This window comes from Lignipirellula cremea, from assembly GCF_056501455.1.
Window position 1 is genome coordinate 1,041,716 of the sequence record NZ_CM151415.1, and the last position, 230,686, is coordinate 1,272,401.

The window sequence follows — 230,686 nt, forward strand, 5'->3', positions numbered from 1 at the left end:
GTTTACCGAGTTGCTCTGGCCTGCCGGCGTCTCGCCGCTGGCGCATCGCAAGGTCGAGATGACGTCGGTCATGCTGCAACTGGTCGCGCATGGCCGGGGCGTCGCGGCGATCCCGACCTGGATTCTGGAGACGCTTCCCACCGGGGCCACCGTCGCGACGGTGCCGATCGGCAAGAAGGGTCTGTGGAAGACGCTCTACGCCGCCGTGCGAGAATCCGACGCGAAGACGCCCTTCGTGCGAGCCTTCGCCCGCACCGCCAGCGAACAGTCGCTCGCCGCCTTCGAGCGGGTGAAGAAGGCAAGCCGGGGGTAGGCGATGGCAAGGACGTCGCTCGTAGACGAAGTCCCTACCCGTGCCAAGATTCGCCCCAGTTCAGCAGCCAGCACCTTTCATGCTGATCGATGCTACACCACGCCATGCACTCTGCAGCGTCGACTCGAATTGCGCTGTCGACGCTCTCGGCTAACCATGCTGGAATCCAAGTCAGCAATAGGGCCCTGTCAGAATGGCCCGGCAAGCCAGCCAATAGGAGCCAACAATCCCAAGGCGGCATTCCTTCTTCGTCAATGAATCCTTGCGACTCTGCCTCGGCCGCGCCGTCGAATAGAGAAGAATTCCAATCGACCGCAAGAAGCGAACGGTCGCGAGTCAGATCCGTCGCGATTTCCGCAGTCGATAGTGGCGAACCGGGATTAATTGCCGCTCGGAGCTTGAGGAAGCGCTCGAATGCTGATGTCACATCGTTCGAAAACGAAGTACTGCACGAACGAGGGAAGACGTCACGGGCGGCTGGCTCTAGCTCCCGGCTTCGAAATGTCTGGTAGAGGTCCTGATCCTCTACCGAACGGGTGCGACGACTTCCACACCAAGAAAGGCACTCTGACAACGACGACTTCAACGAGTTCGGTTCGACGTTCAATTGCTCGATTGACACGGGCAATACCTCCAGGTTTTTCTCGTCGAATCACTTACGCTCGCTCATTCGAACTCTTCGCCGAGAACTGCGTTGTCGATCAGTCGCGTCGACCCGACGCGGACGGCGAGGAGCGCCACGGTCCGATCGTGTGCCTCGTCGCCTGCTGAGAGCGTCTCGGGCTCGACGAGAACCGCGTAGTCGATCGAATCGACGGCAGCCATCAGATCGCGTCGGAGAATTTCCTCCAGCCTGGCGATCGACCGTTCGCCTGAGCGGTAGGCCTCGACCGTCGCGCGCAGCGATCGGGAAAGAGCGAGCGCTCGCGTCCGCTCTTCCGGCGAGAGATACGCGTTTCGCGAACTCATCGCCAGTCCGTCGGGTTCGCGAAGCGTCGGCTGGACTCGCACTTCGACCGGCACGTCGAGGTCACGGGTCATCCGTCCGATCACGCGCGCCTGCTGAAAGTCTTTGCGTCCGAAGAACGCGACGTCGGGCGTCGCCATCAGGAAGAGTTTCAGGACGACCGTGCAGACGCCGCGAAAGTGACCCGGTCGGCGTTCGCCTTCGAGGGGGCCCGCAGACTCGGGCGGTTCGACGTAGGTCGCGAAGCCCTGCGGATAGACTTCGTCGACGGTCGGAATGAACGCGACTGCGACTCCGGCGGAACCGAGCAGGTCGAGATCGCGTTCCAGCGTCCTCGGATACTTCGCCAGATCCTCCCGCGGGCCGAACTGCGTCGGATTGACGAAGATCGTCGCGATCGTGGCGTGCCCCTCGTCGATCGACGCGCGGACGAGGCTCAGATGGCCCTCATGCAGCGCGCCCATCGTGGGGACGAGACCGATCGTGCGACCTGCACGGCGAAGATCGGCGACCGCCGCCCTTAACTGGGCGACGGAGGTGACGACGTGCAGAGACGATTCCTCGGACATGACAGCTCTTCTGCGAAATGCCTGGGTGGCTCAGACGGCCTGCAATCTGAGTCGGTCGAAGCTCGACAAGAGGAGTTGCGGCAGGTTCGATCCGATGTCGTCGAGACGTCTAGCGACCGCGCCGCGACTTGCTCATCGTCGGCGACTCACGGAGCCGTCAATCTATCGAACGGATCGCGGAGCAGCATACTGCCACCTCGCTTTGCCCGGCGTCGAAAGCCCGATCAATTCGCGTCGCTTTCGATATGGCGACGATGAACTGCACGGGATCCTCGTTGCGGTAATGCACCGTCAAGTGCAACTTGCTGGGCGTTGAGCGACGCCACTCCAACCGCTCCGCATCGTCGAGGGGAATCCAGATCGACTCCGCTTCCTCGTCGCTCGCATCTCCGTCAGCGAACGCTAGTTCGAGTCGGTCGCGGATGGTTTCGCAGAACGTTTCATACGCGTCGTCGCCATGCTCACGATAAACGTCGTCCGCGCAGTCTCGAATCACGCCCAGAAGTTCTTCGGCCTTCTCGCGACCTTCGTTCGCCTGACTCATGGTGTCGCCTCAGTCGAATCGTTAAGCCGCGGGCGGCTATCGCAGCCGACTACGCCCGCTTCCTCGCCACGACGATCCTCGCGTGGCCGGCGAGATCCTTCTTGATCGCCACGTCGACCCACTGCGCGTCGTCGAACAATTTGTGCGCCGCTTCCGCGATCATGGGGCTCAGTTCGATCATCACGCGGCCCCCCGGCGCGAGGCGTTCGTACGCCTGCGGAACCAGCCGGGCGATCGTTTCCACGCCGGTCGGTCCGCCGACGAGCGCGGTCCTCGGTTCCTGCTCGCGAACCTCTCGGCCCAGCGTCTTGTACTCCGCTTCCGAAACGTAGGGCGGATTGCTGACGATCACGTCGAACGCCGGCTCTCCCTGCGTCGGGGCCAGAAGATCGCCTTCGACGAACGTCACGCGATCGGTGACGCCGTGGCGTTCGCCGTTGCGCTTCGCCACCGCGAGCGCGTCGGGCGAGATGTCGATCGCCGTGACGGTCGCCTCCGGAACCTGCTTCGCGATCGTGACGGCCAGGCAACCGCTTCCCGTGCCGACGTCGGCGACGCGGACGGTCGCTCCGTCGGCGATCTGGCCGCTCTTTCGCATCGCGGCGATGGCTTCGGCCGCCAGGACGACGATCGCTTCGGTCTCCGGTCGGGGAATCAGCGTGGCGCTCGTCACCTCGAAGGGGAGCGAGAAAAACTCCTTCTCCCCCAGCAGGTAAGCCACCGGCGTGCCGCTTCCGCGACGCTTGACCAGGTCGCGGAACTTGCCCCGGGCTTCCTCAGGCACCGCTTCGCCGAAGGAGGCGTAGAGCATGATCCGCGGCCGCGCCAGTGCATGCGCGAGCAGCACCTCCGCATCCAGGCGGGGCGAGTCGGCATTCTTCTGCTTCAGAAAGTCGGTCGTCCACTGCAGGAGTCGACCGACCGTCCAAACGTCGCCGTCAGTCTGCGACAAGCGTTCTCCTCCTTGAAGGGGCGGCTCCGACGCGAACGAATGACGTCCGAGACGCGAAGGCGCGTTTACTTCGCTTCGACGTCTTCGAACGATCCTCGCAGCTCGGCCCGGCTGGCGTCGATCAGAGCGTCGATGATCGGCTGAAGATTGCCGGCCATGACCTGATCGAGGTTCATCTTGTAGCCGATCGAGTGATGCGTCACCCGGTTCTCGGGAAAGTTGTACGTCCTGATCCGCTGACTCCGGTCGCCCGATCCGACGAGCGTCTTGCGCTCCGCCGAGCGCTTCTGGTCCTCGATCATCCGGAAGTGTTCGTAGACCCGCGACTTGAGAATGCGAAGCGCCTTGGCGAAGTTCTTGTGTTGGCTCTTCTCATCCTGGATCGCGACGACGATGTTCGTTTCGAGGTGCGTCAGGCGGACGGCGGACTCGGTCTTATTGACGTGCTGACCGCCCGGGCCGCTGGCTGTGTAGAGATCCTTGCGGTAGTCGCCCGGTTTGAGATCGACTTCGACGTCTTCGGGTTCGGGCAGCACCGCGACGGTCGCCGCCGACGTGTGGATGCGACCCTTGGCCTCGGTCGCGGGAACGCGCTGCACGCGATGGCCGCCCGATTCGTATTGCAGCTCGCGAAAGACGCCCTCCCCTTCGATGCCGAGGGTGATGCTCTTGAAGCCCCCCAGTTCGGTCGGGCTGGCTTCGAGCAGTTCGATCTTCCAGCGCTTCGTCTCGGCGAAGCGTTTGTACATTTCGTACAGGTCGCCCGCGAAGAGCGCTGCCTCGTCGCCCCCCGCGCCGGCGCGGATTTCCATGACGATGCGCGTCCGCATGGCATCTTCGCCGCCGATCGTCAGGCCGAGAATGTCGTCCCAGATCTTCTCGCGTTCGACGCGCAGGTCGCCCTGTTCTTCCTGCGCCATTTCCCGGGCGTCGGAGTCCTCGGATTCGAGCAGCTCCTTCAGCTCGGCCATCTCCCGGTTGATCTGCTTGTACCGGCGATACTTCGTCGCCAGCTTCGCCAGCGAGCCGTGCTCCCGCATCGCGTCGGCGATCGAAATTGTCGGCGGAAGCGCGGAGGGGTCGGAGACCAGGTGTTCGAGCTCCTCGAATCGAGAAAGCTTCTGTTCGAGCATCTCCCGCATCGGGCGGTTCTTTCAGGCAGATCGGTAAGGGGCGAGATCGCGTAACGGTCGTCTGGGCGGAGAGCGAGACTCGTCCGCGCCGAACTTCGTCGCTAATAGAACCGCCCGCTTCGTCGTCTGCCCGTCATCGCCTGGACTCCGTTCGCTCGCTGGTCGCCTGGGATCGTGCGTCAGGCGGAATCCCCGGATTGTATCGCCATCCGGCTGCTTCGGCGATGCGAGAGGGGCATGCATCGCAGGAGCGTCGCCCGGCGAGCGGGGGGTGTAAATCTCCCGAGTTTGCAGGCGCAGTCACGATTCGGCCTCGGGGGATTCACATCCCCCGCTCGCCAAGAGAGCGAACGAAACGCCGCTCAACCTCTCGGGGGCGCCCACGCACTCGGTTTGGGCGAGGCGACGCGCAGCGGCAATTCGTTGCCCAGTTCGCCCTGCGACTGTTTCAGCCGGGCGAGCAGTTCTTCGGCCGTCTTCCGATGTTCGGGCGACTGCGCCAGATCGTGCAGTTCCTGCGGGTCGTTCTCCAGATCGAAGAGCTGCGTCACGTCGACGTTCGGGTAACGGATCAACTTCCAGCGGTCGGTGACGAGCGCCCGCTGCACCTGGCGATACCCGAGGACCAGTTCCTTTCGCGCCGGGAGTTCCGGCGCCGCGACGACGTCGACGAACGATCGGCCGTCGATGCCCTTCGGCGCGGGCAAGCCGGCCAGTTCGCAGAGCGTCGGGTAGAGATCGATCAGGTAGACGAGCGCATTCGACTCGCCCTGTTTCACGCCGGGTCCGGCGACGAGGAACGGCACGCCCATCGAGTGCTCGTACAGGTTCTGCTTCCCGAGCAGGCCGTGACTGCCGACGGCGATTCCCTGATCGGCGGTGAAGACGAAGATCGTGTCGTCGGCGAAGCCATGTTCTTCGAGGGATTCCTGAAGACGTCCGATCTGATGGTCCATCGCCGTGACGACGGCGTAGTAATTGAGCAGCGTCTGCCGCACGTCGGATTCCGTGCGGGGCCAGGGGAGCAGGCGTTCGTCGCGCACGCTCATCTCCCCATTGTCGAACGGATGCTGCGGCAGGTAATTCGCGGGCAGCGTCAGCTTCTCCGCGTCGTACCCTTCGTACCACCGCTCGTCTGCCACTCGCGGGTCATGCGGATTCGCCGGCGCAAGGAACATCAGGAAGGGCTTGCCGTCCGCGGCCTGAGCTCGCTGGTCGAGGAAGGCGATCGCGTCGTCGACGGTCTCCTTCGTCGGTTCGCCGTCGGTCCGGGCGACCTCGTCGTTCTTCAGATACCGGTCGAAGTCGAACTGGGCCTGAATGCCCTTGGCGCCGTTGGCGTTCTTGCTGTGCGAGTACGTCACGTACCCCGCCCTGCCGAACGACCAGGGAACGTTCGGCGGCTTGGGCGACGCATCGGGCGAGGCGCCGAAGCGAAAGAAAGCGTCGCCGCTGAGGAGCATGTTCCGGCTCGGTCGGCAGACGGCGCCGCTGTTTCCTCCCATGCAGTACGCGCGGCGAAAGACCAGACCGCGCTGCGCGAGCGCATCGAGGTGCGGCGTCTTCACGTCGGGATTGCCGAGCGCCCCAATGGTGTCGGGCCGCATGTCGTCAGCGAGAAAGATCACGACGTTCGGCGGTATTCGACTCGCTCCGACCGGTTCATCGGCCAGCGAAAACGAGCCTGCGAACGCGGCCAGCGCCAGGCAGAGCGACGTGCAGCGAACCGTTACGCTCATAGACCTCGCTCCTCGTCTTGATTTAGACGATTTCCTGGCATCAAACGTCGCTTGAGGGCAACGTATCCGTGAAGCGTCGCTGCGCAGAGCAGTCCGCAACCGACCGAAACCGCCGCCAGGATGGCTGGCGATTCCGACCGGACCATAACGGGCATAGCGCATAGCAGGACGAATACGGGAGCCAAAACATACGCCAGCCAGAGGGGGATATTCGGAACGTTCATCTGTTCCCTTCGAAGTCGATCGCCCTACGGTTGCAACCGCCTGGATTGTATCGTGAGTCTACCCTGCTTCTGTCCGATTTCCCTGCGGTCACGTGGTCATGCTGCTCGCCTGGGTTTCCGATCTGCATTTCGAGAACGCGGAGGCGCCCGACGCCGTCGACCGCATCGTCGACGCCTGGAATCGGAGCGCCGCGGAGGCCGTCGTCTGCACGGGCGACATCGCGGAGGGGGCCCTGCTGCTGCCGACGCTTAGCCGGATCGACGACCGCCTGACGAAGCCTTTTTACTTCGTGCTGGGAAACCACGACTTCTACGACGGGTCGATCGACGCGATCCGGCAGCAGGTCGCGACGCTCGCCCGGCGCAGTCGCAGACTGAACTATCTCACCGCGGAAGGTCCGGTCACGCTCAACGACGGGACGGCGCTCGTCGGCGACGACGGCTGGTCCGACGGTCGCGTCGGAAGCTTCCTGACCTCCGACGTGACGATGCGGGACTACGAGCGAATCCCGGAACTGTCCGGCATCGCGAGCTCGTTGCTTGCGGAGCGACTGTTCCGGTTGGGAACGGGCTCGGCGGAGCGTCTTCGTCCCAAGCTGGACGCGGCGGTCGCTTCGACCCGGACCGTTCTGGTCGCGACGCACGTTCCGCCGTTTCGACAGGCTTGCCGATACAAGGGCTACATCGCGGACGATTGCTGGGCGCCCCACTTCGTCTGCGGCTCGATGGGCGAGGCGCTGACCGAGGTCGCTCTCCTGTATCCTGATCGGCGGGTCGAGACGTACTGCGGCCACTGCCATCATGCAGCCGCGTACCGCCCGCTGTCGAACCTGACGGTCTACGCCAGCGGCGCCTGCTATCAGGATGCGGGTAAGACGCGGCTGATCGCGTGCTGAGCCCGCGCTTCCAGGTCGAAGGCTGGCACGGGATCGCTCTCGTGCGCGAGCGGATCGAGCCGGTTCCAGCTTTCGTACGGCTCCTCGCCCCGCCAGAGACAGAGCGCCCGGCAAGCGTGCGAGAGATACGTGGTTTCCTCCCGCACGTCCTTCTCCGACATCGCGTCGATCTGGCGGACGAGCCACTGCGACGCCCTCACGACGGTCTCCCGGGGCGGGTGATATTCCGGGGACGCCATCGCCCAGAACTCCAGCACATGGCCGGTCATCAGGATGCGGCCCGCGCGCGGCGACATCTCTTCATCAGGAATGCGATGCGGCGCGAGGCCGTTGACCTGCCAGTACCCGCCGGCAGTCTGCGTGACGATCAGCGTCGCCGTCGCCTGCGCCAGATGCTCGCGCAGCCGCGTGCGCGAAGCGGGCTTCAGCCAGCCGCGACCGCTCGCTTCCGCTTCGCGATCGAGGCGTTCCAGAACGGCGAGCGCGTAGAGGCGATGGTTGCCGTAGCAGCAACCCTGATCGAGCGTCTGCCGCATCAGGCGTTCGGCCAGATGATCGAGCGAGACGATCTGTCCGTCCGCCGCCGCGAAAGGTCGCGACGGGTCTTCCGCGAACAGAAGGTACGCCAGCGCGGACCATTCGTACTCCGGCTGAGCGAAGGCGAAGTTCGTGAACGCGCCGTCGAGCAGATCGCGGACCGTCGCCTGACCCTCCGCCGTCGAGACGCGAAAGTTCGCCGGCGTTCCCACTTCCGCGAGCGTCGCCAGCGTGTGGTCGACGTGGCTCGAAGTGGACGGGCCCTTCTGCACGCGGACCAGCAGCCCGGTCCCGGAACTGCGCATCAGCGGCGGCGTCGCGGCGCCGTAGACGTCGACGAAGGCCCGATGATCGATCAGCAACTGCCGCATCGCTTCCCCCGACAGCGACTGCCGATCCTGGAACTCCGCAGGCAGTCCCCAGCAGCGGAGCGCGTGGTCGACGTTATTGATCTTGATCTCGCCGCGCCGGAAGCGGGGGCGGAGCTTGACCAGGACGCTCGCAAGCTGCTCGTCGTTCAACGCCTCGGGCAAGTTTGTCGTGGTCGTCAGTCGCCGCGGCTGTTCGAGCCAGCGGAGCGGCCCTGCCTGCGAACGAACGTCGGAATAGCCGAGCGACGCGGCTGCGACGAGCGCGATCGCCATCGACGCGACGGCGACCGGAGCGAGCGTATTGCTGAGACGCTTCATCGCCTGCGGTCCTCCCGTCGAAAGATGACGAGCGCGTCGTCGGCGGCGACCTCGCGCCACCGCGGTTCGGAACGAACGAGCTCGACCAGTTCCGCCTGCCGCCGCGCGTCGAGCAGCAGGGTCTTCGTTTCGTAGCGGTCCAGAATCGCATCCCAGCCGTCGTCGCCGGCGAGAACGCGAGCGACGTCGTCTCGCACGGAGGGGGGGAGCGTCGCCTGTCGAGCGTCCGTGAGCAGTCGCGGAATCTGCCGGGGAGATGTCGGGCGCTTCGCGTCCTCGACCAGGCTCTGGAAGGCGAAGGCCTCGCTCCACCAGGGGGACGCGAAGACGACGCCGGCGTCGAAGGCTTCTGCGGGGAGATCCGCGAGCGGAGCGTCGATGACGACCGATTCGAGCGTCTCGCTCTCGCGTCCCCGCAGCGTATCGCTCACAGGAGTCATCAGAAACGCGCCGGCGATCGACAGGCAGGCGACGCCGGTCGGTATCCACTGCGCGAATGGGTGACGGGCCGCATCCTCTTCGTCGAGAGGCGAGCGATGACCTTCTTCGTGCTGCTTTGTGCGAGCGATGCGGTAGCGATCGAGTCGATCGCGAAACTCTCGCCAGACCGGCGGAAGAACCAGCGCCCCCAGCAGGGGCAGCGTCCAGAGGCGGCCCTCTGTCGAGGCGAACGCGAACGACAGACCGCCGGCGAGGAGCAGCGTTTCGACCCAGCGGCAGCGGAACGCTCCTTTCGCGAGTCCCCGCGCGGCCGCGGCCAGGATGACCGCCGCGAGCAGGCCGGCGAGGCTCCACGCTGCTACCGGAACGAAAGGACCCAGCGCCGCGACGAACGGATCGTTCGCGAGCGGCAGCGTCAGCAGGCCCCACAGCTTCCAGCCGTATGGATTGGCCAGCGTGGCGAGCGTCGACGCCAGCGCGGTCGAGAGCCCGACGCAGACGCTCGCTTCGCCGCCCAGGCGACCGGCGCGGCGATCCTGCACGATCTCGATCGTCCGCCCCAGCGTCACGAGCCAGAGCGCGCCCAGACCGAGCACCCAACTGGCGTCGAGGTTCGCCCAGAGAGCGAACAGGACCGGCAGCGCCGCGAGACAGACGCGAGCTCGGACGCGCGACCGGGGCGATGGGAGAAAGGGAGCGTCGACCCGGTTCCAGAGATTCGCTCCCGCGATCAGCAGGAAGAGCGCCGGCATCAGGACGAAGCCGAAGCGGGCGGTTCCGGCCGCGTCGTAAAAGCCCCAGCCGACGGCGATCGTCCAGAGCAGCGTCGGGCAGGCTGCCGAGAAGTCGCCGCTGCGCCGGACGGCCCAGCCGCACCAGAGTCCGCTCGCGGCCGTCGCGAGAGCAGCCGAAAGAATCAGCAGTCCGGAGACTCCGAAGAGGTTCCAGACCGCTCGCTCGACCAGCGCGCCGCCTGCGTTCAACATGACGAAGCGGGCTTCGTCTGCATACGGGAGTATCGGATCGGCGGCGGGCAGGCGACCCTCCGCGACGATCGCCTCTGCGTGAATCAAATCGCGGAAGATGCCGCTGGGCCGTAACGGCAACGCACACTGCACGACGAACAGAAGCGAAAGCGTCGCGATCGCAGCCGCCTGCGTTCCGGATACCTGCGTCCGGGACGATGCCCAGGCGGACGCTCGGTCGCCGACAGCGGGGAGCAGCGAGAGCAGTCGGCCGGTCTGCACAGCCATCGCGATCGTCAGTTCGAAAGGCAGAAGGGACGACAGGCGCAAAGCGAGCGTCGACTCCTGCCTCCATCGGCCGGCGGAACCCCGTTGCGTGATCGGAGGCGATTCCGTGAATGCGACCCTCACGACCGGCGCCGGCGCGAGCGAGTTTCTCGATCGCGTTCGTCCGTCGAAAGTTGCCTGACCGTCAAGGTCGCGGGCCCAAGTGGGAAGATACGACGCGCCGTACGGCTTGCATCGGTCGGAGGACCGGGTCGAGCCGATGAAAGCGGGAAGACTTCGCGGATCCCGGAAACGTCATGGCGCGCTCGCTTCGCATTCGATTGCTCGTCGCAGCGCTGCCGGTTCTGTGCGGAGCGGCTCTCGTCGCGCGAGGCGTCGAGATCGGCGGCGCGTTCGTTCAAGCGAACGCCGAGGCGAATCCGGTCTTCGCGGCAGATTCCGCGGCGGTCGCTGTTCCTTCCGCTCCGCCCCCTGTGGGGAGCGCCGTTCGGGACAGCCTCTCGGCCTGCGAGTTCTGCGGCCGCCGCGATTGCTTCGGCTATTGCCGCTCGGCTCTCGCTCCGCCCGGCGACGGGATCTGGGAACGGTCGACGCTCGGCGGCGAGTGGTGCGGCGTCCGGCCCGCGCTCGCCGATTCGGGCGTGACGGTGCAGGCCGACCTGACGCAGTTCTATTACGGCGTCTCCTCGGGAGGTCGCGATCGCGAGTATCGCTATGCCGGGCACGGCGATTACGTCGCGCTGCTCGACGGCGAGAAGCTCTTCGGCGCCCAGGGCTTCTTCGTCAAGCTTCGCGCCGAGCATCGCTGGGGCGAGTCGCTCGCGGGAGCGACGGGCGCCCTGCTGCCATCCAACGTGCTGGCCGATCTGCCGACGCCGGCGAGCGAGAACGTCTATCTGACGAACGTGCTCCTGACCCAGGCGCTGTCGGAAAACGTCGCCTTCTACGGCGGAAAGCTCGACACGTTCGACGGCGATCAGAACGCCTTCGCCAGCGGTCGCGGCAAGACGCAGTTCTCGAACATCGGCTTCGTCGTGAACCCGCTCATGCTGCGGACCGTCCCCTACTCGACGCTCGGAGCCGGGGCGATCTTCCTGCATGAGGGAGAGCAGATCGGGAACGTGGGAATTCTGAACGCCGTCGACACGGCCCGTTCGACCGGCTTCGGCAAGCTCTTCGACGAGGGCGCCGTCCTCGTCGTCGAGGGCCGTAATCCGACGCACCTGTTCGATCTGCCCGGACATCAGCTTCTGGGCGGAACGTGGAGCAGCCGGGATTACGTCGCGCTTGATCAGGACCCGCGCATCGTGCTGCCGGGGACTCCGATCAATCAGCAGTCAGGCTCGTGGTCGCTCTACGGCAACTTCGACCAGTACCTGGTCACGTACGACGAGCAGCAGTCCCGCGGCTGGGGCGTGTTCGGCAGGGCGGGCCTGGCCGACGAGCAGGCGAACCCGGTCGCATGGTTCGTCAGCGGCGGCATCGGCGGCAACAGCCCGATCCATCGTCGAGAGGCCGATACGTTCGGCGCCGGATGGTTCTATGCCGGGACCAGTTCGGAACTGTCGCCTGCCCTGGCGACGGCGATCGGCCCCGTGGGCGACGCCCAGGCGGTGGAGCTGTTCTATAACGTTCAGGTCGCCCCCTGGATGCAGGTCACGCCCGACTTCCAGGTCATCATGCCGGCGACCTCGACCGTCGATCCGTCGCTCGTGACGGGCGTGCGCGCGAACGTGTCGTTCTGACGATCTACGGCGCGGAGAGCGGTCGGCTAGGATGAAGGGGCTCCCCCCTTCTCTTCCTGTCTGCGAGTTCTCGCCATGAGCCGTTGCGCCTATCGACTACGCTGCCTTCGCTCTTTCGCGGGTCTGGCGCTTGCGACGCTGATTCTCTCCGCAGCTAGCGATCTTGCCGCTGCGGAGAAGCTCGCCCGACGCTGGGTCTATCTGCAGACGAATCTGCAGGTGAAGGAGAACGTCGCACCCGCGCAGGATCTGCTCCGGCGGGCGAAAGCGGCGGGCTACAACGGCGTCGTGTTGGCGGACTTCAAGCACAACGTCCTCGACCGGGTGCCCGACTGGTACTTCGACCACGTTCGTCAGTTCAAGCAGACGGCGGGCGAACTCGAGATCGAGATCATTCCGACCGTCGCCCCGTTCGGATACAGCGACGGCATCCTGGCGCATGATCCGAACCTGGCGGAAGGGATCCCCGTCCGCGAGGCGCCCTTCGTCGTTCGCGACGGAAAAGCGGAACTGAAGAGCTTGGTCAGGAATCCCCTGCCCGGCGGCGGGTTCGAAACGCACGAAAGCCATGTCGTTTCGGGATGGGCCTTTCAGGACGGGCCGGGCGAAGTGAGCTTCGTCGATACCGAGGTGAAGCATGCGGGCGAAAGCTCGCTGAGGTGGGAGACGCCGGCGGGCAAGAGCCACGGGGGCAACTTCCGCGTCTCGCGCGGCGTCAAGGTCGCCCCCTGGCGGCAGTTCCATGCCTCGGTCTGGATCAAGACCGAAGGCTTCGACGCGGCGAACGTCGTGCGACTGTTCGCGATCGGAACAGCCGACGGTCGCGAGCTCTCGTTCTCCAACCTGGGCGTGCAGCCGACGCAGGACTGGACGCGGCACGACGTGGTCTTCAACAGCCTGGGCAACGAAGAGATCCGCCTCTACTGCGGCACGTGGGGCGGTCGCGGCGGCAAGCTCTGGATGGACGACCTCGTTCTCGAAGAGACGGCGTTCGTGAATCTGCTCCGCCGCGACGGTTGCGAATTGATCGTGGCGGCGGAGACCGGCGCTCCCTACGAAGAGGGTCGCGATTTCGAGCGGCTGATCGATCCGAAGATGGGGTCCGTTCCCTACGCCGGCAGCTTCGAGGTCTGGAGCGAGCCCCCGACGCTGACCCTGACGAAAGATTCCCGCATCCGCGACGGCGAGCGGCTGCGCGTCAGCTTCTCGCACACGGCGCTGATCTACGACGGCCAGGTCGGATGTTGCCTCGCCCATCCGAAGGTCTTCGAAATCCTGGCCGACCAGGTCGCGCGGGTGCAGAAGCTTTACGGCGCGAAGACGCTGTTCCTATCGCATGACGAAATCCGCGTCGCGAACTGGTGCGGCTCCTGTCGCAAGGAAGGTCGCGACGCCGGCGCGTTGCTGGCGGAGAACATGCGGCGGTGCGTCGACGTCGTGCGGAAGGTCTCGCCTGACGCGGAACTCTGCGTCTGGTCGGACATGTTCGACCCGCACCACAACGCGAGGAAGGACTTCTACCTCGTGAACGGCGACCTGTCGGGATCGTGGGAGGGCCTGCCCGAAGGGATATCGCTGGTGAACTGGAACCACGGCGGCGCCGGCAAGAGCCTCCCCTTCTTCGCCGACCGCGGTCACCGGCAGGTACTTTCCGGGTACTACGATTCGGACGCCAAGGCGATCGCGGGCTGGCTCAAGCAGGGCGAGGGCCTCGCAGGGATCGACGGCGCCATGTATACGACCTGGCGGGATGACTACTCCGGTCTGGAAGCCTTCGCCGAAGCGGCGTGGGGCGGGGAATAGGCGACGTCGTCCGATCGCTTCGACAAATGCCGCGAGGGAGCGTTTCCGATGTGGAATCGCTCCCTCGCTTCGTTTCGACGTCAGAAGTCGGCCGCGGCTGGCTCAGATTCGAGTTCGTCAGTCCGTCCGATCGTGCCGTCGAAGTCTTCGAGCCGGGTCGTCACTTTCCGAACTGTAACGTGATGCCGCCCCCGTTGTGGCCATGGAAGTTGCCGTTGTGGCCGTGTTGACCGTGGTTGAACTGCCCGTGATGGCCGCTGGGGAAGTGGTTGAAGTGACCGTTGTTGAAATGGTTCTGGTTGAAGTGGCCGTTGTGAAAGTGACCGTTGTGGAAGTGATTCAGGTGGCCGTTGTGGAACTGCTGAAACTGCGACGGATGGTGGAAGTTGTTGTGCTGCTGGTGCGGGTGGAATCCGCCATGGCCGTGATGATGCTGGCCGTTCCCGTGGTGAAATCCGCCGTGGTTATGCCCGTGGTTGTTGCCGTGGCCGTTACCGGCGAAGGCGTTCGCCGAGGCGACGAGGGCGAAGATGGCGACGAGCGAGAAAGTCAGGGTCTTGACGTTGGCGAGCATGGAATCTTTCGCTTTCGATCAGGCAGGGCTCGGCAGGCGGCCTTCGTCCTCGAAGGTCTCATTCCTGTCTCTGTCTCTCGAAGCGGAAGTCGCCGGGATTCGTTACCGGCTTCTTTCAGAAAATCCCTGACGCCTCTAAACGAAACAGGGAGCCGCCGCGATTCGCGACGCCTCACTGTCGAGGTTCTTCGGATTCAGAACGGACTGCGATGTCGATGACTAAGGCAGCGTCCAGAGCGTCAGGTCGTTCTGGTCTTTGACGTAGATCCGCTTGCCGGCCACGATCGGGTACGCGTAGGTCCCTTCCTGGGCGACCTGATACGTCGCGAGCGGCTTGTACGCTTCCGCGGTCGGCTCGAAGGCGATCAGCTTGCCGTTCGGCGCCATCGCGAACAGCGCCGATCCGGCGTCGACGATCGTGCCGTAGCCGCCGCGACCCCCTCCGCCTCCGCGACGACCGCCTCCTCCGAAGCGACCTCCGGGGCCGCCCGGTCCTCCGGGACCGCGATCGCCGAAGCCCGGTCGGCCTCCCGGCTGCCCGTCAGGACGCGGACCCTCCGGACGAGGCCCCTCGGGACGCTGACCCGGCTGCTCCGTTCGCTCGCCGGCGCCTTCAGGCCGCGGACCGCCCTCCCGCGGCCGGTCTCCGGACGGGCGCTCGCCTTCTGCTGCCGGCGTCTCTTCCGAGAGGGGCGCCGTCCATTTCATTTCGCCCGTGGCGGCGTCGACGCAGAAGACTTGCCCCGCGTTCGACAGTCCGAAGATCAGGTTCTCGCGCTTGACCGGGGTGTTGAACTGCACGGTCGCTTCGGGGCTCTTCCAGAGTTCCGTCGCGTCGATCGTTTCGTCCTTCGACGCCAGCGAGACCGCGGTCAATCCGCGGGTCGGACCGGCATAGACCAGCTCGTCCCCTTCGATGATGGGCGAGGCGGCGTTATAGCGCCCCTGCAGGTAGTCGATCTTCCAGAGCAGCTTTCCTGAAGTCGCGTCGACGGCGATCAGACTGCGGTCGGTCGGCGTGACGATCGCCTGCTTGCCGTCCAGCGTGACGAGCGAGGGAGACGCGTAGGCCGGCGCCTCGCCTGCCAGACGCCAGCGTTCGGCGCCCGTAGTCAGATCGAAAGCTACGAGCGCGCCGTCCTCTTCGCCGCCGAGCTGCGCGACGCAGAGCCCGTTGACCACGATCGGCGAGCTGGACGTGGCGAAGCGGGGGATGTCGTCCTCGAATTCGGCGTTCTCCCACAGGAGCTTGCCGGTCTCGGCGTCGAGGCACCGCAGCGTCCCGTACACGCCCAGAATCACGACCTTCCCGTCCGCGATCGCAGGCGTCGCGCGGGGGCCGGGAAATCCGCCGTCCGCGCCGCGGCGAGTCTCGGTTTCGATGTCGAAGCGCCAGATTTCATTTCCGGTCGCAGCGTCCAGGCAGCGGGCGCTCTCCTTCCCTTCGTCGCGGTAGTTGACGTACAGCCGATCGCCGACCAGCGTCGGGGAAGCGACGCCGTCGCCGACGGTCACGCTCCATTCCTTCTTGAGCGTCTCGGGCCACGCCGCCGGAGCCTCGAACCCGCTCACGCGGGCGTCGCGGTTCGGTCCCCGCCATTGCGGCCAATCCTGAGCGAAGACTCCGCCCGACATCGCGAGCGAACACGCAAGGCCCGAAATTCCCATCCACCGACGATTCATCGCCCCCTCCTCCTGCTGCCTGCTTGCACGCGCCGGTTCGGCGCCGGGGGCGCAGAATGCGCCCGAAAGGCGAACCCCGCGGCGGCGAACGAGTGTCGCGGGAATCTGCGGGTCAGGCAACAAAAAAGGGGAAGTCGAGCCGCGGCCCGCTTCCCCTTTCAGAACACAAACTGGTCCGTCAACCCACAATGTCGTCTTCTCCTCCGGGTGCCACTGGCTTTGCCAGTGCTTTTCCGGAGGTCGGATCGCTCATGTTTGGCGATCGACAAAGCTTCGGCACTGGCAGAGCCAGTGGCACCCGAATCTCTTCGATCAGCCTGACAGATGTCGATCGACGGACAGTATCTACGAACGTCAGGGCGACGTCTTCTCCGCGCAGCAGGTTCCTTGGCCCCGGGCAGCGGGGTGGCAGTAGCAACTCGCGACGGGCTTCACGTCGGCCCGCGACCAGGCTTTCACGAAGCTTTCCTCCAGCGCCTCCGCATCGGTCGTCCGCTGCTGCGCTTCGAGCGACTGCTTCAGGCCGAGGATGGCCCAGGCGTTGTCGGGATGCCGCACCAGGTCCGCGCGGTAGACGGCTTCCGCTTCGGAGGCACGACCGTCGGCGAGCAGCAACGCACCCAAGGCATGCCGCACGGGCTGCATCCAGCCGGGCGGCTCGTCGTAGGCGAGGTTCTCCTCCATGCGAACGGCTTCTCGCAGCAGGTCGAAGGCTTCGTCCGTCCGATCTTCGCGGAACGCCAGTTCGCCTTCGGCCATCGTGCGTGCGATCGCGACGACATCCCGCGCCAGGTTGTTGCCCATCTTCCATTCGTCGGTCAGCTTCGGCGTCAGTTCGTCCAGGAGGTCGATCTCCTTCCGAGCCTCCTTCGTGCGACCGAGCGCAGAGTTCGCGACCGAACGTGCGAAGCGATATTCCGCCCGGCTGAGCAGTCGCCACTCGGGCGGCTCGGGCAGTTCGAGGATTTCGTTCCACTTGCCGAACCGGACCAGCACGAAGGTCTTGGTCGGCATGAATCCGTCGGCGACGGTGACGTACTTCTTCAGGAAGTCTGGCGGCACGGAGCGCTCGATCTTCTCCGCCGCGGCGAGCGCCGTTTCGTAACGCCCCTCCATCATCGCGGCGTACGCCAGGAAGTGGACGTTGTGCAGAAAGTAGATGCTGTAAAAGTCGGGCGCCGGCGCCTTCGCGAAGTAGGCCTCGTCCGCGGCGATCGCTCGCTCGTTCGCGTCCGCCGCGTCGGCGTAGCGTCCCGTTCGGATGAAGACGTGCGACGGCATGTGAACGAGATGCCCCGACCCCGGAACGAGCGCGACCAGACGATCCGCCGCGGGCGTCGCACGCTCGGGCCACGGCGAAGCTTCGACCGCGTGAATATAGAAGTGGTTGGCGCCCGGGTGCTGCGGATGCCGCGCCATCGTCCGTTCGAGCACGGCGACGATCTCGAGCGTCCTCCCCTTCGGAGCGCCGGCGGAAGTCCACAGGTCCCAGGGCTGAAGGTTCATCAGCGATTCGGCATAGAGCGCGCCGATGTCGGCGTCCTCCGGATGGGCATGCCAGGCGGCTTCCATCGCGTCGGCGTAAGCCAGATCCAGAGGCTTCCGATCCTCCGGCACGGGCAGCGCATAACGAGCGGCGACTGCTTTCGCCAGCGACCGCTCGGCCGGCGTTTCGTCATCGAGAGCGGCGACCGCCTTTTGCGCCGCGGCGAAGGCCTGCTGGCTCTGCTCCTCCGCCATTTCCGGCTTGTTGATGTGCAGACCGCGTGCGTAGGCGCTTCCCCACCATGCCATGGCGCAGGAGGGGTCGATCTCGGCTGCCTTCTCGAACGAGCGGATCGCCTCGTCGTGGTTGTAGCCGTACAAAAGCTGGATGCCCTGGTCGAACCAGCGCTGGGCTTCGGGCGAGTCGGTCGTGATCTTCCGGGCGTACCCCTCGAACCCTGGATACTGGTTCGCGGCAGCAGCGTCGGGCGAACGAGCTCCGTTCTCAGAAGCGATCGCGGTCTCTGAAGACTTCGGCGGTTCGGCTGCGAAAGACGACGCAGCGACGAGCGAACCGGCGACGAGCGAGCGGGCGAGCGAAGCCGCCGACATGGAATAGATGCGCAACACCTTGTTCTCCGTTGGGATAGGGGAAGAGCCTGCCGCGGACCGCCGTCGGCTTCGAGCTCTCCCCTGGAACAGGTTTCGTTGAGCGCACAAGTCTCTTCCGCGTTACCGCAGATTTTCCTCGATCTCCGACCGTCCCGACGATGGCTGTGAGGTAGTGCAGAGTACGCCTAGTCGTCCGTTGGAGTTTCAAGTGCGGCTTGAGGAAGTCGTCCGTTGACCTGCACCAGCACGCTCTCGTCCATGCTTGAAACTCGCAGCGTGCCGTCGTTCTGCTCGTAGACTTCGCCTGCCAATAGTCGAACATCCTTGCCTTGAACATTCAGTCTAACCTCCGCGATGTCACCCTCACTCTCGATGATCGTGACGCTCCGAATCTCGCCTTTGGGCAGTTCTTCTATCGAACGCGTCCGGAAAATACTTCCTGGTGGGTCATCTGACCAGCTCAAAGGCGGAAGCTCATCATTCCGGTAGAGTCCCCAGCGAGTATCGTTCTGATAGGTGACAACGGAAGTCGCATACCCGTCCGCGAAGATTAGGTCGAGCCGGTCAAGTTGCAGAAACGGGACCGTTGCGTCCTGCCAGACCGGCGCGCCAGTCGCTTCGATCGTATACAAGGCCATCTCGATTCCCTGCCATCGCGCGATCTTCCCGCCGTTCAATTGGCGTAGGAACGCCGCTTGCCGCCGAACCCAAGCGTTCATTCAAGTTTCCTGTCGTCGCGCTGCGACGTTTGATTCGACACAATCAGAGGCGCGGCGACCGGCCCCTACGAATTCTCGACGACGCGTCCCGCCTCGATCGTGACGGTTCGCGTCGCCAGTCGATCGACCAGTTCGCGGTGGTGCGTGACGAGCAGCGTCGGCACGGCGAGTTGCGCGATGACTTGCTGCAGATACTCCGCGATCCGGTCGCGAAGAGGAGCCTCGACCCCGGTCAGAGGTTCGTCCAGCAGTAGAATCTCCGGGCCTGACGCGATCGCCCTGGCGAGCGCCACGCGCTGCTGCTGACCGCCGCTGAGGGACCGCGGATAGCGGTCGAGCAGGTCGCGGATTTCCAGAGATTCGACCGTTGCGTCTAACGGCATCTTGCCCTGCCTTCGGCGAGCGCCGTACGCGATGTTCGCCCTCACCGTCAGGTGCGGAAAAAGCCGACGCTCCTGAAACAGCACGCCGACGCGGCGACGCTCCGGCGCGAGAAACTCCTTGCGCGCGGTATCCACGAACGCTCGCTCGCCGAATCGGATCGTGCCCGACTCCGGTCGCAGCAGCCCGGCGATCAGCGACAGGATCGTCGTCTTTCCGCTGCCTGACGGGCCGAAGAGCGCGGTCACCGGAGCGTCGGTTACGAACTTCGCGTCAAGCTCGAACCCGTCGGCATACCGATGCCGGCAGTCGAAGTCGAGCGAGGGGAGACCGTTCATCGCGTCCCCCCTCCGCCGCGGCGTTCGAGCCAGTTTCCGATCGCCAGCGCCGCGGCCGCGATCAGGATCGAGAACAGGATCAGCGGCAGCGAACGCTCCATGCCGCCCGGCGATTCGAGTTCGCTGTAGATCTTCAGCGGGATCGTCTGCGTCCGGCCCGGGATGTTGCCCGCGATCATGATCGTGGCGCCGAACTCGCCGAGGCTGCGCGCGAAGGCGAGGACGCAGCCCGCGACGATGCCCCGCCGCGCGCAGGGGAGCGAGATCGTGAAGAAAGCGTCCAGGGGCGACGCGCCGAGCGTTCTAGCCGCCTGTTCGATTCCCCGATCGACGCCGTCGAAGGCGAGGCGGATCGCGCGGACCATCAGCGGGAACGAAACCACCGCCGCGGCGAGCGCCGCCCCCTTCCAGTCGAAAATCAGGCGCACTCCGAGCCATTCTTCCAGGGCGCCGCCCATGACGCCCCGGCGACCGAAGGCGACGAGCAGCAGCCAGCCCGTCACGACCGGGGGCAGAACCAGGGGCAGGTTGACGACCGTCTCCAGGAGGCTCTTGCCCCAAAACTCCCGCCGGGCGAGCAGCCAGCCGAGCGCGACGCCGAACGGCAGACTCGCGATCATCGCAACCGTCGCGACGAGCAGGCTCAGGCCGATGGCGTTCCACGAATCCGCCGACACGCGTTACCTCGCAGCCGACGCGGACGAAACGGGTCGGAATCCGCGACGACGGAAAACTTCCTGCGACTCCGGCGTCTGAAGTCGAGCGAACAACCGGACCGCTGCGGCGTTCGATTCGCCCGCGTCGAGCAGCACGAGCGGGTAGAGGATCGGATCGTGCAAGGTCGAGTCGAATTCGAAGACGACCTCGACCTGTTCGGCGCCGAGTGCGTCGGACGCATAGACGATGCCGGCATCGGCTTCGCCCCGCTCGACGAAAGCCAGCGTCGCCCGGACGTCGTGCCCGCGGACGAACTTATCCGAAGCAGACAGCTTTCCGAACAGTTCGAGCTTACTCAGCGCCTGCTCGGCGTAACGCCCGGCAGGGACGTTCGCCTCCGCGAGCGCGAGATGTTGGACTTCGTCGCGGAGCAGATCAGCCGGCCTCTTTACTTCCGCCGGGTTTCCTCGCGGCACGATCAGCACGAGCCGGTTCGACAGCAGATCGACGCGCCGGCTGACGAGGTTTTCGTCCTCGATCGCATCGGCCCACTCCTCGCTGGCGGAAAGAAACATCGCCGCCGGAGCGCCCGCGAGGATCTGCTGGGCCAGCGCGTTCGACGCGCCGACGCCGACGTCGACCTGAGCGCCAGATTCACGCTCGAATTCGACGGCGATCTCTTCGACCGCCTCCCTGGCGCTCGCGGCTACCAGAACCATCACGCGCGTCGGAGCGACCGCCTCCGGCTCGGGCGGTCGGGAGTTCAAGCAGCCGGCGGCGGACCCGCACGCGAAGAGAATCGCGGCTGCGAGTACGTCTCTCGGTCGAGCACGCCAGATCGTGCTGCTCGTCGGTCGGACGCTGCGCAATCGTCGCTCGACAAGTGAGAGGGAGAGCAGCGGAAAGAAGTCGTAACGGTAGGAGCCTCACGGTACTCGGGAAGGGGCGTCGCCGCGAGATCGCAGAGGCGTATCGGCTCTCGAAACGCTGCGAGGCCGGTCGGGCTTCCGCGCGACCAACTGGCCGGCAAGCCCGGAAATAACGGGCTTTCGAAATCGGTACGCTCTTTGCATCTGGTGTCAGTCGCTCGAAACCAAGACGCGACCGAAGTCGCGTGTTAGGAGGGCTACGCTATGGACCAGCTGGAAATACAGCCTGAGCGGACGACCGAGATTGCCGACTGCGCAATCTTCGTGGTCGACGCCTCCGGCATGGTGAGATCCTGGAACGTCGCCGCGGAACACATGACCGGGTACGCCGCTCGGGAGATCGTCGGTCGATCGATCTCCTTGCTCGACGCGCCCGAGGACCGCGACGGCAAATTGCAGGCGCTGGGTCATGCCGCAGCACGCGGCGAAGGCCTGCAGCAGGACGGATGGCGCGTCCGCAAGGACGGCAGCCGATTCTGGGGCTCCTTCACGCTGACTCCGCTGCGCGACGAGCGCAGCGACGTCACCGGAATGGTCGGCGTCGCACGCGAGTTGACCGATCAAAAACCCGCGCGTGAAAACGTTCCCGAAAGCGACCGGAAGTTCGAACTTCTGATGTCGGGTCTTCAGGAGTACGCGATCTTCCTGATGGACGTCAGCGGTCGCGTGACCGACTGGAGCGTCTCCGCGGAGCGACTGCTGGGCTACTCGACCGACGAAGCGATCGGCCTCCCCTTCTCGGCGCTCTGGCCCGTCGAAGATGCGAAGGCGGGCGGAGAAGCCGAACGCGAACTTCGCACGGCGGCGGAGCAGGGGCGGGCGTTCGACGATCGCTGGCACGTGCGCAAAGACGGAACCCATTTCTGGGCCACCGGCGCGACCAGCGCGCTGCGCGACCGCGACGGCGCGCTGCGCGGCTTCGTGAAGGTCTTCGCGGACAGCACGGAGCGCAAGCGGATGGAGGAGGAGCTTCGCGAGCGGGCCGAAGCGCTCGAAGATGCCGACCGCCGGAAGAACGAGTTCCTGGCGATGCTCGCGCACGAATTGCGGAACCCGCTCTCCCCGATCGCGTCCGCCATCGCGCTGTTGCAGTTCAGCGAAGGACTCGACGCGGATGACAAGGAGGCGATCGCGATCGCCGATCGGCAGGTCAAGAAGCTCGCCCGGTTGATCGACGACCTGATGGACGTCAGTCGCATCACGCGCGGAAAGGTGCAGCTTCAGCGGCAGCGGATCGAACTGTGCGAGATCGTCAGGAGCGCGCTCTCGGCGGCCCGTATGGCGGTGGAAGAGCACCGGCACGTGCTGGCGGCGCAGTTCCCGGACGGTCCGCTGTTCGTCTCCGCCGATCCGTCGCGGCTGGAACAGGTGTTCGAGAATCTGGTGCTGAACGCCTGCAAGTACACGCCCTCGGGCGGTCGGCTGGACGTGGTCGTGGAACGGACCGACCGATGCGCGATCGTGCGCGTGCGAGATAACGGCGTCGGCATCGCGCCCGAGTTGCTGCCCGGGATTTTCGATCTCTTCACGCAGGCGGATCGAAGCATCGACCGATCGCAAGGAGGACTCGGCATCGGCCTGACGATCGTCAAGACGCTGGTCGAACTGCACGACGGAACGGTCGAAGCGCAGACGGGCGGCATCGGTCGGGGAAGCGAATTCATCGTGCGCATTCCGGCGTCGACGGGCATGGCCGCCGCCGAGTCGGTCGACGGCTCGCAGAGCGATGCGCGACCCTCGCGACGCATCCTGGTGGTCGACGACAATCCTGATGCGGCGAGGATGCTCTCGATGACGCTGCGATCGGAAGGCCATGAGGTCGAAACGGCGCTCTGCGGCTTCCGGGCGCTGGAGGCGGTGTCGGCGTTTCGACCCGACGTTATCCTGCTCGACATCGCCTTGCCGGGGCTTGACGGATTCGAAGTCGCGCGGCGGCTGCGGGAGCAGGCGTCGACCCGACGCATCCCCCTGATCGCGGTGACGGGCTACGGCCAGCCGGAAGATCGGGAGCGCTCCCGCGCGGCAGGATTCGAGTTCCACCTGGTCAAGCCGGTCCGCCTGAAGGACGTTCTGGACGTACTGGGGACGCTGGACGGAAGAGCCTGATCGGCGCCGCCTTCTCCCGTCCGTTTCGCGGTCCTTTCCGCGGCAGCGCTGTCGAAGCGAACGACGGCGCCCTAGAACGCTTATCGCGCATCTGTGACGGCCCGTTCGCCGGGAATTCCCTGATCCAGAGCGCCTCGCCCGCGGCATGTCCGTGCGACACGCACGAGAACGCCGTGCTGACTAACCCTTTCGACGGAGCGGATCGGGAAACGTATGACGGATCGTAGGCATGCGACGGGCGCCGAAGTTCAAGCCGACGGAGTCTCGTTTCGCGTCTGGGCGCCGCATCGGAAGCGGGTCACGCTCTCGCTTCCCGAAACCGGCGATCGGTTTCCGCTCGCGCCGGAAGAGGGGGGCTACTTCGGCCTGTTCGTTCCCGGCCTGAGAGCGGGAGCGCTTTACAGCTATCGGCTCGACGACGTCGAGTACGAGTATCCCGATCCGTCGTCGCGTTTTCAGCCCCGCGGCGTGCATGGTCCGTCACAGGTCGTCGCGAGCGACTATCCCTGGAACGATGCCGGCTGGAAGGGCCTCGAACTGGCGGGGCAGGTTCTGTACGAACTGCACATCGGATGCTTCACGCCGGAAGGAACCTGGCAGGCCGCGGCGAAGAAGCTGCCCCTGCTGCGCGACGTCGGCGTGACCGCGGTCGAGGTCATGCCGGTTGCGGAATTCCCGGGCGAGTTCGGCTGGGGCTATGACGGCGTCTTCTGGTACGCGCCGACGCGGCTGTACGGCACGCCCGACGACTTCCGCGCGTTCGTCGCAGCGGCCCATGCGCTTGGAATCGGGGTGCTGCTCGACGTCGTGTACAACCACTTCGGCCCGGCGGGAAACTACTCCGGCTCGTTCGCGAAAGAGTTCGCCTCGGACCGGCACAAGACCGACTGGGGCGACGCGATCAACTACGACGGTCCGCAGGCGGAGGCGGTGCGGGAGTTCGCCGTCGCGAACGCGGCCTACTGGATCGAGGAGTTCCACCTTGACGGACTGCGGCTCGACGCCACGCAGGCCATCTTCGACGATTCGCCGCGGCATCTGCTGGCCGAACTTTCAGTCGCCGCGCGAAAAGCCGCAGGCGAACGCTCGATCCTGATCTTCGCGGAGAACCATGCGCAGGACGTGCAGCACGTGGCGCCGGTCGAGAATGGAGGCTTCGGCCTGGACGGCATGTGGAACGACGACTTCCACCATGCCTGCCGCGTCGCGTCGACGGGCCACGCGGAGTTCTACTACGCGGACTACGCAGGGACGGCGAGCGAGATCCTGGCAGCGACGAAGTGGGGCTTTCTCTATCAGGGTCAGCACGTTCCGCGGATGAAGCATCGACGCGGCACGCCGGCGCTCGACACGCCCGCGGCGAGGCTGGTCAACTTTTTGATGAACCACGACCAGATCGCGAATTCCGCGCATGGCGATCGCGTCTCGCGGATGATGTCGCCCGGAAACTGGCGGGCGCTCACGACGTTGCTGCTGCTCGCGCCGGGCACGCCGATGCTGTTCATGGGTCAGGAATTCGGCGCGTCGGCGCCGTTCCTCTACTTCGCCGATCATGAGGTCGATCTGGCGAAGCTCGTCCGCGAGGGGCGGTGGGAATACCTGCGACTGTTTCCGCGGGTGGCGGGCGGCATCGCCGCGTCCTCGCTCGCTCTGGCGGATCCTGCGGATCGGGCGTCGTTCCACGCCTCCCGACTCGACTGGAGCGAACGCGAACGAAATCGCGAGGCGCTCGCGCTCCATCGGGATCTGCTGCGAATCCGTCGAGAAGACGCCACCATTCGCCGGCAGGACAAGACGCAGTTGCACGGCACGGTCATCAGCGACGACCGGTTTCTGCTGAGGTGGCTCGATCCGGCGGGCGAGGACCGGCTGCTGCTGGTGAACCTGACGCGGGACTATGCCTGGCGACCCGCGGCGGAACCGTTGCTCGCTCCTCCCCGCGATCGGCGGTGGGAGGCGCTCTTTTCCAGCGACGACGCCCGGTACGGCGGATCGGGTTCGGCGCTGCTGGATGCGTTCGACTGGACGCTTCCCGGTCACGCCGCGATTCTGCTCAAGGCGGTCGTAGAATCGGCGGAGTAGCCGAACGATCGTCGGCTGCGTCGCGCGCTCGTTCATGCCTTCGTGTGCCCTGGCTGGCTTGTCCAGCCGTGCGAATTTAGGATGCGGCCTCGTTCAGCGAGAGGCATGCTGACGAGGCAGAGTCGATTCGCCGCTTCGGCACGGCTGGGCAAGCCAGCCAGGGAACGCTGGCGAACCGGTTCGGAATTCGAATTCATCAAGCATGTTCGAGGATCCGACTGCCGAAGAGCTTCCTTTCGTCGAGGCCGTCTGTGCGTCGCCGGCAGAGATCGAGCCCCGGCTCGTCTTCGCCGACTGGCTCGACGAACAGGGCGACCCGCGCGCCGAGTTCCTGCGGGACTCGAACCTGATCGAACAGGCGATCGAGCGCCTGGGCTGGGGCTTCGCCTTCGCGAACTGGAAGGCGGCCCTTCCCTTCGTCAACGACGATCCGGAACTGGGCGAAGCGCTCCGCCGCGTTCGACGGGTCGTGCTGCCGACGCATGGCGAGTTGCCTGAACCCCTGCGGCGGATCGTCGTCCGACACCGCTACGCGGGCGGCTTCATCGAGAACGTCGGCATCAGTTCGCGGAACCTGTTCGAGTGGGGCGAGGCGCTCCGGGGGATGATTCCGCTGCGGGGCATCCTGGCCGGCGAGATGCCGCGCTCGATGGGCGGTCTCGACCTCATGGAGCATGAACCGGAGACGTGGCGCGGGATCGAACGACTCGCGATTCCGCATCACGTCGCCGATCTCGACTCCGACTTCGCACCCTTCGAAAACACGGACCGGGCGCAGCGTTTCGCCGAACTCGCGTCCGATCTAAAGGCGCTCGCGATCGACGGTCCGGAGATCAACGACTGGTCGCCGCTCTACACGTTCCTGAATTCGAGTTCGCTGCGATCGCTCGTCATCGCCTCCAGTTTCGTTCCGCTGTACGGGCCGCTCGGAATGCTGGAGAACTGGATTCCCGCCGACCTTCGATGCCTGGGCTTCCCCTTCGCGGAGGTCACCGACGGCGCGTTGATGCGAATGGCGGATTGGCCCGGCCTGGCGGAGCTGCGGCTGCTGGAGCTATCGAATTCGATGCCGGGCGACCGTGCCTGGTCGGCGCTGGAACGTTCGCCCTACCGACGCGACGACCTGGTCGTGATGCACGCCGGCGATCGCTGGCGATCTCCCGGTTCCGGGCGGCCCATTCGGCAGATTCTGATGGAGAAGAACTACGGCTCCGAGGCGCTTCGTCCCGCGAACTACTTCGACTTCGCCGCGTTCTGAAGCCGCGACGTCCGGCGCCGATTATCCGACCTTTCCGAACGTTCCGGTCGGGCGGTTCGTAGAGAGACTGATCGCGGAGACCCGCGAGGGCTTTCCACACGGAGGATGCAGAGATGCTTCGGCAGGGAGCGATCGTTTCGCTGATTCTGGGAGTTTCCGGCGCTGTCGCGGCAGTCGCTGGCGCAGCGCCGCCGCGGGTTTCGTTCGACCTTCCGCCGCTGGCGAGCAGCCGGGACGTCACGCCGGAGGAGTTCGCGGCGACCAATCCGAACGAGCGGTGGATCGAGGTCCGTTTTCCGCTGTCGGTCTTCCTGAGCGGGAACGAGAGCGAGCTGACGGAGATTCAGGCCGAACTTCACCTGGAAACGCCGCACGCCCAGGTCGTCGACTACTCGCCCAAGACGGCGCTGACCGATCGCTACGCCGGCGCCGTCGAGGTGCAGCAGATCGCCGAATCGTCGCGAGGAGCCGGACTGACCGTCAGCGGCGCCGAGGCGAACGTGAAGGCGACCGGCTCCGCCGACGCGGCCCAGAAGAACGCGAAAACCGTGAAGTACCAGGAGATCCCGGCGAAGGAAATCGTCACCGCCGCGGGGACGCTTCGTCGCGGACAGGGCGTCTACTTCAAGCTTCGTCCGACGGCGGCGACGACCGTTCAGGGGGCGCATGAACTCTCCGCGATCGTGCGCGTGCCGACGTCGTGGCGCGGGGACGTCCTGTACGTCGCCTGCGAAGCGCGGGCGCTGCGCGAGAGCGGATTTCCCTCGGCGCCGTTCGAATCGAAGACCGAAGTCTTCTCCGCAGGCAGCGGGCGTTTTCAGATCGCCCTCTATCTGGAAGGAGATCAGCAGGCCTGGCGTGCGGCGCGGCAGTTCGCCGACGCCGATTCGGAACTGCGAACCCGCATGAACGAAGCCGATCGCCACGTCACGGCGAAGGTCCGGCCCGATCTGCTGTACCGGATCGGAAACTCGCTCGACCTGACCGAACCGCAGCTTCCTGCCGACTGGCGATCGACGCTGCTGGCGTCGCCTGAACAAGTCAAGCAGACGAGGTTTCGCAACGCCCTGCCGCCCGAACTGGTCGAGGCGGGCGAGATCTACTGGCTCGCGAAGGATGAACTGGTTCGCATGCGGTGAGCGCCCCGGGAGCGTCGAATGCCCTCGCGAAGATGCTGGTCGCGAGGATCATGCGGGCGAGCCGGAATGGAGCGAGCCGTCGAGAGCCGGCGACGCCTCTCCGGGGGGGTAAAAATGAGTGAATTCTCCGCTATCCGAGGGGGGGCGCTAAACGGCGATCTAAGTTTCGGCAAACCGTTGTCTGCCCCTTCGGTTACCGACCTATGACGCTCCTGATCCTATCGCTCTTCGGCGCCGTCGCTCTGTTCGCCTTCGGCGTTCTGTGCGGGCGCTTCATTTCCCGTCCGAACCGGGGGAAGGGCCTCGATCGCGAATCGCTCGCGGTCCTGCACGAGATCGCGACGAAGCTCTCGCTGGACGTGCGGGAGCACGAAACGCAAGTGCGACTCCTGGCGGAGGATCTGGAAGCGCTTCCCTCGCCTGACGAATCCGATATTGCCCTGTGCGTGCGACAGATCGTCGAAGCCAGCGATGCGATGCGTCGCAAGTTGCAAGAAGCGGAAGCTCGTCTGGAAGATCAGGCCCGGATGATGCGCGAGCAGGCGATCGCCGCACGCACCGACGCCCTGACCCTGCTGCGGAACCGCGGCGCGCTGGATGATTACCTGGACGAACGGCTCGTCGCCGTGAAAGACCGCGGCGAGACGACTTCCCTGATGCTGCTGGACGTCGATCACTTCAAGCGAGTCAACGACGCGCATGGCCATCTGGCGGGCGACGCCGTTCTTCGCGAGGTCGCGAAAGCGCTGACCGAGGCGGCGCCGAAGGATGCCCTGGTCGCTCGCTACGGCGGCGAAGAATTCGCGATCGTGCTTCCGAACAGGACCGCCTTCGAATCGCGGGAGATCGCCGAGGCGATCCGTGCCCGCGTGGGCGAGACCACGACCGTCATCGACGACAAGCGACTCCGCGTCACGGCGAGCGCCGGTCTTGCGGAGGCGCTGCCGGGCGAAGATCGCGCAGCCTGGATCCGCCGCGTCGACGAAGGTCTCTACGACGCGAAGGCCCGGGGGCGAAACGTCGGCATCTGGCGTCGCGGCGCCGGCATGTTGCCGTTCAAGGACGCCGGACTGGAAACCGAGGAAGGCGCCGCGCTGGCCTACGATCGTCGGGCGCAGCGAACGTCGTCGACGGCCGAAGTGGCCGGTCTGGATCCGGTGACCGGTTTGTCGAACCGCGCTTCGTTCACCTCGGACGTCAAGCGGCGTCACGCACAGCTTCGACGTACGCCCGGACAGGCGACGCTGATGCTGCTGCGGATCGACGGCTACGACGAGATGATCGCGAAGCGGGGCTTCCGCGCGGCGGAGCAGGCGCTGCTGTTCATGAGCCAGGCGCTTCGCGTTTCGGTTCGCGACACCGATCACATCGCCCGCTACGGACGGGACATGTTCGCGGCGCTTCTTCCTGAAGCCACCGCCGGCGACGCCGATTCGATCGTCTCGCGGATTCGCGACGAAAATGCCCGACCCTTCGCCACCGTCGATGGCGTTCCGCTTCGCATCACCGCCTCGTTCGCGGCTGCGGAACTCGATGCGGCGCTCGAAGTCGATTCGATCTTCGCGAGTTGTCGCGAAGCCCTCGATCATGCCGGCCTCGCCGCGGATCTGATCGCGGAATCGACCTGATCGTCGGCACGGACGCAGACCGCTTTGGATCGATGTCCGCGCGACTCGATCCGATCCACGCTGGCTTGCTAGCGCTTTCGCGCCTCCGAGCGAACTTCGCAGCTCCGCGAGTCGCCCTGCTTTCGAGGCGATCGTAGCCACCCGGCATCGGGACGAGCGGGCGACCGATGAACTCGGTCCCCGTGGCAAATAGCGCTCGTCACGAGCCAGTTCGCGGAGCTTCAGGGCCAGGAAAAAGAGCGCCGAGACCCGCCGGGGCCTTGGTTCGAATCTGGCGATCTCGTTCGAAAACGGCGCTGCGGTACGCGAAGCGGCGTCCGCCCAAGACTCGTTAAACTGCGTTCCGAACGAGGTTTGGCAGCGTGCCGGAGGCGTTCGAGGGGCCAGTATAAGCTCAGGCGAAATCTTTCGTGCCGAAACTTAACGCGGCCATTGACGCCTCAGTAGGCGACCCTTAAACTCACCTGCTTTCCTATCGGGCTCAGAAGCGGCGTCCAAGCCTCCTAAGCCCTTTGACCCACGACAGTTATCGCCTGCCTCGACAAACCGCCCCCGGGCGTTAAGTCGCTTCGGCAAGGCATCGCCTGGAGCCCTCGATGGCGGGAAAGCAGCAAGACGTCATTCGCATCCGGATGGAGGCGTACGACCACAGCATTCTCGACCAGAGCGCGTCCGAGATCGTGGACACTGCGAAGCGTACGCACTCGACCGTGCATGGCCCGATTCCGCTTCCGACGCGGATCGAGCGCTATACGGTCAACTCCAGTCCGCACGTGGACAAGAAGGCCCGGCAGCAATTCGAAATCCGAACCCATAAGCGCCTGATCGATATCGTCGACGCGACGCCGAAGACGATCGACGCGCTGAACAAGTTGAGCCTGCCGGCAGGCGTCGAGATCAAGATCAAGGCCTCCTCTCGCTGAGCGAAGCAGGTCGATAGCGAGCCCCGCTCGCAGCGGCTGTCCGGTTCGTCCGGTCGTCGCTCGCAGGGGCCTTGAGGGGCGATCGTTCGATACGATTCGGGCGTTCGCCTTCTCTTTCCGTCAGATACAAGTTTCGAGATCAGGGTTTCCGTTCCATGGCCATCGGCATCCTCGGTAAAAAGGTCGGAATGACCCAGCTCTTCGTCGCCGAATCGGGCGACGTCGTGCCGGTCACCGTCGTGGAAGCGGGTCCGTGCCACGTCCTTCAGGTTCGCACCCTGGAGCGAGATGGTTACGACGCGGTGCAGATCGGCTTCGGAGACAAGAGGCGCCCGACCGGCGCTCGTCTTCGCGGCAGCAAGGCCCGTCGCTCGGAGCGGGGTCACGTTTCGTCGAAGATCGAAAGCAAGCGTTCCAAGAAGCGTCAGGCCGCCGGCGTCGAGCTGGCTCCCAAGGCGGAGTGCGAGCCGAAGAAGTTCATTCGCGAGATCCGCGGCTCGTCCGAATGGACGGTCGGTCAAGAACTGAAGGCGGATGTCTTCGTCGAAGGCGCCGCGATCGACGTCACCGGAACGAGCAAGGGTCGCGGGTTCTCCGGCGCCATGCGTCGTCACGGCTTCGGCGGTCAGCGAGCCACGCACGGCGTCAAGAAGTGTCACCGAGCGATCGGCGGCACCGGCATGAGCGCCTTCCCCAGCCGCACCTTCAAGGGGAAGCGGATGGCGGGGCAGTACGGCAACGCGACGGTCACCACTCGCAACCTGAAGGTCCACGCGATCGACACGGAGAACAATCTCCTGATCATCCGCGGCGCCATTCCGGGTCCCAACGGCGGATATGTCGTCATCCGCGAATCGAACAAGAAGTAATCGAGCCTGCGGCATTCGCATCGGTCTCTGATCGGAATCGCCCGGCGCCCTGGAACTACGAAGATGGCCTCCCTTCCGCTTTACAATCTCGCCGGCACGCAGACCGGGACGTACGAGTTCGATCCGGACTCGCTCGCCCCGTCGATCAATCGCCAACTGCTGCATGACGCGGTCGTCATGTACCAGGCGAATCTGCGGATGGGGACGAAGAGGTCCAAGGATCGCGGCGAAGTTCGCGGCGCCACCCGGAAGCTCTACAAGCAGAAGGGTACGGGGCGCGCACGAGCCGGCTCGAAGAAAGCCGGTCATCGACGCGGGGGCGGCGATATCCATCCGGTCCGTCCGACCGACCACAGCTATCGCATGAACAAGAAGGCGATTCGCCTGGCCACTCGCATGGCGCTGGCTTCGCGGATCGCGAAAGGTCAGGTTCGCGTGGTCGACGGCCTCGCGATGGACGCCCCGAAGACCAAGACGATCGCCGGCCTGTTCCAGGCGATGGGCGTCTACGGTCAAAGGACGCTCCTCGGCACCGCCAGCCACGATCCGAACGTCTACCGCAGCGCCCGCAACATCGCCGGATGCGAAGTTTCGCCTGCGTCGGACTTCAACGCCTTGTCGCTCCTTCGCCCGCGCGTCGTCGTGATCGCGAAGGAAGCTCTCGATCAACTCAAGGAACGCTCCACCGCCGCCTCGGCGTGATCGTCACGTCGTAACTGCCGCCCCGTACAGCGCCGCGTTGAGCGTCTGAAAGTTCGCCATGTCGGGTAACGCCCTAAACACCAGCCTGCAGCTCGAGCCGCATCAGGTGATTCTCCGCCCGCTCGTCACCGAGAAGGGCATTCACCGGTCGGAGCGCTATAACCAGTACTCGTTCGAGATTCACTCGCTCGCTACCAAGCGGGACGTGAAGACGGCGATCGAGTCCCTCTTCAACGTTCGCGTCGAAAGCGTCCGCACGCAGACCCGCAAGGGCAAGCCGCGTCGCTTCCGCTATCAGATCACGCATACCGCGGACTGGAGGAAGGCGATCGTCACCCTCCATTCCGAAGACAAGATCAACTTCTACTAGTCGTCGGCCTCGGCAGGTCGAGCGGGATTCGGGCGACACCGCCTGGTCCGGCTCGGAGCCGTCGCGCTTCGATTCGTTCGTATTCAGCAGGCGTCCTTACGCCAGACGTCCCGCCCCTGCGGGATGGCCGAAGTCAACGCGAGTTCGTCATGGGCATTCGATATTATCGTCCGACTTCCGCGGGCCGCCGCGGCGCGAGCGTCAGCGACTTCAAAGAGCTGACGCCGGGCGCCGTGCCGGAAAAGAGCCTGCTGCGCCCGATCAAGAAAACGGGCGGTCGCAATAACCAGGGCAAGATCACTGCCCGGCATCGCGGCGGCGGTCACAAGCGGATGTACCGCCTGATCGACTTCAAGCGGAACAAGGACGGCGTTCCGGCCAAGGTTCACTCGATCCAGTACGATCCGAACCGCAGCGCCCGTATCGCACTGCTGTACTACGCGGACGGCGAGAAGCGTTATATCATCGCCCCGGACGCGCTCTTCCAGGGCGCGACTGTCGAGAGCGGCGACCGCGCGGCGCCGAACGTCGGCAACTGTCTGCCGATGAAGCTGATTCCCCTCGGGTCGGCGATCCACAACATCGAGATGAACCTGGGCCGCGGCGGCGTTCTGTGCCGCAGCGCCGGAACGAACGCGACGCTCACCGCTCGCGAGGCCGACTGGGCCCAGATCACGCTCCCCAGCGGCGAAATTCGCCGTATTCCCTCCGCTTGCCGCGCCGTCATGGGCAAGGTGAGCAACTCCGATCACAGCAAGGTTCGGCTCGGCAAGGCCGGTCGCACCCGATGGCTGGGTCGTCGCCCGCACGTTCGCGGTACGGCGATGAACCCGGTCGACCATCCGCACGGCGGTGGCGAAGGCCGCACCAAGGGCGGTCGTCATCCGGTCAGCCCGACCGGCAAGTCGGCCAAGGGCGGTTCGACCCGCAGCCCCCGCAAGCCGTCGAATTCTGCGATCGTCCGTCGTCGCTGGTCGCGTCGGTACGGGCAGCTCAAGCTGCATTACAAATAAACCGCTACGACGTCAGCCGCAGCGAACAAATCGATCGTCGGACGGCGCTTTGCCGTCCGTTCTGATCGGCCCCGAATACCAGAGTTCCCTCAGAGTCGTTTCAGAGCCATGGGAAGATCCCAAAAGAAGGGTCCGTTCGTCGATCTCAAACTGCTTCTCAAGATTCAGAAGCAGGAAGAGAACGGCACCAAGGAGCCTGTCACGACCTGGGCTCGTTCGAGCACGATCGTGCCCGACTTCGTGGGCCATACGTTCATGGTTCACAACGGTCGTCAGCACCTGAAGGTCTACGTCACCGAGGACATGGTCGGTCACAAGCTCGGGGAATTCTCCCCGACGCGGACCTTCCGCGGTCACGGCGGCAGCAAGAAGAAGTAATCCTCCGCGCTGCGACGGAGCGTCGGTTTTCCCGTCGCGATCGAAACGCGCAATCGAAACAATCGAGACTGAGCGCCGGGGCGATACCCGGACGACCGACGCGGCTCCTGCGGCTGTCGGATCGAGGAGAAGACGTCCATGGCATTCAAAGCGACCCATCGTTTCGCCCGCATCAGCGCGCGGAAAGTTCGTCCGCTCGCGGATATGATCCGCGGCAAGCAGGTCGACGAAGCGCTCTCGCTGCTCAAGTATCAGCCGCAGCGCGGGGCCTACCTGCTGGAGAAGGTTCTCCGCAGCGCCTTGGGCAACGCGCAGGATCCCGATCAGAACCGCGAGACGGTCGACGTCGCCGGACTGTTCGTGAGCGTCGCGAAGGTCGACGGCGCTCCGATGTTCAAGCGGGTTCGCCCTGGCGGACGCGGTCAGTCGTTCGGCATCCTCCGCCGTTCGGCCCACATCCACGTCGAACTGGCGAACGCGGGCGAAGTCTAAACGGCACATTTCGAGACAAGTCATTTACGGCCGTTCGATAAGAACGGCGTCGTCCGCCGCGAACTGCGGAGGCGACCGAGGCGAACCGCCGAGGCGAATTTATGGGTCAGAAAGTCAATCCGATCGGCTTCCGTACCGGCATCATGCAGGACTGGAAGAGCCGTTGGTACGCGCCGAAAAAGGAGTTCGCTGGCCTTCTTCTGGAGGACAAGAAGATTCGCGACTTCGTCAAGAATCATCCCAAGAAGACGCAGTACCGGAACGCCGGGATCGACCGGATCGAGATCGAGCGGACCCGCGACGAGGTCAAGGTGATCCTCTTCGTCGCGCGTCCCGGTCTGATCATCGGCAAGAAGGGCCAGGAGGCCGACGTTCTGCAGGAAGATCTGCAGAACCTGATCGGTCGCCGCGTCAACCTCAAGATCGAAGAGATCGGACGACCTGAGATTCACGCGCAGCTCGTCGCCGAAGACGTCGCGCAGCAGTTGGCGAAGCGGGCGAACTTTCGCCGCACGCTGAAGCGAGCCATCGAGCAGACGATGGGCGCCGGCGCCAAGGGCGTGAAGATCCAGGTCGCCGGTCGGCTCGGCGGCTCTGAAATGTCCCGCCGCGAGAAACAAGTAGCCGGATCCGTTCCGCTCAGCACGCTACGCGCCAAGATCGACTACGGGTTCACCGAGGCGTGGACCGCCGTGGGGCACATCGGCGTTCAGGTCTGGGTCTATCAAGGACTGTACGAAGGAGAAGGTGGTACCGATGGCCCTGATGCCCAAGCGAGTGAAGCACCGAAAAAGCCAAAGAGGTCGTATAAGAGGTAACGCGACGCGCGGTAACCGCGTGTCGTTCGGCGAGTACGGCTTGCAGGCGCTTCAGGCGGGATACATCAAGGCGGAGACGATCGAGGCGGGTCGTATCGCGGGTCAGCAGTACATCCGCGGCATCGGTCGCCTCTACATCCGCATCTTCCCGCACAAGTCCATCACCGCCCGTCCGCTCGAAACGCGAATGGGTAAGGGTAAGGGCGAACCGGCTCACTGGGTCGCGGTCGTCAAGCCCGGCACCGTCCTCTACGAAGTGGGCGGCGTCACCGAACAGCAGGCCCGGATCTGCCTGGCCCGTCTTGCGCACAAGATGCCCGTCCGCGTTCGATTCGTTTCCCGCGAACTCGGCCAGGTGGGCTGACGCGACCGGCTTCGGCCGTCGCTCGAAACCGTCGAGAGATTCGATAAGAGATCGTCATGACTACCGTCAAAGAACTTCGCGAGATGAGCGACGAGCACCTCGGGCTGACGCTCAAGGACGCCGCCGATACGCTCTTTCGCCTGAAGGTGCAGTCGAACACCGAGAAGCTCGACGCACCCAGCGAGATCCGGCGCAATCGTCGGCTCATCGCCCAGATCAAGACCATTCAGCGTCAACGCGAGATGACGCAACCGCAGGCGTAAGTCGCCTCAAGAACTAGCGACCAGACCGATGCCCAAGAAGATCATTTCCGGAATCGTCGTCAGCGACAAAAACGCGAAGACGCGCGTCGTCGAGATCCGCTCGAAGTACCGCGATCCGCGATACGGCAAGTTCGTGCGTCATCGCACGAAGTGCTACGTCCACGACGAGAACAACGAATCGGCCCTGGGCGACACGGTCGAGATCCAGGAATCGCGGCCGCGCTCGGCGCTGAAGCGCTGGGAACTGCTCCGCGTTCTGGAGAAGAGCCGCGCGGTCGACGTCGCGGCGCTCAAGCGGGGCGAGATCTCGCTCGAAGAAGCCGTCGCCGGCGCCGAGGTTTCAGGCGAAGCGTCGAGCTGAACTCACTACTGAATAGAGCCGCAGTCGCTTTCGGGCGAGCTGCGGCGGCGACTGACGCTGCCGTCGGATCTTTCGACGGCAGTTTCGCTTCCCGAGAGCGCCAGCCGCTTGACGAAGTCGCTCGGGAGCGACACACTTCTGGTTTTTCCGATCGGCCCCGGAACCCAAGTCTCCGCCGGCCTTTCCCGCTCTGTCGGAGCGATCGACGGCGTGTCTCCACTGGAGTCTCAGCCGTCCTGAGCGACCCGATCGGGCATCACTGACATACGAACTGAACGCATCGCCCTCTCCGCGGTTTCATCGCGAGTTTGGGGCGAGAGTCGCGGCGACCCAGGATTCGATCGATGATTCAGCAGGAAACGCGACTCGAAGTTGCCGACAACACCGGCGCCAAGGAAGTGATGTGCATCAAGGTCCTCGGCGGCTCGAAGCGCCGCGTGGCGGGCCTCGGCGACACGATCATCTGCAGCGTCAAGCGAGTTTCGCCCGACAGCGACGTCAAGAAGAAGGCGGTCGTCCGGGCGGTGATCGTTCGCGTTCGGAAGCCGACCCGTCGCAAGGACGGCAGCTACGTCCGGTTCGATAAGAACGCGGTGGTGCTCGTCGACAAGGACGGCAACCCTCGCGGCACGCGTATCTTCGGGGCGGTCGCCCGCGAACTGCGCGACAAGAACTACATGAAGATCGTCAACCAGGCGACCGAGGTCGTCTGATTCCCGTGGTCTGAGTTCCTGCGGATTGCGGGCTTCGCTCGCCGCCCGTCGGTAACTGAGATATCTCGCCGGCGACCGCGTCGGCGATCCTGTCCTTAGAATCCGCAGGCCTGTACGTCGAACCTCGTCCTTTCGAGCGACGATCGTCGATAGCCAGTCCGAAAGCGTCGCCTTCCATGAAGCCCCGTCTGCAAGAGCGCTACGAGAACGAGATCCGCGAAGAGCTTCGCAAGAAGTTCGGCTACATCAACGTCCATCAGATCCCGCGTCTGGAAAAGATCGTGATCAACATGGGCGTCGGCTCGGGCATCACCGAGAAGAAGCACGTGGAAGAAGCGGTCGAATCGATGACGGCCCTGGCCGGGCAGCGTGCGGTCACGACCCGCGCTCGCAAGTCGATCGCCAACTTCAAGCTCCGCGAGGGCCTCGCGATCGGCGCCATGGTGACGCTGCGTCGCGACCGGATGTACGAATTCCTCGACCGCCTTGTCAACCTGGCCCTGCCGCGAGTTCGCGACTTTCGGGGCATCAACGAGAAGGCGTTCGACGGCAACGGGAACTACAGCTTCGGCCTTACCGAGCAGCTCGTGTTTCCCGAGGTCAACCCGGACAAGTTCCTTCGCCCGCAGGGCATGAATATCTGCGTCGTCACGTCGGCCCGGACCAACGAAGAAGCCAAGTTCCTGCTTGAGCAGTTCGGCATGCCGTTCCGCCGCAAGGACAAGGTCGCCTGACGTACCGCATCCGTTCAAACTGACGTCGCCTGACGCCGAGTGAAACAACGTCGCCGCCCAGGCGAACCACGAGACCTGCCATGTTGACTGATCCCATCGCGGACATGCTTACCCGGATTCGCAACGCCGTTCGCGTCGAACGCGGATTCGTGGACATGCCCACCTCGAAGTCGAAGCGAATGGTCGCGGAAGTCCTCAAGCGCGAGGGCTACATCTGGGACTACTCCGAAACCGAAGACAAGCCGGTCGGAACGCTGCGACTCGAACTGAAGTACGGTCCGAACGGCGAACGCGTGGTTCAACGCATCCGCCGCATCAGCCGCCCCGGACGCCGCGTTTACGCCGGAGCGAGCGACCTGCGCCCCGTGCTCGGCGGGATGGGCATCTACGTCGTCAGCACCAGCGCCGGCATGCTCAGCGATCGCGAAGCGCGATCCAAGGGCGTCGGCGGCGAAGTTATCTGCGAAATCTATTGATCCCGGGTTACTCGGGTTCGGTCTCCAAGTCGCGTAGCGAACAGATTCGCCGCGAAACGGGAGGCCGGTTCAGGAGCGAGTCATGTCTCGAATCGGCGTCAAGCCCATCCCGATCCTCGATGGCGTCAAGATCGACGTCAAGGATCGTGTCGTCTCGGTCGAAGGGCCGGTCGGCAAGCTCACCTGGGAGCATCCCGACAACGTCAACGTCGCCGTGCAGGACGTCGAAGAGCTCGGCAACAAGCCGGGCGTGACGGTCTCCCGCTCGGACGACGAACGTGCGTCGCGGGCGAACCACGGTCTGACCCGCGCGCTGATCGCCAACATGATCACGGGCGCGAAGACCGGCTACCAGAAAAAAATGGAAGTCGTCGGCGTCGGCTATCTGGCCCAGCTCGCCGGCAAGACCATCAAGCTTCGCGTCGGGTATAAGAACGAGATCGTCAAGACCATCCCCGATGATCTGAAGGTCACCGTCCCCACGCCGACGGAGATCCTGATCTTCGGCGCGGACAAGCAGAAGGTCGGCCAGTTCGCCGCCGAACTGCGGGCCGCGAAGAAGCCCGAGCCGTACAAGGGCAAGGGTATCCGCTACTCGGGCGAGTTCATCAAGCTCAAGCCTGGTAAGGCGGCCAAGAAGTAGTCGCGGCAATCTTCTCGCGACGCCCGCACGCTCTCGACTGAGTGATCGAACGGATCTCCCGAAATGGCTAACAAGAACAAGTACCTGTCGGCCCAGCGCACGCGTCGACGTCATCGCGTCCGCAACCGCATGCAGGGGACGCCCGAGCGTCCCCGGCTGAGCGTGTTCCGCTCGCTGCAGCACATCAGCGTGCAACTGGTCGACGACCTCAGCGGTCGCACGATCGCGGCGGCGGGAACGTACGAGCCTGTCGCTCGCGGCGACGGCGCCAACGGTAACAAGGATGCCGCCGCCCGCATCGGTCAGCTTATCGCCGAGCGGGCGAAGCAGGCCGGCGTGACGAAGGTCGCGTTCGACCGAGGACACTACAAGTACCATGGTCGCGTCGCGGCCCTGGCAGATGCCGCCCGCGAGGCCGGTCTGGATTTCTGATCGAATAGCAAGCGCCGCCCCGGTCCGGGGCGACGCCCCTAACGAAGACGGGCAGCAAACGAGCCCCGGAAGCGAAAGACCATGGCACAGGAAAATCAAGGCAACCTGATCGACAAACTCGTGAAGGTGAAGCGTTGCGCGGCCGTCGTGAAGGGCGGTCGCCGCTTCAGCTTCGCCGCGATGGTCGTCGTCGGCGACGGTCGCGGGAAGGTCGGCTGGGGCTACGGCAAGGCGAACGAGGTTCCCCCCGCCGTGGAGAAGGCGACTAAGCAGGCGTCGCGATCGCTCGTGACGACCGCGGTCGTCGACGGTTCGATCCCGCACAAGGTCACCGGAACCTACGGAGCCGCCCAGGTGGTGCTCCTTCCGGCCGGTGCCGGTACGGGCGTCATCGCCGGCGCCGCGGTCCGTGCGGTCTGCGAAGCCGCGGGCATTCACAACATCCTGACCAAGAGCTTCGGCAGCAACAATCCGGTGACGCTCGTGAAGGCGACCATCGCCGCTCTCGAGCAGTTGCGCACGAAGGACGAGGTCGAGCGTCTGCGGGGCGTCAGCCTCTAAAGGCCGCGATCCTACACTGAATCCATCGTCCGAATCCGGGAAGATCGTCCCGTCGATTCCGTTCCGACCGAGCGAAACATGAGCCTGCACGAAGTCCACGTCGACATCGAGAAGAACAAGAAGCGCAAGCGCATCGGTCGCGGCATCGGATCGGGTCACGGCAAGACCTCGACCCGGGGTCACAAGGGCCAGGGCCAGCGCAACGGTTACTCGCGCCATGCCGCCTTCCAGGGCGGTATGATGCCGATGGTTCGACGGATTCCGAAGCGCGGCTTCAACAATCGCTGGGCTCTGAAGGTCGCCGCGACGAACGTCGGCAACCTTGACGCCGCGTTCGAGAACGGCGCGGTCGTCGGCGTCGACGAACTGCGTGCCTTCGGCCTGGTCAGCGGCATCTTCGACATCGTCAAGATCCTCGGCGACGGCGAACTGACGAAGAAGCTCACCGTCCGGGCGCATCGCTTCAGCGAGTCGGCCAAGGAGAAGATCGAGAAGGCGGGCGGCACGGCGGAGGTCGTCGTTTATCGCGTCTCGGTGGAAGAAAAGAAGGAAGCCGCGAAGGCTCAGAAGAGCTGAGGCTTCGAACGCCGGCGAATCTGAAAGAGCGAGAGCGAAGGCGTTGCGATCGGCGACGCCTTTTTCTCTTTCCGGACGACGCCGAAACGGGGTAGACTCACCATTCTTCGCGGACCGGCCGTTCGGCCCGTCAACGACAGATCAGATCGACGCTCCTGTTTCCCTGGATGGAGACGGAGCAGGATACCAGACGACTGCCGCATTCGCCGTTCAGGAAGACCTGTTCCGGTTCCGAGCGCGGCGGTCTCATAAGCCCTGCGAGGGCGCTTTCCCGGGAAGAACGGACGAATGCTCGAGAAGCTCCGGGTCATCTTCACGATCCCCGAACTCCGCAAGAAGATTTTCCTGACGCTGGCGCTCCTGGCCGTCTATCGCGTCGGCTGGCAGATCACGCTTCCGGTCATCGATCAGGAAGCGGCCTACCAGGCGTCCCAGGACGGCGGCGGCTTCAATGACTTCCTGCGTCAGGTGTCGGTCTTCAGCGCGAGCCAGCTCACGCAGATGACGATCTTCGGCTTGGGGATCATGCCGTACATTTCGGCGTCGATCATCCTGCAGTTGCTCGGAACCGTCTGGAAGCCGCTCGAAGAGCTGCGGAAGGAGGGCGAAGCGGGACGCAAGAAGATCAACGAATACACTCGTTATCTGACGGTGCTGTTCTGCGTCTTCCAGAGTTGGGTCTTCCTCCAGATGTCGACGTCGGCAGGGGGCGGGCCGAGCATCCTGTTGCCGCAGTTCACCAGCGACGGGCAACTGACGCTCTTCTGGACTATCACCTGCGTCCTGATCATGACCGCTGGCACCATCTTCCTGATGTGGCTGGGCGAGCAGATCGACGAGTACGGCATCGGCAACGGCATCAGCCTTCTGATCATGGCGGGCATTCTGGCCCAGATGCCGGCGGCTCTGTTCAGCATGGCCGATAACTTCGACTTCCGCCTGGGCGGACTCGGCGACGGACAGACTAGCGTCGAAGAGGTCGTCGTTCTGGGCTTTCTGTTCGTCGCCGTCATCGCGGGCGTCGTGTTCATTACGCTCGGCAAGCGGAACATCCCGATCCATGCCGCGAAGCACGTCCGCGGCAATCGCGTCTACGGCGGCACGAAAAGCTCGCTGCCGCTTCGGCTCAACATGTCGGGCGTCATGCCGATCATCTTCGCCAGCAGCCTGCTGATGCTGCCCGCGATCGTGTTCAACCTGATGCAGAGCTGGCTTCCTGCGTACGCCCCGACGTTCGCGTCGCTGTCGCAGATGTTCTCTTCGGGAACTTCGTTCCTGTACAACCTGCTCTACGTCGTGCTGATCTACGTCTTCAGCTACTTCTGGACCGCGGTCATCTTCAACCCGAAGGAGATGGCGGAGAACCTTCGCGAAAGCGGCACGTTCATTCAGGGCTATCGTCCCGGTAAGTCGACCGAGAAGTACCTGGAACGCGTGTTCGAGCGGCTGACCTTCGTCGGCGCCGGCTTCCTGGCCGTGGTCGCGATCGTCCCGACGATCCTGAACAGCCTGATGAAGGTCGACTTCATGATCGCGAGCTTCTACGGCGGCACGAGCCTGCTCATCGCCGTCAGCGTCGCGTTCGACCTGGTTCAGAAGATCGACAGCCACCTCGTGATGCGGAACTACCGCGGCCTCCTGGGCGACTGATCGGCGAACGGGACCGACGCCGCCCGGCGTTCGCCGTCGGAATCCGTAGGGGTTCTGACGGCCGAGCCTGAGGGGATGCTGCCTGCGACGACGCGACGCACGTCTAATCGCCGGCAGGACGTCTCCCCCCGAGCCTTTTCGAGATATCCTTCCTATTGGCCGGCCCGCTCCCGATGGCGAGGGTCGGCTGCACGCGTCCCGCGGAACGGATTCCCGGCTGACCTCAACGGTCGGCGACGCCACGCCTGGCCAGAAGGCTGGGACGAAACTTCCATTGCGAGCGGATTCGCCGACCCTTAGGACGTTCCGCCGAGAGTTTCGCCCCGGCCTCGAAGATTCGTTCCGTCGGTTCGCGAGGGTGGCAACATGCGCATCGTGTTTCTCGGGCCGCCCGGCGCCGGCAAAGGGACGCAGTCCAAGTTTCTCGTCCAGCACCTGCGGATTCCGCATATCTCGACCGGCGAGATGCTGCGCGAGGCGATCCGTCAGGACACGGTGCTGGGGCGCGAAGCTCGGCTCTACATGGATCACGGGAAGCTCGTTCCCGATTCGCTGGTCCTCCATATCCTCAGCGAGCGCCTGAGCTGTCCCGACTGCGTGGACGGCTGCCTGTTCGACGGCTTCCCCAGGACGATCCGCCAGGCGAAGGCGCTGGACGACTACCTGCGCGACCGCGGATTGAAGGTCGACCTGGCGCTGGAGCTGCGCGTGTTCGAGGACGAACTGATCCGGCGGCTCCTCGCCCGGAAACGCGGGGACGATTCGATCGCGACGATCCGCCAGCGGATTCACGTCTATCTGCAGCAGACGCTGCCGTTGATCGACTACTACCGCGAACAGGGAAACCTGCGATCGATCTACGCGATGGCTCCGACCGAGGTCATCTCGGCACGCATTCGCGACGCCATCGATTCGATCCGCGAACAATCGCTCGCCCAGTCCAAGGGCTGAGGCGCTTGCCTACTTGCTCGCGTGCCACGGCTGGCTTGTCCAGCCGTGTCGAAGCGGCGACCCCGCACGCACGGATGGGCGAGTCATCCGGGGACCGCCGGATGACTCCGGGGAGCGCCTCACCGTCGCTCGCTGTCGAGACGCTGACGCCAGTACTTCCAGCCGGGGAAGAAGAAGCAGGCCGCCGCGACGGCGCCGAAGATGACATGCGCGTACTTCGGCATCATGACCATCAGGAATGCCGTCGCGAAGAGAGCCGCGGATTGAACGTAGAAGGCGCCTGACAGCATGCCGGCCTTCACGAAGAAGACCATTCCGGCGACCAATCCCAGAACGGGCGACAGGGTCAGCGGGCCGAGGCCCAGCATAAACTCGATCGGGAACAGCGTCGCGATGCAGATCAGGCTCGCGCCCCAGACATGGGCGATCTGACGCTCCACGAAGAGGACCGGCCCCATTCGCCGCCGCAGCGTCCAGAAGACCAGGGCCCAGGCTCCGAACCCTGCGGTCCAGAGCGCCAGGTACCACCACGCGCTCTTCACGCCGACGAGCCCCAGCACGTTCGTCAGCGCGCAGGCGATGAATAGCACCAGGCTGTGCCACATCCAAAGCAAGCCCCAGTTCTCCAGCACGCTGGCGTGGTGCGTTTCCCGCAGGATCCGCCCGAAGACCTGCGACAGGCGCCCGCTCCGCGCGGCGATAGGCTCGTCGTTGAGGTAGGCCTTCAGATCGGCGGCAAGCGCGTCGGCGGAGTCGTACCGCAGGTCGATCGGCTTCTGAAGGCACTTGAGCGCGATCATCTCCAGGTCCCGATCGACCTTCGGATAGATCGCCCGGGGGAGCGGGGGCTCCTGCTCCAGAACCATGATGACCGTCTCGACCGGCGACGCCCCCGCGAAGGGAGGTCGACCGACGAGCATGAAATAGAGCACGGCGCCCAGGCTGTAGACGTCGCTCGCCGGACCGCACTCCCCGCGACTCCCCGCCGCCTGTTCCGGCGGAATGTACGAAGGCGTTCCGAGCGCCGCGCCCGTCCGCGTGAGCGCGGCGTCGCTCTCCATCGCCTTCGCGAGCCCGAAATCGGTCAGGTGGGGAACGTCGTTGCGATCGAGCAGGATGTTCGACGGCTTGAGATCGCGATGCAGCACCCCGCGACGATGCGCGAACGCGACCGCCCGGCAGACGGGAAGCAGGATCCGGGCGGCTTCGATCGGAGGAAGCGGGCCGCGTTTGACGCGATCGGCGAGCGTCTCCCCCTCGACGAGTTGCATCGAGAGGTAGGGCCTCCCTTCGTATTCGCCGACGTCGTGAACGGGCACGATGTTGGGATGTTCGAGCTTCGCGGCGGACTCGGCCTCGATGCGGAAGCGTTCCCGCTCGGCGGGGCCCGTCAGCGCGCCTTGCAGCGTCAGCTTGAGCGCTACGTCCCGCTGCAGGCTGATCTGCCTCGCGCGGTAGACGATGCCCATGCCTCCGCGACCGATCTCGCGAAGGATCTCGTAATCCCCGAATCGCGAGGGGGGCGGATCCGGAACGCGGCGCGGTTCGATCTGCCGATCGGCGGGAAGCGTCGGCGAAACGTGCCGGGGGAAGTTCGCGATCGACGCCATTCCGAGCAGCTCGCGCAGCTCGGCCGCCATCGTCCGGTCGCCGTTGCAATACGCCTCCAGATCGGGCCGCTCGCCGCTCTGAACCGCGTCGAGCGCATGGGTCAGAGCCAAGGCCAGGCGCTCTTCGCGGTCGACCGGGGAGGTGTCGGCTTCGCTCATCTCGGTTCGTCGCGGAAGGTAGGGCCGATCCCGCCCGGAGCGATCAGCCGTCCGAGGAGTCGTTCGACGAACTCTCCAGGTTCAACTTCTCGCGCAGCCGCTTCAGCGCCCGGAGATACCGCATGCTCGCCGCCGGCTCGGTCAGCCCGAGCGCCTGGGCGATCTCCTGGTTGGTGAGTTGCTCGAAGTGTCGCATGACGAGGATCTCTCCGTCATGCTCGGGCAGTTCGGCGATCGCGGCTTCGACGCGGCGGGCCAGTTCGCGATCGGTCGCTTCGTCCGCCGGGTTCTTCGCCCCGTCGGCCAGGTGAGAGAAGAGTTCCAGCGCCGAACGATCGTCATGGGCCGGCGCCGTGAGCGATCGTTCGCGGTCGACGCTGCGCCGCGCCGAGACGCGATGCCGGCGGTGCGCGTCGATGATACGGTCCCGGGCGATCTGCCTCAGCCAGAGGTGAAAGCCCATCGCGGGGTTTTCGAGGTAATCCTTCAGCCGGCGATTGGCCTCGATCAGCACGTCCTGGATGACGTCCGAAACGTCGACGCGGGTCTGGATCTTGCGATCGAGTCGCATCTGCACCAGTCGGCGAAGCGCGTCGCGATGGCGCTCCATCAGGTCGCCGATCGCCAGCGGATCGCCGTTGCGCGCGTCTCGAAGAAGTTCCTGCGTCCGATCCGAATCAGGCCACATCGCGTCGCAGTCGTGAGGGAGAGAGCGCTTACCTTCGTTGCTTCATTCTAGCGTGCGGACCGGTTCCTCGTTCGAATCACTTCCGACCGGGCGTCTACGAAAAACGGCTCGCCGGAGCGAGCCGTCGCGTGGAAGCAGCGATTCGGTCCCTACTCTTTCGCGGCCGCGATCCTGCCGACGATCTGCTGGAAGCCTTCCAACTCGCCCCGGGCGCGGTCGAGCACGATGCGAATCTGGGTTTCGTTCAGGTCGAAGCCGATTCCCTCGCGGATCGCGTTGCGGAGGAATTCCGGCTTCTTTTCCTCGGACATTCCGCCGCGAAGCGCGTCGAACAGTCGCTCGGCGAACTGATCGACGTCGAGTTCCTCGTCGTCCGCCATTTCGACCTCGGCGGCGGCCTCCGGCGACTCTTCTCTATCCGCATTCTCTTCGTCGCCTTCACCGTCCTCACGTTCGCGGCGTTCCTCGCGACGTTTTCCTTCTTCCCGACGCTCGCCTTCCTGGCGACGCTCGCCGTCGCGCGGAATCCGCGATTCGAGTTCCTTCAGCCGCGCTTCCAGCGAGCGGATGACTCCCAGCATTCGACGTTCGCGAGGCGTAAGGTCCTCGGCATCGACGCCGGGGAGCCCTTCGCGCGGTCCTTCTTCGGCTCGACGCTCGCCGGCTTCCTCCCGTTTCTGAGCTTCGGCTTTCCGCTGAGCCATCAGCTTGGCGACTTGCTGGTCCAGTTCCTGTTTCCGCTCCTTAGCCTCCGACTCGAGGTCCTGCATCGCCCTCTTGAGCTCTTCCTGCGCGGCCTGAATGTGCGACTTGTATTTCTCTTCGAGCTCTTGCGCCCTTCGACGAATGTGTTCATCGATCTCGGCATGCACTTCAGCCACCCTACGCCGCGTATCCGCTGCAGAGAGTCCGCCTACGCCGCCTTCGCCGTCGGTTGCTTCTTCCGCCGCTTCGCGGGCGCGACCGTCCTCCGCGCCTTGTTCTTCACGTTTATCCGCTTCGTCCTTCTCACTTGTCTCCGGTCCTTGATGCTCGGCGACGGTCGCCGCGACGACGCCTTCGCGTTCGCCTTCGTCGGCGGCGACCGATCCGGCGAACGCCGCCTGACCGAGGAAGATGGCCGCCAGCAGCGCGGGGGCCAGGCAGAGCCAGCCGACGCTCGCGTGCCCTCCGGACTTCGCCTCTTCCGTTCGCAGTACCTGCCGCACGCGTTCGAGCAGTTTCATTCGAGTCTCTCCATGAAGAGGTAGGGTCAGCGCCGGGGATCCCGGTCCGACCGCCAGAGAAGCCAGTCGATAGAGCGATTCGGCGTAACGTGCCGGATCGCCGAGAATCTCCGCCGCCAGACGATCCGCCGCCCGTTCGCGATCGGCGTTCAACGTGCGGCTGACGTACCAGACGCCGGGGTGAAAGAAGAGCGTCGTCTCGACCAGGCGTTGCAGGGCGAGCGTCCACAAATCGCGACGCTTCAGATGCGCCAGTTCGTGCGCGACGGCAGCCTCCAGAACGTCCGGCGACGTTTCGAGCGCCCACGCGGCGGGAACGACGATGCAGGGTCTGATCAGGCCGAACGCGTAAGGACCCGAGGCGCTGAGCGAGCAGACCAGCCTCGGCGCGCGGGATAGTCCGCAACGCCGGGCCAACTCGCTGCATCGCGCGATCAGCGCTTCGTCGACGGGCGTCGATCGCCGGCGGACGAGGTGCAGCCGCACGGCGCTGGCGAACAGCTTCGCCCCGCCCCACGCCACGCCGATCATCCAGAGCGAGGCGATCGCATGCGGCAGCCATGCGGCGACCGCGTCGATCGTCAGCGGCGTCGCGGAGGATGCTTCGGCGTCGCCCTCGAAGTCTTCGACGGACGACGACATCGCCGCGAGTTCCGAAAGGTCGAAGTCGGCGGCTATCGAGCGCGCCGGCGGTTCGTAAGCGAGCGCCAGCGACGTCCCCGTGACGATCGGCGACGCGGCGAGAAACAGGAGCGTCAGCGTCGCCGCCGCGGAGCGCGCGGCGTGGTCATGCTCGTCCGATGAGCGCCGCCATACGGCGAGCGCGCCGGCGAAGGTCGCTCCCTGCCACAGCGAATGGACGATGGTCCAGAACGCGACATGAACGAAGAAGTCGGTCGATCGGGAGAGAAATTCCACGACCCGTCTCCTTAGCTTCGCCGCCGGGAAGGACCGTTGGACCGCGAGGCGCCGTCTTTCGTCTCGTCGACGTTGCGTCCGGCGCGGTAGGCGTCGATGGCCGACCGGATCGCGTCGAGTTCCTCCTCGGTCGGCGTCGAAACGTCGAGCAGGTGCAGGGCCAGACTCTCCGTCGAGCCGCTGAAGACCCGCTTCCAGACGTCGCGGAGGAAATCGCCGCGAACCTGCGACGGCTCGTCGGCAGGAGCGTAACGATAGGCCCGGCCTTCCAGCGTCCGCGTCAGGTGGCCCTTCTCGACCATGACGTTCATCAGGCTCATCACCGACGTATATGCCCGCGGCGGATCAGCGCCCTCGCCATCGAGTTCCGCCGCTCGCTCTTCGCCGGCGGCACGTTCCCCGGCGGCACGTTCACTGGGCAGGAACGCCAGGATCTCGCGAACGGTGAGCGGGCCGCGCTCCCAGACGATCTTCAGGATCTCCAACTCGGCGGGCGTCGGCCGAACGTGTCGCGGACGTGCCATGATCCTCTCTCGGAAGAGCAGCGAAGGCTGGCCGTAATCGACCGAACGCCTCAAGCCGTTCCGATTCTACGGATTAAGCCGTAGATGTCAACGGTTTTTGCCGTAGATAGTTTGGTGCTGTCGGACCGGCGCGTCGCGATCCCCTGCCCTACTCCAGTTCCCGCACGCGAGCGAGCTGGTCCTTGTTACCGACGACGAGCAGGACCTGATCGGCGTCCAGTTTGGCGGACGGCTCGGGGAACATGGAAAGCTTGCCCGTGAGCGCGTCCTTCAGGCCGAGGACGCTGATGCCGAAGCGTCGGCGGACGTTGAGTTCCTGCAGCGTCTTGCCGGCGAAGGAGTCGGGCACCGCGATCTCGATGATGCTGTAATCGGGATCGATCGCCAGGTAGTCGACGACGTTCGGCCAGGTTAGCCGGTCGGCCAGTTGCAGCGCGATTTCCGTTTCCGGAAAGATCACCCGGTCGACGCCGAGACTGCGCAGGATCTTGCCGTGATCGGCGGTAACCCCCTTCACGACGACCTGCCGGGCGCCGAGTTCGCGCGCATGGAGCGCGGCGAGAATCGATCGCGTGATGTCTTCGCCCAGGCTGATGACCAGCGCCATCGCCTGCTTGCAGGGGAGCTGCTCGAACGCGGCCCGCTGGGTCGCGTCGCCGATGACGGCCTCGTACAGATCGTCCTTCAGCGCTTCGACGCGCTCGCGCGAGGCGTCCATTCCGGTCACACGGACGCCGTTCTTCGTCAGGCGCTTGGCGATCGACGTGCCGAAGGATCCGAGCCCGACGACGATGATGTGCTTGTCCATATGCGTTCCGTAGCGAAGCGCGAGCTTGCAGAATCGGCGCCGCGACGTCAGCCGGCGAGCGGTTCTTCTCGAGGATAAAGGACCGGCTGTTCGCGATCGGTGCGCGCGAGCGCGGCGAAGAACGAAATCGGCCCGAGTCGACCCAGGAACATCAGCGCCACGAGGGCGAGCTTGCCGTAGCTCGACATGAACGGCGTAATGCCCATGCTGAGCCCGACGGTCCCCAGGGCGGACGCCGTTTCGAAGACCAGCGGCAGAAAGGGCCGCCGACCGACCGAGCCGACGTCGGACTCGAACGCCAGCAGTGCCAGCGCGCCCAGCGATCCCATGGCGACGAAGAGCACCAGCGTCGCGCTCGCGCGATCGATCGCGTCGTCAGGGATCGTGCGACGAAAGACGTTCATTTTCGTCAGCCCGCGCAGGCTGCACCACGATCGAATGACCAGCAGCATGGCGTTGGAGACCTTGAAACCGCCCGCCGTGGAGCAGGGACCGCCGCCGACGGCCATCAGAAAGATCGTGACGTAGAGCGTCGCGTCCGAAAGGTCGCCCACGGCCACGGAGTTGAAGCCTGCCGTTCGCGTGGTGACGCTGTGGAAAAACGCGCGAAGCGTCATCTGCTGCAGCGTCAGTCCGCGGAACGACCCGTCGATTTCGAAAAGGAGGGTCAGCACGAAACCGAGCGTGAGCAGCCCGGCGGTGCCGATCAGCATCACCTTCGTATGGAGGTGCAGGCTTCGCCAGAAGTCTTTGCCGATCCGCTTGCGGCGTTTGCGGATGTCCATAACGACCGGGTAGCCGATGCCTCCCAGCACGATCAGGCAACTGATCACCCCGATCACGAACGGATCGTCCTGGAATTGAACCAGGCTGTCGTCGAACAGGCCGAAGCCGGCGTTGCAGAACGCCGAGACGGAGTGGAACACGGCCCACCACAGCGCCTCGTCCGGCGGGTAGATCATCGACAGGCGCAGGAACAGCAGCGTCGCGCCGAGCAGCTCCGCGATGAGGGTGAACAGCAGCACCTCGCGCAGCACCTTCCCCAGCGGCGTCGATTCGTCGGCGCCGAGCGTCTCGGAAATGACGCGCCGCGCGCGCATCGACTCGGCGGAGCCGAACGAGAACAGCACGTACGTCGTCACGGTCATGATGCCGACGCCGCCGAGTTGAATCAGCAGCAGCAGCCAGAGCTGCCCGATGAACGACAGATCGCTGCCCGTCGAACGGACGGCGAGTCCCGTCACGCAGCAGGCGCTGGTCGACGTGAAGAGGGCATCGATCGCGGACCAGGGTTTCGTGCCGACGCCGCGACACCACGGATGCATCAAGCCCGCCGCGCCGACGAGAATCAGCACCGCGTACCAGAAGCACGAAACGCGTGCGGGATAGCGTGAAACCGACCCGACGGTCGTTGGCATCGGCGTGCGAAATCAGCGAAGCGACGAACGCCGTTGCGGCTAACGATAGCGGGCGCGCGACGCACAGGAGCAAAGGGGAAGTATAGCCCGGTCGGAACGTCGGCGAAGAACGGCCAGGCGTCGCGGGTGGCCCGGAATGATTGCAATCCGGGGGACGTCAGCCGCAGGCCACCCCGATTTCTGATGCGCAGCCGTTACGAAACGAAAAAACGGCAAGGTCGCCCTTGCCGTTTCTCCAATCGCTCCTGCCAGGCAGAAGTTCGTTATGCAGCGTCCGTTCGATCGTTTCCGAATCAGGGGAGAATCGCGACTCCGCCGACTACGGCGCCCGCTTGCAGGGCCGCTCCGCGGAGGCTGATGGGAATCGGCTCGATCATCCAGGGGGCACAGCTTCCGGGGCGATAGTAGCCCAGGACGTACTGGCATTCGTTCGGCGGAGCGACGCCCATGTTGTAGGGGAGCGTCGCGATGTTCACGAAGAAGTGGGCGCCCGAGATGATCGGCTGAGCGATCGGGCCGGCGGTGTGACCGTACCGTTCGAGCTGCGTTTCTTCGAAGTAGAGCGGCTTGTGGCAGAGGGCCGAGGCCTTCCACGTGAACGTCGTCGGCTCGAACGAGCGGGCCAGCAGCGTCTCGTCACGCAGCACGCACTCCGCCGGGATTCGCCAGGTTCGCCCGAGGTAGTACAGATCCTCTTCGCTCAAGTCGCGTTGACGGATCTGCTGAACGCCGTTGCCCGTCTCGATCTTGACGAAGCCGTTCTCGTATCCGACCAGGCGGCCTTCGGCGAGCACGGATCCGCCCCGGTTGGTCCAGGAACGAGCCGGCTCTTCTGCCAGCGCGACGGCGGGATCCTCTTTCGGTTCGCTCTCCGTCCGCATCAGCGACGGAGCGTACGGAGGCGTCAGGTCGAGCGAGATCCGGCTCAGTTGAGCGTTCCGGGCGAACTCCGCCGCGGTCGCACACCGACGCAGGTGATCTTCGACGGTTTCCTCCGAAGGGGAGACCATCTCTTCGCGATCGCCAGGCGCGGGCAGGGGCGCCGCATCGCCTTCGTCCGTCGTCCCGGGAACGGGCGCTCCCTGAGCGAACTGCTGTCGGCTCGGGACGAGCGGCGCAACGGGCTCTTCTTCGACCAGCGCCGGCGGCGCGGGGAACTCGTCGGCGTTATTACGGGCGACGAGGACCGACTTCTCCGGCGTTTGAGCCTGAGCGTGAACGACGGCTCCGCGTCGCTCGCCCGAGCGATCGACTGCGGGACTGGCCTGTCCGCGAAGACCGTTCGCCTCGCTCCAGTCAGCGACCGTGCGGACCGCCTTGGCGTCGCCGAAGGGATCGCGGAACGGGTCATTGGACGGGGCGGAGGACGCTTCCGCATCGACGTTCTGGCGCTGGGCGACCTGTCGCTTGACGCGCTCCGCCGCCGACATCCGGGGACGCCAGTCGAGGCGCGAGCCGTTCGCCGCGAAGTCGGAATCCTGTCCCAGGTCGCTCGTCGTGGAGCGGGGGACGACGGACGAGGAAATCGCCTGGTTGGCGCTCGCCGGCTGAACGCCGGGTGCGGCGAGTTCGAGCGTCGCCGGCAGATTGGCGTCGCGACTCGTCGACCAGTTCGGGCGAGCGTGCGCTGCGCCGGTAGTGGGCGCCAGATCCCGGAGCGGATTGGCCGTCTGCTGTGCGACCGCGGTTCCCGCGACCGAACCGACGAGCGTCGCCGCCAGGGCGCCTGCCCGGAAGGCGGCTCCCGTTCGGAACGCTTGTCCGCCGCGGGCCGTCAGCCAGCCCGCGACGATCGACCCGACGAGATCAATCGATCTCGCCGTGGATCTCAGGGCTGTAATTGGGGGCTTCTTGCGTGATGACGATGTCGTGCGGGTGGTTTTCCCGGACGGTCGCTGCGGAAACCTGGATAAAGCGCGCATCCTTGCGTAGCTCCTCGACGGATTTCGTTCCGCAGTACCCCATGCCGGCCTTCAGTCCGCCGACAAGCTGGTATACGAAGTCGCTCAGGGGGCCTTTGAAGGGAACGCGTCCTTCGACGCCTTCCGGCACCAGCTTCCCGGCGTCCCGTTCGGACCCCTTTTGCCGGTACCGTTCGCTCGAGCCCTTCACCATGGCTCCGATCGACCCCATGCCCCGGTACGCCTTGAACGTGCGGCCCTGGTAAAGGATCAATCGTCCGGGACTTTCCGCTAATCCAGCGAAAAGCCCCCCGATCATGACGGCGTGAGCGCCGGCAGCGATCGCCTTGGTGATGTCGCCCGAGAACCGAATCCCTCCGTCGGCGATGATCGAAACATCGGTCGACTGTGCGACGGACGACGCCTCGGCAATTGCGGTGATCTGGGGGACCCCCACGCCCGAGACGACCCGCGTCGTGCAGATCGACCCCGGACCGATACCCACCTTCACAGCGTCGGCGCCGGCCTCGATCAAGGCCCTGCAACCGTCAGCCGTGGCGACATTTCCGGCGATGACGTCGATGTCCCACGTCTGCTTGATGTAGCGGACGCTTTCGATCACGTTCGCCGAGTGCCCGTGGGCACTATCGACGACGAGTACGTCAACCCCTTTTTCGATCAGACTTTGCGCTCGCTCATAGTCGTAGACGCCTATTGCGGCTCCGACCCGTAGCCTCCCCATCGCGTCTTTGCACGCGGCGGGGAACCGCTTCATCATGTCGATGTCTTTGATGGTGATCAGCCCGGTCAGTTTGTACTCTTCGTCCACGAGCAGAAGTTTCTCCACCCGTTTTTCCGTCAAAATCTTCTCAGCCTCCTCAAGCGTCACGATCCCCCGCGCCGTGACGAGCTTGTCCCGCGTCATCACCTCCGAGACCTGCTGGTCGTCCGACTCGACGAACCGCAGATCGCGGCGGGTCAGAATCCCGACGAGCTTCCCGTCCCGCTCCGTGATCGGCACGCCGGAGACGTTGTGCTGGTCCATGGCCTGTTTGGCATGGCGGGCGGTCGCATCCGGACGGAGCGTGATCGGATCGACGATGATCCCGTTCGCGCTCCTTTTGACCTTGTAGACCTCCTCGGTCTGGTCCTGGACCGACATGTTCTTATGGATGATGCCGATCCCCCCCTCTTTCGCGAGGGCGATCGCCATCTGGTGCTCGGTCACCGTGTCCATCGGCGAGCTGAGCAGCGGGATCCTGAGCGCGATCCGGCGGGTCAGGCGCGTGCTCACGTCCGATTCGCTGGGCACGAAGTCGCTGAACCGCGGCTCGAGCAGGACGTCGTCGAAGGTGATGCCGTGCTTGACGATCTTGTCCATCCAGGACTCCGGGTACGAAGCGAGACGCTGACGATCGATACAGGGCGAACCGTACGCGGTACGGGACGCAGCCGGACCCTTCGCCCTTCGAAGCGCCTGCTCAGGCGATGCGGAGAAGGCGATCCGGGCGAGCGAGCGAAGAAGCGGATTATAGAAGCGCTTTCGCTCCGACGGCAATTCGCCGCAAAGTAACGAACTCGCGAGCCCTTACGAACTTGGCTCGGTCGTGACGTCGGCTCGCAGGAGTTGCCCGTCATGGCACACGGAGAAGACTTCGCGGCGTTCGACGATCCGGCTTCGGAGCGGTCGTCCGTTGCGAGCGACTCTCCAGCGGTCGATAATGCCGACGTTCGAGCGTTCGGCCTCGTAAGGGCGAGAATCGTTCGACGTTCGTTCGATCTGGAATCCCGGCGTATGGCAGGAAAGGAAAAGCCGCTCGATCTGACGATCGAGGTCGTCACGCCGGAGAATATCGAGTTCGACTACGAAATCTGCGGACCGATCCGCCGGCTGTTCGCGTTCACGCTCGACTGGGTCATCGTCAGCGTCGCGCTGCTGGCGTTGCACATCTTCCTGTCGATCGTGATGGGGCTGATCGGTCTTACGGGCCTGCTCGTGAATCTCGGGCCGCTGCTCGAATTCATGTTCGTGTTCTATCAGGCGGCGACGCTCGTCTCGCTCTTCGTGATCGTCTGGTTCTACGGGTGCGTGTTCGAGACCTGGTGGAACGGTCAGACGCCGGGGAAACGGATCCTCGGCCTGCGGGTCATGAGCTATACCGGGAAGCCGATCAACGCGGCGCAGGCCGTGTTCCGGAACTTCTTTCGCGGGGTCGATATGTTCCCGCTCGTGCCGCTCGGCGCCGTGCTGCACCTGATGTACGTCTTTCCGCCGACGCAGGTCCTGCTGACGACGTTCGGCTTTCCCGCCGACGCGGATAACGAGATGGTCCGCATGCTGGAGCAGTTCTATCTCGTGCCGATGTGTCTGGTCGCGCTCGTGGCGATGTCGACCAATTCGCGGTTTCAACGCATCGGCGATCTGTTCTGCGGAACGATGGTCGTCATCGAGAGCCGATCCTACGACATCGGGGGCTATATCCCCTCGGACGACGCCCGCACGAGTTCGCTGGCGGAGTTCGTGCCGAGAACGTTTCAGTTCTCGCGGTCGCTGCGCCTCGCGCTGACGGCGTACATGGAGAAGCGACGGTCGCTCTCCGTTCCCCGGCGTCGCGAGATCGCCCGGCATCTGGCCGAGCCCCTGCTGGCCCGGTTCGGCCTGCCGATGGATACGAGCTACGACCTGTTCCTCTGCTCGCTTTACTTCCGGGCCTTTTCGCCCGATCGTGGGGCCGAGCCGCCCCAGGCGTTCGCGGGAACGGAGCCCCTCAAAATCGTTATTGAGCCCGCGGCGGCCGCCCATTTCCTGGCGGCCGCGCCGTTGGGCGTTTCCACGGAGCCGCTTCCCTCCGAGGCTTCGCAACCTGCGGGTTGGGCAGGAGATGCGGGTCCGCCGCCCCGCGTCTGAGACGGGCGCCTCGCACGTAAGCTCCGTCGCCGTCGATGTTTGCCGTGCGCCGAGCAGCAAGGTAGGATAGGACGTTGGACCCTGTCGCGTTTTCGATCGCGTGTCGCGTCAGTCCGGGCGAGCGGAGGGTGTAAGCCCTCCGTGGTCCGCGACGCGCTGCTGCGAAACGCCGACGGTTCATCGATGCATTCCGCGGGCGCCTAGGGCGTCCCGTCTCGTCAGAACCAGGCTTTCGTGATGCCCGAGTCGGTTCGTTCGTCGAACCCGCTTCGCGCTGCCGGCGCCGATCCGCCGGCTGGCCACGTGGACGAACGCGCCGAGGCATCGACGGAATTTCTGAAGACGCCTCCGCTTCCTGCCGCTCCTGAGAAGCGCCTTCCCGACGGCGAAGAGTCGACGGCCTCGCGCTATGTCGTTCGCGGATCGGACGCCGACAGGGCTGCGAACGGAGCGGATGACGACGACGCCTACGTCTTCGGCGGCGAAAGCTCGGTCGAAGAAGACGCTCCCACGGTGATCCGCACCGACGGCATCGCGGGCGAGGCGCCGCATGACGACGACGAACCGACGCATCACGGCGGCCCCGCCTTTCATGCTGGCGAACGACGACTCGCTCCGTTCGCGGTGCAGTACCTCGTCGGCGAGACGCTCAGTCACTTCCGCCTGGACGAGTTCGTCGGCGGCGGCGGCATGGGATGCGTCTTCCGCGCGACCGACCTGACGCTCGGACGCACCGTCGCGGTGAAGGTGCTTTCCGCGCGCGGCAGAGACTCGGACCTGCTCGCGCGGTTCCGCAACGAAGCTCAGAACGCCGCGCGTCTCGATCACGAGAACATCGCCCGCGTCTACTTCGTCGGCGCCGACAAGGGCTGGAACTTCATCGTCTTCGAATTCATCGAGGGCATCAATCTGCGGGAAGTGGTCGAGCGCGACGGGCCGCTGCCGCTCGATCGGGCGCTCGATTTCGTGCTGCAGATCTGCGACGCGCTCGAACACGCGGCAAGTCGCGACGTCGTGCACCGCGACATCAAGCCCTCGAACGTGCTGATCACTCCCCTCGGGCGGGCCAAACTGGTCGACATGGGCCTGGCCCGGCTGCAACAGATCGAAACGCCGGCAGGCGATCTGACGGCGTCCGGCGTGACGCTGGGAACGTTCGACTACATCTCGCCCGAACAGGCTCGCGATCCGCGGTTCGCCGACGTTCGGAGCGACATTTATTCGCTGGGCTGCACGCTCTTCTACATCCTGACCGGTCAGCCTCCGTTCGCGGAAGGCTCCGGCCTGCAGAAGCTGCTCCGCCACACGAGCGACCACCCGCCCGATCCGCGGGACGTTCGCCCCGATCTGCCGGAGCGACTGACGAAGATCGTCTGGAAGACGCTCGAGAAGGCCCCGCAGGACCGGTATCAGACCCCGTCCGAATTCGCCGGCGACCTGGCGTTGCTGGCGGAGGAGATGGGCTTTTCCGACACGCTCCGCGGGCGAACGCTGGTGGTCGCGACGACTCCGCCGCCGACGCCGCTGGCCCGTCTCGCCGTGCTGGGCGCGGCGCTCGCCATCCTGTTGCTTTCGATGCTCGTTGCGGACGTGTACCTCCTGCCGCGATCGGGTCCGGAAGTCCCCGTCATGCCGATCCTCGCCAAGGGACCGGCCTTCGATGCGCGCGCCTCGCAGGTACCCGATACGCTCGACGTTCCGCCGACGCCGGCGTCCGTCGGATCCGCGGCGACTCCCGGGTCGAACGTGCCCGCCCCTGCGACGCTGAATTCTGCGACGCCGAAAGTCGCGTCCGTCGGCGCCGCCGGAACTTCTTCGCAAGCGATTCCGGCGACCGATCCTGCCGAGCGGGCGGGAGCGGGGGCGAGCGTCATCGAACCTTCCGCTTCGGCCGGGCCGATCGCTTCGGCGTCCGCTTCGCCGACGGAGACTCTGCCGCGGCTGTGGGGCGTTCCCATCGACGCCAATCAGGGATCGTTTGCCGCGTCCTATCGTCCTGAACAATCGATGCGCGTCGACGTTCGCCCCGGACGCGGGTCGAAGGTCGAGCCGTCGGCAGCGATGAAGGTCTCCGTCGGAGGCGATGACGCCTCGTTCGCTTATTCGGCGAGCGACGTTCCTTCCAGCGAACCGTCGATTCCCGCGCCCGCGACCGTCGAAGCCGAACGGCTGATCGTCGGCGATCAGTCGGAATTCGCCACCACGGGCGATCGATACGTTCCGGATCTGGAAAGCGCCGTGAGCCTGCTGGAGCGCTCGCACAGCGTGCGTACGCTCGAACTTCGCTTCCATGGCTGGCGATCCTGTCCGCCGATTCGACTGCTCAACCAGAGCGTCTCGATCGTCGCGGGCAGCGGCTATCGACCCGGCCTGCTGCTCGCTCCGCCGGACGCGGGTTCGCGAAGCCCGGCGATCGATTTGCGGAACGTCGACCTGACGGTCGAGAACGTCGAACTCCGCTGGGAATTGCCGCTCGACGCGGCGGACGATCTGACCTTGGTGGAAGCGCGCGGAGCGACGCGGGTCCGCATGATGGGTTCCTGCGTCACGATCTCGAACCTCAACGACCTCGGCGCTCCGGCGCCTCGCGGCGCGGCCTTCTTTCGAGTGGTCGGTCAGGGCGCCGCGAGCCTGCCCGCCGAGTCGGTCGTTCTCCCCTCCCCTTCGTTCGATTTTTCGGCGGCGGTCTTCCGCGGCGAGGCGACGCTGTTCCGGGCGATCGCCGGCGCTTCGTTCTCCTGCCGCTGGACGAACGGTCTGCTCGCCTCGTCTGAGCGGATGCTGATGGCGGGCGGACGGATTCGGCGACCGCTGTGGGACGACCTGATCGAGATCTCGCTTGATCAGGTCACGGCGATCGTCCCGGAAGGACTTGTCGCTTTCGAGGCGACGGCCGACGCCGGGCCCTATTTTCCGCTCGCCAAGATCGCAGTTCGCGACTCGATCGTGAAGACGCGCAAGAGCGCTCCCCTGATCGAACATCGGGGCGCCGTGGACCTCGTCGAGGCGCGCTCGTCCGTCGTCCGCTACTACGGCAGGGGCGACTTCTATCCGGAGACGGAACTCGTCTGGCAGGTCGTCCCCCTCGCCGGTCCGATTCAGACATTCGACCTGGAAGGCATCCGGTCGGTCGAATGGTTCGACGTCACCGCGCCGCGGCGGCAGGCGGCTTGGTATCGGCTGCCGCAGGTGCCTGTCAGCCAGCAGACGCCGGAGGATTATCGCCTGCTCGAGGACCCGGCCAATCCAGCGTTCTGGGGGTCGGACGAGAACGGCCCCGTCGGCGCCGACTGGACGTCGCTCGCGACGCCTCAACTCGCTCCCTCCCGCGCCGCGATGCCGAGCGGCATCTCCGCGACGGCGATGCCGTAGCACGCGTCGACATTCCTCGCTTGTCCGCCGGCCGCGTCAGCTTTCCGGCTTGCGATTCGCCGGCTCGATGCCCATCTCGCGGAGGAGGAATTTCAGATCCTCCCACGCATCGCGCTTCGCCGTTTCCGTGCGTAGCAGATACGACGGGTGATAGGTCACGACGACCGTCGCGCCGCGATAGCGATAGAGCTTGCCGCGCATCCTGCCGACGGGGATCTCCAACCCCAGGAGGTTCTTCGCGGCGATCGCGCCGAGGCAGAGAATGAACTCCGGCTGCAGGATCTCCAGTTGCCGGTCCAGAAAGGGCCGGCAAGCGGCCGCTTCCGCCGGCATCGGATTGCGGTTCCCCGGCGGCCGGCACTTCAGGATGTTCAGGATGTAGACGTCCTCGCGACGAAGCGAACAGGCCGCGATCATCCGGTCGAGAAGCTGCCCTGCCCTTCCGACGAACGGCTCGCCGCGCTCGTCTTCCTCCGCGCCCGGCGCCTCGCCTAGCAGGAGCAGCCGCGGCGCCGGATCGCCCACGCCGAAGACTGTCTGCTTGCGCGTCCGTGCAAGTTCGCCGCAGCGGATGCACGCTGCGACCTCTTCGGCCGAACGCGCCAGCGCGGCGATGCGTTCCTCCCGCGACAGCGGCGCCGGCCAGGGACCTTCGCGATCGGCAGGCGCCGCGATCGGCTCCTGCGGGGCGACGACTCGCAGAGAAGGCATCTCCTCGCGAACGCTTATTCGAACCGGCTCGCGGACGCTCGACGGAGCTGGCTCGCGAACGCTCGGCGGCAGTGCGGCCGGGTGATCGACATCGGCGGCAGCATCTTCCGAGCGCTCAGTCGTCGCGACTTCCGGCTCGTCCGGGATCTCCGCGTCGAACGCGACGTTCGTCGCCCGGCGAACCTCCGTGAGGCCCGACAGACGGAGAATCTTCAGATGCGCGACGATCTCGGAAAGCGTCGCTTCGTCGGCAGGCATAGCGGGTCGGCGGAAGGCAAGTTCTTGAGCGATGGCCGTACCCTAGACCGCCGGGACGGCGTCCGCAATCCGCCCTGTCCGTTTCGACCGATCGACGACGTCAGGCGACGCGTCGGACCTCGCGATCGAATCGGAACGGCTCCTGCGCCAGCCGCACGAAGGGCTCGCCCGACCAGCGAATGCGATCGCTCGTGCGCTCTAACCGATCAAGCCGCGCGCTGAGCGTCGGTAGAGTCGTTTTCGTATTCCAGGGGATAGCCCCACCGCACGAGCGTCCTCGCGAGCAGACCCTCGACGCGAATACGATCGGCATCCGAAAGCGCGCTGCGGGCGCCGACGCGATCGGTTCGCACCGAGCTTCGCGCGAAATCGACGAGCGAACTCGGACGATCCGTCTTCAAGAACTCGGCCAGGCGTTCGGCTTCTTCCTCCGGCGCTTCGACCAGATCCTCGTAATGAATTTCGAGGAACCGTCCCGGCGCCAGGCGATGCCGCGATGCAGCATAGGCGTCCATGCACGCGGCCCACTGCCGGGCGCAGACTTCCAGCAGATCGTGATGAGCCAGGTCGACTTCGATGCCCGGATAGTGAGGGCCCCAGATCGCCGATTCGCCTTTGCCCGTCGCTTTCGCTAAGAGGCCCGTCGCGGCCCGCTTCGCGAAGCCGAAGCGTTTGATCCAGGGAAGGCTCGTGGCCTTCGTCAGCAGATCGCCGACGCTGGGCCGTTCGCTCCAGCAGCGCAGCGCGGACTCCGCGACGTCCCGGCCGTCGCGAATGACGACGACGAAGCGCGCCTCGGGGTAGACCTTCAGCACGTACGGGATGCGGAGGATGTTGCTGACGGTCTTCTCGACGAAGTCGCAAGAGCCCGCAGCGACGCCGGCGGCGCGGCCGATCTCCTGCCGGATACGCGTGGCGGTCTCTTCGTCCAAATCCGAAGCGGCGAGCGCGTCATGCGGCGCATTCTCGGCGCCGAGCCGCCAGAGATCGTTGACGTCGTATGCGACCTCGGCGAAGGCGCTTCCCTTCGCGACGAGCGACCGCATCAACTTGGTTCCGGAGCGTGCCGCTCCCAGGATCAGGAGGGGGCCCTGCGTCATGCGCATCTCCTTTCCAATTCCTCGACGAAAGTATCGTCCAGCGTCTCGCGATCGGATTCCGACGGAAACAATGGACGCAGCGCCAGACGATCCCACGCCTCGAGAATCCGCCGGCGACCGAACCGATGCTCCGCGAAGCGGCGAATCGCCGCGCGTCCGGGATTCAGTCCCGTCTCGGCCTGCGCCGCCAGAACCGCGTCGGCCACCGCTTCGCCGGTCCGGGCCTTCGAGACCACGCCGAGCGAATGCTCGGTGATCGTCGTCGCCAGCCGGCTCTGCGGCTCGAGGATCCCCAGCACGGGACAACCCGCCGCCCAGTACGTCAGAGACTTCGACGGCCACGCGACCTGGTACACGCCCGGCAGCAGCGACACGACGCCGAGGTGACTGGCAGAGGCCGCCGCGAAGGCGGTTTCAGCCGACTGGCGAGGCAGAAACGTCACGTTCGACAGCGAGCGTTCCTGCGCCCGCGCAATGAGCCGTTCGCGAGCGGAACCGTCGCCCAGGAAGATCCAGCGGAGATCGCTCCGGTCCCGCGTCCGTTCCGCCGCATCGAGAACGACGTCGAGCCCCTGGAAATCGCCGAGGTTTCCTGCGTAGAGCACGCGAAACTCGTTCGGCTGGAGGAAGACCTCCGGCAGTTCGGCGGTCGACGGAGTCAGCGCCGGCGAAGGGTTCGGAATGATCTGAATGCGATCGCCGGAGACGCCTCGCTCGGCCAGCGTTTCGGCCATGTCGTCGCTCAGCGTAACGACGGCCCAGGCCGACTCGCACGTCTTGCGTTCGATGCCGAGCAGGGCCTTCACGAGCGTCGGCGACTTCAGCTTGCCGGCCAGCGCCGCGCTCTCCGGATGGAGATCCTGGCAGTGATAGATGTACGGAATGCCGGTCATGCGATGAATCAGACGCAGCGTCGCGCCCATCATCACGGGCGGGTGCGAGGCGCCGAGCACGACGTCGTAGTCGCTGTCCCGCGCGGCGAACCAGGTTGCCTTCGCCAGGAACGTCGACCAGGCGGCCCCTCGCCTCCATCCCTTGCGCGACGCGTCGGAAGGGAGGTCGAAGCGGATGACGCGCACGCCCCCCAGCGTCTCTTCCCGCGGCTGCGGCGGAATGTTCTTGCCGTAGGCAGGCTGCCCAGCCAGGACCGTGACCTCGTGCCCTGCGGCGGCCCACGATTCGAGCAACGTTTTCAGGATCGGAGCGTAGGGCGCTACGTCCGGGTGGTAGTGACGATAAATCGCCAGGATTCGCATGATCGATTTCGATGGCTGCGTCAGAGCGAGATCTGCCGCGACAGGTCGAGACGTACTGGAGGCTATCGACCGACGCGCGGTCGGTTTTCAACGCTACGCTGCGACGATTCCGTCCCACGCATGCGCCAGCTTCGCCGTGCTCAAGATCAACTGAACGACGCGTCGCGAGGTATCCGTGATGGCGTACTCCGCCGGCATCGAACGTTCGGGGCCGCAACTCGATTCGCGATCGCTGGTGACGAAGCGCACCGCCTGAAGGATCGCCTCGGGGTCGCGACCCGTCATGACGATTCGTCCCGCGTCAAGCGCTTCGGGCCGTTCGATCGCCGTACGGAGCGTCACCGCGGGAAAGTTCAGAATCGCGCTCTCTTCAGAGATCGTTCCGCTATCGGAAAGCGTGCAGAACGCGTCGAGCTGCAGGCGGACGTAATCGTGGTAGCCGAACGGCTTGAGGAACCGGATCCGCTGATCCAGACGCTCGCCGCCCAGCGCCTCTAAACGTTGCCGCGTGCGTGGATGCGTCGAGACGACCGCGGGCATGTCGAACTCCTCGCAGACCCGCTCGATGCCGTGCAGCAGACTTCGCAGATGCTCGGGCACGTCGACGTTCTCGGCCCGGTGCGTGCTGACCAGGAGGTACTTCTTCGGCGCCAGTTCGAGAGTTCGCAAAATGTCGGACTTCTTAATTCCCGGCTCGGCCGCCCGCAACGCCTCGCGCATCGGCGACCCGGTGAGATAGATCTTTCGGGGATGGATCCCTTCGGCCAGCAGGTTGCGCCGGGCGTGCTCGGTATAGACCAGGTTGAAATCGCTGACGTGATCGACGACCCGGCGGTTGATCTCCTCCGGCACGTTGAAGTCGAAGCAGCGGTTCCCCGCCTCCATGTGATAGACGGGAACCTTCATCCGCCTGGCCACGACTGCGGCATAGGCGCTGTTCGTGTCGCCCAGGATCAGCACGGCGTCGGGGCGCTCTTCCCGAAGGACGCGTTCGGTTTCGAGCATGACGCCGGCGAGGATCGTCCCCAGCGACGAACGATCGATGCCCAGGCAATGCTTCGGCGCTCGCACGCCCAGGTCTCGAAAGAAGACGTCCGACAGTTCGAAATCGGAGTTCTGCCCCGTATGCACGAGGACATGCTCGACATGCTCGTCGAGCAGGGCCATCACCCGCGAGAGACGAATGATCTCGGGCCGCGTGCCGAGAATCGTCATCACCTTCAGCCGCGGGGACATCGAAATCATCCGTCGCTCGATCGGTAGGGATTCGGTGGAGGTCATCGGGCAGCGCTCAGGCGACGCGGCGGATCGCCGATGGAGCCGACGCTTCTACCAGCGATCCGTCGGGAAACGTATCGGCGTCGGCGAGATCGAAGATCTCGCTCACCCAGAAGAGCGTCAGCAGATCGTCGCTTCCGACGTTCTCGATATGGTGGACGTGGAACGCCGGGATGGCGACGAAGCGGGGCGACGTTCCGGAGACCGGGATCTCGACCGTTTCGCCGCCGTCGATAGGCTTCAGCCGGACGACCGCCTCGCCTCGCACGACGCAGAACCATTCGGTCTTGCGACTATGCCAGTGGTTGCCGCGAATGACGCCCGGGCGCGTGGTGGAGAAGAAGATCTGCCCCCCGCGAGCGAGCTTCAGAACTTCGTAAAGTTCGCCGCGCGGATCGGCGTGGATCTGCGGCTCCCGCGTCCAACCGGTCGGCTCGCAGTGACTCAGGTAGGTGAGATAAAGATCCCGCTCGAACGGATCGCTCAGATCGGGCGTGACCCCGCCCGGCTCAAACGCGTCGCGGATCGTTTCCAGTCGCGTAAGCAGTTCGGAAATGAACAACCGCCGCTCGCCCTCGATCCGCACGCGTCCCGAAGACGGCGTTTGCGACTCGCTGACGAACTGCGTCATCCGTTCGACGAGATCGCGAACGGAAACGAACTCCACCTCGGCATCGACATGAATCTGCGGCGTCTGGCCGACGGCGAGTTGACGGCAGAACGTCGCGATGACCGAGTTATAGAACGGTCGGCAGCCCGGTCCGAAGACATTCGGCAGAACGAGCACGTGCGCTTCGCCGCCGCTCCGATCGGCCCACTCCAGGATGCGATCGCCTGCCGCGCGCTTCGATCGTCCGTAGGCGCTGTCGCGATCTTCCTGCGTCGACGAGGCGTACACGACGCGAGGCGAAGCGCCGTCGCAATCGATTGCAGAGGAATCGAGCGCCGCGATCAGGCGTTCGGCCAGTTCGACGTTCGTCCGTTCGATCTCTTCTTCCGGAGCCCGGTTCACGCCCGCCAGATGAAAGACGACGTCCACGCCGACGAGCTTCTCGGCCAGGCGCGTCCGATCGCTCCAGTCGTCGCGTTCGACGATCCGCAACGCGACGTCCGGCTCGCGTTCCAGGCGGCGACGAAGATGCGCGCCGATGAAGCCTCCGGCGCCGGTGATGGCGACGGTCCGCGTCATGCCGCCCTCCTTCGCGGAGCGACGCGTTGCGCCCGATCGTCGAGCGCTTCCTGTACGTCGGGCAGCGTCAGCAGCAGTTGCTCGATCTCAGGCACGGCGAGGCGGCGTGCGTTGTAGGAGGTGTAGCCCTCCTCGTCCATGTTCGAAGTCAGCGATCCCTGCGTGAAGTAATCGGCGTAGTTCCGATCCGACGTCGACGGGATTCGGTAATGCTCGGTGAACTCCTCCGCCCGGGCGAGTTCCTCGCGGCTGACGAGGGCTTCGTGCATCTTTTCTCCCTCGCGCACGCCGACGATCTTGATCGGGTTGTCGGCCTCGAACAGGTTGAGCAGCGCCTGAGCCAGATCCTGCACGGTGGCAGCCGGGGCCTTGCGCACGAACAGATCGCCCCGCTCCGCTCGTTCGAGCGCGAACCGCACCAGTTCCACCGCTTCCGACAGCGCGAGCAGCAGCCGGGTCATCCTGGGATGCGTGATCGTGAGGGGCTTGCCTTCGCGAATCTGCTGCACGAAGAGCGGAATGACCGACCCGCGCGAGCACATCACGTTGCCGTACCGGACGACGCTGCATGTCGTTTGGGTCGAGTCGTCCTTCGCCCTCGCGAGGACCAGTTTCTCCATCAGGGCCTTGGTCTGGCCCATGGCGTTGACGGGATAGACGGCCTTATCGGTGCTGAGCACGACCAGTCGTTCGACGCCGTTACGCTCCGCCGCGGAAAGGACGTTCTCCGCGCCGAGGACGTTGGTGCGGACCGCCTCCATCGGGAAGAACTCGCAGGAAGGCACCTGCTTCAGCGCCGCCGCATGGAAGACGTAGTCGACCCCCCGCATCGCCGAGTCGATAGCGATCGCGTCGCGGACGTCTCCGATGACGAACTTCAGCCGGTCGTCGCGATAGAGCAGCCGCATGTCGTGCTGCTTCTTTTCGTCGCGACTGTAGACGATGACTCTCCGCGGTTCGAGCTGCGCCAAAGCCAACTTCACGAAGTCGTGGCCGAACGAACCGGTGCCGCCCGTAACCAGGATCGTTTTGTTCTCGAGCACGATTCTTTCCGTCCCTGGAGAGAAGTGGCCGGATTCGGCTCGCGATTCGAACCTGCGCGGCGGGGGACTGTAGCAAACGGCCTACGGTCAGGCCAAGGCGAAAAGGCGCCGGCATCGCATGCCGGAACCTGAGCCGGCGACTGCTCTTGCGATGGGGAACGTGCTCGCGGTATTCACGCCCCGCTGAAATCCTTTCGCCTCTGCCGAGGCCCGTCGATCTTGCTCCCGTCCGCTGCGCCCCTTTCACGTCTCGTACGCTGCGCGAACGGTCCGCTGTCGATCTTCGCGGGCCGGGGCATCTATGCCGCGACGCAGTTCGCGACGCTGGCTGCCGTGGCGCGCTGCTGCGGGGGAGAGGCGGTCGGCGACGTCGTGCTGGGGCTCGCGATCGCCGTTCCGCTGTTCGTGCTGTTCGGCGGGCAACTGCGGATCGTGCAGGCGACCGATGCCGACGTGCGTTTTTCCTTCGGTGCGGTCGAACGCTGGGGACTCCTCGGACATGCCTTGGGGATGATCCTGTTCGGAGCGATCGCCTTCGCGTTTCGCAGCGACGCGCCGGGGCTGACGACGCTGCTCGGCGTGGGACTGGCCCGGGCGGGCGAGTCCTGGTCGGACATCGCCTACGGCGCCCTGCAGCGGCAGCGATCGTTCGCCGCGATCGGTCTCTCGACTGCGATCAAGAGCGTCGTAAGCAGCGCAGTCGCCCTGCTCCTGCTGGTTCAATTTCAATCGCCCGGCCTTGCCTTCGCCGCGTGCGGCATCGTCTGGTTCGCCGGCTCGATCTGGTTCGACCGTCCGATCGCGAAGCGGGGTTTCGACGAAGGTTCACGCAGCGATTCCTCGGCGGCCGGACTGCTGAGATCGGCTCTGCCGCTCTCGGCCGGCGCGACCGTCGCGACCTTCGATACGCAGACGCCGCGCTATTTCGTGGAAGCGTTTCTGGGATCGCGGGCGCTGGGCCTGTTCGGCGTCGCTCACTACGCGGCGCTCTCGATCCTGACGCTGATCATCCCGCTCAACTACGTCTGGACGCCGGCGCTGGCCCAGGACGTGGCGCGAGGCGATCGCGCCGCTTTCCGCAGGCGATCCCTGCGGGCGCTCGTCTTCGCGACCGTTCTGGCGGCTGCGACGACGTCGCTCGCGATCCCTGCGGGTCCAGCGCTTGCGACCCTCTTCGCGGAACCCGCGCTCGCGGAAGGTTGGACGCTCACGTTCGCCGTCGCCGCGGCAGGCGTTCTCGCGCCGGCGGCCGTGCTCGAATCCGTTCTTCGTGCGTTCCGCGGCTTCCGCCTGCTCTGCCTGCTGCAGGTCGCGTCGCTGATCGTGCATGTCGGCGCTTGCGCGACGGGCCTCGGCTGGTTCGGCCTCGAAGGCGTCGCGGGTGCCCTGCTGGTGCGATCCTTCGTCTACCTGGCGCTGCTCGCCGTCGGAAGCTACTTCGTCGCGAGGGCGTCGTTCCCGATGAGGGCTCCGGAGGCGACGACGGACGACCCCGCGACGGATGCAGGCGAAGATCGACATGCGAGGGCAGCCGCATGAGTTCCGCGTTCGACGTGCCTTCTTCGTCGCGCCGGCAGGTCGCGGCGACGCTTCGCGGCCTGCGTGCGCTGCCGGCGCCGCAACTGTCGGCCTGGGCCGGTTTCTGGCTCACGCTCCTGGTGGTCGTCTTCGCCAGCCGGTGCGTCTGGTACGACTGCCGGATCATTTTCGACTGGATGCGGGGCGATAGCCTTCGCTTCGCGTTCATCGCCTATACGATCGCGCTGCTACCGTTCCTGGCGCTGGCAGGGATCGGCGGGGTACACCTTCTGGCGAGAAGCTGGACGACGATCGTCTTCGCCTGGATCGGCGTCCAGGGCCTGATCTGCGCGGTCCTGTATCAGCAGATCGACGATCCGTACGTCGTGAACGACCTGGTGAAACTCACCTTCCTGCCGGCGGGATTCATCTGGGTCTGGCTCGACCCGCCCAAGAGCTTCGACCAGTTTCTTCGGAGAACGGCTCTGGCCCTGCTGGCGTATCAAGGGGTCAAGCTGCTGATCTACATGCTCTTTTACCGCGGATCGTTCAGCTTCTATTACGGCGAGGTGATCGATCTCTTTCCGCTTTGTTACTTCCTCAGCAAATACTGCCGCGCTCGTCCGGAAGTCGCGGAGCGGTTTCTGGTGTGGACCATCCTCGCGGCAGGGATCGTCCTGCTCGGGCAGCGTCGAACGGTCCTGGCAGGCGGGGGCGTCATCGTCGCCTACATGGGCCTGCGGTCCTACTTCCACCTGCTGGGGCGACCGACCCTGTACGTGCTGGTCCTGATCGCCGGGGTCAGCCTTTTCGGCGCCACCGGTCTCTGGTCGCATCTCAGTGAACGCCTATTCCAGCGGATCGTGAACACGGACATCTCCCAATCGATCGGCGAAGGATCGACGCGAGTTCGCGAGGTGGAGATCGTCTTGAACCAGGTCTTCGACGCCGGGGCGGCGACGGTCCTGTTCGGGTTCGGTCATGGCGCCACCTTCGAAGACGAAGTCGCCAACCGGGATACGGGAAAATTCGTGAAGCACTCCGTCCACTTCACGCCGGGCGCCATGCTGCTGCGATACGGAGTCGTCGGACTATTCTTCTTCGCGGTCGTCATCGGGTCGCTGACGTTCGCTAAGGAGGTCGAAATCGACGGCTGGATCGACGTGCCGAACTACCTGGCGATGAAGGCCTTCGGACTGGCCGCCGCGGTCGGGTCGCTCACGCTGTACGGACTGATGGACGACCTGATGATCGGCGTGTTCCTGGGGGGGTGCTGCTGGGCCCGCAGTTATGCCGCGGCGCATCAGCAGCGCGAGCGATCTGCCGTTCCGACTTCTCAGGAACCGCATGCCGAAGCGGACGACACGGCGACTGATTCGGTTCGGCTCGTCCTTCGAGCGAAGCCACGACAGACTCTTCGTCGCAGGGAAATCGTCCGACGCCGCGTCGCATAAGGGACACGGAGGGCTCACACCCTCCGCTCGCCTGGGACGCGCGAAGTCGTTCGCTCCGCAGGGCTGAAAGAAAAGTGTCGCCTTCTCAGGTGGACAGCGCGTATCGTTCCTTTGGCGGGGATAATCGCCGGCCCAGGCGTCGCGGTCGAAATTCTAGATACTCGACCCTCGACTGGCCCACGACGACCGCGCGCCCCCGCCAGCCGACGTCGGCCTTTTTCGTACAACTTCCGAGAACGACGAATGCGACCGCCCGCGATGAATTCCACGCCTGATCGACTGAAGTCGATCTTGCAGCGAGAACGACGCGGACGTTAGTAGCATCCCTGGCGAATTGTCGAAACGTTCGCTCCTCCTCGTCCGATACAAGACGTTGGCGAAACTGTCGGCGCGCAGACGATGCGCTCCCGAACGCTTCGCCGCGGGGAATGACCTGTCGGTCGTTCTCGTTCGATTCGTTTCGGCCTCGCCGCATGGAAGCGCTACGAAGCCCATCTGACGGTCGCTGCGCGCCGAATCGCAAGATTCCCGTGCCGCCCGCCGCTTCGTTCGCTGCGCCGGCGTCTCGCGCCGCGCGGGCCGTTTCGCTGCCGCTGCTGGCGCTCGTGACGCTGTCGAGCCTGGGTTCCGGCTGCTCCCTTCCGTGGAAGGATAAGCTCGTCAAGAGCGACATCGTCCAGTCCCGGCAACTGACGCTGCAGGGGCTCGACGCCGAACACAAGGGCGACGCGGACCGGGCCGAGGGCCTGTTCCAGCAGGCCGTCGCGACCTGCGACGAAGATCTCGACGCCCGTCGCAGTTACGCGGCCGCGCTCTGGCGCCAGGGCAAGAGCGACGAAGCCTTCCTGCACCTGCACGAGGTGGTTCGACGCGACGGCGGCAAACCGGAGACGTTGCTCGAACTCGGGCGGATGTACTTCGAGTCCGGCCAGCTCGATCGTGCGTCGCTCCTCGCCGAGCAGGCGATCCTGGCCGATCGCCAGCGGGCGGAGGCGTGGGAACTGCAAGGCCGCGTGCAACTGGAACTGGGTCGCCGCGAAGAGGCGCTCGCCAGTCTCCACCGCGCCATGGCGCTGCAGGAACGCTTCCCCGTCGTGCAGATGACCATCGCCCAGATTTACATGGAAGATCAGCGACCGCAGCGGGCGCTCGCCACGCTCGAATCGCTGGCCGCCCAGTATCCCCGCGATGCGGAGCCGACGCCCGCGCTGCTCATGCGGGGCCTCGTGAACAAGTCGATCGGTCGGTACCCGGAAGCGATCGAGTGTCTCGCCGCCGCGGTGGAACGTGGCGAATCGCACGAATCGACGCGTCTCCATCTGGCGGAGACCTACGCTCTCGCCGGGGATGCCGCGAGCGCCGAAACGGTCGCGCTGTCGCTGGTCCAGAGCCGCCCCGACTTCCAGCCGGCACAGCGCTTCCTCGCTCAGCTTCCCAGCCGCGGCGGTCGTCTCGCCTCGCTCCCGTCGGACGCTCCGCCGATCCGCTGAGATCGCCCGGAATGCTTCGCCTGCGCTTGGCAAAGCCTTAGCCCTCGCCCGCCCACTCCCGCAGAATCGCGGCGTAGGCGTCGGTCCAGGCGGCGAAACGATCGTGAGCGAAGCCGGCGAACGTCTGCTCCGCCTTACGATCGAGCGCAAGCGTCAGCATCCCGGGCGTAACCGCCAGGCGGTCGATGCTGGCGTAGGCGGAAAGTTCGTCGTCGATTGCGTCGGACAGCATAAGGCACGTGCATCGCGACGCCCTGCTTTCCCGGTCGATCGCCGTCCGCAGATCGTCCGGCGTCAGGGTCTCGACCGTGGCGGTGCCGTTCTCGACCTGGTCGCGAAAGTAGAGTCCGATCAGGTTCTGCGCCAGCGTGGACGGACGCTCCCCCTCGTCGGCGACGAAGACGAAGCGGAACTTCAGCGAGTCGCTCGACAGCCACTCCAGCAGCCTTCGCGCCAGTGCGCTCGCCAGCGCGACGCCGAGGAGTCCGCCCGCCAGCGGCAGACCTTCCTGCTTCACTGTCTGATCGAGCAGCCGCCGGTCAAGCACGAACCAGAACGTCTGCCGGGGGCGATAGAACTGGTTTTCATCCCGCGAGTAATAGAACAGCTCGTCCCGCAAAAACCGGACGTCGAACAGATCGGGTCGGTCCGCCGCGTCTGGATCCATGAAGGCGAGTTGCGACTGCAGCAGGCTTTCGACGCTCCCTCGCGTGGCGATCGAAGAATATCCTCCGACCGGGTAAGCATCCTCGTCGAGCAGGTTCGTCGCCGCCCGACGGCGCTCCGACGGGCGCCTCGGCGGCGCGTCGGGAAGCGACTTCGCCAGTCGCTCGATCGTCCTCACGAGCAGCCGAAACGCGATCCGATGGCCGAAGTTCTCGACCGCCGTCCCCCGTTCCAGTTCGAGCAGATCTTCCGCGCCGAGCGCCTCGGAGAGCGACCGTGCGGCGTCGGCGATACGGCCGAGATCGTCTTCGGCCGCAAGTTCGCCCCGCTCGATCGCGGCGGCCAGTTCCTGCATCCGTTCGCGGCGTCGCTGGGGCTCCAGCATTCGCACGCCCTTCAGCCCGGCGAGCGACGCCTGACGACCCTCGATCCCCAGGCGATCGAGCAGCCGGTCGGCGACGAAGGCGATCGCACGGCTCTTGCGAGGCTCCTCGTAGCGAGCGACGGCGTCGGACGCGCGCGCGAACGAATCGTCGATGCTCAGCTTCCCGAGCAGCCGGTCTTCGTAGCGCCGAAGTTCCGCCGGGTCGAGCAGGTCCTTCGCCCGTTCAGGCAGACGGGCGGTCGGCCCCTCGACGAGCAGCGTGCGCAGGTCGTCCAGCGCCCCCAGCGGCAGGATGGCGTGCCCCTGCGCCGCCGATTCCATCGCGCAGCCGAGCGTCGCGTCGAACGCTTCGTCCGCCACCTGGAGCCTGCCCACGGTGAGCCAACTCGCCAGCAGTCGGTCGACGACCGGGTCGGAAGGCGAAGTCGTCGCGTCGGCGGAAGCGTCGGACACGTCAGGCGCCTCGGTCAAGCGATGCCCAGGAGCTGCGGGACCTTCGTCCGAAGCAGCCGCATCTCTTCCGGCGATTCGCCGAGATAGGCCAGCAGTCGCAGGTCGTCGGTCTGCACCGTGCCGCCGCGTTCGATCCAGGCCCGCGTGCGGAGCAACTTGTAAAGCTTCACGAGTTTCCGGTCGGAGATGAACAGCCGGTCCTCCCGAACCAGCGTCTTCACGATCCGGCGGTAATCGCGAAAGACGGCTTCCGGGAAGAAGAGCGAGCGATCGGAGGTGACGTCGCCGCTGTCGTTCTCCTCCCGCCGGGCGAACAGGAATCCGAGATACCGGTTCGCCTTGAGCAGATCTTCCAGCGAGCAGAGCCCCTCCGCCCAGGGCTTCTGATGCAGCGCCCGATGAACCTCCGAGCGGATGCCGGCGTCGATCAACGCGTCGAAGTGGCGATCCTGCACCGGCAGGCTCTCCGCCTTGAGGACGAAGCGATCCTTCAGCGCGCTCAGTTCGCCATGCTCCGGAATCTCGTTCGCGGCAGCGAACAGAATCCGCAGTCGCACCGGCTCCGGCCGTCCTTCCTGGTAGTACTTCCGTTCGTTGACAATCGTCAGCAGGATGTTCAGGATCGCCGAGTTCGACTTGAAGATCTCGTCCAGAAAGGCGAGCCGCGACGTCGGCAGCTTCCCCTGCACCTTGCGGTGGTAGCGACCCTCCCGCAGAAGATTGATGTCGATCGGGCCGATGATCTCCGACGGTTCGGTGAACCGCGTGAGCATGTATTCGAAGTAGTCCTCGTCCGAGATGCCGAGGGCGTCCTTGAACTTGAGCACAAGGTCCGACTTCGCCGTCCCCGGAGGGCCGACGATCAGCAGCGGCTCCTGGGCGACGGCGCAGACCGTCATCAGGTCGACCAGTTCCTGCTTCTCGACGAAGTAGCGACCGAGCGCCTGCTTGAACCGCAGAATGCGCAGGCGCAGTTCGTCCGCTTCGCGCTTCAGCGATTCCTGCGACCAGTCTTCGGCAGGGTCCAGCACCGGATCGATGGCGACGTTCATGCGTTAGCCGGAGGGTGCGCCGGCGTGCGAAATCCCGTAGGCAGGCGCCCCGCCTGCCGTGGATGTGGGTACACGCTTCATGGCAGGCGGGGCGCCTGCCCTACAAGATGCGACAGTCTTCAGTCGACGAAACGTCCCTCGACGGCGAGCTTTTCGAGCATCGGCAGCAGCCGCTCGATCGCTCGCGTTCGGTGCGACAGGACGGCCTTCACTTCGTCGCCCAGTTCGGCGAACGTTCGCCCGTACTCCCGTATCAGAAAGAGCGGGTCGTATCCGAACCCGGCGCCTCCCCGACGCTCGGTCAGGATGCGACCGCGACAGAACCCGATCGCCTCGGCGACGATCTTCCCCTGCGGATCGGAGACGGCGGCGGCACAGACGTACCGGGCGCCCCGCCGCTCCGGCGGAATCCCGTCGAGCTTCGTCAGCAGCAGATCATTATTCGCTTCGTCGTTCCCGTGGGCGCCTGCGAATCGCGCGGAATAGACGCCAGGAGCGCCGTTCAGCGACTCGACCTCCAGGCCGCTGTCCTCGCCCAGCGTCCACTTTTTGAGCGCCAACGCCTGCTGCGTCGCTTTCAGCCGGGCGTTCTCGGAAAAGGTCGATCCCGTCTCTTCGACCTCGATACCGGCAGGTTCGTCGTCCAGGGAACGCACCGTCCAGCCCCGCGGGCCGAGCAGATCCTGCAGTTCCTTCTTCTTGTGCTTGTTGCGGGTGGCGACGACGAGGGTCTTGGACATGATGCGCGCGAGAGGGAGTCCGTTCGGGCCAGCGACCTGTAATTTATCAGACGCGCACTTCCCGTAGGGCAGGCGCCCTCGCCTGCCATCGCACCGGGCGCCAGCTTCGTGGCAGGCGGGGCGCCTGCCCTACAAGAGAGCAGGACCGATCGGCGATCGTTTCCGCCCGGCGTCGCCGCGAAGTACATTGACGGTCTCGCCGGCGAGGCTCTGCCCGTCGACGCTTCTCCTTCGCCCTCCCCACTTCGGAGCCGTTCATGCTTCGCCGCCTCTTCGTTCTGACGCTCCTGTCGCTCGCGGTCGCCTTCCCGGCGCTCGCTGCCGAGAAGCTGAAGGCCCTGATCGTCGACGGCCAGAACAATCACGGGAACTGGCCCCAGACGACGCAGATGATGAAGTCCTATCTGGAGGAGTCGGGCCTCTTCACGGTCGACGTCGCCACGACGGCGAAGCAAGGGACCGATCCGAAGTTCGCGCCGGAGTTCGCAGCGTACGACGTCGTCGTCTCCAACTACAACGGCGCCGAGTGGCCCGAGGCGACGAAGAAGAGCTTCGTCGAGTACGTCCAGAACGGCGGCGGGTTCGTCGTCGTGCATGCGGCCAACAACGCCTTCGGCAAGTGGCAGGAGTACAACGAGATCATCGGCCTGGGCGGCTGGGGCGGCCGCAACGAGGGGACCGGACCGTACGTCTACTTCGACGAGCAGGGCAAGATCGTCCGCGACGAAGCCAAAGGCTCGGGCGGGAGCCACGGCGCCCAGCATCCCTTCACCGTCTGGGTTCGCGACGGCGAGCATCCCGTCACCAAAGGCATGCCGGCCGAATGGATGCACGTCAATGACGAACTCTACGATCGCCTTCGCGGCCCTGCCGCCAATACGCAGGTGCTCGCCACCGCTTACGCCGATCCGACGAAGGGGGGCTCAGGTCGCCACGAGCCGATGATCTTCACCGTCGAGTACGGCAAGGGCCGCGTCTTCCACACGCCCATGGGTCACGGCAACGACTCGCAGGAATGCGTCGGCTTCATCACGACGCTCGTCCGCGGCGCCGAATGGGCCGCGACCGGCAAAGTCACGACGGCGATTCCGGAGGACTTCCCGGGCGAGGACGAACCGGTGCGTCGCCCGTTCGCGGGGAAGTGATCAGGGGTGGCACGCGGCGCACGCGAAGGATGCAGCAGTGAGAATCTTCATCGTGCTGCATCATGAAATCACGCCGGACTACTGCCGAGCGGATGAAATGGTCTTCTTCACCTGCACCGGCATTGAGAAAGCCTTGGAACTAATCAGGTCTGCCAAGGTCAATCGGTGGTCCTGGTGGGAGATCCAGACGCAGGAACTCGACAGCGGCGACTGGCCGGAGCACTTCGGCTACTACGGATTGCGAGGCGGCAAGCTCTCTAAGCCCCCGTATGAAAAGTGCATCGCGATCTTCAGGAGGGAAGTCTAAGAATCGCCCCCTTCGAAATGCGGATCTGCAACTTCCGGGTGCGAATTCCCCACTCTCGCCACTTTTCGACATCGTATCCGAAGTCTTGACCAGTCAGGCGCTTAAGCATGCGAAGCGCTGCTTCGCCCTCTTCGTTGCATCCCAGCCTCCGACTACGCATAAGACGCCTTAGCGAATCTTGGAATGGAGTGAGGATCATATTTAAGGCAAATTTGAAGAACGGTCATTGGCTTGGAGATGCCGGACTTCCGGGAACCCCGGCGTGACGAGTTCGGCGACCGCCGTTTCGTTATCGGGCAACGCATAGACCACGCGAGCGAAGACGCCTTCGAATCCCTGCAGCAGGTTCGCGGCATGCTCCGGACCGGCGACGGAGAGGGCGCTGGCCCAGGCGTCGGCGGTCGTGTCGTCCGGCGCGACGACGGTGACGCCGCTGCGAAGCGACAGGCCGAGGCCTGTTTCCGGATCGACGATGTGGGAGTAGCGTCGACCGTCGATCTCGACGAACTGCCGCGCGTCGCCTGACGTGGAGACGCCGCAGTTCGAGAGCGCCAGGTACTCGCTCGGCTGCTCCTCGACCTCCAGCGTGGCGATGCCGACGCGCCAGCCTTCCGCATCGGGCGGCGGGTCGCCGATCGCCAGGTCGCCGCTGGCCGCGACGACGGCGCGCGTCAGTCCCTGATCGCGCAGGATCCGTAACGCCTCGTCGGCGGCATAACCCTTGGCGATGCCGCCGAGGTCGAGAAGCATGTTCTCGACGCCTAGCGTCGCGGTTCGCGTTTCCTCGTCGAGCGTCAGATGGCGGACGCCGGAGCGGGCGAGCGCCTCTTTAAGTTCCGTCTCGCTGGGGAGCGTCTTCGACTTCCGCGCCTTCCGCCAGAGCGTCGTCAGCGGACCGAGCGTCGGATCGAAGCGCCCGCCGGACGCCCGCGAGATTTCGAGCGACCGCTGCAGGAGCGTGAACAGCGTCGGGCTGACTTCGACCGGTTGACCGACGGGGTTCAGCGTCAGCTTGCGGAGTTCGCTCTGCGGATCGTAGTCGCTCGCGATGCGGTCGATCTCCCGCACCCGGGCGAAGGCGGCTTCGAAGGCAGGTTCCGCGACTTCCAGATTCTCCGCGTAGGCGTCGATCTTGAAGACCACGCCCATGACCGGACGACTCGCCTGGAAGCGCTTCAGCGGCGCGGGTTCCGGACTCGTTGCAGCAGTCGCTTCCAGTAACTCGACGACCACGAAGTAGGCGCCGCGCGATTCGCCGTTCGCGGCATCCTTCAGCGTCGACGATAATTCCGCATCGCCCTGTTCGAGCGGAACCTCGAAGACGACCTCCTCCGTCGGCTCCGTAATCGCCTGCGTTCGCTCGGGGGCGCCGACTTTCAGCGTCGCCTGCCCTGCGGGAATAGGCTCCTTCACGCCGGGCGGACGCAGGCGAAGTCGCACGCGGTAGAGACCGGGCGTCGCGACGCGGACCGTCCAATAACCGTTCTGCGCCGGGTTCTTGGCGACCAGGCTCTGATCCCAGGGAGGTTGCGGTTCGTCATCGCTCGTATGCCAGTCATGGCAGGTCAGCGTCTGCGAGGGCGCGGCGTTCGAGCCGAGCACGATGCGAACGGGTTCGTCGAACTGCGTCGACACATCGATCCAGATCCCGTCGTACACCCTGCGCAGCCAGCTGGCATCGTCCGGGCGAGCTTCGATCAGGTTACTCTTCTGCCCCGGATCGACGGCGACGTCGTAAAGTTCCGCGTCGTCGACCAGCCTGAGCGAGCCCTGCATGACGCTGGTCTTGTGCCACTTCTGCGGCATCGCACGCCGCTGCGAATGGACGAACAGGATGCGGTCGGTCAGCGCGGGCGACGGCTCTTCGCCGCGGAGCATGCCGGCGAGACTCGTGCCGTCGAACAGCTTCGTCCCAGCCGGCAATTCAAGCCCGCACAGCTCGGCCAGCGTCGGCGCCAGATCGAGATGCGCGGCCAGCGTCGCCGACTCCTGATCGACGGCGAGGTCGAGCGACGGGGCATGAATGAAACAAGGAACGCGATGCCCGCCGTCGTACTCCGATCCCTTCTGTCCCCGCATGCCGGCGTTGAAGCCTTGCCACTCGCCCGCCTTCGCTCGCGGGGCGACGCCGGCCGCGGTGCCGTTGTCGGTCATGAAGATCAGGATCGTGTTCTCCGCCAGGCCGAGCCGATCCAGTTCCTCGCGCAGCTTGCCGACGTTCTCGTCGATGTTCGCGATCATGCCGTAGAAGTTCGCCGCCGGCTGCGGCACGCCCGCCTTCAGGTAGGGAGCGGCATACTCCGGCGCGACGCGATACGGACCATGCGCCGCGTTGGTCGCCAAATAACAGAAGAAGGGTTCGTCGCCCGCTTCGCGAACGAAGTCGATCGCATGCCGGAAGAAGACGTCGGTGCAGTAGCCCTGCTGCGGCTGCGGTTCGCCGTCGACGAGGTACGTGTCGTCGAAGTAGTCGTTCCCCCAGACATCCGGCGTCTGACCGACTCCGCCGCCGCCATGAATTACGGATCGCCCGAAGCCCCGGTCCTGCGGTCGAAGCGGATAGTTGTCGCCTAGGTGCCACTTGCCGAACGCCGCCGTCGCGTAGCCGTTCGCCCGAAAGATCTGGCCCAGCGTCGTCTCGTCTTCGCGGAGCAGCGATCGACCGCGGATCGTGTGCCAGACGCCGACGCGGGCGGAGTAGCGTCCCGTCATCAGCGCCGAGCGGGTCTCCGCGCAGGTCGGGTCGACGTGGAAGTTCGTCAGCCGAAAGCTATCTCGGGCGAGCGTATCGAGATGCGGCGTGCGAAGGACCGGGTTGCCGTGGCAGCCGAGGTCGCCGTACCCCTGGTCATCGGTGACGATCAGAATGACGTTGGGCCGTTCGCCCGTGTCGGCGACGGCGGAGTCGACCTGTCCGCAGAAACAGGCGAGGAGACCTAGAGCGGACAGTCCGTAGATGCGAAGGAGAGCGTTCATCGCGGCGGCAACAGGAGGAAGAGGCGTCGAACGATTAGAACCGCGGACGAGGTCCGGCGCCCTCCTGAACTCGATGGCCGGGTACCGCGTCGGCTATGGAACTAATGAAGGGTAACTCGCCGCTGGCGATTCCGACTTCCGAGCCCTGTCAGGTCCGGCGGACCTCGCCTGGCAATTCGGCCGAACTCGATTCGGGGCCACCCCCCGACCGAGAGGTTCGCAGGCCTAAGTTCATAATCGGCCCCCCTGCGATTCGATTCTCCACTGCGAGAGGCGTTTAAAAGTGCAATGCATGAGCATCGCTTTGCGTATTCGTTAAGCGGCGACGCCTTGGTTTTCGGCGCCGATCACCTCTGTCGGTGACTCGTTAAGAAATCTTTACTGATTTTCTGAACGGAAGCGCCGCAGTGTGTGCGGGGCAGAGTTTCCCGATGGTTGAGTTGGCACGTTGCTTGCATTCGTAGTTTTTCCGGTGCCGCTTAGGATCCCGCCGGCCCACTCCCGCCTCCGCTCGCTCTCCCTGATGAATTCGAATATCCGTCGCGTCCTGGCTATCGGGCTGGCTCTGCTGGCTCATTCCGTTCAGCCGGCGATCCCGCAGACTCAGGGTTGTACGACGGCCGTCGTCAGCGGGGTCGCGACTGTCGACGGGCGGCCGCTGCTGTGGAAGAATCGCGATACGAAGCAGCGCGATAACGAAGTCATCTTCATCGGCGACGGCAAGTATCCGATCGTGGCTGTCGCGAACGCCGGGGCCAGCGGCTCGATCTGGATGGGCGTGAACGCCGCAGGGTTCTGCATCGAGAACTCCGTCAGCAACGACCTCGGCATCAAGGAAAAAACGACGGGGCCGGGCAACGGCGGCTTCATGCTGCTCGCGCTGAAGACCTGCGCCACGGTCGAAGAGTTCGCCGACCTCTGTGAGCGGACCGACGGAAAGCGAACGACCGTCGCCAACATCGGCGTTATCGACGCGAAGGGCGGCTCCTCGCTCTTCGAGATCGGATCCAAGTCGCACGTCCGCTTCGACGCCGACGACCAGGCGACGGAGCGGGGCTACCTCGTGCGATCCAATTTTTCGATGACCGCGAATGGCTTCGACGGCGATCCTGATTCCGAGGACCTCGCCAAAACTTACTCCGCGGAACGATATGCCCGCGCGTGCAGCCTGCTCGAACGGGGCAAGCAGACGGAAGGCGGACTCGCGATCGAGTATTTCCTGCGCAAGTGCGCTCGCGATCTGGCCGACGATCAGGGGCGTCCGGTTCCGGGGACGGTGAACGCCGCGGGCGGCGAAGCTCCGAAGCGGATCGCCACTGCGAACACGATCAGCCGGAAGACCACCGTCTCTGCGGCCGTGTTCCACGGCGTGCTGCCGGGCGAAGCGCCGCAGCTCACGACGATGTGGACCTTCCTCGGCGATCCGACGTTCTCGATCGCGATTCCCTGCTGGCCGACGTCGCGCGGCGTCGCTCCGGAACTCGACGGCGAGCGCGTCAGCGAACTCTGTTCGCAAGCCCGCGAACTGCGCGACGCCTGCTACAGCGAGGACGGCGAAGCGATCGACGCCGAACGTCTGAATGAAATCTATCGACGCACCTGGAGCGTCGAAGACGAGATCGTTCGCCTGACGCAGGAGAAGCTCGCTGCCTGGCGCTCGACGACTCCCGGCGACGAAGAGATCTACGCCTTCCACTGCGAGATGACCCGACAGGCTCGGGCAGCGCTCGAGAGCCTCGTCGAGGATCTTTCTCCCGCGACGACGAGCTCATGACGTTCGGTCGCTGAACTCGATCGTTCCCGCCGCTCAGTCTCATTCCTTTGTTCGCCTGCGAAGCGCGACGGGACCGTCGTAGCTTCGTGCGAAGCGTTTCGTGGAGTTTTCTCCGGTGTCATTCAAGTCGTACCGTTCCGGTTTCACCCTGGTCGAGCTGCTAGTGGTGATCGCCATCATCGGCGTGCTCGTCGCGCTCCTGCTGCCTGCGGTTCAGGCGGCGCGGGAAGCCGCACGTCGCTCGGAGTGCAGCAACAACCTGAAGCAGTTCGGCATCGCGTTCCATAACTATCACGACACGCACAAAGTTCTGCCGGCCTCGTACTACCGGTTCAAGGATCTGACGAACAACGCGTTCGGCAATCCGGGCTGGGGCTGGCAGGTCTCGATCATGCCGTTCATGGAACAGGGTCCGCTGTTCGACCTGCTCGACCCGACCGTCAACAAGACCGAAGACACCGACCCCTTTCGCGTGAAGTCCCAGACTCGCGTCGCCGGGTTCCGCTGTCCTTCCGATCCCAGCGAAGAGATCAACGCCGTGCGGAAGAATCACGGTTCGTCGAGCTACTGCGCCATCTTCGGCTCGCGCAACACGCAGGCGGCTCCGAGTTCGGGCGCGCTCGTCTACGGCAGCCGACCGGACGGCGAAACGGGCGTGTTCGGTCCGAACAGCGACACGCGGTTCGCTCAGATCACGGACGGCCTGAGCAACACGGCGCTGGTGGGCGACCGTCACGCGGGCCTGATCAAGGGCATCACTTACAACGGCGGCATCTGGGTCGGGCTGCCTCCCAGCACCGGCAACGTGACCACGCAGCAGACGCTCAGCGGCACGACGACCTACAAGCTGTTCGGCACGAACAGCTACTCGTTCAACAGCTTTCACTCGGGCGGCATCGTGCAGTTCCTCTTCGGCGACGGATCCGTCCGTCCGCTTCCCGCGACGATCGAAGACGCCGTTCTGAACGCCATCGCCGACCGTGCGGACGGAGCTTCCGTCACGTTGCCGTAACGCAGATCGTTCGACGGCGGCCGTCCCTTCTGCGGTCGATGATTCTCTGACTCTCCTGCGTCCTCGAGACGTTCGCCATCCGATGCATCGCGTTTTCTCTGACGCCGCTCGCTTCGTCCTGATTCCTATCGTCGCCCTCGCGGCGCTCGTCTCGCTCGGATGCGACGGCGGCGTCGGCGCCGGCGTTCCGGAGAATCGGGTCGCGACTTCCCATACCCAGCAGTCGCAGGAGGACATGACCTTGTCCCCGGGCGATCCCAAAGCGATCGAGATCATCGAGGCCCCGATCGATCCCGCCGAGCGCTCGTTTTATCAGGAGTGATCTTCTTCCGAACGCGTATGCGTTTCGTCGTCTTCCTCCGTTCGCGACACTTCGTTCCCAGGCCTGATTCATGCGTCTTTCTCTCCGTCGTTCCGGATTCACGCTCGTCGAACTGCTGGTCGTCATCGCGATCATCGGCGTGCTGGTCGCTTTGCTTCTGCCTGCCGTCCAGGCAGCGCGGGAGGCGGCGAACCGCATGTCGTGCGGTAACAATCTCAAGCAGATCGGCCTGTCGCTGCATAACTATCACGACACGAACAAAGTCTTTCCGGCGGCCTACTACTGGGACGGAACGACGATCGGCGTCCCCGGATGGGGCTGGCAGACGTCGCTGCTGCCGTTCATCGAGGAGTCGCCCCTCTTCGATCAATTGAACCCGGCGCAGAACAACTGCCTCGATACGCCCGCGTTTCGCTCGCTCGCGGAGATTCCGATCAGTTCCTATCGGTGCCCCAGCGATCCGACGGATGATCTGAACGCTTCGCGAAACAGCTTCGCGTCGTCGAGCTACTGCGCCGTCTTCGGAACGGCAGTCTCCACCGCAGCTCATCCCAGCGGCACGCTCAACGGTCAGACGACCAAGGCGAATACCGGCATCTTCGGTCGGAACAGCGCCGTGAAGATGGCGTCGGTCACCGACGGGCTGAGCAATACGGTCTTCGTCGGCGACCGTCACCGCGGCCTGAACAAGACCGTCACGTACAGCGGAGGTATCTGGGTCGGCTACGCCCAGGGGACCGGGTACGTAGCGAACATGCAAACGCTCAACGGGCTGGACCCGCATAAGCTGTACGGAACCAATGCGTTCGCCTTCAACAGCTTCCACTCGGGTAGAGTCGTGCAATTCGCTTACGGCGACGGCTCTGTCCGATCGGTGCCCGAAACGACCGAGGCGATCGTCCTTAACGCCCTGTCCGATCGCGCGGACGGCGCCGCCGTGAACCTGCCGTAGTCGACGGTCCGATGTTCCGGTCGACCTGATGACTCCCACTGTGCGAATCGTTAGCGCTCCTGCCGCATTTTTCCCGCTGAAAGCCTCATGATCCGACCCCTGCTGCACGCCGCGTCGTTCGCGGTTCTGTTCCTCGCGTTCAGCCTCTCCGCGTTCGCTGGCGACGTGGTTCGCGTCGCGATCTATGATCACTCGGACGGTTCCGCCGGCGGGCCGAAGAACCTTCTGAGGATTCTGACGGAGGAGACCGGCTTCCGCTGCGTCCGCGTCTCGCCGCAGGAGATCCGCGACGGAGCGCTGAAGGAGGCCGACGTCCTGATCGTGCCCGGCGGATCGGGAAGCCTGCAGGCGAAGAACCTGGAGGAGAGCGGTCGCGAGATCGTGAAGGACTTCGTGCGGAACGGCGGCGGCTACGTCGGCATCTGCGCGGGCAGCTATCTGGCCAGCAGTCACTACGACTGGTCGCTTCATCTGATCAACGCTCAGGTGTTCGATCGCGAACATTGGGCCCGCGGAACGGGGGACGTGGTCCTGAAGTTCACGCAGCCCGGCAAGGAGGCGTTCGGCAAGACGCAGGAAGAAATCGGCGTCTACTACGGACAGGGACCGCTGCTCGTGCCGGACAATAAGTCGGACCTCCCGGCTTACGAACCCCTCGCCCTCTACGCGAGCGAGATCGCGAAGAAAGGCGCTCCCACCGGCGTGATGATCGGCACGACGGCGCTAGCCCGCGCGACGTACGGAGAGGGTCGCGTGCTCTGCATCAGTTGCCATCCGGAAAAGACCGGCGGACCGAACGAGCTGATTCCGATCAGCGTCGGCTGGGCCGCGGGTCGCGAACTGACGGAGATCGAACTCGCGCCGGCTCCGCCTGTCGAATCGAAGGATCCCGCGACGGAAGAGGCCGTCGGCGCCACGGCTTCGTGATCGTCGCGACCCAGGGCCGATGCCGATGAGCGAGCGATGCAGGCGCGGGGCGCTGCGTCTGAACCGTGCGAGCGCGCAGGCGCTCTAATCGATCCGCAGGCGAGCGTCCATGAACGCTTGCCCGATTTCGATAAGCCGGATCGAGTCGCAAGGCGCCATGTACGTACCGTCCGCGTTTCGCGTCGAGGATTTCGCCAAGCTCGCGGCGTTCATCGATCGGCATGGCTTCGCGACGCTGATTACGTCCGACGGCGCGGCGCCGTTCGCGAGCCACCTTCCGATGCTGTTCGATCCCGAGCGCGGCGCGAACGGGACGCTGATCGCCCATATGGCCCGGGCGAATCCGCAATGGCGTCAGTTCGCGACCGGCGTCGAGACCTTGACGATCTTTCAGGGTCCGCATGCCTACGTCTCGCCCGCGTGGTACGCGACGGAGCCTGCCGTTCCGACCTGGAACTACGCCGCGGTTCACGCCTACGGCGTGCCGACGATCATCGAAGATCACGAGCGTACGATCGAGCTGCTGAGTCGGACGGTCGCCCGGTATGAGGCAAGCTTCGATCCCCCCTGGAACGGCGAGCTTCCGGCGGAGTATCGCGACGGCCTGATTCGCGCGATCGTCGCCTTCGAGATTCGCGTCACGCGGATCGAGGGGAAGTTCAAGCTCGGCCAGAATCGGTCCGTCGCCGATCAGCAGGGAGTCTTCGACGCGCTGTCGCAGTCGTCGGACGCCATGTCGCGCGACCTCGCCGATCTGATGCTCGCCGGATGCGAAGCGCCCGCCGCAGCGAAGACCGTGGAGAATTCGCCCCTCGATCGCCAAGACCGCGACGCTTAGCGCCGTCGTATGCCGTACCGCGCGAAGTAGCCGTTCTCGCGGAACCAGGCGTAAGTTTCGTTCAACGTCTGGTCGATCGGGCGATTAGAATAGCCGAACGCCCGCTTCGCCTTGTCGCTCGAATAGCAGTGACACTGCGAGCCCATCGCGATCGCGGCGGAGTTGATCTCCGACTCGTCGCCCGATTTTTTCGCGATCCGGTCGTAATGCCACGACCCGATCGCGCGGATCGCGGGGCCGATCGGCCAGACGGGCTTGCGGTGGCCGCCCAGCTCGGCGAAGCGACTCCAGAGATCGCGATAGGAAACGTTGTAGCCGGCCAGGCAGAAGTCGTCGTTCCAGATTCCCTTCTCGACGATCGCCAGCGTTCCGTCGGCGACGTCCCGGGCGTCGCAGACGCTGCATCCGCCGGTCGGATAGACGAGCGGCTTCTTCTGCAGCGTTTCGAGCATCATCTTGCCCGAGGACGGCTTCCAGTCGTACGGCCCCAGCATGAAGCCGGGATAGACGATCGTCGCGCGGAGGCCCTGCGGCTGTTCGGCCCTGATCGCGTCTTCGGCTTCGCGCTTGGTCACCACATAAGAGCAGGCGACGAAGTCCTCCAGCTTCGTGGTCTCGTCGGCGGGGTCCTCGATGCTCTTTCGCCCGAGCGTGTTGACCGTCGAGACGTGGACCAGCGGCACATTCCGTTCCCGCGCCGCGCGGGCGAGCGCGGCGGTTCCCTGCACGTTGATCCGCCGGGACTCGTCTAGCTTCGTCCAGCCGATGTGGATGAACCCGGCACAGTGGATGATCGCGTCGACCCCCTCCGCCAGGGCAGGCAGCGAAGCCGCGTCTGAGAGATCGCTCTTGCGGAACTCGACGTTCAGTCCCTGAAACGTCGGGCCAGCCGTCTCCGACCGGACGGCGGCGACGACCTGCCACCCCCGCTGGAGGGCCTGGCGGATGACGTTGTTGCCCAGAAGTCCGGTTCCGCCCGTGACTGAAACTCGCATCTGCGCCCCTCCTTGGATTGCCGAGATTCGGTCGAGCCGGCAAACTGGTTCGATCTTGCGGCCTGCGAGCCGCCGCGAGCGAGCATTCCCGTCGATCAGGAGCGCCCAGTGGCCGGAACGGAAGTCGTCGTCGCGGATACCAGACGCCTCGGCAAGGCGTTTCTGGAACTGCCGTGGCGATTATATCAGGACGATCCGAACTGGGTTCCGCCGCTGCGAGGCAGGCAGAAGGAGGTCACCGGCTACGTCAAGGATCCCTTCTTCGCCGTCGCCTCGCGGAAGCCTTTCGTGGCGCTCCGCGACGGGAAGCCGGTGGGCCGCTTGCTCGCGCTGGTGAACCCCGTCCACAACGAACGCTACAAGGAGAAGCGGGGCTTCGTCGGCTTCTTCGAATCGGAGAACGATCCGGAGATCTCGAACGCCCTGTTCACGGCCGCGGCGGAATGGCTGCGGGAGCAGGGAATGGACGCCATGCGAGGTCCCTGCAACCCGTCCCTCAATTACGAGATCGGCCTGCTGGTCGAGGGCTTCGACGAGCCCCCCACGTTCCTGATGACCTACAACCCGCCCTGGTACGAGGGGCTCTGGGACCAGTTCGGCTGGAAGAAGACGCAGGATCTCTACGCTTACTACGGGCATGTCGACATGCTCGGGTCGCTGAACAAGAAACTCGACTTCGTGGTGAACGAATCGATCCGGCGCTTCAACATCAAGCTTCGCAAGATGGAGCCCCGCCGGTTCGAGCAGGACGTGCGGACTTTCCTGAACCTCTACAACGTCTCGCTGCAGGGAACGTGGGGCTTCACGCCGATGTCCGAAGCGGAGGTGACCGCCTCGGCCAAAGGTCTCAAGCGCCTACTCGTTCCGGAGATGACGTCGATCGCCGAGGTCGACGGCAAGCCGATCGGCGCCGCGCTCGGCATCCTGGATTTCAACCCAGTCATCAAGCAGATCGACGGACGGCTCTTTCCCTTCGGCTTCATCCGCCTGCTCAACAGCAAACGAAAGATCAAGCGCGTCCGGATCGTGAGCGCGAACGTCACGCCCGAGTATCAGCGCTGGGGCATCGGCATTGCGCTGATGGCGCGGTTGCTGCCCGACGTGCTGGGCTACGGAGCGATCGAAGAGGGCGAGTTCTCCTGGGTGCTGGAGTCCAACCGCCAGAGCCGCGGCGCGCTCGAAGGGGGCGGCGCCAAACGGACGAAGACCTATCGCCTGTACGACTACGATCTCACGCCGGCGACGGGGTGAAGCGCAGGCGACGGCTTTACTTCGTAGTAGTCGACCTGGCTTTATTCGTCAGGCGGAGGTTAACCTGATTTCGCGGAGGGAGTCGAGGGATCGTTTTCGATTTTCGCGGAGGCAGGGATGCCGGCAACGAACGAAAAGCTGGAAGTTCGTCTGACGCCTGAGACCCGGGCGGAGCTCGCGGCGTTCGTCCGCAAAGGGGACTCGCCGGCGGCGAAAGTTCGCCGGACGAGGATCCTGCTCCTGTCCGATCGCGAGCACGTCGACGGTCGTCGCACCGACGGCACGATCGCCGAGATCGTGGGGCTCTCCGAGCGGCAGGTCTGCCGGATTCGGCAAGCCTTCGTCCGCGAAGGAAACGTCGCCGCGGCGATCGAACGGAAGGCCCGCTCGGCTCCCGGCGTCCAGCCGATCTTCGACGGTCGCTCCGAAGCGAAGCTCGTTCTGCTGGCCTGCTCGACGCCGCCCGGCGGACGCAAGGCCTGGACGATGCAGCTTCTGGCCGACGAGGCGATGCGGCTGTCGATCGTGACGAAGGTCTCCGAAGAGACGGTTCGCCAGACGCTCAAAAAAACAGGCTGCAGCCCTGGCGGACGCGGCGCTTCTGCATCCCGGAGAAGGATCTCGCCCGCTTCGTCGCCCGCATGGAGAAGCTGCTCGACGTCTACGCCGAATCGTTCGACGACGAGCACGTGCTGATCTGCATGGACGAGGCGGCCAAGCAGATCCTGGCCGACGTCGAGCCGTCGCTGCCGATGACGCCGGGCCAGCCCCGCCGCGAGGACCATCACTACGAGCGCCGCGGCGTGCGGTCGATCTTCTTGTTCTTCGATCCCGTCGGCGGCTGGCGTCGCGTCTCCGGTCGCGACGGTCGAACGCGAGTCGACTGGGCCGAAGAAGTCGCCGAGCTGCTCGAGCGGGACTATCCCCGGGCCGAACTCGTCACGCTGGTCTGCGACAACCTCAACACGCACGACGTCGCGAGCCTGTACCATGCCTTCGACGCCGAGCGGGCGCATCGCCTGGCCCAGCGCCTGCGGATCGTCTACACGCCCAAGAACGGCAGCTGGCTCAACATGGCCGAGTTCGAGCTTTCCGTCCTGACGCGGCAGTGCGTCGGGCGACGCTTCGAAAGCGCGGCCGAGATGGACGAAGCGATGGCCGTCTGGCAGCGCGAACGCAACCGCCTGCGTCAGGCTGCGACCTGGCGCTTCACGACGGACGACGCTCGCGTCAAACTCAAACATCTCTACCCCAACGCCTGACGAATAAGGCTTGGTCGACTAGTAGGTCAGGCACTGCCTGACGGCTATCGCAGGACGGATCGAGCCTGAGTCAGTGCGTCGATGCGGCGGCGAGTCGATCGAGCGAGGACGCGAATCGAAGTAGCCGTCAGGCGATGCCTGACCTGCGAGACGACCGCTCGTCACGCGCCATGGGCGCCGAGGTCGGCCAGCAACTCGCTCATCTCGCCTGCGGCGTGGTGGTCGCCTTGTACGCGGGCTTCTTCGACGCCCGCGCGAAGGACGGCGCGCGATCGCGAAATCTCGTCGGCATCGGCCAGGATCTGACCGGCCTTGAAGAAGGCTGGAATATAAGGCGGAGTCTCGCGCTGCAGTTCCGCCAGCTTCTCGACCGCCGGCTCGATCTCTCCCTCCTTCGCCATCTCGATGGCGAGCGCGTAGCGGAGGAACAGATCCTTCGGCTCGTCGAGGAGCATCGCTTCGATCTTCTGGCGTCGGGTCGGCGTGTCGGTCATGGACGGATCGGTGCGGAGTCAGCGGATAGGACGCGGATCATTCTACTCCCGCTCGCCCGCGCCGCGGCGTCTTACGATCCCGGACGCGTATGCCCGGAGCGTTACGCCCCGATGCGTCGCGAAACCTTGCGACTCCTTAACGCCAAACCTTATGTCTCCTTAAGCTGAAGCGCTTTTCACCATTTCGCCGTAGCGTCTTCTTGTCGCACGCTCGATAGTGACCAGGGAGACTCGTCCTGACGTCTCCGCCGCAACTGACGGGACGATCGTCCTTACGGAAGGGCATCCCGTCGCGGCTTCGCGTTACAAGGAGACGTGCTTACCATGCGTCGTCAACTCGCTGCCTTCGGCGTCGCCTGCGCCGTCATGATCGTCTGCTTCGCTCCGGGCGCTCTTTGCGCCGCGATCGTGAAGGTGGCTCCTTCGTTCGTGCCCCATGAAGTGGCGGCCCACCGCTCCGAAGCGCATCCGACCGCGCATCATCCGATCCGAACGAACCACTGAGCTGCGCACGCTCGCAAGCGCTCGCCCTCTCTCGCCATCCGTTCGTGGCGACAGGCTGCAGGAACTTCCCTATGCAGCCTGTCGCGCGAGTCTGGTACGGCGGCGCTCGTGTCGGCAGAACGAGATCGGGCGCGAGAGCCTAGAAGTCTAGCTGTCCGCGTACCGCGAAGACGTCGACCTCGCTGCTGCCGTTGACGGGGCTGTCGAGGAAGCCGTGGATGTAGTTGAACTGGAACTTCGTGTAACGGTTCAGATACCAATTCACGCCCGCGGTCAGATCCGTCAGGCGACCGCCGTCGATATCTTCGTCGGTGACGTCGATCGTCGACCAGCGTCCGGCGACTTCCCACGCTCCCCAACCGCCACATTTGCCGACCGGACAGAGTGGATCGACGCGGCCGAACACTCCTGCCTTGCGGTTGTACGGACGATGCTCCCCGGTGAGCAGGCAGGCGGTCTCCGCGTACGCGCCCGTGAACTCGGCGGTCGTCGCTCCGCCGGGCCGGTTCACCGTGAGGTGAAAGGCTTCCGCCGTGGCGTACCACGATCCGTACGACGCGGCGAGTTCCGCGTTGAACATGTTCACGTCGTCGACGTCCAGCACGCCCGTGTCGACGAAGAACGGGATCTGCGTCAGACCGGGCGGAACGACCGGCGCGGTGCCCGTTTCGCTGACGAAGATCTCCGGCGTCTGGCGGTACTGCACCTGATCGCTCGCCGGGTCGAGATACTCGTAACCGCCGCCGAGATGCACGATGCTGCGATCGGAGTCGTACAGCAGGATCGTCTCGCGCGTGGAGAGTCCGTAGCCGCCGTTATCGCCGACGGATCCGCCGTAGGGATCGACCGGGTAGCGAAAGCCGGAGACGGCGTACGTTCCCATCTCGTCCAGAAACGTGCCGTACGACATCACGCCGGTCTGACGGAAAGGGAGGAACGCGAACGGGAGCGGACGCTCCAGGAACACGATCTCCCGGATGCTGGTCATCCCGGTGAAGCTGAACGGCTGACGGAACTGTCCGACGCGCACCGTATTGCCCGTTCCGCCGATATCCTGCACCTCAAGCCAGACGTCCATGAAACTCGGTCGGCCCGGGAAGGCGAAGTCCATCTCGAGGGAGTAGCCGACGTTCTCCCAGGCCTGACCGACCGCTGCGAGCCGTGCGCGGCGGAAGTCGGTTCCGTCCGGCGCGTCGCCGACGGCGGCGATGTTGTTCGGCGACTGGTCGAACCAGGCGGAATCGACCTGAAAGAATCCGGTCAGCTTCACCGTCGGCCACTTCGACTCCGCCGGCGGCCCGACAGGGGCCGCGTAGGCGATCGGAGGCGAGGCGTCGGCTGCGCTCTGCAGCGCGTCGATCTGCGCCTGCATGGCCGCCAGTCGCGCCTCGACTTCCGACGTGTAGACCTGATCGGGATCCGGAGGAACGGGCGGCGAGTTTTGGCCGTACGCCGTTGTCGCGAACGCGGTCGCGAGGCACGCGACAAGCGCCGCACTCAGAAAGCTCTTGGTCATCGCTGCGCAGGGTCAGAAGCCGGATCGAACGACGGTAACGACTCGGTCGCCTCTGCCGATCGTTCGGGGGGCGCGGGTCTTACCGGTTCGATCGAAGTTCTGCCGGAGCGGTCGCTCCGGATCTGCTTCGAACATCGGTCGGAACAGGCGTGCGCTGCTTCGAAAGAGCGAAAATTCCGTATGTACGTCGCGAAGGTTAATAGCCCTTCATCCGGGACAAGCGTTCCGCAGCGTTCGATCGATAGAAGAGGATCCGCAGGGCCATGGCCGGAGGCTACGGCGTATCCTCGATATCGTTCTCTCCTGGCCCGGCGTCCCCCTTCGCGAGGGGGAGCGAGATCAGAAACGAGGCGCCCTTTCCCGGATCGCTTTCGACTCGAATCGTTCCGCCGTGCGACTCGACGATCGCCCGGACGAGGGCGAGCCCGAGGCCGAAGCCTTTCGACGCGCGATCGCCATGACGATCGGAAGCGCCGCGATAGAAGCGATCGAAGATCTTCGGCTGCTCCTCGATCGGAATGCCGATGCCGTCGTCCTGCACCGCGATCTCGACGGCGTTCCCGTTTCCGGTCGTCGTCATCTTCAGGTCGATCCGACCCCCGGCGCTGACGTGCTTGAGCGCGTTGTCGAGCAGGTTGTTGAGCGCCTGACGCAGGCGGATCTCCGATCCCTCGATGACGGCGGGCGACGTCGTCGCGATCAGTCGCACGCCGCTCGATTCCGCCGCGGGACGGAAGGCCGCCGCCGTCTTCTCGACCAGGGCGTGGAGAGAGACGCGATCGCCGAAGTTCCGCAGCCGATCGGCTTCGCTTTCGTACAGCGCGAGCAGGGCCGCGACCAGTTCCTGCAGCGTGTCGCATTCTTCGAGCACGTCGCTCAGCGTCGCCTCGTATTCGTCAAGCTTACGCGGCGACGCCAGCGATACCTCGGCCGCGCTCCGGATCGCGGCGAGCGGCGTGCGAAGCTCATGCGCCGCATGCGCCAGGACGTCTTCGCGCCGCTCGAGTTCCGCAGTCACGCGATCGAACAGCCGATTGAATTCGATCGCCATCTTGTCGAATTCGTCGCCGGTCCCTCGCACCGGCAGACGTTCGCCCCTTCGCACGGGTAGCAGCCCCGCCGCCTGCTCGGTCAGCGTTCCGATGACCTGCGTGACCTGACCGGCGAGGAACCAGCCGATGGCCAGGGCGATCGGTACGACGCAGGCGGTGACGAACAACGAAAGCAGATCGACGTTCGCGATCTCGTCGCGCAACGGCGCCAGCGGAATGCCGGTGCGGACGATCCAGGTCGCACCCGAGGAGTTCGTCACGCTCCGCTGGATCATGCGATAGTCGCCCGCGAAGAAGGGCGTATCGTCGCGCGGCGACGCGATGACCAGGTCGGGCGGCGGATGGTCGGTCGTCTCCCACAGCTTCTCGCCGCGCTCGTCGAAGATGGCGACGAACCGGCCATGCCTGGGGTGACGGTACCAGGCCTTCAATTCGGTCAGCGGCGAAGATTCAGGCGACGTGGGCGCCGCCGTCAACGCGTCCGCGACGACCTGCAAATCGTCGACCAGAAACTGGTCGAGCTCGTGCTGCAACGCCTGTCGTACGCCGATCTGCATCCCGACCAGCGCCGCCGCGGCGGTCGCCAGGGCTGCGATCGCGTTCCACATCGTCAGCCGAAATCGGAGAGTGCGAAGCAGCTTCATCGGCGGACGGATCGCAACGGTGGGCGAAGTAGCCTGAGTTTCAGGCGTCGGTTCTCAAAGCGTAGCCTCGACCCCGCACGGTCACGATGAGCGAGTCCGTGAAACCGCGATCGAGTTTGCGCCGCAAATGGTTGATGTGAACCTCGATCAGGTTCGACATCCCTTCCCAGTCCTCGCCCCAGACCTGTTCGCTGAGCATCTTCCGTGTCACGACGCTTCCGCGATGCCGCATCAGAAACTCCAGGATCGTGAATTCCGTAGGGGAGAGATCGATCTCCTTCCCCTCGCGAGTCACGCGTCGCGAGGCGAGGTCGAGATTGACCGAACCGAACGCACGCTGCATGGCCGGTCGCTCGCCCGCCCGACGGCAGAGCGCCTGCAATCTCGCGAGCAGTTCGGCGAAGGCGAAAGGTTTGACCATGTAGTCGTCGCCGCCGCTTTCGAGCCCGCGGACGCGGTCTTCCACGCTCCCGAGCGCGGTCAGGATCAGCGTCGGCGTGCCGATCCCCTCCTGTCGGAGCGTCGCCAGCAGATCGAGTCCCGATCCGTCGGGCAGCATCAGGTCGAGCACGACCGCGTCGAACCGCCTCGTGCGAGCGGCCGCGAGTCCGGCTTCCAGCGTCTTTTCCCAGACGCAGGCGTGGCCCGCTTCTTCCAGGCCCTGGCGGATCGACTTGCCCAGGCGTTGTTCGTCTTCGACGAGCAGGAGTTCCATGAATGCGTCGCAACGGGAAAGCAATGGCGGAAAGTTCAGCAGCGTAAGCCCCGGCAGCCCCGGCGATACCGGCATCTGAACGACGCTGAATGTCTTTTAACGATTCTGAATCTAGCGTCGGACGCCGTCGGTCGTAATTATCAGTGAGTCGAACGACCGTCGCACAGCCCCTCACGGAGTTGCGACGTGGTTCGGCCTGATTTCTTCGGAGACGAGCGTTTCGCCAGCGGCGCGGCCCCCCTCCTGCCGGCCCGCGAGGTTTGCGTCAGTTCTCGCCGGAGCCCCTCGGGGCTCCCTCGTGAAACGCCTGGAACGGTCTCCCGCTCAGCTCGCTCAGTATCGCGTTCGGAAAACCGACGCGGACGAACGCTCGAAGTACGCGCCTCCAGAAAAGAGCTCGCTATGACCGTGACTTCGAAAGATCGTGAAGCCGCCTGGGACGAGACGCCCCCGCTTCCGGAAACGGAGCCCGGAGACCTCGCTTCCCGTTCCGGCGAGGAGGTTCCGATCGGGACGCTCCCGAGGGCGTTCAAGTTCGCCCGGTACGACTTCGTTTCAGGCTTCCTGGTCTTTCTGATCGCGTTGCCGCTCTGCCTGGGTATCTCGCTCGCGTCGGGCTTTCCCGCAATCGCCGGCGTCTTCACCGCGATCATCGGCGGCATCGTCTCGGCGCTGATCAGCAATTCGGAACTGACGATCAAAGGACCGGCGGCGGGGCTGATCGTCATCGTCTTCGGGTGCGTGACGTCGTTCGGGTTCACCAACGGCGAGAACCTGGCGCTGGATCTCGCGGCGTACAAGCTCGCCCTGGGAGTGGCCGTCGCGGCCGCCGGACTTCAAATTTTCCTGGCGATCTCGCGAGCCGGGTCGCTAGGGGAGTTCTTCCCGTCGGCGGCGGTTCACGGACTGCTCGCGGCCATCGGCATCATCATCATCTCGAAGCAACTTCCCGGAATGCTGGGGGTCAAGGCCAGCGGCGAACCGCTGCACCTGCTGGCGTCGATTCCATCATTCATCATGCAGGCCAATCCGGAAATCGCGCTGATCGGCGTGATCGGCCTGGCGATTCTCTTCCTCAAGCCTCTGATTCCCGGCAAATGGGCGAAGGCGATCCCGGGCCAGATGATCGTCGTGCTGGTCGCCGTGCCGCTGGGGATGTACTTCGACCTGACGCACGAGCATACCTACACCTTCGCGAATCACGAGTACACGATCGGCGAAGCGTTCCTCGTCAACGTGCCGTCGAACATGCTCAGCGAGATCACGCTGCCCGACTTCAGGAGCCTGACGACCGGGGTCGGCTGGTACTGGGTCGCGATGTTCGCGATCATCGGCTCGCTCGAATCGCTGCTCAGCGCCAAGGCCATCGATCTGCTCGATCCCTGGAAGCGCAAGACGAATCAGAATCGCGACCTGCTGGCAGTCGGCGTCGGGAATCTCCTGGCGGCGTTCGTCGGCGGTCTGCCGATGATCTCGGAGATCGTCCGCAGCCGGGCGAACGTCGATAACGGCGCCCGCACGCGGTTCGCGAATCTCTATCACGGGGTCTGCCTGGCGGTCTGCGTGGCCGCGATTCCGTTCCTGCTCCATCGCATTCCGATGGCGGCTCTGGCGGCGATGCTCGTTTACACCGGCTTCCGCCTGGCTCATCCGCGGGAGTTCATGGCCGTCTACAAGATCGGCGTCGAACAGTTGATCGTCTTCTGCGTCACGATCGTCGGCGTGCTGGCGATCGATCTGCTCTGGGGCATCGCGATCGGCGTGGCGGCGAAGTTGATCCTGCACGTCCTGATGGGCGCCCCGATCACGTCGCTGTTCATGCCGAGCGCTTCCCTGCAGGACGAATCGGACAAGTCGTGCCGCCTGGTCGCACGCCGCGCTGCGGTCTTCAGCACGTGGATTCCGCTCCGCCGGCGCATCGTCAGGGAGGGGCTCGTCAAAGGACGCGACCTGACGATCGACCTGTCGGGGACGCGCTTCGTCGACCATACGGTGATGGAGAAGTTGCACGAGCTTTCCCACGACTTCGAGGCTGCGGGACTGACGCTGAGCGTCACGGGTCTCGACGATCACCGCCCCGTGTCGGCCCATCCGTTCGCCGCCCGTCGCAAGGCGATTTCGTCGGCGGTCGTCTGATGCGGCCGCTTCCATCGACGACCTGTCCGCGAAACGGGGGGCTCACGAAATGATCGCCAGAGAACGCGCGCCGCTGCCGGATACCGTCGCTTCGTCGACTGCCGCTTCGCCGGAAGCCGCTGCCGTCGCGTGCCGGATGCGTCGCGAGGAATTGCGGCGCTCGATCGAGCACGCGGCGCATTACCTGCCGTCGCAGGGACCGATCGGCGTCTTCATCCATCACAACACGCTGCATGCGTTCGAGCATCTTCCTTTTCATGAGGGGGTCGAAGAGGGCGCGCGGGTCTACGGCTGCGAGCCTTATCTTCATGAGCAGCGCTACCGCGAGTTCCTGACCTCGGGTCGCATCGATCCGCAGGAGGTCGAGGAAATCCTCGAACGGGAACTTGGCGAATCCGCGGAAGAACTCGTCGCGTCGCTCGTTTCGCGGCGGGCCCTTCGCAGCGCGATGCTGCTCCGTCCGCTCTACGGCGGAACCGACAAAGAGCTTCGCTGGGTCGTCGCCGAATCGGATGCCTTGACCCGCTTTCGCGACGACGTGGAGCCGTCGCTGCGTGCGCAGTCGGTCGAGCGGACGCGACGCTGGGCCATGCGGAGCTTCTCGGCAGGCGAGGCGGGCCAGGGCGCCTCGGCGATCGAACGATCGAGCGCTTTCCGCGAACAGACCGAGCAGTTCGCGCGGCGATACGGTTCGAACGCGGAGAGCTGGTCCGAACCGACCTGGGAGGCGTTCGCGTTGCAGGCGCTGTGGCGAGCCTCCCGCGAGGGCGTGCATGGCGCTCCTCACGCCCCGACGACCTCGCATCGGACGATCCGCCATCGCGATCTGCTGCACGAAGCGACCGGGGTAAACGCGGACCAGCCGGTCGACGATCTGCTGATTCGCTTCTGCGGTGCGTTCCTCGATCAGGGCGTCGCCGGCTGGCAACCGCCGGCGCGGGAGGAAGGTTTCCTGGGGTGCTTCCTCGCGACCTGCGGCAGCGACACCCTGCTCTGCGAAGCGTGGCGAAAGCCGCTGGCGAAGGAGCTGCGGCGCTGGAAGCGCGAGGGGCTCTCCGTTCTCGACGCGATTCAGGAATCGCTCGACGATCTCGGAATCAATCGGGCGGAGCAGGACGAGTTCCTCCGTGCCACGGCCCTGGCGCTGCGCGGCTGGGCGGGCATGATCGTGCAGTTGGTACATCGAAGTTCCGAAGTCGTCCGGCCCATTCCGCAGGGGAGCTTCGAGGAATACCTCGCCGTCCGGTTGCTGCTCGATCGGCTCTCGCTCGCTTACTTCGCTCGCAAGGAACTGAACTACCGCGGACCGCTGTCCGAACTGAAGTCGGCGCTGCGCAAGCAGATCGGAAAGCCCCGCCATGCGACGGTGGAACAGCGTGCGTTCGTGGTCTTCCAACTGGCGCAGGTCTTCGGCTGGTCGGCGGAGCAGCTAGCGGGTCTCTCGCGAGCGGAATGGTACGAACTGCTCGAGGAGATCGAGTCGTTCCACGGCGTGGAGCGGCGGCGACTGCTGCACACGGCCTACGAGGAGCGCTACTTCCGCAAGACGCTCGACGCCATCGCCGAGCCGACGCTGAAGCGCCAGGCGGATCGTGCGCGGAATCGACCGCGACCCTCGTTCCAGGCCATCTTCTGTCTGGACGAACGGGAAGAGTCGTTCCGGCGTCGGCTCGAAGAGACGACCCCTGCGTGCGAGACCTTCGGCGCCGCGGGATTCTTCAGCGTTCCGATCTACTACCGGGGCGCGGGCGACGCGGACTTCGCCGCCCTCTGCCCTGCGGTGATGAAGCCGAAGCGCTGGGTCACCGAGGACGTCGCCGAGCGCTTGCAGAAGGATTTCGCCCGGCGTCGAAAGGCGCGGCGACTGTTCGGGCAAGCGAGCCGCACGGTCAGTTCGAACAGTCACAGCCTGTTTCTCGGTGCGGCGCTCTCTGCCGGGTTCGGCTGGCTCGCGGCGATTCCGCTGGCCGCCCGGGTACTGTTTCCGCGATTGACCGCGCGGCTGCGTCAGCATGCGAGCGTGCTGATTCGCCATCCCGACGAGACATTCCTCCATCTGGAGCGGGGAGACTGTGCGCCCAGTTCGCATCCGCCGGGACTCGGTTTTCAGCCGGCCGAGATGGCGGCGATCGTCGAGCGGATGCTTCGCGATATGGGGCTCGTACGGAACTTCGCGCGACTGATCCTGTTCGTCGGTCATGGCGCAGGCAGCGTGAACAATCCGCATCAGTCGGCCTACAACTGCGGCGCCTGCGGAGGCGGTCGGGGCGGTCCCAACGCTCGCTCCTTCGCCGCGATGGCCAACGATCCGCGCGTGCGGGCCATGTTGAGCGCGCGGGAAATTTCGATCCCGGACGATACGCGATTCGTCGGCGGGTTTCATGACACGACGTCGGACGGCGTCGAGTTCTACGACGTCGATCGTCTTCCCGAGGGGTATCAGGCCGAGTTCGCGGAGGCGGAACGTCGCTTCGCCCGCGTCTCGCAACTCAACGCCCAGGAGCGTTGCCGGAGGTTCGTCTCGGCGCCGCTCGACCTGACGTCCGAGGAAGCGCTGGTGCATGTCGAGAACCGCGCGGAGGACCTGTCGCAGGTTCGTCCCGAAGCGGGTCACGCCAGCAACGCCGTAACCTTCGTCGGGCGGCGTGCGCGCACTCGCGGTCTCTACATGGACCGGCGCTGCTTTCTGACGTCGTACGACCCGGCGATCGACGACGAAGAGGCCACTATCGTCGGGCGAATCCTCGGCGCCGTGGTACCGGTCTGCGGGGGCATCAACCTCGAATATTTTTTCTCCTATGTCGACCCGTACGGCTACGGATGCGCGACGAAGCTGCCCCATAACGTCAGCGGCTTCCTGGGCGTAATGGACGGCGCCGCCAGCGACCTTCGGACCGGCCTTCCCTGGCAGATGGTCGAGATCCACGAGCCGATGCGATCGATCTTCGTGATCGAAACGACCGAGGCCGCGATCCGCAAGGTGATGGCTCGCGACGAGAACGTCCGCCATGCGATCGAACACGAATGGATCCGGTGCGTTCTGCTCCACCCGCAGACCGGCGCGTTGACCTGTTACCACGCGGGAGAGTTCGTCCCCTATCGCAAGTCAGGCCGCGCGTTGCCGACGTTCGAGACTTCGTACGACGTCTTCCGCGGACAGCGGGAACACCTCGATTACGCGCTCGTCGCGTCGGGCCTGCTGCCTGAGGAATTCGACGCCGGGAGCGTTCTTCGCGAAACGCAGCGAGCGGGAGCGAATTCATGAACGCGGAACGAGCGACGATCCTTCTCGGAACGGCGGCGATCGTCGTCCCGGGCCTGATGGTGATCGGACTGGGGGTCGCGACCCTGCTGGGGCGGAAGCTCTCCGAGCGCGCGATCAGCCTGACCAGCCGCTGCGTCGTCGCGCTCGGCCTGCTCTGCGTCCTGGGCGCTGCCTCGGCGCTCGCGATCTCCGGTCAGCCGGAGGTCGCTTTCGACGGCGGAGCGATCGTTTCCTACGCCGGCGGTCATGGTCCCGAAGCGGAGCATTTTCGCTTCGGCATCAAGTTCATCTTCGATCGGCTCTCCGTGCCGGTGATGGCGCTCAGCTACGTGCTCTGCTTCGTCATCTCCGCGTTCGCGAGCGCCTACCTCCATCGCGAGAACGGCTTCCTGCGGTTCTTCTTCCTGCTGGCGATCTTCCTGCTGGGGATGGTCGTCTCCGTCGCCGCGGGCACGATCGAGACGCTCTTCGCCGGCTGGGAACTGGTGGGTCTGTCCTCCGCGCTGCTGGTCGCGTTCTATCACGAGCGAACCGGCCCCGTGCGGAACGGCCAGCGCATCTGGACCGTCTATCGTTTCGCCGACGCGGCGTTCCTGCTCGGCGCCGTGGCCCTGCATCACATTACGGGCGAAGGCGACTTCGATCGCATGGTCGGCTCGGGCGCCTGGCCCGCCGGCGTCGCGACGGTGACTTCGTCGCAGGCCCTTTTCGCGGGCTCGCTGCTGTTGATCGCGGCGGCGGGCAAGTCCGCGCTGGTTCCCTTTTCGGGATGGCTTCCGCGGGCGATGGAGGGCCCGACGCCGTCGAGCGCCGTCTTCTACGGAGCGCTTTCGGTCCATCTGGGCGCCTACCTGCTGCTTCGCATTTCGCCGCTGATCGAGGCGTCGACGACGCTCGCCGTTCTGGTGACGTCGCTCGGGGCGATCACGGCCATCTACGCCGCGATCGCACGTCGTTCGCAGACCGATATCAAGAGCCAGCTCTGCTTCGCCTCGCTGACGCAGGTGGGAATCATCGTCGCGGAGATCGGCCTCGGCCTGCGGTACCTGGCGCTCGCGCATCTCATCGGCCACGCCTGTCTGAGGACGCTGCAGTTCCTGAGGGCGCCCTCCGCGCTCTCGGACGCCGTCGCGGCGGAGAACGCCATCGGCGAACGACGGCTGTCCGCGAACCCTTATGCGGGAGCCTTCCTTCCGGCAGCCGTGCAGCGTTTTCTCTATCGCTTCTCGCTCGAACGGGGCTTCCTCGACACGCTGCTGAACCGCTTCGTCGCCGGACCGTTCGTCGCCCTGTTCCGGTTCTTCGATCGGGTCGAGCGGAAGTGGACCGCCGCGCTCGCCGGCCCGGAATCGACTGAAGCGGAAGCGGCCCGTCCCTCGTTCGAGTCGCACGAATACCTGCCATGATCGAACTTCATTTTCCGTGGATCGAGTGCGCGATCCTCGCCTCCCTGATCGGCGCGGCGATCGCTGCGCCGCTGACTGACGCCCGACGTGCGCGCCGCGTCGCGCTCGTCGCGCAGAGCGTCTCGCTGCTCTCGGCGATCGGGGCGTGGATCGATTTCAACGATCTGCATGTCCACGAAGCGCACGACCTGTGGGGTCTCTCGCGGTTCCTGTTCGGCAAGGACCTGCTGGTCATCGACGAGCTGAGCGCGCCGCTGCTGCCGCTCGTCGCGCTTCTGTACCTGCTGACGACGGCGGTGACCCTCAGGACGAAGGTCAACCGCTTCTCGTTCGCCTGGAACCTGGTCGGCGGCGCCGCGACTCTGGGGGCGCTCGGTTTTCAGGAGCCGTGGCTCGTGATCGCGCTGGTCATCGCCAGCGCGATTCCGCCCGGGATCGAGCTGCGCCGCCGCGGCAAGTCGGTCCGCGTCTACGCGATTCACATGACGCTGATGAGCTTCGCCTTCGTCGCGGGGCAGGCCCTGATCGACGCCGAGGGGCGCTTCGGCCCGATGTCCTCAGCGGCTGCCGCGCTGCTCGCTCTGGGCGTCTTCATTCGCGCGGGGCTCTTTCCGTTCCACGTCTGGCTGACCGACCTGTTCGAGCGTGCCAGCTTCGGCACGGCGCTGCTGGTCGCCGTCTCGATGCTCGGGGACTACGCGGCGCTCCGGCTGGTTCTCCCTTCGGCGCCGGAGTGGACGCTGCGAATGCTCGGCATCGGGGCGCTCGTCACCGCGGTGTATGCCGCCGGCATGACGCTGGTGCAGACCGAGGCGCGACGATTCTTCTGCTTCCTGTTCCTCAGCGCGTCGGCGCTGACCCTCGCGGGACTGGAGAGCGGATCGTCCGTCGGCCTGACCGGCGGTTTGTGCGTCTGGCTTTCCGTCGCGCTGGCGATGGGGGGGTTCGGCCTGACGTTGCGGGCGATCGAGTCCCGCGAAGGCCGGCTCTCGCTGGTCGACTTCCACGGCATGCACGACCTGACGCCGATGTTCGCGGCTTTCTTCCTGATCACGGGCCTGGCCAGCGTCGGCTTCCCGGGCACGATCGGCTTCCTCGGTTCGGAGATGCTGCTCGACGGCGCGGTGCAGGCTTACCCGCTGGTAGGCCTGTGCGTGCTGCTCGCCAGCGCGCTCAACGGCGTCGCAGTGATGAAGGCCTACTTCGCGATCTTCGGCGGACGGCGCCAACCCGGCGCCGTCTCGCTCGCCGCGCGGCCGCGGGAGCGCTTCGCGAAGCTCGCGCTGACGCTCCTGCTGCTCGGCGGCGCGTTCATTCCCCAGGCCGGCGTCGCCTCCCGCCGGCATGCCGCGGAAGAACTCCTCCGCGAGCGTGCCGCTCGCGTCGCTACTTCCCCGCCGGCGGAACTGGCGCGGAAGTAAGCCCCGAACCCGCAGATCCGTTTACGATTCGAGCGTCGCGTCGAGCGTGATCTTGGTATCGAGGACTTTCGAGACGGGACAGCCGACCTTGGCCTTGTTCGTCAGTTCCTCGAACTGTGCCTGATCGGCGCCGGGAATCTTGGCCTTGAGCGTCAGGTGAACCGACGTGATGGCGAAGCCGTCATCGACCTTGTCCAGCGTCACGTCGGCGGAGGTCTCCATGCGATCGGCCTTCAGGCCGGCTTCTCCCAGGATGAGCGAAAGCGCCATCGTGAAGCAGCCCGCATGCGCGGCGCCGATCAGTTCTTCCGGGTTGGTGCCCGGCTTTCCTTCGAAGCGGGCGGCGAAGCCGTAGGGATACTCCGCCAGCGCACCGCTCTGCGTGCTGATCGATCCCTTGCCGTCCTTGAGTCCCCCCTGCCAGACTGCCGAGCCAGTGCGCTTCATCGTCGCTGCTTTCTAATCTCTTGAATTCGAAATTCCAGGCACGTCGCCAATGTCGCCAATCATTGTCGCAAATCGTCCGACGCGGCGCGCGGACGACCAAGCGACGACCCGATGCATGCAGAAAGCCTTCCCGGCTCGTGCAGGGAAGGCTTCGGAGAATCGCGAGTCGCGACACGCACTAAACCCGCGTGCCGGCGTTCGCACGGGTCTCGATGTCGTAGGCGCCGTGACGGCGGAGGACTTCGCGCACTTCGGCGAAACGGCTCTGCGCGTTGACGGTGACGATCGTTCGCCCCTCGCGGAACTCGCCTTCGTAGTACTCGGCTTCGTCGTTCGGAATGCCCATGCCGACGAGCGCGCCGACGAGTCCGCCCGCAGCGGCTCCGACCGCGGCGCTGGCCGCGATGCTGGCGAGCACGCCGCCGGCGATCACCGGCCCGATCGCCGGGAGAACGCCTGCCAGGATTCCGAGACCCCACAGCGCTCCGACTCCGAGACCCCCTGCGACGCCCGCGGCAGCGCCGGAGCCGGCGTGATTCCCTTCGTCTTTGTGCAGCAGATCGTGTTCGGGATCGTTCTCGTCGTGACGGGAAGCGATGCCGATTTCGCTCTCGCCGAAGCCGAGCGCCTTCAGTTCGGCGATCGCTTCGCGAGCGTGGAGACGGTCGGAGAAGACGCCGACGGCGACCGTTCGATTCGTGACGGAAGACATGCTGTTCGTCCCTTCAGAAAAGGAGAGGTTCGGCAGCGACGGAACGTCCGCTCGCCACGCTTCCCGGCTCTCCCGCAGACGGTTCGTGCGGGTGGCCGCGGGACGAAGTATGCATTCAGCGTACCGTTCAACTGATCCTTTGAAAGAATCTCGCAAGGCACGCGGCAGAGCCCCCAGGTTTCGCAGTTTCAATCTACCCCCCTCGAATGACGCCGGCGCGTGAGCTTCGCACGACGCCCGGCAGGGTTCGAACCGCAGCGTTGCGGTTCCAATGCGATCGGACTGGTCGGACGAACGACGACGCGCCTCGTCGCACCGCCTCGTGACCGCGCGGTTCGCCCATTCGCGACGAGCGTGCCTGATTCGAACGAGGCTCGCGAAAGCCTAAGATCGCGAGGTCTTTCCGCGCGATATCGCGCGATTCGTTCGCTCTCGTTCGAGGTCGCGTCGCATGCGGTCGAAGTTCTGTTCGCTTGCACGGCTGGCGGCCTGCTCGTGTCTCTGTTGGGTTTCTGCCGCCATGGTCACCGGCGCTGAATCGGCGTCCGAGGAAGCTCTCCCCCGCCGCGAAGTCGGCACGCTGGTCTTCGACGGCATCCCGGAGAGTCCGCCCGGCCTTCGCGAGGAGCTGCAACGCTACCGCAACGCGCGGTCGGCGGCGTTCCAGGACTGGTCGGCGGACGGTTCGATGCTGATCACGACGCGCTTCGGCGAAACGTCGCAGATCCACCGCGTCGCGTCGCCCGGCGCCGCTCGAACGCAGCTCACCTTCTTCGACGATCCCGTCACGGGCGTCAGGACGATCCCGGGAACCGATCGCCTCGTCTACCTGCGCGACGCGGGCGGAGCGGAGTACTACCAGATCTATCTCGCCGGTCCGGGCGGTTCGGAGACGGCGATCTCCGAAGCGAAGACGCGCAACGAAACGCCGGTCTTCTCGAAGGACGGCAAGTTCCTGCTCTGGAGCCAGGTTCGACCGGGCGAGCCGGACTACGACATCCTCGCGGCGGACGTCGACGACCTCGCGAACCGCCGCGTCGTGTTCGAAGGAACCGGCGCTTTCGGCGTGCTCGATATCTCCGCGGACGGATCGAAGGCTCTGCTCGACAAGTACCTCTCGATTCAGGAATCGCAGCTCTGGCTGCTCGATCTGACGACCGGCGAAGCTCAGCAGATCCGCGCGGACAAGCCGCCGGCCTCCTATGCCGGAGGCAAGTTCGCCCGCGACGGACGATCGATCGTGACGACCTCCGACGCGAACGTCGAGGCGCGGCGGCTGATCGAGATCGATCTGGAGTCGGGCGAGACGACCCCGATCACGAAAGCGTCCACGTGGGACGTCGAGGACTTTGCGATTTCTGACGACGGCAGGCTGCTCGCCTGGTCGGTCAACGAAGACGGCTACTCGCGAGTATTCGTTCGAGACTTCGTTACCAGGCGCGACCTGCCGCAACCGGAGCTTCCGCCCGGCGTGCTGGCCGCGCTGAAGTTCTCGCCTGACGGGAAGCGGCTGGCGATCAATCTTACGGGTCCCCTCTCGCCGGGCGACGTCTGGACGTGGGAGATCGAGGATAAGGAGCTGACTCGCTGGACCGCCTCCGAGCCCGGTCAGCTCGACCCGGCGACGTTCGTCGCGCCCGAGCTGATTCGATACGAATCGTTCGACGGACTGATGATCCCGGCATTCGTGTATCGCGCGAAGCAGGAAGGCCCGCGACCGGTCATCGTCGAAATCCACGGCGGGCCGGAAGGTCAGTCGCGGCCGACGTTCGATCCGCGGGCGCTCTACTGGATGAACGAGCTCGGCGCCTCGGTGGTGGTGCCGAACGTTCGCGGTTCGTCGGGCTACGGGAAGAAGTGGCTCGCTCTCGACAACGGCCCGCTGCGGCAGAACTCGGTCGAGGATATCGGGGCGCTGCTCGACTGGATTGCCACGCAGCCGGACCTCGATTCGTCGCGCGTCGTGGTCTACGGCGGATCGTACGGCGGGTTCATGACGCTCGCCTCGCTGGCCGCGTATTCGGATCGCCTGGCGGGCGCCGTCGATATCGTCGGCATCTCGAACTTCACGACCTTCCTGACCAATACCGAAGGCTATCGTCGCGATCTGCGGCGGGCGGAGTACGGCGACGAACGCGATCCGGCGATGCGGGCGATCTTCGACCGGATCTCGCCGCTGAACCTGACTGACCGGATGAAGCAGCCCCTGCTGGTGATCCAGGGAGCGAATGATCCCCGCGTGCCGCAGAGCGAAGCCGAGCAGATCGTGGCGAAGGTCCGCGCGGAGGGCGAGCCCGTCTGGTATCTCCTTGCGACCGACGAAGGCCACGGCTTTCGCAAGAAGCGGAACGTCGACGCCCAGCGCGAGGTCGAAACGATGTTCCTGCGGATGGCGCTGGGGCAGGAAGAGGCGAGCCCGGAAGCGCCGTAACGCCCGCGAATACGACTCGACTCCTTCAGAACAGCCGCATGACGGCGTAGCAGGCGGCTCCCAGCGCTGCGCCGAGCGGAAGGGTCGTCACCCAGGCGATCAGGATCTTGCCGATCGTCGCGAGCTTCGCCTTGCCGGTGATCGTGCCGATGCCGAAGAGAGCGCCGCAACTCACGTGCGTCGTCGAAACCGGCAGGCCGAAGCGACTGGCTCCGATGACGACGATGCCCGTGATCAGGTTAGCGGTGAAGCCCTGGCCGTGATTCATGGGCGTGATCTTCTGGCTCATCGTTTCGGCGACCCGGCGTGCGCTGAAGAGCCCACCCGCTGCAATGGCGACGCCGACCAGCGTCATGCTTCCGAATCCGCCCAGCGCGGGAGCGAGCAGCAGCAGGGCGGCGATCTTCGGCGTGTCGTTCAGACCGCGAGCGAAGCTGACGACGCCCGCCGAGAGGTAATGCAGGCGATCGAGCGTCGTTCCCGCCTCGATCCCCCACATCCGTCCTTCGTAGTGGTGGCGACACGCGACGGTCGTTCCGACCTGAGCGCTCAATACGCCCACCCGTTCCAGAGCCGCGGCGTGATCCATCCGCGGCACGCACTCGACCGTTTCCTCGCCGACGCAGAAGCAGGTCCGCTCCGTCACGCCCAGCGCCTTCCTTAGCGTGCGGAACGCCGGATAGCAGACCAGCGTCGCGAGAAGGGCCAGCAGCGGACTGACGATCAGCGGCAGGAAGAAGCTCAGCCCCAGCTTCTCCAGGTCGATGACCGATCCGGCGGCCCAGCCTGCCCCCACCAGCGATCCGACGAGGCCGTGCGTCGTGGAGATCGGCATCCCGATCCGCGTCGCCAGCAGGACCGTCAGTCCGGCGCCGAGCGCGACCGCGGCGCCGTAGCGGACGTCCGACACCAGAGCCTCGTCGACGAGCCCCTTGCCGCTGAAGTTCTTGAGCAGCGTCTGCGCCAGAAAGACTGCGGCGAGCGATCCGAGCAGCGTGGCGCCCGTGGCCCACAACAGGGCGCTGCGATAGTTCGTCGTTTCGCTGCCGAACAGCGTGGCGACGCCCTTGAAGTTATCGTTCGCGCCGTTGGCGTACGCCAGGCAAACGACGGCGAGCACAATGAGCGCCAGCAGCACGGAGCGCTTTCTCGGATGCCTGGAGACGATGCGACTCGGGATTCGACTTCGCTGGCCTTCAGCTTAGTCGAATCCGATCGCGATCGGCTCAAGCAGAGCGTACGCTCGCTTCTGGCGACGTAGTAGTCGCACCAGCCTCATTCATCAGGCTTCGTCAGTCCCGTCCACCATGCCCACATTGCCGAGGGCAGGGTGGGCATGCTCCAGGACGCGCCGAACCTTGCATGCCCACCCTGCTGGCGCGATGTGGGCATGGCACAGATTCGTGAGAACGAAGGCGGCGCCCCCTTACGGCGTCGAGGCGGACTGAAACAGTTCCCGACGCTCTTCCCGGGGGAGGTTCCGGCGTTCGAGCAGTTCCGGGTCGTACTGCGTCCAGGTCTCGCGGAACTTGGGCGAGCGGACGACTCGCGCTTGCGCGCCTTCGCGCCACGTCGTCTCGTAACCCTGGCCGTCGACGAGCGGTCGCGGGTACTGCTGCGGCGTCTTGAGCAGGCGCCAGGCTCTGACCTGATAGCGGGCTTCGCGACCGTCCCATTCGTAGAACAGGATCTGGTCGAGCAGGTGGGCGCCGTTTTCGTCGTAGTAGTGGTTGACCTCGATCAGGTCGACCCGCTCGGCGGTCCCGAACTCGGGCGCTCCGCCTGCAAAAATAGCCGTCGCCGGGACGGCGAAAACCATGGCCGCGATCAATGCGGCATTCCGGACGCTCATCGTTCGACTCCCTGAACGGTGACAGGAGACGAGCGGATGCTGACTACCGGGCGTCGCGACAGGTGCACGACGCAGGAGGTCGGCGGCTAGTGATTCATGGTGCTGGACGAATCCGCCACTGTGGAGCTTCTATGCGGCATCCGAAGGTCGTCAGAATCGCCGTTAACGAAGTAAAAGCGATGATCAGGCCGTCCGATGCGAGGCTATCGAAGCATTAGCGTTACTAATATGCATCGGCAGCCGGCCCTCTCGCTAGTCAAATTTCCGGTGAAAAGAAAGAGAAATTCTTCAACCGGTCTTTCGCCCATGCCGCAATCGGCGCTACGAGCGTCTCCGCGCCCCTGCACTGCGGGGCCTGATTCAGGGAGGAACCGGCGACATGATCCGCAGCACGCTAAAAATTCGAGGAATCCGCGTCGCAGGACGACGGACGCTCTGGCTGGCCGTCGCGTTCCTCGTCCCAGTCTTCGCGCCCTTTGACCTGTCCTTTTCGCAGGCAGTCGCCGCGGAGGAGGAGTTTCCCTATCCAGCGCTCGTCTTCGTCGAAACGGCGGAGGTCCGTTGCGGCCCGGGCGACGAGTTCTACGTCACCGGCAAGTTGAAGCGCGGCGTCGAGGTGGAGGTCTACCGCCACGAAGCGAACGGCTGGATGGCCATTCGCCCCCCGGCGGGTTCTTTCAGCTGGATCCCCGCCCGGTCGCTGCGCGGCACGGAGACTCCGGACGTCGCCGAGGCCGCGGAGGCGGACGTCGTCGTATGGGTCGGCACGTCGGTCGAAGCCGTGCAACGTCACAAGTGGCAGGTCGAACTTCAGCCCGGCGAGCGGGTGGAAATCCTCAATCGCAAGCTGCTCGCCCCGTTTCAGGGCGCCGAGCCTGAAACCTGGTGCATGGTCGCGCCGCCTGCGGGCGAGTTCCGCTGGATCCACACCAACGCGATCCGTCCCAAGCGGATGCGTTTGAGCGAAGAAGAACTCGCGGCCCATCGCGTCGCTCCGCCGCAAGCGACGCCGGGCTCCCCTGCCCCGCCGGTCGCAGCGCCCGCCGGCGGATTCGGTTTCGCCGGTCCTCCGCCGTTCGAGGTCGACCCGACGAACGGCGCCGCCGCGCCGACCACGGCCAGCGGAGTTCTCGCGGGCACATCGTCTGGCTTGGCGGTCCCTCCGTCGCTTCCGCCGACCGGCGTCGCGGCCGGTTCGACGATCGACTTCGCGACCTGGACGCGGGAGGCGATGGAACTCGAACTCGCGCGGCGCGTCACGACGCCGATGGAATCCTGGCGCCTGAACGACCTGGTCGCGGAAATCGAGAAGCGCAAGGCCGAGACGCCAGACCCGGGCGAAGCGGCTCGCTGGGACGCGTTCCTCGTCCGGACGAAAGAGTTCCGCCTGTTGCAGGAGAAGGCCCGGATCGCCGCCGGCGGCGCGACGACAGGAAGCCCTTCCGCGAGCGGAGTCGGCGTCCCTTCCGGAGTCTCTGCCGGACTGGCCAGTTCAAGACCGTTCGGCGCCCCGGCTTCGGTCGCTCCGCAACTTCGGGCGGCGAACGCTCCGTCGCGAGCTCTGGCCGATCCGCCGATTCTGAACCGGCTCTTCTCCGGCCAAGGCTGGACGGGCCGCAACGATGCGGAGGGCTTTTCATCGCTGGGCGGTCGCGAGACTCTCGGATCGCTCTCGGGTAGCGCGCCGTTCGGCGGCGCGGCGCCGGGAGCCTCCGTCGCGGGCAATTCAGCGCCGGCGGCGAACTACGACGCGACCGGCTACCTGATGCCGATCAATCGCCAGTCGGAGAACGTCCCCCCCTTCGCGCTGGTCACCGCCGAAGGACAGATCCTGCGTTACGTGAATCCGACGCCCGGCCTGAACCTGCATCGTTACGTCCGCCAGGAGATCGGCGTCTTCGGCGCGACGCAGGCATCCGCCGGACTCGACGGCGGCGTGCTGACCGCAGAACGCGTGATCGTCCTCGATCGACATCGATAGTCGCCCTTCTACCGCTCCCTGTAGTACAGCCAGTCGCTTTAAATCGTGAGTCTCAAGAGGGTGCCACTGGCTTTGCCAGTGCTGGAACGAACGGGTCAGTCGGACATGTTGGACGATCGATCCAGACGCGGCACTGGCTGAGCCAGTGGCACCCGGTCCCCTTCGGCGACCCACCCTGCGGGAGCTAGATCAGCAGGATGAAGCGTTGGGCCCGTCGAGCGGCATCTGGAAGATGATCAGGTTGTCGCGCTCGATCCAGTTCATCCCTTCCCAGAACGAGCGTCCGACCGCGTTGTCGCGGAGCAGGAAGATGGTCGCCTTTTCGACCCCTTCCTGCTGCACCGCCTGCAGTGCCCGGGCGAGCATCGTTTTCGCGATGCCGTAGCGACGGAACGCCGGGTCGACGGCCAGGTGGTAGCAGTACGCCCGCTTGCCGTCGAAGCCGACCAGCACGGCGCCTACCAGTCGCTCGCCCGCCCAGGCGGACTGGCTGCATCCCGGATTGCGGATCAGAAACCGGGCGAACAGCTCGGGCGGTTCGGGCGTTCCGATGCCTTCGCAGCAGTTCCAGAGAGCGACGGTCGGCGCGTAGTCCCCGTTCTCCAGCGGTCGAAAAGAGAGCTTGGGCGTCGGTTCGGGCATGGCAGCGAAGGTTCAGGTCGAACAAGACGTCGAGGGCGAATGATTGCTTGCGGCGCCTTCGCCCGGTTATCGTAGCGGGCGAACGGATCGACGGAGCGCCGCACGAACGCCGCCGAACGAGAAGTCGGACGGAGGGCCCTCGCGCTCCTTAGGTTCGGTTCCGCTCTCGCCCCGCACGATCCCGCCTGTCGCTACCCGCCTCCTGGAGATGCCTGCCATGATTCGCCCCCTGGCGCTTTCGCTGTTCGCTTTGGCGACCCTCTCTCTCGCTTCCGCCATGCCCGCTCTCGCTCAGGAAGACGCGATCAAACTCGGCGTCATCGGCCTCGATACGTCCCACTCGCCCGCCTTCGCGAAGGCGATGAACGAACGGGCGGTCGAGGAAGGGAAGCGGCCCGTCCGCGTCGTGGCCGCGTATCCCTTCGGCAGCTCGCAGATCGAGTCGAGCGCCTCCCGCATTCCGAAGTTCACCGAAGACTTTAAGGGAATGGGGATCGAGATCGTCGACTCGATCGACGCGCTCCTCGAGAAGGTCGACGGCGTGCTGCTGGAAACGAACGACGGCACGCTCAGGAAGGAACAGTTCGCGAAGATCCTCGCCGCGAAGAAACCCGTCTTCGCCGACAAGCCGGCAGCCGCGGCGTGGGAAGATACGCTCTGGATCTATCGTCAGGCCGAGGCGGCAGGGCTTCCGATCTTCTCGGCGAGTTCGCTCCGTTATCAGCCGTCGGCGGAAGATCTGGCGCCGGAGACCGTCGGAGAGATCGTCGGCGCGGAGACGTATAGCCCCTGCTCGCTCGAGCCGCACCACTCGCGGCTGTACTGGTACGGCATCCATGGCGTCGAGACGCTGTTCACGATCATGGGCCCCGGCTGCGAAAGCGTGAGCTGCACGGCGACCGACGGGACCGATCTCGCCGTAGGGCGCTGGGCCGACGGCCGGATCGGAACCTTCCGCGGCATTCGCCAGGGAAGCGGCAGCTACGGCGGAACGATCTACGGTACGAAGTCGATCAGGACGCTCGGCAAGTTCCAGGGCTACGGTCCGCTGGTCCTCGCCATCGAGGACTTCTTCCGCACCGGCAAGTCGCCCGTCTCCAATCAGGAGACGCTGGAGATCTACGCCTTCATGGAAGCCGCACGCCTGAGCGCCGAGCAAGGCGGAGCTCCCGTGTCGATCGCCGAGCTCTTCGCGATCGACGTCGAGAAGTAAGCGCTCTCGTCTCTCCCGTAGGGTGGGTCATTGACCCACCTTGCTCCCGGGCCGCGTCCGATGACGGTGGGTCAATGACCCACCCTACAGAGAACGCAGGCTCGCGACTCTTCTCTCTCCGGACCGTCCGCTCGAAAACGAATCGAGCAGCCGGTCCGGAAACTTTTCGCTTGACCTATTCCCATATGGGTATATGATTCGGCCATGGCACGAGCGCCCACCACCGCAGACGCTTTCGCGGCGATCGCCGAACCGCGACGACGCGAGATCATCGGCAAGCTCGCCGCAGGCGAAGGGGAGCGGGACGTCACCTGGCTCGTCGAACAGCTCGGCTGGCCTCAGCCGCAGGTCTCGAAGCACCTCGGCGTGCTGCGCAAGGTGGGCCTCGTCGACGTCGTGCAGCGGGGCAAGCGTCGCGTGTACAGCCTTAACGGCGAGAAGCTGAAGCCCGTTTACGAATGGGTCAAGAACTACGAGCGCTTCTGGGACCATCAGCTTTCGCGCATCCAGGAGCGCGCCGAACGGATGGAACGCGAAGCGAACAAGTCTGCCGAAGAACCCGGTTCCTCTTGAGAAAGCGAGTCCGATGTCCGCCGTCACCGATCAGGAAACGATTCACACGCTCGAGATCCGGAAGGATGTCTTCATCGCGGCGACGCTCGCGATCGCGTTCGAGGCCACGCTCGAGGAACTCGGGCCGGGGAGCCAGCTTCCCGACGGAACGCCGTATCCCATGAAGATCGAGCCTTGGCCGGGCGGTCGCTGGTATCGCGACCTGGGCGAAGCCGGCGGGCACAAGTACGGCCACCTGTGGGGCCATGTGCAGGTCATCAAGGCGCCGACGCTGCTGGAGATAAGCGGCCCGATGATGATGTCGACGCCCTCGCTCAATCACGTGCAGTATCGGCTCGCGCCCGAGGGCAACGGCGTGCGTCTGACGCTCGTCCATCGCGCGATGGGCCTCATTCCCGAACCGCGTCGTCACGACATGCCGCAAGGCTGGGAGCACGGACTCTCGCGCGTCAAGGAAGTCGCCGAGCGCAAGAGCCGGGGCTGAGTTCTTTTGACCGACTCTTTCTTTCACGTCGATGCAGTCGCGTTCGCGGCTGATCAGGGTTGTCGCCACAGGAGCTTAACAATGGCTATCGCCAGCGCCCCGGCGGGGCAGCGCGTCGTCTCTCGCGAAGAATGGCTCAAGGAGCGGATCGCTCTCCTGACTGAAGAGAAGGAACTGACCCGGCAGCGCGACGCGCTCGCCGCGAAGGTCCGGCAGCTGCCCTGGGTCAAGGTCGAGCAGGACTATCGCTTCGCCGCGTCGACGGGCAGCGTCTCGCTGGCCGAGCTGTTCGGCGAAAAGAGCCAGCTCATCATCTACCACTTCATGTTCGACCCGACCTGGTCGCAGGGGTGCAAGTCGTGCTCGTTCATCGCGGACCATTCCGACGGGATCGTCACGCACCTGGCGCACCGCGATATCTCGTTCGTCACGGTCTCCAAGGCTTCGATCGAGAAGATCGAAGCCTTCCGCACGCGCATGGGATGGACGTTCCCCTGGGTCTCCGGCGAGGAGAACGACTTCGGACGCGACTTCGGCGTCTCGTTCACGGATGAAGAGCTGATGGGCGGAGAGGCGACGTACAACTTCACGGGCAAGGCGTTCGGCATCCGCGAGTTGCCCGGGCTGTCAGTCTTCGCGAAGGACGAGCGGGGGGACGTCTACCACACGTACTCCGTCTTCGCCCGCGGCCTGGAAGACTTCCTGACGGCGTATCGCTACATCGACCTTACGCCGAAGGGTCGCGACGAGGCGCAGTCGGGCGGGATGGGCTGGCTCCGCCATCACGATCGCTACGACGACCTCGTCTTCATCGACCCTTGGGCAGAGAAGCCCGGCGTCACGGGCCCTGCTCTGTCGTAACGCTCTCGGGTCCGGCGTCGCGCGAGGAGGCTGCCATGCTCTGCTGTTGCAATGATCGAGACCACAAGTCGCCTGTCGACTCAGGTAGCGAGCGGACTACCGGCGCTCCTCATGTTCCGCTCTTCTCGGGTGGCGCTGGCTCTGCCAGTGTTGCCGTTGGTCAATCTCGACCATCATGGACGGCTCTTGTCTCGCTTCGGCACTGGCAAAGCCAGTGGCACCCGAAGGAGAAGAGGAGCAAAATGGAGATGCTCACGCGATCTCCGAGTCGCGCAACGGCGCTATTCCAATGGGCGCTGCCCGTGACGACGCTCGCGCTGATGCCGAAGTGCCCGGCGTGCGTCGCGGGGTACGTCCTGCTGTTCACCGGCGTCGGGATGTCGTTCCCCGTCGCTGCCGCGGTCCGGTGGACGCTCATCTCTCTCTGCGTCGCGGCCCTCGCCTCTCTTGTCCTGCGCCTTGTTCTACGTCGGGCGCGGCGGGCGTTCGCTTACCGGGCTTCGGCGCTCTCGCTCGCGGCGCCTTCGGCCACGGCGTCATTGCCGGCAAGCGACCAGGAGTTCAGGAACCGTTCGGCGGCCGCTTCGTCGAACCCTTCGACGGGGCCGGCGACGATCAGGTAGACCTGCACTCCGTCGATGAAGAGAAGCCGCTGACGAACCTGCACCGGACCTGATCCGTCCCCTGCGTAGCGATACGACAGACGATGGTCGGCGAACCCCTGGTCGCCGAATCCCTGGTCGGCGAGAGCTTCGCCCGGAGCCGGTTCGCTCACGATCGCTTCGCCCTCGACGGAACTGGCGATCGCTTCCGCGGTCGCGGCCAGGATTTCTCGTGCGATCTCGATCGGCAGGGCCTCCTCTTCGCGATGGAGCGTCACGGAGAACGACTGCGCGCCGGCGAAGGCGTGGAACATACGGTCGGATTCCGCCGTCGCTTCGTCGGAGAGCGTCTCCGGTTCAGCCGGGAAGATGACGGTCGCGTCGACCCAGGGGAGCCGGCGCTCGACGCCGACCGGGGCCGGCTCTTCCGTCGCAGTCGCTGCGCCAGCGATGGGATTCGCAGGAGGCGCCTCGGTCGTCGGAGAACTTGCCGGCAGGACCTTCATCTCCTGCGGTTCGTCGGCGATCTTCGGTCCGCTGAATTGCGGAGCCGTTAGGGTCGGCGTCTGGAACGAGGGATGGAACGAGGCGAGAAACGTCGACGTCGCCTCCTCGTCCCACGCTTCTTCGGTCGCCAGCACGCTCGCCTGAAACTGTCGACTGTCGACGACCGCCAGGATGCCTGCCGTTCGGAAGCGTTCGCCCGCCGCTTCGTAGACGTAGTCGTAGCGCACCGCGGGATAATCGAGCCCCGTCACGATCGCCCGTTCGAGCGCCTCGCCGCCGGCGGCTTCGATGATCGACGCGGCGACCGACTGCAGCGTCGCCTCGGCGCTCTCGCGGGTCATCGCCTCGGGCAGATCGAAAGCGCTGACCTGACGCTCGACGCCGCTCGCTGCGCTGCGATAGATCGCCAGGTTTCCGCCATCCTGCAGCGTTTCGCTCGCCGTTTCCGGCTCCGTCGGAAACAGAACCTCGAAGCTGCCGTCTTCGGGACGGAAGGACTTCAGCGGTTCGGGTTCGGGAGCGGTTTCCGTGGGCGGCGTCGAGCTCGATTCCTGGGCAGGATTTAGCAGAAACTCGCTCGCCGGCGGAAAGTACTGAACGTCGTCGACGTACTCGACGGCGCCAGGCGGAACCGCGTTCGACGAAGAATCTGCGGTCGCTTCCGACGGCGCCGGCGAAACTTTCTCGTCCGCCGCGTTCGCCTTCTGGACCGCTGCCGCAGTTTCCTTCGGAGCGCTGACTCGCGCGGATTCAGGCGCGCCGGAGCAGCCGAGCGTCAGCGCAACGGCGACCGACGCAGAACAGAGAACGAACTTCGCACGCATCGCAGGCATTCCTTCGGCGGCAGTCGACGAACCGACTTCGACGCCCTCGTCTAGCGAATGCGAAGCGAACGCTCAAGGCGAGTTCGTCTCCGCGTCGACGAACAGATCGCGCAAAAACTTCGCCGCGTCGTCCCAGGCGTCCGCCGCCGCGGCGAAATCTGGCTCCGCCCACCGCGGAACCGGCGTCGGCAGCACGTCCGGCCTCGCCTTAGCGTCGCGATGCAAGGGAATCTGACGACTCTCTCCCTTCGCGAGCCGGGCTTCGATCTGCGGGGCGAGCAGCCAGTCGAACAGCTTCCTGGCGTTCTCTGGATGGGGGCCGCCTTTGATCAGGCAGAGCGTATTGGGAATGAGTAGCGTCCCCATCTCATCCCCCGCCTGATCGGGGTAGACGATTTCCACCGGCGCCCCGGCGGCGATCTCGACGGCGGCGTCATCCGTATCGGTCCAGCCGAAGAGCGTCTCTCCGGAGGCGACCGACGCGGCGACCTGGCGATTGCCGCTGAGAACCTTCGCGGTACGGTGAACGCCCTCGAAGAAGCGCTGGGCCTCGTCGGCCCCCCACATCGCGAAAAGGACCGCGGCATGCGACGCGGTCGTGCCGAACAGCGGCTTCGCGATCGAGCACTTTTCCAAGAATCGCCCTTCCGCGAGATCGTGAATCGTCGTCGGGCGGAAGCCGCTCTCGTTCACCAGGTCCTTGTTGACGATGAAGACCCGCGCCCGGGCGGCGAAGCCCTGCCAGGTCTGGTTCGGCGACGTGGCCCAGGCAGGAAAGGCGTCGCGAACGGGCGAAGCGTACGTCTCGAGCAGCCCCTCGCGTTCCAGCCGCACCGCGTGCAGGATTTCGTTGTTCCAGAACAGATCGCACCGCGGCCGCGCCTGTTCCTCGATCAGCAGATTGACCAGACCGACGGTCTTCGTCGATTCGACGTCGTACTTGGGCAGCGTCGCGATCCCGGTCTCGGCGGCGAAGTCCTGCAGCACAGGTTCCGAGAATTCGCGATCGAGAGCGCTGTAGACGATGACCTCTTCTGCGGCGCTTCCGATGCAGCCGGGCAACGCCGCCGCCGCCGCCAGCAGGCCCGCGTTCTGAAGAAACCGACGTCGTTCGATGGGATCGATCAAGAGGACGCCATCCAAAAGAGAGAGTCAGTCAGCGCCCGCCTATACGGGCGAACCGCCGGCCGAAGCCGTTCGTCCCAGGACGTACGATCTTTCGCGAAGGCCTTCCGCATCCTATCGTGAAGCGACCGTCGCGCCTCGTCGGAAGCCCTTCTCTGCAAGGACGCGCTATGCGCTCCCGATACGCCTTTCCCTTGTCCACTTCAGTCGCGGCCGCGGTCGCGATCACAGTAACACTGAGCGCGACCGGGTGCGGCGGTTCGTCCGAAGAGGCGCTTGGCGATCAAGCGGCGGTCGGTCCTGCCGGCGTCGCGTCTCCGCCGAAGGTCGCGTCTCCGGGCGAGACGTTCACGCCCCGTTCCCCGGCCGCCGATACGCTCGAAAAGCCGGGCCCGGATCCTGCTCTTCGTCCCCAGTCGGGCGACTTTCCTTCGCTGACGTTCCAACCTGCGGGCGAAGGAGACGATTCCGCGGATGACGCTGTGACGCCGACGCTGGCGGACGTCCTGAGCGAGGGGGCGCTGGACGAACGGGGCAAGTTGAAGCAGCAGTTTCCTCCTCCGCCCGAGATCGATCGCGCCCGGGCGCAGGCGGCGGGACTGCGAATCCTGGAAGGCGAGCATCTGCGACTGGTCACGGATCTCCCGTCGTCGCCGGAGATCGATGGGTTGCCGGCGCTGTTCGACGAAGCGACTCCTCTATGGGCGGAGTACCTGGACGTTCCGCAGGCATCGTACGCCGACTGGAAGGTGCAGGCCTACTTGATGGATCGCGAGGAGCCGTTTCGCGCGCTGGGCCTGTTCGGCGAGCAGGTTCCCGACGTGAGGCACGGCTACCAGCAGGGTCTCGAATTCTGGGTCCGGCGCCAGGAAGAACTGGGCTACTACCAGCGCCACCTGTTCCTGCACGAAGGCGTGCATGCCTTCATGAGCTACGCCCTCGGAGGCCTCGGTCCTCCCTGGTACGCCGAAGGGATGGCGGAGCTGCTGGCGACGCACCGTATCGAGAACGACGCGCTGAAGCTGCCGGTCATGCCGCAGAGTCGGGAAGAGGTTCCGCTGTGGGGGCGGACGAAAGTTCTGCGCGACGCCTGGGCAGCCAGCAAGGCGAAGACGCCTGAGGAGATTCTCTCCTTCAGCGGAACGGCTCACCGGGAGACCGAGGCCTATGCCTGGAGCTGGGCGCTCTGTGCGTTCCTGGCGGAGCATCCCGCGTCCAAGGCGGCGTTCGCCGAGATGCCGAAGCACGCGGGCGACTTCGCGGGAGACTTTACGGAGCGCCTGCGCGTCGCGCTCCGTGAGGAATGGCCCCGTCTTCAGGAGGATTGGACGCTGCTCGCCGCCGAGATGGATTACGGCTACGACGTCGCGGCGAACGTCCCGGTCCGACGCGAAGCGACGCCGCTCGACGGTCCCCGGACGATCGATCTGAGAACGGACGCGGGGTGGCAATCGACGGGCGCGGAATTGACCGCCGGGAAGTCGTACAAGCTCGCCGTCGCGGGGTCGGGAAGCGTCACCGTCGGCGAGACGCAGGTGGATCACGGTCCGGCGGGCGTCACGCTCTGGTACTTCAGCGGCAGGCCGTACGGCGAGGTCCAGTACGCGATCCTGGACGAGGGCGAGCCGCTGGCGGGACGGCCTTCGCCGTTGTTGCGACCGAGCGTCGTGGGCGAGGCGTTGACGTTCGTTCCCGAGAACGGCGGGACGCTTTACCTGCGGACCAACCTGCCGTCGTCCCTGCGCTCGCGAGCGCAGGGAGAGTTTCGTATCGAACTATCGCCGGACGAATAGGGGCCCGAGCCGGCTCGGCCGGTGCGACGCCTAGCGCTGCCAGATCGCCCACCAGGACTTCTTGGGCTTCTTGCGGCAGTGGCCGTGACCGTCGAGGTGGTGGCCCGCGCTGCCGATCGCGTCTTCGAAGTGCGTACGATTCAGCGTGGCGTCCGCCATAGCGGCATGCGTCAGGTTGGCGCCGCAGAACTTGGCGCCGGTCAGATTGGCGTGCCGGAGATCGGCGCCGCGGAGGTCGCAGCGATTGAAAGTCGCCTCGCCCAGGTTGGCGTACTGGAACTGGGCCATGCTGAAGTCGGACTTGGAGAAGTCCGAATCGGCGAACGACGCTTCGTTGAACTTCGTGTAGCGGGCGATGCAGCCGATCGCGCGGACCCGGTCGAACGTCGCTCCTTTACAGGAAGCGTCCGTCAGATCGGCCTTGTCCAGAATCGCACCAGCGAAGTTCGCGTGGTCCAGGCAGGACGCCAGCAGGATCGCGTTCGTGAGATTCGCGCCCTCGAAGTCGGCGAACTTCAGGTTGGAATTCCGCAGATCGACGTTCGTGAGATCCATCCCCCGAAAGTCGGCTTCGGAAAGTTGGGCTCCGTCCAATTTGACGGAGCAGATGTCCTTTCCCTCGCGCTCGATGAGCGGCGCCTCCGTCTGCCGATGGCGAATCACGATCATGGGGAGACCTTCTGGCGGGGTATGCGAGCGGGATGCTTCAATGCATCAAATTATCCACCTTTAAGAACGCAGGCGAAATGCTGAAGTCGCCCGAATATTCAGAAAAGTCCGACCTAAACCCTTGACGGGACTGGACCTCCGTGAATACCCGCAGGTTGATTCGCCGCGGAGGGGTCGCCATGGAAGCGGTCGCCTTCGGCCGATATAATCGGCAGAACCGCAAGCCCCGCAGCCCTGTCTAGCTTGGGGAGTTGCGTCTGCTGAGGGGGATTAACGCCCCCTGCGTCGCCCGTACCGCTGGCTGCTCGTTACCGGTCGCCTGCACGTCGTCCGCCCTGGGGCTCGAAGAGCGTTTCATGTCGCAAGCTGAATCCGAGACGAAACTTAGCCCGGTCGAAGGCATCAAGGAGACCAGCAATTACCTGCGCGGTTCGATCGCCGAAGAACTCGCCCAGCCGACTGACGCTTTTCCGAAGCCGACGACCCAACTGATCAAGTTCCACGGCAGCTATCAGCAGGATGACCGGGAGAACCGCAACCATTCGCTCGAGGGCAAAAAGTCGACCAAGGACTACATCTTCATGATTCGCTGCCGGATGCCCGGCGGACGACTGACCAGCGAGCAGCTTGTCGGGCTGCTGGAGATCGGCGAAGTACTCGCCAACAGCACCGTGCGTCTCACGACCCGGCAGGGCGTGCAGTTCCACGGCGTGAAGAAGGCCGGTCTTCGGCCGACGATCCGACGGATCAACGCGATCGCGCTCAGCACGAAGAACGCGTGCGGCGACGTGGTCCGAAACATCATGGCCTCGCCCGTCCCGATCAAAAAGCCGTACTACGAAGAAGTGCAGCGGCTCGCCGATTCGCTCGCGGATCGATTCGCCGCGAAGTCGAACGGCTACTACGAGATCTGGCTTCGCGATCCGGACGGAGCCGCTCCTGATCTTCTCGTCGGCGGGACCGCGGAAGAGGACGTGGAGCCGATCTACGGCAAGGTCTATCTGCCGCGCAAGTTCAAGATCGCGATCGGCTTCGCGTTCGACAACAGCGTCGATCTGTACGCTCACGAGATCGGCCTGATGGCGATCCTCGAAGGCGATCGCATCATCGGCTACAACGTCATCGTAGGCGGAGGTTTCGGCGTTACGCCTGCGATGAAGAAGACCTTCCCTGCCGTCGGCAAGCGGATGTGCTTCGTCACGCCGGACCAGGTGGAAGAGGTCTGCGAAGCGATCGTGAAGGTACAGCGCGACTTCGGCAACCGCGCAGATCGCAAGTACTCGCGGATGAAGTATCTGATCGCGGACTGGGGGCTCGAACGCTTCCGGTCGAAGGTCGAAGAGTACTACGGCGCCCCGCTCGCGGACCTCCATCCCGAAGACGTCAGCGGCCACGACGACGGAATGGGCTGGCGCGAGCAGGGGGACGGCAAGTTCTTCTACGGCCTGAACGTCGAGAACGGACGCCTGTACGACGACGACAAGATCCGCTGGAAAGGGGCGATCCGCGAGATCTGCGGCAAGTACGACTGCCCCGTCCGCGTGACGCCGCATCAGAGCCTGATCTTCTGCGACCTGCCCGCGGAAGCGCAGCAGTCGATCTATGACATCCTCGACCGCAACGGCGTCCCGCGAACGGAGTCGATCTCCATCGTTCGCCGCTGGTCGATGGCCTGCGTCGCGCTGCCCACCTGCGGACTGGCGATTACGGAGAGCGAGCGGGTCCTGCCCGAGATCATCAGCGAACTCGAGCCGAAGCTGGCTGAACTGGGGTTGGAGAACGAAACGTTCACCGTCCGCGCGACGGGCTGCCCCAACGGGTGCGCCCGGCCTTACAACAGCGACGTCGGCATCGTCGGCAAGGCGAAGGACCGCTACACGCTGTTCCTCGGCGGCAGCGTGCTCGGCCATCGGCTGAACTTCATCTACAAGGATCTCGTGACGCGCGAGACCCTGGTCGACGAAATCGCCCACGTGCTGGCCTACTTCAAGCAGGACCGCGACGGCGGCGAATCGTTCGGCGACTTCTGCGCTCGCAAAGGCAAAGACGATCTGCTCGCCTGGACGGCGGAGAAGTTCCCTGCGGCGAACGGCAAGGCGTAGGGGAGTGTGCGTGCGAATGAATTCGGCGCTATGACGAAGCCGTTACCAGGAAACGCAAATACTCGGGATAGCATCGACTCGGTCAGCGAATCTTCTCTGGAGATCGAACGATGCCCAATTCTTACGCGGCGATGTGTGCTTGCGCGGCGTGGTGTGCGATTCTGCTCTGTTTCGGCGCCGCCGACGCCTTCGGCCAGAAGCCGGACGCGAAAAGCGCGATCCAGAGCTGGTCAGCAGTCCGCGTCCCGGAAAAGACCCCGTTCGACGATGACGCCGAGAAGCGAAAAGGCTACTTGGCCAAGTATCGCGACGGCTACGTCTGGGCGATGGGCGAACATTTTTTGTGCCCGACGAATCCATCCGCGACCAATCTCTATGCCATTCGCGGCTGGGTGGAAGGTTGGCAAGCGGGCGTTAAGGCCGGCGGTCATGAGCCGCTGCCGGCGAAGTACGGTGACTATCTGATCTGGAACGAGGAGCGAAAGTAGTCGCGAGCCAGGAAGCCTGCGGCATCCTTTCGACGAATCGAACTTCGCCGACGGCGCGATCTAGAGTCGGCCGTTGGCCCAGTCGCCGGGAACCTGCGATCTAAATCGTCCTGTTCAACCCGTCCACGAACGGAAGAACGGCAATCGTCGCCCGTGCTGGGTTGCTGTCGTCGCTCTTGTTGACAAACCACAGCGGGCGGCGAAACTTACGTGCTTGCGCGCGGCGTCTCAAGGACGGTCCGTTCGCCCCGTCTCGATGGCTCGGCGGCGCTGCGGTCGTCTCGCGACGGTCGCCGGCGCCTCGTCCGATTTCCTGACTCGCCGAAAGTCTCGCCCTCCGTGCTCGCCGTCGCTCCCCTCGATTCGTCATCGCAGTTCGGCGCCGGTCTGGCGTTTCCCTCCCTGTCGCCGGACGCTGCTCCGCGTCGGAATGCGGGAGTCGTCTCTCCCTATGCCGCCGACGCGCCGGAGGAACCGGACGACGACGCGGCGGAGGACTTCGACGAAGAAGACTTCGATTACGAGTTCGACGACGACTTCGAAGAAGAGTACGAAGACGAGTACGAGTTCGGCGAAGATGCCGATCCGCCCGTCATCGAGGGCGACGACGACGGCGAAATCGATCCGGACCTGGAAGAGTTCGACGACGAAGGCGGCCCGGTGATCGACGAGCCGGAAGATCCGCCGGTCTAGAGCTAAGCCGGTCCAGCGCCGATCGCGTCGGGGCAATTCGGCATAGGCGAGCGGAGGGCGTAAGCCCTCCGTGCGAGAGCCGGCGGTTACCGGGCGTTCCTTGCGCCGCAAGACACGGAGGGCTCACGCCCGCCGCTCGCCCCGGACGGCCACGTTCGCTCGTTCACCAGGAAGACGCTCATGTTCGCGCCCGTCCCTTCGAGCCCCCGGTTTCCGAAGCTGGAGGAATCGATCCTCGACTTCTGGAAGTCGGAGCGGATCTACGAAGAGTCGCTCCGCGCGCGCAAGGGCTCCAAGCCCTTCGTCTTCTACGAGGGGCCGCCGACGGCGAACGGCATGCCCCACCCGGGCCACTGCCTGACCCGCGCGATTAAGGATCTGTTCCCCCGTTACAAGACGATGCGCGGCTACGAATGCCGGCGCAAGGCGGGGTGGGATACGCACGGCCTGCCGGTCGAAGTCGAGGTCTGCAAGGAACTCGGCATCCACTCCAAGGAGGAGATCGAAGCCTACGGCGTCGAGCCCTTCATCAAGAAGTGTCGCGAGTCGGTCTGGCGGTACATGCAGGAGTGGGAGAAGCTGACCGAGCGGCTCGGCTTCTGGGTCGACCTCGACGAGGCCTACGTCACGTATCACCAGAGCTTCGTCGAAAGCGTCTGGTGGTCGCTGAAGCAGCTTTTCGATCGGGGCCTGCTGTACCAGGGCCACAAGATCGTCTGGTGGTGGGCCCAGGGCGGCACGGCGCTCAGCTCGGGCGAAGTCGGCCAGGGTTATCGCCAGGTTGCCGACCCGAGCGTCTTCGTCCGCTTCCCGCTGGTCGAGGATCCGACCGCGTCGCTGCTGGTCTGGACGACCACCCCCTGGACGCTCCCAAGCAACCAGTTCGCCGCGGTCAGGGGCGATCTGGACTACGTCGTCGCCCGCGATCCGGAGGACGATTCGAAGTTGATCCTCGCTGCGGACCTGCTCTGCACGTTGCAGGAGAAGGTGAAACGCGAGCTGGTCGTCGAGAAGACGCTCAAGGGGACGGAACTTGTCGGCAAGCGCTACGTCCCGCCGTTCGATTACTACCGCAAGGGCGAGGGCGATGCGCTCGGCACGCTGAAGTCGGGCGGCGAAGAGCATGCCGCGTGGCGCGTCGTCGACGCAGAGTTCGTCACGACCGATTCGGGCTCCGGCATCGTCCATCTGGCGCCGGCGTTCGGCGAGGTCGACTTCGACGTCCTGCTTCGCGAGCGGGAACGCTTCGCGTCAGGCGGACCCGACCTGATCTGCGCTGTCGGGCCGGACGGCAAGTTCACCGAAGTCGCCGGGCCCTACGTCGGACGCTGGGTGAAGGACGCGGATAAAGACATCCTGCACGAATTGAAGGAGCGCGGCCTGCGCTTCTTTCAGGAGCAGTACCTCCACGACTATCCGTTCTGCTGGCGAGCCGATCAGGATCCGCTGATCCAGTACCCGCGCCGGAGCTGGTTCGTCCGCACGACCGCCTTCCGCGACAAGATGCTGGAGAACAACCGTCAGATCGGTTGGCTGCCCGAGCATATCCGCGACGGCCGCTTCGGTAACTTCCTGGAATCGAACGTCGATTGGGCCCTCTCGCGCGAGCGTTACTGGGGGACGCCGCTGCCCATCTGGGTCTGCGACTCCACGGGCCAGATGGAGGCGATCGCCAGCTACGACGAACTTCTCGCCAAGCCGGGACTTTCGGGGCAGGAGGTCTGGGAGCAGGCGAAGGCCGCCGATCCGAACCTGGCGGACGACCTGAAGGTCCATAAGCCCTACATCGACGCGGTCGAGTACGACAGCCCGTTCGAGGCAGGCGCCCGGATGCGGCGCGTGGGCGAGGTGATCGACTGCTGGTACGACTCCGGCGCGATGCCCTTCGCGCAGTGGGGTTTCCCGCACAAGGGGCACGCCGACTTCGCGTCGCAGTTTCCCGCGGACTTCATCAGCGAGGCGCTCGACCAGACCCGCGGCTGGTTCTATAGCCAGCTCGCGATCAGCACGATGCTGTTCGGCGAATCGCCCGAAGGCGTTCCGCCCGCGACCGGCGATGCGCTGATGGAGGCGAACTCGCCGTTCCCCCATCCGTTCCGCAACTGCATCGTGCTCGGCCTGATGCTGGCCGAGTGGTACGAAAGCAAGGACGGCAAGCAGACCTTCCTGTCCGAGGACGAAGCCCGCGAAAAGACGGGCGGCAAGTACGTCCAGAAGACGGGCAAGATGTCCAAGCGCCTGCGGAATTATCGCAGTCCACAGGAGATCTTCGACGCCCATGGCGCCGACGCGCTGCGGTGGTACTTCTACGCCGCTCAGCCCCCCTGGAACTCGATCGTTTACAGCGAACGGGCGATCAAGGAATCGGTGCCTGAATTCCTGCTGCGGCTCTGGCACTGCTTCTCGTTCTTCGTCACCTACGCCCGGATGGACGGCTTCGATCCGGCCAGCGAGATCGCAGGCGACGTCGGATCGCTCGACCCGGCAGATCTCGCCAAGGCGAAGTCGTACGTCGATCCGAAGCAGCGGAGCGAGGTCGATCGCTGGGTCCTGGGCGAACTGGACAAGACCGTCCGCGCGGTGACCGAGCGGATGGACGCGTACGATAACTTCGGGGCCTGCCGCGCGCTGAACGAGTTCGTCGACGGCCTGTCGAACTGGTACGTTCGCCGGAGCCGCGATCGGTTCTGGAGCAGCGCCGCCGATCCGGCGAACGCCGAGGACAAGGCCGCGGCCTACTGGACGCTGTTCGAATGCCTGGCGACGACCTGCCGACTGATCGCGCCGTTCACGCCCTTCATCGCCGAGTCGATGTGGCGCAACCTCGCCGCCGGTTTCGAGGGACGGGCGAAGCGGAGCGTCCATCTGTGCGACTATCCGACCGGCGCCTCGGGCGGCTTCGACGCGACGCTCTCCGATCGAATGGCCCTCGTGCGCGAGCTGGCGTCGCTGGGGCGCAGCGCCCGGAGCGCGGAGAAGCTGAAGGTGCGTCAGCCCCTCGCGCGGGTCGAGGTCGCGCTCGCGCAGCCGACGCATCTAGACTGGCTGAGGCAGCATGACGCCGTGCTGGAGGACGAACTCAACGTCAAGCGCGTGGAGTACGTCCAGGACGCCGCGTCGTACGTCGACTACAAGGTCGTGCCCAACTTCCGCGTCCTGGGGCCGAAGCTCGGCAAGCTATTGCCTGCCGCGAAGAAGGCCCTCGGCGAAGCGGACGGCGGCGAATTGAACCGCCAGCTTCAGTCGGCCGGCAAGATCTCCCTGACGCTCGACGGTCAGCCCGTCACGTTCGAACCGGAAGAGCTCGAAATCCGCCTGCAGGCCAAGGCGGGCTGGGCCGCGGCGCAAAGCCCCCGCGCGGTCGTCGTCCTGGCGACGGAGTTGACGCCGGAGCTCGTTCGCGAAGGTCTCGCACGGGATCTGGTCCGGTTGATTCAGGATCGGCGGAAGGAACTCGATCTCGACTACTCCGACCGCATCCGCGTCGGAGTAGTCTCTGCTTCGGACGAACTGGCTCAGGCGGTCGTCGAGAACGCCGATTACATCCGCGGCGAGACGCTGGCCGAGGAACTCCTCACGGGACCGCTGGCCGGCGCCGAGGCGCTCAGCCGCTCCATCGGCGAGACGGAGATAACCCTCTTCGTCGAGCCTTCGCCGACCGCATCCGCGAGCGCTGAAACGGCGGGAACGTCCGTCGCGAAGGGAGACCTTTCCTCGCAATGAACCTCGACCGCCTGGCGACCGACGACGCGCCCGAGCCTTACGTCCCGTTTCCGGGCGAGCGTCGCCTGCGGCTGGCCGTGTTCATCTCGGGCAGCGGGCGTTCGCTGAAGAACCTGCTGGAAAGAAGCGCCGCCGGCAAGCTGCGAGCGGACGTGGCGATCGTGCTTTCCAGTTCGCCTGACGCAGGCGGATTGGCGTACGCTCGCGAAGCGAAGGTGCCGTCGCGATCGTTCGTCAGGAAGGACTTCGCCAGCACGGAGGACTACTCCGCGGCGATCTTCGGCGCCGCTCGCGAGGCCGGTGCGGACCTGATCGTGATGGCCGGCTTCCTCAAGCACGTGCTCGTGCCGCCCGACTACTGCTTGAAGACGATTAACATTCACCCGAGCCTGGTTCCCGCGTTCAGCGGCCACGGCTTCTACGGCCGCCGGGTGCATGCCGCGGCGATCGAGTACGGAGTGAAGGTCTCCGGCTGCACTGTCCACTTCGTCGACGACTGTTTCGACCACGGCCCGATCCTGTCGCAGAGGACGGTTCCCGTTCTGCCGGACGACACGCCCGACACGCTCGCCGCGCGAGTATTCGAGCAGGAACTGATCGCGCTTCCCGAAGCCATCGACGCCCTCGCCCGCGGCGAAGTGACGATCGAGGGGCGGACCGTTCGCATCGCGGCAAGCGATCGCTCGTTCGTCGACTGAACTCAACATAGATCGCGACTGGACGCCGACGCCGTAGTTAGTGCAGTCGGCGGAGACGGTACGCGACTCGCGCTGCGTGGCCAAACCGGGCGCCGGCGTCACTGCTGCAGCGCAGGCGGCCCGAGGTCCGGACATCCGTGACGAACGAAGCGCGCGCGATTACATTGCGTTCTCGCGAACGTCCGTTCACGCCTGTAGGACTTCGGCTGATGCGAAAGATCGCTTCCTTGATCGTTCTCTTTCATTTGGCGATCGCTCCGACCTGTCTGATAGCCGAAGCGCCCCAGTTGCCGGATCCTCCCGAGGGCTTCGCCTGGCAGTGGCAGGAAGAGATTCGCGCGGCCTTTCTGCAGCCGGAGGGCTGGCACCTACGAAAGAAGGCGGAGGAGGATACGTTCGCCTGCTTCATCTCGAAGGAAAAGATCGAGGGAGAAGAAGGGGGATTCGAGACCGGTCTCTCCGTCAACGTTCTATCGAACGTCGGCAAGAAGACGAACGGAAAAGCCTCGGACTACGCCGCGAAATTCGCCGCCGCGGCGACGAAGGACGAGAAAACGGTCCTCATGAACACGCCGCCGGCCGACCGCGGACGCGTCAAGACCTTCGTCTTTCGCATCGAGAAGGATGACACGGTGGTGCACCACGTAATCCTCGCCGAAGATCTCGCGGACAGGGTTTACCTGGTCCTGTTCGAGAGCCCGAGCGACGAATGGGACGCGGCATGGAAGAAAGGCGAGGTCATCCTTAAGCGGCTCTACTTCGAACTGCCGCAGTAGGCTTCAGCCAGCGGACAGCTCGCTGTGGAGCTTCAACACGCGGTCGCCGTCATCCTGCTGAATCAGGTAGGCCGGCTCGTCGGGGCTGCCGTTGCGGACGATGCGTTGGCCTTTGATCGTGCGTTGAACGCGACGCTCGAAGGCTTCTTCGACTTTGCCGCGACCCCAGCCGGTCCCCCACTTCCATTTCACGTCGGCGCCCTTGGCGTATTTGCGAGACGTCATTCGCCGCTTCTCCGTCCGAATCGACCTCGGAAGCCTCCGTCGCTTACTCGGTTCAACAAAGCGTACAGCAGCCTGTCTTCTTTCCCGAGAAGCGACACGAAGGGCAACGGCTCCCGCAGCGACTTTCCGAGAGTTCCATCGACGCTAGCGACACGTGCCGAAACGACGAAGGCCTCCCTGGCTGGAGCAGCCGGGAGGCCTTGCATGTCGATGGTCAGGACGCGTTCGATCAGAACACGTCGAGTTCGAACTGGTGACCCCAGTGGTAACGCTGACCGGAGGGGTAGTAGTTGTGCCAGCTCCAGTTGTAGACCGGGGTCCGCATTTCGGGCGGATAGCGGTAGTACAGGCTCTCGGCGGAGCGGTAGTACTCCTGCCCCCAGTAGTTCTGGGGATAGTAGACGTACGGGTAGTGGTAGAACCGCTCCCAGTCCTGCGTGTTGTACGTGCCGCCCCAGGCGCGGCCGTAGGCCATCGTCCCGGCCTGGCCGTAGCCGGTCGCAACCGGTGGTCCCTGGGCGGAGGCCGCTTCGGCGAAGCAGACGCTGGCCGCCAGCAGCAGCGCCGCGATAAGGATTCGTCGTGCCATGCGTCGTTCCCTCGATTAAGCCTGGCCGAGCGATTCCGTAACGGGACCGCCGGCGCGCCCTGTAGACGCTCGTCCCTGTCGTTATCGGTTCGATCGGCGCGACCGGTTGAGGGAGAACCGGCGGCGCGTTCGGAAAAACCGGATCGCGGGAAGCGAATGTAGCCCCCGATCCGCGAGGTCCGGGGGCGGGGCTGACGTGACGCCGTCACGGGAACTACTGCTTGGCGGATCCCGCGTGCGCGACCATGTCCCGGCAGGCCTTTTCGCACTTTCGGCATTCCTTGGCGCACATGGTCATGTGCTCGTCCTCCGGGAATTTCTCGCATTCCTTCCCGCAGCGGGCGCAGGCCTCCGCACACGCCTTGCAGATCAACGCGGCGAAAGGTCCGCCGCGAGCGACGATCCGAGACGCCGCCGCACAGAAGTCTGCGCAGTCCAGGCACGTCGCCAGAGTCGTCGCGTGTTCCTTCTTGCCCTCGGCGAGCAGTCGAGCGCAGTGCGTCGCGCACATGTCGCACGCGCGCTGGCAGTCGGAGCACGCCTTCGCGCAGGCCTGCAGCATGTCGTGATGTTCCGCGTGGGCGTCGCCTGTCGGCGCCTGGGCGAAGAGGGCGCCGTCGAAAGCTGCAAGCGCTGCCGCCGAAAGTCCCGCAGCTCCGAATTCTCTTCGTCCCATCATGACATCGCTCCTAAAAAATTGACGAGCGGAACTGCCTCGACGACCGAAGCGTCGGAAGGCGTACCGCATCGGCAATCTAGGCCGACTCCGAGGCGGGACAAGGCGTACGCGAAGCCTAGAACGCGAAGGTCTGCGCCACGCGCTCGGGCGCCGGGGCGTACTCGTGGGGCTCCATCGAGTGGCTGGCCCGGCCTTGCGACAGGCTCTTGATCTCGTTGTCGTAGTGGAAGAGTTCGGCCAGCGGAACGTTCGCGTCGATCAGCGTCCGATCGCCGCGCGCTTCGGTCTTCGAGATCAACCCGCGGCGCTTCTGGATATCGGAGGAGATGTCGCCGAAGTATTGATCCGGGACGACGATTTCGACTTTCATGATCGGTTCGAGCAGAACGGGACCGGCCGCCTTGAGCGCCTCGTCGAAGGCCTCGCCTGCCGCGATGGCGAAGGCCATTTCGTTGCTCCCCTGTTCTGCCGCTTCGCATTCCAGGAGCGTGATCTTGAGCTGCGTGAGCGGGAAGCTGCCGATCAGGCCGCCCCCCTCGCCCCGGGCGCGAAGTTCCTCCAGGGCGGCATCGCGCAGGGCCTGCGGAAAGGCGTCGCTAGTCACGCGCGTATGGACCAGAACCGGCTTCTCCTGGTTCGGCGCCGGCTCCATGCGGATCTTCACCTTGGCGAAGAGCTGCGCTCCGCCGATGATTCGCCTGCATTCGCCGACGACCTCGACCGCCTTCTCCACGGTTTCGCGGTAGCTGACGCGCGGTTCGTGGACCTTCACGTTGAGCTTGAATTCGCGCAGCAACCGATTGCGGATGACCTCCAGGTGCAGCACGCCCATGCCGCTGACGATGGTCTGCCCCGTCTCTTCGCTGTCGCGGACGTGGAAGGTCGGGTCCTGCTTCTTCACCATCTCCAGCGTTTCGAGCAGCTTCTTCCGGTCGGCCGTGCTGTCGGGTTCGATCGCCATGGAGATGACCGACTCCGCGAACTGGATCGTGGGAAGCACGATCGGCTTCTTCGGATCGCAGAACGTATCGCCGGTCAGGCCGTGCCGCGGCCCCAAGATGCCGACGATGTCGCCCGCGCCGACTCGCTCGATCTGTCCCGCGCGGTCCTTCTTCGTCGCCTGAATAAGCCAGAGCTGCGTGCAGTTCTCCTTCTCGTCGCGATTGGGGCAGAGGAGCCGCGTGTTGCCCTTGAGTTCGCCCGAGTAGACGCGGATCCAGTACCAGTCGCCCGTCTTCGCCGGCAGGATCTTGAAGACCAGTCCGCAGAAGGGTTCCGCGCTGTCCGGCTTGCGAACCTCGACCTTGTCCTCCTTGCCCGGGAGCGTCCCCTGCACCGGCGGGATATCGAGCGGGCTGGGGAGGTACCGCGTGACCGCGTCGAGGATCGGCTGGGCGCCGATGCCGTGCAGCGCCGAGCCGCAGAGGACGGGCTGAATCGCCATCTGCAGAGTCGCCGTGCGGAGCGCCCGGTGGACGACCTCCTCGCTGACGGGTTTCTCCTCGAAGAGGAGCTCCATCAACTCGGCATCGTAGTCGGCCAGCTTTTCCAGCATGTCCATGCGGGCGAGCTGGGCGTCGTCCCTCGACGCGTCCGGGATCTCCAGCTCCTCGAAGACCTTCCCGTCGCTCGTCTTGTCGTAGACGAGCATCTTCATCGTGACGAGGTCGATCACGCCGCGGAACGGATCGGAACCATGTTCCGGCCCCGAGCCGACGGGAAGCTCGATGATGACGGGATTGCCCCCCAGGCGGCTGCGGATCTCCTCGACGACCTCGGGGAAGCGGGCGCCTTCGCGATCGAGCTTGTTGATGAAGGCGATCCGCGGGACCTTGTACTTGTCCGCCTGGCGCCAGACGGTCTCCGACTGGGCCTCGACCCCTTCCCGGGCGCTGAAGACGACGACCGCTCCGTCGAGCACGCGCAGGCAGCGCTCGACCTCGGCGGTGAAGTCGACGTGGCCCGGCGTATCGAGCAGGTTGATCGTGGTCCCCTTCCACGGGAACGTCACGCACGCGGCGTAGATCGTGATGCCGCGCTCGGCCTCTTCGGGGTCGTCGTCGGTCGTCGTCGTTCCGTCATCCACCTTGCCGACGCGATGGGTCGACCCGGCGACGAACAGCATCCGCTCGGTCACCGTCGTCTTGCCGGCGTCGATATGGGCGATGATGCCGATGTTCCGGAGATTCTCGGTGCTTCGTGAAGCCATGGCTGCGGAACTTCGACGGATCGTGCGGGCGGAGAAAACGAATGCGCGAGATCGCGGCCTGCCCTACCGGAAGCGGTGAGACACGTCGGTTCTACGAGGTCCGCGCAAGCAAAAAGCCGCTTCTCCCGCAGGATTATACGGGAGACGCGGCTTCGGATTACTCAGGCGAAAACTACCAGGCGAAGTGGGCGAACGCCTTGTTGGCGTCGGCCATGCGGTGGACGTTTTCGCGCTTGGTGAAGGCGACGCCTTCGCGGCGGGCGGCGCCCATCAGCTCTTCGGCGAGCTTGGGTCCGGTGCCGCGACCCTTCTTGTCGTGCACGGCCTGCAGGATCCAGCGCATCGCGAGCGACTGCTGGCGCTTCCATTCGACCTTCATCGGCACCTGGTAGGCGGCGCCGCCGACGCGCTTCGAGCGAACCTCGACCGCCGGCTTGACGTTCTCGATCGCCGCTTCGAAGACCTCGACGGGATTCGCGTCGGGGATCTTCTCCTTGATGATGTCCATCGCTTCGTAGAAGACCGACTGAGCGACGGACTTCTTGCCGTCGATCATCAGGCAGTTGATGAACTTGCTGGCGAGCAGGGAGCCGTAAACGGGATCCGGCTTGAGCTGCTCGCGGCTGGCGGTGATGCGACCCATGGCGACGTCGTGAAAGCGGGTGACTTCGAACGAAGAACGCAGTCGTGAACGGCCTTGGGATTTCTCCGCAGGGCCAGGTTCCGACGCGAGTTAATACTTAAGACTTCTTGGCGCCGTAGCGGCTGCGAGCCTGCTTACGACCGCTGACGCCGAGGGTATCGGCGGCTCCGCGGACGACCTTGTAGCGAACGCCCGGCAGATCGCGAACGCGTCCGCCGCGAACGAGAACGATCGAGTGTTCCTGCAGGTTGTGCCCTTCGCCCGGGATGTAAACGGTAACTTCCTTACCGTTCGTCAGGCGGACGCGGGAGATCTTGCGAAGAGCCGAGTTCGGCTTCTTCGGCGTCATCGTACGAACCTGCAGGCAGACGCCCTGACGCTGCGGGCAACGCTCGAGCACCGGCGACTTGGAACTCTTACGCTTCGACCGGCGACCGCGACGGGTCAGTTGATTCGTCGTAGGCATGAACGGGAGCTAACCTATCTTCCTGTCAGCGCTTGTTTTATGTCCGCTTCGAGTCCGGCGGCGCTTGCCGCGGCGCGAAGGGTTCCGCTCGTGTGATTCCGTTTCGACAGCGTTCTGAACCCTGTCGCAGCCGACCGATCCGCCGTTCAAGGCCGCCAGAAGCAGGCCGATAGACGGGTCGGGAGCAAACCAAGAATGTGACGGACGTTCGGGAGACTGTCAAGGCCCGCGGAAGCCGCTTAAACCGGTATCGCGGGATCGCGCTGACGGTTTTCGTGAGAGCCGTCTCGAACATCGCCCGGGTCGGGGGAGAATGGGCGATATCCGGCTCGCGCCTGCGCCGTTCTCAGCGCGTCGACTCCCTAGAATAAGGGCATCGAACGTCAGGAATCGGCAGGCAAGGCGAAGCGATGCTCTCTCCCTATCTCGGAACCGAATCGAACCGCGACGGATCCCTCCAGGCGGATCTCGGATCGGGAGCGCCGACGGTGATGGCCTTCGCGCGGCTGAGCGCCGAAGCGCTGCTGCGAAATCCGGCGGTCGAACCGCTGGCCGAAGAGGACGAACTCTCTCCGGAGGCGCAGGCCATCCTCTTCACGGCCCGGTGGCGGGGCATCATCGAGGTCAAGGCGGCGCCGAAGGAGTTCAACCCCGCGGATCGCTTCCTGACGGTCTACGTGGAAGAACAGCCCGATCGCATCCGGGTCTTTCGCGATTCCAGCGAGCCGCGAAACACGGTCCGCTACCTCGAAGCGTTCGCGCAGATCTGCCGCCTGGGCCTCGCCATGCACCATCTGGCAGGCGAGTTCTCCCTCACGGATCGAGGATTTCAACTGGCCCAACTCATCCCCGCCGATACGGTCGAGCCTATCGTCGAGCGTCTGCGGGTGGTCGAGCGCGGGATCTGATCAGGGAACGTAGAATCGCACGCAGTGCCTGCATGCGTCCCACCACTGCCCTGCCCTGCGACGATCCCGCATGAATTCCTCGACCGACGACGGCTGGCTTCGTATTGCGGGCGGGAAGGTCTACGACCCCGCGAACGGCGTCTCGGGCGTCGTGAAGGATCTCTGGATCCGCGGCGGGAAGATCGTCGCCCAGCCGAACGAGCGGGACCTGACCGACGGCTCGGTAAAAACCCTCGACGCCACGGGCCTGGTGATCATGCCGGGCGGCGTCGATATGCACTGCCATATCGCGGGGCCGAAGGTCAACACCGCCCGCAAGATGCGGCCCGAGGAGAAGCGGGACGAGTCGTACCTGAAGAGGACCGACCTCCTCCGCAGCGGCACGATCGGCAGCGTCCCCAGTACGTTCGCGACGTCGTATCTCTACCTGGGCCTGGGCTACACGACGGCCTTCGACGCCGCGGTGCCCGCGCTCGGCGCCCGGCATGCCTACGAGGAGTTCGAAGATACGCCCTGCCTCGACAAGGGTTTCTTCGTCCTGATGGGCAACCACCACTTCGTGATGGATTCGATCCGTCGCGGAGAGCCTGATCGCCTGCGGGACTTCGTCGCCTGGCTGCTCAAGAGTTCGGGCGGGTACGCGCCCAAGCTGGTCAACCCGGGCGGCGTCGAGAACTGGAAGCGGCGACCCGACGGCAACGTCTGCGAGATCGATCAGCCGATCGACGGCTTCGGCGTCACCGCCCGGCAGATCATCACAGGCGTGGCACAGGCCGCGGCGGAGATCGGTCTGCCCCATCCGGTGCATATCCACTGCAACCAGCTCGGACTGCCGGGGAACTGGCGGATCACGCGGGACACGATGCTGGCCCTGGAAGGGCGCCGGGGTCATCTGACCCATATTCAGTTCCACAGCTACGGCGGAGGCGCGGGCGACGAGGAGACCTTCCGCTCCCGCGCGTCCGATCTCGCCGCGATCGTCAACGCCAACGAGAACATCACCGTCGACGTTGGCCAGGTGATGTTCGGCAAATCGACCAGCATGACCGGCGACGGGCCGCTCGGGCATTACCTGCATCAGGTCTACGGCACGAAGTGGTTCAGCGGCGACCTGGAATGCGAGGCCGGCTGCGGCATCGCGCCGATCGAGTACCGCAACAAGAGCCTCGTTCACGCCCTGCAGTGGGCGATCGGCCTGGAGTGGTACCTGCTGGTCGACGACCCGTGGCGGATCGGCATGAGCACCGACCATCCCAACGGCGCGTCGTTCCTCGCCTATCCGGAGATCTGCCACCTGCTGATGAGCCGCGATCGTCGCCGCGAAGCGATCGAACGTTGCCCGCCCGGTCTGCTCGAACGTTCCGTGCTGGCTGATCTCGATCGGGAGTACACGCTCGAAGAGATCTGCATCGTCACGCGTGCCGCGCCCGCCCGGATGCTGGGCCTGAAGCACAAAGGCCATCTCGGTCCCGGCGCCGACGCGGACGTGACGATCTACACGCCCTCCGCCGATCCGACCGAGATGCTTTCGGCGCCGCGATACGTGCTGAAGGCGGGCGAGATTCTGGTCGAGGATTCGGAGATCCGCCGGATCGTCCCCGGCAGCGTCCTGCGAGTCTCGCCGGACTACGACGAGGCGCTGCTCGCTTCGCTGGTCCCCTGGTTCGAGCAGAACTACACCCTTCGCTTCGGCAACTATCCCCTAGGCGAAGAGACCCTTCACGGCAGCCGCATCGTCGCGTGCGGGTGAGGTTCCTCGCCTGCTGCCTTGCGTCTGCGTCGGCTGGTTGCGGTTCGGCAACGAAGCAACGCGACGTCGCCTTTCTGCAACGTTCCATTCGACCCTCGGCGAATCGAAAGCGATGGTAATTCGGCGTCGAACCATCGCGCCAGTCAGCGCTTAGGACTGAATTCGCGCGTCGGGAACCAGGGCGGGCCCTGCGTTTGCATCCTTCTTGTCGCGTTCGGTCGATCGCGATGTGATGCAGCGCCTGGGGGATGCCCGATGTCTCGAAGTTCGACGCTGATGCCGCAGAAACGATCGCGAATCGCGCTCGATCGAAATCTGCGGAAGGCGACCATTCTGGGATCGGGCGCCTGCGTGCCGTCGCGGGTCGTCGAGAACGACTACTTCAGCCAGGAACTCGGTCTCGACACGACGAAGGAGTGGATCGAGAGCCGCATCGGCATCCGCGAGCGTCGCTGGGCGGTCGACGAATCGACGACCGACCTCGCCGTCGGCGCCGCGCAGAGCGCGCTCGATCGCGCGGGTCTCGACGCCAGCGACATCGACGTCGTCATCGTCGCGACCAGCAGCCCTGACTTCTCGATGCCGTCGACCGCGTGCCTGGTGCAGGGTCGCCTCGGCGCGGGGAACGCCTTCGGGCTCGACGTCGTCAACGCCTGTTCGGGTTTCGTCTACGCCCTGGATCTGGCGACGCGCTACCTGCAGGACGGCAGCCTGGAGAACGCCCTCGTGATCGGCGTCGACCGGGGGAGTCGCCTGATCGATCCGACGGACCGGAGCGCCGCGGTCTTCTTCGGCGACGGAGCCGGCGCGGTCGTCGTCAGTTCGTGCGGTTCGGGCCGGACGCTCGCGTCGGCCATGCATTCCCGGGGAACCAGCGTCCCGATTTACGCCCCCGTCGGCGGAACGGTGCGGATGGACGGCAAGGCGGTCTGGAACTTCGCCACGGAAGTACTTCCGTCGACGATGCGCGAGCTGTGCGATCAGGCCGGAATCGAAGTCGACGACGTCGACCTGCTGATTCCGCATCAGGCCAACCGCTACATCCTCGCCGCCGCGGCGAACGAACTCGGCTTCCCGCTCGACCGGGTCGTGATGAACATCGACCGCTTCGGCAACACGCTCGCCGGCAGCATTCCCATCGCCCTCGACGAAACGCTCCAGGGCGGACGTGCCAAGCCGGGCGACAAGGTCGCGATGATCGGCTTCGGCGCCGGACTCGCGTGGGGCGGCATTCTGCTGGAACTGTAATCCGACTCGAACGCGCCGGCGAGCGACGCTCGTGCGCTGCGCCCGAACGTTTGGAATCCGTCATGTATCCCGTCGCCGTTCGCTCGCTCTTTCTCCGCATCCAGTCGATCCGCGAGCGGAACGACTGGCGATCGCTTCGTCGCAAACTGGCCGACGCGTTTCTGCGGATCGTCTTCCGGGCGAACGTGAGCCGGGTCGTCTGGCTGGAAGCGGACGCCGTCGCCGCGACCGTCGGCAATCCCGATTACGCGTTCCGATTCCTGACCGCCGACGAGGTCGCCTTCTACGCTCAGGATCCGGCTTACGAACTCAGCCCCGCGATGGCCGACCGCGTGCGGGCGGGACGCGATCTGTGCTTCGCCGCTCTGTCCGGGAACCGCCTCGCCGCGTTCGGCTGGTACGCCCTGGAATCGATCGAGCCGGAGCACGCCGACGGGATCGCCTTCTCTTATCCGCCCGACGTGGCGTTCATGTACTTCGGGTTCACGCATCCCGATTTCCGCGGCGCCCGGCTGCATGGCCAGGCGATGGGGCTCGCCCTGCAGGAACTCTCGAAGCGGGGCGTGACGAAGCTGATCTCGATCGTCAGCTGGACGAACGAAGCGTCGCTGAAAAGCTGCTGGCGACTCGGCTACCAGGACCTCGGCCGGATGATCGCCATCGGCAGCCGCAAGCACGCCTTCGGCTTCTATCCCTCGAAGGCGAAGGCTCTCGGCGTGAAGTTCGGACGGAGCGCCAGGAAGCGACCCGCTAACTGTCCGACGTCGAACTCGACCGGAGCGCCCGCCGAATAGGTCACGTTGCGCCGCGGTCCGCGATCGTCTCAGTCTCGCCGCGGTCTGCTTACGCTGCGAGACTGCAGGTCCTTCTCATGGCCAGCGCCGCAGCTACCTGGAGCCGACCGCTTCGCGCAGTTGCTCCTCGATCTTCGACAGGTTGAAGGATCCCGCCGACTGGCTGGGAGGAAACTCCTGCATCGTCTTGAGGAAGTTCGCGGCCATTCCCTGCATCGGAACGACCACGAACGGCCGGTCGAGGAACCAGTCGTCGTAGGTATTCGAGTTATGCTGCGCTTTCTCGAACGGATCGCGTCTCAGGTTGAACAGCAAAGGCACACGAAGTTCCGTGAACGGTTCGCGCCAGACGCCGAACGCTTCGCCGCGGTTCTCCAGGAAGACGGCCTTCCAGTCGCTGTAACGCAGGGCCACGATATGGCCGTCGTCGTTGACGTAAAAGAACTCCTTTCGCGGCGACTCTTCCGACTTGCCGCTGAGGTAATCCAGCAGGTTATAGCCGTCGATGTGGTTCTTGTACGTGCGTCCGTTCAACTCGATGCCGACGAGCAGTTTCTCCTTGATGTCCGGCGCGCCCGCGACGGCCGCGAAGGTGGGAAGCCAATCCTCATGCGCAACGATGCCGTTCAGCGTCGTGCCCGCGGGGAAATGCCCGGGCCAGCGTACGAATGTCGGCACGCGGTAGGCGCCTTCCCAGTTCGAGTTCTTCTCGCTGCGGAACGGCGTCGTGCCGGCGTCCGGCCATGAGTTGTAGTGCGGCCCGTTATCGGTCGAGTACTGCACGATCGTTTCGTTCGCGATCCCCAGGTCGTCGATCAACTTGAGCAGTTCGCCGACGTGCATGTCGTGCTCGACCATGCCGTCGCTGTACTCGTCCTGTCCCGAGATGCCCGTATGCTCTTCCTTCACGTGGGTGCGGAAGTGCATCCGCGTGCCGTTCCACCAGCAGAAGAACGGCTTGCCCGCTTCGTGCTGCCGGGTGATGAAGTCCTTGGCCGCGGCGACGGTCTCGTCATCGATGGTTTCCATCCGCTTCTTCGTGAGCGGACCGGTATTCTCGATGGTCTGGCCCCCCTTGCCGTCGGCCTTGGTCTTGAGCACGCCGCGGGGACCGAACTTCTTGCGGAATTCCGGGTTCTTCGGGTAGTCGAAGTTCTCTGGCTCCTCTTCGGCGTTCAGGTGGTAGAGATTGCCGAAGAATTCGTCGAAGCCGTGCATCGTGGGGAGGTGCTCGTCGCGGTCCCCCTGGTGATTCTTGCCGAACTGTCCCGTCGAGTAGCCCTGGCTCTTCAGAACCGTCGCCATCGTGACGTCGGTCTTCTGCCAGCCCTCCTTCGCGCCCGGCAGTCCGACCTTGGTCATGCCGGATCGGACGGGCACGCTGCCGCTGATGAACGCGGCACGACCTGCGGTGCAGGACTGTTGCGCGTAGTAGTCGGTGAACGAAACCCCCTCGTTGGCGATGCGGTCGATGTTGGGCGTGCGATAGCCCATCATGCCGCGACTGTTGTGGCTGATGTTCCACGTACCGATGTCATCGCCCCAAATGACGAGGATGTTCGGCTGCTTGCCGTCCGCGGGCTGTGCGTCGGCGACGCCATGCATGGACAGGGCCCCGACCGCCACCGCGGCGAAGGCGAGTAATTTGACGCAGGTCACAGCAGCATCCCCACAGAAGAGAACTGATCCGAATAGATACCCCCCAAATAGGGTAGTTGGTTCGGCCTTCCAGCGCTCACGCTCTTCAGTCGCCGCCTGAACTCTCGCCTTGCGCCTCTCGCATTGCGCATCGAGTAGCCGCGGCCCCAACGGCGAATCCCTCTAGTCGTTCGCTCCACCGACCGGCGAGAAGGGCGAAACGATCGATCGGTAGCCGTCTAGGTCAGCTTCGCGAAGTTCTCGAGCAGCTTGAGCCCGACGGACTGGCTCTTCTCGGGATGGAACTGCGTGGCGAAGAGGCGCCCGCGCTGGACGGCGGCGCAGAAGGGGCCGCCGTAATCGGTCTCGATCAGGGTGAGCGATTCGTCCGTCGGGCAGGCGTAGAACGAGTGGACGAAGTAGTAATGCGATCCGTCCGCGATGCCCGCGGAGAGGGGCGAGTCCTGCTTGAAGCGGCCCTCGTTCCAGCCCATGTGCGGAACCTTGTATTCATGCGGCAGGTCGAAGCGTCGCACCTCGCCCGGCAGCAGGCCGAGTCCTTCGTGCTCGCCATGTTCGAAGCTCCGGTCGAACAGTAGCTGCAGGCCCAGGCAGACGCCGAGGAAAGGCTTCTCGTGCGCGACGCTCTGCCGGATCGGCTCGACCATGCCGTGCTCCTTCAGCGCGGCGATCGCGTCGCGAAACGCCCCGACGCCGGGCAGCACGACCTTCTCCGCTTCGGCGACGACGTTCGGGTCGCCGGTGACCGTCGCCTCCGCGCCGACGCGTTCGAAGGCCTTCTGCACGCTGCGAAGGTTCCCCATTCCGTAGTCGATGATGGCGATCATGCAGGCATGGTTCTTCGTGGTAGTTCGTCTATCGTTGAATGTCAGCTTCTCCTCCGGGTGCCACTGGCTCTGCCAGTACTTTTCCGGAGGCCGGATCGCTCGTGTTGGACAGACTTTCAAGGTTCGGCACTGGCGGAGCCAGTGGCACCCCAAACTCTTCGTTCGGCGCGGAGTCTTGATCCGCGACAACGACAGGTGGGTCAATGACCCACCCTACGAGAAGAGAATTCTAGTCGTCGCAGGTTCACGCGATACGTCACCCCCGTCCCAGCATGGCCTGAATCTCTTCCCACGATCGCGTGTTGACGACGTCGGCTGCCGTCAGGCCGGCACGACGGGCCTGGAGGATGCCGTAGCGCACGTTGTCGAGCGTCGCGATCTTGTGGGCGTCGGTGCTGATGACGATCGGAATCCCTCGCTGCTTCGCGGCCGCGCATTGCAGGTCGGACAGGTCGAGCCGTTCCGGACTGGCGTTCAGTTCGAGGAACTTCTTGTTCCGGACCGCCGCGTCGAACACCGCGTCGAAGTCGAGTTCGTACGACGGCCGCGCGTTGAGCATCCGCCCCGTCGGATGGGCGACGACGCAGACGCTGGGATGTTCGAGGGCGCCGACGATCCGGGCGGTGAGCTGTTCGCTCGACTGCGTCTGGCCGTAATGGATGCTGGCGTTCACCCAATCCGCCTCGGCCAGCACGTCGTCGGGCAGGTCCATCCCGCCCGCTTCGAGAATGTCGCACTCGATCCCCTTCAGCACGCGGAAGCCGTCGGTAGCCGCCGCGTTGATGCGATCGATCTCGGCCCACTGTTCGCGCAGCCGCGCCGGATCGAGACCCCGGGCCATGGAGACCCGCTGACTGTGGTCGGTGATGGCGATGTAGAAATAGCCGCGGTCCTTCGCCGCCTCGATCATCTCTTCCAGCGTGTTCCTGCCGTCGGTCGCGGTCGTGTGCATGTGCAGGTCGCCCCGCAGATCGCGGACCTCGATCAGCCGGGGCAGCTCGCCCGCCTTGGCCCAGTCGTATTCCCGGCGACCTTCCCGCAACTCGGGCGGAAACCAGGGGAGTCCGACCGAGGCGTAGACGTCGGCCTCGTTCTCGCCCGCGAGGAACTCTTCGGCGCCCCCCTCTCCGTCGCTTCCCTCCCCTATGCGAAAGACGCCCCACTCGTTGATCTTCAGGCCGCGATCCTTGGCCATGCCGCGGAGGACGACGTTATGTTCCTTCGAGCCGGTGAAGTATTGCAGCGCCGCGCCGAACGACCGTTCCGGCACGACGCGAAGATCGACCTGAAACCCGTTGGTCAGTCGAATCGAGCACTTCGTTTCGCCACGCGCGGTCGTCTCCGCCTTCAGCGGGTAAGCTTCCAGCCGGTCCATCGCTTCCTTCGGATCGTCGGCAACGGCGAGGAAGTCCAGGTCGCCGATCGTCTCCTTGCCGCGCCGGTAGGAGCCTGCCGACTCCAGTTTGCGAACGCTCGGCAGACCTTCCAGATGCTTGCGGATCGATTCGACCAGCTCGTCGGCCTGATCCCACCTCAGGCGTTCGTTCGCCGCCGAGGCGATGGCGATCCCGGCCAGCAGATCCTGCTCCGTCTTGGCGCCGAAGCCTTTGAGCTTCTTGACCTCGCCCGCCTCGCAGGCCGCCTTGAGCATCGTCAGGTCGCGGATGCCGAGTTCATTGAACAGGACCGCCGCCTTTTTCGGTCCCAGGCGCGGGACGCGGAGCAGATCGAGCACCGTTCGGGGCGTCGTTTCGAGCAGCTTCTCCCGCATCGAGAAGGCGCCGGTCGTGACGATCTCCACGCAGTACTTGGCGAGGTTGTCGCCGATCTCGGGAATCTCTTTCAGCTTGTCGGGATCTTCCTCGACGATGCGGCTGATCGAATCGCCGTACTCGCGGATCGTCCGGGCGCCGTTGCGATAGGCGCGCACGCGAAAGGCGTTCGCCCCCTGAAACTCCAGCAGGTCCGCCGTCTCGTCCAGCAGCAGCGCGATGCGAAGGTTGTGCAAGCGAGATTCCCCACCGAGACTTCGACCGAGAAAGCAGCCGATTCTTCAGCCTCGATGGTACGTCTGGTCCAGATTCCTGGAAAGCTGGCGAAATGATTGACGGTCTTTGTCCGGAACGAGCGAGCGCAGACCTCGTCGCCGGACCGGAAAGCGTCATTCGCGAGACTCGAGGTCACTCCGAATCTCCTCCGAGCGGAGTCGTCGCCCGACGGGTCGCGAAACGCCATTGCCGGAACCGTCACCGGGACGTAGAATTGACGCAATCGACTTGCATGTAAGTCCTCTTTCGTACGGATGCTCACGATGAATAGTCGCTTCGCTGCGGCGCTGGCCGGCACGATCCTCTTCGGCGCTGCGCTGGTGGGATGCGAGTCCTCGACGGTCTCGCCGGAAGGCGCCGCCATGCTGCTCACCGAGCGACCTGCGGAGACGATGACCGTCGCCCAGGTTCGCGAGAAGATCGAAGCGGGCGATTCCGTCGACCAGGTCGCCGTCGAGGCTCAGATCGGCGGAGCGCCGGTTCCGTTCATTCCGGAGCATGCCGGCTTCTTCGTCACCGCGTCGGCGCCCTCGCACGATCATGATCACGAAGGGCATGACCACGAGGGTCACGATCATGCCGACCATGATCACGCCGATCACGATCATGCGGCGCACGATCACGAGCATGGCGACGCCGAAGAGCACGCCCATACGGACGACCATGCGGGCCACGATCACGGCGACGAGGCGCACGTCCACTCGCACGATCATGCCCACGACCACGATCACGCCGGCCATGATCCGTCGACCTGCCCCTTCTGCAAGCAGGGCGTCGAGGGGAAGAAAAATCTGGCGATGGTGAAGATGATGGACGGCAAGGGCGAAGTGGTCGGGACCTCCGCCGACAAGCTCCTCTCCCTCAAGGAGAAGCAGCAGGTCGTCGTCGTCGGCAAGCCCAGCCTCGATCCGGACGGCAACCTCTACATCGAAGCGACCAAGATCTACGTGGCCAAGTAAGGCCGCTGCGAGTCGCTCGAATCCGAAACGCGAAAGGCGCCGCTCCGACGAGCGACGCCTTTTTCGTGCGTGGCGAACTGCTCAACGGCGTCCGGTCAGAGTTCCACGGCGTAGGTCGAACCGCCGTTGCCCTGTTCCGACTTGCCGAAGCCGCCGCCGCCGGGCGTCTCGATGACGACTCGATCGCCCGGATGGACGTGGCCCTGGAAACTGCCAGGCGCCTCGAACTCCTTGCCGTTCGCGTGTACGAGCAGGTTGCGGCCCGGCTGACCCGGTTCTCCGCCAGCCATTCCGTAGGGAGCCGATCGTCGACGCGAAGTCAGCAGCGAAACATCGAGCGACCTCAGAAAGACGACCGTCCGGCGAACGCCGTCGCCGCCCCGCGTTCGTCCCGCTCCGCCCGAGCCGCGACGGATGCGGAACTCTTCCAGGCGAACGGGACACCGCATCTCCAGGATCTCCGGATCGGTGAGACGCGTGTTGGTCATGTGCGTATGAACCGCGCTCGCGCCGTCGGCACGCTCGGTCGCGCCGGCTCCGCCGCAGATCGTCTCGTAGTACCCGAAGCCCGGATCGCCGAACAGGAAGTTGTTCATCGTCCCCTGACTCGCCGCGGCGCGACCCAGCGCTCCCAGCAGTACGTCGACGATCCGCTGCGAGGTCTCGACGTTGCCGCCCGCGACGGCGGGCAACGAACCGTCGTCGCGGGGCAGGTTCGGCGGCGCGAGCATGCCGGTCGGGACGCGGATCTCGACCGGTTCGAGAATGCCGTCGTTCAGGGGCACGTCCTCTTCGATCAGCGATCGCAGGACGTACAGGACGCACGCCCGCACGATCGCGGGGTTCGCGTTCAGATTCCCGGGATGAACGGGCGCCGAGCCGACGAAGTCGATCGTCAGTCGCTCGCCGCGCTTCTCCAGCGAGACGGAGATGAGCGACCCGTCATCCATCGAGTCGGAGAACTTTCGACCCTGATCGGGCAGCGACGCGAGAACCTGCCGCATCGTCCGCGAGGCCGCCTGATGGAGCGCCCGCATCGCGGCGAGCGTGCGACGCGCGCCCTGCTCGTTCACGACCGCCAGCAGCGCCGAGGCGCCGCGATGGTTGGCCGCGACCTGGGCCTGCAGGTCCTGAACGTTCTCTTCCGGATTGCGCGAGGGATGATCGCCCGAGGCGAGCAGCGCCCGCACGCGGTCCCATCGCGGCTCGCCCTCGTCGACGATCTTCGTCCAGGGGATGAAGACGCCCTCTTCGGCGAGACGCTTCGAAAAGGGCGGCATCGAACCCGGCGCGACGCCGCCGATCTCCGCGTGATGGGCTCGACTGGCCGTGAAGAAAAGCAGCCGCCCGCTGCTCGGTTCGAACACCGGCGTCACGGTCGTCACGTCCGGCAGATGCGATCCGCCGGAGAAAGGATCGTTCGTCGAGAACGCGTCCCCTGGCTCCAGCGGAATCTTCCGGCGGAGCAGATCCTTGATCGTCAGGCTCATCGCGCCCAGATGCACGGGAACGTGCGGCGCGTTCACGACCAGCGCTCCCTCGGCGTCGAACAATGCACAACTGAAATCGAGTCGTTCGCGAACGTTCACGCTGAGCGACGTCTGCCGGAGCGCGACGCCCATCTCCTCCGCGATCGCGGCGAAGCGTCGATGCCAGAGTTCCAGCGCGACCGGGTCGTCCCGCAGCGCCGCGATGAGGCTTTCGAAGTCCGGTTCGTGCGTCGGCTTCGCCCCCTTCGCCGGCGACTTCGTCTGCGTGGCGAGCAGCGTTCCGTCCGACAGCGTCTCTGCCGTCCACCCTTCGGCCAGCCAGATCGTCGACGTCGGCAGCGCCACGACCGCCGGGCCACGGAGACGCTTCCCCGGCTGCAGGGTCTCCCCGTCGATGACGGGCGGAACGCCGGACGTGTTCGACTGTATCTCCCCGTTCCTCGCCGCAACCGATCGGATCGGCGCGGGACGTTCTCGCGACAGGCCGACAGCCTCGGTGCGCAGCGTCGCTAACTCGACGGCGGCCTCCGGCTTGGCCCAGCCGAATCGTTTCTGGTGAGCCTCTGCGAAGCGAGCGGCAAGATCGCGTCCTTCTTGCCAGGGTAGCGTCAACGCGGCCTCCGTCCTCGCATAGCGCAATTCCGCCAGCGGGCGAAACTCGCGACAGTCCGGCGCGAAGCCTTCGCCGGCGAGTTCCGCCTCCAGTTCTTCCTTCTGGGAAGCGAGCGCCTCATTCCACGCCGCGATTCGTTTCTCGGCGACTTCCTCGTACACGCCCAGCGCCCGGGAACGCACGGCGTCCGCCATGCCGATGCCGTACGCGCTCAGAACGCCGGCGTCGGGGGGAAACAGAATTTCCGTCAGCCCCAGCGCCTCGGCGACGGCGCAGGCATGTTGCCCCGCGGCGCCGCCGAACGGAATCAGCGTCGTCTCGTCGAGCGAATGCCCGCGTGCCAGCGAGATCGTTCGCACGGCCTGCGCCATCGTCTGATTCGCGATGTCGAGAAAGCCCTGCGCGATCTCCGCGAACGAACGATCCACGCCGGTCGCGGAGACGATCGCCGCGAGAACTTCTTCGAGCCGGCGCTCGACGGCGCTGCGATCGAGAGCGATGGGGAACCGATCTTCCGGAACTCTGCCGAGCCAGACGTTGAGGTCGGTCACGCAGAGCGGGCCGCCCGCGCCGTAGCAGGCCGGCCCCGGATCGGCTCCCGCGCTCTCCGGTCCGACGCGGAGACGCATCCCGTCGAAGCGACAGATCGATCCGCCCCCCGCGGCAACCGTTTCGATGGCCAGCGTCGGCGTCGTGATCGGCACGCCTGCCTTGGTCGTTTCGAACTGCATCTCCAGGCGACCGTCATAGCGGGAGACGTCGGCGCTGGTGCCGCCCATGTCGAAGCCGATCGCCCGCTTGCGACCCGCCGCCTCGGCGATGCGCGCGTAGCCGACCGCTCCGCCCGCCGGACCCGAAAGGAGGCTGTCCTTGCCCGAGAAGGCGTCCGCGGGGACGAGCCCGCCCGCGCTGGTCATGATCCGCAGATCGCATCCAGGCAGCTTCGCCGAAATCGCGTCGAGATAGGTTCGCAGGATGGGGGTCAGGTAAGCGTCGAGGACCGTCGTCTGCGCTCGCGGGAGGATCCGCGCCAGGGGCGAAACTTCGTGCGAAGCCCGCACGTCGAGAAAGCCGACCGAGCGCGCGACTTCCGCCACGACGCGCTCATGCACCGGGTTTCGCCAGGCGTGCATCAGGCAGATCGCGAGGGAACGCAGGCCCGACTCGTAAAGCTCCTGAAGCGGCCCGCGCAGCGCTTCGGCGTCGAGCGGCTTCAGGACTTCGCCCGCCGCGTCGAGGCGTTCGGAAATCTCCACGACCCGGGCGTAGAGAGGCTGCGGCCTGACGATCTCCAGATCGAACAGCCGGGGACGCGTCTGATCGCCGATCAGCAGGAGATCGCCGAACCCTTCCGTCACGGCGAAGGCTGTCGGAGCGCCCGATCGCGTGAGCAGCGCGTTCGTGCCGCGGGTCGTGCCGAGCCTCACCCGCAGATTTTCCAGCGGCTCGTCGAGGCGCTTGCCCAGCATCGAACGAATCACCGCGATCGGCGCCGGTTCGCCTCCGTCAAGTTCGTAGGCGAAGCCGGGATGTGCCGGATCGACGCCGTCGGCAGACGTCAGCTCTCGCGAAAGGTCCAGCCACCCGGGACCGCTCGCCACGATCCGGGGCGGCCGCAGCGTGAACGACTCTTCGGTCGCTCCCTCGTCCGCGCGTTCGCGCGATCCGACCGGGCGAAAGAGATAGCCCTTCCAGAGATCGAGCGCTCCGTCGATCCGACGCCGCCCGTCGAAGACGCGCGTCCCCTCGATCCGCGACGCCTCGCCGCGAAGTCGGCCGCTGCTGAGAATCTTCGCACGACGAATATCGCCGTCCGGCGATCGGGCGACGCAGTCGGTGAACGTTCCGCCGACGTCGAGCCAGAATTCCCAGAACGAGGCCTCATCCATGATGGTCCGTCGGTCTCAGAAGGAGCGGGTCAGAGAGGTTTCGGAATTCTATCTCACCGGGGCAAGCTCGCGCGCCTGGTCTGATTCACCCGCCCGCGGCGCTGACGTAGACTGACCGCTCGTTCCGTCCGTTCGCCGTCGACCTGCGTCCTCCCCCGTCATGCGCATCCAACATCTCCCGCTGAGAGCGTTCGCCGCCGACCTGTTCGAGTCCGCGGGAGTCTCCCGAGCGGATGCCGACGTCGTCGCCGCCAGCCTCGTCGAAGCGAATCTCCGCGGATACGACTCGCACGGACTGATGCGGCTGCCCTTCTATCTGGAGATGATCGAGACCGGCGCCATCGTGCCGGGAGCGGAATTGAACGTCTTCGACGAAGGCGCCGCGCGCGTCGTCGGCGATGCGCAATGGGGCTTCGGCGCCGTCCAGGCCCGACGGTTGCTCGACCGGCTCGAACCGAAGGCTCGCGCGGAAGGGATCGCGCTCGGCACGCTGCGTCATTGCAGCCATGTCGGACGCCTGGGGGAGTACCTCGAAATCGCTGCCGATCGCGGCTTGATCAGCCTGATGATGGTCAATACGCACGGCGGCGTCGTACGGGTCGCGCCGCCCGGCGGAGCGTGCGCCCGGCTCGGTACTAATCCCTTCGCGATCGGCGTCCCATGCGAAGGGGGCGCGTTGACCCTCGATTTCAGCACCAGCGCCGTCGCCGAGGGGAAGGTCCGCGTCCACCACATCGCGGGCAAGCCCGTTCCCGACGGCTGGATCGTCGACAGCCAGGGGCGACCGACGAACGACCCTGCGACGCTCTACGCCGACCCGCCCGGCGCCATTCTTCCCATGGGCGGAACCCAGTCTTATAAAGGGTTCGGTCTGGGCCTGATGGTGGAGATCCTGACCGGATCGCTTTCCGGCGGCGCGACGCCGCGGGATCAGCTTTACCCGAAGAAGGGGAACTGCGTCTTCTTCGCGTTGATCGATCCCGATCGCTTCGCAGGAGCCGCGTTTTTCGAACGGGACGTCCGCGAGTTCGTCGAATGGGTCCGCGGCTGCCCGCCCGTCGAAGGCAACCCGTCCATCACGCTCCCCGGCGATCCTGAAAGGGCCTATCACGCCCAGCGACTGGTCGACGGGCTCGACTTCGACGAAGAGAATTGGAACCGTCTGGTTCAGGTGGCGAAGGCGCGCGGCGTCGCAGTTCCCGAACCGGTCGAAGCCTAGCCCTGGAGCGATACCCCAAAGGGTATCGCCTCTTCTCGGGCGCCGCTGGCTCTGCCAGCGCCCCGCTTCGTGAACAGCAGATAGAGGGTCAGCTCTCGCTTCTTGCACTGGCATAGCCAGTGGCGCCCGGAGGAGCCGGACCGGCCTCTCGTTCAAAAGATCTCCCGAGGAAATCTATGGCGGAGGAGAAGATCTACGTCCTGGGCATCGGCGACGACGGCTTGTCCGGTCTCGGCGTGCGGTCGCGCGACGCGCTCGCCCAGGCCGATCTGGTGATCGGGTCGGAGCCCTGGATGCAGCAGGCCGAGGAGTTCCGCGAATCGCTCGACCTCAAGAGCGAGTGGATGCCGTTCGGCGCCGATCTCGCTCGCGTGATCGGCCGTATCCGCGAATCGAAGGGCAAACGGATCGTCGTCCTCGCGACGGGCGACCCGCTCTTCTACGGCACGGCCCGCTATCTCTGCGACGCGCTCGGGAAGGACCGCTTCGAGGTCATCCCGCACGTCAGCAGCATGCAACTCGCCTTCGCCCGCGTGAAGGAAAGCTGGGACGATGCGTACCTCGTCGACCTGAGCAGCCGGCCGCTGGACGAAGTCATCGAGAAGATCCGCATCGCCGGCAAGGCGGGCCTGTTCACCACGGCCCAGACGCCGCCGAACGAGGTCGCGAAGCGACTGATAGGCCGGGGGCTCGACTACTACTTCGCCTACGTCTGCGAGAACCTCGGATCGCCCGACGAACGAGTCACCACCGACGACATCGCGGAGATCGCGAAGCAGTCGTTCGGTCCGCTGAACATCATGATTCTGGTTCGCAAGCCGGGCGTCCCCGATCGACCGATTGAGCGACTCGGGATGCGGATGTTCGGCAACCCCGACGACGCCTTCCTGCAGTCGAAGCCGAAGTCGGGCCTGCTCACGCCCCACGAAATCCGCAGCGTCGCGCTCGCGCAGCTCGATCTGGGCCCGCCAGCGTGGTGTGGGACGTCGGCGCGGGCAGCGGCTCGGTCGCCATCGAAGCCGCGCTGATCGCGCGGGAGGGAACGGCTTACGCGATCGAGATGGATCCCGAAGATCACGGTCTGATCCGGGAGAACGCCGAGCGCTTCGGCGCGGCGAACGTCGTTCCCGCGCTCGGCGCCGCGCCGCAGGTTTGGGAGGGGCTTCCCGATCCCGACGCGATCTTCCTCGCCGGATCGATGAAGGAGATCATGCACTTGGTCGAGGCGGGTTTCGCCAGGCTCAAACCGGGCGGACGCTTCGTCGTGAACGTCGGCTCGATCGAAAATCTCTCCGGCGTGCAGCAGGCGATGAAGAAAGCTGCCGGCGAGTGCGACGTCTGGATGATCAACATCGCCCGCGGCGTCGAGCAGTTCGATCGCGTCCGCTTCGAGGCGGTGGCGCCGAGCTTCCTGCTCAAGGCGGTCAAGCCGGCGTAGCGCTTCTCTCCGTAGGGTGGGTCATCGACCCACCTCCGAGTGGGCAGCTCGCGCCGAACATGGTGGGTCAATGACCCGCCCTACGAAGAGGACACGATGAGCGATTCCGCATCCGCGATCGACCTGCCCGAACCGCTCGACGTGATCGCCGTCGGCGCCCATCCCGATGACGTCGAGATCGCCTGCGGCGGCACGCTGGCGAAGCTCGTGCATCAGGGCTATCGCGTCGGAATCATCGACCTCACCGACGGCGAACCGACGCCGAGGTCTCCGGGGCCGGAAGTCCGTCTGAAGGAGGCCGCCGCCGCCGCTGCGGAATTGGGCGTGCAGGTTCGCAGGACGCTCGATCTGCCTAATCGCCGGCTGTTCGACGATTACGAGAGCCGCCTGAAGCTGGCGATCGAGTTCCGACGGTATCGGCCGCGGGTCGTGATCGGCTTCGGCGACAAGACGCCGATGGCGTCGCCCGATCACTGGCAGGCGATGCAGCTCACCGACGCGGCGGTGTTCTATTCGCGTCTGACGAAGTGGGACGACCAGTTCGAATACCTGCCGCCCCACACGATCTCGGCCCAGCTCTACTTCCGTCTGGCGTTCGAGCCGAACTACCTGCAAGGCTTCGCGAGCCACTTCGTCGTCGATATCGGCGACACGCTGGAGCAGAAGATCCGCTCCATCGCCCGGTACGAAACGCAGTTCCCGCCCGAGAAAGCGTATGTCTTCGACCGCGTCCGCGGGGCCGCCCTTTCCGCCGGAGCGAGCGCCGGCTTCTACGCAGGCGAAACCTTCGTCGTGCCGCGAATGCTCGGGTCCAGGAATCTGATGCACACGCTGTTTCCGACGGAGTAGGCGTCGGCGACCCGCTGATGAGGCGAATCGATGAAGACGAAGGAACGCGTGCTCGCGGCCGTTCAGCGTCTGCCGGATGACGTCTCGATGGACGACATCCTCCGTACGCTGTTCCTGATTCGCAGCATCGAGATCGGCATCGCACAGGCTGACGCCGGCGACGTCATGGACCATGACGAGTTCATGGCCGAACTGGAGAGGGAAGATTGACCGGATAGAAACCGGTGAGCGAGCCCGCTCTACTTCCGCGAAGGCGCAAGCGTCTGCAACGCGAAGCCGGTGCCGTAGGGACGATGGTAGGCGTACAGCGGATAGTCCCACCACGAGCCGTCCTTCTCCTGAAGCGCGAGCAGCGTGTTCGCCATGTGGGCGCGGAAGAAGTCCCGCTTCTCCTCGGGCAGCTCCTCGATGCAGAGCGCGCCGTAGTAGTGCCCGAAGTAGTAGAAGTACCCCGCCACCTGCGCGTACGACTCATGCGGAATAGGGCGTTTCCGTCCGATGGAGAGCCAGTAGTTCCGCGCGAAGAGCCGATGCAGCCAGGTATCGAGAACCTCGTCGGTCACCTTCTCGTCGCCCCACTTCCGTAAGGCGACGTTGCAGGCCTGCGACCGGCCCAGGCTGCCCGGCGGGCAGTTGATCGGCGCGAGCGGCCTGTCCTTCAGGTACTCGCCGTAGAGATACGAAAAGTCAGGCTTGCGCTGCCGCTCCGTCGCCTTTATCGCCCGATCGACCGTCCGCGACGGCGGTTCGAACCCCGCGTCCCGGGCGTCCGCGTACGCGACGAGGACCGCCGCGTTCACGAAGCTGATCGAGTCGGTCGCGGGCTTCTGCGATCCGACGCGGAAATCGTAATAGCCCCAGCCGCCGTCGACCGATTCGTACCGATCGAGTTTGTCGAACTGTTCCGCGATCAGCGCAGCGATCTTTTCCTTGCGTTCGGTCCGCTCCTCCTTCGCGTGCATCCGCACGAGCGCCTGGAGCGCGTAGGCGTGCCCCCAGACGTTGTAGAGCGCGTCGGGCGTCGCACGGCGCAGCCGCGGAAGCTGGTCGATGAGCCAGTCCTCCGCCCGCGCGAGCGCCTGCTTCGCCCCCTCGACATCGGATCCGGTCGAATGGGCTTCGACGTCGATCAGGCCGGTGATGCAGAGCGCCGTCGTGCCTGTGCGAAACGCATGATGCGCACCGGGGATCGGGGCATAGATGTTCAGTTCCTTCGTATCGGTCGCGCTCCCCCACGAACCGTCGGCGTTCTGATCGGCGACCAGGAACGCGACGCCCCGATCGATCGCGGCCTGCAATTCTTCCGGGGTAGGAGGTTCGACGGCTTCGACGCGCGGCGGGAGCTTCTCCTCCTCCGCTGTCGTCGAAACGGCTTCGCCTTCCTTCGCGAGCGCACCTGCAGGAGCTGCCGCCGCACACGCGACGAACGAGGCCGCGATCATGCCGCTACGGACGAAGCGGAGGAGCAGGGTCGAACTGCGAGCCGGTCGGACGATCATTCCGACTTCTCCTCGGGCTTTTCGAGCAGGATCTCGTCGCCCGCCTTCAGGCCGGAGACGATCAGCACGCGGTCGCCGCTTTCCGGGCCCTTCTTCACGACCCGCTTCTCCGGCTTCTTCTTGCCGGGCAGGTAGACCACGTCGTCGCCGGTCGTTTCGTCCTCGAAGACGGCCGACTTGGGAACCGCGACCGCGGACTTCTTTTCCAGCGTGACCAACTCGGCTTCGCACTTCATGCCGGGCACGAACGGACCCTCGCTCGGCGCGGGGAGCGTCAGGCGACCTACGAACTTTCCGGGCACGATCGGGACCGTATCGATCGACTCGACGCGGATTTCGAAATCGTCGTCGGGATACGCGACCGCGTTCGCCTCGCCCCGCATGCCGGCCTTCAGCAGATGGAGATTCTTCTCGTCGATCTCGATCCGCACGCGGGAGACTTTGGGACTGACGACGGTGAGGAAGACTTGTTCCGGAGGGAGGCGGCCTCCGCTGCGAAGCGCTTCCCGCATGACGTCGGCGCCGGACCATTCGCCGTCGCGAAGCTTGCCGTAGTAGGCGTACCCGGAGGACTGGGCCTTCAGCTCGGTCAGCGTCTTGAGGTCGGCCTTCAGATCGGCCAGCCGCTCCGCGGTCTCGGTCGTGCCCAGCTTCGCCTTCTCGACCGCCAGTTCCGCTTTCTTCAGGGCGGCTTCGATCTGGGTCTTGGTCTTCTCCAGGGAGATCTGCGTCTTCGTCGTCGCCTCGGTCCGGGCGAGTTCCGCACGCGGCAACTGCACCTGCATCATCCGCTGGTGCGTCGCTTCGTATTCCTTCAGACGGACGCGGGCCATGTCAGCCGCCATCTTCGTCCGCTCGAGGATGATCTCTTCGGTCTCCTCGGTCAGATCGTCGGCGTCGTACATCTGCTGAAGCTGCTTGAGCTCTTCCTCCGCCGATTTCAGATTGAAGCGCTGGTAGGCGAGCATGAACTCCGCCTGTTCGAGTTCCAGCGGCTTCTCGATTTCTAGGAAGTGCTTCAGATCGTCGGTCGCGTAGGCGACCCCGCGTTCCGCCTCCGTCGCCTCCATCGGCGTGAGCTTCTTGAGCGCCGCGAGTTCGATCTCCGCCAACGTGGCGTCGAGCGTCGCGGTCACGGCGCTTCGTTCGGCGTCCTCGATGGCCTTCTCCAGATCCTCCGCGTCGAGCTTCGCCAGGACCGTCCCCTTGACCACCCGGCTGCCGTGCGGCACGGCCTCCAGCACCTCGAGCGTGTTCTTCGGCGGCGCCCATTCCTTGAGCCGCAGGACGTACTCGGTCGTCTCCTCCGGCTCGAAGGTCCCCTCCACCTTCAGCGTCGCGCGGAAGGGACCCTCCTTCACCTTGTGCGTCTTGGGCTTCTCAGCGGCGGCAGCCTTCTCCGCCGGCTTCGCCTCTTCCGACTTTTTCTCGCCGGCCTTTTCGTCATTCGCCGGCTGCTTCTCTTCGTCCGTCTTCGGCTTTTCGTCGGACGGGGACTTCTCGTCCTTGTTCGGCGGATCGGCGTCGGCCTTCGTGTCGGCGGTCGACGGATCCTCCTGAGCGAACGCGACGGGAGCGTCCCAGGCGATACCGGCGAATGCCGCGAGCGTCAGCGGCAGGAAGCAGCGGCGCAGCGAGCGCCCAAGCACAGTCGTCATGGATGTTGATCCGAGGAGAGGTGGCGGTCAGCTACTCTCGCACCTTAGCCGGACGGTCGACGTAATCGTCATTCGTTTCCGGCGCCGGCGTCTTGGAGCGTAGCTGTTCCAGCGAGCGATTTCCACTCTTCGGCGCGTATTTCCTGTTTCCGGGACGACGCGAGCGTCCGTCGGCAACGAACGTCAGTGCAACACCGGGCAGACGTCATACCACTGACGTCCCTGGCGTTCCATCCATTCGTAGGAGTAGGCAGGGCCCCAGTCGCCGACGGGGTAGGAATAGACCGGCGGAGCGGAGGGGCTCTGCCAGGCGGCGATGATCGGATCGATCGCCGCCCAGGCGAGTTCGACCTCGTCGCTGCGGGCGAACAGGCTCGCGTCCCCCAGCAGCGCGTCAAGCAGCAGACGCTGGTAAGCGTCGGGCATCTCCCCGTGATATTCCCGATCGAAGCTGTAGTCGAGGTCACTCGAACGGAGCGCCATCCCAGCGTCAGGAACCTTCGTCTGGAATTCCAGATGAATCCCCTCGGCAGGCTGGATCTGCATCACCAGCCGGTTCGCCTGCGGCCGGACCGACTTCCTGCCCGCGGTGAAGAGCATGTGCGGCGGCTCGCGGAACTGGATCACGATCTGCGTGGTCCGGCAGGACATGGCTTTGCCCGACCGGAGATAGAACGGCACGTTGTTCCAGCGCCAGTTGTCGATGTAGAGCTTCAGCGCCGCGAAGGTCGCCGTCTGCGAATCTGCGGGGACGTCCTTCTCCTGGAGATAGCCCTCGTACTGGGCGCGGACCGTCCGCTCGGCGAAGTCTTCGCCCGTCATGGGGCGCAGCGCGCGGAGGACCTTCACCTTCTCGTCCCGGACGAGGTCGGCCTCGTACCGGCTCGGCGTCTCCATCGCCGTGATCATCAACAGCTGCAGCAGGTGATTCTGGAACATGTCGCGCAGCACGCCCGACTTGTCGTAGTAGCCCGCGCGGCTGCCGACGGGCACTTCCTCGGCGACGGTGATCTGGACGTGATCGACGTAGTTGCGGTTCCAGAGGGGCTCGAAGATCGAGTTGGCGAATCGCAGAACGAGCATGTTCTGCACCGACTCTTTGCCCAGGTAGTGATCGATGCGGTAGATCTGGTCCTCGGAGAAGACCTTCTGCGCCGCCTCGTTCAGCCGCTTCGCGCTGGCGAGGTCGGTGCCGATCGGCTTCTCGATCACGATGCGGCGATGCGACGAGTGGCGATCGACCATGCCGCAGGCGCCGAGCTGCGCGATGGCCGGCTCGTAAAGCTGCGGCATCGTCGCCAGGTAATAGAGCCGCGTGCAGTCGGCGGAGGGCTCGGTCTGCTTCAGGAACTCCGCCAGCCGCAGCATGTCCTCCCGCTCGGTCAGATCGCCCGGGCAGTAGAAAACGCGCTTCGCGAAGTCGTGCCAGGTCTCGTCGCGGTAGGAGGCGCCGAGGAACTTCTTCGCCTTCTCGCGAAGTTCGTCCCGCCACTGGTCGTGCGAGAACTCGCTGCGGGCGACGCCGACGACGATCGTGTCTTCCGGCAGTCCGCCCTTGCAGAAGAGCGAGTAAAGCGCCGGAATCAACTTGCGACTGGTGAGATCTCCGGAGGCGCCGAAGATCACGACGGAATGAGCCATGGACGAAGCTTCTTGCGCGAGAGTCGTACGAAGCCGCGATTTTAGCGGATCGTTCGCAGTTCCTGAGCGGGGGGGGCGTGAACCGCCCGAGTCCGAATCCGAACTCGCTCTGGAAGCTCGGGGGATTTTCATCCCCTCGCTCAGGCGCATGCGATTGAGCGAATCGGACTCCGACTAGAACCGCATCGCGGTGAAGCCGCCGTCGACGTAGAGCGTGGCGCCGGTGATGAAGCGTCCCGCGTTCCGCGAGAGGAGCAGGATCGTCGCGCCGATCAGGTCGTCGGGTTCGCCGAACCGACCCATCGGCGTCTGCGAAAGAATGCTCTCCGTTCGACCTTCGTCGAGCAGCTTCTTGTTCTGCTCGGCAGGAAAGAAGCCGGGACAGAGCACGTTCACCCGCACGCCGCGCGGTGCGTACTCTCGGGCGACGTTCTTCGACAGGTTCTCGACCGCCGCCTTCGACGCGGAGTAGGCGTAGACCTTCGACAGGGGTTTGTCGCAGGTGACGCTGCCGATGTTGAGGATCGCGCCGCCCTGCGATCGTTCGGCGAAGTAGGGAGCGAAGACCTGGCAGGCGTAGTGCGTCGCGTCGACGTTGATACGGAAGACGCGCAGCCAAGCCTCCGGCGTCAGTTCCTCGTAAGGCGTCGAATCGTTGACCCCCGCGCAGTTGACGAGCATGTCGCAGCCGCCGAACTGTGCGATCGCTTCGTCGAGAAGCGTCTTGTGCGACTCAGGTCTGGAGGCGTCGACCACGCAGGGAGCCGCCTTCGCGCCGAGGCCTTCGATCTCCTTCGTCAGTTCTTCGGCCCGGTTCTTGTTCAGACCGGAAACGATGACGTTCGCCCCCGCCTGAGCGACGCCTTTGGCCAGCGCGCCGCCGAGCACGCCGGTCGCGCCGACGATCACCGCCGTCTGGCCCTTGAGGCCGAATAGCTCTTCGACGAATGCGGTCATGTCGGTCTCTTGTAGGGCAGGCGCCCCGCCTGCCATGCGCCGTCTTGCCGCTTCGATGGCAGGCGGGGCGCCTGCCCTACAAGACTCGGGGGACTCGCGTCCCCCGCTCAGAAACGCGTCGAAAGCGAACCTACGCCTTCGGCTCGGTGCGGCGCTGCAGCCATTCCGCGTGGAAGGTGCCTTCCATGTCGGTCCGCTGGAACGTGTGGGCGCCGAAGTAATCCCGCTGAGCCTGCAGCAGGTTCGCCGGCAGGTTGGCGCTGCGGTAGCTGTCGTAGTAGCCGAGCGCCGTGCTGAACGCCGGGACGGGCAGACCCATCTGCGTCGCGACGACGATCACCTGGCGCCAGGCTTCCTGTGACTCGGCCAGGATCTTCGTGAAGAAGGGATGGATCAGCAGGTTCTCGAGCTGCGGATTCTCATCGAACGCTTCCTTGATCCGGTCGAGGAACTGCGCCCGGATGATGCAGCCGCCGCGCCACAGGAGGGCGCAGTCGCCGTAGTTCAGGTTCCAGTCGTGCTCCTTCGACGCGGCCTGAAGCTGGACGAAGCCCTGGGCGTAGGAGCAGATCTTCGACGCGTAGAGCGCCCGACGGACGGCCTCGATGAACTGCTTCTTCTCGGCGGCGCCGATCTTGGGCGCGTTCTTCGGTCCGGGGAGAATCTTCGACGCCCGCTCGCGTTCCTTCTTCAGCGCGGAGAGCGCTCTCGCGAAGACGGCGGCGGTGACCAGCGTGCTGGGAACGCCGAGGTCGAGCGCGAGCTGGCTCATCCACTTGCCCGTCCCCTTGGCGCCGGCGACGTCGAGGACCTTGTCGACCAGGAAGCTGCCGTCCTCTTCCTTGACGCTGAAGATGTCGCGGCTGATCTCGATCAGGTAGCTCTGCAGCTCGCCCCGGTTCCACTCGTCGAACACTTCGTACAGTTCGTCGTTGGTCAGGCCGAGCGCGTGGGTCAGCATCCAGTAGGCTTCGCAGATGAGCTGCATGTCGCCGTACTCGATACCGTTGTGGACCATCTTCACGTAGTGGCCCGCGCCGCGAGCGCCGACCCACTCGCAGCAGGGGATGTCTTCGTTGGGACCGACCTTCGCGGCGATCGCCTGGAAGATTTCCTTCACGAGGGGCCAGCCCTTTTCGCTGCCGCCCGGCATCATGCTGGGGCCCTTGAGCGCTCCCTCTTCGCCGCCGGAGACGCCGGTGCCGATGAAGAGCAGGCCCTTCTCTTCGACCGTCCTGGTGCGGCGCTCGGTATCGGCGTAGTAGGTGTTGCCGCCGTCGATGATGACGTCGCCCGGCTCCATCAGCGGAGCGAGCTGCTCGATGAGCTGATCGACGGCGGGGCCCGCCTTGACCATCAGCATCACCTTGCGGGGACGCTTCAGGCTCTTGACCATCTCCTCGACGGAGCGCGTGCCGATGAAGTTCTTGCCCTTCGCGCGGGTCGCCATGAACTCGTCGACTTTGTCGAGCGAGCGGTTGCCGACGGCGACGCGGTAGCCCCGGCTTTCCACGTTGAGGGCCAGATTCTCGCCCATGACGGCCAGGCCGATCAGGCCGAAGTCAGCAAGTTCGCTCATGACGTTGATAACCGCGTTAGGGAAGCGTGTTTCTTGTAGGGCAGGCGCCCCGCCTGCCTTGGAGCTTGTCTCGGTTTCAAAGCAGGCGGGGCGCCTGCCCTACGGGAGAAGCGATGACGCTATCGGTCGGACTCGATCAGCCGACGACCTTCCACTTCGGCTTCTCGGGCAGATAGCTGTCGAACTTGTCGAGAAGCTGCTTCTGGTAATCGCCTGCGAACGTGCCGGCGAAGAACTTCTCGATGCCGTTCTTGAACAGCTCTTCCCAGCTCGCCTCTTCGTCGCCCGGGTTGATCGGGAAGAAGAGGCAGTCATTCGCCTTGGCAGCGGCGTAGTCGCCGGGCGCGTCGCCGACCATCAGCGTCTTATTCGCGTCATAGCCCTGGGAGTGGGTCAGGATCTCCTTCTTCGTCCCGACTTCCTGACCGGCGATGAGCGCGACGTAGCCGTCGATCTTGTGCTCGGCCCATTCGAGCTGCAGGTTCTTGTTCGGCGTCGCGGAGCAGACGATGACGTCCGCCTTGCCGTCGATCTTCTTCAACACGTCTTCGACGAACGGAAAGGGCGGGACGTCGCGGACCATCGCGTCGACCGACTCGTTGACCGCCTTCGACCAGACGAGCGCCTTCGTCAGTTCGGGATCGTTCGATTCCTTGACCTTCGCTTCGAGCGCCGGGTTGCCGAGCTTGGTCTCGTTCTTGACCCAGCCGCGAAGCGAAGCGGGGATCTCGATCTTCTTCCCGCGGGCTTGCACTTCGGGCCGCTTCTGCAGCCACTCCAGCGCCTCGATCAGCGCCGGGAAGCGGTTGATGCCGCGACTCTTGGAGTAAAGGTTGACGAATTCCGCGGCCTCCCGGGCGTACTTGCTGACCGCCTGCAGACCGTAATGGTTGATGATCTGCGGGATGAAGCATTCCTTGTGCTTCAGCTCCATCGTGTCGAAGACGCAGCCGTCCGAGTCGAACGCGATGAGGTAGTCGTGCTTCTTCGGGATATCGAGCATGGTCGCGATGTCAGGATGGTCAGGATTCGTATACGCCTGAGCGGGGGACGACAGTCACCCGAGATTTCGCGCGTCTCGCAGTACCGCCTCGGGGGACTTTCGTCCCCCGCTCAGGAGGTTCGTTCACGAGCGCGGAACGGAAGAATCTACTTCTTCGCGCGATCTTCCTGCGGAACGTACGCGGGCAGCTTCTGCGGTGCGTGGATCTTCTCCAGCCGGGTCATCCGCTGGCGACCGCCGATCATCGGAAGAGAGACCATCCCCTCGCCCAGCAGCGGCATCGCGTACTTCACGAAGTCGTCGGTCACATCGTTGCCGGCCGGCGTGATCCAGTTCGCGGGGAAGTGCCGCTCGCTATTGGCGACCTTCTCCAGCGGCGCCTTGTCGTAGCGGACGCTGTAGATGTCCCCTTCGTTGCGAAGAATCGTCGCCATGTAGCCCGACTGCCGGCTGGAGGCGAGTTCGGCGCACATCTGGCCCGCGCGATAGGCTTCGTCCAGATCGACGGACGAGGCGTACGCCATCGAGTGACGCTGCAGCGTCCCCGGCACGTTGCCGCGAGCGGCGCCCTTCACCGGCAGGCCGCGCTTATTGAGATAGTTGACGACGTTCTGCGCGACGGTCGTTTCGCTCGCGCCGTACATGGCGTGGCCGAACTTGTCGCGCAGCACGCCCAGTTCCCCGACGTCGAAGCCTTCGCTCACGACGACCAGGCAGCGCCCGTCCTTTTTGAGCTGATCGTTGACCTGGTCGGCCATTTGCTCCAGCGTGCACTGGCTCTCGGCCAGGTAGATCTGCAGAGGCATCTCGCGGTTCGGATCGGCCAGCCGCGCAGCAGCGGGGATGTAGCCGATCTTCCGGCCCATGGCCTGCATCACGAGAACCGGATCGGCGGGAGACGATCCGGCGTTCTCTTCGTTGGCGTACTGGACCTGGTGCATCCAGTACTTCGCGCAGCTCGCGTAGCCGGGCGTATGGTCGATGAGCTTGAATTCGGAGTCGCCGACGTCGTTGTCGATCGTCTTCGGACCGCCGATGCCGATCATGTCCAGACCGCGCTCGTTGGCGAGCTTGGCGATCTTGTTGGCCGTGTCCATCGAGTCGTTGCCGCCGATGTACACGAAGTGCCCGACGTCGTGGGCCTTGAAGACTTCGATGCAGCGCTCGAAGTCTTCCTTCTGATGGTCCTTCAGCTTGTACCGGCAGGTGCCGATCGAGCCCGCGGCGGGCGTATAGCGGAGAAGGGCGATCTCTTCCGGCGACTGGGCCGTCAGATCGATTAGCTCTTCTTTGAGGACCCCTTCGATGCCGTGAACCGCGGCGTAGACCTTGCCGATGCCCGGCAGGTCGCGAGCGGCTTCGACGAGCCCTCGCAGGGTGTTGTTGATGACCGGCGACGGGCCGCCCGACTGGGCGACGATCAGGTTGCGAGGCGCGCTCATACCGGGAGAGTGATGGTCGACCGCCCGAACGGCCTGCGCGAACGACTCCTACTAATAGGGGGCGTTCTCGCTCCGCCGAAGCGTAACGGTCGAAAGGCAGCCGCCGAAACCCCCGCGCAAGACACCTCTCGCGTCCCAGGGAGTCCGAACGGAAACGGCGATTCTATCGAGGGGCCCGCGGCGCAGCAATGAGGCGAAAAGGTTCGCGGTTCGCCGCGAAGCGAGTCGCCGAAATTACTCGACGTCCCGCTTCCAGAACTCGAACGAGGCGTCGCTGTCGGTGTCGAGCGGGCTGAAACCGGCGCCGGCGTAGAGCCGCTTCGCGCGGTCGTTGTCGCTGCGAACCTCGAGCGTCACCTTGCAGCAGCCCTGCTCCTTCGCCGCCGCGAGGACGGCGTCCATCAGAGCTTTTCCGACGCCCAGACCCCTCGCCTCGGGGATCACGGCGAAATCGTGCAGGTTAAGCAGCGGCCTGGCGCGAAAGGTCGAGAAGCCGAAGAAGCAGACCGCGACGCCCACGGGCCGGTCCCCGTGCCACGCCAGTCCGATCCAGTGTCGAACCTCTCTCAGCCGATCGATCAGCGCGGATCGAACGTCTTCCGGCAGGGGCGCCGACATGCCGAGCGGATCCCGGGCGTAGGCGTCCAGCATCGCCAGGACCGCCTCGGCGTCCGACGGATCCGAGAGATCGGCAGGGCGAACGGTCACGGAAGCCTTCGACTCAGCGTTCATGAACGGCAGGAGTTTCGAGGGGCGTGGAAGGTTCGGCGCTGCCTCCCAATCGTCGGGCGATCTCGATGGCGGCGATGCCGAAGGTAACTCCGACGACGCCCGTCGCGATCCAGCCGATCGGCAGGTGCGCCAGTTCGTCGTCCGCCACGTCGCCACCCAGGCCGAAGCCCCACGCGGCAAGCTCTTCGTGATAGAAGGCCGCCGTCAGAAGCAGTCCGTTGTGAGCGCAATGGACGGCGGTGGACGCGAAGAGGTTCTGTGTTCGGCAGTAGACGTAGCCCAGCATCACGCCGAGGAGCGCCGTAGGAAGGAAACGCTCGGGCGTGAACATCGTCGAGAAGACATGAAAGCCGCCGAACGCGATCGCCGCGAAAAGCGTCGCCTTCCAGATCCCTTGCCGGGTCCGAAACGACCTGAGCAACGTTCCGCGAAAGTAGATCTCCTCCGAAACGGCAGGGACGAACGCCAGCGTCAGAAGAACGAGCCAGAGCGGAGCCTGCCCCAGTTTTTCGAGCGTGCCGGAGGCTCGTTCGAGAGTTTCCTGGTCGATCATCTGGCCGAACGCGACTTGCGTCAGCACGATAATCTCGTGAGCCGGAATCCAGCTGGTCAGCGCCAGCAGGATCAGTCCGGGCACGAACAGGAGCGACCTCGCGTCGAACCGAAGTTCGAAGAGAGGACGGACGCGACTCCACAGCAGCCACAGCGTCGGGAGGAGCGCGAACAGAAACGCCGTGACCGTCGCGTTGCCGATCAACGCCGGAACGACTCCCGCGGTCGCGATGGCGCCCCCGACTAGCGTTGCGAGCAGGACCTGGGCGGGAAACAGCAGCGCCAGGCTGAAGGCCGCCGCGCCTGCCGAAGGATGAGCGGTCGGTCGATCAGGACGAAGGAGCATGCCGTCGAGCGAGCCGTCGCCGCCGATCAGGAAGCCGTCCTGTTCGAAGCACTTCGCCGCCAGACCGAGCGCCGCGGCGGCATAGAAAATCGTCGCCAGGATCGTCACCGCGGTCGCCGGAAGCGACGCCGTCCCCTCGAGCGTATCCCGCGCCAGGAGCGTTACGTTCAGCACCGGCGCGAGGGCCAGCGTCGGCGTCAGATACAGTCCAGGCAGCATGCTTCCCAGCGCCGGGGCGAGGGCCGCGATCATTAGCGGAATGAGGTAGGCCTGGGCCTCCTTGAAGCTGCGCGCGAAGCTCGTCACCGCGAGCAGCAGCGACGAGAAAAACGCGGCGAACAGCACCACGAACAGGAAGACCAGCCCGAACGTCGCGAACGAGAAATCCCGCTCGCCGAACAAAAGCGTCCGGATCGCAGGCGAGACCCACGCCGTGACGCCGAGCGCCGTCAGGTTCATCGACGCGGTGAGCGCAGCGACCGTCACCACGGCGACGTACTTCGCCAGAAGGAGGTAGAGCCGCGGCGCCGGAGACGCCATCAGGATTTCCATGGTCCCCCGTTCGCGCTCGCCCGCCGTGAGATCGATCGCCGGATAGACCGCGCCGGTAATCGTCATCATGATCAGGACGATGGGGACGATCAGGGCCAGGGGCGAGCCGGCGTCCTTCGTCCGCACCCGTTCGAGCGACCACTCCGGCGGGCGATAGGCGATCTCCGCCCGTGCGAGAACCTCCTGGATCTGCGCGTCACGGAGCGCCTCGAATCGAGAGTCGACGAACTTCGCGGCCGCTTCCCCGCGCGGCGACGACGGCACCCGGAGGAGCCGAAAGCGAATCGGATCGTTCTGTTCCCAGACGATGCCCAGATCGACGGAGCCGTTCCGTACCGCCTCTTCCAGGTCGTCGACCTGCGTCGCCTCCATGTTCGTCGCTTCTAGGCCGGTCTGCTTCGCCTCCTCGTCGTACGCGGTCGGTCCGATCGCGTCGCGATAGACTTCGTCCGCCCGCCGGAACGCGCCGTAAAATGCTCCGCCGTCGGCATCGGAGACGAAGCCCAGTCGCAGCGGATCGGCCCCGTAGTCGCCGACGGCGCTGAACAGGAAGCGCTGCATCACGACCGACATCAGCGGATAGACGAGCAGCGGCATGACGACCAGCGTGACCAGCGTTCGCCGGTCGCGCAGCGTTTCGCGAAGCTCCTTGAGCGCGAGGGGCCAGAGTCCGACGGGGCGCCGCGGCGAGGCGGAGGCGGGGGATCTCATGAGCCGCCCCCGTTCTCGTCGGCGATGAAGTATTCCACCGGCGCTCCCGGCTGGCGCGACGGATCGGAGGCGAGCAGGGCCCGGAACATGCCGTGCAGCGAATCCTGGCCGGAAGAGGCACGCAACTCGTCGAACGTTCCTTCCAGCCGAAGTTCGCCCCGATGCATCAGGCCGAATCGGTCGCAGATCCGCTGGGCGTCGTCGAGATGATGAGTGGTCAGCAGGATCGAGCGGCCCTCGCTGCGAAGGCGCTCGATATAGCGAAAGACGACTTCGCTGCCGATCACGTCCAGACCGTGCGTCGGTTCGTCGAGCAGCATCACGGGCGGGTCATGAATCAGCGCACGGGCCAGATGAAGTCGCTGTTTCTGGCCCGTGCTTAGCACGTTCGCCCGGCGGTCGAGAAACTCCCGCAGATCGAGATCGGTAGCTAGTCGCTCCAGGCGATCTTCCGCCGTTCGATGCGGCACGCCGTAGAGCGACGCGAAGTAGCGCAGCGTCTCCCGCACGCTCAGCCAGGGATAGACGCCCGCATGCGCAGAGACCAGGCCGATCTGCGCTCGAAGGCTTTCGGGGTCGCGGTCGCTGCGAAAGCCGAGCACTTCCGCGTACCCTTCGTCCGCCGGCAGAAGCCCGAGGATCATCCGCATCGAGGTCGTCTTGCCCGCGCCGTTCGGACCGAGCAGGCCGTAGACCTCGCCCTCGCGCACTTCGAACGTGAGCTTCTTCACGGCGTCGACGACGACGCTGCCCTGGCGATAGCGTTTGGAGAGGCCGACGACTTCGATCATGCCGCGGCCTTTCGCAGGCGTTCGTGAAGTTCGTGACGCAGGGCGCTCGTCACTTCGCCTTCGGTCGAAACGCGACGATGCGAGAGGGATCGGTTTCCAGAAACGGCCCACCGATGAGATCGATGCAGTACGGAATCGCCGGCATGACCGCATCGAGACATTCGCGTATCGCCTTGGGCTGGCCGGGCAAGTTGACGATGAGCGACCGTCCGCGGATGCCGGCGGTCTGCCGGGAGAGGATGGCCGTCGGAACCTTCTCTAGCGAGACTTTCCGCATCAGTTCGCCGAAACCCGGAAGCAACTTCTCGCAGACCGCGATCGTCGCCTCCGGAGTAACGTCGCGAGGGGCCGGGCCCGTTCCGCCGGTCGTGACGATCAGGCAACGATCCGCCTCCGCGAGTTCGATGAGCGTCGCCTCGATCGTCGTCAGATCGTCGGGGATCACCCGGAGATCGACTTCGATCGGCGTCGCGAAGACTTCGCGGAGATATGCCTCGACCGCCGGCCCGCCGAGATCCTCGTACTCGCCTCGACTGGCCCGGTCGGAGACGGTGACGACGCCGATCGCGGCAGGCGGAGATTCGGTCATGACGGCCTGATCGGGCGGCGGCTCGGAAAGACCGGCATTATCTTCCGCGCCCCCGCGCCGAACAAGTCGGCGGCCTCGAGCGGCGCCTCGTCATCATGAAGCGGGAGGGGAAAGACGCCGGGCAGACCGGTTCGAACGATTCAGCGTGACCTGCCCCTGGCGCCTCGCTACGCTGAGCCGGAAGGGCGGAACCTCCTTCGGCAGAGTCTCTCCCTGCTTTCAAGCTTTCTCTTCAATTCAGCCGAACGGCCCAATGACGCGACCCGGCCTGCTTCGTTTCTCGCGGTTCGGTCTGTCGTCGGTCTTCGCGACGATGCTGCTCTGCATCAGCGTCGCCGGCTGGTGGCGGTACGAACGTCTGATCGACGCGAAGGAACAGGCGGCGATCGAGGCCATGACCGCCGAGGGAATCGGCCTGCGGATCACGCGGAGGTCGGAGAGTCTCCGTGCCGGCAATTCGAGTTTCGACCCGGCGAACGAGGAACCGCCCGGCATTTTGCAGCGAGCATGGGATCAGGCGTTCGGAACCCGCGATCCGATCGTCACGCTGATGGCCGAGCAGATCCCGTCGGACGAGACGCAGCGGAAACTGCTCGACGTGCCGCAACTGGAACGTCTCTGGATCTTCGGCAACGTGCAACCGAAACCGGGCGAAACCTATCCGGAGCCGCCGACGCTGGAACAGATGCTCGGTCGCCCGCTGCCCGACCTTCCCCCGACAGTTTCCGTTCCCGACGAGCCTCCGCCGCTGCCGCGGGGAACGCCGCTGAACCAAGCGGAACGGAAGCAGGTTCTTGAAGAGATCGCCTCGGCGTGGCGTAAGCAGGCAAAGCTTTCAATGGACAATACACTTTTCTATGTAAGCTCGGATGACGCGGACGAGCAGCAGACGGTTTGCATTCGACACGGCAATTCCCGGCTCCGAATCGAACGTTGCGCAGAGCCAAGGGAGTTTGGATATCCGTCACGGGTCTGGAGCGCCGGGCGGGCGTTCGAAGTGCAACGCAGATGGGATACGGGCCAATGGCGCTTGGAATACGCCGGCCGAACCTTCGACGAATCCCAACCTGCGGCACTCCAGGAGGTATTCGGTATCGCCGACAAGGGCAATCTTCTCGGCGAACTCCTCGGAGGCGACGTCATGATGGATTTCGCGTTCCAAGACGACAACTTCGAGATGGAAGTATTCGGACGCGTTTTCGAAGAGGTAGAACGGCTCAGCGATAGCGGGTTCATTCTTCGGCGCGCTCCAGGCTTGGCTGCCGCGAAAAGCTTCGCCGGCGATCTTGAGGAAGGATGGATCGTCGTCGGACCAGCTCCCTCCTACCGTGTCCGGCGTCTCGACGACACCATCGACTCGGTCTTCCATGCGGGGTCAGCGAGCCGCACTGACATCTTCGAGTACGAAACCATCGATGGCACGACACGCCCGTGCCGACGAGCGACCTGGATTCAGGAACGCGGCTCCGAGGTGCCTGAATCAGCAACGAAACACCTGACGCGATACGCGTGGGAGTTCGACCCCGACTTGCCGCCCGACTTCTTCTCGCCAAGCCGGGGCGGCAACTTCTTCACTTCCCAGGCGCCGCCCGCGTTTCGCTGGTGGTACTTCACCGGCGCCTTCGCCGTGCTCGCCTACCTCGCCATCGGCATCGCGAACCTGCGTAAGCGCTGCGCTGGGCGCGGGTCTCCCGACCCCGCCCCTGTCGACGCGGCAGAGGTCTCCTGACCTCTGTCCAGCGCGGGACGGCGAGAGATCGACAGTGCTCACACGTACTGCGACAAATCGCTGTCCTTCGACACGACGACGATGCCGTTCTTGCTCACCGCGAAGCCGCGGCGGCGGTCTTCTTCCAGGTCGACGCCGATCTGCATCCCGGGCGGAACCTGGATCCACTTGTCGAGGATCGCCCGACGGACGACGGCGTGACGTCCGATCTCGACCCCTTCGAACAGGATCGAATCGGAGACGTGCGAGTAGGAGTGAATCTTGCCGCGGGGCCCGATGACGGATCGCTCGACCAGGCCGCCTGAGACGATGCTCCCCGCGCAGACGTTGCTGTCGAGCGCGCGGCCCGCGCGGTCCCAGCCGCCGTGACTGCCGAAGACGAACTTCGGCGGCGGAAGGTTGGGCTGGTGCGTCCAGATGGGCCAGGCCTCGTCGTACAGATTCAGCATCGGATCGACGCGGCAGAGATCCATGTTCGCGTCGTAGTACGCGTCGATCGTGCCGACGTCGCGCCAGTACGATTCGTCCTTGCGATTCTCGTCTTCGAACGGATAGGCGAAGACCCGGTGGTTCTCGATCGACGAGGGGATCACGTTCTTGCCGAAGTCGTGCTGGCTGTTTCGGCACGTCGCGTCAGCCAGCAGCTTTTCGTACAGGAACTCCGCGTCGAATACGTAAATGCCCATCGACGCCAGGCACTGATCGGGATCGCCCGGGATCGTTTTAGGATTCGCGGGCTTCTCCTCGAAGCCGACGATGCGGCGGTTCTGATCGATCTCCATCACGCCGAACTGCGACGCCTCTTCCGGCGTGACGTTAAGCGCGCCGACCGTCACGTCGGCGGAGTTCTCCACGTGGAACTCCACCATCCGGGCGTAGTTCATCTTGTAGATGTGGTCGCCCGCCAGAATCAGCACGTACTTCGGGCGCTCACGCTCGATGGCGTAGATGTTCTGGTAGACCGCGTCGGCCGTCCCCTGGTACCAGTTGGCGTCGATCCGCTGCTGCGGCGGCAGCACGTCGATCAGTTCGCCCCGTTCGCGATGGAAAAAGCGCCGCCAGCCGAGGTCGATGTGCCGGTCCAGGCTCATCGCCTTGTACTGCGTGAGGACGAGGATCCGCCGCAGTTCCGAATTGACGCAGTTCGAGAGCGGAAAGTCGATGATCCGGTAGAGGCCGCCGAACGGAACCGCCGGCTTGGCCCGATCCCGGGTCAGCGGCTCCAGTCGTTCGCCTTTGCCGCCCGCGAGGACGACCGCCAGGGTGTCGTGATACATCAGTTGCGAAACAGGGCGGGAGTAGTTCGGACGACTAGGTTCTACGTTGTTTCCCGGGCCCGGGACAGCGGTTGCCTACTCGGAGTCTCCCCGGAGATTTCCGAGGCGCAGCGCCCCCCAGGCGATCGTCGCCGTCGCCAGAAACGCCGCGAGGTTCCACAGGCAGAGCGCGGCGACCTGATCGTCGGCGCCGGCGTGGAGCAGTCCGAAGATTCGCTGCGTGACCGTCTCGATGCCGGGAGGAGTCGCGAGATGGATCGCGGAAAGCTCTCCCCAGGCGAGCGCGAACGCTCCGACCAGCGCCGCGGCGAAGGCGCCTTTCATCCCGAGGATCCCGCCGTGCAGCCATCGGGAAAAAGGCCCGGCGCCGTCGAGTTTCATCTGTTCGATCCGCTCCGCGGGGAGACGCCGGTAAAGAAACGCGAACAGCACGATGCCCAGCGGCAGATATCGCAGCGAGCAGGCCGCGACCGGCGCGAAGATCGTCCGATCGAGCAGCCACGTCGCCAGCGGAAGCGAGGGCTGATTCAGCAGGCGAACGAGCGTCAGCGCCAGCAACGGCCCCGGCAGGGGAAGCAAGACGGCGACGATCGCAGCCGCGGCGATCCCCCCGATGCGCGACCGCAGGCCGACCCAGGCCAGGAGCGACCCGAGCAGGATGACCACCACTGCCGTCGCCGCGGCGATCATCGCCGACCAGGCGAACACGGAACCATACTCCCGTGGCGCCGACGCGAGCAGCTCGGTCGCCTTGCTGATCGACCAGAACGGCGCGGGCGCTCCCTCCGCAATAGAAACATCTCGCCCGACCCGATAGAGCAGATTCAGCGTCGGCAAAATCGCCAGCGTCGCCAAGCCGAGGAAGGTGACCGCGCCAGCGACTTTTTCAAGGATCGTCGGCTGAGCCGCAGGCTGCGGGCGTTCGAGGAAATCCTGCGACGCGGCCGTGCGAACGCGGCTCGCCCAGAGTCCGCACGCGGCGAGCGTCCCGACCGCGGCGATCGACAGCAGGGCGAACTCCGGCAGCAGGGCCCAGACCTCGGCGCTTCCCTCCCGGCGGAGCTGGATCGCGACGTAGAACTCCTCCGCGAACGTCCGGACCTGGTAAAGATCCGCGATCGTCATCTCCTGGAACAGCAGCACGGCCAGCCACGCCGCCGCGATGCCGAAGGCGGGAATCGTTCTCGGCAGATCGACGAACAGGAACGCCTGCCAGGGCCCGCCCGAGATCAGCGCCTCCTCGCGGAGTTCCCGCTCGGTCCGGGAAAACGCGAACGCGAACAGCAGACTCATCCAGGGAATGGCGGCGACGGCATGCAGGAACGCGGCAGCTCGAAACCCGGAGAGCCACGGATCGCCGAACGCCTCTGCGTCCGCGGTCAACCAGCCCCGCCTGCCGAAACCTGCCTCCCAGGCCGCGGCCGTCTGCACCAGCGGAAGGGCCCACAGGGCGATCAGGACCAGAACGATCAGCCGCCGTTCCGAGGCCAGCCCATGCACCGCCCGCCAGCCGAACCAGAGACTCGGGAGCATCGCCAGCGCCAGAGCGCTTCCCGCCAGTTCCGCCGTCGTAGCGAACAGCCCCGCCGTGCGTTCGTCAGGAAAAAGGAACAGCCTTGCCGCAAGGATCAACGCCGCCGCGAGCGCCATCGCAGTTGCCCACGCGATGCGGCGTCTGCGGCGATAGGCATCCAGTTCCGATAGCGACATGCAGCTCTCCCGGCGTCCGATTCTAGTCGCTCTGCTTATGCCACGGCTGGCTCGCCGCGCCCTGCCGATTCCTCGTTCCGAAATGGAAGGCGGGCGCTCGTCGCATTCCAACGAATCGCGATCGGACGATCCGCTCCCGCACGAGTCCTCCGGCACGAATCATGTCCGTACAGCTCAGCCATGCGGAAGCCAGTCATTGCGAACGGGCCTACCTCGTCGCGGTCCCGATCTTCGCGTAGGATCGTAGGCGCTTTCCGATCCTCGCCCCGCGTCCGCCCTGCCCCATGACGATTCGCATCGGCACCCGCAAGAGCCAACTGGCGACCTGGCAGGCGAATTGGGTCGCCGAGCGTCTGGCGTCGCTGGGGCATCCGTGCGAGCTGGTCTTCATCACGACCGAGGGCGACCGCAATCTGGCGCCGCTGGCGACGATCGGCGGACAGGGGCTTTTCACGAAGGCGTTGCAGAACGCGCTGCGCGAAGGCGAGGTCGATCTGGCGGTCCATAGCCTGAAGGATCTGCCGACCGATCCGACGCCGGGCCTGCTGCTCGCGGCGTCGCCTGAGCGAGAGGAACCGTTCGACGCCTTTCTTTCGGCGAAGTGGCCGTCGCTGCACGCGCTTCCTGTGGGAGCGAAGATCGGCACGGGGTCGCTGCGGCGTCAGGCACAGCTCAAGTTCCGCCGACCCGATCTGGTCTGCGAGGACGTTCGCGGTAACCTCGACACCCGCATCCGCAAGATGGAGGAAGGCGAGTACGACGCGATCCTCCTCGCCTGCGCCGGCCTCAAAAGGCTCGGCTGGGAGAGTCGCATTCGTTCGATCTTCGATCCTTCGACGCTCGTCCCCGCGGTCGGTCAGGGAGCGCTCGGTCTGGAATGCCGGGAATCGGACGCCGCCACGATCGCCGCCGTTCGTAAACTGAACCACGGACCGACCTACGCCTGCGTCCTCGCCGAGCGGGCCCTGCTCCGCACCATGCGGGCCGGCTGTCTGGCGCCGCTGGGAGCGCTCTGCACGGAAACGGACGGGCGTCTCGAACTGACCGCCGTCGTGCTCGACCCGCAGGGAAGAAGCCGGATCGACTACGTCGCGAAGGGTTCGGTCGACGATCCCGAAGCTCTCGGCGCCTCAGCCGCCGAAGCCCTGCTCTCCGCCGGCGGCGCCGAGCTGATCGCCTCCGCCCGGTTCGTGAATCCTGCTCCTTAAGTCGAGAATCGCTCGCCAAGCGACCTGGCGAGCGGAGGGTGTAAGCCCTCCGTGTTCGCGACGTACGATTCGCGCAGCGATACGCTCCGATGCCGACGGCCAGTAAACCCGGCAGGAGCGGAGACCTTCCGCCTTCCGCGGTCGTCGAATTCTCCTTACGGACACGGAGGGCTTACACCCTCCGCTCGCCGGGGAAGGTCGGCGCTTTCCGCCGGTCGATCGGCAGATTCTGCCGATCAGGCGCTTTCTGCCGCCCGTCGTCGATCGAGCGCGTTCCGCCGGTAGTTGGACGTAACTCCTGAACGGAGCGGCGCTAAGAGTGGGGCGCTTCGGATTTTGGGCAGCGCGGGGCCGCTCTGGCACGCCATTCCTAAGAGAAGCCGTCGTTCGATCGGGCAAGGAAGCCTGGTCTCCGTCAGGGACGACGCGAAATGTACGGCCTCTACGTCTCCGCCGCCGGCGCTCATGTGCAGAGCAAGCGGATGGAGGTCATCTCGAACAACCTCGCCAACGTCGACACGGTCGGCTTTCGGCGGGACTTCGCCGTCGCGAAGGCTCGCGCCGCCGAGGCGATCGAGCGGGGCATCGTCTCCCCGGGCAGCGAAGGGATGGACGACATCGGCGGCGGCGTGCAACTGGTCGAGACGCTGACCGATCAGAACGCCGGCAAGTACGCCGACACGGGCAATCCGACCGACCTGGCGATTACCGACGGCGGCGAATCGTTCTTCGTCGTGGCGAAGGACGACAAGCGCTTCCTGACGCGGGCCGGCAACTTCAACTTCGACGCGGACGGCTTCCTCCGAACGCTGGGCGGAGAGTACGTCCTGTCGCAGGGAGGTTCGCCCGTGCGAGTTCCTCCCGGCGGACCCGAGCCCCGCTTCCAGACGGACGGCACGATCCTCGTGGGCGACGTTCGCATCCCGCTGGCGATGGAACGCCCCGAACAGCCGGGCGATCTCGCGAAAGCGGGGGAGAACCTCTTCGCCCCGCTCGGCAATACGTTCGCGACGCGTCCTGCCGATCGTCGGGTCGCGACGGGCCGCCTGGAGATGTCTTCGGTCAAGCCCGTCGAGGAGATGGTGCTCATGATGGAAGCGACGCGGTCCTACGAAGCGAACATCCGCATGATCCAGTACCAGGACCAGACCGTCGGCAGCCTGATCAACCGCGTGCTCGGCCAAGGCTGATCGCGAATCGACTAGATAACCCGCTCGCTTAGACTGCGAAGCGAACCGTCACGGAGGACGACCATGAGCGTACAGACGCTGTACAACGCCGCGACCGGCATGCAGTCGATGGAGACGAAGCTCGACGTAATCGCCAATAATCTGGCGAACGTCGCGACCGTCGGCTTCAAGAAGGACCGGGCGAGTTTCGAAGACAACTTCTATCGCAACGAGACCCTGCCCGGCTCGCGCGACAGCGATGGAAACCTGACCGCGATCGGCGTCCACATCGGCATGGGCTCGCGCGTCTCGGGCGTGCAGACGAACTTCGTGCAGGGCGCCTTCGAGCAGACCGACGATCCCTACGACGTCGCCATCGAAGGGCAAGGCTTCTTCCAGGTGCAGGATCCGGGGAGCGGTCAGACCCTCTACACCCGCGCCGGGAACTTCTCCGTCAACGCCGACGGACGGCTGGTGATGGGCTCGGCCTCGACGGGTCGCCCGCTCGAACCGCCGGTCGACATCCCGCAGGACGCGGTCGACATCACGATCGCGCCGTCGGGCGAAGTGATGGTCCGCCAGCCGGGCCAGACCAGCTTTCAACAGGTGGGGCAGATCGAACTCGCGAGGTTCATCAACCCCGAGGGTCTCCTCAAGATGGGCGAGAACCTTTACTCGCAGACCGATTCTTCGGGGCAGGCGCTGAACGGTCCGCCGCAACTGGACGGTCGCGGTCAGCTTCGCCAGGGCAATCTCGAAGCCAGCAACGTCGAACCGGTTCGCGAACTGATCGATCTGATCACGACGCAGCGCTCGTTCGAGATGAATTCCCAGGCGATCAAGGCGGGCGATCAGATGCTCGAACTCGTCTCCAACCTGAGGCGGTTCTAATGAGAAACGCCCTCGCATTGCTTTTCGGAGCTCTGGCCCTCGCAGCCTGCGGAATCGCCGGCGCGGCGGAGCTGCGGTTTCGCGATCAGGCCCGCGTGACGGGCAGCGTCGTGACTCTCGGCGACGTGGCGGAGATCCAGGCGGAGAATACGCGAGAAGTCGCGTCGCTCGCCGCGGTGAATCTCTTTCCGACGCCGATCGAAGGCTCGAACGCGTACGTCGAGGAGATTCTCGAAACCCTGGAGCTTCGCGGCGTCGCCGTTCGCGACCTGGCGATCTCGGGCAGCCGCGTCGTCGCGATCCGCCCTGTCGCCGCGACGCAGCGAGTCATGAAATCGCCAGTCGTCGGCTCTTCCGGCGTGGCGCAGGCGAGCGGATTCGCCGCCTACGAGGCCGCCGTCGCCGAACGGAACGCCCGGCTGGTCGACGCCGCCGCCGCTCCGACCCATCAGACGACTTCCGCTCGCGACGTCGCTCCCGAGCCGATCGTTCGCCGGGGAGAAACGGTGCGGGCGACCGTCGTGGCGGGGTCCGTCGTCGTGACCACGCGCGGCGTCGCCGAAAGCGACGGGGCGCTCGGTCAGTCAATCACGCTTCGCTCGCCCGATCGCAAGCGGACGTTCGATGGGGTGGTGGTCGGTCCCCAGGCCGTGCGCGTCGGAGGGCAGTCGCAATGATTCGCGAACATCAATTCGCTCGATACGTCCCCGTCGCCGTCTTCGCGGTCGCGACGCTTTCGGCGGCCGCGTCGGCTTCGGCCCAGGACAACAGCCTGTTTCAGGCGCCGATCGTCGGCGGCGAGGAGCGGGCGATGACCATGCAGCAGGCGTCGTGGTTTCCGTCGGAAGTCTCGCAGCCGCGGGTGATTCAGGAGCACGACATCGTCTCAGTCCGCGTGCAGGAAGGCGCTCAGTACTTCGCGGAAGGCGAGACCGAACGCCGCAAGTCGGCGACTTACCAGGCGATCCTGCTGGAGTGGCTGACGCTGAACGGTCTGGGCTCGGCGTCGCCCAATCCGCAGGAGAACGGCGATCCGCAGATCTCGGGACGCCTCAATTCCCAGTACCGGGCCGAAAGCGGCGTCGAATCGCAGGAATCGCTGGCCTTCAACCTCGCGGCTGAGGTGATCGGCATCCGGCCCAACGGCAACATCGTGATCGAAGCCCGCCGGACGATTCAGAACAACGACGACGTCTGGGAATATTACCTCTCGGGCGAGTGCCGGCAGCAGGACATCGGCGTCGGCAACCTGGTGCTGAGCAAGGACGTCCTGAACCTGATGGTGAAGAAGACTGAACGGGGATCCGTGCGCGACGGCTACCGCCGCGGCTGGTTCCAGAGGGGCTTCGACGCGATGAACCCGTTCTGAAACCGCTCCCGCTCCTGCGATTCGGCCCATCGTCAATCACGTCCGGAGAAGACGCTGGCATAGCCAGCGCCGCCCGACAGAGAGCACGGAAGCTCGCATGAACCTGCTGATCAACAAGACCATCGCCCGCGTCGCCTCGATCGCGAGCCTTTCGCTGACTCTCGCCTTCGTCGCTCCCGTCTCGGCTCAGACCGTCGTGGGCGATCTATGCCGGGTGAAGGGGCAGGAAGAGAACGCTCTGCACGGCATCGGCCTCGTCGTCGGTCTGGAAGGGACAGGCGACCCCGACGTCGAATCGACCCATCGGGCGCTGGCCCAGTACATGGGCCTGATGAACCATCCGCTCCCCAAGGATGCGGCCGGGCGATCGATGGTCGCCGAGCTGAAAAACGCGAAGAACGTCGCTCTGGTCTTCGTCACGGCGCGAATCCCGGGGGCCGGGGCACGACAGGGCGACCAGCTTTCCTGCAACATCAGCGCGGTCAGCGCGAAGAGCCTGCGGGGGGGCGAACTGCTGCTGTGCCCCCTCCGGGGTCCGAATCCGGCAGATGATCGAGTTTATGCTTTAGCTCAAGGAAAGATTCAGCTCGACCGGGACGATCAACTCCGTACCGGAACGATCGCGGGCGGTTGCCAGCTGGAAGTCAGCCCGGTGAACCAGTTCCTGAAGGACGGCAAAGCGACGCTCGTGCTGCACCAGGAACACGCCGTCTTCGCGATGGCCGCCGAGATCGCCGAAACGATCAACAACGCTCCCGACTTCCGCTATGCGGGCGACGGGGAATCGATCGCGACGGCGCACGACTCGGTTTCGATCGAGATCAAGGTTCCGGACAAGTACGCGGACGATCCGGTCCTGTTCCTGGGCCAGATCCTGAACATGCGGATGACGAACGTGCCGAGCGAGGCCCGCGTCGTCATCAACGAACGAACGGAAGTGATCGTCGTCGGCGCGGACGTTCGCGTCGGACCGGTCGCGGTGACGCACGGCGACCTCGCGGTTTCGACCTCGAATTTCGTCGCGGTCGACCCGCAGAACGGCGCCTACGAACCGGCCAAGCTCGCCGACCTCGTCGACGCCCTGAATCAGGTCAAGGCGACGAAGCGCGAGATGATCGACATCATCAAAGAGCTCCATCGCAGCGGAAAGCTCTACGGTCGCCTGATCGTGGAGTAAGTCAGGCGAGCGATCTTCCTGAGCGGAGGGCGTGAGCCCTCCGAGTCCGGAACCTTTCGCAACGTCGAAACCTCGGAGGGCTCACGCCCTCCGCTCAGAAACGAAACCTCGATGAACGCGATCTCCTCCCTCCCTGCGACCGATCGTTTCGCCGCCTACATGCCGGCGACGAACGCCGCGGAGAAGGCGACCGCGAAGGTCGACGGCATGGATACGAAGGAGGCGTTTCAGCAGTTCGTCGGCGAGACGTTCTACGGCATGATGCTGAAGCAGATGCGACAGAGCGTCGAGCAGGGGCCGTACTTTCACGGCGGCCAGGGCGAAGCGATCTTTCAGCAGCAACTCGACCAAGTTCTGGTCGAACGCATGAGCGCCGCCTCCGCCGACACGTTCGCCGAACCGATGTACGCTCTGTTCATGAACCGTCAGGGTTGAGCGACGAAGAGTTGCGTCTCTCTGAGCGGGGGACGAGAGTCCCCCGAGCTTTGGCGCCTCACCCAATCAGGAACTCGGGGGACTTTCGTCCCCCGCTCAGAATGAGCGATTCCATGACCTCCGCCGACTTGAGCGCCGTCGCCGACTATCTGGACGAGTATCTCGACGTGCAGCAGGCGCTGCTCGACGTGATGACGGCCAAGCTCGACGTGAAGACGAAACGCAGCCTGGAAGAGACCAAGGCGCTCGACGCGCAGGAGGCCGTGCTGGTCGAACGCCTGCAGGTCTGCGTGGAGAAGCGCCAGGGGCTGCTCGCCGATCCGGAGCTGAACGCCGCGGGAGAACCGACGCTCAAGCGGATCGTCGAGTCCGTCGCTTCCTCGAACGAGGACGCGGGAGACGCGACGATCTTCCGTCGCTTCGACGCGGCGGAGAAGAACAACCGCGAACTCCGCATGCGAAGCGTCAGCGCCTGGGTGCTGGCACAGCGCAGCGTCGTGCATTGGTCGCAGATGCTGGAAATCGTTGCGGCCCAGGGGCAGAACGTGCCGACGTATAAACGAGACCGGAAACTCCGTTCCCGCGGCGCGCTGATCGATCAGGAGGCGTAGACTCGGGGGACTCAAGTCCCCCGCTCAGGAAGAACAAGCGGCGTCGAACGCCGCTCGCGATCGAAAGGATTCGATCGTCAACGTGGAACGCCGCCGATGGTCGGCCGCGGGAGACAGGGATGTCGCTGACCGGCACGCTGCAAATTGCGCATAACGCTCTGATCGCGAATCAGATCGGCTTGCAGGTCGTCGGCAACAATCTCGCCAACGCCAACACCCCGGACTACGTTCGCCAGGAGCCGGTCTTCACCCCGGCGCCGGTGCAGCGGCAGGGGAATCTGCTGCTCGGCCTGGGCGTCCAGGTCACCGCGGTCGTTCAGAAGATCGACCTCTTCCTCGAAGAACGGCTGCGCGGATCGACCAGCGACGTCTCCGGCAGCGAGATCGAAGAGACCGCCTTCCGCGAGCTCGAATCGATTCTGGGCGAGCTGAGCGATACCGACCTTTCGACGCAGCTTACGTCGTTCTTCAATTCGCTGCATGACGTGCTGAACGAGCCGTCGAGCGCCGCGACGCGAAACCTGGTCGTATTACAGGGCGATACGCTGGCCCAGTCGATCCGCCAGACGTACGACCGCGTGCTCGCCGTCAAGGACGACTTCAACGAGCGCATCGGCGAAACCGCCGACGACATCAACCGCCTGACGTCGACGATCGCCAAGCTCAACAAGCAGATCGTCACCGTCGAAGGGGGAAGCATCAATCCGAGCGACGCGGTCGGCCTCCGCGACGAGCGGCATCGCGCGCTCCGGCAGCTCTCCGAGTTGATCGGCGTCAAGTCGGTCGAACAGGACAACGGCGCGGTCACCGTCTTCGTCAACGGCGAGTTCCTGGTCGCTGACGGTCAATACCGCGAGATCGTCGCCGAGCCGCGAAATCGCGAGAGCGACCCGCGGCTGGAACTGCTGTTCAAGGACACGAATTCGCCGCTCACGCTGCTGGGCGGAGAAGCCGCGGGCCTGATCGCTGCCCGGGACACGCACCTGGGCGGGTTTCTCGATCGCCTCGATACGTTCACGAAGGACCTCGTCTTCGAGTTCAACAAGATCCATGCGGGCGGCCAGGGACTCGTCGGCTACTCGCAGACGACGAGCGAGTTCGCGGTCGCCGACGTCAAGGCGCCGCTCGACGCCGCGGGACTTCCCTTTACGCCCGAGAACGGCAGCTTCACGGTCTTCGTGAAGAACAAACAGACGGGCGTCGTCGAAGAGACGGTGGTCCCGGTCCGGATGCAAGGGTTCGGCGACGACACGACCCTGGAGTCGCTGGTCGCGGATCTGAACGCGATCGACGGCGTCTCGGCCTCGATCACGCCCGATCGCAAGCTGAAGCTGGTTTCCGATTCGAGCGACGCGGAGTTCAGCTTCGGCCCCGATTCCAGCGGCGCTCTCGCGGCGCTCGGCATCAACACCTTTTTCAGCGGTACCGGCGCGGCCGACGTCAAGCTTCGCGCCGAGGTGAAGGGGAATCCTTCGCTGGTCGCCGCGAGCCAGGGGGGCATCGGCAATGACACGAAGACCGCCGAACTGCTCGCCGGCCTGTACGAACGGAAGCTCAGCTCCCGCGACGGCGCGTCGCTCGCCGACGGGTACCAGCGGCTGCTGGCCGACGTGTCCCAGCAGTCCGCGAACGTCACCGCGGTCGCCGAGGGCTTCCGCACGTTCAAGTTCACGCTCGAGGGGCAGAAGCTGGGCCAGTCGGGCGTCAACGTCGACGAGGAAGCGGTGAACATGATGCAGTATCAGCATGCGTTTCAGGCGAACGCGAAACTGATCCAGACGATCAGCGAACTCCTCGACCTGTTGGTCTCGATTTAGAAGAACCTCAGATTCCGTTTTCGCAGGGCGTCTAACTCAGCCCTGGCTCGCCGATGGCCTCGATCTACCCGATCTCTGCCGGACGCGTCAGCAATATGCTGACGCACAGTCGGCTCCTCCTGCAGATGCAGGCGGACGAGCGGGAGATGCTGCGCCTGCAGGATCAGATCAGCACGGGACGGTCGATCGGCGTTCCGAGCCAGGATCCGCGCGGCGCCGGACGGGCGTTCGTGCTGCAGCGCACGATCGAGCAGAAACTGCAGATCAGCGCCAATATCGACGTCAGCCTCTCCTACCTGACGGCGACCGACAGCGGACTGGGCGGCGTCTCGGGCCTGCTCAACGAAGCGAAGGCGATCGGCCTGGGCGCGGCGTCGAACGTCATTCCCGATCAGGAACGCAAGGCCGCGGCCGAGCAGCTCGGTTCGATCATCGACCAGTTGATGCGATCGGCGAACCAGAAGTTCCGCGATCGCTTCCTGTTCGCTGGCTCGCTCTCGGGGTCGGCTCCCTTCCTCGCGCAGAACGGCACGGTCGTCTATCGGGGTAACGAAACGTCGCTGTCGAGCTTCGTCGAAATCGGAAGCCTGTCCGCGACGAACGCGACGGGCCAGGAGGTCTTCGGCGGCCTGTCGTCGCAACGAGGCGCGACGGTGGATCTCGATCCGATCGTCACCTCCTCGACGAAGCTTGCGGATTTGCGCGGCAGTTTGGGCGTGCGGAAGGGGAGCATCGAAATCTCCGACGGCTCCCGCAGTTCCGTCATCAGCCTGGACGGCGTGGAATCGGTCGGCGATCTGATTCGCAAGATCGAAGCGAATCCGCCGGCGGGACGGAGCGTGACCGCGCTCGTCGAGCACGATCGGCTGACGTTGCAGCTCGACGCGGCCGGGGGAGGGAATCTGACGGTTCGCGAGGTCGGCTCGGGCACGACCGCCGCGGAGCTCGGAATCCTGCAACCGATCGGAGTCGGGACTTCCAAGCTGGTCGGAAGCGACCTCGATCCCAAGCTGTCGCTCCATTCGCGACTGAACGACATCCTCGGCACGCGAGCCTCAGCCCGACTGTCGTCGACCGGAGGAGCGAACGATCTGATCGTCGAAGCGAGGTCGAACGGCGCCTCGTTCGACGGCGTCAACGTGCAGTTCGTGGACGACGGATTGCTACAGGCGACCGCCGGCGTCAGCGCCGGAAGCGAGTACGTCGTGCAGTCCGCGACGGGCCGCGCGGCTCAGGCGTCGCTCGCCTTCTCCGGGTCGGGCAACGACCTGATCCTGACGGGGAATTCGCTCGACGATTCGCTCAACGACGTGCAGATCGAGATCGTCTCCGGCGGAGCGATCGGCGACGCGGCAAACGTGACCTATGACGGAAGTTCGCGAACGCTACGCATCGCCATCGACGCCACGGGCGCCACGACGGCGCAGGCGGTGACTGACGCCGTGAACGCGCACGGCATGTTCACCGCGACGCCGGACGCCTCGGACCCGGTGAACGGCGTCTACGACCCGGCTTCCACGATCAGCTTCGCCGACGTCGCGGTCGTCGAGGGGAACACGGGCAACAGCGGCGGCGGTCCGGGGACCGTCTTCGTCCATGTTCGTCCCGGTGCGACGACGGCAAGTCAAGTCATCGCCGCGTGGAACGCCAACGCCGGCGTCGCTTCGCAGTTCGAGCTTCGCCTGGAAGGGAAGGACGCCCCGCCGAGCGGCTCAGCCGCGGATCCCGGCGGCGGAGTCGTCAGCCTGCTGACGGCCACGCTGGCAGGCGGTTCGGGAGAGAATCTCGACCGGTCGTCCGGCCTGCAGATTCGCCTGGGCGACGAAACGCATACCGTCGATCTGAACGGCGCCGAGACCGTTCAGGACGTGCTCAATCGCATCAACGGCGCCACCGAAGGCGTGGTCGCGGAACTCTCGCCTGACGGCAAGGGGATTCGCGTCCGCTCGCGAGTCAGCGGCGTCGACTTCTCGATCGGAGAGAACGGCGGCACGACCGCGACGCAACTCGGCCTGCGGACGTCGACGGCGGGCTCGCCCCTGTCTGGTTTCAACAAGGGCGCCGGCGTCGATAACCAGCCCGGGACCGATTTCACGATCGAGCGAAACGACGGCGTGCGCATCGACATCGACCTCGACGGCGCGGTGACCGTTCAGGACGTGCTCGACCGTATCAACAGTCATCCGTCGAACGTCGATGCGGGAGGCTTCGTGACCGCGCGCCTGGCGCAATTCGGTAACGGCATCGAGCTGGTCGACACGACGCCCGTGACGGGTACGGGCCTCTCGGTGGAGAAGGGGAGTCTCCCGAGTCAGGCGGCCTGGGATCTGGGACTCGTTCCCCGGGGTCAGGCCTCGGCGACCGCGGCGACGGGATCGCCGGCACAGATGACCGGCAGCGATCAGAACGCGGGCGAGGTCGAAGGCACGTTCAACACGCTGTTGCGACTCCAGCAGGCCGTCGGCGACGGCGACCTGGGCGAAATCGAACGGCTGCTCGGGCGGATCGACGTCGATCTCGACCAGATCAACTTCAGCCGGGCCACGGTCGGCGCCCGCGAGCAGGCGCTCGATCTCTACAAGACGCGGCTGGAGGACGAAGAGATCCACCTGCGTTCGGCGCTCTCGATCGAGATCGACGTCGACCTGACGAAGGCGATCTCCGACATGCTCGCCAAGCAGGCGGCCTACCAGGCCTCGCTGCAGATGACCGGACAGACGTTCAAGATGAATCTGCTGAATTACTTGTAGGCCTGATTCGTCGTCGGCAGGATCCGAATCGTGCCGGTCGGGCACAGGATTCCGACTTCGACGAAAGCGCAGGTCGCCGCGATCCGATGACTAGTAACGTCTAACGCGCGGAGCGGTCGTTCTCCGCGTCAGCTCGCGCAGAACCGATCGAGTCGGACGAAGGCTTCGCACCGATCGCACGCGCACGAGGTCGAATCATGCAAATCAATACGACTCGTTTCGGCGTCGTCGCGCTGGAGATGGACGACGTGTTCCATTTCCCCCAGGGCCTGATCGGCCTGGAGAGCTATCGCCACTGGTGTCTGCTCCGCGATCCGGCGAACGACGCCGTCGCGTGGCTGCAGTCGGTGTCGACGTCGTCGCTCGCCCTGCCGGCGGCCAGTCCGCGGCAGTTCGCTCCCGACTACCGCGTGCAACTTCACAAGCGGCAGCTCGAGTCGCTGCAGCTTGGACCCGCCGACGAGACGTACGTCCTGGTCGTGCTGGCGTCGGGCGAAGGCGTCCTCACGGCGAATCTGCGGGCCCCGATCGTGATCAACTTCGATCGGCGCATCGGAAAGCAGGTCGTGACGAGCGCCCCTGATCCGGTCGCGTTCGCACTGGCGAACGAGTCGTTCGCGGTCCCGACGGCGCTGCGAAAGTCCGCGTAGAGCGGCCTGGCGGGGCCTCTGCACCGCTGAGCGCGCTGCGATCGGCGCGAAGCGTACGATCGCCCCGCGCGGAATGTTCCCCACTCCGCGAACCGAAGCGCTAGCGCGACCGAAGACGTCCGATACCGTACGTGTATCGAAGACGCCCACGCCCCGCCCGTCGCGCTCTCCTGGCCGCATCCTCCGCGGTCGACGATCGTCGCGATATCGCATCGGATGCACAGAACGAGAAGGATCGGAACATGCTGGTTCTATCGCGACACCGTGACGAAAGCATCATGATCGGCGACGACGTGGTGATCACGATCGTCGATATCCGAGGCGACAAGGTGCGCCTCGGCATCGAAGCGCCGCAGGATATCCCGGTCCATCGCCAGGAAGTCTACGAAGCGATTCAGCGCGAGAACCGCAAGGCGGGCGCGACGCAGCCCATCCAGACCCGTAGCCTGGGTCGTCCGAAGGAGTGAGTCGGCCGCTTGCCGCGCTCCTTCGTCCAAGTCTCCGAATTCCTCGCGGCTTCGTCGTAACGTCGACGAAGCTCGCGTCGTTCGTTCGCCGGCTCGCTTGATCGCGCGCTCTGGCGTTCGGTCGGCGAGAAGTCCGCGACGACTGTTCGACGCTGCAGCTTGCCGCTGCTCCTTCTCCTCGCTGCGGACCTCCCCTGTCGAATTCCGCGCCCGCATTCTCCGGCGCTGCCTGGGCGCCGATCGCAGCGATTTCGATCGCGAGAATTCGCGACGTCGGCGCGATTTTCTCGCGCTGCTCTGGAAAACGGCGTCCACGCGGATTCTTCACCGCTTCCTCGTCGTCATAACCGGCAGGGTCGGAACGATTTCGCGAAATTCGTACGCCAAATCGCGCGGTCGATCGAGCAGGGCGCAAAGACGAACCGATATTTCCGCTAGATCGTTCGAGGCTCTGTAGAGATCGGTCCGAAGTCGAATCCGCGGTCGGCACGCTTCGCCGAGCGCCGCGATTCGAACTCGGTCGAGCTCGCAAGGCTTGCGGACGACTCGACGATCGTCGGCGCGACAGCGCGTCAGTCCGGCGGCAGGATGCGGCCCAACGGATACCGGACTGTACGAAGAATCGCAGCGGATTGTTTGGCGTCCACAAGACTTGACCGGGGGGGCAGACGGCGACTCGTGTCGCTGGCCTCGGCCGGCGCTCGACGAAAACCGAAAACTCCTGTCCGTAAGGGATCTCCATGAGTCGGATTAATACCAACGTCAACTCGCTGGTCGGTCAGAACCAACTGAAGCGGGCCAACGACAGCCTGAGCACGGCGATCAATCGCCTGAGCACGGGTCTTCGCATCAACTCCGGCAAGGACGACCCGGCAGGCCTCATCGCCAGCGAGGCGTTGCGGTCGGATATCGTCTCGACCGAGAAGGCGATCTCCAACAGCGAACGAGCCAGTCTCGTCATCGCGACGGCGGACGCCGCCCTCGGCCAGGTCAGCTCGCTCCTCAACGACATCCGCGGGCTGGTCGTCGAAGCGGCCAACGCCGGCGCTCTGTCCGACGACGAAATCGCGGCTAACCAGTTGCAGGTCGACTCCTCGCTGGAAGCGCTGAACCGCATCGCCCAGACGACGTCGTTCCAGGGCCGCAAGCTCCTCGACGGCAGCCTGGACTTCGTGAGCAACGCCAGCAGCGTCGCGAGCCTCCGCAACGTCCAGATCGAGCAGGCCAACCTCGGCTCGAGCGGTTCGGTCGGCGTCAACGTCGACATCCAGTCGGCTGCGACGCGGGCGACGCTCGCCGCCTCGATCCCGATCGGCTCGTCCCCCGGCGTGGAAGCGACGGCGACGCTGACCCTCGGCGGCGGCGCGTCGATCAACATCGAAGCGGCGGCGACCGGCATCGACTTCAACGACGTCGAAGTCTCGTTCGTCGAAAGCAACTCGACCCTGCCCGGCGCCCCGACGGCGGCGTTCGACGCAGACCTGAACACCCTGGTCGTGACGGTCAACGACTCGGCCACCACCGCCGCGGCGGACATCGCCGTCGCGATCAACGACCTGGCCGACTTCAACGCGACTGTCGGCGTCGCGGGCAACTATCAGAACAGCACGGATCCGGTCGCCGCGTCGACGCAGCTCACCTTCGCGGGCGGCGGCGAGCTGACCGTGACCTCCGCCACGGGCGGTTCGGGCGGCAACGGCATCAACGTCGTCTTCGCCGAAAGCTCCGCTCAGGGCGCCGGCACGGCTGCGGCGGCCTTCAACGGCACGAACCAGATCACGGTCACCGTCAACGACAACGGCACGACGAACCTGTCGGCGATTCAGTCGGCGATCGACGGCCTGTCCGGCTTCACCGCGACGCTCGACACGGCCGGCAGCTACCAGTCGACCATCGAAGGCGTCAACGCGACCGACACGATTACGTTCGCAGGCGGCGGTTCGTTCTCCGTCACGGCAGCCGCTCCGGGCGCAGCCAGCAACGGCATCAACGTCGTCTTCACCGAAACGAACGGCCAAGGCGCCACGCCGGGCGCTTCGTTCAACTCCGGCACGAACACCGTCGAAGTCCTCATCGACGACACGGTCGACACCTCCGTCGCCGACCTCGTCGCGGCGATCGGCGGCCTCGCGGAAGTCAACGCGACGTCGCTCAACGCCGGTAACTACGTCGCCGCGAACGACGCGGACGGAACGCTGGCGACCCTCGCCGGCGGCGTCACGGCGAGCGCTGGCGACTCGACCCTCACGGGCACGACTGCCGGCGGCGCCGGAGCCACGGCGGGCGATTCGAACGTCACCGCGACCACCGCGGGCGGCAGCAACGACATCGGCGCGGGACTGATCTCCGCCCTGACGTTCCGCCTGTCGGGTTCGTCGGGCAGCGAAGTCTTCTCGTTCGACGCGGGTTCGACCGGCGCCCAGATCGCCTCGGCGATCAACCTGGTCTCGGACGCGACCAGCGTCTCCGCCACCTTCAACTCGGGCACCGGAGCTCTTTCATTCTCGTCGACCGATTACGGCAGCGATTCGCTCGTCCAGGTCGACGTCATCGACGAAGGAGCCGGCGGAACGTTCGACAGCGGTCTGACCGAGACTCGCAACAGCGGCGCCGACATCGTCGCCACGATCAACGGCGTCCGGGCCAACGGCAAAGCCAACTCGCTGTCGATCAACACGTCGTCGCTCGACCTGTCGCTGACGGTCGATGACGGCTCGAGCACGGACTTCAACTTCACGATCTCGGGCGGCGGCGCCCTGTTCCAGCTCGGGCCGGACGTCGTCCGGAACCAGCAGGCTCGCCTGGGCATCGGCTCGGTCGACAGCGGCTCGCTCGGCGGCGCCAGCGGTCGTCTGTACCAACTCGCCTCGGGTCAGAACGCCGACCTCAAGTCCGATCCGACGCTCGCCTCGCAGATCGTCGACGAGACGATCAGCAAGGTCGCCTCGCTTCGCGGTCGCCTCGGAGCGTTCCAGTCGACGACGCTGGAGTCGAACATCAGCTCGCTGAACGACTCGATCGCCAACCTTCGCGAATCGGATTCCGTCATCCGCGACGCCGACTTCGCCAAGGAATCGGCCAACCTCACGCGGGCCCAGATCCTGGTGCAGTCGTCGACGAGCGTGCTCGGCATCGCGAACCAGAACCCGCAGAACGTGCTGTCGCTGCTGCGATAGTTCGCTCTCCCGGGCGCTAATTAGAGAAGATTCATGAGGCGCCGGTCGATCCGCTAGGAAGGCCGGCGCCTTTCTTCGTGAACAGCGTACGCGATTTTCGAAAACGCGCTCGACCTTGAAGGTTTCTCTTCCGCACGGGACGAATTTCCCGCGGATCGCATGGGCCGCATCCAGACCAACATCGGGCTGATCACCGGAACTCCCATCGCGGAGACCGTGAATCAATTAATCGCCCTCTCCTCCCAGCCGCGCGAGACGCTCAAGAAAAAGAATGCGCTGATCCAGAATCAGCAGGTCGCGCTCGCCGAACTGACGTCGCTCACGATCGGCGTCAAGCTCGCCGTGCAGAAGTTCGGCTCGACGAGTTCCTTCCAGGGAACCGCGGTCAAGTCGTCGAACTCCTCGGCCCTGCTCGCTCAGCGGAACGGCACGCCTTCTGTCGGTTCCTATTCGGCGACGCCGCTCCGCAACGCCGCCGCCCATCAGACCATTTCGCAGTCGTTCGCTGCGGGAGAAACGTTCTCCGAGGGAGCCCTCGTCGTTCGCTCAGGACCCGGCATCGCGCCGGAGATCGCGCTCGAAGCCTTAAACGGAGGCGCCGGCGTCGAACGCGGCAAGATCCGCATCACCGACCGCTCGGGCGAAACATCGACCATCGATCTGCGCGGCGCCGTGACGCTTCAGGACGTCGCGAAGGCGATCAACGAAGACGACGATCTGCAGGTGGAAGCCTCGATCGTCGGCGACTCGCTGAAGTTGACGGATCTCTCGGGCGGAACGTCGACGAACCTCCGAGTCCAGGAGGTCAGCGGCGGGAAGACGGCCGCGCAGCTCGGCCTGCTCGGCATCGACGTCGCGGCGAACCAGGCGACCGGCACGTCGCTTTCGACCATTTCCGCGTCGACCCGCCTCGCGTCGCTCGGCAACGGCGCCGGCGTCCATCATTCGAAGACGCTGGCCGACCTGCGGGTCGCGTTCCGCGACGGAACGACGCTCGACGTCGAGATCGGCGAAGACGCCAAGACCGTGGGGAACGTGCTCGACGCGCTGAACGCCGCCGACCCCGCGCGACTTCAGGCATCGATCTCGGGCGACGGCAAGCGAATCGTCTTGACCGATCTGACTGCCGACGACGGCGAGACGTTCTCGGTCACGAGCCTCAACGGCACGACGGCCGCAGAAAACCTGGGCATCGCCGGAACCGCGGCCGCGGCGACGCTGACGGGCGACCGAATCGCGTCGTCGGTCAGCGGTCCCCTGCTCTCTTCGTTGAAGGGAGGCGCCGGCCTCGGCACGCTCGGGTCGCTGCGCATCACGGACAAATCGGGCGCCGTCGCCGACATCGACCTCTCCGGCACGGAAACGCTCGACGACGCGATTCGCGCGATCAAGGACGCGGGCGTCGCCGTCGAGGCCGACTGGAACGACGCCCGGACGGGCATCGTCCTCCGCGACGTTTCGGGCGGAGCCGGGTCGCTGAAGATCGAAAGCCTGGGCGGAAGCGAGACGGCGGAAACGCTCGGCATCGACTACGACGGAACGAACTCGACCGTCGACAGCGGTTCGCTCGATGCGCAAAGCGTCTTTCGCTCGACTTCTCTTTCGACGTACGCTCGCGGCGCGGCGGTCCCCCTCGGATCGTTTCTGATCACCGACTCCGCCGGGAAGAGCGCCTCGGTCAACTTCCGCACGTCGGCGCCGGAATCGATCGGCGAAGTGATCGACCATATCAACTCGCTTTCGATCGACGTCGAAGCCCGGATCAACGAGACGGGCGACGGGTTGCTGCTGATCGATACGGCGGGCGGAGCAGGATCCCTCAAGGTCGCGGACGAGGGCACGAGCACGACGGCCCAGGTCCTCGGCATCGCAGGAACCGCGGAAGAACTCACCGTGGGCGGCGTTTCTCGCTCCGGCATCGACGGTTCGACGGCGATCACGTTCGACATCGAGGACGGCGATGACCTGTCCGACGTCGCGACCAAGTGGAACGAAGCGAAGCTCGGCATTCGCGCCGCGGTCATCTCCGACGGCCAGGGGGGCAAGCGACTGTCGCTCACTGCGGAGAAGACCGGCGTCGCCGGAGCCTTTCGCGTCGAAGGCGACGGCGTCGACCTGGGCTTCGCCGTCACGGCGCATGGACAGGACGCCGCGCTGCTGATGGGTTCGGCGGCTGGCGCAGGCTTCGTGATCACGTCGCCGACGGACACCTTCGAATCAGCGGTCGAAGGCCTGAAGCTGGTCGTCGGAACGCCGTCGACCACGCCGGTCACGGTCACCGTGGAGCCCTCTTCCAGCGAACTGATGACGAACCTCCGTACGTTCGTCACGCAGTACAACAAGCTGCGCGACAAGCTCGCCAGCGTCACGAGCTTCAACCCGATCGACGGCTCGACCGGCGTGCTGTTCGGCAGCGGCGAAACCCTGCGAATCGATTCCGGTCTCTCTTCGGTCCTGACGGGGAGAGTCTCGGGAGCGGGCGACGTCAAGTCGCTTCGTGACATCGGGATCGACGTCGACGACAAGGGGAAGATCGCTTTCGACGAGGAAAAGTTCAACGCCGCGTTCGCGGAGGGCGGCGAAGACGTGGTGCAGTTCTTCACGCAGGAGACGACCGGCTTCAGCGCGAAAATGACCGCGGCGGTCGAGCGTCTCGCAGGAGAGAAATCCGCCCTGATTTCGAAGTCCGACTCGCTCCAGTCGAAGTTCGATACCAACGTTCAGCGCATCGACTTCATGACCAAGCGTCTGGACGTGCAGCGGAACCGCCTGCTGACGCAGTTCTATTCGCTCGAGCAGACGATCGCGAAGATGCAGTCGAACTCCAGCGCCCTGTCGCAGATCCAGGTCTTCGAACCGCTCGGCTAGCGGCAGGGACGTCGAGGAAGCGACTCGCGGACTGCGTTCATTCGCCGATCGGCAAAGTCTTCCTGACCCGGTCGACCCGCTCCTTCCCGACGAGCGTTAATCGCGTCAGCGTCGGTCGACCGATGCTAATCCCGGAAGGTCGCCGTCATCTCTCGTCGAACGCAGGAACTGAGCGCGTATGTCGAACGTTGCACGCGATCGCTATCTCGAAGGTCGGATTCTCGGCGCGAGCGGTCCCCGTCTCCGATCGATGCTCGTCGACCGGGCCTATCAACTGACGCGCTCGGTTTCCCAGGCGCTCGCCGAACAGCGATTCGAAGAGATCAGCGCTGACTCGACGAAGCTCCGGGCGATCCTGCGCGAGCTCTTCGTGACGGTGGACGCCAAGAGCTCGGACACTGCGCGTCAGGTCCGCAGCCTGTACGAGTATCTTTACGAAGCGACGACCCTGGCTCTCCTGAGGCGGAACGAGCAGGAACTGGCTCAGGTCGAGGAGTTGCTCCGCTTCGAAGCCGAAACGTGGCGGACCGTCGCGGCGAAGCACGAGAACCGCGAGGCCGACGCGACGCTCGGATCCTTCTCCGCCAGCGCGTAGGGGCCGGGTCGCTCAGACGTCCGCGACCTGCGGACCGGCGCGAGCGACGGCGAGCACGTCCAGCGACCGGACGCCAGACTCCTTCAGCGCCCGGGCGATCTCGCGAACGGTCGAGCCCGTCGTCATCACGTCGTCGACCAGCAGCAGTCGCTTGCCGGCGACGAGATCCGACCGGACGCCGAACGCGTTCTTCACGTTCGCCGCGCGTTCGCGACCGCGCAGCGTCCCCTGCTTCCGCGCGACGCGGACCATCGCCACCGCGGCATGCAGGGTCGGACGCCGCAGCGCCTCTGCCGCCGCTTCGGCGATCGCTTTCGCGGCGTTCGGATGGCCCAGCGCCTTGCGCGTCCAATGCGTCGGCACGTAGCAGACGGCGTCGACGTCGCGGACGAACTCCCGCGAGAGTTCGCAGGCGGCGAGACTCCCCAGCGTGCGACCGACCGTTTCCCCATGCGGCGACTTCGCACGAAGCACGTACTCTCGCAGCGGCGCGCGGTACTCTCCCAGCGCGGTGCAGGAGCGCCACAGATCGTTTTTGCGACAAGCGCCGCAGCGAGCGGGATCGCCCGCGATGCCCGGCACGTACGTCCCGCATCGCGGACAATACGCTTCGCGGCCGTGCCGAATCGTCTTGCGACACGCGTCGCAGACGCAGACGTTCGCTCCGAAAGGATCGGGAAGAGCATCCGCCGCTTCGCACAGCAGGCACGTCATCGGAAAAATCAGCGAGTCGGCGCCGCAGGCGACTTCGCGCAGCGTCTTTCCCGCCTCGTGCAGCGAACGGCTGGCGACGCCGATCGCGGCGCGCAGGCCTTCCGACTCCGCGGCTTTCGCGACTGCCTTGCGAATCGTGGCTGAAGGGCGAAAAATGGACGGCTCCTTCGCTCGCCGGGGTAGACGCTAATGGCCTGTCCGTCGTTTAATCGTTAGATTCGATCGGTCTGTGTGCCATGCCCACGTCGCGAAGCAGCGTGGGCATGTTAGGTTCGGCCGGCCCCTTGCATGCCCATCCTCCGTCGGAGCGTGGGCATGGCACACATGACGTTTAACGATAGACGCACCGCTACCCGGGCTCGAAACTTTCGCAGGAAGCATCCGGGCATGTCGATCAGTCTAAAGGCGCGGCACGCGGGAGGGCAACCGATCGGCGACCTGATGGCGCGGGCGCTCAGCGACCCCACGCTCATCTCGCTGGCCGCCGGTTTCGTCGATGACGTCACGCTTCCCGTCGAAATCGCGAGGGAAGCCGCCGCGAAGCTGCTGGCCGACGAGGGGCTCGCGCGTCGGGCGCTCCAGTACGGGACCGCTTCCGGATGGGCGCCGCTGCGGCAGTTGCTGTGGGAGCGGACGCTTGCCGCCGACGGCCTCTCCGCGCGACGGAACCAGTCGTTCGAGAACGTCGTCTGCACCGCGGGCAGCAACCAGATTCTGGCGCTCGCGAGCGAGGCCGTACTCGACCCCGGCGACATCGTGCTCTGCGGGTCGCCGACGTACTTCGTCTATCTCGGCACGCTCAAGGCTCTCGGCGCCGTCGCCTGGGGCGTCGAAACCGACGAATACGGCATCGTGCCCGAGGCCCTGGAAGAGACGCTGCTCCACTTCCGCCGACGGGGCGATCTCAGTCGCGTGCGGATGGTCTACGACGTCTCCTACTTCGACAATCCCCGCGGAATCAGCCAGTCCGCCGAGCGCCGCGGGCGGCTGGTCGAGATCGTCCGGAAGTGGTCCGAGGAGGAGAAGATCTACCTGCTGGAAGACGCGGCCTATCGTGAACTCCGCTACGACGGCGACGACGTGCCGACGATCTGGTCGCACGACGAAGCGGGCGAGCACGTCATCCTGGCGGGGACGTTTTCCAAGTCGTTCTCTCCCGGAGTCCGCGTCGGCTACGGAATCCTGCCGTCGGAGCTGGTCCTGCCGACGCTCGATCTGAAGGGCAACCTCGACTTCGGGTCGCCCCACCTGAACCAACTACTGATGTATGAGGTTCTGACCTCGGGGCGTTACGATAGCCATGTCGCCGCGCTGCGGGACGCCTATCGACTGAAGCGGGACGCGATGCTGCGGGCGGCGGATGAACGTTTCGCCGGACTTCCGGGCGTTTCGTGGATCGCGCCCGAGGGCGGACTGTACGTCTGGCTCACGCTGCCGCCAGAATTGCCGACCGTGATGGACGGCGATCTGTTCGAGGCGTGCGTCGAGCGGGGCGTGCTTTACGTTCCCGGCGATCTCTGCTTTCCGGAGGCGGGCGTTCCGACCGGCGAATCGTCGATGCGACTCAGCTTCGGGGTGTGCTCCGAAACGCGAATCGCGGAAGGGATGCAGAAGCTGGCGGACGCAGTGCAGGCCATCGCCGCCATGACGCCGCCGACTGCGTAACCGCGAAAACAAAACTGCGAAAGTACCGCGGAGGAAAAGGACTTCCCCGTCGTGACCGTGCTCGATCGCTATCTGATGACCATGTACGCGCGGACGCTGGCGATTTCGCTGGTCAGTCTGACGGGTCTCTTCGTGATCATCGACGCGTTCGGCAACCTCGACGAGTTCCTCGATCATGGTCGTCGCGAAGGAAGCCTGGTCGGCGTGCTGACCGCTTACTACTTCGCGCGAACGCTGACGTTCTTCGAGATGACGAGCGTCTTCCTCTCCGCGATCAGCGTCACGATCGCCGTCGCCTGGCTGCATCGCTCGAACGAAATGATCCGCATGATGGCGGCGGGCGTTTCCGCGATGCGCATCGCGCGGCCCCTGCTGATCGCCGCCGGCGTCACCGCCCTGCTCGCGGCGGCGAATCGCGAACTCCTGATCCCGCAGTTCAAGGACCGCCTGTCGAAGAACGCGCAGGACTGGTACGGCGAGAAGGAGATGCCTGTCAATCCACGGCACGACCGCTACCGCGGCGTGCTCCTCAACGGGCAGTCGTGCGTCGCCGGCGAGCGGAAGATCTTCAAGCCGTCGTTTCTGTTCCACGACGATCTACCGGCTATCGGCAGGCGGCTCTCCGCGAAGGTCGCGACCTACCATCCTGCGGAGGGCGAGCGGCCCGCCGGCTATCTGCTCACGGAGCTCGAACGGCCTGCGAGCCTGGACGATTATCCCAGCGTCGTCGTCGACGGCGTCCCCGCGTTGCTGACGCCTTACGATTGCGCGTGGCTGGAGCCGGGAACCTGCTTCGTCGCATCGGAAGTCGACTTCGAGTTTCTCGCCGGCGGATCGCGCTGGCTGCAGTACTCGTCGACCGGGGAGATTCTCCGCGCGATCTCGAACCCGAGCCTGGATCTCGGCGGCGAAGCGCGAGTGACCGCTCACTGGCGGCTGGTGCAGCCGCTCGCCGAGTTCATCGTGTTGCTCTGGATGACGCCGACGCTGATTCGCAACGGTTCGCGGAATCCGTTTCTCGCCGCGGGCAAGGGGATCGGCTTCGTCACGACGTTCTTCCTGGCGAAGCTCATCTTCCAGAATCTGGGCCAGGGGGGCGTGCTGCCGCCCGTCGTCGCCGCGTGGGCGCCGCTGCTGGTCTACGCGCCCCTCGCCTTCTCCGCCGCATTCGACTGGCGCGAGGCGATCATTCGCGTTCGCGAACCCTCTCCCGCGCCGGCGTAAGCGTTCGCCGGCTATTTCTTAGGTCAGGCATCGCCTGACGACGATCGAGGGAAGCGCGAACGCTCGCTTGACGCGGCGCGAAATTCGGCCAACGCGAGGGCGCCGACCGAATTGAATCAGGCCATGCCTGACCTGCCAGTTTTCCTACCGCTTCTTCGTCAGCCGCCGGCGTTCGCGGGGGTCGCGAAGGGATTCTTCGAGCTTGTTGATCGCTTCGGATTCGATCTGGCGGACGCGTTCCCGCGTCAGGCCGAGCTGCTCGCCGATTTCCTTCAGCGTGTGCTGGTCGTTCTCGTCCAGGCCGTACCGCAGGCGAAGCACGGTCGCCTCGCGCGGGTCCATCGTCTCGATCATCTCGAGCACGTGCTTCAGGACGTCGTTCTCGACTAGTTCGTCTTCGGGATTCTTCTGTCGCTCGTCCATGACCATCTCGCCCAGCGACCAGCCGGTGTCGGACTGATCGGACTGGGTCGTCGCGGTGTTGACGTGGATGGCCCGCTTGATGATCGGCAGCTTCTTCTTCGGCACGCCGAGCAGCCGGGCGACCTCTTCCGGCGTGGCGGTGCGTCCGAGTTCCTCGTTCAGCCGGGCGCTGGCGCGGCGCCACTTGCTGAGCAGCTCGACCATGTAGGCCGGGATGCGGATCGTCTTGGACGAGTTGATCAGCGCCCGCTTGATCGACTGCTTGATCCAGTAGCTGGCGTAGGTGCTGAACCGGGTGCCGACGTCCGGATCGAAGCCCTCGACCGCGCGGAGCAGACCGAGGTTCCCTTCCTCGATCAGGTCCTGCAGCGACAGGCCCTTCGTCGCGTACCCGCGAGCGATGTTCACGACCAGGCGGAGGTTGGCCCGGACCATCTGGTCGCGAGCTCGCGCATCTCCCGTGGCGATGCGGCGGGCGAGGTCCTGTTCTTCCTTCGCGGAGAGAAGCGGCGTCTCGTTGATCTCCCGCAGATAAGTCTCGAGAGGCGACTGGAGCGGAGCGTTCTCCGCCGTGCGGACGGGAACGGCGCGACGGCGAGTCGTGGCGCTGGTGCGAGCGGTTGGCATAGGAGACCAGGTTCGTGAGTTCGCGGAAGCGATTCGACTCGGCGAGGGAGCGCCGCGATTCGTCACGCGTGCGGGAGTCGCGCGTCGAACCGTCGAATGGCGGAGCGAAGGGCTTGCAGGAGACCGACGACGCGTCGGACCGGGGAGTGCGGCGCGGAAGCCGCGTTCGCGTCGGTCGGCGTCGAGCCAAGGTCTTTATCGAGCGGTCGGGGAAGCGGAATCGACGCGACCTCCCCAGCGTTCGATCGATCGGAACATGCGCGATACGCGCGACATTCGTCGCCCGCGGAACGCGACGAAAGCGACGCTCTCGCGGATCGCTCCGCCCGCGCGGGTCGCGACGACGAAGGTCATGCGTCGCCGGCACGTTCGGCGCTGCCGCGCGCTCCCGGCGACGAGGGCCGCTCGGCCCTCCGCGACAATCGCTATAATGCGACCCCGACCGACTGCATGGACGCGGCCGAACGGGTCGGTCGCGTATCGAGGCAGGATCCGTACGGCGGGGAGTCGCCCTGTCGATTCCGTCCTGCCGGAGCGAAACAGCTTCGCGGCCCCCTCTCCTCAGGCGAGCGCATGTCCGCATCCGATCCCTACGGCCACGACCACCGGGCAGAGACCGCCGGCAAGCCGGCTCCCACCGAACACGTCCGGCAGATGGCCGAGGGCCAGGACGAGTTCCCGGAAGAGACGCTCTGGGAGGGAGGCTACTCCGCAGCCGACATGTACGGCTGGTGGGTCATCTGCGGCGTCATCACGGTGGTCGCGATTCTCGTCTGCGTGCTGGTCCCGGGCCTGGCGATCAATCCGATCGCGTGGGCGGTCGCCGGCGGCATCGTCGGGCTCTGCTGGGGCTACGGATTATGGGTGCTCGCCGCGCGGAAGCTGGGCGTCGCGTACAAGCTCACGACGCAGCGCTTCATCCACCAGCACGGCATCCTGACGCGCGTGACCGACCGCATCGAAGTCATCGACATCGACGACGTCAGCTATCGCCAGGGCCTGTTCGAACGCATGTTCGGCGTCGGAACCGTGACGCTCGTTTCGAGCGATAAGTCCCATCCGACGCTCGTACTTCACGGCGTCACGCCGGTCGCGGAAATCGCCGACAAGATCGACGACGTCCGACGCAAGGAACGCCGCCGCCGCGGCCTGCACATCGCAGGTTGAGCGGCGACTTTCTCGCCGGAGGCCTGTATTCGCGTCGTCAGAAACGGTGTACGAAAAATGGCGACGTCGCCTGGCGGGCGCACGAAGTCGGTCGTCGTGGGCAAGGCGGAGTCTACTAACCTAGGAATTCGACTGCGCCACCTGGGCCCGGCATTCCCGCCAGATGAACGATACGCGCGGACAAGCGCGAAAGGCGACACCTTTCTTTCACCGCGTCGCCGGCGCTCGCGAAGAGCGACGACGCCGTAGCTCGCGAGGTCATTCGGACGCTCGCGCGGCAGCCCAGTCGCGACGCTGACGGGAACTGGGGATTCCCATCTTCTCGCGATACTTGGTGATCGTTCGGCGGGCGACGTTGAGCCCCTTCTCGTTCAGGAGCTTCATCAGCACGTCGTCGCTGTAGGGCTTGCGCTTGTCTTCGTGGTCGATCAGTTCCTGCAGTCGCAGCCGCACGATGTCCCAGGCGACGTCGTCCCCCTCGGCGTTCTGCGTGCCGCCGACGAAGAAGCGCTTCAGCGGAAACAGGCCGCGCGGCGTCTGAATCCACTTGCTGTCGACGGCCCGACTGACCGTGGTGACGTGAACGCCGACCTGATCGGCGATCTGCTGCATCTTCAGCGGCTCGATCGCTTCAGGCCCCTCGTCCAGGAAGCGGCGCTGCGCGTCGACGATCGCCTGGGAGACCTTGGTCAGGGTTTCGCGGCGCTGCTCGATCGAATCGATCAGCCACTGCGCGGAGCGGAACTTGTTCTGCAGGTACTCCTTCTCGGCCGTCGTCGCTTCGCCGTTCTGCAGCCGCTTGCGGTAATAGGGGCTGATGAAGAGGCTCGGGACGCGATCGTCTTCCAGCCGCACCTTGTACGTGCCGTCGTCCTTTCGATCGAGAAAGACGTCTGGCGTGACGGTCGGAACGTACTCTTCCGAGAACGTCGCGGCGGGACGCGGGTTGAGCCGCTTGAGATGGTCCCACGCCGCCTGGATCCGGGCGAGCGAGTATCCGGTCGCCCGTTCGATCTGCGGCAGGCGATTGTCGCGGAGGTCGCCCAAATGGTCGGCGATCAGCGTGCGGAGCTCGTCATAGAACGGCATCTCCGGCTGAAGCTGCAGCGTCAGGCACTCCCGCAGGTCGCGCGCGGCGACCCCGGGCGGGTCGAGCGATTGCACGACGGCGAGCGCCTGCTGCGCGAGGACCAGATCGTTCTCCGTCGCGTCGGGCGGAAGGAGATCCTTCAGTCCCGTGCGGAGGTAGCCGCCGTTCGCGGCGTCGAGCGTGGAGATGATCCGTTCGGCGAAGAGCGAAACCCGTTCGTCGACGTCGAGTTCGTGCAGTTGATGGAGCAGGTAATCGTTCAGCGATTCCGGCCGCTCCTGGATGCTGGCCAGCATGTCGGCCTGGCGATCCGAATCCTCCGAGATGCGATTGGAGGAGACGCGCGGCTTTTCGTCGAACCATTCGGGAACGTCCTGGTCCATGTTGACCAGCCGTTCGAAGTCGTCCTTCAGGTCGTGAGCCTCGTCGACGACGAGCGGTTTCTCGTCGACGTCGGCGCGGTCTTCCAGCCGATCGCGTTCTTCTTCGCTGCTCTCTTCGGGCAGGGCCGGATCGATCTCCTGGACTTCCAGGATCGGGTTCTCGTTCAGTTCCTGCTCGATCCGCTCCTGCAGGCTCATGATCGGGAGCTGCAGGATTTCCATCGACTGGATCATCTTCGGATGCAGCTTCTGCAGCATCTTCAGATTCTGAGTCTGGCCGATGTTCAATCGCATGGCAGGTCCGCCTTGATCGGTTGCCGTCGGCGTCGCAGGTCAGACGATCGACTCCTTGGAGCGGGCTCCGGGGACGAATCGACGCGGTGCCGCGACGGCGGCGTGGGAATCCTTCAGCGGTCGTTCGCCGGCACGTGCCTGGCACGCGGTAAAGGCGATCGACCCTCCGAATTATGGGGCGCTCACCCCCTTCCGCAACGGGCAGAATTCGCGATTGGCACGAAGTTTTCTTGCAGCGGGTCGAACGGACGAAGGTGCGACCCGCGCAGGCGTCAAAGTAGCCGTCGCGAAAGAACGGAAAGCCTGACGACGCTAGAATTTGCGGCGATCTGACAACGCATCGGCCAGGATTTCTTTGTTGGCGTACTCGAGCACGCTGCCCGACGTGATGCCCCGAGCGAGGCGGGTTACCGGAATTTCGTACTCCGCCAGAATGTTCGAAAGATAGAGCGAAGTCGCGTCCCCTTCGACCGTCGGGTTCGTCGCCATGATGACTTCGCGAAAACCGCCCCGCTCGACCCGCTGAACCAGGGCCTCGATCGTGAGCTGGTCGGGGCCGATCCCGTCGAGCGGCGCGATCCGTCCCAGCAGGACGTGGTAGAGCCCCGCGTAGGCGCCCGACTGTTCAAGGGCCATCAGATCCCGCGGCTGCTCCACGATGCAGAGCGTCGTCCGATCGCGGCGGTCGTCGGCGCAGATCGTGCAGAGCTCGCCCTCGGCCAGGTTGTAGCACTGGCTGCAGTAGCGGACGTTTTCCCGCACGTCGCGGATCGCGCTGGCCAGCGCGAGCGCGTCGTCCTTCGACACGCGGAGCAGGTGATAGGCGATGCGCTCGGCGCTCTTCCGCCCGATGCCCGGCAGCCGCGTGAACTCCTCGATCACTCGAGCGACCGAAGCCGAAAGTTGCGTCATGCGTGGCGGTCTTTCTATCTTCGTAGGGCTGGCGCCCTCGCCTGCCATCGCAGCGGTTGCAGGGTATCTGGCAGGCGAGGGCGCCAGCCCTGCAAGAACGCGTCAGCCTGACAACTTCTTCAGCGCGTCCTGCATTCCCGAAAGATCGACGTCGCCGGTGACCGTCTGCATCTCCTCCATGTGACGTTCCTTCGCCTGGCGGAGCGCGTCGTTGACGAGATCGCGCACCTCGTTCAGACGGCCGACGGCGTCTTCCGGCGGGTGACAGTCAATCGAGAGAATCTCGCCCAGACCGCTCGCGGTGACGCGGATCGAGCCGTCGCCCGACTCGGCGGAGAGTCGCATCTCTTCCAGACGCTTCTGCATCGCCTCCATCCGCGACGCCATTTCGCGGGCGTTTTTCAGCAGCGACATCATCTCGCCCATCTGCTTGAACATGGCGGTTCTCCTTAACGTGCGGGCGATGGCGACGGTATCAGTCGGGCAAGTCCCCCTGCCGTCCGGGCGTCGACGAGTTTCACGGCAGTCGAGGCGCCTGCTGTGCAGGAAGCGTCAGGAATCCCTCTGCGAATCGTCGATCGAGACGATCTCCCCCTGAAATTCCGCGATCGCGGCGGCGATCATCGGGAGCTGACGCAGTTCCTGTTCCCTTTGTTTGCGCGACTTCGGAGCGGCGGCAGAAGGAGCGGCAGGGGCGTCCGGGTCGCACTCCAGCGACAGGTGGGCGCGCAGGCCGGAGATCTCCGTGAACGCCGCTTCGAGTTGCGGCGCCTTGCGAACGCAACGCTCGTAATTGTAGGAACCGCGAATCTTGACGACCAGCCGCGACGGCGACCGCCAGGCGACTGCGGAGAAGTCGCTCGCGCATTCGCCGGTCGAATCGTTGAGCGAGGCGACGGCCTCGCGCCAAAGCTCTTCCGCCTTCGCGTCGGTCATCGCTTCGGCACGCACGGCTTCGGCACGCACGCCCTGGATCGGCGCCCGCTCCGTCTCCGCAGGGCTGGCGCCCTCGCCTGCCAGAACGCTGTTCAGCGCTTCGACGGCTGATGACGTTTCTGCCCCGATGCGTTCCGTTCGCGCAGCTGCCTGAGGTCGCTCCGGTTCTCTTCGCGATTCCGGCGCCGCGTTGCTTCGCGGTGCGGGCGCGACGGCTTTCGGCTCGGCGGGCGTCGACCGTTCCTGTTGGTCTTGCCGATTGATCGTCGGGGCGGGGCGTGGAGGCGTCACGGGTCGTGGCGCCGGTCGTTCGTTCACCCCCTCAGCGCTTCGGCGGTCCGTTTTTTTTTCCAGCCTCACGATCGCCTCCGACAGGGAGGCGAGGTCGGGCAGGCGGCATACCCGCAGCAGCGCCAGTTCGAGCTGGATCCGCGGGTAGGTCGTCAGCCGCATCTGCCCCGCCGCCTGATCGACGATCTGCATCGCCGCGGCCAGGTTATCGAGGCCGGCCTCCTTCGCGATGCGTTCCGCTTCGTCGAACTCGTCGAAGGCGAGATACGACAGCAGTTCCCGCGACCCGCCGACGGAAAGCACGCACAGATCGCGATAGATGCCGAGCAGTTGCTCGGCCAGTTGCCCCGCCTCGACGCCCTCGACGACGGCCTGTTGCACGGCTTCGAGCGCCGCCGCGGCGTCGCCCTGGCGCAGAAAGCCGACCAGCTTGAGCAGCGTTCCGCCCCGCGCCGTGCCGAGCAGGCGATAGACGTCGTCGACCGCGATCTTGTGATCGCAGAAGGCGAAGAGCTGTTCGAGCAGCGACTGACTGTCGCGCATCGATCCGGCCGCGCGGCGCGCGAGCGCCTGAAGCGCCGCGGGCTCCGCCTCCAGTCCCTCGGTCTGGCAGATCTCCGCCAGGCGTTCGGCGATCTCGTGCGTGCGAACGGGCGCGAAGTCGAACCGCTGGCACCGGGAGCGTACGGTGATCGGGAGCTTTTCGGGATCGGTCGTGCAGAAGATGAATTTGACGTGCGCGGGCGGCTCTTCCAGCGTCTTGAGGAGTGCGTTGAACGCCTCCTTCGTCAGCATGTGGACTTCGTCGATGATGTAGATCTTGAACCGCGCGCGGCTGGGGCGAACGTTGACGTTCGACCGCAACTGGCGGATCTCGTCGATGCCGCGGTTACTGGCGCCGTCGATTTCGAGCACGTCCATATCTTCGCCGGTCGCGATCGACTGGCAGATGTCGCACTCGTTGCAGGGCGTGATCGTCGGCCCGTTCACGCAGTCGAGCGCCTTGGCGAAGATGCGGGCGGTCGAGGTCTTCCCGACTCCGCGGGCACCGGTGAAGAGATAGGCGTGACCGACGCGATCGCTCTTGATGGCGTTGCCGAGCGCCTGGGCGACGTGCGACTGGCCGACGAGCGTCTCGAACGATTGCGGTCGATACCGCCGGGCGACGACCTGGTAGCCGTCGCCGCTGCTGCGAGAGTCCGCGGGGCGTTCTTCTGTCATGAGAAGAGGAGTCCATTCACGAAAAAAGGCAGGCCGATCGCTCGCCCTGCCAGTCGCTACTGGGCGATCGGTTTCCCGATCGGCCTATCGTCTCGTCACGAACCGCGCGGAGACGCAAGTTCGTCAGATGTCTGCCCGGGACGGCCCCCGCACAAGAGTACCCCGCTTATAGCTGCTCCGGTTAAGGCCTGACTCGTTCACGGCTCCCCCTTGCGAGGGCCGTCTCAGGCAGACGCACGAATTATGGCGGTTCCAGGCCGATCGGTCAAAGGACCGGGCGGCGAATTCGCGAAGATCACCCTTCCCCAGTCGCGACGAAGGCCAGGTAGTAGAAGATCCACCCCGTCAGCGTCGTCAGCGCGATCAGGGCCGCAGAACTCCAGCCCCAGAGGCGATGACGGCGGGAATAGGCGCCCGGCGCCGGGTTCCGACCGAACCTTTGCAGGGCCAATCCGAGCGTCGTCGCCCAGACGAACGGCGCGGGCACCGCGAAGCAGAGATGCACGGCCAGCGCCCCATCGACGACGCCGAAGCGATCGCGCGCGTACCAAGGCGAGTCTTCCGCCAGCGCACGCCAGTCGGTCACGAATCGCATGTCGACCTCGAAGGCGATCACGGTGACGGCCAGACAGATCGTCAGGACGATCTGAATCATGCGATGGAGTCGATACCGTTTCCCGAAGCGTGCTGCGGCGATACTGAAGACCAGGGCGACCGTCACGACCAGCATCGCGAGGACGATGGCATCGAGCATCAGCGACCCGCGCCCCGGAAGGAGCCAGGCTGCCAGGAGTCGCGCGGCAGACGGTTCCATGCTGCGGGAACGTGAGGGAGCGGGGTCGACAGCAGAGAATAGAGAGAAGCGCAGCGCGCCAGGCAACCCGCGGAGGGGTCCGCCGGTCTGCCTCCCGCGGATTCGGCAGATTCTGCTAAAATCGGCGCGCTTTCGCAGCCTGCCCGGTCGACTGTTTTCGAGAACGTCGATGAAACCGTTCTGCTTCGGCGATCGCCTGGCTCGCGAAGCAGCCGAGCAAGTTTCGTCGTATCGCGATTAGGATCACGCATGACGCCGTTCCGCGGTCTGGAACACATCGTCCGCTCGGAAGAGCCGCTCGCCCCGTACGTCTGGCTGCGGCTCGGCGGACCGGCCGAGTTTTTCGCCGAACCGACGGCGGCGGAGGAGCTGATCCAGCTCGTTCGCGCCGCTCGCGACCAGAACATTCCCGTTCGCGTGCTCGGCGGCGGATCGAACGTCCTGATCCGCGAAGGGGGCGTGCCGGGCCTCGTGATTCATCTAACGGGGACCGCGTTCGCCTCGGTCACGCCGCAGCCTGACGGTCTGAAACTGGGCGGCGGGACGCGTCTTTCCGAGGCGGTCGCCGCGAGCCTGCGGGAAGGTTTCGTCGGACTGGAACAGCTCGTCGGCATTCCGGGCACGATCGGCGGCGCCGTGCGGGGGAACGCCGGCGTTCAAAGCGCCAGCATCGGCGCCTTCGTCAGCTCGGTCACGGCCCTGACGGACGCCGCCGAGCTGCGGACGTACCAGCGGTCGGACCTCCACTTCTCCTATCGCGGCAGCAACGTCGACGACGTCGCGATCCTGTACGTGACGCTGGAACTGCAGAAGGGGGACATCGACGCCGCGACGAAGCGGATGCAGAAGCTCTGGATCGAGCGCAAGTCTCGGCAGCCCGAGTCGATGGAGCGCGCGGCCTACGTCTTCAAAGACCCGGGCGGTCTCACCGCCGCGGAAGCGCTCGAACAGGCGGGGCTCAAGGGAGCCGGCGTCGGCGAGGCGTCGTTCTCCAACCGACAGCCCAACTTCATCGTCGTCGGCGAGAAGGCGACCAGCGAGCACGTCCTCCGGCTGATCGACCTGGCGAAGGCGCAGGTTTTCGACCGCCTCGGGATCGATCTGGAGACGCAACTGGCGATCTGGTAGACGTACGGCCGGAGGAATCCCGGCCATGCAATCCGTTCGCTTCGTTCAACGATCCGCCGCGCTCGTCAGCCTCGCTTCGCTGCGGTTCGCGGTCTACGTCTGGCAGCCGCAACGTCGACTGATCGTCGGCGTGGTCGCGGTCGCGGCCTTTCTCGTCGGCGGGTCGCTTCTGTTTCGGGCGACCGTACGCGACAACCTGGAGGCGACGGGGCGTTACCGCCTGCTCGAAGAGAACGTCGCCGTCACGTCGCCGCCCGAGTGGGTGCGATCGGACTTGGTCGCCGACGCCTTCGCCCGGGGCGGTCTCCAGGAGATGAGCCTGCTCGACGAGCGTCTGACCGAGCACGTGGCGCACGCGTTCGCGCTTTGCCCCTGGGTTCGCGAGGTCGTCTCGGTCCGCAAATTGCCCGTCGGGAAGGTCGAGGTCGAACTCGCCTATCGAGAACCGGCGGGGATGGTCGAAGTGACCCTCGCGGACGGTTCCGGCGGTCTGATCTTCGTCGACGGCGACGGGATCATTCTTCCGACCGATGACTTCCGTCCCGAAGACGCCAGCAAGTACCTGCGAATCTCGGCCGGCGCCGCGCGCGTGCCGACGGCTCAGCCCGGAACTCGTTGGGGCGACGATACGATCGAGCGCTCGGCGGCGCTCGCGGCGGTTCTGCGATCGAAGCGAGAACCGTGGTCGTTCTATCGCCTGACGGCGTCGACGCAGCCCGGCGAACCCGTGCGGATCGTCAGTCGCAACGGCGCCCAGGTGCTCTGGGGCGCTCTTCCGGGAGCAGGGAGCGGCGGCGAAGCGAAGTTCGAAACCAAGGTCGAGCGAATCGCCACCTGGACCGACAATCGCGGCCTCTCCGGCGCCGACAAGAGCCTCGTCCTCGACGTGCGAGCGAAGGAAGGGACACCGTAACGCGCGCTGCGGTCAGACCGCCGCATCCTTCCTCAGAAACGGAAGGTCAGGATCCGCGGGCAGGGGAAGGTCGACCGCTTTACCGGTCGCGGCGGACTGGTAGATCGCGAGGATCGTCTCGACGCTGCGGCGACCCTCCCGGCCGTCGATCGCGGGACCGCGGTTCTGATCGAGCGAGTCGAGCAGATCCTTGAACTGCGACGCGTGCCCGTGATGGCCGATCGCCTTCGGATCGGCGGCGCCTCCGCCGGTCGCGGTCCGGTTGGCCATCCGTTCCCGCAGTTCGTCGTCGCCGGGCGCGGGATCGGCGAAGTCCCAGCGCTTGATATCTTCCTCCTCGAGAACGGCCGTCCCGCGCGTGCCGGAGAGTTCGATCCGCTTCAGCGAGCCGGGCCAGGCGGCGGTCGTCGCGACGATCGTGCCGAGTGCCCCGGAGGCGAATTCGACCGAGGCGACGGCGACGTCCTCGACCTCGATCCGTTCGTGGGCGAGGGTTGCGACGTTCGCGCTGATCCGCTTCACGGGCCCCATGAGCCAGCCGAGCAGATCGACGGAGTGGATCGCCTGGTTCATCAACGCTCCGCCGCCGTCGAGTTTCCACGTGCCGCGCCAGGCGCCGCTGTCGTAGTACTCCTGCGTGCGGTACCACTTCACGTAGGCGTCGCCCAGCGTCAGCCGCCCGAAGCGTCCGCCGTCGACCGCGGCCTTCATCAGTCGGGCCGATTCGTGAAACCGCGACGGGAAGATTGTGATTACCTGACGCCCCGCCTTCTCGGCTTCGCGAAGAATGGCGTCGCATCGCGAGAGCGTGATCTCCAGCGGCTTCTCGACGATGACGTGCTTGCCCGCACGGAGAGCCGCGACGGCAGGTTCCAGATGGGCGCCGCTGGGCGTGCCGATCGTGACGACGTGAATCGAGGGGTCGGCGAGCAACTCTTCGTCGCTGGCGTACGCCCGGCAGCCCGTCTCCTCGGCCAGCGTGTCCGCCGCCTCCTTCCGCCGGCTGGAACAGCCGACCAAGAGGGCGTTATGCAGATCGGCGATCGCCTTCGCATGAAAGCGGGAGATCATGCCGCAGCCGAGAATGCCGAAGCCGTATTCCATAAGTCCGTTCGCGAGAGAGGTCAGCGGGCGTCGATCGGGCGATTATAAACTGCGAACCGTCCGAAGCGATTTCGCGTGCCATGGCGGGCTCGTCCAGCCGTGAGGAATCCTCGTTCGATGCCTTGGATCGGTGAATGCCGTGAACATCGCATCGCAGCAGGGCCGACGGACCGGGTGGACGATCGATCGCCGCCTCGGCAAGGCTGGACAAGCCAGCCATGGTACGCAGATCGAAGTTCGTACGACGCCAGTATTGCGCAACTCACCCGCGCGGCGGCTTTCCTTCGCGGGCGACGGGCAGCGGCTTCCAGTAAACCCGGGGGTGCTTGTAGCGGACGCCGAAGAGTCGACCGTGATGGCGGGTCAACTGGTCGAAGTTGTGTTCGAGAAAGCCCCACGTCGACCGCGGCGGTTTGAGCCGGAGATAGCGATCGGCGAAGACGCCCATCAGTTCGTCGTACTCTTCCTTGCTGCCCGAGTGGGCGTAGCAGCGCCCCGGGAAACGACGCAAATCGCCGTCGAACGAAGGCGAAATGTGCCACAGTTCGTGCAGCGCCGTGATCAGTTTCTCCCGCATCGGCAGGTCGAGAAAGCGCGGCAGATAAAACGTCAGCAGGTAGAGCATCTCCCGCCCCTGCCCGTCCAGCAGCGGCTGAATGCGGTAGACGCGACCGTGCTTGGTTTCCGACGCTGCGCCGTTCGCGAACCGCAGCGGGGTGAGGCTCGCGAACGTACCGTACATGACGCGCTTTCGCGTCTGCGAAAACGAGACGGCGACGTCATCCATCCGGATGTGGCTGAACTCGGGAAGCCTGCGCGTCGCGTCTTCGCAGAGCGTGCGAATCGCGGCCGTAAAGTCGAAGCCAGTGCGGGGGCCGGTCATCGAGCGGAGAGACGAAGCGGCGGAATTTCGGCGCATGAAAAAGCGCTCGCGAAGCAGAGACTTCGCGAGCGCCAAGTATATCCAGCCGAAGCGGCCCGTTCACGCAGGAGCCGTCGAGGCGCCTGGCCTGGGAGGCTCAGGCGTTCGACGAAGCGAACTCGGGCTTGACGGCCTTGGCCTGCTTCTCGCGGTCGTTCTTGCCGACGAATTCCAGGATGGCCCGAGCGCCAGCATCGCCGAGGCGAACCTTGGCGAGCTTCAGGATCCGCGTGTACCCGCCCGGACGATCGACGAACCGGGGAGCGATCTCGTTGAAGAGAAGCTGCACGGCCTGCTTGTCGCGCAGAACGGCGAAGCAGCGACGACGGGCGTTGACCGCGGGCGAGACGGCGGCGACCCACTGCTTGTACTGATCGCTCTTACGCCACGTCTTCCAAGCCTCGCTGTTGCGCTCGGCGTCGGTCGCGAAGGGCGCGGCCGCCTGCTGAGCGATCAGGCCCTTCTTGGCGATCGTGATCAGCCGCTCGATCATCGGCCGAATCTCTTTGGCCTTCGGCAGCGTCGTGACGATGCGTCCCTTGACCTTCGGGGCGTTGTCGTCGAGCTCCGCGTCGCGCTCCGTCAGGATGAGCGCGCACAGCATGTTCTTGTAGAGCGCCTTGCGGTGGCTGGGCGCCCGGCCGAGGACGCGGCCCTTCTTGCGGTGACGCATGACAGTTTCCGTTTCCGATTCGTGTCGCGTAAGAGCGAGCGACGGGACGGCCTTCGCCCTCCCGTCCGACTCGTCGAAGTGTAGTTAGCGTCCCGATCCCGAACCCGCGGGCAGCCGCATGCCGAGATGCAGGCCGAGCCCGGAGAGCTTGTCCTTGACCTCGTTCAGCGTCGTCTCGCCGAAGTTGCGAACTTCGAGGAGGCGATCTTCGGTGTACTGGACGATGTCGCGGACCGTGCCGATCTTTTCCGAGCTGAGGCAGTTGGTCGCGCGGACCGAAAGCTTCAGATCGGAGAGGGTCATGTTCAGCTTCCGCTCGAGCGCGGCGTCGATGCCGCTGGAGGGAGCGGGCGACTGCACCGGCTGGCCCAGTTCGGCGTACTGCACGAACGGGTTGAGGTGCTTACGCATGATCTTGGCGGCTTCGACGAGCGCCATCTCGGGGCGAACCGAGCCGTCGGTCCAGATCTCGAGCGAGAGCCGGTCGTAGTTCGTCTTCTGACCGACGCGAGTCTCTTCGCAGAGATAGCGGACGCGCGTGATCGGGCTGAAGACGGCGTCGATCGGAATGATGCCGATTTCCTGCTCGCGAGCCGAATGCTCATGAGCGGGGACGTAACCGCGACCGTTCTCGACGACCATCTCCATCATGAAGTCGATGTCGTCGGTCAGTTCGCAGATCACGTGGTTGGGGTTCACGATTTCGACGTCCGCGTCGGTTTCGACGTCGGCGCCGGTGATGATCCCCTTCTTGTTGGCCGTGACCGTGATGACCCGGGTCGAGTCGCTGTGGTTCTTGACGACCAGCGACTTGACGTTCAGGACCAGGTCCGTGACGTCTTCGTGCAGACCCTTGATCGTCGTGAATTCGTGCTGGGCGCCCCGCACCTTGATCTGGGTGACGGCGCTTCCTTCCAGGCTGGAAAGCAGGACCCGGCGGAGGCTGTTGCCGATCGTATGACCGAAGCCGCGCTCGAACGGTTCGGCGTAGAACTTGCCGTACGTGGGGCGAAGCGTTTCAGTTTCGCAGCGGACGGAGTTCGGAAGCTCCAGACCGCGCCAGCGAATGTGCATCGTGAGAATTCCTCTTCGACGGAACGGGGCGTGCGGCGTTCGATGCGTGCGGCGAACCCCAGGGGGTCGACCGAAGAAACGCGCGAACGATCTTAAAGCGGAAGATCGTCCGCAGGCGCTGAAACTGGCGAGTCCGTTCCTGGGTCCGATCGCGAAGCGGGCGAAGGCGATCCGAGCCTTCCTCCCGAGCGGCAGTCGCCTAGACGCGACGCTTCTTGCGGGGACGGCAACCGTTGTGCGGGATCGGGGTCACGTCTTCGATCGACTTGACCGTCAGCCCGGCAGCCTGCAGAGCGGTGATGGCGCTCTCGCGACCCGAACCGGGCCCCTTCACGCGGACTTCGCAGTCCCGCATCCCCTGCTTCATCGCCTTCTCGGCGGCCTGCGTCGAGGCACACTGACCGGCGAAGGGAGTGCTCTTGCGGCTTCCCTTGAAACCGCAAGTGCCGGCGCTCGCCCAGGTCAGGACGTCGCCCTTCTGATCGGTGATCGAGACGGTGGTGTTGTTGAACGTCGCCTGGATATGCACCACGCCCGAGGTGACGTTGCGACGAATCTTCTTCTTCTTGACTTTCGACACGTGTCTGACTCCCGAACGCTGGGGTCCGGCGTAACGGAGGGAACCGATCGGTCCGTCGCGTCGATACCGACGCAGGAATCTCGAACGCTTCCCGGGAACGAAGGAAGGGCGACTGGGGGTCGCCCGGCAGATCCGGCGGCTGTCGCAGTCGCCGGAGAGTGTTTCGGTGAGGGCCTCCCGCCGCGAGAACGCAGGCAGGAGACGATGCCGATCGCCGCGTTCGTTGACGCGGCGACGGACTACTTCAGATCCTTAACGCCCTTCTTACCGGCGACCGTCTTACGCGGACCCTTCCGGGTACGGGCGTTGGTCTTCGTTCGCTGGCCGCGAACGGGAAGGCTCATGCGGTGGCGAGTGCCGCGATAGGCCTTGATGTCGCGGAGGCGACCGATCGCCTGCGCGATCTGACGACGCAGCGGACCCTCGACGACGTAATCGTCTTCGAGCGTCGTCGCCAGGCGGGCGAGCTGATCATCGTTCAGCTCTCGCGCCGACATCGCCGGATTGATATCCAGATTGTGGCAGAGGTCGCGAGCGACCTTCGGCCCGATGCCGTAGAGGTACGTCAGCGAGACGACCGCCGGCTTATCGTTGGGAAGGTCGACGCCAAGCAAACGGGGCACGGAATATCTCCATTCGTCGAAAACAGGGCCGAAGCCAGATCGTCGATCCGGTTGCACCGCGAGTCAGAGTCGGCGGGCCACAGATCGGCGGCTTCGACAATGCAGAACGCGTGGACAGCGCGAAGGGCGACGACAACGCGGAAAAGCGCGCAGAACCAGCAATCAGCCTTGGCGCTGCTTATGCCGGGCGTTCGTGCAGACCACGAAAACCTTGCCACGGCGCCGCACGACCTTGCAGTTCGCGCAAATCCTTTTGACGCTTGCACGTACCTTCATGGGAACTCAAAACCGTCGGATCGGCAGGTAGGTCGGAAAGGGACCGATTATAGGAGAGCCTTTTCGGCGCCAGCAAGGGGCGAGAAGCATTTTCCCTGCCCTTTCTTCACGCTCCCGCCCCCAGTGGGAACGCACCTTGCTTCCTCAGGCCGCGTTTCGGCGGGAATCGACCCGATTTCAGCTTACTCAGAATCAGCGTTTCTTCGACAAATCGACGTAGGTGAAACTCCCTCGGCAGGCCTCGGCGAGTTCCTCGAGCGACCTCGACGCGGCGCTCCGTTCCGCTCGCCCGAAGCAGACGACATGCACAGCCGTCTTCGAGCCGGCGATGCGAGCCACCTGCGAAATCTCCGTATCGGTCAGCGCCGGGTCGCCGCCGTCGGTCAGCAGGTAGATCACCTCGGGAGAAAGCGCCAGCGCCGACAGCAGCGCCCGGCGATGCTCAGTCGGCCCGAACGCAGCCAGCGAATCGATGAAGCGTTTCGTCTTCTCCCCTGCCTCGGGCGTCTTCGGCAGGAGTTTGCGCTGTCCGTCCAGAAAGACGAGGTCGCGATTGTAGGCGACGATCTGAAAGCGATTCGTGCGATCGAGGCCGGCGACGGCGTTCGAGAGTTCGCCCACGGCAGCGTCGATCGCGCCGATTCCCTCGGCGCCCATGCTCTGCGACCGATCGATCGCGAAGACGAAGGTTCGCCCCCGGGAGGCGGCGCCGCCGAACAGGGAGACGTCGGACGCGTTCCCCTGCGGCCGACCTGCCGCGAGCATGGCGCGCTCTTCGGCGATCATGGCGGCATCGCCTTCCGCCGTTCCGGGAAAGACCGATCGCCCCGCCCCGGCGTCCCCGAAGCCGGGAAGGTCGGCGAACGCCGGCGCTCCGCCTGAAGCGTCATCCTGCGGATCGAGTTCCGGTAGCGAAGCAGGCGCGGCCGAACTGGGAAGCGCAGCGGCAAGTTCGGCTTCCGTTCCGATATCGGCGACGGCCGCTTCGGTCGGATCGGTTTCGGTCGCTGATTCCGTGATCGCGTCGGGCCGCAGCGAAGCTTCGGAAACGAGACGGATCCCGATGTCGCGCGGTCGTTCGTCGACGATGCCCGCAGGCTCGTCGTTCCAGAGCAGCGCCGCCAGGATCAACGCCCCGCCATGAAACGCCGCGGAGATCACGCCTGCGAGCGGGTTCGTCCGCTCGTTCGGCGCGGCGGTCGGTTCGAAGTCGAAGGCGTCAGACACGGCGAATCCAGTTCGACAGGCGGCATCCCCAGGCCATTGATTGTATCTGCGCGTTCCCGGTGCGATCGAGAAGCTTTTTGCGCTCGTCTATCCCAGCAGAAAGGACCTGATCTGACTATTTCTTACGCTTTCCGAGAGAGACCAGCCTTCGACCGGGCGACCCGGGGAAGGAATCGAGACTAGACTGACTTTTAGGCCTGCGGAGGATGCGCGAACCTGGCGAAAGCGAAGCGCCGGACCTGATTTCGGTTCCGGCGGTCGAGCTTGGACCGATCGCGCAAGATCTCGCTGGCCGCGCCGCGAAGCAGCATCGACGACGTACTCGCCCAGGCGCCTGCCTCATGCATCGGTTCGGACACGGACGGCCTCGCTTTCGATTTAGTTCTTCGTTCGCACGGTTCCGCCGCCGTCAGCGGCCGGAATGCGGCGTCCTGGGTCGGAACCTTTTATTCCTGGCAGCGGTCTTCGCGATCGGGTTGATCGGATCGGCGATCACGGAGCGAGGCGCGGCGGCGGAGCCCTTGCTGCCCGAGGAGACGAAGTACCTCGCGGACATTCCGTCGCCGAGCGAGTTCGTCGGCTTCGCTTTCGGCGATCGTCATTGGACGCACGACCAGGTGGACGCGTATGTCCGGGCGTTGGCCGCGGCGTCGGATCGCGTCGAACTGGTCGAGTACGCGAGGACGTTCGACCAGAAGCCGCTCGTCGCGCTGACGATCTCTTCGCCGGACACTCTTGCGCGCTTGCCGGAGATTCAGCAGGCGCGCCGCGACTTCGCCGATCCGTCGCGGGAAGAGGTCGCGAACGTCGAGGACGTGCCGCTGGTCGCCTGGTTCGAGTACGGCGTCCATGGCGACGAACCGAGCGCGACGCACGCGGGCGTGCTGATCGCCTACTACCTGGCCGCTGCGGACGATCCTCGCGTGACGGACTTCCTCGCGAAGAACGTCGTCGTGCTCGATCCCTGTTTGAACCCCGACGGGTTCGATCGGTTCAGCCGCTGGTCGAATCTTCATCGCGGCAAGCATCCTTCGCCCGATCGCCAGAGCCGCGAACATCGCCAGGGCTGGCCCTCCGGGCGGATGAACTACTACGGCTTCGATCTCAATCGCGACTGGCTGCCCGCCCAACTCCCTGAATCGCAGGGGCGACTGGACCTCTATCGCCAGTGGCAGCCGAACGCCCTGTTCGACTTCCATGAGATGGACGGCCAGTCGACCTACTTCTTTCAGCCGGGCGTACCGTCGCGGAACAATCCGTTGACGCCGCAGCGAAACGTCGAACTGACGAAGCGTCTCTCCGATCATTTCGCGCGAGCGCTCGACGATGCGGGCGACCTCTATTTTTCCGAAGAGAAGTTCGACGACTTCTATCCCGGAAAGGGCTCGACCTATCCCGATCTGCATGGCGGCGTCGGCGTGCTGTTCGAGCAGGCGAGCGCTCGCGGCGTCGCGATCGACAGCCGCGGCGGAGAACTGACCCTGCGAGAGACGACCGGGCGTCAGGTCAGGACGTCCCTCGCGGCGCTCGAAGGCATCGCGGCCCAGCGGAACGATCTCGTCGAGTGGCAGCGGCAGTTCTATCGCGAAGCGAGGGAGGCTGCGGCCAACGACGACGTCCGCGGCTATTTCCTGCGGATCCCGCACGATCCGGCCCGGCGACGGGCGCTGACGACGCTGCTCGATCGGCACGGAATCGACTGGTCGAAGCTCGCTCAGCCGATCGACCGCGACGGCATCGCGTTCGGACCGGAGGATTCGATCTTCGTTTCGCTCCGGCAGCGCGATTACCTGTTCGTGAAGTCGATCTTCGAACGGCGGACCACGTTTCAGGAGAACGTTTTTTATGACGTCTCTGCCTGGAACGTGGCTGCTGCGTTCGGCGCGCAGTTCGCCGAGATGACGGAGGATCTCCCCGAAGGTTTGCTCTCTCCGGAAGGGCCCGCAGGCTCAGGACAGGCGCCGGGAGAGCTTCCCGTCGCAGGCGTCGCCTATCTGATCGACCTGCGTTCTTCGTCGGCTTACAGCGCCCTGTCGAAGCTGTTGCAGGCAGAGATTCGTCTGCTCGTCGCGACGCAGTCTTTCGCGATCGAAGTCGACGGCCAGCGTCGCGAACTTCCGCCCGGGACGGTCATGGCGACGATCGCCGATCAGAAGGTCTCCGCGGAGACGATTCGCGACGCCCTGGCGCCGCTTGCGGGAGACGATCTGGACGTCATTCCGATTATGTCGTCGCGGACGCTCGAAGGCTCCGACCTGGGGAGCGACGACTGGAAGGCGATTCCGCAGCCGAAGGTCGCTCTGATCGGCGGGAAGGACATCAGCGCTGCCGATGCGGCGGACTTCTGGTTCACGCTCGACCAGCGGGCGGAGTTGCCCGTGAGCCTGCTGGATCTGGACGATCTGCTCGATCTGTCGTTCGATCCGTACACGGTCGTGATCTTTCCGGACGGCGACTATCGCCGCTTTCCGAGTCGCAAGATCGCCGACCTGACGACCTGGCAGAAGCAAGGCGGCACGATCATCCTGCAGGGGCGCGCGATCTCCTGGGGCGCGACGCAGGGACTGGCGGTGGTGACCGAACCAAGCGTCGCTCCCTCGCCGAGCGGCGAGGATCCCTACGCATTGCCGCAGAAGCCCTATGCCGGCGCAGCGGACGCGAAGGCGATCGACAAGGTCGCCGGCGTGATTCTAAAAGCGCAGGTCGACCTCACCCATCCGATCGGGTACGGGTTCGGCGGCAACGAGGCTTACGTCTTTCGCTCGCAGTCGATCTTCTTCGAGCCTTCGCGGAACGCCTACGCCAATCCGCTGATCCTGTCGAAGGACCCCGTCTTCGCCGGCTACGTTTCGCCTCGCAACAAAGAACGTCTGGCCGGCGGCCTTTCCGTGTCGGTGCAGTGGACCGGCGACGGTCGCACCATCCTGTTCGCCGACGAGCCCTGCTTCCGGGCCTACTTCCGCGGCAGCGAGCGAGCGTTCCTCAACGCCGTCTACTTCGGCCCGATTCTCGAGGATCCGTCCTGATCCTCGCGGTCCTGGCGATCGCCACTCGCGGACACAAGTGAACGACCGGCGGTTAGCGCTCGAAGATCTCCGGGAGAGCGGATCCGTCTCGGACGGCCTTCTGCCACCGGCTGGACCTACTCTGTTGCGCGCCTCTCCCGCTGAGGCAGGGATGCGACGAGAAGCCGCCACTCCGAACTCGGGTACGCCTCCGGGTCGATAGCGAGGAGCCGACTGTCGCAGTCGGGCGGCAAGACGCCGTCATGCGACAAGTAGCCGTCGAGCGTCCGGAACGTCGCTACGAATTGCGGGGCGGCGGAATTGAGCAGGAGCAGCGGCGGCTCCTGCTCGGGATCGAACCCGTAGACGAGGCCGTCGCGTTCCCGGACGCTGAGGCACATGCGGCTTCCGCCCCCTTCGGCGAAGTCTCGTTCGCCGAACGCCAGCAAGTCCGCGGCCTCCTCCCCGCCCGCGACTACCGCGTCCGATAGCCGTTGAAGTACGAGGCGGGCGACCGTGAATTCGAAGGAAAGGGGCGCGCCTTCGACCATCCAGCGTGCACGACGAGGGAGAGCGGAAGCAAGCAGAGTTTCGGTCGCTTCGCGATCGAGCGTCATCGGATTTCGCCGTCCTCGGACTACAAGTAGATCGCGAAGCATCGACGACTCGCGATGGCTATCGCTCTCCGATATTCAACGCCATTGGCTCGATTGGCGTGGGTAAGCCTGCAACTGTATCACCGTCGACCGATGAAGAACCTTGACGTCAGCTAAGTGCGAGCGCCTATAATGAACTCGTTCAATAGAATCCCGTTCGATCCCGATTCCTTCCCTCGCCGCGGCTAATGCTCCCCAAGAGCCTCATCGCCGGACTGCTCGTCGTCAGCCTGCTTCTGCAGGGCCTGCCGGTCAGCGTCTGTCGTTGTGCCCTGGCCGCTGCTGCGAAGCCGGACGCCGCGCAGGATACGGCGGCTGAGCCGGTCTGTCCGCACTGCGTCGCCAAAGCGACGGAAGCGTCGAAGGACGCTGCGGAGCCGGCTAGCGTTCGCGAGTCCGAGCTCGTCTTCGCCGAACCCTGCTGCGGGCAGACTTCTTCCTGCCCCTGCTGCCTGGAGAAGTCCCGGTCGCGCACGATCGTGACGACCGCGGCGAGCGTTCCCGAACGAGCGGCCCCCAAGGCCCTGCCGCCGAGCGATCTGTTCGCGGATCTCTCCGGCGTTTCGATAGACGGCTTCGCGCTTGAAGCCGTCCCCGAGCTTCCTCCCCGCCTGCCCGTGCGCATCCTGCTATGCGTCTGGCGGAAATGATCCTGCGGAAACGACTTCCTGCGACGGCCCTGTTCGGGGTCGTCCTGCTGAGCGTTTTTCGTTCGATCATTTTTTCTGAGGAAGCTTGCGATGAAACTGTTCGGAATTCTGATGAGCGCCTTCGTGATCGTGGCGCTGCTGGTCGTCTCCTTCGGCTCGCAATCGGCGGACGCTTCGGCGACGCCCGTCGCTAAGGCGAGCGCGAAGGCCTCCTGTTGCTCCGCGGCGGGAACTGCTGACTGCTGTGCCCCGGGCGCCGAATGCTGCGTCGTCGGCGCGGAATGTTGCGAAACCGCGGCCTGCTGCGAAGAGAAGGCTGCGTGCTGTGCGACTGGCGAAGCTTGCTGCGAAGCTGGCGCGACGCATGCGATCGCGGTCAGCGAAAGCGCCGCTGGCGGGCTCGCCTCGGCGAAGGCTGCGTCCTGCTGCGACGGCGCCTGCCGCGGCGGAAGTTGCAGCTGCGCGACGGGCGACTGCTGCGACGACGGCTGCTTCTGCTGCGAAACGGGCGACTGCTCGTGCGAGGCCTGCGGCTGCGAATGCTGCGCGCTGTAATTGGCTCCGCTCGGGGAGCTGCGCACTTTAGCTGGCTCCGCTCGTGGAGCTTCGCGGTGCAGCTCGAAGAACGTGAGCGAGTAGCTTGAAGACGGCCGTCGCGCGGATGCGTGGCGGCCGTTTTTTAGTGCAACCGCTTCGCCATTCTGCGGTCACGTCTTGTAGGGCAGGCGCCCCGCCTGCCATGAACTTTCGCGAGGTTCGGACGGCAGGCGGGGCGCCTGCCCTACAAGAACCGCATCGTCTCGCATCCGACGAAAGGCCAGACTCTCCCGCATGAAGGCTTTCTACTCCGACGTCTTCGAACTACCGCAGCCGGAGGGGCATCGCTTCCCGATGGCGAAGTACCGGCTGCTTCGGGAGCGGGTTCTCGCGGAAGGGATCGTCGAGCCGGAGAACCTGCTCCTGCCGCCTGCAGCGGAGGAGGAGGCCCTGTTGCGGGTGCATACGGCGGAGTACCTCCTTAAGCTGACGACGGGAACGCTTTCGGTTCCGGAAATCCGACGCATCGGCTTCCCGTGGTCGCCGAAGATGGTGGAGCGCTCCCGGCGCAGCGTCGGCGCCACGATGGCGGCGGCGGACTGGGCGCTGAAGGAGGGGATCGCCGTGAATCTCGCCGGCGGGACGCATCACGCCTTCGCCGACTGCGGGGAGGGCTTCTGCATCTTCAACGACGTGGCGGTGGCGATCCGCGATCTGCAGGCCCGGCTGGCCGTTCGCCGCGCGATCGTAATCGACCTGGACGTTCATCAGGGGAACGGCACCGCGTCGATCTTCGCCGACGACGCCAGCGTCTTCACGCTCTCGCTGCACGGGGCGAAGAACTTCCCGCTCAGGAAGTTTCCGAGCGACCTCGACGTGCCGCTGAGCGACGGCATCGGCGATGCAGAGTATCGAGACGCCCTGACCGGCGCGCTCGATACGGCCTTCGCAGGTCAGGAGGAAGAGGCGACGCGATTCGACGTCGCCTTCTATATCGCGGGCGCCGATCCCTACGAGCGCGACCGGCTGGGCCGATTGAAGCTGACGCTCGCAGGACTTCGCCAGCGCGACGAAGCCGTGTTCGAACGCTGCGAACGCTACGCCTTGCCGGTCATCGTCGCGATGGGAGGCGGCTATTCGCCCGACCCGCACGACATCGCCGAAGTTCACGCCCAGACGATCGCGGAGGCGAAGTTGCTCTGGGCGAGACGAATCACATCGCGCGCAGGCGCTGTTCCAGGCGGCGGATGACTTCCTGGATGTCGACATCGCCCTGCGGCATGGCGAGGTTCGACTTGTCCGCCACCCACTGGTCGACCTTCTTCTGGGCCGAGATGACCGTGCTGTGGGTGCGGTTGCCGAAGTACTCGCCGATATCGGCGAACGCGGATCGGGTGTACTTCCGCGAGAGCCACATCGCCAGCATGCGGGGATGGCTGATCGTGCGGGACTTCTTCTTGGAGTGCAGGGCCGACGCGTCGATTCCGAAGACTTCGCAGATCGCCTTCTCCACGTCGGGCAGACGAACGACCTTCTGAGCCGCGCGGAAGATATCCGACAGCGCGACGGTCGCCAGCTCCGCGCTGACGGGACGCGACATGGCGAAGCTCGCCGCGTGCAGTCGGTTCAGGGCGCCGGCGATCTGACGAACGTCGCCGTGAATATGATCCGCGATCATGGCGGCGACTTCCGCGGGCACTTCCATCCGGCGCTTCTCGGCCAGCCGCTGCACGATGCGCAGCCGTGCCGAACGCTCCGGCAGTTCGATGCCGCAGACCAGGCCGCCCGTGAAGCGCGCGATCAGCTCGCCTCCCAGTTCGTTCAGCTCCGACGGCGGACGATCCGCGGCGAGCACGATCTGGCGCCCCGCGCGGAGCAGGTGATCGAGCGTGTGCTGAAGCTCCACGATGGTCGCCCGCTTGCCGGCGAAGAACTGCAGGTCGTCCAGGACCAGCAGTTCCACGTCGCGGTACTTACGGCGGAAGTTAGGCAGACCCGAGCCGCGAAGCGCGTCGACGAACTGCGTCGTGAACTGTTCGCTGGAAAGGTAGACCGCACGGCGGACCAGCCCCCGGCGGCGCGTCTCCGAGAGGATGCCTTCCAGCAGGTGCGTCTTGCCCGAGCCGTTGGGACCGTAGAAGAAGACCGGCGAGACCTGACCGCAGCGCTGGACGCACATGCTGGCCGCAGTGTGGGCGACGACCGAGCCGTCGCCGACGACGAACTCATCGAGCTGTGCGTACTTGCGGCGCGGCATGGCGTCCGAAGGCGCCCCCTCGGGGCGATCGGGGTCGTTACGCACCGGACGAGACGCAGGGGCAGCCCCTCCGGCTTCCTGATTCGGACGTGCGTCGTGCGAGGCGAGACGCGGTCCGGCACTGCGCGGTTCGTCCGCTCTTCGCGTCGAAGCGCCGGGCTCGACCTTGCGCTCCGCGGCCGACTCGACGCGGAAGACGATTTCCGGCGTGCGGCCGAGCGTCTTCGTCGCGACGAACTCGATCTCCTCGCGGAAGGTCTTCCGCAGGCGATCGAGCGAGAAGGCGTCGGCAGCGCAGATCACGAGACGGCCTTCCTCCAGTCGGACCCGCTCGGGGTCTTCGAACCAGAGGTCGAACCTCTCCTTGCCCACCTGGGCGATCAGCGCTGCTCGCAAAGCCAAAATCATTTTGACCTTTCGCCGTCCTGGGGGGGAAACGGACCGTCCGTCGCCCGTGCATACTTCTAGCGCGGTTCTTGCGTGGGCCTTCGCGACGGGGTTCGATAAGCGACGGCTCCGACCGTCTTGAAGCGAGACGGTCGCGGCAGCCGAAAACCCCGGCGAGGCGCTCTTCCGGGCGCCACACGATGTCGGGGAGTATACCGGCGCCAGCGCTGCTGTCAAACGAACCCCGAGAGGCCCCGAACGCTCGAAATCCGCCCTGTTAAGAAACCGCGAAATGGCCCGGCGAAGCGCCCGCCCCGCTTCGGGTATCGTCTAGTTTCGAACATCCGCTGAAGCCGGAAACGGACGTGCATAACGTGTGAAACAGGCGCCGGCGAAGTGACGAACGAAGGTCCGCGATCGTCGGTAACCGTCGCCCCGCACGGCGCTTAAGCGTGTTGAGGTCTTCGCCGCATCGGGACGCGGGGACGCCTCGGCCGCTCTTCAGGAAAACTTCAGAAAAACCTCGCGTCGGTCGAGCCGGCGGAAGCCGAGCGACCGATAGATTTCGCCAGCCGGCCGATTGTTCGCGTCGGCCGACAAAGCCAGCAGGGTCCGCCCCCGGTCGCGACCGAGCGCGATCGCCTGCTGGACGACCTCGGCGCCCAGGCCGCGACCCCGTTCCTCCGGTCGCACGCCCAGATAAAGCAGTTCGATCGAATCGGTCTCCGGGTGGTCGGCCATGAACAGGCAGCCGACCGGGCGCTCCCCTTCGCGAAGCACCTGCCAGAGCGATTCCTGGCCCTGCCCTTCGGCCCGATAGCCGGCGAGCACGTCCGAGACGGTCCGCTTGCCGTTCAGCATCGGGCAGTCGAGGCTCCCCTCGTACGTCGCCGCGACGAGGCTCTCCAGCGCGTCGGTGGGGATCGACGATTCGTCGGCCCAGGAAAGACGCTCGCCGCCGATCTCGCGGGGAGGCGGATCCTCCCGCAGATCGCGCAGGTAGACGTCCAGGTCGACCCGCTCGTGAAATCCCGCGTCGCGCAGTTCGTCCTCCGACGCGCGGCGCCAGGCGCGGCCGTCGAACAGAAAGCCGTGCTCGCCTGCCTGCAATCCGGCATCTTCCGACGGACGCGAGACGAACTGCGTCGTCACGCCCGCGTCGCGCGCAGCATCCGCGAGTTGGAGAAAGAGCGAGTCGCGGACCGCTTGGCCCGCTGCTTCGAGCCAGACGGGAGGACGAACTGAGCCGAGTTTGCCGGGCGAATGCGAGAAACTCGCGACGCCGACCAGCCGATCCTGCTGTTCGGCGACGAAGATACCGGAGTCGACGAAACCCGTAGCCTGCAATCGCTCGCGGGTCGTTCGGGCGAGATCGAACCGCGGGTCGGGCGACTCGTCGGCAAGCAGCGCGACGAGCGGTTCGTATCCGTCGGCGTCCGCGATCGGGCGGACGATCAGGCGCATGGCTTCGCTGCTCATCGCGCCCCGCCCTCACCAGCCGCGAACGCGGACGTCAGGATTTCACCGGTTCGACGCCCAGATCCCGCACAGTCAGCAGGCTCTTGTATCCGTAGCCCTTCGCGCGAATCGTCTCCTCGCCCCCTTCCAGCCGATCGACCACGGCCAGCACGCTGACCACTTTCAGGCCGAACGCCTCCGCCTTCTCGATCGCCTTGAGCGAGCTGCCGCCGGTCGTGACGGTATCTTCGACGATGACGACCCGCTGGCCCGGAGCGACGGGGCCTTCGACGTCCTTCCCCGTCCCGTGAGCCTTAGCCTCCTTGCGGACGATGAAGCCGCGCAGGGGCGTGCCGCGGTAGTCGGCGACGGTGATGACCGACGCGGTGATCGGATCGGCGCCGATCGCCATCCCGCCGACGGCGTCGGGCAGATCGCTCGCCAACTCGTCGAGCATCAGCTCCCCGATCAGCCGGGCTCCGCGTCCGTGCAGCGAAACCTTGCGGCAGTCGAGATAGAACGATGCCTTCTTGCCAGAGGCGAGCGTGAAGTCACCGAACTGCAGCGCGAGTTCCTTCACGAGCGAGATCAGTTCAGCGCGAGCGGCGCCGGGGGCCGCAGCGTTCTGGCTTGTCGCCATTCGACTCTTCCGTCAGCGAGGAAAACCCGGATTCTACCGGCCGACGTCTCGTTCGCGGACGGGAGGTAGATCGTTACTGCCGGACTTCGACCGTCGACGAAAGCGACAGGATGGCGAACAGATCGGAAGCGTGTCCTTCGCCGGGCAGCGACATGCAGCCGAGGCGTCCGCCGGGAGGGGCGACCGACGGGCCGCCATGCAGCGAGATGCCGCTGCCGAGGTCGATCCAGCGTCCCCCGTACGGGTTCTCCGGCGACTCCGCGGGAATCATCGTGCCTTCGGAGGTGTAAAAGGGCCGATCGGCCTGCTTGTCGTGGACCTTGTACTTGCCCGGGAAGGGCGGATTGTCCTGTCCCAGTTCGACGTCGAAGCGACCGGCATAGAGTTCGCCCAGATACAACGTCAGCGTCCCCGCGAGATTCGACTTGAGCCGCACTTCGGCCCGGAACGGTCCGCGAACGACCTTGAGCGAACTCCCCGGTTCGCCCGCGGCGCGATTCGACGGATCGAGACCGTTGATCCGGGCGAGGAACTCGGGCGTGATGCTGTAGTTAGCGGCGACAGAGTCGAGCGTGTCGCCCGGCTGCACGACGTAGGCCGGCTGATGGAGGTGCTCGGGCGAGTAGATCACCTTCGCCGCGAGCGCGTCGAGCAGATCGCCGAGTTCTTCCTTTTCCGGCGACGGCAGATCGGGATTCCCGTAAATCACCGACAGCGAGGCAAGCGCATCGCGGTAGTTCGTCTGGGCGACATGCCCCTTCGCCGCGTCGACCGCGCGCAGGTAACTTTGCCGAGCGGCTTCGATCGCCGCGGGTCGATCCGCGCCCGTCGCGCCGGCGTTCGGCGCGGCGTCGAGGCCGGTCACGTTCGTTTCGGAGGTCGCGAACGAGGCTTCGGGGCCGTCCTCGAAATCGGACGCCGTGGGAGCGGCGGATCCGTCGGCCATCTGGAAGTCGTTACCCTCCGGCAGCGAGTAAGCGCTCGACGGAAGATCGGGAGGAATCGTCAGATCGCTCGGTTCCTCCGCGTCCGAAGCCTCCGTCGCGGAGTACGGAGCGCTCTGTTCGAAATCGGTTCCTGCCCCAGGAGCGTCCGTGCGAGCGTTCGCCGTCACGGCGTACGGATCGACCGGCGTCGCGTTCGACGGCAGCTCGGCCGCCGCGGGAGCCGATCCGTACTGGTCATCCGTCTGATTCGCGGGCGGGATGAGCGTCACGCCTTCAGGCGGAAGGTCAGCGTACGGATTCTCCGAAGGGAACGATTGCGGAGGGGGAGGAAACTCGGGCTCGCTGGGCGCCGGAGCGGGGTCTTCGAAACCCCACGGCCCCGGTTCGTCGTCAACCGAGCCGATCTCGTTCCCCATTTCGAAGTCGAGCCGCGGCTCATCGACGTCCTGTGCGGCCGCTTCCTGACGCGCACGGAACTCGTTCTCGTTGAGCAGCACGTAGGCGCCGTAAAGCGCGCCGCCCATCACGCTGACCACGAAGATCGTCTTCAGCATGTTGTTCATGAACGTCCCTCCTGGACCGACGTCGTCGCAGGTTCGACGCTCATGCGTCGGCTGCGGCGAATCCTTCGCGAGCCCCCTTCCCTGGAAGCTGCCGGATGCGACGGACCGTCGCTCTCGTTCGTTCACGAACGGAGAGCGGTCAGTCGACGAAGCATCCGCGACAAACGTTAGAGAATTCCTCAAGATCCGCAAAGATCAGTTCGCAGCGACCGTCGAGGCACGGGACTTTCGGCAGTCAACTGGCAGGAACGCCGAGTCGGTTCGGTAGCCGCATCGTGAAGATCGTTCCCGCTTCCGCGGAGGATGTCACCGCGATTTCGCCCGCGTGCGCAGTCACGATCTCCCGGACGATATACAGTCCCAGACCTACCGAGCGGGACTGCCGGCGTGCGTTCGCATCGGCTGACGTTCCCTGGACGAGAGGATCGAAGATCGTCCCGAACGCTTCCGGCGGAATCGCGGCGCCGAAGCTGCGAACGGTTAGGACCGCGTACTCTTCGTCTTCACGAACCGTAAGTCGAACGGGGCTGGTGCGAGCGCCGTGCTGAATCGCGTTTCCCAGCAGGTTCGATAAAGCCTGACGCAGACGAGGCGCATCGGCCACGAACGCGAGACTGTGAGGCATTTCGGCTTCGATCGTGCGCGAAGGGTAGCCTGCGCGCATTTCAGCAACGACTTCCCCACATAGATTCGTCAGTTCGATCGGCTCAGGTGCGATCGGTATCGAGCCTCCCAGTCGAGTGGTCGCGAAATCGAGCAGGTCGTCGACGATGCGGGCCATCGCGTCGCCGCTCGTCGCTATCTGTTTCGCGGCGTCCAGGGAATCGGAAGCGAGACTCTCGTCGAGCGTCAGCAACTGTGCCGACACCATGATCGAGTTCAACGGATTTCGCAGATCGTGTCCCAGAATCCCGAGAAACATCTGCCGCGAGCGTTCGCCGTTCTCGGCGAAACTGGTGGCCGACTCCGCGATCGAGTGGTCGATGCTCTCGTGGAAGCGCGTGAGATCGTCTAGATCGTTTCGATCGGGAATCGGACGGCTTTCGGTCCATAACCTCACGACGCTGGCGCGGAGCGCCCGGTACTCCGATAGCAAAGAGAGCAAATCGAAGCCTGAACGCAGTCGCCCAACCCCGTGCTCGACGGACGCCAGCGCCATTCGTCCGGCGCCGACCGCGTCGTCGGACAAGCCTTTCGACTTATTCAACCGTTCGACCGCCGTCTGCTCCGACCGCATGTCGGCGGCAGTCGCCCGAAGGATCGCTTCTGCGTGATCGCGCAGCGTGGCGGGATCGGGGGCGAGACCCTCCCAGATGTCGCGTGCGAAAGCCTCCCATTCAACGAGAATCGGTTCGATATTCGCCAGGATGAAGTCGGCCAGACGCATCGATGCCACCTTGGTAGGCCCGCCGTTCAGCCCAGGACGATCTCGCCGAGGAAGAAGGCGTCGACCTCGCTCACTCGACCGCGCCAAAGTGCCCCCTGTTCGTAGGGAACCGGCATGTTTCCGACCCCGAACAGGGCCGCGTCCTTCATATGCACGGCGAGCGGCGGAGAGGCGGCGTCGGCCCCGGGACCGGCGCTGATCTCGGCGAACGACGATCGCAGGCTTTCGACGATCTGCCGATCCGTCATTCCCTGGGTGAAGTGGGCGGTGAACTGGTCGAAGTAGGCGGACTTGCTGATCAGCTTGCCTGAGACGACCAGGCCGCTCACCTGCAACGTGATCGGGAGTTCGGCGCCCGTTTCGTCCGTCATCTCGATCAGCAATTCGAGCAACGGATCGCTCGACGCTCCGTGGAACGCGACGGGGGAGTTTTCGCTCGTCCTTGAGTCAGACATCCGGCGTCACCTCGGGTGATGGCGTAAACAGCGTCGCGTATCGTAGCGGAGTTAGCCCCGGCGCAGTCGAACTATTTCGAGATCGAACGTATGACGATCCGATCGCGACGCAGCGCCGGCGACGATCTCGCGGGAGGCCGCGATCCGGTCGCCCGTTCCGATTTCGGGTCTGCCGTCATAGAATCGCGACCTCTCGAACGGCGCGCGAGCGGTACGCCGGGACTGTTACGGCGGCAGGGCGAATCGACGGATGGACGGACTTAATCCTGCGCAGCATGCCGCGGTCGAGACGCTGAAGGGACCGCTGCTGGTCCTCGCCGGCGCCGGCACGGGCAAGACCCGCGTCGTCACGTTTCGCATCGCGCGTCTGATCAAAAGCGGGATCGCGCCCGATCGCATCCTGGCGGTCACCTTCACCAACAAGGCCGCCCAGGAGATGAAAGAGCGCGTCAAGGCGCGCCTTAAGAACCTTCCGACGACGCCGTCGGTCTCGACCTTCCATTCGCATTGCGTGCAGATTCTCAGGAAGCATCTGCATCTGCTCGGCTATCCGAAGGAATTCGCGATCTTCGACCGCGGCGATCAGGAGGCCGCAGCCCGGCAGGTCCTCCGCGAAATCCGCGTGCCGGAGGCGACGATGAAGCCGGGCGATCTGCTTTCCTCCATCGGTCGCTGGAAGTCGAGCGCCATCGGCCCCGACGACGCGGTCTCCCTGGCGTCGACCGAGAAGGAGCATCTCGCGGCGAGCGCATACCGGCGATACCAGAGGACGCTCAAGTTGCGGGGAGCGGTCGATTTCGACGACCTGCTGCTGCTGACGGAAGAGGTTTTCCGCCAGCATCCGCGCGTGCTGCAGCTCGAAGCCAGCCGCTTCGATCACCTGCTCGTCGACGAGTACCAGGACACCAACCGCAGCCAGTACCGCATCGTGAAGGCTCTGGCGGGCGCCCATCGCAATCTGTGCGTCGTGGGCGACGACGATCAGTCGATCTACGCCTGGCGCGGAGCCGAGGTTCAGCACATCCTCGGCTTCCGCAAGGACTGGCCCGACGCGAAGGTCGTCCGCCTGGAAGAGAACTATCGCTCGACCGCGGCCATTCTGGAACTGGCGAACAGGCTGATCGTCTTCAATCGCGTGCGGCACGAGAAGGTGCTGCGTCCCGTCCGACCCAACGGCGAACGCCCCAAGATCGAGCAGTTCAAGGACGAAACCGAAGAGGCCGCCGGCGTCGTTCGTGACATCGCCCGGACCCTCGCCAAGCAGGAGTTCGCCGCCAACGAGATCGCGATCCTGTTCCGCACCAACGAGCAGACGCGCGCGTTCGAACTTGAACTCCGCAAGCAGGACATTCGCTACGTCGTGATCGGCGGAATGTCGTTCTTCGATCGCAAGGAGGTTCGCGACGTTCTTTCGTTCATGCGACTCCTCGTGCGACCGGAGGATGAGGTCGCGCTGCTTCGTGTGGCGAACGTTCCGCCGCGGGGACTGGGGGCGAAGTCGATCGAGAAGATGAAGGCCGCTGCGGTGAAACGCGGGGCGCCCCTCTGGACGCTGCTCGAAGAGATCGCCTCCGGCGTCGCGAACCCGGGCGACTGGACGCCGGCCGTCCGCGAAGGGGCGAAGAGCCTCGTCGATCTCGTGAAGACGCATCGCGAGAAGCTGGGGCCTGGAAAGCTCTATTCCACGGTCGTCGAGTACCTCGACGCGATCGGCTATTCCGACGAAATCGATCGGTTGTACGACGAGCCTGCCGCACGCGAGGCACGCGAAGAGACCGTGCGGGAGACGCTCGACTCGCTCGCGGCCTTCGAAAAGAAGGAGCGTGCTCCGGCGCTGCTCAAGTTCCTCGACGAACTGGCGCTGGGGGGACGCGACTTCGGATCGGAGAAGGAGAAGCAGCTCGGGCGAAACGCCGTGATTCTGATGACGCTGCACAGCGCGAAGGGGCTGGAGTTCCCGGTCGTCTACATGGTCGGCATGGAGGAAGGCATCCTGCCCCATAGTCGCGTCCTCAAGGCGAACGACGACGAGCAGATCGACGAGGAGCGCCGTCTGGCCTACGTCGGCGTCACGCGGGCACAGGAACGCCTGACGCTTTCGCTCTGCCTCGGTCGCACCAAGTGGGGCAAGGTTCGCGAAACCCTTCCCTCGCGTTTTCTCTTCGAGATGATGGGTCAGGCCGAGCGCGCCGCCGAGGTAGCGAAGAAGGCGAGACGCCTCGAATTCGGGCAGCCGCTGACCGCGAAGAAAGCCGCGACGAAGAAGAAGGCGTCTGCCGCTAAGCCTGAGCCGCCGAAGCGACCTGCCTCCGCTGCACCCGTGCGCAGGGCGAAGCCGTAGGCGCACTGAATGCTTCGCATTCAGCCACCGCTAGCTGATACCCGCTAGTTCCCGCTCGGCGGCGGAGCGTCCTTGCGCAGCGGGTTGTCGCCCAGGAGTCGCAGCAGCGACCCCGTCGGCGCGGCGGAGGTCGATCCGCTGGGATAGGTCAGCGTCGGAGTCGATGCTGCGGTCCCGGGCGTGCTGGCCTGCGGAGTCGTGAGCAGGCGCAGCGCAGGACTGCCGGCGCCGGAATTGGCAGGAGGCGCAGCGAACGCGGAAGAGATGCTCCCCATCGGCTGCGAACTTGCGGCAGAGTCGCTTCGCGAGCCTTCGCCGAACGGATCGTAGAAAGGATTCGATTGCGAATCGGGAGGCGCCGTCCCGACGTACGTGCGCGACGCAGCGCCGATCGACGGAACCGAACTGTCGGCGGCCGATGCGGGCGCCTGATAACCAGCCGGGGCGACCGCCGCGTCGTATCCTTCCGAAGGATCAGGCCCGGTCGCGAGCGCGGGCGTCGCGGCGCCGGTCTTGCGGCTCTGAAGGGCTCGCGCAACCCGCGAGGCGGCATCGTCTTCGGTCGCCGGAAGGGCCTCGTCGATCGTCTTCGTCGGCGGCGACTGCGCAGCGACGGCGCCCTCGGGCAATCCGGCGCTGCCGCGCGAGAGGTCGAGTTCCGAGGTTCTCGCTCCGTAAAGTTGCTGGCGGGAACCTTTGGCGCTCGCGTCGGCCTCGGCGCCGCCCGGACCGTAAGCTCCTCCGCCCGCCAGTCGGGTCAGCGGATCGTTCGATCGTTCGCTGACGCTCATCCACGAGAACCATCCGCCGCCCGACGTCGCGGGCGCGCCGCTCTGCCAGGGCGACTGGCATCCCGACGAAAGAAGCGCCGCGCATGGGAGCACGAATCGAGCTATCGAAAGGATGCCGTTTCGCATCGACGCGATCCTGTTCGCCTTCGTAAGGAACGCTTCCGTACGAAGGTCGGGGGTGTACGCAGCCGTCGCGCGCAGCTTCGCCCGCGACCGGGGCGGGATGGTGACGCCGCGAGCGCGTCCGCGTCAAGAGCGATCGGCGCTACTTTCTGCCCCGTTTTCGGCCTGCGAAGAGCGCGCGGGCCTGCTTCATCCCTTCGACGAAGGCTGCGACGTCGGAAAGGGTGTTGTAGAGATAGAACGACGCCCGGGCGGACGACTCGATCCCGAGGCGTTTGTGCAGCGGCATCGTGCAGTGATGCCCTTCGCGGACGGCGATGCCCTGTTCGTCGAGCGCCGAGGCGATGTCCTGCGGATGGGCCCAGTCCGTGACGAAGCTGACGATGCCCGCCTTTTCGCCTGGTTCGGGACCGATGATCCGCACGCCTTCGACGCCCGCCAGGCCCTCATGGGCGGCCGTCGCGAGCGCCTGTTCGTGGCGATGGATCGCGTCGAGGCCGATGTCGTTGAGGTAACGAATCGCCGCGGCGAGGGCGATCGCTTCCGCGATGGGCGGCGTGCCCGCTTCGAACTTCGCAGGCAGCGCGGCGGTCGTGAAGCCCTCGGTCGTGACGGTCCGAATCATGCTGCCGCCGCCCAGGAAGGGAGGCATCGCTTCCAGCAGATCGCGCCGACCGTAGAGAACGCCGATACCTGTGGGGCCGAGCATCTTGTGGCCGCTGAACGCGACGAAGTCGGCCTCCCAGTCGCCGACGTCGATCGCTTCGTGCGGCGCCGCCTGAGCCGCATCGACGATGACCGTCGCGTGCATCGCTTTGGCCGCGGCGACCAGTTCCTTCACGGGGTTCCGCGTGCCGAGCACGTTCGACACGGCGGAGAACGCGAAGATCTTCGTCTTCTCGTTCAGCGAAGCGGCGAGCGACTGCATGTCCAGCCGGCCGTCGTCGGTGATCTCGACCCAGCGAATCACGGCGCCGGTGCGCTCGGCGAGTTGCTGCCAGGGGACGATGTTGGAGTGGTGCTCCATCATCGTCAGCAGGATTTCGTCCCCTCCGTCCAGCGCCGGCGCCAGACCGTGCGCGACGAGATTGATCGCCGAGGTCGTTCCCTGCGTGAAGACGATCTCGTTGGGCGAGTCCGCGCCGATCCATTCGGCGACGGCGCTGCGTGCCGCTTCGTACTCGACGGTCGCGACCGAGCTTAAGTAGTGACTTCCGCGATGGACGTTGGAATACGACCGCTCGTAGAAGCGGTTCATCGCGTCGAGCACGCTGCGGGGGCGCTGCGACGAGGCTGCGTTATCGAGATAGACCAGCGGGCGATTGTCGTACAGCTTTTGCGACAGAATCGGAAAGTCGAGCTTGAGCGTCTCCGGCAACAGGGCCGAGGCGTGCGCGGAAACCGACATGGCGGACCATTTTCAGAGGGCTGGGGCGAGTCGCAGTCAGCGTCCGAATCGCGAAGCGACGGGGGTCGCTGATTCAGTTTCGACCGAGCGTTGGTTTGCGGGAAACCGGCGGAACGACGATCCGTCGCCGCTCCTGCACCGACCGGCGGCGCGCCGGTCAGGTTCACCTGTCCAGCGAACCGCGTGCCGCGCTGCCAGCCCTTAACTATCGCCCCCGGGGGGCGGTTCGTACAGCCTCGACCTGGCCGCCCGGCGCCGACGCGTCGACGTTACGACCGCGGGCGCAAAGTCTTGCCTGCGATCTCGAATTTTCGGTCGGCCAGGCTGGCCAGCTCTTCGCTGTGCGTCACGACGATCAAAACGGCCTTCTCCGATCGCTGCATCTCGATCAGCAGTTCGGTGATCGCTCGCGCGTTCGCGAAGTCCAGACTCCCCGTCGGTTCGTCCGCGAGAAGCAGCTCGGGCCGAAGCAGCATGGCCCGCGCCACGGCGACGCGCTGACGCTCGCCCCCCGACAGCTCCGCGGGGATATGCGTCGACCGATCGCCCAACCCCACCCGCGCGAGCAGTTCTTTCGCCCGCTCGGTCAGCTCCTTCGACGCCCCTTTCCAGGCGAGCGAAGGGACCAGCACGTTCTCCAGCGCCGTCAGTTGCGGCAGCAAGTAGTGCTCCTGAAAGACGAAGCCGACATGCTCGTTGCGATACCGGGCGAGTTCCTTCTCGCTGAGCGTGAAGGGTTCGATCTCGCCGAGCCGAACGGTTCCGGCGGTGGGCGTGTCGAGGCCGCCCAGGATGTTGAGCAGCGTGCTCTTCCCCGATCCGCTCGGCCCGACGATGGAAAGGCTTTCGCTGCCGTCGACGCGAAGGTTCACGTCCTCGAGCACCTTCAGCGTTTCCGCCGGCGTCGGGTATTCCTTCGAGAGATTCTCGATGACGAGTTGGGGCATGACTGAAGCGAGCTGCAGAAGAACGAGAACGTGCGCGTCTTGTAGGGCAGGCGCCCCGCCTGCCGCGAACCGATCGACGACGCAGATGGCAGGCGGGGCGCCTGCCCTACGAGAAAGCCGTGTCAGCGATCAAACTTCGCGCTCCTCGCGCGGGATCTCAAGATAGGCGAGAAGCGAGAGGGCGCCCACGCCGTAGAAGGCGTACTCGACGTCGTGCCCGGGATCGAGCGCCGCGCCGCGGAAGCCGCCGGTCTCGACCTCCATCGAGCGCGCGAACCGCCCTGCCCCGGCCAGGTCGACCTCCTCCGCCGCGTCGAGATCTACCAGCGTGACCATCGCGGTGAACGTGCTGAGCAGGTCGGCGAACGGGATGCGAGTATTGGCCGTGAAGCCGCCGTCGTCGCCCTGTGCATTCACCAGATAGTCCAGCGTCCGCTCGCGGGTTTCGTTGTCGAAGGCCCCCAGCATTCTGAGAGACGCGACGGCAGCGGCGGTCGGGTTCACGCCGGGACGCTTGCTGACGCGAATCTCGTGGTAGCCGCCTTCTCGATCCTCATGGGACTTCAGGAACTCGATCAGTCGTTCGGGATCGCGAGGCGAAGTCTCGATCGCCTCCAGGCAGAGCAACGTCAGAAACGAGTGGTAGACGCTGCTTGCGGCGCCCTGCGGCGTCTTGGCGTAACCGCCGTCGGGCTTGCGATACGTTTCGAGGAAGTCCGCCAGCGACTGCTTCCACCCCTCCGGCAGCTTGGCCAGAGGCTCTTCGCCTGCCATCCGTTCCAGCAGCGAGGCGCCGTAGATGAGCGACAACAGGTCGACCGCGGTCTCTTTGCCGCTGACGCGCGAGCCGAGAAAGGCGGACGCGCGAGTCGATGCCGGCGGCTGCAACTCGGCCAGCGTCGCCAGTCCGCGCAGCGCGAAGCCGGTGTAGTAGAGATCGCTCGCCCCCTCGCGACCGGCGAAGCCTCCGTCCGGCCCTTGCGCAGCCAGGAAGTAGTCGCGATGCCGATCGCGGAACGCCGGTTCGAGACGCGAGGCGCCCTGGATGAGCCGCAGCGTCAGCCGTTCGAGATACCCGACCTGAATCATGAGGCTTCGCTGACTGCGGAACCGGGACAGTCCTCCTCGACGAAGGGCTCCAGCTTTTCGCGGATCCAGTTCGGAATGACGATCGAGGTCAGTCCGCCGGGCGAATGCCATTCGCAGCAGACGGTCGCGATCGAACCCCGGGCGATCAGCGTCTCCTCCCGCAGAAACTCGTAGCGATAGGTGACGCTCTTCGTGCCCAGCCGCGCGACGCAGAGCCGCACATCGAAATCGTCTTCGAACCGCAGCGGCGAAAGGTAGTCGCACTGCACCGACGCGCGGGGCCAACTGATCGCCGGGGCGCCCTCCACGACCCAGTGCACCCCGAAGCCCAGTTCGCGCAGGAAGGCATGCTCCGTCTGTTCCATCCAGACGGGAAACATCGAGAAGTGGGCCATGCCGGCCGCGTCGGTATCGCGAAACTCCACCTTCCGGCGAAGTCGAAAATCGGACATGCCGTTAGCCTGTCGTCGGCGTCGGTCGGGGTACTAGTTCGTCCGACCCATCCTAGTCGCCAGAATCCTGGGCGAACATGACAGGAAAGCGGGGGCAATCCGGCAGGCACGCCGCACGTGAAACCGGCCGCATCCGACGTTTTTTAGTGCTTAAGGGCGTGGAAGCCCCCTCGAACGAAGGGGCTCAATTGCTTCGCAGTGGCCAAGGAATCGTTCGTTCGAAAACCAGCGCGACAGCTCCAAGGCCCGCTCGGCCCCGGCCGCCGATCCTGTAGCAGAAAGTCGACGCGAATAGCGGAGATCCGCCTGTCGCACATGTGCGACTTATACCTGCTTCGAGTTTTCGTCCATGAGGGCTATTCGGATCATCCGGAACCCATACGCGAATCCCGTGAGCAGGAGCGAAATATCCGATCGTGATCGGCGCCTTGCTTGCATTCGAGCGGAACGTCACTGAGTTGCAGTCGGTTCTGTGGCTGCAGCGTCGAAAGCGGCAAGTCATCGAAGCTCGGAGAAGAATCCGCCATGAACGCTTACGAATGGGTGGAGTCGTTGTGGCAAGGCGTCCCTGCAAAGAGTTCTCTCGCTGGCGTAAGAGTCTTGCTCGTCGAAGACGGTTTCGATCCGAAACGCGAAATCGTCGGCGCGCTGATCGATGCTGGCGCCGAAGTCGACCTCGAGTGTTACGAGAGCTCTGCTTGCGAAAGATTGGTTAGAATGCGAGGGAAGTACGACGTTGTCTTGCTTCGCATGGTTAGCCCGGAGCGGGCCATCGCTGACGTGTATGGCCACGTGCGAGCCGTCGGCATTTCGCTTCCTGTCGTCGTACTCGTTTCTTCTCGCGATAGCGTCGCAGCAGCATCGCTTCAGAGATCCGGCTGCAGTCGGGTTTTGCTGACGCCCGCGAAAGCGTCAGATATAGTGAGTGCCGTACGTGACGCAGCGAACGACAAGGCCCCGGAGGTTTCTCCGGCCCTCGACTGAGACGAATCGCGTCAAACTGTGTTACGGAATTCCTAGAAGGCGCGCCAGCATGGACGACGGCTGTCGGTTTTGTGTTAATGCAGACTTCGTCCCGATTCGCTTTGTGTAACATAAGCTTTCAGCGCTCATGATCGGCGGCGACGCTGGGCAGCGCCGGGCTTGAACCTCTTGCGACTGATCCGACGTTTTCGACATTTTCGCAAATCTCCGTATATCGTTTCGTCCAATAGTGCATGTGTCGTTGAACGCAAACCGCTGAAGGGGGAACGATGAGCGCCACCGATCTCCGGGATTTACTTTCTCGCTTCGGCCCCGCGGATTCCGCTTTGGAAACACTCGCGCCGTCGGGCCGTCTAATTCAGGTCCTTCGCTTGCCTCAGAACGTTCTCGCGACGGAGGCCGCGACTCCAGGTCGCCGCATTCCGGCGATGCGTGCATATCGCCCGGTCGGCACGACAAAGACAAAGCCGCACGGGCAGGGATCTTTCGGATCCTGCGGACGCAACCGCGACGCTGGGGAACTGGCAGGCGTCGACTCTTCCGTCGCTCCGATCGTTCCGCTGCTTTACGGTCAAGACTTGGAGACGGTGCGAACGCTGGCCGGAGACCTAGCGCACGAATTCAACAATTTGCTCCAGGTCATTCTGGGCTACACGCGGTTCGTGCTGAATGAGTTGGACGAACTCCATCCGTCGCGGGCCGACCTCGACGTCGCGGTCGCTGCAGCCGAACGCGCAGGCGATCTTACTCGGCGACTGCACCGCCTTCTCTGCAACGAATCGCTGCCCATGACGCTGATCGACGCAAGTGAGATCGCGAGCGAATGCGTCGCGTTTCTGCGTCCCCTCCTCGGCGGGGACGTCGAAGTATCGCTCGAGGCGGATGATCGAGCGGATCTGGTTCTCGCGAACGCCGGCCTTCTACGACAGATGATCATGAACTTGTGTCTCAACGCGCGGGACGCCATGCCCGACGGCGGGATGATCGTAATTCGGACCGCCGCCGGGCCAAATCGCGAGGACGTCCCCGATTCGGTGCGATACGTCGAAATCTCGGTTACCGACACAGGTTGCGGTCTGACTGCCGAGGTCATGCAAAGGATGTGGGAACCGTTCTTCACGACGAAGACCGGCGACGATGAATTTGGGTTAGGGCTCACGGTGGTCCAGGCCGCAGTTCGCCGACATGGCGGCGCGGTCGTCGCGGAGAGCGAGCCAGGCCACGGCGCTCGCTTCATCATCCGGCTGCCTGCGGCTGGCGACCGCGCGAGCGAGGATCGCGAACCTGGCAATTCTCGACGCGCAACTCCCATACATGCCCATGCCGTGTCTGGATCATGATGCCCGAAGGCGGGCGTTCGACGCGTTTGAATGAAACCGGCGATCTTATGAGCGAAAATCGTGCGCCTCGCATCCTGGTCGTCGAGGACGAATACCTCGTCCGTCGCGCGATCGTCCGCGCGTTAGCCCAAAAAGGATTCGACTGCGAGGTAGCGTCGAACGGCGAAGCAGCTTTGGAGTCGCTTTGCGGAGGGCGATTCGACGTCCTGCTATCCGATCTCCGCATGCCGGAGATGAACGGCCACGAACTCATCGTGCGAACGCTCGCGATGAAGACTCCTCCGGCAGTTTTAGTGTTCACGGGGTTCGCACAGCCGAAGATCGTTCGCGATTTGCTCGCTCGCGGCGTTTACGACGTCGTATCGAAGCCGACCGATTACGAGACATTGGCCTTGAAAGCGAAGATGATCGCCCAACGGAGACTTCAGAAGGATCTTACTACGGTCGTGGAGACGCAATTCGTCGCTGCCGGGCTCCCATGCCGCCCTGAACAAGTCGCGTCTCAGGTCGTCCACGTTCGGCGAGCGATGACCGCACCGCCGTTGACCTTCGACGCATTTCGCAAGGCGAGTTCCGGAGCGTTTGGAACCGACGAGTTGGTCGCCGTGATCGAGGCGATGCCGCATGCGGCGAAGGAAGTGCTCACCCTCGCGAACAACGTCATTTTTCAGGCCGGCGAGGAGCGCAAGCGCCTGGAAGAACTGCGGCGATCGGATCCCCATGGACCCGCCTCGACGTACGCGCACGCTCTCGTGGCGCTTGCGTTGGTAGTCGGTCTCGCGATGGGATTGGGAAGCGGGCTCTTCATGCGATTATGAGTTCGCGTCTTCAGTCCATAGCGTGCGGTCTCCATACCGACGATTTGAAGTGCGATAGGAAAAGACGGGAATTCGAAACGTCTCCCGGGGATACTGACGTCCGACTTCCCTTGACGCCACTTCCCGCCGAAACCACCAAGGAGAGTTGATCGGGTGCCGGCGGATGTCGGAGGAGATCGGGATGAAGATCCGACGCCCTCCCCTGCTCATTCGCCTCGGAAGCTTTCTAGAAACGATTTGGATCGTTCGCTAGAATTCGTCTTTCCCCGCTTCTGCCCGGTCGGTTAGATCAGCGAAGCGCAGACGGCGACGACGGTCCGCAGGGCGTCTCGGACGCAGCAAGTCGAGACATGCCGGGAACTTCGGCCACGAATCGCGTGCGACGCCCCGGATGAATCGAGAGCTCGTTCGCGAAGCGCCTGGCGGATTTGGACGCGGAACTCGACGAAACGCGACTTGAACTGGCCTCCCGTCGTCGGCATGGAGGAAACCGTTGATCCAGAAGACGAATCCGCTGTCCCCAGCGGCTCTCCCTGAATCGTCGCCGGCGGCTCGACTTTCGGTCGAGCAGCTTCTGGATCTGTACCGCTGGATGGTCCTGTCCCGCGAAATCGACGCGGTCGAACAGGAACTCACTTCCCGCGGCGAAGCTTTCTTCCATGTTTCCGGAGCGGGACACGAAGCGTCGGCGGCGCTCGCCTTCTTTCTGACCGAAGACGACTGGCTGCATTGCCATTACCGGGACAAGGCGCTGCTCCTCGCGCGGGGGATGACGCCTCGGAACTTCTTCGACAGTCTGTTCTGCAAGGACGGATCGGAATCGCGGGGGCGCCAGATGAGCGCCCACCTCTCCGACGCCTCGCGAAAGGTGCTCAGTCTCGTCGGCCCCGTCGGCAATAACGCCCTGCAGGCGGTCGGCGTCGCGGCAGCGGTGAAGGATCGACCGGGCTCGCCGATCGTGCTGTGCGCCGTCGGCGACGGTACGACGCAGCAGGGAGAGTTCCTGGAGGCCGTGGCAGAGGCCGTCCGCAGCCGGCTGCCCGTGCTGTTCTTCGTCGAAGACAACCAGTGGGCCATTTCGACCAAGACGCCGGGCCAGACCTTTTACTCCCGACCTGACGGCAAGGCGAAGGAGTTCTACGGCATTCCGATCGTCTACGTCGACGGTCGCGACGCGATGGGCGTCGCCGAGGCGCTCGGCCCTGTCGTGAACGACCTGCGGGAGACGCGGGAGCCGGCGATCGTCGTGATGGAGGTCGAACGGCTCTCCAATCACACGAACGCCGACGACCAGCGGATCTATCGCAGCGAAGACGAGATCCTCGCCGCGGGCGAGGCGGGCGATCCGATCCGCCGGCTGGAAGAGCGGCTGTTCCTGCGCGGCTGCTCCGAGTCCCGACTGGAACAGATCCGGCAGGAATGCATCGCCGAAGTGCGTCGGGCGGACGAGGAATCGTTCGCCGGGCCCGACCCCGAACCGACGTTCGACGCGAAGGCGCCGATCGCGCCCGCGCTGACCGCTCCCGAGTCCGAGTATCGCGGCGACGAAACGAACGGCGAGTACGTGATGCGGGACGCGCTTCGCGAAACGCTGAAGCGCCGCCTGGCGACCGACGCGCGCGTCACGCTGTTCGGGCAGGATATCGAGGATCCGAAAGGGGACGTCTTCGGCGTCACCAAGGGGCTCAGCACGAAGTTCGGTCGCCGGGTGCGAAACGCGCCGCTGGCCGAGTCGACGATCGTCGGCGTCTCGATCGGTCGGGCTCTCGCGGGCGAGCGTCCCGTCGCGTTCCTGCA

197 protein-coding genes (2 of these 197 cut by a window edge) are annotated in these 230,686 nt (G+C 65.2%); 102 read left to right on the forward strand and 95 right to left on the reverse strand.

All coding sequences use genetic code 11. From position 1 onward, the window contains the following. A protein-coding gene (locus SH602x_RS04060; RefSeq protein WP_479475591.1) for a LysR substrate-binding domain-containing protein crosses the window boundary here: on the forward strand, positions 1–313 show its final stretch. It extends 614 nt beyond the left edge of the window; the window shows 313 of its 927 coding nt (coding positions 615–927); its start codon lies off the left edge, out of view; the stop codon is at positions 311–313. A 666-nt stretch (positions 314–979) separates the two neighbouring features. On the opposite strand, the gene panC is transcribed toward SH602x_RS04060, so the two are convergent. The 5 genes from panC to SH602x_RS04085 all read right to left on the reverse strand — a co-directional run bounded on the left by panC (position 980) and on the right by SH602x_RS04085 (position 6,217). Then, positions 980–1,849 carry a pantoate--beta-alanine ligase gene (gene panC, locus SH602x_RS04065; RefSeq protein WP_479475592.1) on the reverse strand — a complete coding sequence of 290 codons (870 nt, stop codon included), beginning with the start codon at positions 1,847–1,849 and terminating at the stop codon, positions 980–982. 157 nt (positions 1,850–2,006) lie between these two features. After that, positions 2,007–2,393: an NUDIX hydrolase gene (locus tag SH602x_RS04070; protein WP_479475593.1), complete on the reverse strand. Its 387-nt coding sequence runs from the start codon at positions 2,391–2,393 to the stop codon at positions 2,007–2,009. A 49-nt stretch (positions 2,394–2,442) separates the two neighbouring features. Further along, positions 2,443–3,345, reverse strand: coding sequence for a peptide chain release factor N(5)-glutamine methyltransferase (prmC, locus tag SH602x_RS04075; protein WP_479475594.1), 903 nt, complete (start codon positions 3,343–3,345; stop codon positions 2,443–2,445). Positions 3,346–3,410: 65 nt separating this feature from the next. Further along, positions 3,411–4,487 (reverse strand): peptide chain release factor 1, encoded by a 1,077-nt coding sequence (prfA, locus tag SH602x_RS04080; RefSeq protein ID WP_479475595.1) that lies wholly within the window; start codon positions 4,485–4,487, stop codon positions 3,411–3,413. 353 nt (positions 4,488–4,840) lie between these two features. Continuing rightward, positions 4,841–6,217 carry a sulfatase family protein gene (locus tag SH602x_RS04085; protein WP_479475596.1) on the reverse strand — a complete coding sequence of 459 codons (1,377 nt, stop codon included), beginning with the start codon at positions 6,215–6,217 and terminating at the stop codon, positions 4,841–4,843. A 322-nt stretch (positions 6,218–6,539) separates the two neighbouring features. On the opposite strand from SH602x_RS04085, the gene SH602x_RS04090 reads away from it, so the two are divergent. Next, a complete protein-coding gene (locus SH602x_RS04090) occupies positions 6,540–7,337 on the forward strand; it encodes a metallophosphoesterase family protein (protein ID WP_479472355.1) in 798 nt (265 codons plus the stop codon). Here SH602x_RS04090 and SH602x_RS04095 read toward each other — a convergent pair. Beyond that, complete coding sequence (locus SH602x_RS04095; RefSeq protein ID WP_479475597.1) at positions 7,301–8,563, reverse strand: hypothetical protein; 1,263 nt, start codon at positions 8,561–8,563, stop codon at positions 7,301–7,303. The genes SH602x_RS04090 and SH602x_RS04095 overlap by 37 nt on opposite strands. Next, positions 8,560–10,257, reverse strand: a complete 1,698-nt coding sequence (locus tag SH602x_RS04100) for a hypothetical protein (protein ID WP_479475598.1) — start codon at positions 10,255–10,257, stop codon at positions 8,560–8,562. Before SH602x_RS04100 ends, SH602x_RS04095 begins: the two co-directional genes overlap by 4 nt. 296 nt (positions 10,258–10,553) lie before the next feature. Here SH602x_RS04100 and SH602x_RS04105 point away from each other — a divergent pair, with 296 nt between their 5' ends. Next, positions 10,554–12,002 carry a carbohydrate porin gene (locus tag SH602x_RS04105; RefSeq protein WP_479475599.1) on the forward strand — a complete coding sequence of 483 codons (1,449 nt, stop codon included), beginning with the start codon at positions 10,554–10,556 and terminating at the stop codon, positions 12,000–12,002. Positions 12,003–12,077: 75 nt separating this feature from the next. Beyond that, positions 12,078–13,805, forward strand: coding sequence for a hypothetical protein (locus SH602x_RS04110; protein WP_479475600.1), 1,728 nt, complete (start codon positions 12,078–12,080; stop codon positions 13,803–13,805). 160 nt (positions 13,806–13,965) lie between these two features. Here the strand turns inward: SH602x_RS04110 and SH602x_RS04115 are convergent, their stop codons facing one another. The 7 genes from SH602x_RS04115 to modA form a co-directional block, all read right to left on the reverse strand. Then, on the reverse strand, positions 13,966–14,379 hold the full coding sequence (locus tag SH602x_RS04115) for a hypothetical protein (RefSeq protein WP_479475601.1): 414 nt from the start codon (positions 14,377–14,379) through the stop codon (positions 13,966–13,968). A 219-nt stretch (positions 14,380–14,598) separates the two neighbouring features. After that, positions 14,599–16,062, reverse strand: a complete 1,464-nt coding sequence (locus SH602x_RS04120; RefSeq protein ID WP_479475602.1) for a PQQ-binding-like beta-propeller repeat protein — start codon at positions 16,060–16,062, stop codon at positions 14,599–14,601. Between the two features lie 354 nt (positions 16,063–16,416). Next, entirely contained in the window at positions 16,417–18,177 is a 1,761-nt protein-coding gene (locus SH602x_RS04125) for a hypothetical protein (RefSeq protein WP_479475603.1), read from the reverse strand. A 167-nt stretch (positions 18,178–18,344) separates the two neighbouring features. Then, positions 18,345–18,878, reverse strand: a complete 534-nt coding sequence (locus tag SH602x_RS04130) for a hypothetical protein (protein ID WP_479475604.1) — start codon at positions 18,876–18,878, stop codon at positions 18,345–18,347. 65 nt (positions 18,879–18,943) lie between these two features. Beyond that, entirely contained in the window at positions 18,944–19,597 is a 654-nt protein-coding gene (locus SH602x_RS04135; RefSeq protein WP_479475605.1) for an ATP-binding cassette domain-containing protein, read from the reverse strand. Further along, on the reverse strand, positions 19,594–20,274 hold the full coding sequence (gene modB / locus SH602x_RS04140) for a molybdate ABC transporter permease subunit (RefSeq protein ID WP_479475606.1): 681 nt from the start codon (positions 20,272–20,274) through the stop codon (positions 19,594–19,596). Before modB ends, SH602x_RS04135 begins: the two co-directional genes overlap by 4 nt. A gap of 3 nt (positions 20,275–20,277) precedes the next feature. After that, positions 20,278–21,021, reverse strand: coding sequence for a molybdate ABC transporter substrate-binding protein (gene modA / locus SH602x_RS04145; RefSeq protein ID WP_479475607.1), 744 nt, complete (start codon positions 21,019–21,021; stop codon positions 20,278–20,280). 366 nt (positions 21,022–21,387) lie between these two features. Here modA and SH602x_RS04150 point away from each other — a divergent pair, with 366 nt between their 5' ends. The 25 genes from SH602x_RS04150 (at position 21,388) to SH602x_RS04270 (ending at position 42,685) form a co-directional block, all read left to right on the forward strand. Then, positions 21,388–23,289, forward strand: coding sequence for a PAS domain-containing hybrid sensor histidine kinase/response regulator (locus tag SH602x_RS04150; RefSeq protein ID WP_479475608.1), 1,902 nt, complete (start codon positions 21,388–21,390; stop codon positions 23,287–23,289). A 213-nt stretch (positions 23,290–23,502) separates the two neighbouring features. Next, positions 23,503–25,371, forward strand: coding sequence for a malto-oligosyltrehalose trehalohydrolase (gene treZ, locus SH602x_RS04155; protein WP_479475609.1), 1,869 nt, complete (start codon positions 23,503–23,505; stop codon positions 25,369–25,371). Between the two features lie 202 nt (positions 25,372–25,573). After that, positions 25,574–26,629 carry a TIGR02996 domain-containing protein gene (locus SH602x_RS04160; RefSeq protein ID WP_479475610.1) on the forward strand — a complete coding sequence of 352 codons (1,056 nt, stop codon included), beginning with the start codon at positions 25,574–25,576 and terminating at the stop codon, positions 26,627–26,629. A gap of 113 nt (positions 26,630–26,742) precedes the next feature. Continuing rightward, the gene (locus SH602x_RS04165; RefSeq protein ID WP_479475611.1) at positions 26,743–27,768 is read left to right on the forward strand and encodes a hypothetical protein; all 1,026 of its coding nucleotides are present in this window, start codon (positions 26,743–26,745) and stop codon (positions 27,766–27,768) included. Between the two features lie 203 nt (positions 27,769–27,971). Beyond that, positions 27,972–29,396 (forward strand): GGDEF domain-containing protein, encoded by a 1,425-nt coding sequence (locus tag SH602x_RS04170; protein WP_479475612.1) that lies wholly within the window; start codon positions 27,972–27,974, stop codon positions 29,394–29,396. A 596-nt stretch (positions 29,397–29,992) separates the two neighbouring features. Next, on the forward strand, positions 29,993–30,319 hold the full coding sequence (gene rpsJ, locus SH602x_RS04175; protein WP_479469737.1) for a 30S ribosomal protein S10: 327 nt from the start codon (positions 29,993–29,995) through the stop codon (positions 30,317–30,319). 188 nt (positions 30,320–30,507) lie between these two features. Then, a complete protein-coding gene (gene rplC / locus SH602x_RS04180) occupies positions 30,508–31,188 on the forward strand; it encodes a 50S ribosomal protein L3 (RefSeq protein ID WP_479477091.1) in 681 nt (226 codons plus the stop codon). 63 nt (positions 31,189–31,251) lie between these two features. After that, positions 31,252–31,890: a 50S ribosomal protein L4 gene (rplD, locus tag SH602x_RS04185; RefSeq protein ID WP_479475613.1), complete on the forward strand. Its 639-nt coding sequence runs from the start codon at positions 31,252–31,254 to the stop codon at positions 31,888–31,890. Between the two features lie 58 nt (positions 31,891–31,948). Further along, the gene (rplW, locus tag SH602x_RS04190) at positions 31,949–32,260 is read left to right on the forward strand and encodes a 50S ribosomal protein L23 (protein WP_479469735.1); all 312 of its coding nucleotides are present in this window, start codon (positions 31,949–31,951) and stop codon (positions 32,258–32,260) included. 149 nt (positions 32,261–32,409) lie between these two features. Beyond that, on the forward strand, positions 32,410–33,273 hold the full coding sequence (gene rplB / locus SH602x_RS04195; protein ID WP_479469734.1) for a 50S ribosomal protein L2: 864 nt from the start codon (positions 32,410–32,412) through the stop codon (positions 33,271–33,273). Between the two features lie 108 nt (positions 33,274–33,381). Next, positions 33,382–33,651 carry a 30S ribosomal protein S19 gene (gene rpsS / locus SH602x_RS04200; RefSeq protein ID WP_479469733.1) on the forward strand — a complete coding sequence of 90 codons (270 nt, stop codon included), beginning with the start codon at positions 33,382–33,384 and terminating at the stop codon, positions 33,649–33,651. A 138-nt stretch (positions 33,652–33,789) separates the two neighbouring features. Beyond that, positions 33,790–34,143: a 50S ribosomal protein L22 gene (gene rplV / locus SH602x_RS04205; RefSeq protein ID WP_479469732.1), complete on the forward strand. Its 354-nt coding sequence runs from the start codon at positions 33,790–33,792 to the stop codon at positions 34,141–34,143. Positions 34,144–34,244: 101 nt separating this feature from the next. Beyond that, positions 34,245–34,961, forward strand: a complete 717-nt coding sequence (rpsC, locus tag SH602x_RS04210) for a 30S ribosomal protein S3 (protein WP_479469731.1) — start codon at positions 34,245–34,247, stop codon at positions 34,959–34,961. Next, complete coding sequence (gene rplP / locus SH602x_RS04215) at positions 34,909–35,325, forward strand: 50S ribosomal protein L16 (RefSeq protein ID WP_479475614.1); 417 nt, start codon at positions 34,909–34,911, stop codon at positions 35,323–35,325. The genes rpsC and rplP overlap by 53 nt, the downstream gene beginning before the upstream one ends. A gap of 56 nt (positions 35,326–35,381) precedes the next feature. Next, on the forward strand, positions 35,382–35,588 hold the full coding sequence (gene rpmC / locus SH602x_RS04220) for a 50S ribosomal protein L29 (protein WP_479469729.1): 207 nt from the start codon (positions 35,382–35,384) through the stop codon (positions 35,586–35,588). A gap of 28 nt (positions 35,589–35,616) precedes the next feature. Next, positions 35,617–35,949, forward strand: a complete 333-nt coding sequence (rpsQ, locus tag SH602x_RS04225) for a 30S ribosomal protein S17 (RefSeq protein WP_479475615.1) — start codon at positions 35,617–35,619, stop codon at positions 35,947–35,949. A 344-nt stretch (positions 35,950–36,293) separates the two neighbouring features. Further along, positions 36,294–36,662 (forward strand): 50S ribosomal protein L14, encoded by a 369-nt coding sequence (gene rplN, locus SH602x_RS04230; RefSeq protein WP_479469727.1) that lies wholly within the window; start codon positions 36,294–36,296, stop codon positions 36,660–36,662. A 176-nt stretch (positions 36,663–36,838) separates the two neighbouring features. Next, the gene (gene rplE / locus SH602x_RS04235; protein ID WP_479469726.1) at positions 36,839–37,396 is read left to right on the forward strand and encodes a 50S ribosomal protein L5; all 558 of its coding nucleotides are present in this window, start codon (positions 36,839–36,841) and stop codon (positions 37,394–37,396) included. An 80-nt stretch (positions 37,397–37,476) separates the two neighbouring features. Then, complete coding sequence (gene rpsH / locus SH602x_RS04240; RefSeq protein WP_479469725.1) at positions 37,477–37,872, forward strand: 30S ribosomal protein S8; 396 nt, start codon at positions 37,477–37,479, stop codon at positions 37,870–37,872. Between the two features lie 82 nt (positions 37,873–37,954). Continuing rightward, a complete protein-coding gene (rplF, locus tag SH602x_RS04245) occupies positions 37,955–38,515 on the forward strand; it encodes a 50S ribosomal protein L6 (protein ID WP_479469724.1) in 561 nt (186 codons plus the stop codon). A 63-nt stretch (positions 38,516–38,578) separates the two neighbouring features. Then, positions 38,579–38,947, forward strand: coding sequence for a 50S ribosomal protein L18 (gene rplR, locus SH602x_RS04250; RefSeq protein WP_479469723.1), 369 nt, complete (start codon positions 38,579–38,581; stop codon positions 38,945–38,947). Positions 38,948–39,028: 81 nt separating this feature from the next. Continuing rightward, positions 39,029–39,508, forward strand: coding sequence for a 30S ribosomal protein S5 (gene rpsE, locus SH602x_RS04255; RefSeq protein ID WP_479469722.1), 480 nt, complete (start codon positions 39,029–39,031; stop codon positions 39,506–39,508). A 78-nt stretch (positions 39,509–39,586) separates the two neighbouring features. Then, positions 39,587–40,084, forward strand: coding sequence for a 50S ribosomal protein L15 (rplO, locus tag SH602x_RS04260; protein ID WP_479469721.1), 498 nt, complete (start codon positions 39,587–39,589; stop codon positions 40,082–40,084). Positions 40,085–40,372: 288 nt separating this feature from the next. Then, positions 40,373–41,734 (forward strand): preprotein translocase subunit SecY, encoded by a 1,362-nt coding sequence (gene secY / locus SH602x_RS04265; protein WP_479469720.1) that lies wholly within the window; start codon positions 40,373–40,375, stop codon positions 41,732–41,734. A 366-nt stretch (positions 41,735–42,100) separates the two neighbouring features. Next, complete coding sequence (locus SH602x_RS04270; RefSeq protein ID WP_479475616.1) at positions 42,101–42,685, forward strand: adenylate kinase; 585 nt, start codon at positions 42,101–42,103, stop codon at positions 42,683–42,685. Between the two features lie 119 nt (positions 42,686–42,804). On the opposite strand, the gene SH602x_RS04275 is transcribed toward SH602x_RS04270, so the two are convergent. The 8 genes from SH602x_RS04275 to guaB all read right to left on the reverse strand — a co-directional run bounded on the left by SH602x_RS04275 (position 42,805) and on the right by guaB (position 53,318). Then, positions 42,805–44,454 carry a serine/threonine-protein kinase gene (locus tag SH602x_RS04275; protein WP_479475617.1) on the reverse strand — a complete coding sequence of 550 codons (1,650 nt, stop codon included), beginning with the start codon at positions 44,452–44,454 and terminating at the stop codon, positions 42,805–42,807. A gap of 43 nt (positions 44,455–44,497) precedes the next feature. Then, entirely contained in the window at positions 44,498–45,142 is a 645-nt protein-coding gene (locus SH602x_RS04280; RefSeq protein WP_479469717.1) for a sigma-70 family RNA polymerase sigma factor, read from the reverse strand. 149 nt (positions 45,143–45,291) lie between these two features. Then, the gene (locus SH602x_RS04285) at positions 45,292–47,286 is read right to left on the reverse strand and encodes a M56 family metallopeptidase (RefSeq protein ID WP_479475618.1); all 1,995 of its coding nucleotides are present in this window, start codon (positions 47,284–47,286) and stop codon (positions 45,292–45,294) included. Positions 47,287–47,297: 11 nt separating this feature from the next. Continuing rightward, positions 47,298–47,810 (reverse strand): BlaI/MecI/CopY family transcriptional regulator, encoded by a 513-nt coding sequence (locus SH602x_RS04290; RefSeq protein WP_479475619.1) that lies wholly within the window; start codon positions 47,808–47,810, stop codon positions 47,298–47,300. A 148-nt stretch (positions 47,811–47,958) separates the two neighbouring features. Next, a complete protein-coding gene (locus SH602x_RS04295; RefSeq protein ID WP_479469714.1) occupies positions 47,959–48,618 on the reverse strand; it encodes a potassium channel family protein in 660 nt (219 codons plus the stop codon). 47 nt (positions 48,619–48,665) lie between these two features. Beyond that, positions 48,666–50,036 carry a TrkH family potassium uptake protein gene (locus tag SH602x_RS04300; RefSeq protein WP_479469713.1) on the reverse strand — a complete coding sequence of 457 codons (1,371 nt, stop codon included), beginning with the start codon at positions 50,034–50,036 and terminating at the stop codon, positions 48,666–48,668. A gap of 293 nt (positions 50,037–50,329) precedes the next feature. Continuing rightward, complete coding sequence (locus tag SH602x_RS04305; RefSeq protein ID WP_479475620.1) at positions 50,330–51,958, reverse strand: hypothetical protein; 1,629 nt, start codon at positions 51,956–51,958, stop codon at positions 50,330–50,332. Further along, the gene (guaB, locus tag SH602x_RS04310) at positions 51,843–53,318 is read right to left on the reverse strand and encodes an IMP dehydrogenase (protein WP_479475621.1); all 1,476 of its coding nucleotides are present in this window, start codon (positions 53,316–53,318) and stop codon (positions 51,843–51,845) included. Before guaB ends, SH602x_RS04305 begins: the two co-directional genes overlap by 116 nt. A 414-nt stretch (positions 53,319–53,732) precedes the next feature. Between guaB and SH602x_RS04315 the strand changes: the two genes are divergently transcribed. Then, positions 53,733–54,845, forward strand: coding sequence for an RDD family protein (locus SH602x_RS04315; RefSeq protein ID WP_479475622.1), 1,113 nt, complete (start codon positions 53,733–53,735; stop codon positions 54,843–54,845). A gap of 237 nt (positions 54,846–55,082) precedes the next feature. Next, positions 55,083–58,217, forward strand: a complete 3,135-nt coding sequence (locus SH602x_RS04320; protein ID WP_479475623.1) for a serine/threonine-protein kinase — start codon at positions 55,083–55,085, stop codon at positions 58,215–58,217. Positions 58,218–58,253: 36 nt separating this feature from the next. Here the strand turns inward: SH602x_RS04320 and SH602x_RS04325 are convergent, their stop codons facing one another. From SH602x_RS04325 to SH602x_RS04350, 6 genes are all read right to left on the reverse strand, one after another. Further along, positions 58,254–59,186 carry a uracil-DNA glycosylase gene (locus SH602x_RS04325; protein ID WP_479475624.1) on the reverse strand — a complete coding sequence of 311 codons (933 nt, stop codon included), beginning with the start codon at positions 59,184–59,186 and terminating at the stop codon, positions 58,254–58,256. Positions 59,187–59,392: 206 nt separating this feature from the next. Further along, on the reverse strand, positions 59,393–60,286 hold the full coding sequence (locus tag SH602x_RS04330; protein ID WP_479475625.1) for a sulfotransferase family protein: 894 nt from the start codon (positions 60,284–60,286) through the stop codon (positions 59,393–59,395). Continuing rightward, entirely contained in the window at positions 60,283–61,542 is a 1,260-nt protein-coding gene (locus SH602x_RS04335; protein WP_479475626.1) for a glycosyltransferase family 4 protein, read from the reverse strand. The genes SH602x_RS04330 and SH602x_RS04335 overlap by 4 nt, the downstream gene beginning before the upstream one ends. Before the next feature lie 93 nt (positions 61,543–61,635). Further along, the gene (gene wecB, locus SH602x_RS04340) at positions 61,636–62,823 is read right to left on the reverse strand and encodes a non-hydrolyzing UDP-N-acetylglucosamine 2-epimerase (RefSeq protein WP_479475627.1); all 1,188 of its coding nucleotides are present in this window, start codon (positions 62,821–62,823) and stop codon (positions 61,636–61,638) included. Positions 62,824–62,833: 10 nt separating this feature from the next. Beyond that, positions 62,834–64,009, reverse strand: a complete 1,176-nt coding sequence (locus tag SH602x_RS04345; RefSeq protein WP_479475628.1) for a polysaccharide biosynthesis C-terminal domain-containing protein — start codon at positions 64,007–64,009, stop codon at positions 62,834–62,836. Next, on the reverse strand, positions 64,006–65,052 hold the full coding sequence (locus SH602x_RS04350; RefSeq protein WP_479469703.1) for a polysaccharide biosynthesis protein: 1,047 nt from the start codon (positions 65,050–65,052) through the stop codon (positions 64,006–64,008). The genes SH602x_RS04345 and SH602x_RS04350 overlap by 4 nt, the downstream gene beginning before the upstream one ends. 219 nt (positions 65,053–65,271) lie before the next feature. Between SH602x_RS04350 and SH602x_RS04355 the strand changes: the two genes are divergently transcribed. The 3 genes from SH602x_RS04355 to SH602x_RS04365 all read left to right on the forward strand — a co-directional run bounded on the left by SH602x_RS04355 (position 65,272) and on the right by SH602x_RS04365 (position 69,514). Beyond that, a complete protein-coding gene (locus SH602x_RS04355) occupies positions 65,272–66,591 on the forward strand; it encodes a lipopolysaccharide biosynthesis protein (RefSeq protein ID WP_479475629.1) in 1,320 nt (439 codons plus the stop codon). Next, entirely contained in the window at positions 66,588–68,024 is a 1,437-nt protein-coding gene (locus SH602x_RS04360) for a hypothetical protein (protein ID WP_479475630.1), read from the forward strand. Before SH602x_RS04355 ends, SH602x_RS04360 begins: the two co-directional genes overlap by 4 nt. 530 nt (positions 68,025–68,554) lie before the next feature. Further along, positions 68,555–69,514 carry a tetratricopeptide repeat protein gene (locus SH602x_RS04365; RefSeq protein ID WP_479475631.1) on the forward strand — a complete coding sequence of 320 codons (960 nt, stop codon included), beginning with the start codon at positions 68,555–68,557 and terminating at the stop codon, positions 69,512–69,514. Between the two features lie 37 nt (positions 69,515–69,551). On the opposite strand, the gene SH602x_RS04370 is transcribed toward SH602x_RS04365, so the two are convergent. From SH602x_RS04370 to rdgB, 3 genes are all read right to left on the reverse strand, one after another. Further along, complete coding sequence (locus SH602x_RS04370; RefSeq protein WP_479475632.1) at positions 69,552–71,018, reverse strand: hypothetical protein; 1,467 nt, start codon at positions 71,016–71,018, stop codon at positions 69,552–69,554. 14 nt (positions 71,019–71,032) lie between these two features. Beyond that, complete coding sequence (locus SH602x_RS04375; RefSeq protein ID WP_479475633.1) at positions 71,033–72,070, reverse strand: AAA family ATPase; 1,038 nt, start codon at positions 72,068–72,070, stop codon at positions 71,033–71,035. A 119-nt stretch (positions 72,071–72,189) separates the two neighbouring features. Next, complete coding sequence (rdgB, locus tag SH602x_RS04380) at positions 72,190–72,810, reverse strand: RdgB/HAM1 family non-canonical purine NTP pyrophosphatase (RefSeq protein WP_479475634.1); 621 nt, start codon at positions 72,808–72,810, stop codon at positions 72,190–72,192. A 257-nt stretch (positions 72,811–73,067) separates the two neighbouring features. Here rdgB and SH602x_RS04385 point away from each other — a divergent pair, with 257 nt between their 5' ends. Beyond that, complete coding sequence (locus SH602x_RS04385; protein WP_479475635.1) at positions 73,068–73,955, forward strand: ThuA domain-containing protein; 888 nt, start codon at positions 73,068–73,070, stop codon at positions 73,953–73,955. 37 nt (positions 73,956–73,992) lie between these two features. Next, positions 73,993–74,262, forward strand: coding sequence for a hypothetical protein (locus tag SH602x_RS04390; RefSeq protein WP_479475636.1), 270 nt, complete (start codon positions 73,993–73,995; stop codon positions 74,260–74,262). Between the two features lie 201 nt (positions 74,263–74,463). On the opposite strand, the gene SH602x_RS04395 is transcribed toward SH602x_RS04390, so the two are convergent. Next, positions 74,464–77,238 carry an FAD:protein FMN transferase gene (locus tag SH602x_RS04395; protein ID WP_479475637.1) on the reverse strand — a complete coding sequence of 925 codons (2,775 nt, stop codon included), beginning with the start codon at positions 77,236–77,238 and terminating at the stop codon, positions 74,464–74,466. Between the two features lie 523 nt (positions 77,239–77,761). Here SH602x_RS04395 and SH602x_RS04400 point away from each other — a divergent pair. From SH602x_RS04400 to SH602x_RS04425, 6 genes are all read left to right on the forward strand, one after another. Further along, a complete protein-coding gene (locus SH602x_RS04400; RefSeq protein ID WP_479475638.1) occupies positions 77,762–79,012 on the forward strand; it encodes a C45 family peptidase in 1,251 nt (416 codons plus the stop codon). A 115-nt stretch (positions 79,013–79,127) separates the two neighbouring features. Beyond that, the gene (locus SH602x_RS04405; protein ID WP_479475639.1) at positions 79,128–80,024 is read left to right on the forward strand and encodes a DUF1559 family PulG-like putative transporter; all 897 of its coding nucleotides are present in this window, start codon (positions 79,128–79,130) and stop codon (positions 80,022–80,024) included. A gap of 82 nt (positions 80,025–80,106) precedes the next feature. Next, the gene (locus SH602x_RS04410; RefSeq protein WP_479475640.1) at positions 80,107–80,346 is read left to right on the forward strand and encodes a hypothetical protein; all 240 of its coding nucleotides are present in this window, start codon (positions 80,107–80,109) and stop codon (positions 80,344–80,346) included. Positions 80,347–80,416: 70 nt separating this feature from the next. Next, complete coding sequence (locus SH602x_RS04415) at positions 80,417–81,298, forward strand: DUF1559 family PulG-like putative transporter (RefSeq protein WP_479475641.1); 882 nt, start codon at positions 80,417–80,419, stop codon at positions 81,296–81,298. Positions 81,299–81,385: 87 nt separating this feature from the next. Further along, positions 81,386–82,225: a BPL-N domain-containing protein gene (locus tag SH602x_RS04420; RefSeq protein ID WP_479475642.1), complete on the forward strand. Its 840-nt coding sequence runs from the start codon at positions 81,386–81,388 to the stop codon at positions 82,223–82,225. 109 nt (positions 82,226–82,334) lie between these two features. Further along, positions 82,335–83,063, forward strand: coding sequence for an FMN-binding negative transcriptional regulator (locus SH602x_RS04425; RefSeq protein ID WP_479475643.1), 729 nt, complete (start codon positions 82,335–82,337; stop codon positions 83,061–83,063). On the opposite strand, the gene SH602x_RS04430 is transcribed toward SH602x_RS04425, so the two are convergent. Continuing rightward, on the reverse strand, positions 83,060–84,058 hold the full coding sequence (locus SH602x_RS04430; protein WP_479475644.1) for an NAD-dependent epimerase/dehydratase family protein: 999 nt from the start codon (positions 84,056–84,058) through the stop codon (positions 83,060–83,062). The two genes, SH602x_RS04425 and SH602x_RS04430, sit on opposite strands and share 4 nt — an antisense overlap. Before the next feature lie 108 nt (positions 84,059–84,166). On the opposite strand from SH602x_RS04430, the gene SH602x_RS04435 reads away from it, so the two are divergent. Further along, positions 84,167–85,309 (forward strand): N-acetyltransferase, encoded by a 1,143-nt coding sequence (locus tag SH602x_RS04435; RefSeq protein ID WP_479475645.1) that lies wholly within the window; start codon positions 84,167–84,169, stop codon positions 85,307–85,309. 117 nt (positions 85,310–85,426) lie between these two features. After that, a protein-coding gene (locus SH602x_RS04440) for an IS630 family transposase (protein ID WP_479472857.1) occupies positions 85,427–86,571 on the forward strand; the annotation gives its coding sequence in 2 pieces (ribosomal slippage) (positions 85,427–85,874 and positions 85,874–86,571; 1,146 coding nt in all). A gap of 161 nt (positions 86,572–86,732) precedes the next feature. Here the strand turns inward: SH602x_RS04440 and SH602x_RS04445 are convergent. Continuing rightward, positions 86,733–87,065, reverse strand: a complete 333-nt coding sequence (locus SH602x_RS04445; RefSeq protein ID WP_479469688.1) for a hypothetical protein — start codon at positions 87,063–87,065, stop codon at positions 86,733–86,735. 324 nt (positions 87,066–87,389) lie between these two features. Between SH602x_RS04445 and SH602x_RS04450 the strand changes: the two genes are divergently transcribed. Then, entirely contained in the window at positions 87,390–87,569 is a 180-nt protein-coding gene (locus tag SH602x_RS04450; protein WP_479475646.1) for a hypothetical protein, read from the forward strand. A gap of 139 nt (positions 87,570–87,708) precedes the next feature. Here SH602x_RS04450 and SH602x_RS04455 read toward each other — a convergent pair whose 3' ends face one another. The 3 genes from SH602x_RS04455 to SH602x_RS04465 form a co-directional block, all read right to left on the reverse strand. Continuing rightward, positions 87,709–89,085, reverse strand: coding sequence for an OprO/OprP family phosphate-selective porin (locus SH602x_RS04455; protein ID WP_479475647.1), 1,377 nt, complete (start codon positions 89,083–89,085; stop codon positions 87,709–87,711). Between the two features lie 274 nt (positions 89,086–89,359). Next, positions 89,360–90,745, reverse strand: a complete 1,386-nt coding sequence (locus SH602x_RS04460) for a sensor histidine kinase (protein ID WP_479475648.1) — start codon at positions 90,743–90,745, stop codon at positions 89,360–89,362. A gap of 76 nt (positions 90,746–90,821) precedes the next feature. After that, on the reverse strand, positions 90,822–91,496 hold the full coding sequence (locus tag SH602x_RS04465) for a response regulator transcription factor (protein ID WP_479475649.1): 675 nt from the start codon (positions 91,494–91,496) through the stop codon (positions 90,822–90,824). 402 nt (positions 91,497–91,898) lie between these two features. On the opposite strand from SH602x_RS04465, the gene SH602x_RS04470 reads away from it, so the two are divergent. Genes SH602x_RS04470 through SH602x_RS04485 form a run of 4 tightly spaced genes read left to right on the forward strand, consistent with a single transcriptional unit; the run spans position 91,899 to position 99,724 of the window. Further along, positions 91,899–93,632, forward strand: coding sequence for a SulP family inorganic anion transporter (locus tag SH602x_RS04470; RefSeq protein WP_479475650.1), 1,734 nt, complete (start codon positions 91,899–91,901; stop codon positions 93,630–93,632). 49 nt (positions 93,633–93,681) lie between these two features. Beyond that, positions 93,682–96,897 (forward strand): DUF2309 domain-containing protein, encoded by a 3,216-nt coding sequence (locus SH602x_RS04475; RefSeq protein WP_479475651.1) that lies wholly within the window; start codon positions 93,682–93,684, stop codon positions 96,895–96,897. Then, positions 96,894–98,303: a proton-conducting transporter transmembrane domain-containing protein gene (locus tag SH602x_RS04480; protein WP_479475652.1), complete on the forward strand. Its 1,410-nt coding sequence runs from the start codon at positions 96,894–96,896 to the stop codon at positions 98,301–98,303. The genes SH602x_RS04475 and SH602x_RS04480 overlap by 4 nt, the downstream gene beginning before the upstream one ends. Further along, positions 98,300–99,724, forward strand: a complete 1,425-nt coding sequence (locus SH602x_RS04485) for a proton-conducting transporter transmembrane domain-containing protein (protein ID WP_479475653.1) — start codon at positions 98,300–98,302, stop codon at positions 99,722–99,724. Before SH602x_RS04480 ends, SH602x_RS04485 begins: the two co-directional genes overlap by 4 nt. Positions 99,725–99,745: 21 nt before the next feature. Here SH602x_RS04485 and SH602x_RS04490 read toward each other — a convergent pair whose 3' ends face one another. Both SH602x_RS04490 and SH602x_RS04495 read right to left on the reverse strand, forming a co-directional pair. After that, positions 99,746–100,171 carry an OsmC family protein gene (locus SH602x_RS04490; protein WP_479475654.1) on the reverse strand — a complete coding sequence of 142 codons (426 nt, stop codon included), beginning with the start codon at positions 100,169–100,171 and terminating at the stop codon, positions 99,746–99,748. Between the two features lie 178 nt (positions 100,172–100,349). After that, entirely contained in the window at positions 100,350–100,883 is a 534-nt protein-coding gene (locus SH602x_RS04495) for a hypothetical protein (protein ID WP_479475655.1), read from the reverse strand. Between the two features lie 520 nt (positions 100,884–101,403). On the opposite strand from SH602x_RS04495, the gene SH602x_RS04500 reads away from it, so the two are divergent. Then, positions 101,404–103,314, forward strand: a complete 1,911-nt coding sequence (locus tag SH602x_RS04500) for a S9 family peptidase (RefSeq protein WP_479475656.1) — start codon at positions 101,404–101,406, stop codon at positions 103,312–103,314. 25 nt (positions 103,315–103,339) lie between these two features. Here the strand turns inward: SH602x_RS04500 and SH602x_RS04505 are convergent, their stop codons facing one another. Next, positions 103,340–104,452 carry an inorganic phosphate transporter gene (locus SH602x_RS04505; protein ID WP_479475657.1) on the reverse strand — a complete coding sequence of 371 codons (1,113 nt, stop codon included), beginning with the start codon at positions 104,450–104,452 and terminating at the stop codon, positions 103,340–103,342. A 288-nt stretch (positions 104,453–104,740) separates the two neighbouring features. Further along, positions 104,741–105,166: a hypothetical protein gene (locus SH602x_RS04510; protein WP_479475658.1), complete on the reverse strand. Its 426-nt coding sequence runs from the start codon at positions 105,164–105,166 to the stop codon at positions 104,741–104,743. A gap of 379 nt (positions 105,167–105,545) precedes the next feature. Between SH602x_RS04510 and SH602x_RS04515 the strand changes: the two genes are divergently transcribed. After that, positions 105,546–107,147 carry an SH3 domain-containing protein gene (locus tag SH602x_RS04515; protein WP_479475659.1) on the forward strand — a complete coding sequence of 534 codons (1,602 nt, stop codon included), beginning with the start codon at positions 105,546–105,548 and terminating at the stop codon, positions 107,145–107,147. Between the two features lie 189 nt (positions 107,148–107,336). Here the strand turns inward: SH602x_RS04515 and SH602x_RS04520 are convergent, their stop codons facing one another. Further along, positions 107,337–107,789 carry a GNAT family N-acetyltransferase gene (locus SH602x_RS04520; protein ID WP_479475660.1) on the reverse strand — a complete coding sequence of 151 codons (453 nt, stop codon included), beginning with the start codon at positions 107,787–107,789 and terminating at the stop codon, positions 107,337–107,339. A gap of 217 nt (positions 107,790–108,006) precedes the next feature. Here SH602x_RS04520 and SH602x_RS04525 point away from each other — a divergent pair, with 217 nt between their 5' ends. From SH602x_RS04525 to SH602x_RS04540, 4 genes are all read left to right on the forward strand, one after another. Continuing rightward, on the forward strand, positions 108,007–109,002 hold the full coding sequence (locus tag SH602x_RS04525; protein ID WP_479475661.1) for a Gfo/Idh/MocA family protein: 996 nt from the start codon (positions 108,007–108,009) through the stop codon (positions 109,000–109,002). 204 nt (positions 109,003–109,206) lie between these two features. After that, a complete protein-coding gene (locus SH602x_RS04530) occupies positions 109,207–109,575 on the forward strand; it encodes an ArsR/SmtB family transcription factor (protein ID WP_479475662.1) in 369 nt (122 codons plus the stop codon). Between the two features lie 13 nt (positions 109,576–109,588). Then, positions 109,589–110,059, forward strand: a complete 471-nt coding sequence (locus SH602x_RS04535) for an SRPBCC family protein (protein ID WP_479475663.1) — start codon at positions 109,589–109,591, stop codon at positions 110,057–110,059. Positions 110,060–110,140: 81 nt separating this feature from the next. Then, positions 110,141–110,920: a DUF899 domain-containing protein gene (locus tag SH602x_RS04540; RefSeq protein ID WP_479475664.1), complete on the forward strand. Its 780-nt coding sequence runs from the start codon at positions 110,141–110,143 to the stop codon at positions 110,918–110,920. Positions 110,921–111,410: 490 nt separating this feature from the next. Here the strand turns inward: SH602x_RS04540 and SH602x_RS04545 are convergent, their stop codons facing one another. Together SH602x_RS04545 and SH602x_RS04550 are read right to left on the reverse strand one after the other, a co-directional pair. Then, entirely contained in the window at positions 111,411–112,853 is a 1,443-nt protein-coding gene (locus tag SH602x_RS04545) for a hypothetical protein (protein ID WP_479475665.1), read from the reverse strand. A 72-nt stretch (positions 112,854–112,925) separates the two neighbouring features. Continuing rightward, positions 112,926–113,981 (reverse strand): extracellular solute-binding protein, encoded by a 1,056-nt coding sequence (locus tag SH602x_RS04550; RefSeq protein ID WP_479475666.1) that lies wholly within the window; start codon positions 113,979–113,981, stop codon positions 112,926–112,928. Between the two features lie 191 nt (positions 113,982–114,172). On the opposite strand from SH602x_RS04550, the gene SH602x_RS04555 reads away from it, so the two are divergent. Then, positions 114,173–115,771 carry a hypothetical protein gene (locus SH602x_RS04555; protein WP_479475667.1) on the forward strand — a complete coding sequence of 533 codons (1,599 nt, stop codon included), beginning with the start codon at positions 114,173–114,175 and terminating at the stop codon, positions 115,769–115,771. Positions 115,772–115,801: 30 nt separating this feature from the next. Here SH602x_RS04555 and SH602x_RS04560 read toward each other — a convergent pair whose 3' ends face one another. Further along, positions 115,802–116,440 carry a pentapeptide repeat-containing protein gene (locus SH602x_RS04560; protein ID WP_479475668.1) on the reverse strand — a complete coding sequence of 213 codons (639 nt, stop codon included), beginning with the start codon at positions 116,438–116,440 and terminating at the stop codon, positions 115,802–115,804. 356 nt (positions 116,441–116,796) lie between these two features. Here SH602x_RS04560 and SH602x_RS04565 point away from each other — a divergent pair, with 356 nt between their 5' ends. From SH602x_RS04565 to SH602x_RS04590, 6 genes are all read left to right on the forward strand, one after another. Next, positions 116,797–118,542: an NADPH-dependent assimilatory sulfite reductase hemoprotein subunit gene (locus SH602x_RS04565; RefSeq protein WP_479475669.1), complete on the forward strand. Its 1,746-nt coding sequence runs from the start codon at positions 116,797–116,799 to the stop codon at positions 118,540–118,542. Positions 118,543–118,652: 110 nt separating this feature from the next. Beyond that, positions 118,653–119,030, forward strand: coding sequence for a hypothetical protein (locus tag SH602x_RS04570; RefSeq protein ID WP_479475670.1), 378 nt, complete (start codon positions 118,653–118,655; stop codon positions 119,028–119,030). 339 nt (positions 119,031–119,369) lie between these two features. Next, positions 119,370–119,723, forward strand: a complete 354-nt coding sequence (locus SH602x_RS04575) for a hypothetical protein (RefSeq protein WP_479475671.1) — start codon at positions 119,370–119,372, stop codon at positions 119,721–119,723. 180 nt (positions 119,724–119,903) lie between these two features. Continuing rightward, positions 119,904–123,446: an isoleucine--tRNA ligase gene (gene ileS / locus SH602x_RS04580; protein ID WP_479475672.1), complete on the forward strand. Its 3,543-nt coding sequence runs from the start codon at positions 119,904–119,906 to the stop codon at positions 123,444–123,446. Further along, the gene (gene purN, locus SH602x_RS04585) at positions 123,443–124,144 is read left to right on the forward strand and encodes a phosphoribosylglycinamide formyltransferase (RefSeq protein ID WP_479475673.1); all 702 of its coding nucleotides are present in this window, start codon (positions 123,443–123,445) and stop codon (positions 124,142–124,144) included. The genes ileS and purN overlap by 4 nt, the downstream gene beginning before the upstream one ends. Before the next feature lie 227 nt (positions 124,145–124,371). Further along, a complete protein-coding gene (locus SH602x_RS04590; RefSeq protein WP_479475674.1) occupies positions 124,372–124,920 on the forward strand; it encodes a hypothetical protein in 549 nt (182 codons plus the stop codon). 3 nt (positions 124,921–124,923) lie between these two features. Here the strand turns inward: SH602x_RS04590 and SH602x_RS04595 are convergent, their stop codons facing one another. The 6 genes from SH602x_RS04595 to rpsL all read right to left on the reverse strand — a co-directional run bounded on the left by SH602x_RS04595 (position 124,924) and on the right by rpsL (position 129,731). After that, a complete protein-coding gene (locus tag SH602x_RS04595) occupies positions 124,924–125,145 on the reverse strand; it encodes a hypervirulence associated TUDOR domain-containing protein (protein WP_479475675.1) in 222 nt (73 codons plus the stop codon). A 229-nt stretch (positions 125,146–125,374) separates the two neighbouring features. Then, the gene (locus tag SH602x_RS04600) at positions 125,375–125,734 is read right to left on the reverse strand and encodes a calmodulin-binding protein (RefSeq protein ID WP_479469659.1); all 360 of its coding nucleotides are present in this window, start codon (positions 125,732–125,734) and stop codon (positions 125,375–125,377) included. A 214-nt stretch (positions 125,735–125,948) separates the two neighbouring features. Next, complete coding sequence (locus tag SH602x_RS04605; RefSeq protein ID WP_479475676.1) at positions 125,949–126,413, reverse strand: four-helix bundle copper-binding protein; 465 nt, start codon at positions 126,411–126,413, stop codon at positions 125,949–125,951. 115 nt (positions 126,414–126,528) lie between these two features. Further along, positions 126,529–128,622, reverse strand: a complete 2,094-nt coding sequence (gene fusA / locus SH602x_RS04610; protein ID WP_479475677.1) for an elongation factor G — start codon at positions 128,620–128,622, stop codon at positions 126,529–126,531. Positions 128,623–128,794: 172 nt separating this feature from the next. Further along, positions 128,795–129,265: a 30S ribosomal protein S7 gene (rpsG, locus tag SH602x_RS04615; protein ID WP_479469656.1), complete on the reverse strand. Its 471-nt coding sequence runs from the start codon at positions 129,263–129,265 to the stop codon at positions 128,795–128,797. Positions 129,266–129,362: 97 nt separating this feature from the next. After that, complete coding sequence (rpsL, locus tag SH602x_RS04620; RefSeq protein WP_479469655.1) at positions 129,363–129,731, reverse strand: 30S ribosomal protein S12; 369 nt, start codon at positions 129,729–129,731, stop codon at positions 129,363–129,365. A gap of 410 nt (positions 129,732–130,141) precedes the next feature. On the opposite strand from rpsL, the gene SH602x_RS04625 reads away from it, so the two are divergent. The 4 genes from SH602x_RS04625 to SH602x_RS04640 all read left to right on the forward strand — a co-directional run bounded on the left by SH602x_RS04625 (position 130,142) and on the right by SH602x_RS04640 (position 134,431). Then, positions 130,142–130,639, forward strand: coding sequence for a hypothetical protein (locus SH602x_RS04625; protein ID WP_479475678.1), 498 nt, complete (start codon positions 130,142–130,144; stop codon positions 130,637–130,639). 70 nt (positions 130,640–130,709) lie between these two features. Next, entirely contained in the window at positions 130,710–132,389 is a 1,680-nt protein-coding gene (locus SH602x_RS04630) for a formylmethanofuran dehydrogenase subunit A (RefSeq protein WP_479475679.1), read from the forward strand. A 255-nt stretch (positions 132,390–132,644) separates the two neighbouring features. Next, entirely contained in the window at positions 132,645–133,637 is a 993-nt protein-coding gene (locus SH602x_RS04635) for a beta-ketoacyl-ACP synthase III (protein ID WP_479475680.1), read from the forward strand. Between the two features lie 62 nt (positions 133,638–133,699). Continuing rightward, on the forward strand, positions 133,700–134,431 hold the full coding sequence (locus tag SH602x_RS04640) for a GNAT family N-acetyltransferase (protein ID WP_479475681.1): 732 nt from the start codon (positions 133,700–133,702) through the stop codon (positions 134,429–134,431). A 93-nt stretch (positions 134,432–134,524) separates the two neighbouring features. Here the strand turns inward: SH602x_RS04640 and SH602x_RS04645 are convergent, their stop codons facing one another. The 3 genes from SH602x_RS04645 to polX form a co-directional block, all read right to left on the reverse strand. Continuing rightward, a complete protein-coding gene (locus SH602x_RS04645; RefSeq protein WP_479477092.1) occupies positions 134,525–136,036 on the reverse strand; it encodes an arylsulfatase in 1,512 nt (503 codons plus the stop codon). A 272-nt stretch (positions 136,037–136,308) separates the two neighbouring features. Then, complete coding sequence (gene hisH, locus SH602x_RS04650) at positions 136,309–136,917, reverse strand: imidazole glycerol phosphate synthase subunit HisH (protein ID WP_479475682.1); 609 nt, start codon at positions 136,915–136,917, stop codon at positions 136,309–136,311. Positions 136,918–137,173: 256 nt separating this feature from the next. Next, the gene (gene polX, locus SH602x_RS04655) at positions 137,174–138,925 is read right to left on the reverse strand and encodes a DNA polymerase/3'-5' exonuclease PolX (protein WP_479475683.1); all 1,752 of its coding nucleotides are present in this window, start codon (positions 138,923–138,925) and stop codon (positions 137,174–137,176) included. Between the two features lie 303 nt (positions 138,926–139,228). On the opposite strand from polX, the gene SH602x_RS04660 reads away from it, so the two are divergent. After that, positions 139,229–139,924 (forward strand): hypothetical protein, encoded by a 696-nt coding sequence (locus SH602x_RS04660; RefSeq protein WP_479475684.1) that lies wholly within the window; start codon positions 139,229–139,231, stop codon positions 139,922–139,924. A 95-nt stretch (positions 139,925–140,019) separates the two neighbouring features. On the opposite strand, the gene SH602x_RS04665 is transcribed toward SH602x_RS04660, so the two are convergent. After that, complete coding sequence (locus SH602x_RS04665; RefSeq protein ID WP_479475685.1) at positions 140,020–143,916, reverse strand: hydantoinase B/oxoprolinase family protein; 3,897 nt, start codon at positions 143,914–143,916, stop codon at positions 140,020–140,022. A gap of 160 nt (positions 143,917–144,076) precedes the next feature. Between SH602x_RS04665 and SH602x_RS04670 the strand changes: the two genes are divergently transcribed. The 5 genes from SH602x_RS04670 (at position 144,077) to SH602x_RS04690 (ending at position 147,632) form a co-directional block, all read left to right on the forward strand. Further along, a complete protein-coding gene (locus tag SH602x_RS04670; RefSeq protein ID WP_479475686.1) occupies positions 144,077–145,135 on the forward strand; it encodes an Ldh family oxidoreductase in 1,059 nt (352 codons plus the stop codon). Between the two features lie 176 nt (positions 145,136–145,311). After that, positions 145,312–146,163: a precorrin-6y C5,15-methyltransferase (decarboxylating) subunit CbiE gene (gene cbiE, locus SH602x_RS04675; protein ID WP_479475687.1), complete on the forward strand. Its 852-nt coding sequence runs from the start codon at positions 145,312–145,314 to the stop codon at positions 146,161–146,163. Continuing rightward, positions 146,109–146,573, forward strand: coding sequence for a precorrin-6Y C5,15-methyltransferase (decarboxylating) subunit CbiT (gene cbiT / locus SH602x_RS04680; RefSeq protein WP_479475688.1), 465 nt, complete (start codon positions 146,109–146,111; stop codon positions 146,571–146,573). The genes cbiE and cbiT overlap by 55 nt, the downstream gene beginning before the upstream one ends. 96 nt (positions 146,574–146,669) lie before the next feature. Continuing rightward, on the forward strand, positions 146,670–147,422 hold the full coding sequence (locus SH602x_RS04685) for a PIG-L family deacetylase (protein ID WP_479475689.1): 753 nt from the start codon (positions 146,670–146,672) through the stop codon (positions 147,420–147,422). 30 nt (positions 147,423–147,452) lie between these two features. Beyond that, positions 147,453–147,632 carry a hypothetical protein gene (locus SH602x_RS04690; RefSeq protein WP_479475690.1) on the forward strand — a complete coding sequence of 60 codons (180 nt, stop codon included), beginning with the start codon at positions 147,453–147,455 and terminating at the stop codon, positions 147,630–147,632. Positions 147,633–147,661: 29 nt separating this feature from the next. Here SH602x_RS04690 and SH602x_RS04695 read toward each other — a convergent pair whose 3' ends face one another. The 11 genes from SH602x_RS04695 to mog all read right to left on the reverse strand — a co-directional run bounded on the left by SH602x_RS04695 (position 147,662) and on the right by mog (position 161,474). Continuing rightward, on the reverse strand, positions 147,662–148,921 hold the full coding sequence (locus tag SH602x_RS04695) for a prenyltransferase/squalene oxidase repeat-containing protein (RefSeq protein WP_479475691.1): 1,260 nt from the start codon (positions 148,919–148,921) through the stop codon (positions 147,662–147,664). Continuing rightward, entirely contained in the window at positions 148,918–150,579 is a 1,662-nt protein-coding gene (locus SH602x_RS04700) for a permuted SH3 domain-containing protein (RefSeq protein ID WP_479475692.1), read from the reverse strand. The genes SH602x_RS04695 and SH602x_RS04700 overlap by 4 nt, the downstream gene beginning before the upstream one ends. 183 nt (positions 150,580–150,762) lie before the next feature. Further along, a complete protein-coding gene (gene zwf / locus SH602x_RS04705) occupies positions 150,763–152,220 on the reverse strand; it encodes a glucose-6-phosphate dehydrogenase (RefSeq protein WP_479475693.1) in 1,458 nt (485 codons plus the stop codon). Between the two features lie 174 nt (positions 152,221–152,394). Further along, a complete protein-coding gene (locus SH602x_RS04710; protein WP_479475694.1) occupies positions 152,395–153,177 on the reverse strand; it encodes an SDR family NAD(P)-dependent oxidoreductase in 783 nt (260 codons plus the stop codon). A gap of 130 nt (positions 153,178–153,307) precedes the next feature. Beyond that, the gene (gene gnd / locus SH602x_RS04715) at positions 153,308–154,756 is read right to left on the reverse strand and encodes a decarboxylating NADP(+)-dependent phosphogluconate dehydrogenase (RefSeq protein ID WP_479475695.1); all 1,449 of its coding nucleotides are present in this window, start codon (positions 154,754–154,756) and stop codon (positions 153,308–153,310) included. Positions 154,757–154,892: 136 nt separating this feature from the next. After that, the gene (locus SH602x_RS04720; protein WP_479475696.1) at positions 154,893–155,759 is read right to left on the reverse strand and encodes an HAD family hydrolase; all 867 of its coding nucleotides are present in this window, start codon (positions 155,757–155,759) and stop codon (positions 154,893–154,895) included. 146 nt (positions 155,760–155,905) lie between these two features. After that, a complete protein-coding gene (locus SH602x_RS04725) occupies positions 155,906–157,201 on the reverse strand; it encodes a diphosphate--fructose-6-phosphate 1-phosphotransferase (protein ID WP_479475697.1) in 1,296 nt (431 codons plus the stop codon). A gap of 234 nt (positions 157,202–157,435) precedes the next feature. Beyond that, positions 157,436–157,933: a GNAT family N-acetyltransferase gene (locus SH602x_RS04730; RefSeq protein ID WP_479475698.1), complete on the reverse strand. Its 498-nt coding sequence runs from the start codon at positions 157,931–157,933 to the stop codon at positions 157,436–157,438. Next, the gene (locus SH602x_RS04735; protein ID WP_479475699.1) at positions 157,923–160,094 is read right to left on the reverse strand and encodes an ABC transporter permease subunit/CPBP intramembrane protease; all 2,172 of its coding nucleotides are present in this window, start codon (positions 160,092–160,094) and stop codon (positions 157,923–157,925) included. The genes SH602x_RS04730 and SH602x_RS04735 overlap by 11 nt, the downstream gene beginning before the upstream one ends. Continuing rightward, complete coding sequence (locus SH602x_RS04740; RefSeq protein ID WP_479475700.1) at positions 160,091–160,885, reverse strand: ABC transporter ATP-binding protein; 795 nt, start codon at positions 160,883–160,885, stop codon at positions 160,091–160,093. The genes SH602x_RS04735 and SH602x_RS04740 overlap by 4 nt, the downstream gene beginning before the upstream one ends. A 49-nt stretch (positions 160,886–160,934) precedes the next feature. Further along, entirely contained in the window at positions 160,935–161,474 is a 540-nt protein-coding gene (mog, locus tag SH602x_RS04745) for a molybdopterin adenylyltransferase (RefSeq protein WP_479475701.1), read from the reverse strand. Positions 161,475–161,970: 496 nt separating this feature from the next. On the opposite strand from mog, the gene SH602x_RS04750 reads away from it, so the two are divergent. Then, entirely contained in the window at positions 161,971–163,203 is a 1,233-nt protein-coding gene (locus SH602x_RS04750; RefSeq protein ID WP_479475702.1) for a hypothetical protein, read from the forward strand. A 38-nt stretch (positions 163,204–163,241) separates the two neighbouring features. Here SH602x_RS04750 and glgC read toward each other — a convergent pair whose 3' ends face one another. Further along, positions 163,242–164,480, reverse strand: coding sequence for a glucose-1-phosphate adenylyltransferase (gene glgC, locus SH602x_RS04755; RefSeq protein WP_479475703.1), 1,239 nt, complete (start codon positions 164,478–164,480; stop codon positions 163,242–163,244). A 75-nt stretch (positions 164,481–164,555) separates the two neighbouring features. Then, positions 164,556–166,190 carry an ABC transporter permease family protein gene (locus SH602x_RS04760; protein ID WP_479475704.1) on the reverse strand — a complete coding sequence of 545 codons (1,635 nt, stop codon included), beginning with the start codon at positions 166,188–166,190 and terminating at the stop codon, positions 164,556–164,558. A 284-nt stretch (positions 166,191–166,474) separates the two neighbouring features. Between SH602x_RS04760 and hemC the strand changes: the two genes are divergently transcribed. The 15 genes from hemC to SH602x_RS04835 all read left to right on the forward strand — a co-directional run bounded on the left by hemC (position 166,475) and on the right by SH602x_RS04835 (position 185,373). Next, positions 166,475–167,398 carry a hydroxymethylbilane synthase gene (hemC, locus tag SH602x_RS04765; protein WP_479475705.1) on the forward strand — a complete coding sequence of 308 codons (924 nt, stop codon included), beginning with the start codon at positions 166,475–166,477 and terminating at the stop codon, positions 167,396–167,398. Between the two features lie 431 nt (positions 167,399–167,829). Continuing rightward, a complete protein-coding gene (locus tag SH602x_RS04770) occupies positions 167,830–168,588 on the forward strand; it encodes a flagellar hook-basal body protein (protein ID WP_479475706.1) in 759 nt (252 codons plus the stop codon). A gap of 63 nt (positions 168,589–168,651) precedes the next feature. Further along, positions 168,652–169,458: a flagellar basal-body rod protein FlgG gene (gene flgG, locus SH602x_RS04775; protein WP_479469625.1), complete on the forward strand. Its 807-nt coding sequence runs from the start codon at positions 168,652–168,654 to the stop codon at positions 169,456–169,458. Then, positions 169,458–170,135 carry a flagella basal body P-ring formation protein FlgA gene (locus tag SH602x_RS04780; RefSeq protein ID WP_479475707.1) on the forward strand — a complete coding sequence of 226 codons (678 nt, stop codon included), beginning with the start codon at positions 169,458–169,460 and terminating at the stop codon, positions 170,133–170,135. Before flgG ends, SH602x_RS04780 begins: the two co-directional genes overlap by 1 nt. Beyond that, complete coding sequence (locus SH602x_RS04785) at positions 170,132–170,827, forward strand: flagellar basal body L-ring protein FlgH (protein WP_479475708.1); 696 nt, start codon at positions 170,132–170,134, stop codon at positions 170,825–170,827. Before SH602x_RS04780 ends, SH602x_RS04785 begins: the two co-directional genes overlap by 4 nt. 97 nt (positions 170,828–170,924) lie before the next feature. Continuing rightward, positions 170,925–172,004 (forward strand): flagellar basal body P-ring protein FlgI, encoded by a 1,080-nt coding sequence (locus tag SH602x_RS04790; protein ID WP_479475709.1) that lies wholly within the window; start codon positions 170,925–170,927, stop codon positions 172,002–172,004. Between the two features lie 111 nt (positions 172,005–172,115). After that, positions 172,116–172,439 (forward strand): rod-binding protein, encoded by a 324-nt coding sequence (locus tag SH602x_RS04795; RefSeq protein ID WP_479475710.1) that lies wholly within the window; start codon positions 172,116–172,118, stop codon positions 172,437–172,439. A 113-nt stretch (positions 172,440–172,552) separates the two neighbouring features. Beyond that, entirely contained in the window at positions 172,553–173,050 is a 498-nt protein-coding gene (locus SH602x_RS04800) for a hypothetical protein (protein WP_479475711.1), read from the forward strand. Positions 173,051–173,169: 119 nt separating this feature from the next. Then, positions 173,170–174,867, forward strand: coding sequence for a flagellar hook-associated protein FlgK (gene flgK, locus SH602x_RS04805; RefSeq protein ID WP_479475712.1), 1,698 nt, complete (start codon positions 173,170–173,172; stop codon positions 174,865–174,867). A 53-nt stretch (positions 174,868–174,920) separates the two neighbouring features. Further along, complete coding sequence (locus SH602x_RS04810; RefSeq protein WP_479475713.1) at positions 174,921–177,617, forward strand: flagellin N-terminal helical domain-containing protein; 2,697 nt, start codon at positions 174,921–174,923, stop codon at positions 177,615–177,617. A gap of 197 nt (positions 177,618–177,814) precedes the next feature. Further along, positions 177,815–178,267 carry a flagellar assembly protein FliW gene (fliW, locus tag SH602x_RS04815; RefSeq protein WP_479469617.1) on the forward strand — a complete coding sequence of 151 codons (453 nt, stop codon included), beginning with the start codon at positions 177,815–177,817 and terminating at the stop codon, positions 178,265–178,267. Positions 178,268–178,509: 242 nt separating this feature from the next. Further along, positions 178,510–178,734, forward strand: a complete 225-nt coding sequence (gene csrA / locus SH602x_RS04820) for a carbon storage regulator CsrA (protein WP_479469616.1) — start codon at positions 178,510–178,512, stop codon at positions 178,732–178,734. Between the two features lie 740 nt (positions 178,735–179,474). Beyond that, the gene (locus SH602x_RS04825) at positions 179,475–181,910 is read left to right on the forward strand and encodes a flagellin N-terminal helical domain-containing protein (RefSeq protein ID WP_479475714.1); all 2,436 of its coding nucleotides are present in this window, start codon (positions 179,475–179,477) and stop codon (positions 181,908–181,910) included. A gap of 159 nt (positions 181,911–182,069) precedes the next feature. Further along, complete coding sequence (gene fliD, locus SH602x_RS04830) at positions 182,070–184,778, forward strand: flagellar filament capping protein FliD (protein ID WP_479475715.1); 2,709 nt, start codon at positions 182,070–182,072, stop codon at positions 184,776–184,778. Between the two features lie 178 nt (positions 184,779–184,956). Further along, complete coding sequence (locus SH602x_RS04835) at positions 184,957–185,373, forward strand: flagellar export chaperone FliS (RefSeq protein WP_479475716.1); 417 nt, start codon at positions 184,957–184,959, stop codon at positions 185,371–185,373. Between the two features lie 12 nt (positions 185,374–185,385). Here SH602x_RS04835 and SH602x_RS04840 read toward each other — a convergent pair whose 3' ends face one another. Beyond that, on the reverse strand, positions 185,386–186,087 hold the full coding sequence (locus SH602x_RS04840; protein WP_479475717.1) for a ComF family protein: 702 nt from the start codon (positions 186,085–186,087) through the stop codon (positions 185,386–185,388). A gap of 387 nt (positions 186,088–186,474) precedes the next feature. Between SH602x_RS04840 and SH602x_RS04845 the strand changes: the two genes are divergently transcribed. Both SH602x_RS04845 and SH602x_RS04850 read left to right on the forward strand, forming a co-directional pair. Continuing rightward, positions 186,475–187,752 carry an aminotransferase-like domain-containing protein gene (locus tag SH602x_RS04845; RefSeq protein ID WP_479475718.1) on the forward strand — a complete coding sequence of 426 codons (1,278 nt, stop codon included), beginning with the start codon at positions 186,475–186,477 and terminating at the stop codon, positions 187,750–187,752. A gap of 51 nt (positions 187,753–187,803) precedes the next feature. After that, positions 187,804–188,976, forward strand: a complete 1,173-nt coding sequence (locus SH602x_RS04850; RefSeq protein WP_479475719.1) for an LptF/LptG family permease — start codon at positions 187,804–187,806, stop codon at positions 188,974–188,976. A gap of 144 nt (positions 188,977–189,120) precedes the next feature. Here the strand turns inward: SH602x_RS04850 and SH602x_RS04855 are convergent, their stop codons facing one another. Further along, positions 189,121–190,026, reverse strand: a complete 906-nt coding sequence (locus tag SH602x_RS04855) for a sigma-70 family RNA polymerase sigma factor (protein WP_479475720.1) — start codon at positions 190,024–190,026, stop codon at positions 189,121–189,123. Between the two features lie 573 nt (positions 190,027–190,599). On the opposite strand from SH602x_RS04855, the gene SH602x_RS04860 reads away from it, so the two are divergent. Continuing rightward, entirely contained in the window at positions 190,600–191,193 is a 594-nt protein-coding gene (locus SH602x_RS04860; RefSeq protein ID WP_479475721.1) for a PH domain-containing protein, read from the forward strand. A gap of 258 nt (positions 191,194–191,451) precedes the next feature. Here the strand turns inward: SH602x_RS04860 and rpoN are convergent, their stop codons facing one another. The 5 genes from rpoN to SH602x_RS04885 all read right to left on the reverse strand — a co-directional run bounded on the left by rpoN (position 191,452) and on the right by SH602x_RS04885 (position 197,134). Then, on the reverse strand, positions 191,452–192,960 hold the full coding sequence (rpoN, locus tag SH602x_RS04865) for an RNA polymerase factor sigma-54 (protein ID WP_479475722.1): 1,509 nt from the start codon (positions 192,958–192,960) through the stop codon (positions 191,452–191,454). A 312-nt stretch (positions 192,961–193,272) separates the two neighbouring features. Continuing rightward, positions 193,273–193,872, reverse strand: a complete 600-nt coding sequence (gene recR, locus SH602x_RS04870; RefSeq protein WP_479475723.1) for a recombination mediator RecR — start codon at positions 193,870–193,872, stop codon at positions 193,273–193,275. A 102-nt stretch (positions 193,873–193,974) separates the two neighbouring features. Continuing rightward, positions 193,975–194,310, reverse strand: a complete 336-nt coding sequence (locus SH602x_RS04875; protein WP_479475724.1) for a YbaB/EbfC family nucleoid-associated protein — start codon at positions 194,308–194,310, stop codon at positions 193,975–193,977. A gap of 114 nt (positions 194,311–194,424) precedes the next feature. Continuing rightward, positions 194,425–196,320, reverse strand: a complete 1,896-nt coding sequence (gene dnaX, locus SH602x_RS04880) for a DNA polymerase III subunit gamma/tau (RefSeq protein ID WP_479475725.1) — start codon at positions 196,318–196,320, stop codon at positions 194,425–194,427. A gap of 295 nt (positions 196,321–196,615) precedes the next feature. After that, a complete protein-coding gene (locus tag SH602x_RS04885; RefSeq protein ID WP_479475726.1) occupies positions 196,616–197,134 on the reverse strand; it encodes a DUF420 domain-containing protein in 519 nt (172 codons plus the stop codon). 249 nt (positions 197,135–197,383) lie between these two features. Here SH602x_RS04885 and murB point away from each other — a divergent pair, with 249 nt between their 5' ends. Then, complete coding sequence (gene murB / locus SH602x_RS04890; protein ID WP_479469601.1) at positions 197,384–198,262, forward strand: UDP-N-acetylmuramate dehydrogenase; 879 nt, start codon at positions 197,384–197,386, stop codon at positions 198,260–198,262. A gap of 25 nt (positions 198,263–198,287) precedes the next feature. Continuing rightward, the gene (locus tag SH602x_RS04895) at positions 198,288–199,175 is read left to right on the forward strand and encodes a cell division protein FtsQ/DivIB (protein ID WP_479475727.1); all 888 of its coding nucleotides are present in this window, start codon (positions 198,288–198,290) and stop codon (positions 199,173–199,175) included. Between the two features lie 12 nt (positions 199,176–199,187). Here SH602x_RS04895 and SH602x_RS04900 read toward each other — a convergent pair whose 3' ends face one another. From SH602x_RS04900 to SH602x_RS04935, 8 genes are all read right to left on the reverse strand, one after another. Then, entirely contained in the window at positions 199,188–200,279 is a 1,092-nt protein-coding gene (locus tag SH602x_RS04900) for a Gfo/Idh/MocA family protein (RefSeq protein ID WP_479475728.1), read from the reverse strand. A gap of 262 nt (positions 200,280–200,541) precedes the next feature. Next, the gene (locus tag SH602x_RS04905) at positions 200,542–201,162 is read right to left on the reverse strand and encodes a hypothetical protein (protein ID WP_479475729.1); all 621 of its coding nucleotides are present in this window, start codon (positions 201,160–201,162) and stop codon (positions 200,542–200,544) included. A gap of 136 nt (positions 201,163–201,298) precedes the next feature. Continuing rightward, positions 201,299–201,874: a bL17 family ribosomal protein gene (locus tag SH602x_RS04910; protein WP_479475730.1), complete on the reverse strand. Its 576-nt coding sequence runs from the start codon at positions 201,872–201,874 to the stop codon at positions 201,299–201,301. Positions 201,875–201,958: 84 nt separating this feature from the next. Continuing rightward, positions 201,959–202,948, reverse strand: a complete 990-nt coding sequence (locus SH602x_RS04915; protein ID WP_479469596.1) for a DNA-directed RNA polymerase subunit alpha — start codon at positions 202,946–202,948, stop codon at positions 201,959–201,961. Between the two features lie 199 nt (positions 202,949–203,147). After that, complete coding sequence (rpsK, locus tag SH602x_RS04920; protein WP_479469595.1) at positions 203,148–203,528, reverse strand: 30S ribosomal protein S11; 381 nt, start codon at positions 203,526–203,528, stop codon at positions 203,148–203,150. A gap of 239 nt (positions 203,529–203,767) precedes the next feature. Further along, positions 203,768–204,151, reverse strand: coding sequence for a 30S ribosomal protein S13 (gene rpsM, locus SH602x_RS04925; RefSeq protein ID WP_479469594.1), 384 nt, complete (start codon positions 204,149–204,151; stop codon positions 203,768–203,770). A gap of 162 nt (positions 204,152–204,313) precedes the next feature. After that, positions 204,314–204,427 carry a 50S ribosomal protein L36 gene (gene rpmJ / locus SH602x_RS04930; protein WP_479469593.1) on the reverse strand — a complete coding sequence of 38 codons (114 nt, stop codon included), beginning with the start codon at positions 204,425–204,427 and terminating at the stop codon, positions 204,314–204,316. Between the two features lie 192 nt (positions 204,428–204,619). Further along, positions 204,620–205,654, reverse strand: coding sequence for a vWA domain-containing protein (locus SH602x_RS04935; RefSeq protein WP_479475731.1), 1,035 nt, complete (start codon positions 205,652–205,654; stop codon positions 204,620–204,622). A gap of 206 nt (positions 205,655–205,860) precedes the next feature. Here SH602x_RS04935 and SH602x_RS04940 point away from each other — a divergent pair, with 206 nt between their 5' ends. Further along, positions 205,861–208,680, forward strand: a complete 2,820-nt coding sequence (locus SH602x_RS04940) for a M14 family zinc carboxypeptidase (protein WP_479475732.1) — start codon at positions 205,861–205,863, stop codon at positions 208,678–208,680. A 116-nt stretch (positions 208,681–208,796) separates the two neighbouring features. Here the strand turns inward: SH602x_RS04940 and SH602x_RS04945 are convergent, their stop codons facing one another. Then, complete coding sequence (locus tag SH602x_RS04945; protein WP_479475733.1) at positions 208,797–209,276, reverse strand: hypothetical protein; 480 nt, start codon at positions 209,274–209,276, stop codon at positions 208,797–208,799. A gap of 227 nt (positions 209,277–209,503) precedes the next feature. Between SH602x_RS04945 and SH602x_RS04950 the strand changes: the two genes are divergently transcribed. The 3 genes from SH602x_RS04950 (at position 209,504) to SH602x_RS04960 (ending at position 211,753) form a co-directional block, all read left to right on the forward strand. Then, positions 209,504–209,965 carry a hypothetical protein gene (locus SH602x_RS04950; RefSeq protein WP_479475734.1) on the forward strand — a complete coding sequence of 154 codons (462 nt, stop codon included), beginning with the start codon at positions 209,504–209,506 and terminating at the stop codon, positions 209,963–209,965. Positions 209,966–210,055: 90 nt separating this feature from the next. Then, positions 210,056–210,520: a hypothetical protein gene (locus tag SH602x_RS04955; RefSeq protein ID WP_479475735.1), complete on the forward strand. Its 465-nt coding sequence runs from the start codon at positions 210,056–210,058 to the stop codon at positions 210,518–210,520. 276 nt (positions 210,521–210,796) lie between these two features. Further along, on the forward strand, positions 210,797–211,753 hold the full coding sequence (locus tag SH602x_RS04960) for a histone deacetylase family protein (protein ID WP_479475736.1): 957 nt from the start codon (positions 210,797–210,799) through the stop codon (positions 211,751–211,753). Here SH602x_RS04960 and dnaA read toward each other — a convergent pair. The 6 genes from dnaA to gvpU all read right to left on the reverse strand — a co-directional run bounded on the left by dnaA (position 211,716) and on the right by gvpU (position 218,596). After that, positions 211,716–213,167 carry a chromosomal replication initiator protein DnaA gene (dnaA, locus tag SH602x_RS04965; RefSeq protein WP_479475737.1) on the reverse strand — a complete coding sequence of 484 codons (1,452 nt, stop codon included), beginning with the start codon at positions 213,165–213,167 and terminating at the stop codon, positions 211,716–211,718. The genes SH602x_RS04960 and dnaA overlap by 38 nt on opposite strands. 480 nt (positions 213,168–213,647) lie before the next feature. Next, complete coding sequence (locus SH602x_RS04970) at positions 213,648–214,625, reverse strand: GNAT family N-acetyltransferase (RefSeq protein WP_479475738.1); 978 nt, start codon at positions 214,623–214,625, stop codon at positions 213,648–213,650. Positions 214,626–214,659: 34 nt separating this feature from the next. Then, positions 214,660–215,244, reverse strand: coding sequence for an orotate phosphoribosyltransferase (gene pyrE, locus SH602x_RS04975; protein ID WP_479475739.1), 585 nt, complete (start codon positions 215,242–215,244; stop codon positions 214,660–214,662). Positions 215,245–215,317: 73 nt separating this feature from the next. Beyond that, positions 215,318–216,754: a LysM peptidoglycan-binding domain-containing protein gene (locus SH602x_RS04980; RefSeq protein WP_479475740.1), complete on the reverse strand. Its 1,437-nt coding sequence runs from the start codon at positions 216,752–216,754 to the stop codon at positions 215,318–215,320. A gap of 235 nt (positions 216,755–216,989) precedes the next feature. Then, positions 216,990–218,141 carry a sensor histidine kinase gene (locus tag SH602x_RS04985; protein WP_479475741.1) on the reverse strand — a complete coding sequence of 384 codons (1,152 nt, stop codon included), beginning with the start codon at positions 218,139–218,141 and terminating at the stop codon, positions 216,990–216,992. A 26-nt stretch (positions 218,142–218,167) separates the two neighbouring features. Further along, positions 218,168–218,596, reverse strand: coding sequence for a gas vesicle accessory protein GvpU (gvpU, locus tag SH602x_RS04990; protein ID WP_479475742.1), 429 nt, complete (start codon positions 218,594–218,596; stop codon positions 218,168–218,170). 250 nt (positions 218,597–218,846) lie between these two features. On the opposite strand from gvpU, the gene SH602x_RS04995 reads away from it, so the two are divergent. Next, positions 218,847–220,937 (forward strand): ATP-dependent helicase, encoded by a 2,091-nt coding sequence (locus SH602x_RS04995; protein WP_479475743.1) that lies wholly within the window; start codon positions 218,847–218,849, stop codon positions 220,935–220,937. 44 nt (positions 220,938–220,981) lie between these two features. On the opposite strand, the gene SH602x_RS05000 is transcribed toward SH602x_RS04995, so the two are convergent. The 5 genes from SH602x_RS05000 to SH602x_RS05020 all read right to left on the reverse strand — a co-directional run bounded on the left by SH602x_RS05000 (position 220,982) and on the right by SH602x_RS05020 (position 225,747). Then, positions 220,982–221,854 (reverse strand): hypothetical protein, encoded by an 873-nt coding sequence (locus SH602x_RS05000; RefSeq protein WP_479475744.1) that lies wholly within the window; start codon positions 221,852–221,854, stop codon positions 220,982–220,984. Positions 221,855–221,993: 139 nt separating this feature from the next. After that, the gene (locus SH602x_RS05005) at positions 221,994–223,259 is read right to left on the reverse strand and encodes an aminotransferase class V-fold PLP-dependent enzyme (RefSeq protein WP_479475745.1); all 1,266 of its coding nucleotides are present in this window, start codon (positions 223,257–223,259) and stop codon (positions 221,994–221,996) included. Positions 223,260–223,528: 269 nt separating this feature from the next. Next, the gene (locus tag SH602x_RS05010; RefSeq protein ID WP_479469577.1) at positions 223,529–224,206 is read right to left on the reverse strand and encodes an ABC transporter ATP-binding protein; all 678 of its coding nucleotides are present in this window, start codon (positions 224,204–224,206) and stop codon (positions 223,529–223,531) included. A 129-nt stretch (positions 224,207–224,335) separates the two neighbouring features. Beyond that, positions 224,336–225,295 (reverse strand): prenyltransferase/squalene oxidase repeat-containing protein, encoded by a 960-nt coding sequence (locus SH602x_RS05015; RefSeq protein WP_479475746.1) that lies wholly within the window; start codon positions 225,293–225,295, stop codon positions 224,336–224,338. After that, positions 225,292–225,747: an acyl-CoA thioesterase gene (locus tag SH602x_RS05020; RefSeq protein ID WP_479475747.1), complete on the reverse strand. Its 456-nt coding sequence runs from the start codon at positions 225,745–225,747 to the stop codon at positions 225,292–225,294. Before SH602x_RS05020 ends, SH602x_RS05015 begins: the two co-directional genes overlap by 4 nt. A gap of 525 nt (positions 225,748–226,272) precedes the next feature. Between SH602x_RS05020 and SH602x_RS05025 the strand changes: the two genes are divergently transcribed. From SH602x_RS05025 to SH602x_RS05040, 4 genes are all read left to right on the forward strand, one after another. Then, on the forward strand, positions 226,273–226,731 hold the full coding sequence (locus SH602x_RS05025) for a DNA-binding transcriptional response regulator (RefSeq protein ID WP_479475748.1): 459 nt from the start codon (positions 226,273–226,275) through the stop codon (positions 226,729–226,731). Between the two features lie 371 nt (positions 226,732–227,102). After that, positions 227,103–228,071 (forward strand): sensor histidine kinase, encoded by a 969-nt coding sequence (locus SH602x_RS05030; protein ID WP_479475749.1) that lies wholly within the window; start codon positions 227,103–227,105, stop codon positions 228,069–228,071. 47 nt (positions 228,072–228,118) lie between these two features. Beyond that, positions 228,119–228,889: a response regulator gene (locus SH602x_RS05035; protein ID WP_479475750.1), complete on the forward strand. Its 771-nt coding sequence runs from the start codon at positions 228,119–228,121 to the stop codon at positions 228,887–228,889. A 493-nt stretch (positions 228,890–229,382) separates the two neighbouring features. Beyond that, positions 229,383–230,686 carry the start of a beta-ketoacyl-ACP synthase 3 gene (locus tag SH602x_RS05040; protein ID WP_479475751.1) on the forward strand. 2,095 nt of this gene lie beyond the right edge of the window, so only the first 1,304 of its 3,399 coding nucleotides appear in the window; it begins with the start codon at positions 229,383–229,385; the stop codon falls past the right edge of the window.

Coding starts and splice junctions, on each gene's coding strand:
- SH602x_RS04480 (WP_479475652.1), top strand. CDS start 96,894: ATGAACGCGGAACGAGCGACGATCCTTCTCGGAACGGCGGCGATCGTC.
- rpmC (WP_479469729.1), top strand. CDS start 35,382: ATGACTACCGTCAAAGAACTTCGCGAGATGAGCGACGAGCACCTCGGG.
- rplC (WP_479477091.1), top strand. CDS start 30,508: ATGACCCAGCTCTTCGTCGCCGAATCGGGCGACGTCGTGCCGGTCACC.
- SH602x_RS04855 (WP_479475720.1), bottom strand. CDS start 190,026: ATGCCAACCGCTCGCACCAGCGCCACGACTCGCCGTCGCGCCGTTCCC.
- SH602x_RS04360 (WP_479475630.1), top strand. CDS start 66,588: ATGAGTTCCGCGTTCGACGTGCCTTCTTCGTCGCGCCGGCAGGTCGCG.
- SH602x_RS04110 (WP_479475600.1), top strand. CDS start 12,078: ATGAGCCGTTGCGCCTATCGACTACGCTGCCTTCGCTCTTTCGCGGGT.
- rpsL (WP_479469655.1), bottom strand. CDS start 129,731: ATGCCTACGACGAATCAACTGACCCGTCGCGGTCGCCGGTCGAAGCGT.
- SH602x_RS04085 (WP_479475596.1), bottom strand. CDS start 6,217: ATGAGCGTAACGGTTCGCTGCACGTCGCTCTGCCTGGCGCTGGCCGCG.
- SH602x_RS04840 (WP_479475717.1), bottom strand. CDS start 186,087: ATGACGTGCCTGCTGTGCGAAGCGGCGGATGCTCTTCCCGATCCTTTC.
- SH602x_RS04595 (WP_479475675.1), bottom strand. CDS start 125,145: ATGACGTCTCGCAAATACGCCAAGGGCGCCGACGTGAAATGGAAGTGG.
- SH602x_RS04860 (WP_479475721.1), top strand. CDS start 190,600: ATGTCCGCATCCGATCCCTACGGCCACGACCACCGGGCAGAGACCGCC.
- SH602x_RS04810 (WP_479475713.1), top strand. CDS start 174,921: ATGGCCTCGATCTACCCGATCTCTGCCGGACGCGTCAGCAATATGCTG.
- rplF (WP_479469724.1), top strand. CDS start 37,955: ATGTCTCGAATCGGCGTCAAGCCCATCCCGATCCTCGATGGCGTCAAG.
- SH602x_RS04095 (WP_479475597.1), bottom strand. CDS start 8,563: ATGAAGCGTCTCAGCAATACGCTCGCTCCGGTCGCCGTCGCGTCGATG.
- SH602x_RS04545 (WP_479475665.1), bottom strand. CDS start 112,853: ATGCGTGCGAAGTTCGTTCTCTGTTCTGCGTCGGTCGCCGTTGCGCTG.
- SH602x_RS04955 (WP_479475735.1), top strand. CDS start 210,056: ATGAAACTGTTCGGAATTCTGATGAGCGCCTTCGTGATCGTGGCGCTG.
- recR (WP_479475723.1), bottom strand. CDS start 193,872: ATGACGCAACTTTCGGCTTCGGTCGCTCGAGTGATCGAGGAGTTCACG.
- SH602x_RS04385 (WP_479475635.1), top strand. CDS start 73,068: ATGCTTCGCCGCCTCTTCGTTCTGACGCTCCTGTCGCTCGCGGTCGCC.
- guaB (WP_479475621.1), bottom strand. CDS start 53,318: ATGGACAAGATCGTCAAGCACGGCATCACCTTCGACGACGTCCTGCTC.
- SH602x_RS04335 (WP_479475626.1), bottom strand. CDS start 61,542: ATGCGAATCCTGGCGATTTATCGTCACTACCACCCGGACGTAGCGCCC.
- SH602x_RS04090 (WP_479472355.1), top strand. CDS start 6,540: ATGCTGCTCGCCTGGGTTTCCGATCTGCATTTCGAGAACGCGGAGGCG.
- fusA (WP_479475677.1), bottom strand. CDS start 128,622: ATGGCTTCACGAAGCACCGAGAATCTCCGGAACATCGGCATCATCGCC.
- rplR (WP_479469723.1), top strand. CDS start 38,579: ATGGCTAACAAGAACAAGTACCTGTCGGCCCAGCGCACGCGTCGACGT.
- SH602x_RS04530 (WP_479475662.1), top strand. CDS start 109,207: ATGGCACGAGCGCCCACCACCGCAGACGCTTTCGCGGCGATCGCCGAA.
- SH602x_RS04900 (WP_479475728.1), bottom strand. CDS start 200,279: ATGGAATACGGCTTCGGCATTCTCGGCTGCGGCATGATCTCCCGCTTT.
- SH602x_RS04760 (WP_479475704.1), bottom strand. CDS start 166,190: ATGTCGCTATCGGAACTGGATGCCTATCGCCGCAGACGCCGCATCGCG.
- rplW (WP_479469735.1), top strand. CDS start 31,949: ATGTCGGGTAACGCCCTAAACACCAGCCTGCAGCTCGAGCCGCATCAG.
- rpsG (WP_479469656.1), bottom strand. CDS start 129,265: ATGGGTCGCATCACCGCCAGCCGCGAGCAGCTCAAGCCGGATCCCGTT.
- SH602x_RS04630 (WP_479475679.1), top strand. CDS start 130,710: ATGAATTCCTCGACCGACGACGGCTGGCTTCGTATTGCGGGCGGGAAG.
- SH602x_RS04165 (WP_479475611.1), top strand. CDS start 26,743: ATGCTTCGGCAGGGAGCGATCGTTTCGCTGATTCTGGGAGTTTCCGGC.
- hisH (WP_479475682.1), bottom strand. CDS start 136,917: ATGATCGCCATCATCGACTACGGAATGGGGAACCTTCGCAGCGTGCAG.
- SH602x_RS04490 (WP_479475654.1), bottom strand. CDS start 100,171: ATGAAGCGCACTGGCTCGGCAGTCTGGCAGGGGGGACTCAAGGACGGC.
- SH602x_RS04455 (WP_479475647.1), bottom strand. CDS start 89,085: ATGACCAAGAGCTTTCTGAGTGCGGCGCTTGTCGCGTGCCTCGCGACC.
- SH602x_RS04710 (WP_479475694.1), bottom strand. CDS start 153,177: ATGACCGCATTCGTCGAAGAGCTATTCGGCCTCAAGGGCCAGACGGCG.
- SH602x_RS04430 (WP_479475644.1), bottom strand. CDS start 84,058: ATGCGAGTTTCAGTCACGGGCGGAACCGGACTTCTGGGCAACAACGTC.
- SH602x_RS04690 (WP_479475690.1), top strand. CDS start 147,453: ATGAAGACGAAGGAACGCGTGCTCGCGGCCGTTCAGCGTCTGCCGGAT.
- SH602x_RS04400 (WP_479475638.1), top strand. CDS start 77,762: ATGAATTCGAATATCCGTCGCGTCCTGGCTATCGGGCTGGCTCTGCTG.
- rdgB (WP_479475634.1), bottom strand. CDS start 72,810: ATGTCCAAGACCCTCGTCGTCGCCACCCGCAACAAGCACAAGAAGAAG.
- SH602x_RS04425 (WP_479475643.1), top strand. CDS start 82,335: ATGAACGCTTGCCCGATTTCGATAAGCCGGATCGAGTCGCAAGGCGCC.
- SH602x_RS04445 (WP_479469688.1), bottom strand. CDS start 87,065: ATGACCGACACGCCGACCCGACGCCAGAAGATCGAAGCGATGCTCCTC.
- SH602x_RS04130 (WP_479475604.1), bottom strand. CDS start 18,878: ATGAACGCTTGGGTTCGGCGGCAAGCGGCGTTCCTACGCCAATTGAAC.
- rpmJ (WP_479469593.1), bottom strand. CDS start 204,427: ATGAAGGTACGTGCAAGCGTCAAAAGGATTTGCGCGAACTGCAAGGTC.
- SH602x_RS04275 (WP_479475617.1), bottom strand. CDS start 44,454: ATGAGCGAAGCCGACACCTCCCCGGTCGACCGCGAAGAGCGCCTGGCC.
- SH602x_RS04315 (WP_479475622.1), top strand. CDS start 53,733: ATGGCAGGAAAGGAAAAGCCGCTCGATCTGACGATCGAGGTCGTCACG.
- SH602x_RS04800 (WP_479475711.1), top strand. CDS start 172,553: ATGACCTCCGCCGACTTGAGCGCCGTCGCCGACTATCTGGACGAGTAT.
- SH602x_RS04945 (WP_479475733.1), bottom strand. CDS start 209,276: ATGACGCTCGATCGCGAAGCGACCGAAACTCTGCTTGCTTCCGCTCTC.
- rplP (WP_479475614.1), top strand. CDS start 34,909: ATGCCCAAGCGAGTGAAGCACCGAAAAAGCCAAAGAGGTCGTATAAGA.
- SH602x_RS04160 (WP_479475610.1), top strand. CDS start 25,574: ATGTTCGAGGATCCGACTGCCGAAGAGCTTCCTTTCGTCGAGGCCGTC.
- cbiE (WP_479475687.1), top strand. CDS start 145,312: ATGGCGGAGGAGAAGATCTACGTCCTGGGCATCGGCGACGACGGCTTG.
- SH602x_RS04420 (WP_479475642.1), top strand. CDS start 81,386: ATGATCCGACCCCTGCTGCACGCCGCGTCGTTCGCGGTTCTGTTCCTC.
- flgK (WP_479475712.1), top strand. CDS start 173,170: ATGTCGCTGACCGGCACGCTGCAAATTGCGCATAACGCTCTGATCGCG.
- fliD (WP_479475715.1), top strand. CDS start 182,070: ATGGGCCGCATCCAGACCAACATCGGGCTGATCACCGGAACTCCCATC.
- SH602x_RS04695 (WP_479475691.1), bottom strand. CDS start 148,921: ATGATCGTCCGACCGGCTCGCAGTTCGACCCTGCTCCTCCGCTTCGTC.
- purN (WP_479475673.1), top strand. CDS start 123,443: ATGAACCTCGACCGCCTGGCGACCGACGACGCGCCCGAGCCTTACGTC.
- SH602x_RS04115 (WP_479475601.1), bottom strand. CDS start 14,379: ATGCTCGCCAACGTCAAGACCCTGACTTTCTCGCTCGTCGCCATCTTC.
- SH602x_RS04790 (WP_479475709.1), top strand. CDS start 170,925: ATGAACCTGCTGATCAACAAGACCATCGCCCGCGTCGCCTCGATCGCG.
- SH602x_RS04845 (WP_479475718.1), top strand. CDS start 186,475: ATGTCGATCAGTCTAAAGGCGCGGCACGCGGGAGGGCAACCGATCGGC.
- gvpU (WP_479475742.1), bottom strand. CDS start 218,596: ATGTCTGACTCAAGGACGAGCGAAAACTCCCCCGTCGCGTTCCACGGA.
- SH602x_RS04985 (WP_479475741.1), bottom strand. CDS start 218,141: ATGCGTCTGGCCGACTTCATCCTGGCGAATATCGAACCGATTCTCGTT.
- SH602x_RS04670 (WP_479475686.1), top strand. CDS start 144,077: ATGCGCATCCAACATCTCCCGCTGAGAGCGTTCGCCGCCGACCTGTTC.
- SH602x_RS04950 (WP_479475734.1), top strand. CDS start 209,504: ATGCTCCCCAAGAGCCTCATCGCCGGACTGCTCGTCGTCAGCCTGCTT.
- SH602x_RS04520 (WP_479475660.1), bottom strand. CDS start 107,789: ATGCCCGAACCGACGCCCAAGCTCTCTTTTCGACCGCTGGAGAACGGG.
- SH602x_RS04960 (WP_479475736.1), top strand. CDS start 210,797: ATGAAGGCTTTCTACTCCGACGTCTTCGAACTACCGCAGCCGGAGGGG.
- treZ (WP_479475609.1), top strand. CDS start 23,503: ATGACGGATCGTAGGCATGCGACGGGCGCCGAAGTTCAAGCCGACGGA.
- pyrE (WP_479475739.1), bottom strand. CDS start 215,244: ATGGCGACAAGCCAGAACGCTGCGGCCCCCGGCGCCGCTCGCGCTGAA.
- rplV (WP_479469732.1), top strand. CDS start 33,790: ATGGCATTCAAAGCGACCCATCGTTTCGCCCGCATCAGCGCGCGGAAA.
- SH602x_RS04605 (WP_479475676.1), bottom strand. CDS start 126,413: ATGATGGGACGAAGAGAATTCGGAGCTGCGGGACTTTCGGCGGCAGCG.
- SH602x_RS04885 (WP_479475726.1), bottom strand. CDS start 197,134: ATGGAACCGTCTGCCGCGCGACTCCTGGCAGCCTGGCTCCTTCCGGGG.
- SH602x_RS04915 (WP_479469596.1), bottom strand. CDS start 202,948: ATGCACATTCGCTGGCGCGGTCTGGAGCTTCCGAACTCCGTCCGCTGC.
- dnaX (WP_479475725.1), bottom strand. CDS start 196,320: ATGACAGAAGAACGCCCCGCGGACTCTCGCAGCAGCGGCGACGGCTAC.
- SH602x_RS04320 (WP_479475623.1), top strand. CDS start 55,083: ATGCCCGAGTCGGTTCGTTCGTCGAACCCGCTTCGCGCTGCCGGCGCC.
- SH602x_RS05020 (WP_479475747.1), bottom strand. CDS start 225,747: ATGTCCGATTTTCGACTTCGCCGGAAGGTGGAGTTTCGCGATACCGAC.
- SH602x_RS04565 (WP_479475669.1), top strand. CDS start 116,797: ATGTCGCAAGCTGAATCCGAGACGAAACTTAGCCCGGTCGAAGGCATC.
- SH602x_RS04635 (WP_479475680.1), top strand. CDS start 132,645: ATGTCTCGAAGTTCGACGCTGATGCCGCAGAAACGATCGCGAATCGCG.
- SH602x_RS04465 (WP_479475649.1), bottom strand. CDS start 91,496: ATGGAACTCCTGCTCGTCGAAGACGAACAACGCCTGGGCAAGTCGATC.
- rplO (WP_479469721.1), top strand. CDS start 39,587: ATGAGCCTGCACGAAGTCCACGTCGACATCGAGAAGAACAAGAAGCGC.
- SH602x_RS04770 (WP_479475706.1), top strand. CDS start 167,830: ATGTACGGCCTCTACGTCTCCGCCGCCGGCGCTCATGTGCAGAGCAAG.
- rpoN (WP_479475722.1), bottom strand. CDS start 192,960: ATGCGATTGAACATCGGCCAGACTCAGAATCTGAAGATGCTGCAGAAG.
- rplD (WP_479475613.1), top strand. CDS start 31,252: ATGGCCTCCCTTCCGCTTTACAATCTCGCCGGCACGCAGACCGGGACG.
- SH602x_RS04780 (WP_479475707.1), top strand. CDS start 169,458: ATGAGAAACGCCCTCGCATTGCTTTTCGGAGCTCTGGCCCTCGCAGCC.
- SH602x_RS04570 (WP_479475670.1), top strand. CDS start 118,653: ATGCCCAATTCTTACGCGGCGATGTGTGCTTGCGCGGCGTGGTGTGCG.
- SH602x_RS04135 (WP_479475605.1), bottom strand. CDS start 19,597: ATGAACGGTCTCCCCTCGCTCGACTTCGACTGCCGGCATCGGTATGCC.
- SH602x_RS04410 (WP_479475640.1), top strand. CDS start 80,107: ATGCATCGCGTTTTCTCTGACGCCGCTCGCTTCGTCCTGATTCCTATC.
- SH602x_RS04970 (WP_479475738.1), bottom strand. CDS start 214,625: ATGAGCAGCGAAGCCATGCGCCTGATCGTCCGCCCGATCGCGGACGCC.
- SH602x_RS04515 (WP_479475659.1), top strand. CDS start 105,546: ATGATCCGCAGCACGCTAAAAATTCGAGGAATCCGCGTCGCAGGACGA.
- ileS (WP_479475672.1), top strand. CDS start 119,904: ATGTTCGCGCCCGTCCCTTCGAGCCCCCGGTTTCCGAAGCTGGAGGAA.
- SH602x_RS04980 (WP_479475740.1), bottom strand. CDS start 216,754: ATGAACAACATGCTGAAGACGATCTTCGTGGTCAGCGTGATGGGCGGC.
- SH602x_RS04485 (WP_479475653.1), top strand. CDS start 98,300: ATGATCGAACTTCATTTTCCGTGGATCGAGTGCGCGATCCTCGCCTCC.
- SH602x_RS04940 (WP_479475732.1), top strand. CDS start 205,861: ATGCGCGAACCTGGCGAAAGCGAAGCGCCGGACCTGATTTCGGTTCCG.
- SH602x_RS04720 (WP_479475696.1), bottom strand. CDS start 155,759: ATGCTCGATATCCCGAAGAAGCACGACTACCTCATCGCGTTCGACTCG.
- SH602x_RS04290 (WP_479475619.1), bottom strand. CDS start 47,810: ATGGCACGTCCGCGACACGTTCGGCCGACGCCCGCCGAGTTGGAGATC.
- SH602x_RS05025 (WP_479475748.1), top strand. CDS start 226,273: ATGAACGCTTACGAATGGGTGGAGTCGTTGTGGCAAGGCGTCCCTGCA.
- SH602x_RS04640 (WP_479475681.1), top strand. CDS start 133,700: ATGTATCCCGTCGCCGTTCGCTCGCTCTTTCTCCGCATCCAGTCGATC.
- SH602x_RS04070 (WP_479475593.1), bottom strand. CDS start 2,393: ATGAGTCAGGCGAACGAAGGTCGCGAGAAGGCCGAAGAACTTCTGGGC.
- SH602x_RS04600 (WP_479469659.1), bottom strand. CDS start 125,734: ATGGCACGACGAATCCTTATCGCGGCGCTGCTGCTGGCGGCCAGCGTC.
- SH602x_RS04740 (WP_479475700.1), bottom strand. CDS start 160,885: ATGATCGAAGTCGTCGGCCTCTCCAAACGCTATCGCCAGGGCAGCGTC.
- SH602x_RS04500 (WP_479475656.1), top strand. CDS start 101,404: ATGGTCACCGGCGCTGAATCGGCGTCCGAGGAAGCTCTCCCCCGCCGC.
- SH602x_RS04795 (WP_479475710.1), top strand. CDS start 172,116: ATGAACGCGATCTCCTCCCTCCCTGCGACCGATCGTTTCGCCGCCTAC.
- SH602x_RS04660 (WP_479475684.1), top strand. CDS start 139,229: ATGAATAGTCGCTTCGCTGCGGCGCTGGCCGGCACGATCCTCTTCGGC.
- SH602x_RS04735 (WP_479475699.1), bottom strand. CDS start 160,094: ATGAGATCCCCCGCCTCCGCCTCGCCGCGGCGCCCCGTCGGACTCTGG.
- SH602x_RS04395 (WP_479475637.1), bottom strand. CDS start 77,238: ATGAACGCTCTCCTTCGCATCTACGGACTGTCCGCTCTAGGTCTCCTC.
- SH602x_RS04910 (WP_479475730.1), bottom strand. CDS start 201,874: ATGCGTCACCGCAAGAAGGGCCGCGTCCTCGGCCGGGCGCCCAGCCAC.
- SH602x_RS04375 (WP_479475633.1), bottom strand. CDS start 72,070: ATGAACGTCGCCATCGATCCGGTGCTGGACCCTGCCGAAGACTGGTCG.
- SH602x_RS05035 (WP_479475750.1), top strand. CDS start 228,119: ATGAGCGAAAATCGTGCGCCTCGCATCCTGGTCGTCGAGGACGAATAC.
- SH602x_RS04725 (WP_479475697.1), bottom strand. CDS start 157,201: ATGAGCGCGCCTCGCAACCTGATCGTCGCCCAGTCGGGCGGCCCGTCG.
- rpsS (WP_479469733.1), top strand. CDS start 33,382: ATGGGAAGATCCCAAAAGAAGGGTCCGTTCGTCGATCTCAAACTGCTT.
- rplN (WP_479469727.1), top strand. CDS start 36,294: ATGATTCAGCAGGAAACGCGACTCGAAGTTGCCGACAACACCGGCGCC.
- SH602x_RS04120 (WP_479475602.1), bottom strand. CDS start 16,062: ATGAATCGTCGGTGGATGGGAATTTCGGGCCTTGCGTGTTCGCTCGCG.
- rpsC (WP_479469731.1), top strand. CDS start 34,245: ATGGGTCAGAAAGTCAATCCGATCGGCTTCCGTACCGGCATCATGCAG.
- SH602x_RS04905 (WP_479475729.1), bottom strand. CDS start 201,162: ATGACCGGCCCCCGCACTGGCTTCGACTTTACGGCCGCGATTCGCACG.
- SH602x_RS04470 (WP_479475650.1), top strand. CDS start 91,899: ATGACCGTGACTTCGAAAGATCGTGAAGCCGCCTGGGACGAGACGCCC.
- gnd (WP_479475695.1), bottom strand. CDS start 154,756: ATGAGCGAACTTGCTGACTTCGGCCTGATCGGCCTGGCCGTCATGGGC.
- SH602x_RS04305 (WP_479475620.1), bottom strand. CDS start 51,958: ATGCGCGCTTTATCCAGGTTTCCGCAGCGACCGTCCGGGAAAACCACC.
- glgC (WP_479475703.1), bottom strand. CDS start 164,480: ATGTATCACGACACCCTGGCGGTCGTCCTCGCGGGCGGCAAAGGCGAA.
- csrA (WP_479469616.1), top strand. CDS start 178,510: ATGCTGGTTCTATCGCGACACCGTGACGAAAGCATCATGATCGGCGAC.
- SH602x_RS04525 (WP_479475661.1), top strand. CDS start 108,007: ATGATTCGCCCCCTGGCGCTTTCGCTGTTCGCTTTGGCGACCCTCTCT.
- SH602x_RS04345 (WP_479475628.1), bottom strand. CDS start 64,009: ATGACGCGGACCGTCGCCATCACCGGCGCCGGAGGCTTCATCGGCGCG.
- SH602x_RS04785 (WP_479475708.1), top strand. CDS start 170,132: ATGATTCGCGAACATCAATTCGCTCGATACGTCCCCGTCGCCGTCTTC.
- SH602x_RS04150 (WP_479475608.1), top strand. CDS start 21,388: ATGGACCAGCTGGAAATACAGCCTGAGCGGACGACCGAGATTGCCGAC.
- prfA (WP_479475595.1), bottom strand. CDS start 4,487: ATGCGGGAGATGCTCGAACAGAAGCTTTCTCGATTCGAGGAGCTCGAA.
- SH602x_RS04460 (WP_479475648.1), bottom strand. CDS start 90,745: ATGTGGAACGCGATCGCAGCCCTGGCGACCGCCGCGGCGGCGCTGGTC.
- SH602x_RS04270 (WP_479475616.1), top strand. CDS start 42,101: ATGCGCATCGTGTTTCTCGGGCCGCCCGGCGCCGGCAAAGGGACGCAG.
- SH602x_RS04475 (WP_479475651.1), top strand. CDS start 93,682: ATGATCGCCAGAGAACGCGCGCCGCTGCCGGATACCGTCGCTTCGTCG.
- SH602x_RS04995 (WP_479475743.1), top strand. CDS start 218,847: ATGGACGGACTTAATCCTGCGCAGCATGCCGCGGTCGAGACGCTGAAG.
- SH602x_RS04665 (WP_479475685.1), bottom strand. CDS start 143,916: ATGGATGAGGCCTCGTTCTGGGAATTCTGGCTCGACGTCGGCGGAACG.
- mog (WP_479475701.1), bottom strand. CDS start 161,474: ATGACCGAATCTCCGCCTGCCGCGATCGGCGTCGTCACCGTCTCCGAC.
- SH602x_RS05005 (WP_479475745.1), bottom strand. CDS start 223,259: ATGTCGGTTTCCGCGCACGCCTCGGCCCTGTTGCCGGAGACGCTCAAG.
- rplE (WP_479469726.1), top strand. CDS start 36,839: ATGAAGCCCCGTCTGCAAGAGCGCTACGAGAACGAGATCCGCGAAGAG.
- SH602x_RS04875 (WP_479475724.1), bottom strand. CDS start 194,310: ATGTTCAAGCAGATGGGCGAGATGATGTCGCTGCTGAAAAACGCCCGC.
- SH602x_RS04825 (WP_479475714.1), top strand. CDS start 179,475: ATGAGTCGGATTAATACCAACGTCAACTCGCTGGTCGGTCAGAACCAA.
- SH602x_RS04415 (WP_479475641.1), top strand. CDS start 80,417: ATGCGTCTTTCTCTCCGTCGTTCCGGATTCACGCTCGTCGAACTGCTG.
- SH602x_RS04540 (WP_479475664.1), top strand. CDS start 110,141: ATGGCTATCGCCAGCGCCCCGGCGGGGCAGCGCGTCGTCTCTCGCGAA.
- dnaA (WP_479475737.1), bottom strand. CDS start 213,167: ATGATTTTGGCTTTGCGAGCAGCGCTGATCGCCCAGGTGGGCAAGGAG.
- zwf (WP_479475693.1), bottom strand. CDS start 152,220: ATGGCTCATTCCGTCGTGATCTTCGGCGCCTCCGGAGATCTCACCAGT.
- SH602x_RS04280 (WP_479469717.1), bottom strand. CDS start 45,142: ATGTGGCCTGATTCGGATCGGACGCAGGAACTTCTTCGAGACGCGCGC.
- SH602x_RS04700 (WP_479475692.1), bottom strand. CDS start 150,579: ATGACGACTGTGCTTGGGCGCTCGCTGCGCCGCTGCTTCCTGCCGCTG.
- SH602x_RS04685 (WP_479475689.1), top strand. CDS start 146,670: ATGAGCGATTCCGCATCCGCGATCGACCTGCCCGAACCGCTCGACGTG.
- SH602x_RS04170 (WP_479475612.1), top strand. CDS start 27,972: ATGACGCTCCTGATCCTATCGCTCTTCGGCGCCGTCGCTCTGTTCGCC.
- flgG (WP_479469625.1), top strand. CDS start 168,652: ATGAGCGTACAGACGCTGTACAACGCCGCGACCGGCATGCAGTCGATG.
- SH602x_RS04625 (WP_479475678.1), top strand. CDS start 130,142: ATGCTCTCTCCCTATCTCGGAACCGAATCGAACCGCGACGGATCCCTC.
- rpsE (WP_479469722.1), top strand. CDS start 39,029: ATGGCACAGGAAAATCAAGGCAACCTGATCGACAAACTCGTGAAGGTG.
- SH602x_RS05000 (WP_479475744.1), bottom strand. CDS start 221,854: ATGCGAAACGGCATCCTTTCGATAGCTCGATTCGTGCTCCCATGCGCG.
- SH602x_RS04835 (WP_479475716.1), top strand. CDS start 184,957: ATGTCGAACGTTGCACGCGATCGCTATCTCGAAGGTCGGATTCTCGGC.
- fliW (WP_479469617.1), top strand. CDS start 177,815: ATGCAAATCAATACGACTCGTTTCGGCGTCGTCGCGCTGGAGATGGAC.
- panC (WP_479475592.1), bottom strand. CDS start 1,849: ATGTCCGAGGAATCGTCTCTGCACGTCGTCACCTCCGTCGCCCAGTTA.
- wecB (WP_479475627.1), bottom strand. CDS start 62,823: ATGACCTCCACCGAATCCCTACCGATCGAGCGACGGATGATTTCGATG.
- SH602x_RS04495 (WP_479475655.1), bottom strand. CDS start 100,883: ATGTCTTCCGTCACGAATCGAACGGTCGCCGTCGGCGTCTTCTCCGAC.
- SH602x_RS05015 (WP_479475746.1), bottom strand. CDS start 225,295: ATGATTCAGGTCGGGTATCTCGAACGGCTGACGCTGCGGCTCATCCAG.
- SH602x_RS04100 (WP_479475598.1), bottom strand. CDS start 10,257: ATGGCTGTGCAGACCGGCCGACTGCTCTCGCTGCTCCCCGCTGTCGGC.
- rplB (WP_479469734.1), top strand. CDS start 32,410: ATGGGCATTCGATATTATCGTCCGACTTCCGCGGGCCGCCGCGGCGCG.
- SH602x_RS04105 (WP_479475599.1), top strand. CDS start 10,554: ATGGCGCGCTCGCTTCGCATTCGATTGCTCGTCGCAGCGCTGCCGGTT.
- SH602x_RS04325 (WP_479475624.1), bottom strand. CDS start 59,186: ATGCCTGCCGACGAAGCGACGCTTTCCGAGATCGTCGCGCATCTGAAG.
- SH602x_RS05010 (WP_479469577.1), bottom strand. CDS start 224,206: ATGCCCCAACTCGTCATCGAGAATCTCTCGAAGGAATACCCGACGCCG.
- rpsJ (WP_479469737.1), top strand. CDS start 29,993: ATGGCGGGAAAGCAGCAAGACGTCATTCGCATCCGGATGGAGGCGTAC.
- murB (WP_479469601.1), top strand. CDS start 197,384: ATGACGCCGTTCCGCGGTCTGGAACACATCGTCCGCTCGGAAGAGCCG.
- hemC (WP_479475705.1), top strand. CDS start 166,475: ATGACGATTCGCATCGGCACCCGCAAGAGCCAACTGGCGACCTGGCAG.
- SH602x_RS04300 (WP_479469713.1), bottom strand. CDS start 50,036: ATGCCAACGACCGTCGGGTCGGTTTCACGCTATCCCGCACGCGTTTCG.
- rpsQ (WP_479475615.1), top strand. CDS start 35,617: ATGCCCAAGAAGATCATTTCCGGAATCGTCGTCAGCGACAAAAACGCG.
- rpsH (WP_479469725.1), top strand. CDS start 37,477: ATGTTGACTGATCCCATCGCGGACATGCTTACCCGGATTCGCAACGCC.
- SH602x_RS04330 (WP_479475625.1), bottom strand. CDS start 60,286: ATGACGCAGGGCCCCCTCCTGATCCTGGGAGCGGCACGCTCCGGAACC.
- SH602x_RS04510 (WP_479475658.1), bottom strand. CDS start 105,166: ATGAGCGTCCGGAATGCCGCATTGATCGCGGCCATGGTTTTCGCCGTC.
- SH602x_RS04535 (WP_479475663.1), top strand. CDS start 109,589: ATGTCCGCCGTCACCGATCAGGAAACGATTCACACGCTCGAGATCCGG.
- SH602x_RS04895 (WP_479475727.1), top strand. CDS start 198,288: ATGCAATCCGTTCGCTTCGTTCAACGATCCGCCGCGCTCGTCAGCCTC.
- SH602x_RS04730 (WP_479475698.1), bottom strand. CDS start 157,933: ATGAACGCTGAGTCGAAGGCTTCCGTGACCGTTCGCCCTGCCGATCTC.
- SH602x_RS04450 (WP_479475646.1), top strand. CDS start 87,390: ATGCGTCGTCAACTCGCTGCCTTCGGCGTCGCCTGCGCCGTCATGATC.
- secY (WP_479469720.1), top strand. CDS start 40,373: ATGCTCGAGAAGCTCCGGGTCATCTTCACGATCCCCGAACTCCGCAAG.
- SH602x_RS04295 (WP_479469714.1), bottom strand. CDS start 48,618: ATGGACAAGCACATCATCGTCGTCGGGCTCGGATCCTTCGGCACGTCG.
- SH602x_RS04560 (WP_479475668.1), bottom strand. CDS start 116,440: ATGATCGTGATTCGCCATCGGCAGACGGAGGCGCCGCTCATCGAGCGC.
- SH602x_RS04645 (WP_479477092.1), bottom strand. CDS start 136,036: ATGCATGGCGTCGCCGACGCACAGCCCGCGGACGGCAAGCAGCCGAAC.